Source organism: Pseudomonadota bacterium (assembly GCA_016711215.1).
Taxonomy (GTDB): domain Bacteria; phylum Myxococcota_A; class Polyangia.
Genome location: JADJTL010000007.1, coordinates 1 through 215488, shown reverse-complemented (window position 1 = coordinate 215488; position 215488 = coordinate 1). Strand labels below are relative to the sequence as shown.

Annotated in this window: 188 protein-coding genes, 3 tRNA genes, 1 other RNA gene and 3 pseudogenes; 88 read left to right on the top strand and 107 right to left on the bottom strand. The window is 69.6% G+C overall.

Annotation, left to right across the window (positions count from 1 at the left end; all coding sequences use genetic code 11):
- Together IPL40_16080 and IPL40_16075 are read left to right on the top strand one after the other, a co-directional pair.
- The coding region (locus IPL40_16080) for a glutamate synthase subunit alpha (GenBank protein MBK8482656.1) at positions 1–1228 on the top strand (1228 nt) is incomplete at its 5' end.
- Positions 1228–2700: a glutamate synthase subunit beta gene (locus IPL40_16075; protein MBK8482655.1), complete on the top strand. Its 1473-nt coding sequence runs from the start codon at positions 1228–1230 to the stop codon at positions 2698–2700. The genes IPL40_16080 and IPL40_16075, both read left to right, overlap by 1 nt.
- 18 nt (positions 2701–2718) lie before the next feature.
- On the opposite strand, the gene IPL40_16070 is transcribed toward IPL40_16075, so the two are convergent.
- Positions 2719–4140: a diguanylate cyclase gene (locus tag IPL40_16070; protein MBK8482654.1), complete on the bottom strand. Its 1422-nt coding sequence runs from the start codon at positions 4138–4140 to the stop codon at positions 2719–2721.
- 323 nt (positions 4141–4463) lie between these two features.
- On the opposite strand from IPL40_16070, the gene IPL40_16065 reads away from it, so the two are divergent.
- The 3 genes from IPL40_16065 (at position 4464) to IPL40_16055 (ending at position 8635) form a co-directional block, all read left to right on the top strand.
- Entirely contained in the window at positions 4464–6524 is a 2061-nt protein-coding gene (locus IPL40_16065; GenBank protein MBK8482653.1) for a heme lyase CcmF/NrfE family subunit, read from the top strand.
- Positions 6525–6560: 36 nt separating this feature from the next.
- On the top strand, positions 6561–7181 hold the full coding sequence (locus tag IPL40_16060; GenBank protein ID MBK8482652.1) for a hypothetical protein: 621 nt from the start codon (positions 6561–6563) through the stop codon (positions 7179–7181).
- A gap of 188 nt (positions 7182–7369) precedes the next feature.
- Positions 7370–8635, top strand: coding sequence for a hypothetical protein (locus IPL40_16055; protein MBK8482651.1), 1266 nt, complete (start codon positions 7370–7372; stop codon positions 8633–8635).
- 13 nt (positions 8636–8648) lie between these two features.
- Here the strand turns inward: IPL40_16055 and IPL40_16050 are convergent, their stop codons facing one another.
- Complete coding sequence (locus tag IPL40_16050; protein MBK8482650.1) at positions 8649–10271, bottom strand: GAF domain-containing protein; 1623 nt, start codon at positions 10269–10271, stop codon at positions 8649–8651.
- A gap of 102 nt (positions 10272–10373) precedes the next feature.
- On the opposite strand from IPL40_16050, the gene xth reads away from it, so the two are divergent.
- Positions 10374–11159: an exodeoxyribonuclease III gene (gene xth, locus IPL40_16045; protein MBK8482649.1), complete on the top strand. Its 786-nt coding sequence runs from the start codon at positions 10374–10376 to the stop codon at positions 11157–11159.
- Here the strand turns inward: xth and IPL40_16040 are convergent.
- A complete protein-coding gene (locus IPL40_16040) occupies positions 11114–12337 on the bottom strand; it encodes an esterase-like activity of phytase family protein (GenBank protein MBK8482648.1) in 1224 nt (407 codons plus the stop codon). The two genes, xth and IPL40_16040, sit on opposite strands and share 46 nt — an antisense overlap.
- Before the next feature lie 56 nt (positions 12338–12393).
- Between IPL40_16040 and IPL40_16035 the strand changes: the two genes are divergently transcribed.
- From IPL40_16035 to IPL40_16000, 8 genes are all read left to right on the top strand, one after another.
- Complete coding sequence (locus IPL40_16035; GenBank protein MBK8482647.1) at positions 12394–13203, top strand: thioredoxin domain-containing protein; 810 nt, start codon at positions 12394–12396, stop codon at positions 13201–13203.
- 26 nt (positions 13204–13229) lie between these two features.
- Complete coding sequence (locus tag IPL40_16030; protein ID MBK8482646.1) at positions 13230–13658, top strand: hypothetical protein; 429 nt, start codon at positions 13230–13232, stop codon at positions 13656–13658.
- A gap of 286 nt (positions 13659–13944) precedes the next feature.
- Complete coding sequence (gene ndk, locus IPL40_16025) at positions 13945–14367, top strand: nucleoside-diphosphate kinase (GenBank protein MBK8482645.1); 423 nt, start codon at positions 13945–13947, stop codon at positions 14365–14367.
- 41 nt (positions 14368–14408) lie between these two features.
- Positions 14409–15518 carry a 23S rRNA (adenine(2503)-C(2))-methyltransferase RlmN gene (gene rlmN, locus IPL40_16020; GenBank protein MBK8482644.1) on the top strand — a complete coding sequence of 370 codons (1110 nt, stop codon included), beginning with the start codon at positions 14409–14411 and terminating at the stop codon, positions 15516–15518.
- Between the two features lie 14 nt (positions 15519–15532).
- The gene (locus tag IPL40_16015; protein ID MBK8482643.1) at positions 15533–17965 is read left to right on the top strand and encodes a protein kinase; all 2433 of its coding nucleotides are present in this window, start codon (positions 15533–15535) and stop codon (positions 17963–17965) included.
- Between the two features lie 86 nt (positions 17966–18051).
- Positions 18052–18687 carry a hypothetical protein gene (locus IPL40_16010; protein MBK8482642.1) on the top strand — a complete coding sequence of 212 codons (636 nt, stop codon included), beginning with the start codon at positions 18052–18054 and terminating at the stop codon, positions 18685–18687.
- A 141-nt stretch (positions 18688–18828) separates the two neighbouring features.
- Positions 18829–20145, top strand: a complete 1317-nt coding sequence (locus IPL40_16005; GenBank protein MBK8482641.1) for an inositol-3-phosphate synthase — start codon at positions 18829–18831, stop codon at positions 20143–20145.
- A gap of 124 nt (positions 20146–20269) precedes the next feature.
- Positions 20270–20644: an integration host factor subunit beta gene (locus IPL40_16000; protein ID MBK8482640.1), complete on the top strand. Its 375-nt coding sequence runs from the start codon at positions 20270–20272 to the stop codon at positions 20642–20644.
- A 101-nt stretch (positions 20645–20745) separates the two neighbouring features.
- Here IPL40_16000 and IPL40_15995 read toward each other — a convergent pair whose 3' ends face one another.
- Positions 20746–21084, bottom strand: coding sequence for a hypothetical protein (locus tag IPL40_15995; GenBank protein ID MBK8482639.1), 339 nt, complete (start codon positions 21082–21084; stop codon positions 20746–20748).
- Positions 21085–21108: 24 nt separating this feature from the next.
- Positions 21109–21573 carry a hypothetical protein gene (locus IPL40_15990; protein MBK8482638.1) on the bottom strand — a complete coding sequence of 155 codons (465 nt, stop codon included), beginning with the start codon at positions 21571–21573 and terminating at the stop codon, positions 21109–21111.
- A 248-nt stretch (positions 21574–21821) separates the two neighbouring features.
- Here IPL40_15990 and IPL40_15985 point away from each other — a divergent pair, with 248 nt between their 5' ends.
- Entirely contained in the window at positions 21822–23756 is a 1935-nt protein-coding gene (locus IPL40_15985; protein MBK8482637.1) for a hypothetical protein, read from the top strand.
- A 22-nt stretch (positions 23757–23778) separates the two neighbouring features.
- On the opposite strand, the gene IPL40_15980 is transcribed toward IPL40_15985, so the two are convergent.
- A complete protein-coding gene (locus IPL40_15980) occupies positions 23779–24165 on the bottom strand; it encodes a hypothetical protein (GenBank protein MBK8482636.1) in 387 nt (128 codons plus the stop codon).
- 324 nt (positions 24166–24489) lie between these two features.
- Between IPL40_15980 and IPL40_15975 the strand changes: the two genes are divergently transcribed.
- On the top strand, positions 24490–24972 hold the full coding sequence (locus tag IPL40_15975; protein MBK8482635.1) for a hypothetical protein: 483 nt from the start codon (positions 24490–24492) through the stop codon (positions 24970–24972).
- 90 nt (positions 24973–25062) lie between these two features.
- Here the strand turns inward: IPL40_15975 and IPL40_15970 are convergent, their stop codons facing one another.
- Together IPL40_15970 and IPL40_15965 are read right to left on the bottom strand one after the other, a co-directional pair.
- Positions 25063–25431, bottom strand: a complete 369-nt coding sequence (locus tag IPL40_15970) for a TraR/DksA C4-type zinc finger protein (GenBank protein ID MBK8482634.1) — start codon at positions 25429–25431, stop codon at positions 25063–25065.
- A gap of 184 nt (positions 25432–25615) precedes the next feature.
- Positions 25616–27754 carry a hypothetical protein gene (locus tag IPL40_15965; protein ID MBK8482633.1) on the bottom strand — a complete coding sequence of 713 codons (2139 nt, stop codon included), beginning with the start codon at positions 27752–27754 and terminating at the stop codon, positions 25616–25618.
- Between the two features lie 377 nt (positions 27755–28131).
- Between IPL40_15965 and IPL40_15960 the strand changes: the two genes are divergently transcribed.
- Genes IPL40_15960 through IPL40_15950 form a run of 3 tightly spaced genes read left to right on the top strand, consistent with a single transcriptional unit; the run spans position 28132 to position 38465 of the window.
- Positions 28132–28809, top strand: coding sequence for a hypothetical protein (locus IPL40_15960; protein MBK8482632.1), 678 nt, complete (start codon positions 28132–28134; stop codon positions 28807–28809).
- Complete coding sequence (locus IPL40_15955) at positions 28799–33541, top strand: hypothetical protein (GenBank protein MBK8482631.1); 4743 nt, start codon at positions 28799–28801, stop codon at positions 33539–33541. The genes IPL40_15960 and IPL40_15955 overlap by 11 nt, the downstream gene beginning before the upstream one ends.
- Before the next feature lie 31 nt (positions 33542–33572).
- Positions 33573–38465, top strand: a complete 4893-nt coding sequence (locus tag IPL40_15950) for a tetratricopeptide repeat protein (GenBank protein MBK8482630.1) — start codon at positions 33573–33575, stop codon at positions 38463–38465.
- A gap of 54 nt (positions 38466–38519) precedes the next feature.
- Here IPL40_15950 and IPL40_15945 read toward each other — a convergent pair whose 3' ends face one another.
- From IPL40_15945 to IPL40_15935, 3 genes are all read right to left on the bottom strand, one after another.
- Entirely contained in the window at positions 38520–40694 is a 2175-nt protein-coding gene (locus tag IPL40_15945) for a sulfatase-like hydrolase/transferase (protein ID MBK8482629.1), read from the bottom strand.
- 96 nt (positions 40695–40790) lie between these two features.
- Positions 40791–41687: a hypothetical protein gene (locus IPL40_15940; GenBank protein ID MBK8482628.1), complete on the bottom strand. Its 897-nt coding sequence runs from the start codon at positions 41685–41687 to the stop codon at positions 40791–40793.
- 183 nt (positions 41688–41870) lie between these two features.
- On the bottom strand, positions 41871–42566 hold the full coding sequence (locus IPL40_15935; protein ID MBK8482627.1) for a class I SAM-dependent methyltransferase: 696 nt from the start codon (positions 42564–42566) through the stop codon (positions 41871–41873).
- Between the two features lie 320 nt (positions 42567–42886).
- Between IPL40_15935 and amrA the strand changes: the two genes are divergently transcribed.
- Complete coding sequence (amrA, locus tag IPL40_15930; GenBank protein ID MBK8482626.1) at positions 42887–43456, top strand: AmmeMemoRadiSam system protein A; 570 nt, start codon at positions 42887–42889, stop codon at positions 43454–43456.
- 75 nt (positions 43457–43531) lie between these two features.
- On the opposite strand, the gene IPL40_15925 is transcribed toward amrA, so the two are convergent.
- The 5 genes from IPL40_15925 to IPL40_15905 all read right to left on the bottom strand — a co-directional run bounded on the left by IPL40_15925 (position 43532) and on the right by IPL40_15905 (position 49190).
- Positions 43532–44341: a uracil-DNA glycosylase gene (locus IPL40_15925; protein ID MBK8482625.1), complete on the bottom strand. Its 810-nt coding sequence runs from the start codon at positions 44339–44341 to the stop codon at positions 43532–43534.
- Positions 44334–45599, bottom strand: coding sequence for a bifunctional phosphopantothenoylcysteine decarboxylase/phosphopantothenate--cysteine ligase CoaBC (gene coaBC / locus IPL40_15920; GenBank protein MBK8482624.1), 1266 nt, complete (start codon positions 45597–45599; stop codon positions 44334–44336). The genes IPL40_15925 and coaBC overlap by 8 nt, the downstream gene beginning before the upstream one ends.
- Positions 45600–45728: 129 nt before the next feature.
- Positions 45729–46460, bottom strand: coding sequence for a hypothetical protein (locus IPL40_15915; protein MBK8482623.1), 732 nt, complete (start codon positions 46458–46460; stop codon positions 45729–45731).
- Positions 46453–47727, bottom strand: coding sequence for a dihydroorotase (locus tag IPL40_15910; protein ID MBK8482622.1), 1275 nt, complete (start codon positions 47725–47727; stop codon positions 46453–46455). Before IPL40_15910 ends, IPL40_15915 begins: the two co-directional genes overlap by 8 nt.
- The gene (locus IPL40_15905) at positions 47724–49190 is read right to left on the bottom strand and encodes a toxin-antitoxin system YwqK family antitoxin (protein MBK8482621.1); all 1467 of its coding nucleotides are present in this window, start codon (positions 49188–49190) and stop codon (positions 47724–47726) included. The genes IPL40_15910 and IPL40_15905 overlap by 4 nt, the downstream gene beginning before the upstream one ends.
- 178 nt (positions 49191–49368) lie before the next feature.
- Here IPL40_15905 and IPL40_15900 point away from each other — a divergent pair, with 178 nt between their 5' ends.
- Positions 49369–50154: a DUF455 family protein gene (locus tag IPL40_15900; protein ID MBK8482620.1), complete on the top strand. Its 786-nt coding sequence runs from the start codon at positions 49369–49371 to the stop codon at positions 50152–50154.
- Positions 50151–51149 (top strand): hypothetical protein, encoded by a 999-nt coding sequence (locus tag IPL40_15895; protein MBK8482619.1) that lies wholly within the window; start codon positions 50151–50153, stop codon positions 51147–51149. Before IPL40_15900 ends, IPL40_15895 begins: the two co-directional genes overlap by 4 nt.
- Positions 51150–51496: 347 nt before the next feature.
- Here the strand turns inward: IPL40_15895 and IPL40_15890 are convergent, their stop codons facing one another.
- From IPL40_15890 to IPL40_15870, 5 genes are all read right to left on the bottom strand, one after another.
- On the bottom strand, positions 51497–52693 hold the full coding sequence (locus IPL40_15890) for a hypothetical protein (protein MBK8482618.1): 1197 nt from the start codon (positions 52691–52693) through the stop codon (positions 51497–51499).
- A 309-nt stretch (positions 52694–53002) separates the two neighbouring features.
- Positions 53003–53368 (bottom strand): hypothetical protein, encoded by a 366-nt coding sequence (locus IPL40_15885; GenBank protein MBK8482617.1) that lies wholly within the window; start codon positions 53366–53368, stop codon positions 53003–53005.
- A gap of 93 nt (positions 53369–53461) precedes the next feature.
- A complete protein-coding gene (locus tag IPL40_15880) occupies positions 53462–54448 on the bottom strand; it encodes a PEGA domain-containing protein (protein ID MBK8482616.1) in 987 nt (328 codons plus the stop codon).
- Between the two features lies 1 nt (position 54449).
- On the bottom strand, positions 54450–55565 hold the full coding sequence (locus IPL40_15875; protein ID MBK8482615.1) for a hypothetical protein: 1116 nt from the start codon (positions 55563–55565) through the stop codon (positions 54450–54452).
- Complete coding sequence (locus tag IPL40_15870) at positions 55562–57136, bottom strand: tetratricopeptide repeat protein (protein MBK8482614.1); 1575 nt, start codon at positions 57134–57136, stop codon at positions 55562–55564. Before IPL40_15870 ends, IPL40_15875 begins: the two co-directional genes overlap by 4 nt.
- Positions 57137–57417: 281 nt before the next feature.
- Between IPL40_15870 and IPL40_15865 the strand changes: the two are divergent.
- A pseudogene (locus IPL40_15865) lies at positions 57418–58111 on the top strand (zinc metallopeptidase).
- Between the two features lie 99 nt (positions 58112–58210).
- On the opposite strand, the pseudogene IPL40_15860 reads toward IPL40_15865, so the two are convergent.
- Positions 58211–59141, bottom strand: a pseudogene (locus IPL40_15860) (aspartate carbamoyltransferase catalytic subunit).
- A complete protein-coding gene (pyrR, locus tag IPL40_15855; GenBank protein MBK8482613.1) occupies positions 59138–59680 on the bottom strand; it encodes a bifunctional pyr operon transcriptional regulator/uracil phosphoribosyltransferase PyrR in 543 nt (180 codons plus the stop codon). The pseudogene IPL40_15860 and the gene pyrR overlap by 4 nt, the downstream one beginning before the upstream one ends.
- Positions 59681–59865: 185 nt before the next feature.
- Here pyrR and IPL40_15850 point away from each other — a divergent pair, with 185 nt between their 5' ends.
- The 4 genes from IPL40_15850 to IPL40_15835 all read left to right on the top strand — a co-directional run bounded on the left by IPL40_15850 (position 59866) and on the right by IPL40_15835 (position 63663).
- Positions 59866–61272 (top strand): sigma-54-dependent Fis family transcriptional regulator, encoded by a 1407-nt coding sequence (locus IPL40_15850; GenBank protein ID MBK8482612.1) that lies wholly within the window; start codon positions 59866–59868, stop codon positions 61270–61272.
- A gap of 271 nt (positions 61273–61543) precedes the next feature.
- Positions 61544–62131, top strand: coding sequence for a prepilin-type N-terminal cleavage/methylation domain-containing protein (locus IPL40_15845; protein ID MBK8482611.1), 588 nt, complete (start codon positions 61544–61546; stop codon positions 62129–62131).
- An 88-nt stretch (positions 62132–62219) separates the two neighbouring features.
- Entirely contained in the window at positions 62220–62771 is a 552-nt protein-coding gene (locus tag IPL40_15840; GenBank protein MBK8482610.1) for a prepilin-type N-terminal cleavage/methylation domain-containing protein, read from the top strand.
- A gap of 34 nt (positions 62772–62805) precedes the next feature.
- Positions 62806–63663, top strand: coding sequence for a hypothetical protein (locus tag IPL40_15835; GenBank protein ID MBK8482609.1), 858 nt, complete (start codon positions 62806–62808; stop codon positions 63661–63663).
- Between the two features lie 30 nt (positions 63664–63693).
- On the opposite strand, the gene lepB is transcribed toward IPL40_15835, so the two are convergent.
- Both lepB and lepA read right to left on the bottom strand, forming a co-directional pair.
- Positions 63694–64821: a signal peptidase I gene (lepB, locus tag IPL40_15830; protein ID MBK8482608.1), complete on the bottom strand. Its 1128-nt coding sequence runs from the start codon at positions 64819–64821 to the stop codon at positions 63694–63696.
- Positions 64799–66613, bottom strand: coding sequence for an elongation factor 4 (gene lepA, locus IPL40_15825; GenBank protein ID MBK8482607.1), 1815 nt, complete (start codon positions 66611–66613; stop codon positions 64799–64801). The genes lepB and lepA overlap by 23 nt, the downstream gene beginning before the upstream one ends.
- Before the next feature lie 384 nt (positions 66614–66997).
- On the opposite strand from lepA, the gene IPL40_15820 reads away from it, so the two are divergent.
- Positions 66998–67660 (top strand): hypothetical protein, encoded by a 663-nt coding sequence (locus IPL40_15820; GenBank protein MBK8482606.1) that lies wholly within the window; start codon positions 66998–67000, stop codon positions 67658–67660.
- A 107-nt stretch (positions 67661–67767) separates the two neighbouring features.
- On the opposite strand, the gene ybeY is transcribed toward IPL40_15820, so the two are convergent.
- From ybeY to IPL40_15805, 3 genes are all read right to left on the bottom strand, one after another.
- Positions 67768–68505, bottom strand: coding sequence for an rRNA maturation RNase YbeY (ybeY, locus tag IPL40_15815; protein MBK8482605.1), 738 nt, complete (start codon positions 68503–68505; stop codon positions 67768–67770).
- Complete coding sequence (locus tag IPL40_15810) at positions 68459–71191, bottom strand: HDIG domain-containing protein (protein ID MBK8482604.1); 2733 nt, start codon at positions 71189–71191, stop codon at positions 68459–68461. The genes ybeY and IPL40_15810 overlap by 47 nt, the downstream gene beginning before the upstream one ends.
- Positions 71192–71279: 88 nt before the next feature.
- Entirely contained in the window at positions 71280–72155 is an 876-nt protein-coding gene (locus IPL40_15805; GenBank protein MBK8482603.1) for a PhoH family protein, read from the bottom strand.
- 299 nt (positions 72156–72454) lie between these two features.
- Here IPL40_15805 and IPL40_15800 point away from each other — a divergent pair, with 299 nt between their 5' ends.
- The gene (locus IPL40_15800; GenBank protein MBK8482602.1) at positions 72455–73258 is read left to right on the top strand and encodes a MazG family protein; all 804 of its coding nucleotides are present in this window, start codon (positions 72455–72457) and stop codon (positions 73256–73258) included.
- A 70-nt stretch (positions 73259–73328) separates the two neighbouring features.
- Here IPL40_15800 and murJ read toward each other — a convergent pair whose 3' ends face one another.
- The gene (gene murJ / locus IPL40_15795) at positions 73329–74858 is read right to left on the bottom strand and encodes a murein biosynthesis integral membrane protein MurJ (GenBank protein MBK8482601.1); all 1530 of its coding nucleotides are present in this window, start codon (positions 74856–74858) and stop codon (positions 73329–73331) included.
- 480 nt (positions 74859–75338) lie between these two features.
- Here murJ and rpsT point away from each other — a divergent pair, with 480 nt between their 5' ends.
- Complete coding sequence (rpsT, locus tag IPL40_15790; protein ID MBK8482600.1) at positions 75339–75611, top strand: 30S ribosomal protein S20; 273 nt, start codon at positions 75339–75341, stop codon at positions 75609–75611.
- Between the two features lie 176 nt (positions 75612–75787).
- Here the strand turns inward: rpsT and holA are convergent, their stop codons facing one another.
- The 4 genes from holA to IPL40_15770 form a co-directional block, all read right to left on the bottom strand.
- The gene (gene holA / locus IPL40_15785; protein ID MBK8482599.1) at positions 75788–76828 is read right to left on the bottom strand and encodes a DNA polymerase III subunit delta; all 1041 of its coding nucleotides are present in this window, start codon (positions 76826–76828) and stop codon (positions 75788–75790) included.
- A gap of 59 nt (positions 76829–76887) precedes the next feature.
- Positions 76888–77370 carry a hypothetical protein gene (locus tag IPL40_15780; protein ID MBK8482598.1) on the bottom strand — a complete coding sequence of 161 codons (483 nt, stop codon included), beginning with the start codon at positions 77368–77370 and terminating at the stop codon, positions 76888–76890.
- 166 nt (positions 77371–77536) lie between these two features.
- A complete protein-coding gene (locus tag IPL40_15775) occupies positions 77537–78781 on the bottom strand; it encodes a class I SAM-dependent RNA methyltransferase (protein MBK8482597.1) in 1245 nt (414 codons plus the stop codon).
- A 68-nt stretch (positions 78782–78849) separates the two neighbouring features.
- Positions 78850–79719: a hypothetical protein gene (locus tag IPL40_15770; protein ID MBK8482596.1), complete on the bottom strand. Its 870-nt coding sequence runs from the start codon at positions 79717–79719 to the stop codon at positions 78850–78852.
- Between the two features lie 223 nt (positions 79720–79942).
- Here IPL40_15770 and IPL40_15765 point away from each other — a divergent pair.
- Together IPL40_15765 and argF are read left to right on the top strand one after the other, a co-directional pair.
- Positions 79943–80026 (top strand) — tRNA-Leu (locus IPL40_15765).
- A 47-nt stretch (positions 80027–80073) separates the two neighbouring features.
- Positions 80074–80991 (top strand): ornithine carbamoyltransferase, encoded by a 918-nt coding sequence (argF, locus tag IPL40_15760; protein MBK8482595.1) that lies wholly within the window; start codon positions 80074–80076, stop codon positions 80989–80991.
- Positions 80992–81077: 86 nt separating this feature from the next.
- Here the strand turns inward: argF and IPL40_15755 are convergent, their stop codons facing one another.
- Positions 81078–81932, bottom strand: coding sequence for a DUF429 domain-containing protein (locus IPL40_15755; GenBank protein MBK8482594.1), 855 nt, complete (start codon positions 81930–81932; stop codon positions 81078–81080).
- A gap of 158 nt (positions 81933–82090) precedes the next feature.
- On the opposite strand from IPL40_15755, the gene IPL40_15750 reads away from it, so the two are divergent.
- The gene (locus IPL40_15750; protein ID MBK8482593.1) at positions 82091–83851 is read left to right on the top strand and encodes an Hsp70 family protein; all 1761 of its coding nucleotides are present in this window, start codon (positions 82091–82093) and stop codon (positions 83849–83851) included.
- A gap of 9 nt (positions 83852–83860) precedes the next feature.
- Here the strand turns inward: IPL40_15750 and IPL40_15745 are convergent, their stop codons facing one another.
- Positions 83861–84622 carry a hypothetical protein gene (locus IPL40_15745; GenBank protein ID MBK8482592.1) on the bottom strand — a complete coding sequence of 254 codons (762 nt, stop codon included), beginning with the start codon at positions 84620–84622 and terminating at the stop codon, positions 83861–83863.
- Between the two features lie 398 nt (positions 84623–85020).
- Here IPL40_15745 and IPL40_15740 point away from each other — a divergent pair, with 398 nt between their 5' ends.
- A complete protein-coding gene (locus IPL40_15740) occupies positions 85021–85266 on the top strand; it encodes a DNA-directed RNA polymerase subunit omega (protein ID MBK8482591.1) in 246 nt (81 codons plus the stop codon).
- Positions 85267–85336: 70 nt separating this feature from the next.
- Here the strand turns inward: IPL40_15740 and IPL40_15735 are convergent, their stop codons facing one another.
- On the bottom strand, positions 85337–86557 hold the full coding sequence (locus IPL40_15735; GenBank protein MBK8482590.1) for a class I SAM-dependent rRNA methyltransferase: 1221 nt from the start codon (positions 86555–86557) through the stop codon (positions 85337–85339).
- A 267-nt stretch (positions 86558–86824) separates the two neighbouring features.
- Between IPL40_15735 and pilB the strand changes: the two genes are divergently transcribed.
- From pilB to IPL40_15720, 3 genes are all read left to right on the top strand, one after another.
- Entirely contained in the window at positions 86825–88516 is a 1692-nt protein-coding gene (gene pilB / locus IPL40_15730) for a type IV-A pilus assembly ATPase PilB (protein MBK8482589.1), read from the top strand.
- Positions 88517–88640: 124 nt separating this feature from the next.
- Positions 88641–89756, top strand: a complete 1116-nt coding sequence (locus tag IPL40_15725; GenBank protein ID MBK8482588.1) for a type IV pilus twitching motility protein PilT — start codon at positions 88641–88643, stop codon at positions 89754–89756.
- 187 nt (positions 89757–89943) lie between these two features.
- Positions 89944–90017 (top strand) — tRNA-Pro (locus IPL40_15720).
- 68 nt (positions 90018–90085) lie between these two features.
- Here the strand turns inward: IPL40_15720 and IPL40_15715 are convergent.
- From IPL40_15715 to IPL40_15700, 4 genes are all read right to left on the bottom strand, one after another.
- Positions 90086–90772, bottom strand: coding sequence for a ribulose-phosphate 3-epimerase (locus tag IPL40_15715; protein MBK8482587.1), 687 nt, complete (start codon positions 90770–90772; stop codon positions 90086–90088).
- Positions 90772–92136 (bottom strand): 16S rRNA (cytosine(967)-C(5))-methyltransferase RsmB, encoded by a 1365-nt coding sequence (gene rsmB / locus IPL40_15710; protein MBK8482586.1) that lies wholly within the window; start codon positions 92134–92136, stop codon positions 90772–90774. The genes IPL40_15715 and rsmB overlap by 1 nt, the downstream gene beginning before the upstream one ends.
- Positions 92137–92162: 26 nt before the next feature.
- Positions 92163–93092, bottom strand: coding sequence for a methionyl-tRNA formyltransferase (locus tag IPL40_15705; GenBank protein MBK8482585.1), 930 nt, complete (start codon positions 93090–93092; stop codon positions 92163–92165).
- A 474-nt stretch (positions 93093–93566) separates the two neighbouring features.
- A complete protein-coding gene (locus IPL40_15700) occupies positions 93567–97169 on the bottom strand; it encodes a hypothetical protein (protein ID MBK8482584.1) in 3603 nt (1200 codons plus the stop codon).
- Positions 97170–97986: 817 nt separating this feature from the next.
- Between IPL40_15700 and IPL40_15695 the strand changes: the two genes are divergently transcribed.
- The 4 genes from IPL40_15695 (at position 97987) to IPL40_15680 (ending at position 101986) form a co-directional block, all read left to right on the top strand.
- On the top strand, positions 97987–98925 hold the full coding sequence (locus IPL40_15695; protein ID MBK8482583.1) for a hypothetical protein: 939 nt from the start codon (positions 97987–97989) through the stop codon (positions 98923–98925).
- A gap of 141 nt (positions 98926–99066) precedes the next feature.
- Positions 99067–100107, top strand: a complete 1041-nt coding sequence (locus IPL40_15690; GenBank protein ID MBK8482582.1) for a hypothetical protein — start codon at positions 99067–99069, stop codon at positions 100105–100107.
- Positions 100104–100700, top strand: a complete 597-nt coding sequence (locus IPL40_15685) for an RNA polymerase sigma factor (protein ID MBK8482581.1) — start codon at positions 100104–100106, stop codon at positions 100698–100700. The genes IPL40_15690 and IPL40_15685 overlap by 4 nt, the downstream gene beginning before the upstream one ends.
- Positions 100697–101986, top strand: a complete 1290-nt coding sequence (locus IPL40_15680; protein ID MBK8482580.1) for a FecR domain-containing protein — start codon at positions 100697–100699, stop codon at positions 101984–101986. The genes IPL40_15685 and IPL40_15680 overlap by 4 nt, the downstream gene beginning before the upstream one ends.
- 19 nt (positions 101987–102005) lie before the next feature.
- Here the strand turns inward: IPL40_15680 and IPL40_15675 are convergent, their stop codons facing one another.
- The 40 genes and pseudogenes from IPL40_15675 to IPL40_15480 form a co-directional block, all read right to left on the bottom strand.
- The gene (locus IPL40_15675) at positions 102006–102524 is read right to left on the bottom strand and encodes a hypothetical protein (GenBank protein MBK8482579.1); all 519 of its coding nucleotides are present in this window, start codon (positions 102522–102524) and stop codon (positions 102006–102008) included.
- Positions 102525–102598: 74 nt separating this feature from the next.
- Positions 102599–103837 (bottom strand): hypothetical protein, encoded by a 1239-nt coding sequence (locus IPL40_15670; GenBank protein ID MBK8482578.1) that lies wholly within the window; start codon positions 103835–103837, stop codon positions 102599–102601.
- A 388-nt stretch (positions 103838–104225) separates the two neighbouring features.
- Positions 104226–106697 carry a primosomal protein N' gene (priA, locus tag IPL40_15665; GenBank protein MBK8482577.1) on the bottom strand — a complete coding sequence of 824 codons (2472 nt, stop codon included), beginning with the start codon at positions 106695–106697 and terminating at the stop codon, positions 104226–104228.
- Positions 106694–107818, bottom strand: a complete 1125-nt coding sequence (locus tag IPL40_15660) for an EscU/YscU/HrcU family type III secretion system export apparatus switch protein (protein MBK8482576.1) — start codon at positions 107816–107818, stop codon at positions 106694–106696. The genes priA and IPL40_15660 overlap by 4 nt, the downstream gene beginning before the upstream one ends.
- Positions 107819–107885: 67 nt before the next feature.
- On the bottom strand, positions 107886–108710 hold the full coding sequence (locus tag IPL40_15655; protein MBK8482575.1) for a flagellar biosynthetic protein FliR: 825 nt from the start codon (positions 108708–108710) through the stop codon (positions 107886–107888).
- 171 nt (positions 108711–108881) lie between these two features.
- Positions 108882–109148 (bottom strand): flagellar biosynthesis protein FliQ, encoded by a 267-nt coding sequence (gene fliQ / locus IPL40_15650; protein ID MBK8482574.1) that lies wholly within the window; start codon positions 109146–109148, stop codon positions 108882–108884.
- A 63-nt stretch (positions 109149–109211) separates the two neighbouring features.
- Positions 109212–109946 (bottom strand): type III secretion system export apparatus subunit SctR, encoded by a 735-nt coding sequence (gene sctR, locus IPL40_15645; protein MBK8482573.1) that lies wholly within the window; start codon positions 109944–109946, stop codon positions 109212–109214.
- Positions 109943–110335, bottom strand: a complete 393-nt coding sequence (locus IPL40_15640; protein ID MBK8482572.1) for a flagellar biosynthetic protein FliO — start codon at positions 110333–110335, stop codon at positions 109943–109945. Before IPL40_15640 ends, sctR begins: the two co-directional genes overlap by 4 nt.
- Positions 110332–110685, bottom strand: a complete 354-nt coding sequence (locus IPL40_15635; protein MBK8482571.1) for a TIGR02266 family protein — start codon at positions 110683–110685, stop codon at positions 110332–110334. The genes IPL40_15640 and IPL40_15635 overlap by 4 nt, the downstream gene beginning before the upstream one ends.
- Before the next feature lie 356 nt (positions 110686–111041).
- Complete coding sequence (gene rplQ, locus IPL40_15630; GenBank protein MBK8482570.1) at positions 111042–111470, bottom strand: 50S ribosomal protein L17; 429 nt, start codon at positions 111468–111470, stop codon at positions 111042–111044.
- A 113-nt stretch (positions 111471–111583) separates the two neighbouring features.
- A complete protein-coding gene (locus IPL40_15625; protein ID MBK8482569.1) occupies positions 111584–112648 on the bottom strand; it encodes a DNA-directed RNA polymerase subunit alpha in 1065 nt (354 codons plus the stop codon).
- A 253-nt stretch (positions 112649–112901) separates the two neighbouring features.
- Positions 112902–113528, bottom strand: a complete 627-nt coding sequence (gene rpsD / locus IPL40_15620) for a 30S ribosomal protein S4 (GenBank protein MBK8482568.1) — start codon at positions 113526–113528, stop codon at positions 112902–112904.
- Positions 113529–113599: 71 nt separating this feature from the next.
- Positions 113600–113989 carry a 30S ribosomal protein S11 gene (gene rpsK, locus IPL40_15615; GenBank protein MBK8482567.1) on the bottom strand — a complete coding sequence of 130 codons (390 nt, stop codon included), beginning with the start codon at positions 113987–113989 and terminating at the stop codon, positions 113600–113602.
- 285 nt (positions 113990–114274) lie between these two features.
- On the bottom strand, positions 114275–114655 hold the full coding sequence (gene rpsM / locus IPL40_15610; protein ID MBK8482566.1) for a 30S ribosomal protein S13: 381 nt from the start codon (positions 114653–114655) through the stop codon (positions 114275–114277).
- 17 nt (positions 114656–114672) lie between these two features.
- Positions 114673–114786, bottom strand: coding sequence for a 50S ribosomal protein L36 (gene rpmJ / locus IPL40_15605; protein MBK8482565.1), 114 nt, complete (start codon positions 114784–114786; stop codon positions 114673–114675).
- Positions 114752–115573 (bottom strand): type I methionyl aminopeptidase, encoded by an 822-nt coding sequence (gene map, locus IPL40_15600; protein ID MBK8482564.1) that lies wholly within the window; start codon positions 115571–115573, stop codon positions 114752–114754. Before map ends, rpmJ begins: the two co-directional genes overlap by 35 nt.
- Positions 115574–115581: 8 nt before the next feature.
- On the bottom strand, positions 115582–116910 hold the full coding sequence (gene secY / locus IPL40_15595) for a preprotein translocase subunit SecY (GenBank protein MBK8482563.1): 1329 nt from the start codon (positions 116908–116910) through the stop codon (positions 115582–115584).
- Positions 116911–116932: 22 nt separating this feature from the next.
- Positions 116933–117481, bottom strand: coding sequence for a 50S ribosomal protein L15 (rplO, locus tag IPL40_15590; GenBank protein MBK8482562.1), 549 nt, complete (start codon positions 117479–117481; stop codon positions 116933–116935).
- A 76-nt stretch (positions 117482–117557) separates the two neighbouring features.
- On the bottom strand, positions 117558–117743 hold the full coding sequence (gene rpmD / locus IPL40_15585; protein MBK8482561.1) for a 50S ribosomal protein L30: 186 nt from the start codon (positions 117741–117743) through the stop codon (positions 117558–117560).
- 3 nt (positions 117744–117746) lie between these two features.
- A complete protein-coding gene (gene rpsE, locus IPL40_15580; protein MBK8482560.1) occupies positions 117747–118247 on the bottom strand; it encodes a 30S ribosomal protein S5 in 501 nt (166 codons plus the stop codon).
- Between the two features lie 92 nt (positions 118248–118339).
- Positions 118340–118702, bottom strand: coding sequence for a 50S ribosomal protein L18 (locus IPL40_15575; protein MBK8482559.1), 363 nt, complete (start codon positions 118700–118702; stop codon positions 118340–118342).
- A 28-nt stretch (positions 118703–118730) separates the two neighbouring features.
- Positions 118731–119270 (bottom strand): 50S ribosomal protein L6, encoded by a 540-nt coding sequence (rplF, locus tag IPL40_15570; protein MBK8482558.1) that lies wholly within the window; start codon positions 119268–119270, stop codon positions 118731–118733.
- A gap of 40 nt (positions 119271–119310) precedes the next feature.
- Complete coding sequence (gene rpsH / locus IPL40_15565; protein MBK8482557.1) at positions 119311–119700, bottom strand: 30S ribosomal protein S8; 390 nt, start codon at positions 119698–119700, stop codon at positions 119311–119313.
- Positions 119701–119709: 9 nt separating this feature from the next.
- Positions 119710–119889, bottom strand: coding sequence for a type Z 30S ribosomal protein S14 (locus IPL40_15560; protein MBK8482556.1), 180 nt, complete (start codon positions 119887–119889; stop codon positions 119710–119712).
- Between the two features lie 13 nt (positions 119890–119902).
- A complete protein-coding gene (rplE, locus tag IPL40_15555) occupies positions 119903–120592 on the bottom strand; it encodes a 50S ribosomal protein L5 (protein MBK8482555.1) in 690 nt (229 codons plus the stop codon).
- Between the two features lie 87 nt (positions 120593–120679).
- Entirely contained in the window at positions 120680–121006 is a 327-nt protein-coding gene (gene rplX, locus IPL40_15550; protein MBK8482554.1) for a 50S ribosomal protein L24, read from the bottom strand.
- Complete coding sequence (gene rplN / locus IPL40_15545) at positions 121006–121374, bottom strand: 50S ribosomal protein L14 (protein ID MBK8482553.1); 369 nt, start codon at positions 121372–121374, stop codon at positions 121006–121008. Before rplN ends, rplX begins: the two co-directional genes overlap by 1 nt.
- A gap of 14 nt (positions 121375–121388) precedes the next feature.
- Positions 121389–121703, bottom strand: a complete 315-nt coding sequence (rpsQ, locus tag IPL40_15540; protein ID MBK8482552.1) for a 30S ribosomal protein S17 — start codon at positions 121701–121703, stop codon at positions 121389–121391.
- A gap of 89 nt (positions 121704–121792) precedes the next feature.
- Positions 121793–122005, bottom strand: coding sequence for a 50S ribosomal protein L29 (gene rpmC / locus IPL40_15535; protein ID MBK8482551.1), 213 nt, complete (start codon positions 122003–122005; stop codon positions 121793–121795).
- Positions 122002–122418: a 50S ribosomal protein L16 gene (rplP, locus tag IPL40_15530; protein ID MBK8482550.1), complete on the bottom strand. Its 417-nt coding sequence runs from the start codon at positions 122416–122418 to the stop codon at positions 122002–122004. Before rplP ends, rpmC begins: the two co-directional genes overlap by 4 nt.
- Positions 122419–122496: 78 nt before the next feature.
- Positions 122497–123129 carry a 30S ribosomal protein S3 gene (gene rpsC, locus IPL40_15525; protein ID MBK8482549.1) on the bottom strand — a complete coding sequence of 211 codons (633 nt, stop codon included), beginning with the start codon at positions 123127–123129 and terminating at the stop codon, positions 122497–122499.
- A 93-nt stretch (positions 123130–123222) separates the two neighbouring features.
- A complete protein-coding gene (gene rplV / locus IPL40_15520) occupies positions 123223–123567 on the bottom strand; it encodes a 50S ribosomal protein L22 (protein MBK8482548.1) in 345 nt (114 codons plus the stop codon).
- A gap of 56 nt (positions 123568–123623) precedes the next feature.
- A complete protein-coding gene (gene rpsS / locus IPL40_15515) occupies positions 123624–123902 on the bottom strand; it encodes a 30S ribosomal protein S19 (GenBank protein ID MBK8482547.1) in 279 nt (92 codons plus the stop codon).
- Between the two features lie 36 nt (positions 123903–123938).
- Entirely contained in the window at positions 123939–124769 is an 831-nt protein-coding gene (gene rplB, locus IPL40_15510; protein MBK8482546.1) for a 50S ribosomal protein L2, read from the bottom strand.
- Between the two features lie 96 nt (positions 124770–124865).
- Positions 124866–125171, bottom strand: coding sequence for a 50S ribosomal protein L23 (locus tag IPL40_15505; GenBank protein ID MBK8482545.1), 306 nt, complete (start codon positions 125169–125171; stop codon positions 124866–124868).
- Positions 125168–125791 (bottom strand): 50S ribosomal protein L4, encoded by a 624-nt coding sequence (gene rplD / locus IPL40_15500; protein ID MBK8482544.1) that lies wholly within the window; start codon positions 125789–125791, stop codon positions 125168–125170. Before rplD ends, IPL40_15505 begins: the two co-directional genes overlap by 4 nt.
- Before the next feature lie 63 nt (positions 125792–125854).
- Positions 125855–126163: a 30S ribosomal protein S10 gene (gene rpsJ, locus IPL40_15495; GenBank protein MBK8482543.1), complete on the bottom strand. Its 309-nt coding sequence runs from the start codon at positions 126161–126163 to the stop codon at positions 125855–125857.
- A gap of 4 nt (positions 126164–126167) precedes the next feature.
- A pseudogene (gene tuf, locus IPL40_15490) lies at positions 126168–127372 on the bottom strand (elongation factor Tu).
- A gap of 457 nt (positions 127373–127829) precedes the next feature.
- Positions 127830–128318, bottom strand: coding sequence for a 30S ribosomal protein S7 (gene rpsG, locus IPL40_15485; GenBank protein MBK8482542.1), 489 nt, complete (start codon positions 128316–128318; stop codon positions 127830–127832).
- Between the two features lie 149 nt (positions 128319–128467).
- The gene (locus tag IPL40_15480; protein ID MBK8482541.1) at positions 128468–128845 is read right to left on the bottom strand and encodes a 30S ribosomal protein S12; all 378 of its coding nucleotides are present in this window, start codon (positions 128843–128845) and stop codon (positions 128468–128470) included.
- 322 nt (positions 128846–129167) lie between these two features.
- Here IPL40_15480 and IPL40_15475 point away from each other — a divergent pair, with 322 nt between their 5' ends.
- Positions 129168–129746: an FHA domain-containing protein gene (locus tag IPL40_15475; protein ID MBK8482540.1), complete on the top strand. Its 579-nt coding sequence runs from the start codon at positions 129168–129170 to the stop codon at positions 129744–129746.
- Between the two features lie 135 nt (positions 129747–129881).
- Here the strand turns inward: IPL40_15475 and IPL40_15470 are convergent, their stop codons facing one another.
- The 5 genes from IPL40_15470 to panB all read right to left on the bottom strand — a co-directional run bounded on the left by IPL40_15470 (position 129882) and on the right by panB (position 136241).
- Entirely contained in the window at positions 129882–130364 is a 483-nt protein-coding gene (locus IPL40_15470; protein MBK8482539.1) for a histidine phosphatase family protein, read from the bottom strand.
- A 37-nt stretch (positions 130365–130401) separates the two neighbouring features.
- A complete protein-coding gene (gene ppk1 / locus IPL40_15465; protein MBK8482538.1) occupies positions 130402–132552 on the bottom strand; it encodes a polyphosphate kinase 1 in 2151 nt (716 codons plus the stop codon).
- A 46-nt stretch (positions 132553–132598) separates the two neighbouring features.
- Positions 132599–134032: an HD domain-containing protein gene (locus IPL40_15460; GenBank protein ID MBK8482537.1), complete on the bottom strand. Its 1434-nt coding sequence runs from the start codon at positions 134030–134032 to the stop codon at positions 132599–132601.
- A 494-nt stretch (positions 134033–134526) separates the two neighbouring features.
- Complete coding sequence (locus IPL40_15455; protein ID MBK8482536.1) at positions 134527–135369, bottom strand: pantoate--beta-alanine ligase; 843 nt, start codon at positions 135367–135369, stop codon at positions 134527–134529.
- Positions 135366–136241, bottom strand: a complete 876-nt coding sequence (panB, locus tag IPL40_15450; protein MBK8482535.1) for a 3-methyl-2-oxobutanoate hydroxymethyltransferase — start codon at positions 136239–136241, stop codon at positions 135366–135368. Before panB ends, IPL40_15455 begins: the two co-directional genes overlap by 4 nt.
- 196 nt (positions 136242–136437) lie before the next feature.
- Between panB and IPL40_15445 the strand changes: the two genes are divergently transcribed.
- Together IPL40_15445 and lspA are read left to right on the top strand one after the other, a co-directional pair.
- Positions 136438–137625, top strand: a complete 1188-nt coding sequence (locus tag IPL40_15445) for a serine/threonine protein kinase (GenBank protein MBK8482534.1) — start codon at positions 136438–136440, stop codon at positions 137623–137625.
- 71 nt (positions 137626–137696) lie between these two features.
- Complete coding sequence (gene lspA, locus IPL40_15440) at positions 137697–138194, top strand: signal peptidase II (protein ID MBK8482533.1); 498 nt, start codon at positions 137697–137699, stop codon at positions 138192–138194.
- Between the two features lie 6 nt (positions 138195–138200).
- On the opposite strand, the gene folD is transcribed toward lspA, so the two are convergent.
- Entirely contained in the window at positions 138201–139064 is an 864-nt protein-coding gene (gene folD / locus IPL40_15435) for a bifunctional methylenetetrahydrofolate dehydrogenase/methenyltetrahydrofolate cyclohydrolase FolD (protein ID MBK8482532.1), read from the bottom strand.
- Positions 139065–139351: 287 nt separating this feature from the next.
- On the opposite strand from folD, the gene IPL40_15430 reads away from it, so the two are divergent.
- Positions 139352–140881 carry a glycogen synthase gene (locus tag IPL40_15430; GenBank protein ID MBK8482531.1) on the top strand — a complete coding sequence of 510 codons (1530 nt, stop codon included), beginning with the start codon at positions 139352–139354 and terminating at the stop codon, positions 140879–140881.
- Here IPL40_15430 and IPL40_15425 read toward each other — a convergent pair.
- On the bottom strand, positions 140874–142145 hold the full coding sequence (locus tag IPL40_15425; GenBank protein MBK8482530.1) for a FliM/FliN family flagellar motor switch protein: 1272 nt from the start codon (positions 142143–142145) through the stop codon (positions 140874–140876). The two genes, IPL40_15430 and IPL40_15425, sit on opposite strands and share 8 nt — an antisense overlap.
- 95 nt (positions 142146–142240) lie before the next feature.
- Positions 142241–142735, bottom strand: coding sequence for a flagellar hook-length control protein FliK (locus IPL40_15420; GenBank protein ID MBK8482529.1), 495 nt, complete (start codon positions 142733–142735; stop codon positions 142241–142243).
- Between the two features lie 433 nt (positions 142736–143168).
- On the opposite strand from IPL40_15420, the gene IPL40_15415 reads away from it, so the two are divergent.
- On the top strand, positions 143169–143723 hold the full coding sequence (locus IPL40_15415) for a PilZ domain-containing protein (GenBank protein MBK8482528.1): 555 nt from the start codon (positions 143169–143171) through the stop codon (positions 143721–143723).
- Between the two features lie 90 nt (positions 143724–143813).
- The gene (locus IPL40_15410; GenBank protein ID MBK8482527.1) at positions 143814–144800 is read left to right on the top strand and encodes a Ppx/GppA family phosphatase; all 987 of its coding nucleotides are present in this window, start codon (positions 143814–143816) and stop codon (positions 144798–144800) included.
- Here IPL40_15410 and IPL40_15405 read toward each other — a convergent pair.
- From IPL40_15405 to IPL40_15395, 3 genes are all read right to left on the bottom strand, one after another.
- Positions 144797–145873, bottom strand: a complete 1077-nt coding sequence (locus IPL40_15405) for a diguanylate cyclase (protein ID MBK8482526.1) — start codon at positions 145871–145873, stop codon at positions 144797–144799. The genes IPL40_15410 and IPL40_15405 overlap by 4 nt on opposite strands.
- A 102-nt stretch (positions 145874–145975) precedes the next feature.
- The gene (locus IPL40_15400; GenBank protein MBK8482525.1) at positions 145976–146419 is read right to left on the bottom strand and encodes a hypothetical protein; all 444 of its coding nucleotides are present in this window, start codon (positions 146417–146419) and stop codon (positions 145976–145978) included.
- Positions 146420–146670: 251 nt separating this feature from the next.
- On the bottom strand, positions 146671–147201 hold the full coding sequence (locus tag IPL40_15395) for an adenine phosphoribosyltransferase (GenBank protein ID MBK8482524.1): 531 nt from the start codon (positions 147199–147201) through the stop codon (positions 146671–146673).
- Positions 147202–147580: 379 nt separating this feature from the next.
- Here IPL40_15395 and IPL40_15390 point away from each other — a divergent pair, with 379 nt between their 5' ends.
- Together IPL40_15390 and IPL40_15385 are read left to right on the top strand one after the other, a co-directional pair.
- Positions 147581–148426 (top strand): YwiC-like family protein, encoded by an 846-nt coding sequence (locus IPL40_15390; protein ID MBK8482523.1) that lies wholly within the window; start codon positions 147581–147583, stop codon positions 148424–148426.
- Positions 148427–148661: 235 nt separating this feature from the next.
- Positions 148662–149120 (top strand): universal stress protein, encoded by a 459-nt coding sequence (locus IPL40_15385; protein MBK8482522.1) that lies wholly within the window; start codon positions 148662–148664, stop codon positions 149118–149120.
- A gap of 157 nt (positions 149121–149277) precedes the next feature.
- Here IPL40_15385 and IPL40_15380 read toward each other — a convergent pair whose 3' ends face one another.
- On the bottom strand, positions 149278–150672 hold the full coding sequence (locus IPL40_15380; protein ID MBK8482521.1) for a sigma-54-dependent Fis family transcriptional regulator: 1395 nt from the start codon (positions 150670–150672) through the stop codon (positions 149278–149280).
- Positions 150673–151070: 398 nt separating this feature from the next.
- A complete protein-coding gene (locus IPL40_15375) occupies positions 151071–151478 on the bottom strand; it encodes a DUF2203 domain-containing protein (protein ID MBK8482520.1) in 408 nt (135 codons plus the stop codon).
- Between the two features lie 175 nt (positions 151479–151653).
- Between IPL40_15375 and hemB the strand changes: the two genes are divergently transcribed.
- Both hemB and IPL40_15365 read left to right on the top strand, forming a co-directional pair.
- Positions 151654–152682, top strand: a complete 1029-nt coding sequence (gene hemB / locus IPL40_15370) for a porphobilinogen synthase (GenBank protein MBK8482519.1) — start codon at positions 151654–151656, stop codon at positions 152680–152682.
- A 70-nt stretch (positions 152683–152752) separates the two neighbouring features.
- Positions 152753–153214, top strand: a complete 462-nt coding sequence (locus IPL40_15365) for a SufE family protein (GenBank protein MBK8482518.1) — start codon at positions 152753–152755, stop codon at positions 153212–153214.
- On the opposite strand, the gene IPL40_15360 is transcribed toward IPL40_15365, so the two are convergent.
- Positions 153200–153784, bottom strand: a complete 585-nt coding sequence (locus IPL40_15360; GenBank protein ID MBK8482517.1) for an aminotransferase class I/II-fold pyridoxal phosphate-dependent enzyme — start codon at positions 153782–153784, stop codon at positions 153200–153202. The two genes, IPL40_15365 and IPL40_15360, sit on opposite strands and share 15 nt — an antisense overlap.
- 50 nt (positions 153785–153834) lie before the next feature.
- Positions 153835–154371 (bottom strand): aminotransferase class I/II-fold pyridoxal phosphate-dependent enzyme, encoded by a 537-nt coding sequence (locus IPL40_15355; GenBank protein ID MBK8482516.1) that lies wholly within the window; start codon positions 154369–154371, stop codon positions 153835–153837.
- Positions 154372–154555: 184 nt separating this feature from the next.
- On the opposite strand from IPL40_15355, the gene IPL40_15350 reads away from it, so the two are divergent.
- From IPL40_15350 to IPL40_15340, 3 genes are all read left to right on the top strand, one after another.
- Positions 154556–154628 (top strand) — tRNA-Ala (locus IPL40_15350).
- A 238-nt stretch (positions 154629–154866) separates the two neighbouring features.
- The gene (locus IPL40_15345) at positions 154867–156141 is read left to right on the top strand and encodes a citrate synthase (GenBank protein MBK8482515.1); all 1275 of its coding nucleotides are present in this window, start codon (positions 154867–154869) and stop codon (positions 156139–156141) included.
- Between the two features lie 250 nt (positions 156142–156391).
- Positions 156392–157864, top strand: a complete 1473-nt coding sequence (locus IPL40_15340) for a response regulator (protein ID MBK8482514.1) — start codon at positions 156392–156394, stop codon at positions 157862–157864.
- A 111-nt stretch (positions 157865–157975) separates the two neighbouring features.
- Here the strand turns inward: IPL40_15340 and IPL40_15335 are convergent, their stop codons facing one another.
- Both IPL40_15335 and IPL40_15330 read right to left on the bottom strand, forming a co-directional pair.
- Positions 157976–159235, bottom strand: a complete 1260-nt coding sequence (locus tag IPL40_15335) for a hypothetical protein (protein ID MBK8482513.1) — start codon at positions 159233–159235, stop codon at positions 157976–157978.
- A gap of 170 nt (positions 159236–159405) precedes the next feature.
- On the bottom strand, positions 159406–160992 hold the full coding sequence (locus IPL40_15330) for a serine/threonine protein kinase (GenBank protein MBK8482512.1): 1587 nt from the start codon (positions 160990–160992) through the stop codon (positions 159406–159408).
- A 177-nt stretch (positions 160993–161169) separates the two neighbouring features.
- Here IPL40_15330 and IPL40_15325 point away from each other — a divergent pair, with 177 nt between their 5' ends.
- From IPL40_15325 to IPL40_15315, 3 genes are all read left to right on the top strand, one after another.
- A complete protein-coding gene (locus IPL40_15325; protein ID MBK8482511.1) occupies positions 161170–163503 on the top strand; it encodes a VWA domain-containing protein in 2334 nt (777 codons plus the stop codon).
- Positions 163478–164488, top strand: coding sequence for a hypothetical protein (locus tag IPL40_15320; GenBank protein ID MBK8482510.1), 1011 nt, complete (start codon positions 163478–163480; stop codon positions 164486–164488). The genes IPL40_15325 and IPL40_15320 overlap by 26 nt, the downstream gene beginning before the upstream one ends.
- A gap of 201 nt (positions 164489–164689) precedes the next feature.
- Positions 164690–165433 (top strand): hypothetical protein, encoded by a 744-nt coding sequence (locus tag IPL40_15315; protein MBK8482509.1) that lies wholly within the window; start codon positions 164690–164692, stop codon positions 165431–165433.
- 67 nt (positions 165434–165500) lie between these two features.
- Here IPL40_15315 and IPL40_15310 read toward each other — a convergent pair whose 3' ends face one another.
- Positions 165501–166406 (bottom strand): polyphosphate kinase 2 family protein, encoded by a 906-nt coding sequence (locus IPL40_15310; GenBank protein ID MBK8482508.1) that lies wholly within the window; start codon positions 166404–166406, stop codon positions 165501–165503.
- A 493-nt stretch (positions 166407–166899) separates the two neighbouring features.
- On the opposite strand from IPL40_15310, the gene IPL40_15305 reads away from it, so the two are divergent.
- From IPL40_15305 to IPL40_15250, 12 genes are all read left to right on the top strand, one after another.
- Positions 166900–167466, top strand: coding sequence for a hypothetical protein (locus IPL40_15305; protein MBK8482507.1), 567 nt, complete (start codon positions 166900–166902; stop codon positions 167464–167466).
- Positions 167467–169692: an AgmX/PglI C-terminal domain-containing protein gene (locus IPL40_15300; GenBank protein MBK8482506.1), complete on the top strand. Its 2226-nt coding sequence runs from the start codon at positions 167467–167469 to the stop codon at positions 169690–169692.
- Positions 169693–169694: 2 nt separating this feature from the next.
- Complete coding sequence (locus IPL40_15295) at positions 169695–170429, top strand: outer membrane beta-barrel domain-containing protein (protein ID MBK8482505.1); 735 nt, start codon at positions 169695–169697, stop codon at positions 170427–170429.
- Positions 170426–171106, top strand: a complete 681-nt coding sequence (locus IPL40_15290; GenBank protein MBK8482504.1) for an outer membrane beta-barrel domain-containing protein — start codon at positions 170426–170428, stop codon at positions 171104–171106. The genes IPL40_15295 and IPL40_15290 overlap by 4 nt, the downstream gene beginning before the upstream one ends.
- A gap of 3 nt (positions 171107–171109) precedes the next feature.
- Positions 171110–173002, top strand: coding sequence for a hypothetical protein (locus IPL40_15285; GenBank protein ID MBK8482503.1), 1893 nt, complete (start codon positions 171110–171112; stop codon positions 173000–173002).
- Positions 173003–173219: 217 nt separating this feature from the next.
- On the top strand, positions 173220–176405 hold the full coding sequence (locus tag IPL40_15280) for a tetratricopeptide repeat protein (protein MBK8482502.1): 3186 nt from the start codon (positions 173220–173222) through the stop codon (positions 176403–176405).
- Positions 176406–176479: 74 nt separating this feature from the next.
- Positions 176480–177106 carry a hypothetical protein gene (locus tag IPL40_15275; protein MBK8482501.1) on the top strand — a complete coding sequence of 209 codons (627 nt, stop codon included), beginning with the start codon at positions 176480–176482 and terminating at the stop codon, positions 177104–177106.
- Complete coding sequence (locus IPL40_15270; protein MBK8482500.1) at positions 177106–179289, top strand: tetratricopeptide repeat protein; 2184 nt, start codon at positions 177106–177108, stop codon at positions 179287–179289. The genes IPL40_15275 and IPL40_15270 overlap by 1 nt, the downstream gene beginning before the upstream one ends.
- Positions 179290–179325: 36 nt before the next feature.
- Positions 179326–180702, top strand: coding sequence for a sigma 54-dependent Fis family transcriptional regulator (locus IPL40_15265; GenBank protein MBK8482499.1), 1377 nt, complete (start codon positions 179326–179328; stop codon positions 180700–180702).
- 108 nt (positions 180703–180810) lie between these two features.
- Positions 180811–181500, top strand: coding sequence for a hypothetical protein (locus IPL40_15260; GenBank protein ID MBK8482498.1), 690 nt, complete (start codon positions 180811–180813; stop codon positions 181498–181500).
- 46 nt (positions 181501–181546) lie between these two features.
- The gene (locus IPL40_15255) at positions 181547–182545 is read left to right on the top strand and encodes a hypothetical protein (protein ID MBK8482497.1); all 999 of its coding nucleotides are present in this window, start codon (positions 181547–181549) and stop codon (positions 182543–182545) included.
- A gap of 9 nt (positions 182546–182554) precedes the next feature.
- Positions 182555–184069 carry a hypothetical protein gene (locus IPL40_15250; protein MBK8482496.1) on the top strand — a complete coding sequence of 505 codons (1515 nt, stop codon included), beginning with the start codon at positions 182555–182557 and terminating at the stop codon, positions 184067–184069.
- Here IPL40_15250 and pgsA read toward each other — a convergent pair.
- Positions 184063–184680 carry a CDP-diacylglycerol--glycerol-3-phosphate 3-phosphatidyltransferase gene (gene pgsA / locus IPL40_15245; protein ID MBK8482495.1) on the bottom strand — a complete coding sequence of 206 codons (618 nt, stop codon included), beginning with the start codon at positions 184678–184680 and terminating at the stop codon, positions 184063–184065. The genes IPL40_15250 and pgsA overlap by 7 nt on opposite strands.
- A gap of 119 nt (positions 184681–184799) precedes the next feature.
- Between pgsA and IPL40_15240 the strand changes: the two genes are divergently transcribed.
- The 11 genes from IPL40_15240 (at position 184800) to ssrS (ending at position 193574) form a co-directional block, all read left to right on the top strand.
- Positions 184800–185618 (top strand): lytic transglycosylase domain-containing protein, encoded by an 819-nt coding sequence (locus tag IPL40_15240; GenBank protein MBK8482494.1) that lies wholly within the window; start codon positions 184800–184802, stop codon positions 185616–185618.
- A 206-nt stretch (positions 185619–185824) separates the two neighbouring features.
- Positions 185825–186313, top strand: coding sequence for a CarD family transcriptional regulator (locus IPL40_15235; GenBank protein MBK8482493.1), 489 nt, complete (start codon positions 185825–185827; stop codon positions 186311–186313).
- Positions 186314–186377: 64 nt separating this feature from the next.
- Positions 186378–186872, top strand: coding sequence for a macro domain-containing protein (locus IPL40_15230; GenBank protein ID MBK8482492.1), 495 nt, complete (start codon positions 186378–186380; stop codon positions 186870–186872).
- A 112-nt stretch (positions 186873–186984) separates the two neighbouring features.
- Entirely contained in the window at positions 186985–187389 is a 405-nt protein-coding gene (locus IPL40_15225) for an NADH-quinone oxidoreductase subunit A (protein MBK8482491.1), read from the top strand.
- Complete coding sequence (gene nuoB, locus IPL40_15220; GenBank protein MBK8482490.1) at positions 187380–187895, top strand: NADH-quinone oxidoreductase subunit NuoB; 516 nt, start codon at positions 187380–187382, stop codon at positions 187893–187895. Before IPL40_15225 ends, nuoB begins: the two co-directional genes overlap by 10 nt.
- 71 nt (positions 187896–187966) lie before the next feature.
- Positions 187967–188506 (top strand): NADH-quinone oxidoreductase subunit C, encoded by a 540-nt coding sequence (locus tag IPL40_15215; protein ID MBK8482489.1) that lies wholly within the window; start codon positions 187967–187969, stop codon positions 188504–188506.
- 71 nt (positions 188507–188577) lie between these two features.
- Positions 188578–189855 carry an NADH-quinone oxidoreductase subunit D gene (locus tag IPL40_15210; protein ID MBK8482488.1) on the top strand — a complete coding sequence of 426 codons (1278 nt, stop codon included), beginning with the start codon at positions 188578–188580 and terminating at the stop codon, positions 189853–189855.
- Positions 189839–191470, top strand: a complete 1632-nt coding sequence (locus IPL40_15205; protein ID MBK8482487.1) for a (2Fe-2S)-binding protein — start codon at positions 189839–189841, stop codon at positions 191468–191470. The genes IPL40_15210 and IPL40_15205 overlap by 17 nt, the downstream gene beginning before the upstream one ends.
- Before the next feature lie 20 nt (positions 191471–191490).
- Positions 191491–192597, top strand: a complete 1107-nt coding sequence (locus IPL40_15200; GenBank protein MBK8482486.1) for an NADH-quinone oxidoreductase subunit H — start codon at positions 191491–191493, stop codon at positions 192595–192597.
- A gap of 3 nt (positions 192598–192600) precedes the next feature.
- Positions 192601–193296: an NADH-quinone oxidoreductase subunit I gene (locus IPL40_15195; protein ID MBK8482485.1), complete on the top strand. Its 696-nt coding sequence runs from the start codon at positions 192601–192603 to the stop codon at positions 193294–193296.
- A 98-nt stretch (positions 193297–193394) separates the two neighbouring features.
- Positions 193395–193574, top strand: a non-coding RNA gene (gene ssrS / locus IPL40_15190) — 6S RNA.
- 149 nt (positions 193575–193723) lie between these two features.
- Here the strand turns inward: ssrS and IPL40_15185 are convergent.
- The 3 genes from IPL40_15185 to malQ form a co-directional block, all read right to left on the bottom strand.
- Positions 193724–195106 (bottom strand): hypothetical protein, encoded by a 1383-nt coding sequence (locus tag IPL40_15185; GenBank protein MBK8482484.1) that lies wholly within the window; start codon positions 195104–195106, stop codon positions 193724–193726.
- A 73-nt stretch (positions 195107–195179) separates the two neighbouring features.
- Positions 195180–196160: a hypothetical protein gene (locus tag IPL40_15180; GenBank protein MBK8482483.1), complete on the bottom strand. Its 981-nt coding sequence runs from the start codon at positions 196158–196160 to the stop codon at positions 195180–195182.
- 645 nt (positions 196161–196805) lie between these two features.
- Positions 196806–199052, bottom strand: a complete 2247-nt coding sequence (gene malQ / locus IPL40_15175; GenBank protein MBK8482482.1) for a 4-alpha-glucanotransferase — start codon at positions 199050–199052, stop codon at positions 196806–196808.
- Positions 199053–199639: 587 nt separating this feature from the next.
- On the opposite strand from malQ, the gene IPL40_15170 reads away from it, so the two are divergent.
- The 5 genes from IPL40_15170 to ffh all read left to right on the top strand — a co-directional run bounded on the left by IPL40_15170 (position 199640) and on the right by ffh (position 206192).
- Positions 199640–200545, top strand: a complete 906-nt coding sequence (locus IPL40_15170) for a 50S ribosomal protein L11 methyltransferase (protein MBK8482481.1) — start codon at positions 199640–199642, stop codon at positions 200543–200545.
- Between the two features lie 9 nt (positions 200546–200554).
- Entirely contained in the window at positions 200555–201289 is a 735-nt protein-coding gene (locus IPL40_15165; protein ID MBK8482480.1) for a 16S rRNA (uracil(1498)-N(3))-methyltransferase, read from the top strand.
- Between the two features lie 73 nt (positions 201290–201362).
- Positions 201363–201938 carry an RDD family protein gene (locus tag IPL40_15160; protein ID MBK8482479.1) on the top strand — a complete coding sequence of 192 codons (576 nt, stop codon included), beginning with the start codon at positions 201363–201365 and terminating at the stop codon, positions 201936–201938.
- Positions 201935–204307 carry a HEAT repeat domain-containing protein gene (locus IPL40_15155; GenBank protein MBK8482478.1) on the top strand — a complete coding sequence of 791 codons (2373 nt, stop codon included), beginning with the start codon at positions 201935–201937 and terminating at the stop codon, positions 204305–204307. Before IPL40_15160 ends, IPL40_15155 begins: the two co-directional genes overlap by 4 nt.
- Positions 204308–204611: 304 nt before the next feature.
- On the top strand, positions 204612–206192 hold the full coding sequence (gene ffh, locus IPL40_15150) for a signal recognition particle protein (protein MBK8482477.1): 1581 nt from the start codon (positions 204612–204614) through the stop codon (positions 206190–206192).
- A gap of 130 nt (positions 206193–206322) precedes the next feature.
- Here ffh and IPL40_15145 read toward each other — a convergent pair whose 3' ends face one another.
- Positions 206323–207327, bottom strand: coding sequence for an FHA domain-containing protein (locus tag IPL40_15145; GenBank protein MBK8482476.1), 1005 nt, complete (start codon positions 207325–207327; stop codon positions 206323–206325).
- Between the two features lie 159 nt (positions 207328–207486).
- A complete protein-coding gene (locus tag IPL40_15140) occupies positions 207487–208578 on the bottom strand; it encodes a tetratricopeptide repeat protein (GenBank protein MBK8482475.1) in 1092 nt (363 codons plus the stop codon).
- Positions 208579–208681: 103 nt separating this feature from the next.
- On the opposite strand from IPL40_15140, the gene IPL40_15135 reads away from it, so the two are divergent.
- The gene (locus tag IPL40_15135; GenBank protein MBK8482474.1) at positions 208682–209383 is read left to right on the top strand and encodes a ribonuclease HI; all 702 of its coding nucleotides are present in this window, start codon (positions 208682–208684) and stop codon (positions 209381–209383) included.
- On the opposite strand, the gene IPL40_15130 is transcribed toward IPL40_15135, so the two are convergent.
- The 3 genes from IPL40_15130 to IPL40_15120 form a co-directional block, all read right to left on the bottom strand.
- Positions 209359–209679, bottom strand: a complete 321-nt coding sequence (locus IPL40_15130; protein ID MBK8482473.1) for a DUF971 domain-containing protein — start codon at positions 209677–209679, stop codon at positions 209359–209361. The two genes, IPL40_15135 and IPL40_15130, sit on opposite strands and share 25 nt — an antisense overlap.
- A gap of 33 nt (positions 209680–209712) precedes the next feature.
- Positions 209713–210801, bottom strand: a complete 1089-nt coding sequence (locus tag IPL40_15125) for an Mrp/NBP35 family ATP-binding protein (GenBank protein ID MBK8482472.1) — start codon at positions 210799–210801, stop codon at positions 209713–209715.
- A 78-nt stretch (positions 210802–210879) separates the two neighbouring features.
- Positions 210880–213249, bottom strand: a complete 2370-nt coding sequence (locus tag IPL40_15120) for a ComEC/Rec2 family competence protein (GenBank protein MBK8482471.1) — start codon at positions 213247–213249, stop codon at positions 210880–210882.
- Between the two features lie 174 nt (positions 213250–213423).
- On the opposite strand from IPL40_15120, the gene IPL40_15115 reads away from it, so the two are divergent.
- Positions 213424–214092 carry a cupredoxin domain-containing protein gene (locus tag IPL40_15115; protein ID MBK8482470.1) on the top strand — a complete coding sequence of 223 codons (669 nt, stop codon included), beginning with the start codon at positions 213424–213426 and terminating at the stop codon, positions 214090–214092.
- A gap of 7 nt (positions 214093–214099) precedes the next feature.
- Positions 214100–215488, top strand: a 1389-nt coding sequence (locus IPL40_15110) for a hypothetical protein (protein MBK8482469.1), incomplete at its 3' end; no start/stop codon positions are given.

Below are 215488 nucleotides of genomic sequence, written 5' to 3'. Positions count from 1 at the left end.
GCTCGGCGCCGAGGAGTTCGGCGTCGCGACCGCCGCGCTGATCGTCGAGGGCTGCGTCATGTTGAGGAAGTGCCACCTCAACACCTGCTCGGTGGGCATCGCCACGCAGGATCCAGAGCTGCGCGCCCGCTTCGCCGGCCGCGTCGAACACCTCGTCAACTTCTTCCTGCTGCTGGCAGAGGGCGTCAGGCCCTATATGGCCCGGCTCGGCTTTCGCACCATCGACGCGATGGTCGGTCGCGTCGATCGCCTGCGCCCGCTGTCGCGAGCGGAGCATTGGAAGGCGCAGAAGCTCGATCTGGCGATGCTGCTGGCGGAGCCAGCTGCGGCGGCCAACAGTCCGCGCTGCTTCGCCAAGGCGCGGCCCTGGCCGCTCGAGGATCACATCGACCACGTGATTCTGAGCCGCATCGGCGACGCGCTGCGGACCGCACATCCGGTCGAGGTCAACCTCCCGATCGCCAATTGCCATCGGGCGGCCGGAGCGCTGATCAGCGGCATGATCGCCCGCGAGCACGGGGCCAAGGGCCTGCCGCGCGACACCCTGCAGGTGCGCTTCCGCGGCAGCGCGGGGCAGAGCTTCGGCGCCTTCCTCGCGCCCGGGGTCACCCTCGAGCTCGAGGGCGAGGCCAACGACTACGTCGGCAAGGGTCTCTCCGGCGGCAAGCTGATCATCTACCCGCCGCGCGATTGTCGCTTCGTGCCGGCCGAGAACATCATCATCGGCAACACCGTGCTCTATGGCGCGACCAGCGGCGAGCTCTACGCCGCGGGCCTGGCCGGCGAGCGCTTCGCCGTGCGCAACAGCGGCGCTCGCGCCGTGATCGAGGGCGTCGGGGACCACGGCTGCGAGTACATGACCGGCGGGGTGGTCGTGGTGCTGGGGCGCACGGGACGCAACTTCGCCGCCGGCATGAGCGGCGGCGTGGCCTACGTCTTCGACCGCGAGCAGCAGTTCCGCAAGAAGTGCAACCTGGCGATGGTCGAGCTCGAAGAGCTGGTCGACGAGAGCGCGATCTGGCTGGTCTACGGCATGATCGAGGATCACGTGCGCTACACCGGCAGCGCCGTCGGGCGACGCATCCTCGACAACTGGGAGCTGATGCTGACGCACTTCGTACGCGTGATGCCCAGGGACTATAAGCGCGTCCTGCAAGCGCGGCGCGCGGCGCAGCGACCGGCGCAACGGCCGCCACAGCTGGCGGTGGTCGACGGAGGGCTGAAGTAGTGGGCAAGGCAACTGGCTTCAAGGAATGGCCGCGGGCGCTGCCGAGCAAGCGCCCTGTCGCCGAGCGGCTACGCGACTGGCGGGAGATTGAGCAGCCCCAGCCCCTCGAGCGCGTGCGTGAGCAGGGCGGCCGCTGCATGGACTGCGGTGTGCCCTTCTGCCAGCAGGGCTGCCCTCTGGGCAACCAGATCCCGGATTGGAACGATCTCGTCCACCGTGATCGCTGGCGGGAGGCCCATCTACGCCTCGCCGCAACCAACAACTTCCCGGAGTTCACGGGAAGGCTCTGCCCCGCGCCTTGTGAGGGAGCCTGCGTCCTCGCGATCAACGCCGAGCCGGTGACGATCGAGCAGATTGAGAAGGAGATCATCGAGCGCGCCTTCGCCGAAGGCTGGGTCCAGGCTCAGCCGCCGCGCCTGCGCAGCGAGCACAGCGTCGCGGTGGTCGGCAGCGGCCCGGGCGGGCTGGCGGCAGCGGCCCAGCTCAACTCGGCGGGCCACCGGGTCACGGTCTACGAGAAGGCTGATCAGCTCGGCGGCCTGCTGCGCTACGGCATCCCGGACTTCAAGCTCGAGAAGTGGGTCATCGACCGTCGCCTCGCGCTGCTCGAGGCGGAGGGCATCGAGTTCGTCACGGGCGCGGCGGTGGGCGAGCGCCCGACCTGGCGCGAGCTGCGCAACAACCACGACGCGGTGCTGATTGCCATCGGCGCCGAGCGGCCGCGCGAGCTCGACGTCCCGGGGCGCGAGCTCGACGGCGTGCACCTCGCGATGGACTTCCTGCGCTTACAGAACCGCGCGGTCGGCAGCGCTGCACCGATGGCCAGCCCGCTGCTCGCCACCGGCAAGCGCGTCGTCATCCTTGGAGGGGGCGACACCGGTTCCGACTGCCTGGGGACCGCCCTGCGCCACGGAGCCGCCAGCGTGCAGCAGATCGAGCTGCTCCCGGCGCCCCCGCGCCATCGAGATACGGGCAACCCCTGGCCCCAATGGCCCGTCGTCTGGCGCAGCTCGAGCAGCCATGAGGAAGGCGGTTTGCGTGAGTTCGCGCTGCAGACCAAGCGTCTCAGCGGCAGCGAGGGCAAGCTGCGCGAGCTCCATGCGGTCCGCGTCGAGCCGGTCGGCCAGCCCGGCGGCGGCCTGCGCTTCGTCGAGCAGCCGGGGCAGGAGCTCACGCTGCCCGTCGACCTGCTGATCCTTGCGCTCGGCTTCGTCGGGCCCGACACCGCTGCGCTGGCCGATCAGCTCGGGGTCGAGCGCGATTCGCGCGGCAGCATCGCGATTGATCGCAACTTCGCCACCAACGTCGAGGGCGTGTTCGCCGCCGGCGATGCACGCCGCGGCGCGAGCCTGATTGTTTGGGCGATCTCCGACGGTCGCGAGGCCGCCCGCGCCGTCGACAGCTACCTGCGCGACGACGCCCCGTCCTGGCTGCCCACCCGCGGCGCCGACCAGCCCTTCGGCGGCCGCTGATCGCGCGGCAGCGGCGGTCTAGTCGCGCGGCAGCGGCGGCGGGGCCAGCTCGACGCGATTGCGGCCGCTGCGCTTGGCGCGATACATCGCCGCATCGGCGGCGTCGAGGAGCGCCTGCACCCCACCCATCGCCTCTTGATAGCAGGCGACCCCAAGGCTGATCGTCACTGGCGTGCTGACGGCTACCGCTGCTCGAACCCGCTCTGCCGCCTCAGCCGCCTCGTCCAGGCCCGCGTCCGGCAGCAGCAGCAAGAACTCCTCGCCGCCGTAGCGCGCGGCCAGGTCCGCATCACGAACGCTGGCGGTGATCGCCGCCGCCAGTTGCCGCAGCACCTCGTCGCCGGCCGAGTGTCCATGCGTGTCGTTGAAGCGCTTGAAGTGGTCGACATCGATCATCACCAGCGAGAGCGCCGTGCCGGCGCGTCGCGCCTGCGCCAGGCTGCGCTCGAGCAGCACCTCCATCAGCCGGCGGTTGGCCAACCCGGTCAGTGAATCATGCAGCGCCCGCTGCCGTGCCCCCTCGTAGAGCCGGGCATGCTCGATCGCCACGCCGATGTGATGACCCGCGGTGACCAGGGCCCGCACGGCCAGATCATCGAGGCTGGTGTCGACCGCGAGGTGCAAGCAGAGCACGCCGACGACGCGTTGCTGGGCCTTGAGCGGCACGACGATGTGCCCATGGTCGCCCAGCCCGGCGCAGAAGATGCTGTGTCGCGCGTCATGCGCCGAGCTCGCCGAGAGCAGCGGCTCGCCCGCCGCGGCGACGCGACCACAAAGGCACTCGCCAACCCCGATCTCACGGTGCTGCTGGAGGAACTCCTCTTCGTAGCCGACTTGAGCCGCAAGGCGCAGCCGCAGCCCCTCCAGCAGGAAGAGCGCGCCACGGGGCTCGACCGGCAGCGCACGTAGCTGCGTAATCGTCCGCAGCACCGCGGGCAGCGTCTCCGCGAGATCGAGGCTGTGCGCCATCGCCGCCGTCACCTCGTAGAGCACGGAGAGCTCCGTATTGACCGCGGCCAAGCGCGCGGTCTCGCGCGTCCGCCGCTGCTCACGCCGCTTGCGTGCCCCGACATCGCGCAGCAGCACCAGCGTCAGCTCGGTGGCGCCCGCCGGCAGTCGGCTCGGCAGCACCTCGAGCGCCACCGTCGCGCCGTCGCAGCGCAGGCCGGGCAGCTCGACAGCGCCCGCATCCTCTGGCGCCGCCGAAGGATCCGTCGGCCGCCAGACCTCGAGCAGCTCAGGCCAGGCGGGCAGCACACGGCGCACCGGCGCGCCAATCAACGCCCCCGCGTCGCAGCCGAAGAGCCGGCCGGCGGCGCGATTGGCGAGCTGCACCTGCCCTGCGTCGTCCACCGCGAGGACGGCCTCGGGCAGAGCGTCCAACGCCTCCGCGGCAGTCGCGGGCCGAAGCGCTGCGCTGCCGGGTCGGTGAAGCGTCATCGTAGCCTCCGCATCGTGGGCCCCGCCGCGCCTGCCCTCGCCGAGCGTGGCGAGCGACAGGCGTGCACGCGCCGCACCCCTGAACTTAGCCTGACTAGCTGCGGACCGAAAGCCAACCCCGGGCGTCAGACCCCGTCGAGACCAGCTCGAGCGGGCCGGGGAAGCGCTGCGAGCGTCCGCTGCGAGGGCGCGTTGCGGGGCCCGCGACCCTCGTCTATATTGCGCGCTCCGCGGGCTCGGACGAAGGCGTGAGGTCGCGAGCCGCTGGCCTGCGGAGCGCGGCTCGACCCACGCCACACACTTCCGCTGGAGGGCGCGCTCCCATGGCAACAATCGGGACGCTCTGCATCTACTTGACCCTGCTGCTCGCCACCTGGTCGGCTGCCTTGGCCCTGGTCGGCGCGCGGCGGCGCAGCGCCGCGATGGTGCATAGCGCGCAGCTCGCGCTCTACGGCGTGGCAGCGGCCACGACCCTCGCGATCCTCCTCTTGGCCTACGCCTTCACGATCTCCGACTACTCGCTGGTCTACGTGCAACAGCACTCAGAGCGCGCGATGCCGGCGTTCTACCGCATCACCGCGCTCTGGGGCGGCATGGAGGGCTCACTGCTGCTCTGGGTCTGGTTGCTCTCGCTCGTCTCGGCCTTGGCGATGCGCAGCAATCAGCACCGGCTGGGCGACATCGTCCCCTACGCCAGCGCGGTCTTGATGCTGGTCGTGGTCTTCTTCGGCGTCGTGATGGTGGTCAGCTCGAACCCCTTCGACGCCTACCTCTCGGTCACCCCCGAGGTCGGCAAGGGCCTCAACCCGTTGTTGCAGAATCCCTACATGGTGACGCACCCGCCCTCGCTCTACCTCGGCTTCGTCACGCTGACCGTGCCCTTCGCCTTCGCCATGGGCGCGCTGCTGGCTGGACGCGTCGACGAGACCTGGCTGCACGCCGCCCGCCCGTGGGCGCTGGTGTCCTGGTTCGCGCTCGCCCTCGGGCTGACCCTGGGGATGCTCTGGGCCTATGAGGAGCTGGGCTGGGGCGGCTACTGGGGCTGGGATCCCGTCGAGAACGCGGGCTTCATGCCCTGGCTGCTCTGCACCGCGTTCCTGCACTCGATCATGGTCCAGGACCGGCGACAGATGCTGAAGATCTGGAACGTCGTGCTCGCCCTGCTCGGCTTCGTGATGACGATCTTTGGCACCTTCCTCACCCGCTCCGGGTTCATCGACTCAGTGCATTCCTTCGCTCGATCGAACATTGGCTACGTCTTTCTCGCCTTCATTGGCCTGACCCTGGTCACCGGCTTCGGCGTGATCCTTTGGCGCCGACCGCTGCTGCGCAGCCGGGGCGCGCTGGAGTCGGCAATGAGCCGGGAGTTTTGGTTCCTGCTCAATAACTGGGTCCTGCTCAGCGCCTGCCTGTTGGTCATGGTGCTGACGATTTTCCCGACGATCTCAGAGCTCTTCGGCGACAAGATCACGATCAGCATCCCGGCCTTCAATCGCTGGATGGTGCCGATCGGCCTGGCCCTGCTGGTGCTGACCGGGGTCGGCCCGATGCTCGGCTGGCGTCACTCGACGCCCGCCGGACTGCGTCGGCAGTTTCAGTGGCCAGCCATCGTCGGGCTGCTCGTCGGGCTCGCGCTACGCTTCCTGGGGCCTGCGGCGGGCAAGCTCGCCCTGGTGACCTGGGGGCTCTGCGCCTTCGTCATCGCCACGGTGCTGCAGGAGGTGCTGCGCGCCGCCGCGGTGCGCGCGCGGGCGGCGCAGACGAGCTTCGGCCAGGCCCTCGGCGGGTTGCTGCTGCGTAACCATCGGCGCTACGGCGGGTACGTGGTGCACATCGGCGTGGCCTTGATGTGCGTCGGGTTTGCCGGTGAGGCCTTCAAGCAGGAGACCGAGGCGGTCCTGCGACCGGGTGAGCGCGTGGCCATCGGCCGTTATGAACTGCGCTACGACGGCCTGCGCGTCACCGAGGACGAGCTCAAGGGCATGCTCACCGCGGACCTGACGGTCTTCGAGGAGGGCAAGGCGACGAGCACGATTCACCCGGCACGCTGGGTCTTTTTTCGCCATGAGGATAGCCCGACGACCGAGGTCGCGATCCAGCGCTCGACCAGCGAAGATCTCTTCGTCGCGCTCGGGGGACACGATCAGGCCAGCCGATCGGCGACCTTCAAGGTGGTGATCAACCCCCTGGTTAGCTTCGTCTGGCTCGGCTTCCTGGTGATGGCCCTGGGCGCCGCGGTCGCGGGTTTGCCTTTGAGTGCCCTGGCCCGGCCAGCAGGTGCGGCGCCCGCCCTCGCCCGCACCGGCGGTGCGCCACCGACCGAGCTGGGAAGCGAGGCCGCAGGACGGCGCCGTGTCGACGAAGCCGCGGATGGCGACGAATAGGGATGACGCAATAGGGATCATCGGGAGGGCGAAGCGGTGCTAGCAAAGTTCTCGCGCTGGACGGGCTGGCTGCTGCCCTTGCTGCTGGTCGCGCCGGGCGTGGCCCTGGTCGCTCGGAGCGGCGGTGGCGGCACGGCGATCGCGCTGGCCGCGCTGGCTGCTGCCGCGCTCGGCGCCCTACTCCACCTGCTGCTTCGCAGTGTCGGGACCCTGGTTGGGCAGCTCGAGCAGCCCCCGCCCGCCCCCGATCAGCGCCTGCGCGACCTCGAACGCGAGAAGCTGCTGCTGCTGCGTTCGATCCGTGAGATCAACTTCGATGCCGGGCTGCAGCGCCTCGACGAGGCGCAGGCCGCGCAGCTCGCCGCGCCGCTGCGCCAGCGGGCGCTGGAGGTGCTCCAACAGCTCGATGCCGCTCGCCTCGGCCAGCCACCGCTGCTGCTCGACCAGCAGATCGAGCGAGAACTCAAGCGGCGCCTGGGTGGCAGCGTTGCGCTCGTCCTGCTCCTCGCCCTCTCAGCGCTAGCCTCCCCCGCCTGGGCACAGGCCGCGGGCGCGAGCCTCCCGACCGAGATGCTCGGTCAGCCGCTGCCGAGCGCTGACCTGCCGGCCGGCGTGCTGACGGTCAAGGTCATCGGCGATGGCCTCGACCAAGCCTAAGCCGGCCAGACGGTAGAACTCTTCCGCCGCGCGGCGACCGCGATGGAGAGCGCGGGGAGCGCAAGAGCGGCCCGGATGGCCGCGTCCGCTTCGAAGGGCTGAGCGAAGGCTCGATCTATCTCGCCCTGCTCCGACGAGGCGCCCAAGGGATCCCGTCGCGCCCCTTTAGCCTCGCGTCGGGCGCCGGCGTGAAGATGCTGCTCTCGACGCGATCCCCGCCGCAGCCCCTCGCTACCGCCCTGGCCATCGACGCGACGGCGGCCTCGGCAGCCGACGAACCGCCGCCCGCGGGTGACGCCGCCACGGCGATGGACGCGGGCGATGACCCGCACGCGGGGGTTCCCGGCGCACCGCCCCTCGGCGGGACCGCCGGTGCCGCGACGCTCAGCGTCGCCGAGGGCCTCGCACTCGACCGGTTCGAGGCGCTGGCGCTGCTGGGCGCGGCGCGTACGCCGCTGGCTGGCGCCAAGGTCACCCTCTCACGCCTCGGCGAGCCCGAGCTGACCCAACCCACGGACACCCAGGGGCGCGCCTTCTTCCGCCTGCCGCGAGCGACGAGCGCTAGCAAGGATGCCGCCCCCGCGACCTTCACGCTGCAGGTCATGCACGACGGGCACAGCTACCGCAGCGCCACGTTGACGCCGGCGCAGGTCGGTGGCAAGCGTGCGACCTTCGTCGTCTACGATCGCACGACGAGCAGGGAGAGCCTCGAGCTCGCGCCGGGCACCCACGTCCTCGCCCAGGTCAGCGAAGGTCGACTGAGCTGCACGCACATCCTCGTCTTGGTCAACCGCGGGCCACGCCTCGTCGACCTCGGCGCGGGCGGGCTGGTCGTCCCCCTGCCAACGGGCGCGCTGCGCGCGGCCTTGAGCGAGGAGACCGAGCGCGTCGCCCGCCTCGACGAGCGCGCGGCGGCGATCGTGCTCCGTGGACCCCTGCCACCGGGCCAGCTCGTGCTGCAGGCGTCCTATGAGCTGCCCTATGACGGCGCGACCCTCGAGTTTCGCCAGCACCTACCCCTCGGCAGCGCGCGCTCGCTGCTCGCCCTGGCGGAGGCGCCCGGTGTCGAGCTCTCGGGACCGAACCTCGAGATGCGCGAGGTCCGACGGCATCAGGGCGTCGCGATGCAGCTCTTCTCCCTCAGCCCGGTGGCGCGTGGGAAGCAGCTCGAGCTGACGCTTCGTAACCTCCCGCACCGCGCGGAGTGGCCTCGTCAGCTCGTGCTGGGTCTGACGGTGCTGATCGCGCTCTGGGCGACCGCGGGGATCATCCAAGGCCGCCGCCACGCCGCGCGCCGTGCCGCCCAGCGTGAGACCTTGCTCAACGCCCTCGCTGCGCTGGAGCGGCGCCAGGCCAGCGGAGCGATCGACGCGAGCGCCTACGCCGCGGAGCGCGCCGCACTGATCGCGCAGGCGCGGCTGGTCTGGGACACCGCCCTGCCCACGACGGGCTAGCGCGCCCGTCGGATCAGCGTACCGGGCCCTCGCGAGCGTAGACCTTGGCCTCGCAAAACACCTGCAGCAGCGCGCTATCGAGCTTGCCCTGCCCCGCATCCTGCCAGAGGATCGCCAGCGCCCGCTCACGCGGCACGGCCGGTTTGTAGGGACGGTCCGCCGCGGTCAGCGCATCGTAGATATCGACGATGGCCATCATCCGCGCCTGGACCGGAATCGCGTCGGCGTGACAGCCGCGCGGGTAGCCCGAGCCGTCGAGCTTCTCGTGATGTCCGGCGGCGATGGTCGGGATCCGCTGGAAGCCGCGGCCCCAGGGGATCGCACAGAGGAAGTTATAGCTGTGGACCACATGCGACTCGATCTGCCGCCGCTCGGCCGGGGTGAGACTGCCGCGTCGCAGCCCGAGGCACTCCAGCTCGGCCGCGGTCAGGTAGGGCTGCCGCTCGCCCCGCGCATCCAGATAGCTGCGACGCGCGATCACCTCCAGCAGCTCCGCGCGATCGCCGTCGAGCACCGTCGGCCGATTGGCCGCCAACACGGTCTGCTCGCAGCGGTCGACGAAGCTCAGCTCCTCGGCAAGGCGGCGGAGCTCCGCAGCCAGCGCGGCGCCGCTCGCGGGATCCGATCCGCGGGCGAGCTGCAACTCGCAGCGTAGGCTCTCGCAGCGCAGCCACTGCCGCACATAGTCGAAGCGATCGAGGATCCGATCGCGATCGGCTTCATAGAGCTTGTCCGCCTTGACCAACACCCGCTCCGGCACCCCGACCTTGCCAAAGTCGTGCAGCAGGCCGGCGTACTCGAGCTCCTTCAGATCATCGCGGCTGAAGTGGACCCCCGCGAAGGGCCCGTCGCTGAGCCGATCGACCTGCTCGGCCAAACCGACCGTCAGATCGGCGACGCGGCGGGAATGGCCGCTGGTCGTCGGGTCGCGCTGCTCGATCGCCAGCACCGCAGCCTCGACCATGCCCTCGAAGGCCTGCCGCAACTCCTGGTAGAGCAGCGCGTTGTCGAGCGCGACCGCGGCCTGATTGGCCAGCGTCTTGGCCAGCTCGATCGCTCGCCCGTCGAAGGGCCCCACCAGGCAAGCGAAGTCAGCCGGGCTGGTCAAGCGGGCGCTCGGCTTTGTCTTCTTATTGATCAGCTGAATAACGCCGATGACCTCGCCGCGCAGGTTGACCATGGGCACGGTCAAGACGCTGCGCGTGATGTACCCGCTGCGCTGATCGAAGCTGCGATCATGGCCCAGCGGTCCACCACCCTCCGCCGTGACCGCGTCGAGATCGGGGATGTGCAGGGCCCGGCGTTCGAGGACCGCCGCCCCGACGAGCGAATGCGGCGTGATCTCGATCGTCGTCGTCTCGAAGTCGACGGCGATCGACTCATTCTGCGCGACCTCGAAGCGCAGCCGACCTCGGGTCGCCCCATCGACGCTCGGCTCGACCACGTACACACTGCCGGCATCGGCGCCGACCAGCGCGCGCGCCTTGCTGAGGATTAACGCCAGCAGGCGACGGATGTCCCGCTCGGAGTTGAGCAGCGCGCCGATCGCCACCAGCTCACGGAGCTCGAGGTGGTCGCGCGCGGCGAGGATGGCCTCGGCCGAGGGAAGCGCGGCGATGGGCGCTTGGGTCGACATGGTCAGCGGCTTGCGCGTAGTCTAGCATCGCAAGCCGAGTCTTGGTCCAACGCTCGAGCAGGATCGCCGGCCCCCCCCTCCCCGCTCAACAGGGCAGCTCAGATGCGCATCGTCTCCTGGAACGTCAATGGACTGCGAGCCTGCGCCAAGAAGGGCTTTACTCGCTGGCTCGCCGGCTGTGGCGCCGAGATCGTCGGGGTGCAGGAGGTGCGCGCCGATCCCCGCCTGCTGCCGAACGCTGTGCACGCGCCCGCGGGGTGGTTCACCAACTTCTCCGCGGCGACGCGCGCGGGCTACAGCGGCGTGGGACTCTACAGCCGCCGCCCGATCGACGCGCTCCGCACCGCGCTCGGGCAGGCCGACTTCGACGCCGAGGGGCGGCTTCAGCTGGCCCACTTCGGCCGCCTGGTCGTCGCCAACGTCTACTTTCCCAACGGCAGCGGGTCAGCACGCGACAACGGGCGCGTGCCCTTCAAGCTGGCGTTCTACCGCGCGCTCTTCGCGCAGCTCGAGCGGCTGCGCCGGGCGGATCGCCACGTGCTGGTGATCGGCGACTTCAACACCGCGCACCAAGCGATCGACCTCGCGCGGCCGCAGGCCAACCGCGGCACCAGCGGGTTCTTGGCCGAAGAGCGCGCCGAGCTCGATCGCTGGCTGCGCGCGGGCTGGGTCGACACCTTCCGCCACTTCGAAGGCGGCCCCGGGCACTACAGCTGGTGGAGTCAGCGCGGCGGCGTCCGCGCGCGCAACATTGGCTGGCGCATCGACTACGTGCTGGCGTGCTCCGCAGCGCTGCGCCACGTGCGCGCTGCGTTCATCGACGCGCAGGTCAAGGGGTCCGATCATTGCCCAGTCGGCGTCGACGTCGATCCGGCGATCACCGCGTGAGCCCGACGCGCGCGTCCCTTCGCCGACGGCTGCGCACGGCGCCACGACGCGCCTCGGCGACCCAGCGGCCGCAGACAGAGCAGCAGCGTGCGCTGTCTGGCGCTCTCGTTGTCGTCGCTGACGAGGAGCACGCGCCCGCCCGGTAGCGCCGCGAGACCCTCGAAGTTGTCGATCGCCCAGCCCTCGGCGCTGTCCAGCACGACCAGGCGATCGGTGGCCTGCGGGGCTTCGCTAGCGCCCCGCGGAGGCCGCGGCGTCCAGCGGCTCAGGCTGATGACCGTCCGTCCCGTCGAGGCGACGTAGCCGCGCTCGAGCAGCAGCAGCGCGCCGTCGCGCCACGGCGCCAGATCGACGAGTCCGCTTTCCTCGACGGCCGCGCTGGCGGCGAGCTGCCAGGTTTCCCCTCCCGCTGCCCCCAGCGGCAGCGTCTGGCGGGGCTGGCCTCGCAAGGGCGCTTCGCCGCCAAAGACCAGTCCCCAGCGCGAATGCCAGGCTACAGCCTCCAACGCGAGGTTGGGACCGCGGTAGGCGGTGACCTCTGTCCACAGCGCCGGCAAGGGCTCCTCACGCAGAAAGCGGCCGTCGAGGCCAAAGCGCCAAACCCGCGGTCGCTGCTCGAACGAGACGAAGAGCTCCGTCCGACGGCGCCCGCGCCAACGGGACACCACCAGCGCCAAACCCTCCGCATCGGCCTCTGCCCCCACGAGCGGCGCTCCCTCAGGGCCACGCAACGCCACCGCCCGCAGCACCTCGGCGGCGACGAGTCGCCCCCGTCGCCATCGAAGGCGCAACTCGAAGAGGTGGCCGCGATCGGAGAGCGCCTCCAGTCGCTGCCGGCGCCGATCCCACGCCAGGCCGGACAAGCCCCCGACCCGTACGCCCTCGACCTCGACCGCCGCCAGGGCCAGCGCACCGCAGAGCGCCACCTCCATGTAGCGTGTGCCCACGGGATGGTCAGGGTGCAGCTCGACCTGCCTGCTGAAGGGCTCGCCGGCCTGGGCGCTCGATGTCGCCAACACCAGCCACAGCGTGAGCAGCAGCCCACGGGCCCGGCCCGCGCCTGCGCCCGCGGGCCAATCGCCAAGGGTCGCCCGCCGGCCGCCCGCCAGCCAGGGCACCAGCCTGCGCCCCGGCAATCGCCCGCCCGACCCCGCCTCGCCTGCGCTCCTTGCCAGCATGCGAGCATCGTACTAGAGGTACGCGAGCGAAGGGTACGCTAGCGAGGGAATGGCGCATGGGCAGGCAGCGCACCAAACCGAGTTCCTCGCGGCCAAGCGCCCAGCCAAGCGCCCAGCCAAGCGCCCAGCCAAGCGCCCAGCCAAGCGTCCCGTCGATCGTCCCGTCGCTCGCCCGGCTGCTCGTCCCACTGCTTGCCCTGCTGACCTTCGCTGCGGCCTGCGGTGCGGAGCCCTCGAAGAGCGCTGAGGCGACTTCCTCCACGATCTACGCCATGCCCCTGCTCGGCGAGGAGCGCGGACCCACCGACGCCCTGGTGACCATCATCGAGGCCGGCGATTTTCAGTGCCCCTATTGCAAGACTCAGGCGGCGGTCCTGCACCAACTCGCCGAGGACTACCCGGCGGACCTGCGCCTCTTCTATGCCCACCTGCCGCTGGTCGAGTTTCACGAGCGGGCATTGCCCGCCGCCGTCGGCGCGGCCTGTGCCGCGGCCCAGGGGAAGTTCTGGGGCTATCACGACGCACTCTACGCGGCGGCCCCCGCGCTCGATGACGACACACTACTGCGTCACGCCACGGCGCTCGGCCTCGAGCTGGACGCCTGGCGCGGCTGCCGTGACGACCCGGCCACCCGGCAGGCCGTGCTGGCGCAACGCGAGCGACTGCTCGCCTTCGGCGTGCGCGGAACGCCCTCGTTCTTCGTCAATGGGCGCTTCGTCAGCGGCGGCCAATCCTTGGCCATGCTGCATGCGCTGGTTGATCAAGCGCTTGCCGCGGCCCGCGTCACCATCGCCGCCGACGGCCTGAGCGCCGCCGAGTATTATCAGCGCGTGGTGCTGGAAGGGGGCCGGCCGGCCGGCTCTTGAGCGGCCCGCGCCAGAGGAGCTCGACGATGGAAGCACGCCAGCGCCCAACGCTGAGGCAGGTCTTTGGCCGCTTCTCGCAGCTCGTCGCGCTGCGCTCGACCTGCGTGCGTCTGCAGGTCGGGAGCGTGATCACCAGCGGCGACTTCACCCGCGTGCTTTCGATCGGCTACAACGGCAACGCACGCGGCCTGCCCAATACCTGCGACCGCCTCGAGCCCGGGAACTGCGGCTGCATCCACTCCGAGATCAACGCGCTGCTCAAGCTCGACTTCACCGAACCGCAGAAGGTGATGTTCCTGACCGACAGCCCGTGCGCCGCCTGCGCCAAGGCGATGATCAACGCCGGCATCAGCCGCGTTTACTACCTGCGCGAGTACCGCAAGGCCGACGGGCTGGCGCTGCTCGCGCTGGCGGGCATCGAGACCGAGCACCTGATCCTGCCGCCAGAGCTTTGAGGCCTCGCCGACGCGCGATCGCGCGCCGCGGTGCAGCGCGCCCCAGGCTCCGCGCCCAGCCCGCGCGTTGAGCCTGACCCCAAGTCGTGCTAGGAGCCTGGCGGAGATCGCCGTGCGCGATCCCGCTCCGCGCCAGCGCGGTTCGCCGCCGAGGCGCGGCGGCCGAGGGGCGATCGAGAGGAACACGAGGCGCCGGCAGCAGGGTCCCGAGTAACAGCGCGCAGGCAACAGCGCGCAGGCAACAGCGCGCAGGCAACAGCGCGCAGGCAACAGCGGAGAGTGAGTCGTGGAACGCACGCTTTCATTGGTCAAGCCGGACGCCGTCGAGCGCAACCAAATCGGCGCCATCATCAACGTGCTCGAGCAGGGCGGACTGCGCGTCGTCGGCGCGAAGCTCCTGCGCCTCGGCGCGAGCCAGGCCGAGGGGTTCTATGCGGTCCATCGCGAGCGCCCTTTCTTCGCGGACCTGTGCAGCTTCATGTGTTCGGGGCCGATCATGGCGTTGGTGCTCGAGGGACCCAATGCGATTCAGCGCAACCGCGAGCTGATGGGCGCCACTAATCCGGCGCAGGCCGCGGAGGGGACGCTGCGCAAGCTCTTCGGCGCCAGCATCGAGCGCAATGCGGTGCATGGGTCCGATGGCCCCGAGACGGCGCGCACCGAGATTGCCTATTTCTTCAGCGCCAGCGAGCTGAACGGGCTAGCCTAGCGCTCGTCGAGCGCGATCGCCCGTTGGCCTTGCCCCTGCCGATGAAGCCGCTTCCCGACCTGCGCAGCCTCCCGCTCGCGACGCTCGAGCAACTCGCTGCCGAGCTCGGTCAGCCGCGTTTTCGTGCCCTGCAGCTCTTCGGCTGGATCCACCGCAGAGGCGCGACCAGCGTCGCAGCGATGACCAACCTGCCGCGTGAGCTCCGCGAGCACCTGGCCAGCAGCACCACCCTCGCGCCGCTCGAGGTGGCCGAGCTGCTCGAGAGCGCCGACGGCACGCGCAAGCTGCGCCTGCGCTGCGTCGACGGCGCGTCGATCGAGTCGGTGCTGATTCCGCGCGAGACCAAGCGCACGCTCTGCATCAGCTCGCAGGTCGGCTGCGCGCTCGGCTGCAGCTTCTGCGCCACCGCCACGATGGGCCTGAAGCGCAACCTGACGGCGGGAGAGATCGTCGATCAAGTCTACCGCGTCAACGCGCTCCTGCCGGCCGACGAGCGGCTGACCAACCTGGTCTTCATGGGGATGGGCGAGCCGCTCGTCAACGTCGACGCAGTGGTGACGGCGATCGCGCTGCTCTGCGCCCCCGAGGGTCTCGATCTCTCGCCGCGGCGCATCACCGTCTCCACCGCCGGTGTCGTCCCTGGGATCCGCGAGCTGGGTCGGCGCATGCGTCAAGTCGGCCTGGCCATCTCACTGCACGCCACGACCGACGAGGTCCGCGATCGCTTGATGCCGATCAATCGCCGCTGGCCGCTCGCCGCCCTCTTTGCGGCGCTGCGCGCGTACCCGCTGCCGCGTCGGCGGCGCATCACCTTCGAATACCTCTTGCTGCCGGGCGTCAACGACAGCGCTGGGGACGTCACGCGCCTCTGCCGCCTGCTCGAGGGTATCCCGTCCAAGGTCAACCTGCTGCCCTACAACCCCTCTCGCTCGGATCAGCCCGAGCTGCGGCGACCCGACGACGAAGCGCTGGAGACCTTCGCCGAGCTGCTGCGCGCGCGCGGCTTGACCGCCACAGTGCGCCACAGCCGGGGGCTCGATATCGCCGCAGCCTGCGGACAACTCGTCGTGGCGAGCGGCGCAGCAAAAGCCTTGAACGGAATGACTGCGACGGCCAAGATCGGCGCCGGCGGCCCTGTTTTGAGCCGGTGACGCGGCGCGACGCGATGCAAGCACTGCCAAAGCCCATCCCCTTCGGGCGCTACCTGCTGACCGAGCACATCGCCGTGGGCGGGATGGCCGAGATCTTCGGCGCGAAGATCGTCGGCGCGATGGGCTTCGAGAAGAACGTCGCGATCAAGCGGATCCTGCCGCAGTTCGCCAGCGACGCCAGCTTCGTGCAGATGTTCGTTACCGAGGCCAAGCTGGTCTGCCACCTCGAGCATCCGAACATCGTCCAGGTCCTCGAGCTGGGCGAGATCGACGGCCAGTATTTTATCGCGATGGAGCGCGTCAACGGTCTCGACGCCCGCCGTCTCTGGCGCACCCTGGCGAAGCAGCGCCAGCGGCTCCCGGGAGTGCTCGCGCTCTTCATCACGGCGGAGCTGCTGCGCGGCCTCCACTATGCGCATCGGGCGCTGGGCGGCGACGGCCGCCCGCTCGGCGTCGTGCACCGCGATGTCTCTCCGTCGAATATTTTGGTTTCGCTGCGCGGCGACGTGAAGCTGAGCGACTTCGGTATCGCTCTGGTGCAGCAAGAGTCAGCGACCCAGGCCGGCACGCTGAAGGGCAAGTACGGCTACATGTCCCCCGAACAGGTGACAGGTATCGCGGTCGATGGCCGCTCGGATATCTTTTCGGCGGGCATCGTCCTCGCCGAGCTGGTGCTGGGCCGGCGGCTCTTCGCCGCGCGCAATGACTTCGAGACGCTCAACCGCGTCGTCAACGTGCGACTCGACGTGCTCGATCGGCACGCCGCGGCGCTGCCGCCCGAGGTGGTAACGATCCTGCGGCGGATGCTCGAGCGACGCCCCGACGATCGCTACCCCACAGCGCAAGCAGCCCACGACGACATCGTCGACTTCCTCTACCAGCGACGGACGCGCGTCAGCCAGGAGACCCTCGCCGGCTTCATCGCGCAGTACGTCGCGCCGCAGCTCGGACCTTCCGCGGCGGAGCGCGACGCCACAGCGGAGGCCGGCGAGGACGACAGCTCGGGAGGGATCCACCCGCGGAGGGCGCCCACAGCCGCGCCCCGCAGCCACCCGCCTCTCGCGGCAGCGCAGCGCGTCGCGCTCGATGAGACAGAGCTCGAAGGACCGACCCGCCATCGCGCCCCCGGGACCGCAGCGATCGCGGGGGCGACGACAAGCGCTGCGCCGGAGACCGCGGTCGCGGTCAAGGCGCTGGCTCCGCACGCCGCCGCGCCGCCGACCGGCCGCGCGAGCGCTGCACCCACGGGCCCCCACCTCCCGTTGGAAACCACAGGGCTCCTCGACGTCTTCGGCGCGATTCCTCTGCTGGCGATCGAGGAGGGAACCAGCCTCGCGGGAGAGCTCTCGCTCGACCAGACTCCCGTCAGTCGGCCACGAGACCTGCTTGACGCCTCGGGTAGCGGCCATCGGCGCCGCGCCGGCATGGAGCTCGACCCCAGCGCCCTGCTCGCGACTGAGGCGCCGGGGCTGCCCAGGGCCGGCGAGGGAGGTGTGGCGCTGCCCACTCGCGCGGCACATGAGCCGCATCGCGCGGCCCCGCGCAGCGCCGCGGCGGACGCGAGCGCTGGCGCCACGTCGCGCCAGCCGCCACTGGGCTCGACCGTCAGCAGCTCGCGCTCCGCCGACTTCTCCGGTTCGCTGGCCCTCAGGTCGGTCGCCAAGGTGCTCTATCGCTTCGCTGCCGCCGAGGAGACGGGACTGCTCCTCCTCAGCCATCCCGCGGCGACCGAGAGCGCTGAGACGACGGGCGAGCATGCCGCGAGCGACCGCGTCTGGGTCGCCGAGCTGAGCGCGGAGCTCCTGGGCCTGCCGGCGGTGATCCTCGACGGCGACGCCTTGAGGGCGATCTACTGCGCCGACGGTCAACCCCGCCTCCTCGCGGCCGAGCGCAGCGACGAGCTGCTGGTGGCGTTTCTCCTGCAGCGCGGTCTGACCACGCGCGAGGACGTGGCGCGGGCAGCGCGCGCGCGCGCGCATCGGGGACTCGTCGCCGCCTTGATCGCCGATGGCCGCCTCTCGCCGCTGCACGTCTCCCGCGCGACCGCGGCCTTTGTTACCGAGCGCGTGACGGAGACCTTCGCCTGGTCCGCGGGCCAGTTCGCCTTCTTTCGCGGGCACGAAGCACCGGCGAACGCCTTCCCTTGCGACCTGCGCTTGGTCGAGCTCCTGCAGGCTGGGGTCGCGTGCCTCTCGCGCGCGGCGCTGACCGCGTACTTCGCCCGCCTCCGCGATTGCGAGGTCAGGCGGCTTCCGGCGCCGCCGCCTGGGGCGCCCAATGCCGCCCTCTTGCAGCTCCCGACCCTCGGCGCGCTCTATCAGCGGCTTGCCACCGCGGAGAGCACAACGGCGATCATCGCCAGCGCGGGACCCGAGCCCGACGATCCCCTTGGTTGGGCACGCGCGCTCTACCTGCTGCTGGAGTGCGAGCTCGCTCAGCCCGTCTGAGCGCCGGGCGCCAGCCGTGGGGGCGCGGCGCGGTGGTTGAGCACCCGCTGCGGCGCCGCTACACTCCGCGGCGAGGGAAATGCGCCATGAGCAATCCAGGGTTCTCGACCGTCGCAGCGCTGCTCTTGGCCACGGCCAGCGCATCGTGTGCACGGAGCGCGCCGATCCGCGCGCCCTTCCTCGATCGCTTCGAGCGCACCGACCTCGGCCCCGACTACCGCAACACGGGCGGCCCCTATCGGCTGAGTGGCGGCGCCCTGCAGGTGCGCGGTGCCTATAACAAGCCCCTGTGGTTAACGCGGGCGCTGCCGCGCAACGCGCGCATCGAGCTCGACGCACGATCGGGCTCCGCAGACGGAGATATCAAGCTCGAGCTCTGGGGCGACGGCGAATCCTCCGCCGGCGATCGGGGCGCCTACCTGGCGACGAGCTACGTGCTGATCCTCGGCGGCTGGAGCAACTCGATCGCGGCGATCGCCCGCCTCGACGAACACGGCGAGGACCGCGTTCAACGCACGGATCGGCCGGTGACCCCGAACCGGACCTATCACTGGACGATCGTCCGCCAGGGCGATCGGCTGGCCTGGTCGATCGACGGGCAACCCTTCCTGTCCTTTGACGACGCGGCCCCGCTCGAGGGCAGGCGACACGCGTACCTCGCCTTCAATAACTGGGCATCCGACTGCAGCTTCGACAACCTGCAGGTGATCCCGCTGCCTTGAGCGCGCCGCTGCGGGCGCCCGAATCCGCGCGGCGTGACGCCCGGCACAGCTTGTCGCCGAGAACCAACTAATGGTACCGCTACCCCGGCCTGAAGGGCGCTCCGAGCGGACGCCGGCGCGGGCCAGACGAGGAGAGACCCGATGATCAATTCACCCGCGGAGATCAAGCCGGCCACCGGCAAGCTCGGCGTCCTGCTGCCCGGACTGGGCGCCGTTAGCACGACCTTCATCGCCGGCGTAGCCGCGGTGCGCCGAGGCTTGGCGCTGCCGATCGGATCGCTGACCCAGATGGGCACGATTCGCCTCGGCCGACGCACCGAACACCGCACGCCCAAGATCAAGGAGTTCGTCCCGCTGGCCGGACTCGACGACCTGGTCTTCGGCGGTTGGGATATCTTCTCGGAGAACTGCTACGAGGCGGCTCAGCGCGCCGGCGTGCTCGAACGCGAGCTGCTCGCGCAGGTCAAGCCGGACCTCGAGGCCGTCGCACCGATGAAGGCGGTCTTCTCCTCGGACTACGTCACCCGTTTGCACGGCGATTGGATCAAGCCAGGACAAAGCAAGCTCGCCTGGGCCGAGGCGCTGATGGCGGACATCGAGGGCTTTCGCCAACGGGAGGGCTGCGAGCGATTAGTGATGATTTGGTGCGGCTCTACCGAGGTCTACCTCGAGGCACAGCCGGTCCATGAGACCCTGGCGGCCTTCGAGCAGGGGCTACGCGACAACCACCCGGCGATCGCGCCCTCGATGATCTACGCCTACGCGGCGCTGCGCTGCGGCGTGCCCTTCGCCAACGGCGCGCCCAACCTCACGGTGGACATTCCGGCGATTCGCGAGCTGGCGCGCGAGCGCGGCCTCTGCATCGCCGGCAAGGACTTCAAGACCGGTCAGACCCTGATGAAGACCATCATCGCGCCGGGGCTGCGCGATCGCATGCTCGGCATCAACGGTTGGTTCTCGACCAACATCCTTGGCAACCGCGACGGCGAGGTGCTCGACGATCCCGCGGCCTTCCACACCAAGGAGGTCAGCAAGCTCGGCGTCCTCGAGCACATCCTGCAGCCGGAGCTCAATCCCGACCTCTACGGGAAGCTCTATCATAAGGTCCGCATCAACTATTACCCTCCGCGGGGCGACAACAAGGAAGGTTGGGACAACATCGACATCTTCGGGTGGCTTGGCTACCCGATGCAGATCAAGGTCGACTTCCTCTGTCGCGACAGCATTCTCGCCGCGCCGCTCGTGCTCGACCTCGCGCTCTTCCTCGACCTCGCGCAGCGCGCCGGCCTGCGCGATATCCAGGAATGGTTGAGCTTCTACTTCAAGACGCCGATGGTCGCGCCGGAGCTTTACCCCGAGCATAACCTCTTCGTGCAGCTCACCAAGCTGAAGAACGTGCTCCGCTACCTGCGCGGCGAGACGCAGATCACCCATCTCGGTCTCGAGTACTACGACTGAGCGACGCCACCTGCACCATGCGAAGATTGTTGTCTTTTCCTGGCATCCCGAGCTAGTATTCGACCTCGCGTGCAGATCGTGGGTGCCGAGCTGGGCTTCTCTTCCGGTGTTCAAGGAGCGGGTGATGACCAAGTCCGAGCTGATCGAGGCCGTGGCGGACAAGCTGAAGCTGCCGAAAGGCAAGGCGGAGCTGATTGTCAACTGCGTATTCGATGCGATGGAGATCGCGCTGAAGAGCGGCGAGCGGATTGAGATCCGCGGTTTTGGCAGCTTCGAGATTCGGCACTACAAGGCCTACGAGGGGCGCAACCCACGCACCGGGGCCAAGGTCGACGTCAAGCCCAAGCGCCTGCCCTTCTTCAAGGTTGGCAAGGAGCTCAAAGAGCGCGTCAACCTCGGCGAGGGCCCGCTCGACAATGACGACAATGACGACAATGACGACGACGACGACGACGACGATGAGCGGCTGCTTCAGCCGTCCGCCGCGGGTGACTTCTAGGTCTCGCTCACCGGTCGACCGATCAACGCCCGTCCAGTAGCCCGGCACCCTCGACCAGCGTCGCCCGGCTTGGTCCGCCGGTCCGATCGGCGATCGACTTCCTAGAGCAGCTCGGCCTTGAAGCAGGGCTTGAGCTCGAGCGCGATCCCGCCCCTTGGCAGCGGCCCTCCACCTTCCACCGCGATTTCGGCGGCGACCAGCAGCCGGAAGGGCGTGCGGTAGTCCTTCACCAGCTCAGCGAGTCGGCGCTGACCCGCGGCCTCCATCGGCAACGCAGTCGGCGCCACCGTCGTGCCCGCCGCGATCGGCGCCAAGCGAGCCAAGAGCACCACACCGGCGTCCGTCACGGCGGTGGCAGCGGTTGGGCCGACATAGATGCGCAGCTCGGGCGTCGCGATGGTGAGCGTGTTCTGTGAGACCTCGTACTCGACACGCCCCAACGTGACGTGATTCAGCGCGTGAGCCTAGAGTTGGTTGCGAACGTGAGCCGCGATATCGACGTCCAGGTGCCTGCCCAAGGCCGCACGCAAGCCACAGAGCGCGCTGCCTCCCCCCGCTCTGGCAGTGCATCGCGCGCTGCACTGCCAGAGCTCAGCGTCACAGGCGAAGCCATCGGTCAGCTGGGTACAGACGTTGGTCGCCGACTCGCACGGCAGCTCCGGCAGGACGGTCGCTGAGGCCGAGAATCCAAGCTGCGCCGTATCGACCGCAAAGTGCTGCGGATCGGCACATAGCGTCAGGGTGGTGGCTTCATCGAGCAGCCCGCAGCCAATCCCCATCGGCATGCCGAGCAGGACCAGCGCGGAGGCCGCCGCGAGCGACGGCCTCATCCTACGCCCGATCCCGCCGCAGTGGCGGCCGGCGTCGCCCCCACGATGCGCCGTCGCCGGCCCTCGCCTCCCCACATCACGGTCCATCGTCTGGTCCATCCACCGCCTCCTCTCGATCCCTCGCCGGGTTACCTGCGCGCGCTGCCCGGCAGCCTACTGCCAGGCGTCGATGGAGGCCAGGTCGCTGATCGCGATCGGCGCGGATCGCGCTCGTCAGTGCCACGATCCGGTCGGTAGCGACTGCGAGCTCGGCTAGCGGGCCACTCGAACGCCGCCCGCCGCGCGCGACGCTGTGCTAGGCTGCGGCGCGGCCTCGGCGCTGCGCCCGTGTCTCCGGAGGTTCTCCCGTGCGTCTGACCGTCCTCGCCTTGGCGCTGCTCTTCGCGCTCGGCGGCTGCAGCGGCAGCCGCCCGCCGCTGCGCCTGCGGCGCATTCAGGTTCCAGCTGTGGGCGCGGACCAGCGCTGCGGCGATCCGGCGAACGAAGCCACGACAGACCTTCCGGCCGGCACCTACACCCTGCGCTTGTCGTTCCTGCGAGGGAGCGGGAGCACGGCGTCGGACCTGACCGTCGGGCGCTACGATCTGATCTGCGACGCCACCGCCCCGCAAGGCGAGGTGGCGCGTGAGCTGCTCGTTCCGCAAGCGGAGCTCGTTAGAGGTGGGGTCGTGCTTCGCGTCGAGGCCTTCGACTCCGAGGATCAGCACCTGGTCTACAGCGGCCAGACTCGACTTGACGAGGTCATCGACGACGAGGTGTCGGTCTATTTGCAGCGCGCGGGCTCGCAGAGCTGCTTCTTCGGCCAGCGCCGCCCGCGCGCCTTTCACAGCGCCACGCTGCTCCCCAACGGACAGGTCCTGCTCGCGGGCGGTCTGACCGGAAGCCCCGGAGCTGCGGCGACGATCGACGGTGGACTGCTCTACGCCGAGGATTCCGTCGAGGTCTTCGACCCCACGGATCTCAGCGCGCGCCTCGTCGTCGCCACGACGAAGATGCCGCCGCGCGCGTTTCATCGCGCAGTGTTGCTCACCTCACCGCGCACGGGTCCCTATCGCGTGCTGCTGCTGGGGGGAATGACTAGCCCGACCGGCAGCGAGGCCGTGGCCCACCTGCTGAGCGCCCTCGATCGCGACCCTTTTCTGATCAGTCCCGAGGCCAGCGCCACCGCCGCCCCGTCGGGCATCCTGACCTACTTCCCCGCCGCTCGGGGAGAGGACGGGCGTTTCGACTACGCGGAGCTTCCGGCTCCCGCGGCCGGGTTCTTTCCCGAGCTGGCGCTCAGCGGCGACGGCACCACCCTGCTCGCGATCGGTGGCCCGACGGTCTTTTCCGCGGGCAGCGGCGCCGACGCTGGCTTCGCAGCGCCAGCGGGCCCGCAGGCCCAGTGGTGGGCACTCCCCGCGCCAACCGCGCCCGGGGACAGCCTGCCCGAGCTGACCGAGACGGTGCCGCTCGCCCGCCTGCGGGCGGGTCATGCCGCAGCGCGGCTGCCCGAAGGCAAGTTCCTTGTGCTCGGCGGCGCGATGGACGGGAGCGATGCCGAGGCGGAGTCGGCGCTGACAGAGGTGGCGCCGCTGCGCCAGCGCTTCGACGCCGCAGGCCTCGCCGGGGTGGCACTCGGCACCGCCTGGCAGACCCTGACCGAGATCGGCATCACGGACGAGGAGCGGCAGCAAAGCAAGAGCCCGCGCGCCTTGCTTTGGACCGGCGGCTTCGCGCTGGAACCCCGCGCGGTCGATGCCGCGCGCTGGCGCGCCACCCGTGCGCCGAGCGCCACGGCCCTGCAGCTGCTGCGCTCCGTGAGTGGCGGGCTCGCAAGCTCGGGCCCGCTCGACCCGCAGGGGGGGATGGCGCCGGCGGGCTATCACAGCGCCCTGCGACTGCATGACGGCTCCGTGCTGATCAGCGGCGGAAACGCTAACCCCGCGACCTGCGAGCGCCCGGATGGTATTGCGACCCAGACGGCGTTCTGTCCGCTGGCGCAGCTCGCGACCTATCAGCTCGACGCGGCGGGGACCGGCCTAGAGCGCGTGACCCGCGCCGGCGCTGGCGCGCTGCAGCTAGCGCGCTACGGCCACCAAGCGACGCGCCTGCTCGATCTCAGCGTGCTCTTCAGCGGCGGTCTGACGCTCAACGCCGAGGCCCAGCCCGCCGTGAGCGCAGCGGCCGAGCTACTCAACGTCCGAAATGGTGCACCGAGCGAGGACTACCTGGTCAACCTGGCCACGGGCCGAGCGCCCGCAGGCATCGCCATTCCCTGCGGCCGACGCGGCGGACGCTGAGCGCGACGCGCGGCGCCCGCCGCTAATCGAGGGCGATGCGACTCGGCGCACCTGCCTTCACCACCAACACCCGCCGCAGCCGCACCAGGCGTTGGGCTGGCGGCCCATAGCGCAGGGCCACCTCCACCTCGTAGACGCCAGGCACGAGCCTCGTCGTGTGTCGTTGTTCGCGCAGCGCGCGCTGCGTGCGATAACTGAAGTCGACCTCGCCGACGACCTCGCCGCCGCTGCGATAGGTCAGCTTGGAGCTGATCAATCCGGCGCGGCGTCTGCCGTAGCGAAGGACCACCGCATGATCGATCACACGATGACGCATGAACCCGTCGAGGATCCAGGCCAACCCGACCACCAGGATCAAGAACGCCGCGCGCCCACGCCAGTGGCTGCCAAACCTACGACCGTCTGCCATCGTCTCCGCTCTCGCGCTCGCCGCGCCCGCAACGCCCGCCGCGCCCCGCGCGCATGGCCCGATCGCCCGGCGGCGAGGGTCGCCCTTGCCCTCGCCTCACTCGCTGGCCTCGCCGGCTGCGCACCCTCATCGCACTTCCCGCGCCGCGCGCGCTACGGATTCCATCAGAGCCTGATCGCGGGGGGCAGCACTGGCCCGCGCCCCGGTGCCAATCACGCGCCCCGGACCGCGGTCGCGCCCACGAGCATCGTCCCGCCTGCGCCGCCGAGCCGGCCCGGATTGAGCGCGCCCGACCCATGGCGCAGCCGCATCGTCGCTCGGGCGATGAACGGCGTCCGTCAGACCCAGCCCTTCGCGCAGACGGTCACAGCCCAGGCCTGGGTCGCCGAGATCCTCGACCGCCCCTCGGCCGCGCTACCGCCCCTCTCGACGCTCCGCCCGCGCAGGGGGCCCTGCCAGCTCGGGGATCTCGTCGTCTTCGCGAAGGGTAGGGCTAACGCTGCGGGCACGAAGCCCGGCACGCTCGCGCCGGAGACCAACCGGCGCGGCGCGCGCCCCGCTCAATCCGACTCGCTTCGCGAGGTCGGCATCGTCGTCGGCTGCAGCGGATTGCGCGCCGAGTTCGTATTCCTCTGCGGACGCCGCTTGCGCCTTGGTCGCCTCGACGCCTCAGATCCGCACCGCCGACGCGATGGCCAGGGCGTGGTGGTCAACAGCTATGTGCGCCTCCGCCGTCCGAGCGACGAGCCTGGGGCGGCATACCTCGCCGGCGCCCTGCTGGCTGGCTATGCGACGGTCGAGCCCTGAGGGGCAGCGCCGACGAAGGTGCAGCCGGCCGGCCCCCCCGCCCTGCGCGCGGCGCTCTGGGCCACGCCCGACTGGACGCGGCCTCCACCGTCAGCCGTAGGCCTTCTCGACCTTCTCTTGATCTTCCTTGCAGCGGATGCAAAGCGCCGTCTCTGGACGCGCGTCGAGGCGCTTGAGGGAGATCTCCTCGCTGCATTCCTCGCATACCCCGAAGGTACCGCCATCCAGCTTGGTCAAGGCGTGATCGATCTTCTTGAGGAAGGTCTTTTCTCGGCCACGCAGCCGGAAGGTGAACGACTGCAGGTACTCACTGGAGGCCAGATCCATTTCGTCCGGGAGATCGGCGGAGTCCAGCGACATGTCCTCGTGCAAGGTGCGCTGCGCGTTTTGCAGCAGCGCCGCCTTCTTCTCCTCCAGCAGGTCGCGGAAACGCTTCAGATCCTTCTTCTTGAGCGGCATGAACGGCATCCTCCTCGGACCGTCTCGAGCGGGCACTGTCGCCCGGTCATTCGCCACGGGACACGCGCCCGCGGACAAACCAACCCTCCGGCTACAACCTTCCAGGCAAGCCAGGAAGTGCCACCATCCTGCGGCATGTTGGCGCCGGAGCGCGGCAGACTACCACAAAGGTACGCCCTTGCGGTCAATGCGTCTCCGGGCCGGCGTCAGCGGATGGCGCGTCGCCGGTCACCGGGGTGTTCTCGACAATGTCATCGTCGCGCACGTCGAGGACGAGCGCCGCCTCCGCACCCGCGGAGCTGGGCGCAAAGGACTCACTCGCGGCGGCGCCGCCTGCGGCGACCGGCCCCGCCGCGCGCGCGGCCGGCGTTCGGTCTTCGAGCCAGCGCGTATCGACGATGTCGGCATCTCCGAGCAGCTCCTCCTGGTCGACGATGTCCTGCTCGTCCAACCGCTGCTCGCCGAGCTCCGCCCCGAGCAGCGCCTGGTCGCTGCTTCCCCGCTGCTCGCGTGAACTCGAGCCCAGCAGCAGGTCCTCGGTCGATTGGAGCGTCGAGGCGCCCGCTGCCGGGGCATACGCGGCGAGCAAGCTGCTGCTCCGCGCCTGCGCGCGACGCGCGCAGTCCACCGCGAGCCCTTGCAGCGCGGCATCGACCGGCAGCTCGTGGTCCTGGCAGGCCGAAAAGAGCGCCCGCCAGTTCTCCCATTCCTCGAGGGGATCGAGATCACTCGGCTCCTGCCGTCGACTGACCCGGGCAAAGCGCTCCAGGAGCTCTGGAAGCACCTCGCCCGTGGAGCCCCAGACACCTCGATCCCGCGCAAAGGCAAGCAGCGGAGCGCTGGGAAGTAGTCCGTACCGCTGGGCGTGGGCGACGACGCGCAGCCGCAGCGCGTCCCACTCGCGCAAGGGGAATGAGTGCTCCCACAGCAACCGCTCCTCGTGCGGCGCCTCGGCCCAGTAGCCAACGATGCCGAGCGCCAGGCGCGCCGCCGCGGGCGAGGGCGCCTCGAGAAAGGCGTCGAGGCCCAGCGGCTGCGGTCCCCCAGCCAGGCGCGCGCCGCCAGCAGCGAGGAAGCTCGCTCTCGCCTCCGCCAGCGAGGCCGTCACGCCGTCGCCCGCGACCTTGGGGGCACGCGTCCGCCTCAGCACCTCGGCCACGTTCTCGGCCAGCGGCGCCGCAACACGCCAGGTGCCGAGCGGCTGCAACGCCTCGTCATAGAGATCGACCTCGACCACGAACTGGCCAGCGAGCGCCTCGACCACGGCACAGGCCGCGGGATCGCCGGGGTCGCAGAACCAGCACAGCCCGCGATCCGCCACACCACCGCTCGCGGCGTCGCCGTCCGCCTGCCCCGCCGCCCCGGGCGCCGCGGGCGGAGCACCGGAGGCGAGCGCGCCCACGCCGGGAAACACGGCCAGGACGATCAACGGCGGATGCACAGCGCGGTGCAGCTGCACGAGCACGCGAGGCGGCGCCGCCCGCAGCGCGGACAGCAGCGGGCCCGATCGGAGGGCCAGGACCACCCGCCCCTGGTCGAGACCCGCGGCCACCGCCTCGCCGTCTGCGCCCCAACCGGACTCCGACGGGATCGCGGGAGCTCGCAGGGCGGTGAGCGGCCGAAGGCCGGTCTCGGACTGAGCCTCAGCCGTTGCCTCCGCCGCGGGTCGCCGACACGTGCGCAAGGCCAGCGCGACGGCGAGCGCGCGCAGTGCCGCGCGCTCCACCGCGAGATCCTGCTGCGCGAGCTGCAGCGCCTCACGATCCTGCAGCAGCGCCGCGCGCTGCTCGCCTTCCAGCGCTATTGCCGCGGGCGCCCCGACCTGCGTCCGGGCCAGGACCTTCGTCCCGGCTAGGTTGGCGCCGATCGGTGCACCGGTCCGCGCGATCGCCGCGCTGCTGTCCAGCACCGAACGCAGCGCCGCAGCGCCGAATACGAGCCGGAAGGACTTGACGTACTCGGGGACGGCGCACGGCTCCGCCGCCAGGCCCAGCAGCAGCTCGGCACGAAGCTCGAGCTCGCGGCTGCGCAGACTTGGCGGCAACCAGAGCACGAAGAGCGGCAGTCGCGGATCGTGGACCGTGCGCGCCAGCTCGGGCACGTGAGTGCGGCCGCAGTGCGGACAGGTCGCGCGGTCGACCTGATCCGTGAGCAGCGTACGAGCCACATCCGGGCCATCCGCGAGGTTGATCGCCTCGTGGACCTGCGCCACAAATGAGAGTCCGCACTCACAGCCAATATGCCACGGTCGGCGCCGCGTCTTGCCGCGCTGCCCAGAGTAGGTGAGCGTCGCCGCGCTAAAGGGAATCAGCTCTTCGCCCATCAGAGGTATGGCCGCCACAGGGTGCCGAGAACCAAACGCACCCACGGTTTGATCACGCCAACGATCGCGCCAGCTCTTCGCACCGAAGGAACACACCCCAAGGTCACAGCCAGCGACACGGTCACACCCAACGACAAGGTCACACCCAGCGACGACGTGCAGCCAAAGACGATCCTGGCTGCACGTGGCCGCTGAGCAAGAGCGCGGCGAGACCCCTAGCACGAGCCGCCGCTGGCACGAGCCGCCGCCCTGACACGGCCGCCGTCCCCTGGCTTAGAAGCCGTGGCTCAAGCCGTTGCCAGGCCGAGCGTGTCACGGTAGCATGCCCGCGCGCGCGCGGTAAACCCCCGCAAACGCCGCAGCAAAGGGACCTCAGGATGCCACCTGACGCGCAAGCGCCGCCCAGCCCTGAACAACAGACGGCTCCGGCCGAGGTGCGAGCCCTGGCTGACCTGGGCCGGCGGGTCGTCGCTGATCGCCTCGGGGTGGCGCCCGATGGCAGCCCCGAGACCCTGCCGCTGGCCGACGCGTTTCTGCGCACGACGGCCGCCGAGGCGGCGCCCAAGGAGCGGCGCCAGCTGGTCCTGGCCGTCGGCTGTTATTTCGGCGAGGTCGCGCGCCTGCACCTGCACGGGCGCTGGGCGCCGCTGGGCCCCGATCCGAGCGCCTGGCGTGTCGAACTGCCCAGCGGTGGCCTCTCCTTCTCACCGGTCGGCATGGCGGCCGAGACGCTCAGCGGCTGTGAGACGCCCGGGTACGATGGCGCCCTGGCGGCAGACGAGGCCCTGCGCGCCGACCTCGCCGCCATGCTGGAGCATGCGCTACCTCTTGGGGAGGATGAGTACTACTCCTTGGCGGGACGCATCGAGGTGCTCGAGCAGGTCGCCGACTGGCTGATCGCTCGCGCGGGCCAGCAACGAGCGCGAATGCACCCCGCCACCGCCCTAGTGCAGGGCCCAATCGCGCCGCCCGCGATTGAGCTGTTGCCTCCACGCGAGCGACCGGGTGACAATCGTCGCGTCGGGCTCAGGTGCCCTCCACCTCATGTCCACTGACCCCGCTGCCACGCTCGGCTACGACCTCGACACCTGGGCCGGTGATGCCAGCGAGCGCGTCGTGTTGGAGCAGGAGCTGGCGGTCAGCCACGACCAGCCCCAGCGCCAGGCCGCCCTGCTCTACGAGCTCGCGCGCCTCGATCTCGCCGCCGGAGATAGCGCCAGCGCCGCACAGGTGCTGCTTCGTTCGTTCGGCGCGGACGCGACCTTCCGGCCGACGATCTGGCTGGCCCGCGCGATCTACGAGCGCCGCGACAACCCGCAGCTCGTGCTGCAGCTTCTCGACGCCGAGCTGCGCACGGGGCAGAGCCAGAGCGTGCAGGCGGCGTTGCTCCGCCAGCAGGCGCGCGTGCTGTGGCTGCGACTCGGCCAGACCAGCGCTGCAAAGGAAAAGCTCCACGACGCGCTGGCGCTGGCCGACGACGACCTGGCCACGCTCAAGCTACTGCATGTGCTGCAGGCCGCGATCGGCGACAGCGAGGGCCGCCGCGAGACCGTTGGGCGGCTGATCGGCGGGCTCCCCGAGGGCCCGTGGCGCACGGCCCTGCGCGTCGACAGCGCGCTGTTGCAAAGCGCAAGCGACCCCGCCGGCGCGGTCGACGCGCTGCTCGATGCCGAGCGCGCCGAACCGGGAAGCTTTTCGCTGCAGCTCTGGATCGAGCTGCTCTGCGAGCGCGCGGGCGACCATACCCAGCTGGTCGAGGTCTTGGAGCGACAGTCGCGGCTGGCCGGTGCCGATCCACTCTGGCGCGCCCGCCGCCTGGCCCGCGCAGCCAGCATCTGCCGCGGCCAACTGGCGCAGCTCGAGATGGCGCACGAGTTCTCGCAGCGGGCACGCGCCGTCCGACCCGACTATGCGATCGCCGTCGACGGCTATGACCTCCTGCTCACGCTCGGACTGCACGCCGAGGCCTTGAGCCTCGGCGCCGAGCTGATCGAGATGGAGCCCTCCGCGGCGGAGCGAGCTGCACGCGCCTGCGAGCTCGGCGACCTCTGCCGCGTGCAGCTCCAGGATCCCGCGCGCGCGGCCGACTGGTACCGCACCTGCCTCGCGCAGGCGCCAACCTACCAGCCAGCGCTGGAGAGCCTCTCGCTGCTGCTCGAGGCCAGCGGCGACCTCGACGGCCTACTGCAGATTCAGCGCGCCGATCTCGAGGTCACGACGGAAGCGCGCCAGCGCGCCCTTCGCCTCTACCGCATCGGGAGCTTGCTGGAACGGCACGAGCGCCTGCCCGCCGCGGTCGACGCCTATCTTGAGGCGCTGCAGGAGGCCGGGCGTTTCCGGCCGGCCCTGCTGGCCACCGAACGACTGCTCCTGCACGCCGAGCGCTGGGTTGAGCTCGTCGCGCTCTACGAGCAGCAGCTCAGCCGCGACCACGAGCCCGAGCACCAGCGGTACCTGCTCGAGCGGATCGCCGAGCTGCTCTGCTACCAGGTCGGTGACCCCGAGCGCGCGCTCGCCTATTACGTCCGGCTGCTCGAACACAGCCCGCGCGACCTTCGCCTGCTGCGCACGGCCGCCCGGCTCGCTGCCGATACCCAGCGCTGGCGTCAGCTGGTCGAGCTGACCCAGCGCGAGATCGCGCTGACACACGACGGGCCGCGTCGGGCGGACCTCCTGCACCGAGCTGGAGCGCTGTGGGACGAGCGACTCCATGACGCCGAGCAGGCGACGGCTGCGTTTCGCGCGGCGCTCGCGCAGGATCCCGAGTATCTGCCCGCCCTGCGAGCCCTGGGCCGCCTCTACTCGCGGCGCGAGCTCTGGCGCGAGCTCATCGCGATGCACCGCGCGGAGCTCCAGGTCTGCAGCGATGAACAACAGATCAGCGCCCTGCTGCACGCCATCGCTGACACCTACGAACACCGACTCGACGATGCGGAGCAGGCCGCCACCGCCTACCGCGAGCTGCTGCGCCGCCAGCCCGGTTACCCACCGGCGCTCGCGGCCCTCCAACGCCTGCTCAGCGCTCAGCGGCGCTGGAGCGAGCTCGCCGAGCTGCTCGAGCTCGCGGTCGAGAGCACCCGCCTGCCAGCCGCGCAGGCGGCCACGCTCTGCCGGATCGCGCAGCTGCGCTGGGAGCGGCTCGGCGACCAGGCCGGCGCCAGCGCCGACTGCTGGCGCGCGCTGCGGGTCAGCGCGGACTACCTCCCGGCCCAGCTCCTGCTGCTGCGCCTCTTCGAGGTCGCGCCACCCGCGACCCCGAACCTCGCGCCGCTCGCGGCCGCGATCGAACGCAACCCTGACGGCGAGCTGAGGCGTCAGCTCACCGAGCACCTGGCGTGGGTGGTCGACCGCGGCGGAAAGGACCCACGGCTCGCCACGCAGCTCTACGAGCGCGCCGCCGCGGCAGACCCGCCCCCTTGGCTGCTCTGGACCCTGCTTCAGGCTCAGCGACGCCTCGGCACCGCCAGCGACGCAGACGCCGTATTGCAGCGCATCGTCGCCAGCAGCGCCGCGAGCCCCGAGCGCAGCGATTTGCAGCTCGAGGTGGCGATCACGAGCCAAGGCGCCGCGGCCGCTCGTCTCAGCGCCGCGCTCTGGGAGAGCGTCAGCGCCGCCGAGCAACCCTTCGCCCGGCGGCTCGCCGAGCGGCACCTTCGCGCGGCGGAGAGCGAAGACAACGCCGACGCGCTGATGCGCCTGCTGCGGCATCGGGCCGAGCTGACGCATGATGATAACGAGGCCGCCTGCCTGCTGACGGAGCTCGGCGATCGGCTCGCGACAGGGGGGCAGAGCGCCGCCGCCGAAGCCGCCTATCGCGCGGCACTGCAACGTGCCCCCCTTCAGCTCAACGCGATCCTGGGCCTGCAAGGGCTGCTGGCGCAGCAGGAGCGCTGGGCCGAGTTGATCGCGGCCTTCGAGGACGAAGCGGCGTGCTGCGAGGCGCCGCAGCACGCCGCGGACGCCTGGGTCCACGCGGCGCAAACGGTGCAAGAGCGCCTAGGCGACCTGGAGGGGGCGGCTCGCCGCTACGAACGGGCCCTGCAGCTCCAGCCGAGCCATGCGCAGGCCTTCGCGCAGCTCGCCGCCCTCTTGCGCGACCGCGGGCAGTGGGACGAGCTCGCAGACCTGATCCGCACCCAGATCTCGTTGACCGCCCACGATGTGACGGCGGCGCGGCTGCTGACGGAACTGGGGCGGATCCAGCTCGAGCAGTTAGGCGAACCTCAACCGGCCGAGGCCTGCCTGAGGCGCGTCAACGAGATCGAGCCGAACAACCTCTATGCGCTCCTGACGCGCGGCGACATCTACTACCAGCGGCGCGAGTGGCGGCGTGCGCTCGAGGTCTACGACCGGGCCGAGGGGCTGGCGGCCGACGACAGCACGCGGGATCAGATCCTGCGGCGCCTGGGGGAAATCCATCTCAACCTCGGGGCTGCGCTGCCGGCGCTGGAGGCGTTGCGGCGGCTGCCACCGCACGATCTCTCGGCGGACGCTGGCCTCTTGCGCCAGCTCGCGCGGGCGGCGCGCGCCGCGCAGGACCCGGACGCCGAGCACGACGCGCTCGAGCGCCTGGCGACGGCAACCGAGGACCCGGCGGAGCGGATCGAGGCGCGGCGCCAGCTCGCCCTGCTGACGGTGCGCCACGTCGGCGATCTCCAGGCGGCCGCGCTGGCATGGGAGCGGGTGTTGGCGCTCGACCCGCTCGACGCCGAGGCCAACGAGTCCCTCGCCTCGATCTACCAGACCACAGGCAACCACACCGCGCTCTACCAGCAGCTACGGGCGGCCGTCGCCCACCATCGGGCAGCCCTGCAACGACAACCGCGAAATGTGGCGTTTCATCGGCAGCTCGCCGCTCTGCTCCGCCGTCAGCACCGCTTCGATGCCGCCTACTGCACCTGCTGCGCGCTCGGCGCCCTGACGACGCTAGATCTGGAGGAGGCGGCCTTCATCGAGCGACACCTCCGCCTCTGCAACCTGCCCAGCGCCGCAGAGTTTACGAACGACGACTATCGGCGCCTTCTTCTCCCTGAGGCCGCCCAGGGCCTGCTCCGCGACTTCCTTCAGCGCTCAGCGCCGGCGCTCGCGGTGCTGAGTGCCGAGCGCCCGGCCAAATATGGCCTGACGCGGCGCAACCGACTCGATTCCAAGCACCCCTTCGCGCAGGCGCTATCCGAGCTTGCGCCGATCGTCGGAGCTCCCGAGTTCGAGCTCTGGATCTCACCGCGCGATCCCAATTGCGTCCAGGCCACGCATTTCGAGCAACCGGCGCTGGTGATCGGCAGCCAGGTTGTCGGCGGTGGTCTGGAGCCGCGCCAGCGCTTCCGGATCGGCCAGGCGCTGCTCCTGCTCGCCGAGCACGGGCTGCTCTTCGCTGGGCGCGAGGAAGCGGCCTTGCCGCGGCTGCTCGCCGACCTGGCGGCTGCCGCCCTGCCGATCGTCGAATACCCACCCGCATTGCTGGAGCAAGCCCGGCGCGGCGAGTCAGGCGGAGAGGCCCGCTTCGCGAAGCGACTGAGCAAGGATGCACGACGCGGGCTGGGACTGCTGCTGCCGCGACTCTTCGCGCACCTGACCGCCGCGGAGGTCGCGGCCTTTGGCCGGGCGCAGGCGACGGCGGCCGATCGCGCCGGACTGCTGCTCGCCGGGGATCCAGCCGTGGCCCTGCAGGCCCTCGGCGAGGCCAGCGACGATCCGCCGCTCCTGGCTCCCCTGCTGCAGTTCCTCATCAGCGAAGAGTACGGCCAGCTGCGGCGCAAATGCGGCATCGCCGCGGTGGGGACCTGAGCAGATGAGCGGCGAGTCAAAGGCCAGCCCCATGCCTCCACCGACGCCGCGGGAGGCCGTGCCGACGGCTGAGCCCGACGCGGCGAGGGTCGCCGCTGGGCCCAGTCTGCAGCCGGAGGCGACGCAGGTCGGCGCCGCAGTGGGAATCGACAGTATCGACACGCAGCTGCTACCGGAGGCCCGCGGCTCCGCAGCGCTGGCGGGCGGTTTGAGTGCGGCCGAGCGTCGGCCCTGGGAAGAGCGCATCGAGCGTCTGCGACAGGAAGCGAGCGCCTCCACTGCACCGCGCCGCGCCGCGCTCCTGTGGCACGAGATTGGCCGCCTGCACGAGGTGCAGCTGCGCGCCCCCGAAACCGCGCTGCGCTATTATCGGCGCAGCCACGAACGCTCTCCCGACCTCCTGGTCAACGCCCGCGCGCTCAGCCGCCTGCTGCAGACCCGCGGCGAGCACGACAGCGCCGACGCGGCGCTGCAAGCCGAGCTGGCGCTCGCGACCGAAGATAGCACCCGCGGCGCGCTGCACCTCGAACGCGCCCTGCTGCGCCTGCAGCGGCGTGACGACGCGGACGGCGCTGTCGCTGATCTGCTCGCGGTGCTCGAGTTATCCAAGGACTCGAAGCTCGCGTTGACCCTGCTGGCCGAGGGGCTGCTGCGGCGCCAGCGAAGCACCGAACTGGGCGCGCTGCTGGACCGCGGGGGAGCGCTCGGCCAAGGGGGACCGCGCCAAGCGGTGTTGCTCACCGAGCTCGGTCGCCTGTACGAGGACGCGCTCGGCGACGCCCAGCAGGCCGCGCTGCTCTACCGCCGTGCCCATGAGGCAGACCCCACCAATCCTGGACCGCAGCGAGGTCTGCTTCGCCTCGCCCACCGCTCACATGACTGGCGACGCGTCGTCGAACTGAGCATCGACGCCGCCGCAACCCACCCGGCGACCGCCGCCGCCAGCCTTCTGCAAGAAGCGGCGCTGATCGCGCAGGAGCAGCTCAACGATGATGGGCTGGCGCTGCGCTGCCTCGAGCTGATCGTCGCGATCGTCCCCACCGCGCCGGGCGGAATGCTGGCGCTCGCCGATCACCACGCGCTGCGGGGCCGTTGGACCGAGGCCGCGGCAGCCCTGGCGCGGGCGTTGCTACTGCCGCTCGAGGCGACCATCGCCGCCGAGCTCGCCACGCGCCTGGCGCGGCTGCACGCCGACCAGCTCGGCGACGTCGACGGCGCAATCGCCATACTCCAGAGCCTCGGCGTCGCCACGCTGAAGCATCCGAGCGCGTGCTCGCTGCTCGGTCGGCTCTTCGCCCAGCAAGGGCGCCAGCAAGACCTCGTCGAGCTGCTGACGGCCGAGCTCTCGCTGACGCCGGAGCCCGCGCGGCAAGCCGACCTTCTCTACCGCATTGGCGACATCCGGGAGCATCGCCTGCGTGACCTGTCGGGCGCGGCGCAGGCCTACGAAGGGGCCCTGGCGCGCCGTGCCGCGCACCGGCCAGCGATGCGCGGACTCAGCCGCGCCGCCGGGCAGCTCGGACGCAACGAGGACCGCATCGCCGCCTACGAGCAACAGATCGCCACCAGCACGGATCGCGAGGAGAAGCTGGTCTTGCTGCGGCGCATCGCGGACGCCTGGGAGAACGCCCTCGGCGATCCGGCTGCCGCGCTCAGCGCCTACGAACGGCTGCTCGTACTGGAACCCGGACACGGCCCGGCGTTGCAGGCAGTGCGCCGCATCTATGCGCTCGGTAGCCGTTGGAACGATCTCGCGGCAACCCTGCGGGCCGAGGCCGCGCAGACGCGTGACCGTTGGCGGCGGATCGGCTTGCTAACCGAGCTGGCGGAGGTCGAAGAACAGCGGCGCCACGACGACCAAGCCGCGTTGGCGACCTATCGCGAGGTGCTGGCGCTCGATCCCTCGCATCCACCGGCACTCGCCGGCGCGGGCCGGCTGCTGCAGCGCAGCGGCCAGGCTGACGAGCTCTCGGCGCTGCACTTCCGCCAGCTCGAGGTGACCCGTGACCGTGAGGTGCGCCACTGGCTCCTGATGAAGGTCGGTCGTCTGCTCGCCGACACGCCCGAGCGCGGCGCCGAGGCGGTAGCGGCGCTCAAAGAGGCGGTGGCGCTGGCGGACGACCCGCGTCCGGCGACCGATCAGCTGCTGCGCCTCTATCAGCGCGTTGGCGATGACCGACCGCTTGCCGCGCTCCTGCTCAAGCAACCGCCACCGGCGACGGAGCAGGCCTTGGGCGTGCGTGAGCGCCAGCTCGCCATCCTGCTCCAGCGCCTCGACCAGCCGAGCTCGGCGCTCGATCACCTGCGCCGGGCGGTTGGCGCGGGCGACGATGAAGCCCTCTGGCTGCTTGGCGTCGCCTACGGCGCCCGGCAGGATCGCACCGGGCTGATCGGGATCTATCAGCAATGCGAGGAACAGGCCGCCAGCCTCCACCAGCGGCTCTGGGCCTTGCACCGGCTGGCCTTCGTGCTCGCGAGTGCGCCGCACTTCCTCCACCGCGCCGCGGCGACCTACGAGAAGCTCCTGACCTTCTCGCCCCGCGATCCGATCGTGCTGCAACAGATTGAAGCGCTGCTGCCGCGCCTCGATCGCTGGGCCGATCTCGTCGCGACGATCGAGCTCGCCAGCGCCCCGGCGGCACCAGCGGATTACCGCGCGGCCTGCGCGTTGATCGCGGGCGTCCTCCGGCAAGATCGGCTTGGCGACCTGGCGGGCGCCGCCCAAAGCGCCGTCGCGGTGCTCGACCTGCAGCCGACTCAGCCCGAGGCGCTCGAGCTGCTCGAGCGCTTCTCGCGGGAATCGCGCGATCCCGGGCGCCTGCTTCAGGCGCTCTCGCGCAAGCTGAAGAGCGTCGCGACGGCAGCCGAGCAAGCTCTGTTGCTGACCCAGATCGCGGCACTCTACGGCCGGAGCGGCGATCTGGCGCGCAGCCGCGAAACCTACCAGCTGGCGGCCGACGCGCTCCCGGAGTACCTGCCGGCGCTGCTGGGCTGGTACCGCGCGGCGCGCGGACTGCGCGATCTGCGCGACTGTGCGCGCGCCCTCGACCTCCAGGCCGACGCCACCCAGGACACTGCGCGCCGTGCGCGCTGCCACTACCAGGCAGGACGAATGTGGCAGCGGATTCCAGGCGAGCGCGCTCGGGCCCAGCGGGCCTTTCGCCGCGTGCTCTCGCTGGATCCTCAGCACGGCTGGGCGGCCAGCGCGCTGCGGCGCGCCCTACGCGCGGACCACCGCCTGCGCGACGTCTTGGAGCTGATCGAGCAGCAGCTCCAGGTCGCGGTCGCTCCGCGCGCCCGCCGCGAGCTGCTGGTCGAGATGGCCACCTTGCAGTCCGAGGAGCTGCGCGATCTGGCCGGCGCGCGCGCAACGCTCGAGCGGGCCCTGACCGTCGATCCCGAGAGCATCGCGCTGCGGCAGTCGCTGCGTCAGATCTGTCGCCGCGTCGAAGACTGGCCGGCGCTGCTCGCCGTCGATGAAGCGCTGATCGAGCGGACCAGCGACCCCGCGCTGCTGCACTCTCTGCTCCTCGAGAGCGCCACCGTCGCTGACCGGGAGCTGAGCGATCCGGAGCGCGCGATCGCCGCTTATCGCCAGGTCACGGCGTTAGACCCGCACGAGCCGACGGCTCTCGCCGGCCTCAGCCGCCTCTTGACCCAGACGGGACGCTGGACTGAGGCGGCCGCCGTTACCGAGCTGCTCGCGGCGCGCGAGCCGGAGCGTGAGCGGGCCAAGGGCCACCAGCTGCACCTCGCCCACATCTACGCGGTTGGCTTCGGCGACCTCGAACGCGCGATCGGCGCCTGTCGCCGGATTCTCGCGCTTGATCCGGGCGACCTTCGCGCCACCGAGAGCTTGACCGAGCTGCTCGTGCGACAGGGCGACGCGCCCGCCCTTGCCGCGCACCTCGAGTCGACCTTGAGCCTGCACCGCTCGCGCCTCGAGCGCGACCCCTTCCGTGCCGAATCCTATCGCGCGCTGCTGCACGCCTTCGCCCGTCGCGGGCAACCCGTCAGGACCGAGGTCGTCCACGCGGTGCTCTACGCGCTGAACCTCAGCGCCGCCGACGAGGTGCCATCGTCGCGCGCCAGCATTGCCCCGAGCGAGCCCCCGGCGGACGCGCTGACCGCGGACGAGCTGGAATATGCGCTGCTCGCCGCGCCCTACCGTGGTGCGCTGCGCGCGCTCTGGCTCGCGGCTGTCCCCGCCCTGCGCAAGACCGTCGCGGCGGCCACACGGCCCGCCCAGGCGCGACGTTTGCACCCGCGACGCCAACCCGAGCTGTTGCACCTGGTCAGCACGCTGGCGCAGGCGGTCGGCACGAAACTCGACGCCTGTATCGTCCGCGACGGCAGTGATCGCCTGCACCTGCTCGACGCGCGCACGCCGCTCCTGGTGATCGGCGACGCCGCGGAAGGCCTGGTCAACGCACCGGAGCTGCGCTTCCGCATCGCCAAGCTCGCGGCGCGCGCGCGCCTGCAGCACACGGTGGCCTTCCGCCTCGGCCCCCCCGAGCTGCAGCGCAGCATCGTCGCGCTCCTCTCGCTGGTCTCGGGATCCTTCGTCCTGCCCTTCGCCACCGACGACATCGAAGAGCGACGCCCGCCGCTCGCCAAGGCGCTGGGCAGCGGGGGTCTCGCGCACCTCGCGCGCTGCGCCCAAGAACTCGGGGCCCAGCCCCTCGACCCGCAGCGCTGGCTGCTCTGGATGGAGCACAGTGAGGATCGCATCGCGCTCAGCCTGTCGGGCGACATCGTCGCCGCCCTGCGCGCGCTGATCGCCGAGGAGAGCGGCCCCTCCGCCCTCAGCATGCGGACGCCCGAACCGCTCGCTGAGCTCTCGGGCCCGCGCCTGCGCCAACTCCTCGCCTTCGCGATCAGCGACGAACACCTGGCGCTGCGCGAGCGGCTGCAGCGGCGCTGAGCGCCTCCCTGCCGCGGTTTCGCGCAGGCGCTGCTGCGGTCGGCGGCTGGGCCGCTACTGCAGCTCCGTCTCCGCGAAAGCGGCGAGCTGCTGCCGGATGCGCTGAGCAACAGCCCCGGGGCCCAGCGCCAGGTCACGCTCTTCGCGCGGATCGCGCGCCAGGTCGTAGAGTTCGAAGCGGTTCTCGTCCAGGCGCAGCAGCGCCTTGTAGTGGTCGATGCGGAGCGCCTGCTGGCCCTTTGGCCAGGCCGGATAGGGCAGCAGCACCGCACCGATCGGGCGCCCGTCGAGCGCGCGGGCGGCTTGCCCCCGAGCCAGCCGCAGCAGCGACCGACCCTGGAAGACGGGCGGCGGTGCGAGGCCCACCAGCTCGACGAGCGTCGGCGCCACATCGAGCAGGGCCACAGGCTGGTTGACGGTCCTCGGCGTCAGACCCGGCGCCACGAGGATCAGCGGCACGTGCAGGACCTCGTCATAGAGTGCCTGTCCGTGGAAGTAGAACTTATGCTCACCGAAGGCCTCGCCGTGATCCGAGAAGAGCAGGATCGCGGTGTCGCGCCGCAGCTTGCTGGCATCAAGGGCCGCCAAGAGGCGCCCGAGCCAGGCGTCGACGAAGGCCACCTCTTGGTCGTACTTCTCGCGCAGACCAGCCACGCCGCGCTGGCGGTAGCGGACGCCCGCATGCGGCACATAGGTGCTGTGCGGCTCGAAGAGGTGGACGAAGAGCACGAAGGGCTGGTCTAGCGCCTCGAGCGCCCGCAGGCGCGCCAGCGCCCGCGGCACGATGCGCGGCGCGGAGATATCCTTGTTGCTCTCGCGCAGCGTCTTCGCGCCCGCGTTGTCCCACTGCTGCACGCCCTGACGAATGCCCCGCTTCTCCTCGAAATAGAAGTGCGAGCTGACCGCCTCCGTGCGCAGACCCGCCCGCTGCAGGACCTCAAAGACCGAGAGCGCCTCTGGCTTGAGCTCAGGATAGCCGGTGAAGGCGTCGACAAAGGGAACCCGCGACGGATACTGCGAGGTGAAGATCGACGGGAAGGACTGCGGCGTATTGGGGCCCTGCGCGTAGGCACGCGCGAAATACGCCCCGCTCCGGGCCAAGCGATCGAGCGTCGGCGTGAGGCCTCCCGGATGTCCGCCCACACCGAGCACGTCGGCCCGCAGCGTGTCGATGCAGATCACGAGGAGATTGCGCACCAGCGCCACCGGCTCGGCGCGCGCGGCCGCCGTTCTAGCGCCGGCCGTGACGCGCGCTGCCTGGGGACGCGCGTCGCCCCCGACGCAGTTCTCGTCGAGACCATTTCCTGGGAGGTCGCGAGCCCCCGGGTGGACTCGCGGATCGCGATCATCGCAATCACCGCCGGCGAGCCAGGCCGAATAGCCATCCCCGTCCCGATCGCGCAGGGCCCGCGCGAGGTCGATCAGGGCGGGCAGGAGCGCGCCGCCAGACTGAAGCTGCGCGACGAGCACCTCGCGCTGCCCGAGGGTCGGAACCAACGCCACCGGCAACATCAGCGCCCAGAGCCCCAGCGCCCAGCGCCGTCTGAGCGCGACGCGCCGCCGCAACGCCGGAGTCGCTATGAGGCCGCCGACCGTCAGCAGGAAGAGGGCCCCGAGCGCGATCCAGGGCGCGACGCGCAGCACCCGCCAATCCAGACGCCCCAGGACCAGCAGGCCCGCGGCGACCACCACCAGCAGCAAGACGACGGAGGTGCCCGCCGCAGCCGGAACCCGGGCTGTGCGCGGCGCCCAGCGCGCCAGGGGCAGCGCCAGGCGCCACAGCGGCACGAAGAGGCCGATACCCAGCAACACCACAACACCGGCCGCCACCAGGCCGGTCGAAAGCGCCGCCAGGCGCGCGTTGGCCATACCCGCGGCCGGCCCGCGCGCAAACGCGTCGACGGCGAGCACCTCGAGCAGCAAACAACTCGCCCCAGCGAGCAACGCCGCCGCGAGTTGACGGTCGCGCGCGCGGTCGCCGCTGAGCGTCGCGAACCAAGTTCGCCACGAGCCCAGCGGCGAACTGGCCCACGCGGCGCCGAGCCCGCCGAGGAAGGCACCGAGTCCCGCTCCCAGCGGCAGATAGAGACCGAGGGCCAGCAGCAGCGCGGCCCCGAAGCGCCCGCTGCCCCGCGTCGCCGCCCAGACCTCGAAGGGCGCAACGACGAGCGCGGCGGCGCTGCCGGCGGCAACGCCAGCGATCGCGCTCAGCCAGACCCGAGGGCCCATACCTCCAGCCTTGTTGGGCTCGTCGGCCTGGTTAAGGTGCTGGTGCATCGCGTGCTGGGTAACCTGTGGCTACACGGTGGAGGCCGTGGCTGCGTGCTAGGACAGGGCTGCCTGCAGCTCAGCGCGACTGGGCAGGCCTGAACGCGGGCCGAAGGCGCGACAGCTCAGGCCCGCGGCGGCGCTCGCTAACTCCATGCAGCGCTCGAGCGGCAGCTCCTGTAGCAGGCCGTAGCAGTAGCCGCCAAGAAATACGTCGCCCGCTCCCGTGGTGTCGACCACCTCGACGGGCAGCGGCGGCTGCCGCACCAGCTTGTCGCCCTGCAGCCCAACGCTCCCCTCACGCCCCATCGTCACGATCACCGTCCGCGGTCCGAGGCGCGCCACGGCTTGCATGCTCGCCTCGAGCTCGCCGCGCGGCGCGACCTGCACCAGGTAGCGCTCGGTCGCGATCACCACGTCCACGCTCGCCGTCAGCTCGGCGACCGCCGAGCTCGGTCCGCTGGCATCGAGGACCACCGGCACCCCCGCCCGCCGCGCGCGCGCAATCAGCTCCAAGGCGACCGCTGGCTGTGCGCCGTCGACCAGCAGGAGCTGCACCCCGGCCAGCGGCTCCGGCGGCAGCTCGTCCAGCGCGAGCGCGGCGACGGTGCCCTGCGCACGGAGCACGGTCTGCCGACCCCGACCCGCCTCGACCAGGACGATATGACTCGGCGATACGCAGTCAGCCTGGGTCACGACGCCCCGCGTGTCGACGCCGATCGCGGCCAGGCCGTTGAGCACGAAGCGGCCGAAGAAATCGTCCGCTACCTTGCCGATGAAGCGCGTCGGAACCCCGAGCGCCGCCAGCGTCGCCAAGGCGGTGGAGGCTGTGCCGCCCCCCTGAAGACTGAAGCCGTCGAGATCGATGGTGCTCTCGGCCTCTGGATGACGCTCCATCAGCAGCAGTTGCTCGATTCGAGCCTCGCCAACGCCAAGCACCGTTCCGATCGCCATCGCCCAGCCCCCCGCAGGCCCCCATCTTAGCCCACACAGCCCGGCGGCCAGAACAACTAAGGCAGGGGCGCTTGACCACCTTCCCGCGGGTGGTCCTCCGTGACGGCCGGCGCGAGGCGTCGAGCAGATCTGCTCTGATTAGATCAGATCAGTTCAACCGCTGAGCGCGCGCGAACCTCGATCCTACCCGCTGGAGGCGCTGATCGCCCCGCTCGCGCACTCGAGCGTGAAGCGCACCCGGGCCACCGGGTTGCCGAGATTCCGCCAACGTGAGAGCCGACGGACAGCGCTGACGCTGAAGCCCGCGGCGTTGAAGACAGCGCGCCAACCGGCCTGATCGTGAAAGGTGCAGGGACCCGTGCGCGCGCGCCAGGCTGCCTCGTGACGCCGGCAGAGCAGGCGATCCAGCGCGGTGATCGGGAGATCTTCGTAGACCAGCAGCCGACCGCCGGGACGCAGCACACGCCGCGCCTCGCGCACCAGCAGCGGCGGGTCGGCGCTGTGATGCAGCACGTAACAGAGCAGCACCGCATCGAAGGTCGCGTCGTCAAATGGCAAGTAGCGGCCCTCGTAGCGCGTGTAGGGGATCGCTGCTTCGGTCCCGCACGCGACATCTACACCCACCGCGCGCGCGCCGCGGAGCCCGATGAGGTGGTGCGCGATGAAGCCGCTGCCACAGCCCACGTCGAGCACCTGAGCGTCGGGGCTCAGGTCCGGCGCGATCTCCTTGGCCATGTCGTAGGCACGCGCCACGCGGCGGCGCCGAAGGGCCCGTCGCGCGACCCGACGCAGCGGCGCCAGCAGATCGACGAAGTGAGGCATAGCGCCGAGACTGCCGCGATCGCGCAAGCTCAACCCGCAGTCAGTTCCCGCTCCCATTTTCTGACCTCGTTAATGCGCGGCGCAGGGTCGGGCGAGCCCGCAATCGTCGCGCGGCGTGCCGCCAACCGCCGCCCCGGGCCCGGAATGCACAAAGCGATCCGAAGGCTGCAGCGCCGCCAACCGATCGCAACTGCAACGCATCGGCGCCGCAGCCACGAGACAACGCAACAGCCCAGCGTGCGCCGCACACCACGCTGTCGCGCGAATGACTCAGTCCCCGTGGTCTGGCGCCCCGTGGCCTGCGCCTTTACAGCGCAGCTGCTCCATGAGATAGGCGGCCTGCTGCGCAGTTGCTCCGCGAGCCTCGGGTTTAATCGATGCGAGCGCTTCCCATCCAACAACAACGCGAGCTGCTGCGCCTGGCGCGGCACACGCTCGAGCGCTTCCTCGCTGCGGGCGAAGCGCCGAGCATCGCGGTCGAGGATCCCCTGCTCCTTCAGCCCGCGGGCGCCTTCGTCAGCCTCTATCGTCGCAGCCCCAAGCACGAGCTGCGCGGCTGTATCGGCACCTTCGACGCGCGTCTTCCCCTGGTCGAGAATGTCGCGCGGATGGCCATCGCCGCCGCGACGTGCGACCCGCGCTTTCCAGCGGTCGAGCCCACCGAGCTGCCACTGCTGAGCCTAGAGATCTCGGCGCTCGCGCCGCCGCGTCCGACGAGCGCCGAGGCGGTGAGCGTTGGCCTGCATGGGCTCCAGGTGGCGCGTGGCGGGCGGCGTGGCGTGTTCTTGCCGCAGGTCGCAACGGCCCAGGGCTGGGACCGCGAGGCCTTCCTGGCGGCCACCTGCCGCAAGGCCGGCTTGCCCGCCGACGCCTGGCGTCAGCCGCAAACGGTGATCGAGAGCTTCACCGCCCAGGTCTTCAGCGAGGCCGACGACCTCCCTCGCTAGCGCGCCTGCGCGAGGCGCCGCCACGGGGCGCGCCACGGGACGCGCAGCGGCCGCGGCGGGCCCTCCGCGCCGCGATCAGGCCGGGGCCACGCCGTCACGACGCCGGCGCAACCCCAAGCGGTCCATCTCGGCCATCACCGCCTGAAGATCACTCCAGGCCGGACGCTTGGCCTCTGGGTTGCGCAGCAGGTAGGCCGGATGAAAGGTCGGCATCAGCGCGATGCCCTGGTAGCGCTGAAAGGAACCGCGCAGCCGGGCGATGCCGAGCTCCGAACGCAGCAAGGTGCGCGCCGCGAAGTTTCCAAGCGCGACAATCAGGCGTGGGCCGATGGCTTCGATCTGCTGGCGCAAGAAAGGCTCGCAGCTCGCTACCTCGGCCGGCTCCGGGTCGCGGTTGTTGGGCGGCCGGCATTTGATGATGTTGCAGATGTAGACCTCTTCGCGGTGCAGCCCCATCGCCTGGATCATCCGCGTCAGCAATTGGCCCGCCTTGCCGACGAAGGGCTCGCCCTGCTGATCCTCGTCGCGGCCCGGCGCCTCGCCGACGAACATCAGATCCGCCTGCGCGTCGCCCACGCCGAAGACGATGTGCGTGCGCTCCGCGTGCAGCCCACAGCGCTCGCAGTCACCGAGCGCCGCGCGGACGCTGAGGAGCGCCCGCTCCGAGACCTCGCGCTTGGGCCGCTCCGGCTGCACGCCCGCGAGCGGCGAGCCGCCCTCGCCCGCCCTCACGCCCGAACGCTCAGCCGCCGGGTCGAACGCCCCGGAGGCGCGCCGCGCACCTGCCACGGCCCATTGCTCGCCGCGCAACACCGCCGTCCGCGCGTGCTCGGCCAACGCGCCGACGAGCAGGGCGAGCTCCTGGGCCAGCTCGGAATCAGCCATCTGAGGCGAGCTCGGCTAGCCGCGGGGCCAGCAGCTCCGCGACGCGCTGGAGCACCCGTCCAGCGACCTCGCGCTTGGGCAGGAGCGGCAGCGCCTCGCGGTTCCCGGTCGCGTGGTAGATCACGACGCGATTGTCGTCGGCATCGAAGCCGGCGTCCGCGCGGCTGACGTCATTGACGACGAGCAGATCGCACTGCTTGGCCGCCAGCTTGCCGATCACACGCGCCTCGTCGATCCCCGTCTCCGCGGCGAAGCCGACCAGCAGCGGCTGCGGCAGACCCCCCGCCGCGGCGCGGGCCGCGCCGAGCGCGGCCAACACATCGACGGTCCGCGTCAAGGTCAGGGTCGGCTGCTCACCGAGCCGCTCCTTGGCCAGCTTCTCCCGTGCCACGTGCGCCGGTCGATAGTCGGCGACCGCGGCGGTCATCACCACCGCGTCCTGTCCCGCTACACGCTCGAGGACGACCTGCGCCAGCTCGGCCGCACTCGTGACGTCGACGCGCTGCACACCGAGCGGCGTCGCCAGCGCGGTCGGCCCGGAAACCAGCGTCACCGTCGCGCCGCGCGCGGCCGCCTCGGCGGCCAGCGCGTAACCCATTTTCCCTGACGACCGGTTCGTCAGGTGGCGCACGGGGTCGAGCGCCTCGCGCGTCGGTCCTGCCGAGACGAGGATCCGCTGGCCAGCCAGTGACTGGGGCGCGAGGCAGTGCCAAACCGCCTCCAGCAGCGCGCCAGGCTCGCTCATCCGTCCGGCACCGACATGCCCGCAGGCCAGCTCGCCGCTCTCGGGCCCGACGACCCGGTGCCCACGCTCGCGCAGGCGCTGCAGCGTTTGCTGCGTCGCCGGGTGGCGCCACATCTTCACGTTCATCGCCGGAGCCAAGAGCACGGGCCCCTCGAAGGCGAGATAGGCCGTGGTCACGACGTCGCCGGCCAGGCCGGCAGCGAGCTTCGCCAGCAGATCCGCAGTGGCCGGGGCGACGACCAGCACCTCTGCCGCGTCGGCGAGCGCGATGTGACCGATCTGCTCCTCCTGAACAGCATCGAAGAGGTCCGTCGCCACGGCCCGCCCGCTGAGCGCCGCGAAGGTCGCGGCGCCGACGAAGTGCTGCGCGGCAGCCGTCATCGCCACCTGCACGCTCGCGCCGCTGCGGACCAGCAGCCGGCAGAGCTCCGCCGCCTTATAGGCCGCCACGCCGCCCGACACGGCCAGCAGTACGCGTCGGTGCTGGAGGTCGGGCGCACCCACTACCGATATCCCCAAGACAGCCTCCGCTCCGCACGGTCGCGGCAGCGCATCCAGCGCACGCCTGAGCGGGCCGACGGCGCGCGGCTCGTCGCCGCAACACGCCGGAGCGATCCTGGTCGGCCAGCCCTCACAGCGCCGCTAGTCACAATAGATACGCTCCACGGCGATGTTGCGCACACGTCCCCAGCGTAGGCACCGCTCCGCCAGCGGCCCGAGGGACCGCGCGCTCAAGCGCCCCTGAGCCCGCCAGCGCCCCAAGAGCGCGTGGATCGCCTGGTGGGCACCTGGCGGATGGAAGAGGGCCACTGGACCAAGCGCGACGCGCCCGCGCCAGGGGACCAATCGCGCCTCCATCAGGTCACCCGCGGAGACCAGCGGCAGCGGACCATCCCCACCGCATTGCCAACGCCCGCCGCCAATCAGATCGGCCAGGCGCAGCATGCTGTCACTCACCTCCCGCACCTCGAAGAGGCTGCGGTAGCTGCAGGCCAGCGCGCAGGCGAGCCGCGCGGCCGCGTCATCCAACTCCCCGCTGGCGAGCGCCAAGACGACCGGCGCCAGCCCTTCGGCCGTCGCCCGCTCGAGCACGAACCACTCGAGGAAGGTCGCGATGTGCGTCGCGTAGATCTCGTCGTCCTCGAAGACCCGACCGCGCCAGCCATCGTACTCGCCCCGCGCGCGTTCGGCCTCACCGACGCTCGGCCGCACTGCGTACTGACTGGCGAGCCGATCGATGAGCTCGCGCGCCTGCGCGCCTACCCACTGCTCCGCCTGCTCGCTCGACGCTCGCGCCGTCGCGCTTGCGCTCGTCGTCGCCCCCGTCGCCTCGGCTGCAGGGTGGTCCGCCCGCTGAGCGATGGCCTCAGGCACGCGAGAACACCACCTCGCCGCCGACGATGGTGTAGCGGGCGGCGCCGCGCATCGCGCGCCCGGCGAAGGGCGTGTTCTGACCACGCGACACAAAGCGCGCGGGATCGACGGTCCAGCACAACTCTGGGTCGACTACCGTCACGTCGGCCGCGACACCGAGACCCAGCGTGCCCGCGGGCAAGTCCAGCAGCCGCGCCGGGCCACAGGTCAGCAGCGCCACCAAGCGCGGCAGCGAAACGACACCCTCGCGCCAGAGCTCGAGAGCCAGCGGCAAGCAGGTCTCCAGACCGGAGATCCCGTAGGCGGCGCAGCCAAACTCGACCTCCTTGTCGATCAGCGCGTGCGGCGCATGGTCCGTCGCGATCGCGTCGACCGTCCCGTCCGCCAACGCCTCGCGCACGGCGCGGACATGCTCGGCGCTGCGCAGCGGCGGGTTGACCTTGGCGTTGCTGTCGTAGCCAGCACAAGCCTCGTCGCTCAGCGCGAAATGGTGGGGCGCGACCTCGCAGCTCACCGTCAGACCCCTCGCCTTGGCCTCGCGAATATGGCGCAGCGCGCCAACCGTCGAGAGGTGCTGGGCGTGGTAGCGCGCACCGGTCAGCTCAGCGAGCTCGAGATCGCGGGCGACGATGATTGATTCGGCCTGGGCTGGCTGGGCCGTCAGGCCAGTGCGCGTCGAGACCAGCCCCTCGTGCATCGCGCCGCCGCAGGCGAGCTGCTGATCCTCGCAATGCTGCAAGACGGGCAGGTCGAAGGTCGTGGCATACTCCATCGCGCGCCGCATCAACCCGCTATCCATCACGCAGCGCCCATCGTCGCTAACGGCGACAATGCCAGCCTCCTTCAGCTCCGCGTACTCGCAGAGCGCCTCGCCTTGGAGGCCGCGGCTGATCGCGCCCACCGGATAGACCCGCGCCAGGCCGACCTCACGCGCGCGCCGGACGATCAGCTCGGTGACCGCCCGCGTGTCGTTGGCGGGCTTGGTGTTGGGCATGCAGCAAACGCTGGTGAAGCCGCCCGCGACGGCGGCCCGCGCCCCCGAGGCGATGTCTTCCTTATGCTCCTGGCCGGGTTCGCGCAGATGGACATGGAGATCCACCAGCCCCGGCAGCACCCAGCACCCCTGCACGTCGATCACCCGCGCGGCGGTGCGCTGCAGGTCGGCCGCAACGCGCGCCACGCGCCCCTCGTCGATCAGCACGTCGGCCAGGCCGTCGATCCCGCTCGCCGGATCGATCACCCGCCCGCCACGCAAGAGCAGGCTCACTGGGCCAGCTCCAGGTAGCGGCGGAAGATCGCCCGTGGGTCGAGCCGCGCCGCGGCGACGGTGTCCTGCCGCAGCCCCATCGACGTGCCATCGGGCAGATGGAGCTGCGCGCGCTGGGCCGTGACCAGCGGCTCCTTCGCCGTCAACGTGCACCATGGCCGACCGAGGTGCCAGCGCTCGTAGCACAGGTCCTGACCGTCACGGCGCAGCAGCCGGTGCACCGCCGGCTGGTCGTTCCACGGATTCCCTCCGCCGCGCACGACGACGACGAACTCCTGATGCTCAGTCGGGCCCACGGCCACGAGCTGAACCTCCACCGAGGGTCTGGCGTCCGCGACCGCCGCGACCAGCAGCCAGGCCTTCTTGCCAACGGGGCTCCGCGCGTCGAGATAGCGGCCGGGGACCTCGGGGACGAGCTTGCCGTCGGTGAAGTAGCGCTCCGTGACCTTCAGCACACCGGCGGCATGCTCACCGCGCATGCTCAAGCGCCCGCTCTCGAAGAAGTACTCCGCGGGGCCGTCCGGCCGGCCGCCGCGATAGGTCACCTTCGCCGCCACGGCGCCGCCGGGGTGGTACCGCAACCACAGGCCCTCGCGCTGACCGAGCACGTAGCTTCCCGCCTCCTGCCGTGCGCCGCCCTGCCCGTAGACCACGACGGCACCGTCGAGCTTGCCACCCTTGTAGGCCTCCGCCCGGGCCGGACTGCCATCGGCGAACCACTGTTCGTGCTTGCCCTCACGCACGCCACGCACGTACTGCGACCGCTCCCTGAGCTGGCCGTTTTCGTAGGAGCGCCGATGCTCGCCGTCGCGTTCGTCGTCGAGGTAGGTGCCCTCTTCGACCGCGACACCCTTGTCGGTGTAGCGCGCGAAGGCGCCTTGCTTCACCGCTCCGGCGTAGGTGACCAAGGACTTGAGCTGACCGTTCTCATAGTGCTCGCGCTGGGGGCCGCGCCGCTCACCCTGCTTCCAAGTGGTCTCCGACTGCACGCGCCCACTGACAAAGAAGGTCGTCTCGACCCCATCCTTGCGCCCGCGCAGGTAGGTCAAGCGCGCGCGCAGCGCGCCGTCGGGGTAGTAGTACTCGGTGAGCCCATGGCGCTGATTGGCGACGTAGGTCACGAGCTGCTGCAGCTTGCCGTCCGCGCCCCACTGGCGCTCGATGCCCTCGAGCTTGCCGCGCCGATACGTGCGCGCATGCACCAGCACGCCGCCGGGCGCGTAGTCCTCCCAGAGCCCGTCGGGCTTCCCGCTGCGCCAGCGGTGCCGCAAGCGCGGCTGGCCGTCGGGGAAACTCTCGCTCTCCTCGCCATGCTTGATGCGATGAGACTTGTCCTTATAGCTCACCTGGAGTCGTGGCTTGCCGTCGGGATAGCTCTCCTTGACGACCTCGAGGGCCGCGACCCGGCCGGCCACCAGAGCGAGCCACGCCGCGATTAGGGCGGCCTTGGCCAAACAACGCATCCCTCATTCTCCTTGCCCACGGCGCCTAGCCGGCGCAATGACCCAACCGTCGTGCCTCCACCGGGCGCGGCCCGCGACCAGTCTGATCCCTCTGCCGAGGCCACCCCGCTGCCGATGGCAGGTACTCTACGCTGAAGCCGCTGGACGGCGAAAGAGCGGAGCGCGAAACTGCCGGGCGATGGAGCTGCGATCCTATGCCCTGTCCATCGTGCGGGGCGACACCCTCGAGGCAAAGCTCACCCCGGCCCCGGCCGCGCTCACGGACCGCGATCCCGGCCCGACCCTCCGCGTCGCAGCGCCGGCGCGGCCAGTCAACCTGCGCATTCAGCCGGGCCGCCTCGCACGCGTACCCCGCGCCGAAGGCATGGCGGATCCCGCGCAGCGCGCGCGCATCCTGCACGCGGCGGCCAACCACGAGCTGCAGGCCGTCGAGCTCTTCGCCTGGGCGCTACTCGCCTTTCCCGACGCCCCACCGCGTTGGCGCCGCGGGCTGCGCTGCATCCTGTCCGAGGAGCAAGGGCATTGCGCGGACTACCTCGAGCGCCTGGGGGCCTTCGGCGTACGCTTCGGCGACCTCCCGGTGAGCGGCTACTTCTGGCATAAGACGGACGCCCTGACCTCACCGCTGCGCTTCATCTGCGCGATGAACCTGACCTTCGAGAGCGCCAACCTCGACCATGCGCTGGATTTCGCGGCCCGCGCCCGCGCCTGCGGGGACGAAGTCAGCGCCCGGCTCTTCGAACGTATCCACCAGGATGAGCTGCGCCACGTGCGCTTTGGCTGGCGTTGGCTCGCGCGACTCAAGGATCCGACCCAGAGCATGTGGCAGGCCTATTGCGCGAGCCTGACCTATCCGGTGCGCCCCGCCTTCGCGCGCGGTGCACGCTTCTCGGTCGAGGCGCGGCGCCGTGCGGGATGGAGCGACGACTTCATCGCCGAGCTCGGTCGGCAATCGCGCGCATGACACCGAGCGCGACGACGCCGCCGCGGGACGCAGACCACCTCCCCGACGCGCGGCTGATCATCGCCAACCTCGACTGCGAAGAGAGCTGGGATCGTGAAGAGGGCTGCGCACTCGGCCCGGGTGACCCGCTGCCGCTGCGCCTACGCCGCGAGCTGGCGGCGCTCGGCACCCTGCTGCGCTGTCTCGGTCGCGAGGGCGACGTCGTCTGGACGGCGCTGCCGGTGCGCGCCGACCGGTTGGCGGAGAGCACCGCCCCTGGTATCCCCCACGCCGTGCAACAGAGTGCCGCGTGGCCAAGCGCGCGACCGAGGGAGATTCTGGCCTGGGGTGAGACGGCCGCCGTCCAGGCCCTGCGCCTCGCGGAGCCGCGCCCACGCTCCAGGGCTCTGCGAGCTGGGGTCTCGGACGCGACGCCGATCGCGTTGATCGATCGGCTTTGGTCGCTCCCCCCGGCCGCCCCGGGCGTCGCGGGCCGCGTCAACCACCGCCTGCAGCAGCTTGCGCTGGCGGATCGCCTCGGACTCGCGCTGCCCGGGGCGCGCCCCATCGACTCGCTGGCCGCCCTCGACGCCGCGATGGCCCGGCTGCCGCGCGACGCCGAGGGCCGCTGGGTCCTCAAGAGCCCCCTCTCGGCAGCCGGCCGCGGACGGGTGCTTGGCGGCGCGACCGAACGCATCGCGGCCCAGCGCGAGCGCAGCGCAGCAGAGCGCCTGCTCAGCAGGCACGGCACGCTGCTCTTCGAGCCCTGGATGCCGCGAACGGACGATCCGGCCGTGCTGCGCGCTGCTCGGCGAGGAGGGCCTCGATTTCCTCGGTCTGCATCGTCTGTCGGTCACGCCGCGCGGCGGCTTTCGCGCGGTCACCCTGCCACCAGCGCCGGGGCTCGGCGTCGACGACGAAGGGCCCCTCCGGCAGGTCGCCGAGCGCGTCGCCGAGCACCTGCACGCGCAGGGCTACCGAGGCCCCTTCGGCCTCGACGCCTGGCGCTATCGTGATCGGCAGGGCCGGCTGGTGCTGAATCCGCTCGGCGAGCTCAACGCCCGCATGACCTTCGGCCTGCTAACGCGCGTCCTCGCGGAACGCCTGGCCGCAGGCGGCGGTCAAGGTTCAGCGGTGAGCCTTCGCCTCGGCCCTGCGGGCAGCAGCCCAATCCCCAGCGGCCCAGTCGGCCCAGTCGGCCCAGTCGGCGCGCAACCGACCGTGCTGCGCCTGCTGGCAGGCCGCGGCGGCAAGGAGCTCGAAGCGTGGGTCGAAGTCGCCTCCCTCGCGCGTCAGGGCGGGGCCAGCGATCAGGCGGTACGGGCGTCGCGCCCGATGGACCGCCGCTGCACCATGAGCCGAGCTACTTGAGCTCGCAATAGCCGTAGTTGCAGGCCGGTCGCTCCGCCGGGCAATCCCCCGGGCCCTGGCAAGCCTTGCAGGTCGTGGCACCGTTGGCGACGGCGTCAAAATAGCATCCACATTGGAACTCCGGCGCCAGCGCCTGGAGCGGACCCATCTCGCTGCTGCGCGTCACCTGCATCGCGCACTGGGGCACGAGATGCTTCTGGACGATCGCCTCGACCAGCGCCGGCTCGAGCCGTTGCGCCGCAAAGCGCGAGACCAAGGCACCCGCCGCCTCGGTCGGCACGCCCCCACTGGTGCGGGCAAAGAGGTGCAAGGGGCCCCAGATCGCGTAGCGCCCCTCGCGCACGTTGGCCTTGTCGAACGAGGTCGGCGAGGAGTCGGGCCAGTACCCACAACGTTGATCGCGAGCCTGGAAGGCGAGCACGCGCAGGTTGCCGCGCTCCTGGTCGGCGACGTCGCTGGAAAGGATACCGATCGACTTCTCCGCGTTGCCCGCATCGACCAGCAGCTTCATCGCGGACACAATCGCAGAGCTGCCGCCACGATCGATCCCCCACCACCGCTCTGCCGGCACACTGACGGCGCGGGCCACCATCTGCTGCGTGCCGGACTTCTCGTTGCGCACGAAGAAGAAGCGGCGATCAGTAAAGGGGGCCGCGGCGCCGCCATGGCCGCCCAGCCCAAAGACCAGGTAACCGGCCTCGGCGCTGATCGTCCGCTGACTCGATGCCACCGGCGTTACCAAGGTCATCGGCTGCACCGGACCCAGGTATTCGGAAACCTCGACACCCTCGCTGGCGCTCTGCCCGCAGCTCGCCGCATAGACGTCGGAGATACCGACATCGACGAGCTCGCCCGCCGCGTCGAGGAAGCATTCATGCACCGTCGAGCCGTCGGCCTCGAAGAAGATCGCGTAGTTCGCCGGCGCCGCACCCTCCGCCGGTAGGTCCTTGATCCTGCGCGTTTCTGCGTCGGTCGAGTAGATCGCCGCGACGCCGGTGCAGGATCCCTGCGCCTGGTACACGACCGTCGTCGGCGACGACTCCTCGGCCATCAGCTTGGCGACGACCCCGAGGAAGGGCCGCACGGCCGAAGAGCCCGCGACGTAGACGACCCGGGGACGCAGGACCGGGTCGAAGCAGGGCACCGTCGGGAGCCTGGTCTGCGCGGAAACGGTCGACGCGGCCAGCATCAGCCCGAGCCCCGCGACGAGCGCGCAGCGCCGAGGGGCCGAGCGCGATCCGCCGCCCCTCGACCGCTGGCACGACCACCATCCCGCTGCCGGATCCTGCCCTAGCATGGGCGGGCACCCGCCCTGTGACGGGTCGCGCCGGCCACGCGAGGGCCAACGTGCCGTGACCAGCGCGCCATTGCTGCTACTGCTGAACGAAGAACGCATCGATGACTCCTCTTGTCCGAGCCCGAGAGCGACGAGGAAACCCCACGCGGCACAGCAGGCAGCGCCCGCCGGGCCCGGTCACCACCGGGCCTCGCGCCACCCTCAAAGCCCGCCATCCACCTGCGGTTGATCCTTGAGGGCGGGCAGCTCGAAGCTGCCACAAAGGCCCAACCGCGCGCAGTTGTCGAAGGGCAAGCACTGGCCCCTCGTGCACTGATTGAGCAGCTCGCCAGCGCTCGTCGGCGCACCGTTGAAGCAGCCGGGCGGCCCGAGTCCAGAGGCGACACAAATGCCTCGCTGGCAGAGCGGCAAGCTGCCCGCATCGAAGCGCTGGCAGTCCCGATCCGTGACACACTGCGTCTTGTCCTTCTCCACCAGCAACGAACAGCCGAGGCCGAGCCCGGCGACGCCAACCAGCAGCGCCGTAACCCCGATGACCCGGCGCATGCCAGCGAATGCAGCTCTCACGATCGCCTCCTACGAGTCGGTTCGCCGAGGAACCGAAGCGGCACTGCACCCACAGGCGCAGTGAAATCTCTCTCGGGGCCTTGCGCCAGGCCCTCAGAAGCTGCCGGTCAAGGCTACGCTGGTCGGCGACACCCTGAGCCCGACGGCATCTCGCGCGACGCTGCTGGCCCCCGCGCTCCTGCGGGACCGCCCTTCGGCGCCCGCCGGGGCGCTGAGCTGCAGGTAGAGCGAAACCCCACCCGCCACGATCGCGGCGCCCGTCAGCACGTCGGTCGCCAGGCCGAAGCCCTGCGACCGGTCGGCGTAGCGCGTCAGGCGCTCGGCCGTCGCACCGAAGCGATCGCGCTCGGCCTTGAGATCGGCGCTGGCCATCAGCGCCAGCACCCCCGCCGCGACGGCGGCCCCCGCCAGCACACCGGTCGTGGTCCACGACACGATGCGCCAGGTCCTACGCCGAGCCAGGGGATCGACCGGCTCCGTCTTCCCCGCCGCGCCCCCGCGCGCCAGCCCCGCAGCGGCAGCCGCGAGGTCGAGGCGGATCGTCACGGTGTCGCCACCGGCGATATCCACCACCTGCGTCGCGGGCACGTACCCGCCTGCGCGGGCGGAGATCCGGCGGCGGCCGATGCTGACGACCACCGGCGTCGTCAAGGGGCTGCGGCCGACGACCTCGTCGTCGACCGCGATTTCCGCGCCCTCGAGGTTGCTCCGGACGAAGATTCGCCCCACGCGCTTGCGGAGCGTCTGAACTGTCGTTTCAGCATCAGCGCGGTTGGCCGCGCTCGGCGAGGACTCCGCCAGGAAGCGGCTGAGGGCCTTCAACGCAGCCGCGTACTCCTGGAGCTGGAAGTGCACCTGGCCGAGGTTGTAGAGCACGCTGGGGTTTGGTGAGAGCTCGTAGGCCTTCTGAAACTCCACCAAGGAGGCGCGCAGGTCGCCTTCGTTGAAGAGCGCGACGGCGCGTGCGAAGTGCTCCGCGGCGGGCTTCTGGGTCCCTTGGGCGAGCGCGCCAGGGGGGCAGATGGTAAACAGCGCACACCCCAACACGATTGACAATAGTAGGGTTGTCGCAGCTCGCACGTCACTTCTCCTCGCGATAGGGGTTCGCCGGGTCGATCGTGCGCTTGGCCGGCACGCGCGACGGTAGCTGCAGGTCGATCGTCACGGGCACCTCCGCCAAAACCATGATTCGCCGCTCGACCCTCAGCGTCGGGTCGGCCGCGCCCCGTGCCTCGACGCGGTGCATCCCGGGCGCGAGGTAGAGCGTCGCCGGCGTGGTCGTTCCGCTCGCCTGGCCGTCGACGCTGAGCGTCGACGCCTCGCTGGCTCGCACCCGAACGACCGTGGTGCCAGGCGGTGGCCCGGAGGGCGCCTCCATCTCTGCGGCGACCGGGGTCGGGGCGCTCCGCGACTGGCTCCGCTCCTGCATCGTGGCACGACCGCGCGTCGGCGGCGGGCGGCGCGGTCGTGCGACCGCGGGCAGTGAGCGGGTGGTAGCGATGGGGGCGGTAGCCGTGGGGGCGGCCGTCGCCGGGGCCTGGCCCTCCTCCGCCGAGCCCTGCCCCTGCCCCGCGGGGGCTGCGTCTCCGGTGGGCGCGCTCCGAGGCCCGTCGCCCACCGCTGCGCGCGTCGATTCGAGCAAGGCCCGCGCGCGATCGCTCTCCGGGGCCTTCTTCAGCGCCTGCTGAAGCACCAGGCGCGCCGCCGCGAGCTGTCCCGAGGCGATTAACTGCTCGGCTATCTTCAGGCGCGGCGCCACGTTGATTTCGCGCTCGAGCTGCGTCAACAGGGCGACGACGCGCGGATCGCTGGCCCCGCGACGGCCGCGCTCGACGAGCGCTAGCGCCTGCGTCAGCTCGCCGTTGTCGCTATGCGCCTTCGCCCTGACGTAGAGCTCCATCGCGTCGGGTCCGCCGAGCAGCACCCAGGCGATTCCCCCGCCGAGCACGACCGCCCCGAACAAACCGACCGCCACCGCGACGATCACCCGCCGGCGGCTGGCGGCTCGTGGCACGACGGAAAAGGGCGCTTCCAGCGCGGGGTCGGCAGCCATGACCCACGAGGGCCGCGTGGCCGCGGCCTTTGGCGTCGCTGTGGCCGCGGCGGAAGGCTCGGGCGTTGTCGCCCGCCCGATGGCCTCTTGCGCCACCGCCGGCGAGATGACCGGCGTCGGATGCTGGTCCCGGGGCGTGCTCATAGCCCACCGCCCTCGGCCCAATCCTGCTCGGCGTCGTCGTGCTGGCACATGATGGCGAGCAGGAGTTGGCCAACGTCGAGCTCCAAGCCAGGCACCACGGAGGGGACAGCGCCGGGGTCGAAGGCGAAGTTGCCCTGCGTCCACCCGAGCACCGCCCCAATGGCACTCTTGATCTGCTGCACGACAGCTTCCTCCAACATCGGCTCGGGGATCATGCCAGAGCGCTGAACCAGCTCCCCGAGGCGCGCCGCGCTCGCGGCGGGATCTCGCGTAGCGAGCATCGCCCCTAGCTGATCGTCGCTCAGGCCGGCGCGTGCGCGCAACAACTCGGCAAGGTCGTCGCTGCCCGGGGCCGCAGCCGCCACGACCTTGCCCCCCCGGAGATGAACCTCCGCCGCACCGCTATCGGCCGAGATGAAGAGGACGCCGGTCCGGCGGCCGCCCCTAAAGAACTCCAGCAGCTCGGGAATGCTAAAGGTCTCGAGCGTGCCGACAAACATCGCGCTGCTCGCGGCGCGCGGCAAGCCAGGGCTCGTCGCGGCGCGCACGCTCTCCGTGGCCCCCGTGGCCGCCGCGTTGCGCTCAGCCCCTGGCGAGGGGAGCGGAGAAAGAGCAGGCTGCTGCTGCTGCTGCTCGGAGGTCGGCAGCGCGATTCGCAACGACGCCAGCTTCTCGTCGATGCTGGCATCCCCGGGGCTCAGCGCGGCGGCTTGCTCGAGCGCTGCGCGCGCGCGCGCGATTTCACCCTCGCGCTCGAGCGCCAGTCCGAGGTTGTAGAACCCATCCGGCCCCTGGGGGTCGAGCTCGGTAGCCCGCGTCAGCTCGACCACCGCTTCAGCCACCGAACCCTGCTCGAGCAGATTGACGCCGAGGTTGGTTCGCGCCTGCGCGAAGCTCGGCGCCAGGCGCACCGCTTCGCGCAGGTGGCGATCCGCCGTGCGCAGATCGCCGCTCTGCCGCACGGCAAGCCCCAGGTTGACCAGCACCACAGGCGGGTTCCACGCGGTGGCCAGCAGCGCCTCGAAGGTCTCGACCGCCTCCATCGTCGCCCCGCTCTGCGCCAGCGCCACCCCGAGCGCAAGCCGCGCCTCGGGGTCGCCCGGGGATAGCGCGACGGCCTTGCGCAGGACCTCGACGCCCTCGTCCCAGCGCTCCAGCCGACAAGAGGCGTGGCCGAGCAAGACGAGCGCCCGACTGCTCGAGGGATCGAGCTGCAAGGCCTGCTGGAGGTATTCGGTGGCCTCCTCGTGCCGCCCGTGGTCGAGCAGCGCCTTCGCCAAGCCAATCGAGACGTCGCGTTGGCCGGGCGCGCGGCGCGCCGCCTCGCGCAGCTGATCGAGCCCCTCGTCCGCTCGCCCCAGTGCCAGCAGGGTGACACCGACCATGCCCGGCGCTTCGGTCGAGGTCGGCTCCAGTTGGAGCGCAAGCTCGTAGGCGCTCAGGGCCCGCTCGAGGTCCCCGCTCTCGGTGAGGAGCTGCCCGAGGGCAAGCGCCTGATCGGCCGACGCGGGGGGCGCAGCGAGCGCGGCGACCAGCAGCGCCTGCGCCTCATCGCGCTTCCCAGCGTCCAACGCACGCCTCGCCGCGGCGAAAACCCCAGCTTCACCGCCGCCGGGCGGCAGGGGTCGCAGTATTCCACGGAGGCGATCCCACAGCGTCACCGGCCCCACCTCATCGTCGACCAAGCCAGACGGAAGAGCCTACACTAGCATCGCCGCTGCTGCTCCCGCCATCCGCGCGCTCTCGCCGCGCTGCCGGCGAGGCGGCGGGCGGCGCCGGCGAGCGAGCCCTGCAGCTTGACAAGCACGGTTCTGTGAGCACGCTTAGGCCGCTCTTTGAGGAGGTTTCGACAATGTTCTTCGATCCGATCTATCTGCTCGTGCTGGCGCCCGGTCTGCTGCTCGGTGGTTGGGCCAGCCTACGGGTCCGCAGCACCTTCAAACGCTTTTCGGCGGTGCCCTCGGCCTCCGGCTTGACGGGCGCCGAGGTCGCGCGACAAATGCTCCGCAGCCACGATATCAGCGACGTGACCGTCGAGCGCCACGAGGGCTTCCTCTCCGATCACTACGACCCCAGTGCCCGTGCGGTGCGGCTCTCCCCCGACGTCCATGACGGCCGCTCGCTCGCCGCGCTCGGCGTGGCGGCGCACGAGGTCGGCCACGTGCTTTCAGCACGCCAAGGGCTACGCCCTGATGCAAGTCCGCCAGCGGCTGGTCGGACCCGCGAGCTTCGGCTCGAACGCAGCGCTTCTGCTCTCCGGCATCGGCTTCGCGATCAACGCCGCAGGCCTGGCCTGGCTCGGCGTGCTGGCGTTCCTTGGCGTCGTGCTCTTCCAGTTGGTGACGCTGCCGGTGGAGTTCAACGCCTCGACCCGGGCGCGCGTGCATTTGGCCACGACAGGCATCATTGCCGGCGACGAGCGCGACGGCGTCGCCAAGGTACTCAACGCCGCCGCGCTGACCTACGTGGCCGCGTTGATCACCTCAGCGCTTCAGCTCGCCTATTTTGTGTTCCGCGCGGCCGGGATGAGCGGCAGCGACGACTGAGTACTGCCAGCGCAGTGCCGCGCCAGCACCGCCCGCCCGCTCGCGGGGCGCCCCCTCGTCCGCGACGCTGCCTGCGCGACGCTGGCTATTCCACGCTCACTATTCCACTGGCGGGCTACCGGCCAATAAATACAGCACAGCCATCCGCACGGCCACTCCGTAGGTCACCTGGTCGAGGATGACGGAACGCGGGCCATCCGCCAGCTCCGACGCCAACTCGACGCCGCGGTTGATCGGTCCCGGATGCATCACGATGGCATCCGGATGGGCGGAGGCGAGCACGTCGGCGTTGAGGCCAAAGGTCCGCGCGTACTCGCGCGTGCTCGGAAAGAGGCACTGCCCACCCGCACGCTCGGCCTGAATCCGCAGCATGATGACGACGTCCGCACCTTCGACCGCCGCGGCGAGGGTCGGCACCACCGTCGCCCCGAGCTCAGCGAGACCAGGCGGTAGCATCGTGCGGGGCCCCGTGACGCGCACCTGGGCGCCAAGGCGACGCAGCGCGACGATGTCGGAGCGCGCCACGCGACTGTGCGCCAGGTCGCCGACGATCGCCACCTGGAGCCCCGCCAGCCGCCCCTTCGCCCGGCGAATCGTCGCGCAGTCGAGCAGCGCCTGGGTCGGGTGCGCGGGCACCATCGCCGGCATTGACGACGGCCGCGTCGATACGGGCGGCGAGGAAATGCGCGGCGCCCGCCTCCCGATGACGGATGACGACGATCTGCGGGCTCATCGCCTCGAGGTTGCGGACCGTGTCGAGCAGCGTCTCACCCTTGCTCGTGCTCGAGCCGCTGCCGCTGACGTTGACCGCATCCGCGCTCAGGCGCTTCTCCGCGATCTCAAAGCTGACCCGCGTGCGCGTGCTCGGCTCGAGGAAGAGATTGACCACCGTCCGACCGCGCAGCGTCGGTACCTTCTTGATCGGGCGCTCGGAGATCTCGAGAAAGCGGTCGGCGAGGTCGAGGATCGCCTTCAGCGCCTCCGCGGAGAGGCTCTCGACATCGAGCAGATGGCGCTGCGTAAAGCTCATAGCGACCCCCGCGCGAGCCGCTCCGGCTGGGCCGGCGACGGCGCAGGCTCCAGCACCACGGCGTCGACCTGCTGGCATTCGGCGAACTGCACCTCGACCCGCTGCGCTGGCTCGGTCTCGAGGCGAACGCCGACGTGATCGGCCTGAATCGGCAGCTCGCGGTGGCCACGATCGACCAGCACCGCCAGGCGCACGCGACGCGGTCGCCCGTAGTCATTGAGCGCATCGAGCGCCGCGCGCACGGTCCGCCCCGTGTAGAGCACATCATCGACCAGCAGCAGCTTGCGCTCGGTCACCTCGAAGGGCAGATGCGTGGCCCCGATCACCGGGCGCGGCAACCCCGCCAGAGCGTCGTCGCGATAGAGCGTGATGTCGATCTCGCCCAGGGGCACGGCGACGCCCTCGCATTCGGCGATCAGCGCCACCAGCCGTCGCGCGACATACGCGCCGCCGGTGTGGATCCCGATGATCGCCAGCCCGGCCGTGCCTTGCTCACGTTCGACGATCTCGTGCGCCAGCCGCCGCAGCACCCGCTGCATCGCCGCCGCGTCCAGCACCCTTCGCTGCCTTAACGCTTCACTCACGCGCCCTCCATTTGCGGCGCACCCGCGAGCGCCGCGCCCTTCATCCGGGTTCTACGGCCGCGCCGGCCCGCCGGTCAACGACCGCGCGCGGCGCCGCATTGACGGGTAACGCATCGCCCACCGATACTAGCGCCACTGTCATGAGCACCGCAGCCAGCATCCTCGTGGTCGAGGACGAGCGCTCGATGCGCGAGTTCCTGCAGATCCTGCTACGACGGCAATCGTACGAGGTGACAGCCGTCGATGGCGGTGCCGAGGCCTGCGAGCTCCTCGCCCAACGCGAATTCGCTCTCGTCATCACCGATCTCAGCATGCCCCAGGTCGGAGGACTCGAGGTCCTGCGTCGTGCCAAGCACGAGCATCCGGCGACGGAGGTCGTGATGATCACCGCCTTCGCCAGCGCCGAAACGGCGATCGAGGCGATGAAGGCCGGCGCCTACGACTACCTGACCAAGCCCTTCAAGGTCGATGAGGTGCTCGTCACCCTCGAGCGCGCGCTGGAGAAGCGGCGGCTCGTGCGCGACAATCAGGTGCTGCGCCAACAGCTCAGCGACCGCTTTCACCTCGATCAGCTGATCGGCCGATCGGCACCGATGCAGCGGGTCTTCGAGCTCGTCCGCCGGGTCGCACCGAGCCGTGCGAGCGTCCTGATCAGCGGCGAATCCGGCACCGGGAAGGAGCTCCTGGCGCGGGCCATACATGCGCTGAGCGAGCGTCACGAGCGCAGCTTCGTCGCCGTCAACTGCGGCGCGATTCCCGAGGCGCTGCTCGAGAGCGAGCTCTTCGGCCACGTACGTGGGGCGTTCACCGGCGCCTTCGGCAACAAGGAGGGGCTCTTCACCGCTGCCGACGGCGGCACGCTCTTTCTCGACGAGATCGCTGAGCTGACGACCGCTCTCCAGGTCAAGCTGCTGCGCGCGCTGCAGGAGCGGACGATCAAGCCCGTCGGCAGCAATAGCGAGCGCGCGGTCGACGTGCGCATCCTCGCCGCCAGCAACCGCAACCTCGAGCGCGCGATCCGCGACGGATCCTTTCGCTCGGACCTCTACTACCGGCTCAACGTGATCGCGGTCGAGTTGCCGCCGCTGCGCCAGCGGCGAACGGACATCCCGCTGCTGGCCGAGCATTTCGTGCGCAAACACGCCGCGGAGGCAGGACGGCCAATTCGCGGTCTGGATGCCGCCGCGCTCGCCCGCCTCTGCGACTACGACTTCCCGGGCAACGTCCGCGAGCTGGAGAACCTGATCGAGCGCGCGGTCACGCTCACCGCGGGCGACGAGATCGGCGTCGCCGTGCTACCCGAGCTCCGTCCCGCCGCCTTTGCCGGCGATGGTCCCGATGTGGGCGACGCGACACTGCCGGCGGACGGCCTCGACCTCGACGCCCACATCGGGACCATCGAACGCGCCCTGCTGCAGCAGGCCCTCGACCGCACGGCCGGTACCCGCACCGAGGCTGCTCAGCTGCTGCGCCTCAGCCTGCGCTCGCTGCGCTACCGCTTGGCCAAGTACTCGCTCGCCGGTGAAGCCGATACGCCGAAGCCCTGACATCGACCATCGCGCTGACGATTCGCGGCAGGGCGGTGACATTTTTTGTCACGCGCACGGTCTGCATTAGACTCGCGGCACCCGGCAGGAAGGGGCGGTCCGCGTGATCTCGGAGGCTTGGCGGCGTGAGCAGGCCACCATCCGACCTGGCGCCTTTCTTGCTGTTGATTTCGCCCGAGACACTATGCGTCAGCAGACCAACATAACCAGAGCGCAGTCGTCTTACGGCGGCCCGCCTGCGGCTGGCCTGCGCCGCCGCTCTGCCCGCGCTGTGGCCACGACCGGCGGCTTCACCCTGATCGAAGTGATGATGGTCGTCGTGATCATCGGCGTGCTGGCCACGCTCTCACTCGTCGGCTACCAGCGCCACCTCCGGTCGGGGCGACTCGTCGCTGCGCAGGAGTTCGTGTCGCGCATCCAGGCTCGCGAGGAATCCTACTTCCAGCAGTGGGGCACCTACGTCGGCACCTCGGCGGGCTTTTATCCCCCGCTCGGCGGCGCTGGCGCGGAACCCACCGCCAAGCCCTGGACCGCGATTCCCGCGGAGTGGGTAACCCTCGGGGCGCGCCCCGAGTCCGACACCAGCTACTTCGCCTACTCCGTCGTGGCCAGCAACCCGGCGGGCGGTCACGCGCTCGACGCGATAGCGCCGCTGCTTGGCATTCCGGCGCAACCGACCGCGGGCGGCCCCCTCGACCCCCACGCCTGGTACTACGTGATCGGCCACGGGGACCTCAATGGCGATGCCAGCTACGCGACTGGCGGCTGTGCCGGCGGTCCGCTCGGCATCAGCAACTGCACGATCGTGGCCTCGAGCAGCGCGCGCGGCTCGATCGTGCGCTGGAACGAGGGTGAGTGATTAGCGTTGTGATTAGCGGTGATAGACGACCCATGTCGGGTCGATTACATCCGGACCAGACGGTCCATAGCAGCCACAGGAGGAAGCGATGCTGAACAGACTCAGACAACGGAAGACAGAGGGGTTCACCCTCATCGAGCTGATGATCGTCGTCGCGATCATCGGCATCTTGGCGGCGGTCGCCATCCCGGCCTTCGTCAAGTACCTGCGCAAGTCGAAGACGGTCGAGGCCACCGAGGGTCTCGACAAGCTGAAGGTCGGCGCGACGCAGTACTTCCAGGCCGACCACTACGACAGTGACGGTAACATCGCGCCCAAGTCCTTCCCGACCTCCGGCGCCGCGACCACCTCGCCGGCCACGGCCTGCTGCGCCCAGGCCACCGCCCCGAAGTGCACGCCCGCCACCGCCGACTGGGCCAGCTCGCCCTGGCATGAGCTGCACTTCGGCCTGACCGACCCGCACTACTATCAGTGGTACTGGGACACGTCCGCCACCAGCTCGGCCTCGGTCTACACCGCAAAGGCGATCGGCGACTTGGACTGCGACACGACCCAGTCGAGCTTCGAGATCCGCGGTCACGTCGACACCGAGGGCGGCGTAACGGTCAAGGGCCCGATCATCAGCAACGAGATCGAGTGATCCTCCGCCCCGTCCCGGTGTACTCTCCCGCCTGATGCGTCATCCACGCTGGTTGCGCGGCGCCCTCAGCGGCGCCGCGCTCATCACCCTGCTCCCGCTGCTCGGCGTCGTCGAGCTGGCGCTCGAGCGCCATCAACGCGCCACGCGTAGCGTCCCGGGCGAGGCCTATCTGCTGCCACCTGCGCCCGTCCTGCGCGCCCTGGCCTTCGGCTACGACGAGGTCGTCGCTGACCTGCTGTGGGTGCGCACGATCGCGTACTTCGCCGATCACGCCTTCAGCGACGGTGAGCTAGCCTACCTGGAACGCTATCTCGACAGCATTCTGACGCTCGACCCGCACTTCAAGGCGATCTACCGCTTCGGTTCCGCGATGATGATGAGTCGCGGCAGCCATCAAACCAACGAAGACGTCTTCCACGCGATTCACCTGCTCGAGCGGGCGCACCGGCTCTACCCGAACGAGTATCGCTTTCCCTTACACATCGGCGCCTACATCTCCGAGCTGCGACCCGCCACACCCCAGCAACGCGCGCGCTGGCGCCGACTGGGTGCGGACTGGGTGCGACGCGCGGCACTGATCGGCACCGAGCTCGCGTGGCTGCCGAACCTGGCCGCCTCGGTCTACAGCGAGCAAGGCGAGCGCGAGCTGGCGATTCACCACCTGCGCGAACTCTACGTCGTGACCCAGGACACGGCGACCAAGCAACAGATTGCCAGCAAATTGCGACAGCTGCTCGGGCGCCAGGCGGTCGACTTCGCGCATGAGGCCGATCGCGCGCTGGCGGCGCAGCGCGCGAGCCCGCTGGCGTTTCTCAGCCCGGATCTCTTCGCGGTGCTGCACCCCGGCGACCTGCCCCCCTTCGACCCGACGGCGGAGCCCGATCTACCCTAGCGGCCTACCCTGGCGGCCTACCCTGGCGGCCTACCTTAGCAGTCCGGCGGGCGGCTGCGGGGCGCGGGCTTCTTCCGGCGGCGCGGCGATGGTCAGCGGCTCGTCGCGGCGCAGGCCGTGCACTGGACGAAAGAGCCGCCGCCAGCGAATTCCCTCGGCGGTCGACCGCGACCACCAGATGAAGAGCGCCTTGCCCTTGATGTTCTCCAGCGGCAGGAAGCCCCAGCAGCGCCCGTCCTGGCTGTTGTCGCGATTGTCCCCCATCACGAAGACGTGCCCCTCGGGCACCCGGAAGGGCCGCAGCAGCCGCTCGCGAAAGCGACAGCGCGGATCGGCCCAATACTCCTCGAGGGGCAGCTCGGCCGACCCCTGGTCGACAACATGCTTGAGCACATAATGGCGCTGCCCGTCGTTCTGCTCGATGAAGGCGCGGCATTCCCGCGTCTCGCCGCTCGCTTGGCCCTCTTCGACGTCGAGATAGGCGCACGCGCGGTCGACCGGCCTTCGCTCGATGACATGCCCGTCGACACGGAGTCCGTTGACGAAGGGTCCGTCGAGGCGCAGCTCCACCGTGTCGCCGGCGACGGCGACCACTCGCTTGATGAAGTCCTTGCTCTCATCGCCGGGAAAGATGAAGACGATGATTTCGCCGCGCGCGGGCGAGGCGGTGAAGAACTTGAGGTGCGTCCAGGGCACGCGCACGCCGTAGATGAACTTGCTGACGAAGATATGGTCACCGACACGCAGCGTCGGAATCATCGACCCGCTCGGAATCTTGAACGCTTCGACGACGAAGGCCCGCAACAGGAGGGCGATCAGCACGGCGACGCCGATGCTCTCGGCGTATTCGCGCAAGGTTGACTTGCGGCCGAAGGCCAGATGCTTGTCGAGCAGCTCGTCGAGCTCACCGAGCCGCTCGGCGAAGCACTCGAGGTCGTCGCCGTCACGCGCCTGCCGGAGCGCGTCGGCCGCCTTGAGCACCCGGTCGCCCGCCGTCTCCTTGAGCCGATGGCCATAGCGGCGCAGCAAGCGCCGCGTCTCCCTGAGCAGCAAGCCCGCATCGCGCCGCAACAAGCGCCGCCGCCGCCAGCGCGCGTAGCCACCCCAACAGCGTCTCAGCGGCGCCCGCATCGCGCTACCGCCGCCCCTCACCGTCATCGAGCTTGAGCACGGCGAGGAAGGCCGCCTGGGGGATCTCGACGCTGCCGACCTGTTTCATGCGCCGCTTCCCTTCCTTCTGGCGCTCGAGCAGCTTTCGCTTGCGCGTGATGTCGCCGCCATAGCACTTCGCGGTGACGTTCTTGCGCAGCGCCTTGACGGTGGTACGCGCGACCACCCGGCTGCCCAGCGCGGCCTGGATCGCGACCTCGAACATCTGACGCGGGATCAGATCCTTCAGCTTGCGACAGAGCTCCCGACCTCGATAGTACGCGACGTCGCGGTGGCAGACCATCGACAGCGCGTCGAGCCGGTCGCCGTTGACGAGGATGTCGAGCCGCACCAGGTCGCTGCCGCGGAAGCCGGCCAGCTCGTAATCGAGCGAAGCGTAGCCGCGCGTGGCGCTCTTCAGTCGATCATAGAAGTCGGTCACGACCTCGCCGAGCGGCAGCTCGTAGACCACCACCACGCGCTCCTTCGACGGATAGCTCAGTGACTTCTGTACCCCGCGCTTGTCCTCGCAGAGGCGCAGGATCGGACCGACGTATTCCTGGGGGCTATGCACCGTCGCCGTGATAATCGGCTCTTCCACGGCGGTCAGACGACCCGGGTCGGGGATCCGCGACGGGTTGTCGATTTCGACCACCTCGCCGTCGACGAGCTGGCAGCGATAGCGCACCGACGGTGCCGTCACCACCAGGTCGAGATCGAACTCCCGCTCCAGCCGCTCCTGCACGATCTCCATGTGCAGCAGGCCGAGGAAGCCGCAGCGAAAGCCGAAACCCAGCGCCTCCGAGGTCTCGGTCTCGTAGGTAAAGGAAGCGTCGTTGAGCGCCAGCTTGCCCAGCGCCTCGCGCAGATCTCCGTAGGCGTGGGAGTCGCTGGGGAACAACCCGGCGAAGACGACGGGCTTGATCTCCTTGAAGCCCGGCAGCGCGGCTGAACAAGGCCGCGCCTCGTGCGTCAGCGTGTCGCCCACGCGGGCCTCGCCGATCTCCTTGATCCCGGCGACGATCACGCCGACCTCGCCAGCGGGGAGCACCTCGACCTTGGTGTAGTGCGGCGTGAAGACGCCGATCTCCTGCACCTGATAGGCGCTCTTCGTCGACCAAAGCGCGACGCGCTCACCCTGGCGCAGGGTGCCGGCCTTGACGCGCACGAGCATCACCACACCACGGAAGCTGTCGTACCAGCTATCGAAGACGAGCGCCTGCAGGGGTGCCGCGCGATCCGCCACGGGCGGCGGGACGAGCTTGACGATCGCCTCCAGGACCTCGGCGATCCCTCGCCCCTCCTTGGCGCTGACGGCCACCGCGTCGTCGGCCGGAAGCCCGAGCATCTCCTCGATCTGCGCTTTGACCCGCTCGGCATCAGCGCTGGCCAGGTCCATCTTGTTGAGCACGGGGAAGACCTCGAGCCCCTGATCGACCGCGAGGTAGACGTTGGCGACGGTCTGAGCCTCGACCCCCTGCGTCGCATCGACGACGAGCAACGCGCCCTCGCAGGCGGCCAGGCTCCGCGAGACCTCATACTGAAAATCGACGTGGCCGGGCGTGTCGATCAAGTTGAGCAAATAGCGCTGGCCGTCACGCGCGTTGTAGTGCAGTCGCACCGTCTGCGCCTTGATCGTGATGCCGCGCTCGCGCTCGAGCTCCATCTGATCGAGGAACTGCTCGCGCCGCTCGCGCTCCTGCAGCGCACCGCAGGCCTCGAGCAAGCGATCGGCCAGCGTGCTCTTGCCGTGATCGATGTGCGCGATGATCGAGAAGTTGCGAATGAGGTCGAGGGGCATCATGGGCTTGCGGCCGCGGAACATAGTGGGCCCCTCCGGCACTGTCAACGCGCGGTGCGCACCGCGGCGGCGCCAGGCGAGCGTTAGCGCGCGCGCGCGGGGCCGGCCGGCGACCCTCGGCCCCTACCGGTCCGCTGCGCTAGTCGCGCGTATTGGCAATGAAAGCTGGCCGCTCCGCTTGCGTGTCAGCCGCGACCGGGCTAACGTGCTGCGGCTACACCCGCCCTAGAGGAGCGTCCTTTCATGCCTGAGGCGACGATTGCAAGCTCATCAGCGACAGCGGAGAGGTCCTTGCCTCCGGCCGCTGCCACCCGCTGCCGAAGACACCACAACGCGGACGCTCCGGCGCGCGGGACCACGACGCGTCGACCCTATTGCCGGGGTATGCCGGGCTACAGGGGCATGCCGGCGCTCTTCGTCGGCGCTCTCCTCGCCGCTGGCTGCGGAGCCTCCGCCGCCGATGGGCCCCTGCGGCGCGCTGTGGCCAACCCAATTGCCGGGGTCGACGGAGCGTCGCGCTGCGACGTGCGCGGCAAGCGCTTGGTCCAGCTCGACCTCAACGAGGACCGCCAGCCCGACGTCTGGAAGCTCTACGTCACGCGGATCGCCGGCGGGGCGAAGATCGACACGCTGGCGTGCAAGGAGCGCGACCTGAACTTCGACGGGCGCAAGGACTCGTGGAGCCTCTACGACGACGAGGGAAATCTGGCGACGGAACAGATTGACCTCGACTTCGACGGCAGCGTCGACCTCGTAACCCATCGTCGCGGAGGCAAGCTGGTACGCCAGGAGCTCGACAGCAACCACGACGGAAAGACCGACGTCTGGCGGCACTACGAGGACAACGTCCTGGCCCGCGTCGAGCGCGACACCAATGGCGACGGGCGTATCGACTATTGGGAGTACCACGAGGGCGGGCAGCTCGATCGCATCGGCTACGACCGCGACGGAGACGGCCGCGTCGACGCCTGGGATCGCGCACCGTCGCAGCCCGGCGGCCCGGCGAGCACACCCGGGGAGTCGGCGGAGCCCGAGGTCAGCGAGTAGTTCCGCGCCGCAGTAGCGGGCAGCCTCCACGGCAGCCCGCGCGAATCACCCTCCAGCCCCCGCGCGACTCACCCTCCAGCCGTGGCCCGACCGCACTTTTCCTGATGCTAGTCAGTCCGGCTCCGGCGGAGCGCGCGCTCGGCGCCGTCGAGTGCCTCGCGAGAGCACCCAAGGTCGATCAGCCAGCGCCGGCGCTCCGTCGGCTCCTCGCCCGCGTAGATCGACGCGGCGTGCTCGCTGCAGTCGCCGTCGGCGGGCGCTTGACCTGCGGGGCAGAGCTGCCGCAAGACGTCCGCCTGGCACGCGGAGAAGCGGGCGCGCGCGGGCGCATCGAGCGTGTCCAGCTTACGCTGGCCGCTCGCACAAGCGCTGCCTGCTGCTGCGAGCGCGGCAACCGCTAGCAGCGCAGCGCGCGCGACCCGAGCCGCACGCGTCACGAGCCCGAGCTCGACTCCAATCGCCGCCAGCAGCTCCTCCTCCGCCAGCCGCATGCGGCGCGCGTCACCGGCCCGCTGATGGTCATGGCCGCGCAGGTGGCAGAGGCCATGCACGACGAGACGCAGCAGCTCCGGCTCCAGCTCGCGCTCTGGAGCCTGGCGTTCGGCCTGCTCGACCGAGATGAAGACGTCACCGAGCAGCAGCTCAGTTGGCCCGCCCGCCAGCTCCGCGAGCTCCGCGGGCCACGGGCCGAGTGGAAACGAGAGCACGTCAGTCGTCCGGTCTTGGCCGCGGAAGCGCTGATTCAGCGCTCGGATCTCGTCGTCGTCGGTCAGCCAGACGGTCCACTCGGCACTGCGCTCAGTTGAGACCGAGGCGCTTGATATCCGGACGATCCGGCGCCTCAATCGCGCCCGCGCCACCCGGTCCAGCCGCTGCCGCGCCCGTCCCTTCACCCTGAGGAGCACCATCGCCGCTCTTGCCCTGTCTGCCTGTCGCGCCATCTTCTGCCCCACCGCCCTCGACCAGCACAGCGCTAGCCCCTTCGCCGCCGGCGCCGCCGGGCGTCATGACGACCACCGCAGCCCGCTCCGCGTCCTCGCCCGCTCCTTGGCCAGCGCGCTCACTGGAGCGCAGCGAGCCGGTGGCCGATCGCTGCGCGGCTGCCGGCGGCGGCGGCGGGGCATCGCGACGACGCGCTTCCTTGCCGCCTCGCAGCTCCTCGGCACGCTTTGCCTCTTCGTTGCGCTGCCATGGATAGGTCGGACGCACGTGGTAAATCCCACCGAGCACCTGCATGAAGCTTCGGGCGATCGAATGGAGGTCGCGCAGGGTCACGTCGCAGTGGTCGAGCTGCCCATCCGTGAACTGCTTGTTGATCATCCGCTGGACCAAGGCCTGGACCCGATCCGCCGTCGGCTCGCTCAGACTTCGCGCCGCGGCCTCGACGCCGTCGGCCAGCATCAGCACGCCCGCCTCCCGCGACTGCGGGCGCGGCCCCGGATAACGATAATCCTCCTCGACGACCTCGTCGTCGGCATCCTGCTGCTCGATCGCCTTATGATAAAAGAACGAAATCATCGCGCGACCGTGATGCTGCGAGGCCGTGTCGATCACGAGCTGCGGAAGGCCATGTTGCGACATCATCTCGATCCCGTCACGCACATGGTTACGGACGATCAGCCCACTCATCGACGGCTTCAGCCGATGGTGCGGGTTGTCGGCCGCGCGCATGTTCTCGGCAAAATAGGGCGCGTTCTTGAGCTTGCCGACATCGTGGTAGTTGGCGGCCACGCGAGCCAACAGCCCGTTGGCTCCGATCGCGTCGCAGGCCGCCTCGGCGAGACTGCCGACCACCATGCTGTGATGGTAGGTCCCGGGCGCCCTGAGCATCAGCTCACGCAGGAGCGGATGATTGGGATTGGCCAGCTCGAGCAGCGTAATCTCGGTGGTATACGCGAACGCCCACTCGAGCACCGGCAGCAGCGCGAGCACCAGCAACGCCGAGAGCACGCCACCTCCGGCGGCCGCTAGCATCGCCGAATCCACCTGCTCGGCAGCGACGCCCCCGAGGCCCAGCAGCCGCTGGCAGAGCACGGTGAAGGCGCCGAAGAGACCCGCCAGCAGGCCCGCCTTGAAAACGGTCAGGCGGGAGTGGATGATCCTTACGCTCGACGCTGCGCTGATGCCGGTGACCAGATAGAAGATCGTGAGCGCAAGATTGCGCTCGAAGATCTGCCCCGCGAGCAGCGCCGCGGTCACCGCGAAAATCGCCGCAGCCTCGGCCGTGATCAGCAGGCGCACCAACACGGCGCCCGCGGCCAGCGGCACCAGGAAGGCCTCGATCGGCGCGAAGCCCGGGGCGATCGGTCCGTGGAGCAGTAGCCCGAGGCGCGCGAGGACCAAGAAGAGCACGAGGAGCAAGCCCATCGCCAGCAGGTCGCGAGGGTGCCGGATGAACCGCTGGAACTGCCGCTCCGCCAGGCTGACCAGCGTGACCAGCAGCACCAGCAGCAGCAATCCGCTGCCAACGACCACCGCCGTCGCGCCGCTACCCTCATCGCCCGCCATCGCGCGCAGCACGCGCAGGTGCTGCGCGGTGATCGCGTCGCCGTCTGGGACGAGCACCTGCCCCTCGACGATCGGAATCGGCTGGCGCGCGACCCGGCGCCGCGCGTCCTCCTCGCGATGGCGGGTCTCGCCGACGTTCAGGCTGACGTTCGGCACCAGCGTGCTCTCGACCAGCTCGACGACGGCCCGCCGCAGCGGCGGGGCGAAGGACGTGCCGTGGATCTTGGCCAGGTGGCGCACCTGCTCGCGTATCTGCTCGAGATCGCGGATGCGATCGAGTTGATTCAAGCGCTGCTCGGGGCGATTGCTCGGCCGACCGCTGACCAACGGGCGCAGGGTCAGCGATCCGCCGAGGTAGGGCTCGAGCGCCGCCTGGTGGCTGATCACCAGGTTATCGAGCGCGGACCCCAAGAGCATGATCACCAGCGCCCGCACCTCAGCGGCAAAGCGCGCCTCGACCAGCCGATCAAAGACCCGCGGCGCCACGTCAGCCTGCACGACGCGCGCGAAGCGCTCGCGCTCTTGCGAGGTCATCCGCCCCCGCGAGAAGCGCGGAGCATCTTGCGGCCCGTCGCCCGCGCCGCCCCGCCGTGGCTCGGCCGCGACATCGTCGTGACCCGCCGCGGCCCCCGTCATGCTGTCGAAGGCCTGATTGATTCGCGCCAACACGACCGCCGAGGCATCCGTGTGGTAGTCGAACACCGGGAGGACCTTCGCCGCGGCCTGTTGGCGCCGCTGCTCGAGCTCTTCCTCGCCAACCTGGTAGCTGAACGAGCGCGTGGCCTTGATGTTCATCTGGGCGCGGGCGCCGACTCGGAGATTGCGCCAGACCGTCCGCGAGCGCCCTACCGCGCCACCGATGACCAGGGCGAGGGCCGCCGCGAGCGCAAAGAGCACGAGCCCGCGCAGCGCGGGGCGCTCGAGGGCGCGGTCGATCCGCACCATCAAGCGGAGCGGCAGCGTCCGCAGCGCCCGTGAGAACGAGCGGCCGTCCGCGGCAGGAGGCTGGGAGGAGTGAGGCATCGGTTGGCTCCAGCATGGGCGCGCCAACTGCCAACTGTAAAGCCCCCCTGCGCAGCGGGGCTTCACCGGGCGGTGGGGCGCTGCGCGGTCAGCCGCGTCGTTGGGGTCGCGCCTCGTAGGCCTTGATGATCCGCTGCACCAGCGGGTGCCGCACCACGTCGCGATCGGTGAACTGCACGAAGCCGATGCCCTCGATTCCGCGCAGCAGCTCCTCCACCTCGACCAAGCCGCTCTGCGCGCCGATCGGCAGGTCGATCTGCGTCACGTCACCAGTCACCACCGCCTTCGAGTCGAAGCCGAGGCGGGTGAGGAACATCAGCATCTGGTCGCTGGTCGCGTTCTGCGCCTCGTCGAGGATGACGAACGAGCTGTTGAGCGTACGACCCCGCATGAACGCCAGCGGGGCGACCTCGACCTGGCCCCGACCGATCATCTCCTGGACGCGCTCAGCGTCGAGCATATCGTGCAGCGCGTCGTAGAGTGGGCGCAGATAGGGATTGACCTTCTCCATCAGGTCACCGGGCAGAAACCCGAGACGCTCGCCGGCCTCGACCGCGGGACGCGCCAGGATGATGCGCTTGACCTGTTGCTTGAGCAACGCACCGACCGCCATCGCCATCGCCAGGTAGGTCTTGCCCGTGCCTGCGGGTCCGATGCCGAAGACAATGTCATGCCCGCGTATCGCGTCGACGTAGCGCTTCTGCGTCGGCCCTTTCGGTCCCACGCGCGCGTTTGGCGTGACGACCAGGGTATCGGCGAAGATCGCCGCCAGGTCGATCGGATTGCCGCCTTGGACCGCCTGCACCGCGCGCAGGAGATCGCCACCATCGAAGCTGATCCCGCGCCGCGCCAGCGCATAGAGCTGGGCGAGCAGCGTCGTCGCGAGCTGGACCTGGGCACGCGCGCCCACCAAGGTGATTTCGTTGCCCCGGGCGTGCAGCTCGATGCCCATCTCCCGCGCCATGATCTTGAGGTGACGACCGCCGACGCCGAGCAGCTGCCCGAGCGGTCCGTTGTCGTCGAAGCTCACCTTCTCGCGGACATTTTCCGGCGTCAGCACGGTTCCTCACCCCAATTCAGCGTCCTGATTGACACCATGTATCAGAAGGGAATAGACGGGCAAGACCGATGGATGCCGCTGACGATGGACCCGCCCGCGACCTGAGGCCCCGAGCTGGCCAAGCGGGCGCGCTGCGCGACGGCGAGGCCGCACCTGGCTCGCCGCCGGCGAATGGCGCAACGCTGCCTTGGTTGGCGGCGCTGATGCAACGGCTGCTCGGCCCCGGTGGCTGCCCCTGGGACCAGCAGCAGACGCTGCAGACCCTACGACCCTACCTGCTCGAAGAGGCCTACGAGGTGCTCGAGGCGATCGACGCCGGCAGACGCGATCAGCACTGCGAGGAGCTGGGCGACCTGTTGCTGCAGATCGTCTTTCAGGCGGCGCTCGCGGGCATCGCGCTGGACGACGTCGTCCGCAGCATCGGCGACAAGCTGATTCGCCGGCATCCGCACGTCTTCGGCGAGGCGACGGTGCGCGACGCCGACGAGGTGCTGGTCAACTGGGAGCGCATCAAGGCGACGGAGCCAGGCAAGGAGCAGCGCAGCAGCGTGCTCGACGGCGTCCCTGGCGCGCTCCCGGCCCTGCAGCGCAGCCATGAGCTGACCCGAAAAGCCGCCCGACTGGGCCTATCCCTGCGCGATGCGGCTGCGGCACGGGCACGGATCGAGCGCACGCTCGCGCAGGCGGACGCCGCGATGCCAACCACCGACGCGCCCGCCAAGCGTGGCCTTGCGCCCAGCGTCAGCGCCCAGGTGGCCGCGGGCGAGCTGTTGCTGGCGATCGCGGACTGGTCACGACTGCACGGCGTCGAGCCCGAGCAGGCGTTGCGCGACGCCAACAACCGCTTTGCGCAGCGCGTGCGCGCGATCGAGTGCGAGTCGCGCCCTCCGAGCAACGCGCCGAGCAACGCGCCGAGCACCCCGGCCAGCGCCGACCAGACGGAGGCAGCAAAGGCCGCGGCGCCCGACGAAGCCTCGGCCCTCCTCGACCGGCTCTGGCCAAGTTAGGGCGTCTGCATTTATCGCGACCCGCCCGCGCCGGCCGCGATGCGTGCGCGCCCCGTTGCCCCCTCGCTGCCTAGCGCCGCGCGCGCCGGCGCCGAAGCACGGCGACGATCTGCTGCAGCTCAGGGCAGCGCAGCAGCACGGCCAGCACGAAGAAGACCAGCGCACCGACCAGCACCGCGGCCAGCAACACGGCGTGGTTGAGCCAGAGGTGACTGCCCTCCTCCCACCGACCGAGGCGCGCGAGGGCCGCCGCGGCCGCGGCCGATCCGGCGGAGGCGAGCAGGCCCCGGATCATCGAGCCGCTGAGCGTGCGCAGCTCGAGCCGACCAAGCCGTCGCCGCAAGGCGAGCAGCAGCAGCGCGAAGTTCACCACCGACGAGATCGCCACCGCCAGCGCCAGACCGGGTCCGGCGAACGTGCCGCGCAAGCCAAGCGCGGCCGCAACGAAGATCAGCAGCGACAGCAACGACACCACGACCGGCGTTCGCGTGTCCTGCAGGGCAAAGAACACCGGCACGGTTTGGCGCACGCCGCCGGCCGCCCACATCCCGGCGGAGAAGGCCACCAACATCGACGCGGTCTCGTGCGCCATTGCATGGGTGAAGGCCCCGCGCTGAAAGAGCACCGCCGTCAGGGGCAGCGCCAAGGCCACCAAGCCGCTGCTCGCCGGCAACATCACGAAGAGCACGAGCCGCAGCGACTCGTTGAAGCTGCGCTTGAGCCGCTCGAACTCACCCGCGCTGGCCTGCGCTGAGAAGCCGGGCATGGTCACGGTGGCCACGGCGACCGCGAAGATGCCCAGCGGGAACTCGATCAAACGCTGAGCGTAGTAGATTGCGCTCATCACACCCTCGGGCAGGAACGAGGCGAACTGCCGCATCAGGATCACGTTGAGCTGGTAGACCGCGAGGCCGAAGATCGAGGGCACCATCAACGCGCCGATGCGCCGCACCTCCGGGTTGCCGAAGCCGAGCGTCGGCCGCACCAACAAGCCGCGCCGGCGCAGCGAGGGCAGCTGCACGGCAGCCTGCAGCACCCCGCCGACCAGCACGCCGACGGCGGCGGTGGCGATCGGCGGCCAACCGAGCCACGCGCTCCACGGTGCCAGCGTGAGGATCGCCGCGATGATCACCAGGTTGAGCACTGCGGGGGCGACCGCCGGAGCGGCGAAGTCGCCGTCGGCATTCAGCGCGCCCATCGCCAGCGCGACCAGGCCAACACTCAGCAGAAAGGGGAACATCAGGCGGGTCAGCAGCACGGCGAGCGCGAGCTTGGGTGGGTCGTCGTTGAAGCCGTAGGCGAAGAGCTGTACGACCAGCGGCGCGAAGACGATGCCGAGCAAGCAGACGCCGATCCAGACGACGAGCGCGGCGCCGAGCGTCGCGGCCAGCAGCTCCCGCGCCGCCGCCTCGCCGCGCCGCTGCCGGCACTCGGTCAACACGGGGATGAAGGCGACCGTCAAGGCCCCCTCGGCGAGCAGACGTCGCAGGACGTTGGGGATCGTGAAGGCGACGAAGAACGCATCGGTGGCGCCTCGGCGGAAGTAAGCGGCGATCACCGCGTCGCGCAGCAGGCCGAGGATCCGGCTCGCCAAGGTCAAGACCCCGACCAGCCCCGCCGCGCGCGCCAGAGATGGGCCCCGGCGCCCGCCGGCCGCGGGTCCACCTGCGTCGGGTGCGTCGGGTGCGTCGGCTACGTTGGCTGCGTCGGCTACGTTGGCTGCGTCGGCTACGTTGGCTGCGTCGGCTACGTTGGCTGCGTCGGCTACGCTAGCTGCGTCGGCCAGCGCCGGCCGGCCGCTCTTGGGCCCAGCAGAGGGCCCAGCAGAAAGCCCAGCAAAGGGCCCAGCAAAGGGCATGTCAGAGGGCGTATCGGACGGCATCCGGGTCACCGGCAGTTCTAGGCGGGCCATGGCACCTTGCTTGACACCCTGTCAACGGCGGTGCTAGAGACACCTCCGTTCGCGCGCTCGCGCTCGCATCCCGCGTGCGCCGCTCGGCGGCTCCCGGGCTTCTCGCTAGCGCGGCCAGCCGAAGGCAGCCGGGTTCTTAGCACGGGACGAGATAGGGGAGAAGACGCAGTGGCCAATCATCCGCAGGCGGAAAAACGCAACCGGCAGCGCCTCAAGCTGCAGGCCCACCACCGCCACTTCAGGACCTCGATGCGCACCCACATCAAGCGGCTACGTTTAGCCATGGGCACGGGCGATCGGCCGGAGGCGCAAGCAGCCCTCAACGCCGCTCTACCGCTGATCGATCGCTGCGCTCAGAAGGGCATCATTCCGCGGCAGCGCGCTGCCCGCCTCGTGTCGCGCCTCACCTGCGCATTCAACCGCCTCCCCGCCACGCAGTAACGCCCTGCTCTGCGCGCGCCGCCGCGTGCTGTCTGCAGGGGCGCTCGGATCTCGCGTCAGTCGCGACCGCGCCGCCCATCCGGCTGCGTGTCGGCTGCACGTCGGCGCCGGGGCAGCCGCTGAGCACGTCCAATCCAGCGCAGCGCTGAGCGCCGCCACCGGTGGTCTGAGTCAGGCTAGGTGCGGCTATCCACGCGCTGCGCCGCGGCTGAGGGTGGGCAGAGCCGCAGGACGAGCTGCTCCAGCGCGACGGCTTCGGGCAGGCGGCTCGACTTCAGCGCCCGATCCGCCTCTCGCAGCGCCTCGTGCATCTGGGCCAGCCGGGGAAGCGCCAGCCGTTGGGCCTGGCGCTCGAGATCTGCTACGGCGAAGGGGGGCACGCCGGCCTGCGCCGCGAGGCCCGCGTGGGCAGGCCCCCCGCTCGCCGCGAGTTCCTTGACCGACCAGACCTGCCGTAAATGGCGGGCCAGCATCGCCACGATCCGCACGCCCGACTCCCGCGACAAGAGGAGCTGCCTCAAGACAGCCAGGGCCTCACGGCGCCGGCCGTGCCCGACCGCATTGGTCAGCTCGAAAATCGAGCGCTGGCGCGTATCCGCGAGGACCTCCTCGACATCGTCGGCGCTAAGCGCGGCGGCGTCACCGACGTAGAGCGCCACTCGCTCGAGCGCGCTGGCGAGCTGACCCATATCCGTGCCGACGGCCGAGGCGAGACGGTCAGCGGCGTCCGCCTCCAAGCGCACACCGGTCCGCCGCGCCTCCGCCGCCACCCAGGAGGCCGCCTGCCGCTCGCGCAAGGGCTCGAAGCGCTGCAAGACCCCGTGCTTCTTCAGCGCCAGAAAGAACTTGGCCCGCAGATCCGCCTTGTCTGCGAGCAGCAAGAGCACCGCAAAGGGCGACGGGTTCTCGAGGTAGGGAATCAACTGGGCGAGATCTTCCGCCGTCAGCGCGTCGGCCTCGCGGACCTGGACCAGGCGCTGCCCGCCCAACATCGGCACCGTGCGCACGGCTGCCATGATGCCTGACACGCCGGCCTCCTTGGCCCGCAGCGCGTCGAAGTTGAAGCCCTCGAGCGCCCCACCGACGACCGACCGGCGCAACGCGTCGGCGAGGTGGTCGCGCGGATAAGGCTCACCGCAGAGGTAATAGACCGCCGCGCGCTTACCGGCGGCCAGATCGCGCAGCAAGGTCGTATACGCGTCACCTGCAGCAGCCATCGCTCCGCTCCCCAGGCCTCGCCCGCATCATCAGCGCGACGGAGGCAGGCATCGCGCCCCTACTTCGACGGGCGCCGTAACAGCTCGATCGGCACCTCGGCATCGCTCGCGGCCGGGGCCGATCCGCTGCGACCACGGCCGGACGAGGGCCCGCGGGTGGGCCGCTGGCCGACGCCACCCGTGACCCAGGATCCCCCGCTCTCGGCCGAAAGCCGCCGACTTCCCGCGTCCAGCCGCTGACCTGACAAGGTGCCGCGGAGCGACGCTCCGCGCTGGCGCAGGAGCAACGCAATGCGGCGATTGCGCGCGCGGTCCAGCCTCAGCTGGCGAACGCCCTGCCGCCACTGCACGCGGGCGCGATACCACTCGCGCCATTCGCCTTCACGATCAAAGGCAGCAGCAGCGGTCGCGGGCGCCACGCTCCACGCCGCCACGCCGGCCGGCTCGAGATCGAGCGGATCGGCGCCGACCGAGCGCGCGAGACAGACCCAGCCCAGCACGACCAGGGTGAACCACCGCCGCCGGGAAACCTTGCACTCCACTGCAGCTCGTTCGCGCGGTCGCGCCACGGCAACACTCCTACCGCGCGACCAAGGTCCCAGCAAGGTCCCAGCAAGGTTGCCGCGGTGACCCGAGGTCTGCCGCCGCCAGCCCCGCGCGGGCTCCGTGCCCTTGCGCGGGCGCGCAGGGCTCGACGCGAGGCGTCCGTCAGTGGGCGCAGGGCGTACGCTCGAGCGCCGCCACCATCTCAAAATGGTGCGTCTGCGGCAGGGTGTCGAGCGCAAGGACGCTCGTCGTGCGGTAGCCTCGCCGCGCTAGGCCCGCGAGGTCTCGCGCCAGCGTCATCGGGTCGCACGAAACGTAGACGATGCGCTTGCCGCCGAGCTGCGCCAGCGCATCGACGAGCTCGCGTGCCCCTTCACGCGGGGGATCGAGCACGATCAGCGGGAACTTCGCCTGCTGCGCCAGCAGCGCGCTGACGGCTGCGGCGGCAGGCTGCTCGCGCACCTCCAGTTCGGCGCTGATCAGCGCACGGTTGCGCTGCAACAGGGCCACGGCACGTGGCTCGCTCTCGACAGCGAGCAGCGAACCGGGGCGCTCACCGAGGACAGCCGTCAGGTTGCCGCTGCCGGCATAGAGCTCCAGCATTCGGCCACTCGAATCCGCGGCGAGGAGGGCGCGCAGGTGGCCAACGAGCGCATCGTTCTGGCGTGCGTTGGCCTGGGCAAAGCAAGCCGCGCTCGCGCGCAGGCCGCGTCGATCGAGGATGACGTCGGGCTGGCCATAGCTGCGCTCGGCACCACCGTCCTCGCTGACGACGCCTCCGACGACGCCCCCGCCCAGGCAGGCGTCGCCCGGCGGCACCGGGCCGCGCTCGACGCGCAGACTGAAGTGAACGTCCTGCGCGGCTCCGGCGAGGAGCGCCAAGGTGCCGCACGCGGCCCGACCCCGTGCCAGCAGCGAACGCAGGCGCCCCAGCGCCCGACCGAGCTCCGGCACGAGCAGCGGGCAGGTCTCCACGTCGACCAGCTCACGACTGCGCCACGCGCGAAATCCGAGACGGAGTCCATTCGGCCCCCGCTGCCAATGCAGGCGCACCCGCCGCCTGTAGTGCAGCTCGGCGGGCGCCGCTAGGAGGTCGATCGGCACCGGCGCGACGTGACGGAGGGCGGCACTCACGATTGACTGCTTCGCCGCGAGCTGCGCAGAGTAATCCACGTGCTGCCACTGGCAACCGCCGCAATGCCCTGCCAGGCGACAGGGCGGCGCGCGGCGCGCGGGACCGGGCTCCACGACCTCGAGCAGCTCGGCACGCGCCCAGCGCGCATGCTGCCCGTGCACGCGGACCCGCGCGAGATCGCCGGGCGCGCCAAAGGGCACGAAGACCGCGCGGCCCTCCCACCGGCCGACGGCCGCACCGCCGAAGGCGAGGGACGCGAGTCGCAGCGACACCTCTGGCGGCTTTTCTCCCGTCGGCAGCGCTCGCCGAGCCCTCTGCTGCCGACCGCGTGGTGGCGCGCTCACGGAAAGGGCTGCGCGAGGCGGCTGCGCGCCACATCGAAGCGAAACATGCCCACCAGCCGTCCACTGGCCTGCGCGCAGCGGTTCAAGCGCACCGCGCGCGCGTCGACCAGCGCCGTGGAGAAAATCGCAGCCACGGTGTCGTCGAACCCGACGGAGAAGTTCCCAGGAGCGCTCGCCTGCTCGCCTTGCTCGGTGTGCAGGCGGCCGAGCTGGCACAGGTAGAGGCAGGCACCCTGCGTCCCCAAGACCGCCTCGATCTCCGCCCGGGCGCTGCGGTCGTCGAATGCCCCAAGGCAGAGGTGGTCGAGCCTCGCGAGCTCCGTCTCCCCGAGCGTTGGACAAGGCGCCGGCGCTGGCCTGGCGGCGGGCAGCAGGCAGGTGGCCTCACGCGCCGTTCCCGTCGTTGGACGCTCCTCGAGCGCGAAGCTGCCCGCGGTCAAGGCTGCGCGATTCTCCGGACAACGCACGAAGAGATTGAGCCTGAGACGGAGCGCGGTATTGATGTCGGTGCAGCCGGGACAGAGGGCTTCATCGCTGAAGGGGATCGGCTGGCGCGCCATCAGCGACTGAGCCGCCTGCACCGTATCCGCGAGCTGAAGCACCGCGCTATCGACCTCCTCGATATTCCCTGCGGTGTGCTGCAGACGGACGGCGAGCCGGTTTTGACGCTGAGCCGGAGCCCCCTCGGTGTCGATCAGCGGATCGCCGAAAAAGGAATCCACGCCCAGATCGAAGTCCTCCAGCGGGCCGAGCGCCTTGGATCCGCGACAGCTCTCCACCCAGAGCGAGCCGACGACCCAGCCACTACCCGCGCCGCCCCGGGAGCAGCCGCCGCCGCCCAGCAACGCGACCAAGCCCAGGATCACCAACTCGGCGCCTGGACGAGCGCCGCCCTGCGGCCCGCGGAGATCGCGTCGAGGGCGGTTGTCCAGCATGGCCGGAGTATAGGGCAGTGACCTGGAGGCACAAGGCGCAGTGATTGGCGCGAGGGCGGCGCCCGAGGAGGCCGAGCCAGCACCCGCCTCAGGCCGCCGTTGACTCGGCCGCAGCGTGACGATACGAAGTGGAACGCGCTCGCATGGGCGCCACGCCGGAGTGGCGAAACTGGTAGACGCGCGGGACTCAAAATCCCGTTTGCCTTGGCAAGTAAGGGTTCGACTCCCTTCTCCGGCACCCCAAACGGACGCCCGCAGCAGCGGGCCGTCAGCCCGGGAGCGACGATGAAGCGCAAAGACCTGCTGGATCTACAGAGCCTGCCACCAGCGGAGGTCCGCGAGCTCCTCGACCTCACCCACACGGTCAAGCGCGAGCCGCTGCGCTACGGCCAGAGCCTAGCCGGCAAGACGCTGGCGCTGATCTTTCAGAAGGCCTCCACCCGCACGCGAGTCTCTTTCGAGGTCGGCATGTGCCAGCTGGGCGGGCACGCCTTGGTCCTGCCGGCGCAGGACCTCCAGCTTGGCCGCGGCGAGTCGATCGAGGACACGGCGGCCGTCCTTTCGCGCTACGTCGACGGGATCATGGCCCGCGTCCATGCTCACCGCGATCTGATCACGCTGGCGCGCAACGCGACCGTTCCGGTGATCAACGGCCTGAGCGACCTGACCCATCCATGCCAGGCCCTCTGCGATTTCTTCACGATCGAGGAGCGCCTTGGCCGCCTGGCGGGCGTCCGCGTCACCTACCTCGGCGACGGCAACAACGTCGCCCACGCGCTGGCAATGGGCGCCGCCAAGCTGGGCGTCGACCTGACCCTTGCAACGCCGCCGGGCTACGAGCTCAATCCCTCGGCGCTCGCGCAGGCGCAGGCCGAGGCGGCGGCGACGGGCGCCAGCATCACCACGAGCCATGATCCCTATCAGGCCGTGCGCGGCGCGCAGGTCGTCTACACCGACGTCTGGACCTCGATGGGGCAGGAGCGCGAGCGCGAAGCGCGCCTGCGCGACTTCGCTGCCTTTCGCATCGACGCCATTCTCTTCGCGGCCGCAGGCTCCGACGCGCTCTTCATGCACTGCCTGCCGGCACACCGTGGCGAGGAGGTGACCTCCGAGGTCGCGGATCATCCGCGCTCGATCATCTTCGACCAGGCCGAAAACCGTCTACACAGCCAGAAGGCGCTGCTCCTCGCGCTGATGGCCTGATCGGCTCGCCTGATCGCGACTCGCCTGGCGGCTTCGTCTGGCGCCTGCCGCGACCGATCGCGCTGCCGGGAACCCGACGCCCCGCCTCAACGCCCGGTCGGCTGCGCCGGGGGGGGCCACCAGATCCATCCATCCTCTCGCGACAAGGGGAGGCGGTCGGCAGGCACCTCCCACCCCTCCACGGCCCAGAGGTAGCCCGTATAAGCCGCCACGAGGGCATCGAAGCAGTGGTCGTTGCTCAGCACCCCCTCGCGCCAGATCTCGAAGCGCAGGCGGTCAGCGAGCATCTCGAGCATCTCCGCTCGCGCCCGCCAGGTGTCGACGTGGCGCTTGTAACGCTCCGCCTGCCGCGCACCAAAGAGCACATGCAGCGTCGCCTTGGGACAAACCTCGATCAAGTTGGTGTCGAGCGCAAAATGGGGGGCGAGCGCGCGCCGCAGGTGATACGCCCGGGCGGTCAGCGGCCCCGTCCCTTGGCCAAGCGTCTCGCGCGGCACGATGCCCAGCTCACGCGCGAGCAGGAGCTCGCAAGCGCGCTGCGTGTATGGCGTCGTCGACGGCTTGCCACCGGCGATGCTGGCTAGGCCACGGCGGGGTGGCGGCGACATGACCGACGGCAGCGCCGCCACGCCGCCGTGGCGCAACCAGCTCACGGCCGGGTCTGGACACTGTTCGCGTCCTGGGCAGCAGTCGCGGTGACAGCGCAGGCACGCAGGCAGCGTGAGCGGAGCGTCGAGCGCCAGCACGGCCCGGGCCTTGCGTTGGCGGATGAAGGCCAAGAGCGGCTCATCGTAGAAGGGCGTCCCACTTCCATCCCGCAAGCCGACGAAGCCGGCTCGAGCAACGAGCCCGTCGCGCTCCAGCACGGCGACGGCCGTGTTCTTGCCCTTGCCTCCGCCGAGGTCAACGCCGATAAAAGTGTCATAGTCACGCGGTGGCATGGCATCGTTCGCCGTCGGCGCACCGACCGGCTGGCGGCACTCTAGCAGGGATTGCAGGCGGCCACAGCGCTCCCGCAGCGCGCCCTGCCCTCGCGGGGCGAGGCAGCTGACGCCAGCGCCGTCCCAATCGCGCGGGGTGCAGCGTTTTGGAGGACGAGATGGCCGACCCTAGGAATCGCGCACCGGCGCCACCGCCACCGCCAAGCTCGCCCCGGCGGCGCGGCGAGGAACGCCACGCCTTCCGCGTCGCAATCGACGTCAAGTGCTCGAGCTGGGAGCGCTTTCACCAGCTCTTCTCGCTCAACATCGCTCGTTCTGGGCTCTTCGTACCCACCGAGCGCGCCGCCCAGCTAGACGAAGCGGTTGAGCTGCGTCTGCGAGCACCCGACGGCAGCGTCCTCTCACTGCACGGCCGGGTCCGGCACACGCTGCCAGCAGCGCCCCACCGTCCGGCGGGCCTCGGGGTTGAGCTCTCCGGGGTCGCCGAGCTAGATCGCGCCCGTTATCAGGAGCTCGTCCAGCGCGCGGCGACGGCCAACGCCGTCTATCCGGACTCCACGCCGAGCGCCCCGGCGCCGAGCCGCGGCGACGCGGCAGAGGCGAAGGCGCAAGCAGCGGAGCGCTCGCTCCCGGCCCCAGAGGCCGACCCTGGCGGCCCAGCGAGCCCCTCCGCTCGTGGCTCAGGCGCACGACCCTCCCCGCCCGCAGCGGCTGTGGCGCCCCGCGCCACGCCCGCGCCGCCGCAGGGGCGCCCCGCGGCCCGCGCCGCGCCCCTCGTCGCGATCGATCTGGGCACCTCTCGTTCGAGCGTCGCAGCGGTGGTCGGCCGCACCGTCAGCCTCGTGCGACTGCCCGACGGCGGCTGGGACTCCCCTTCGGTCGTCGGCTTCGCCGAGGACGGAGCCGTGATCGTCGGCCACGGCGCCCGGCAGCTCCTGGCGACGGATCCCCGCCGCGCACTCGGTTCTCCCAAGCGCCTGCTCGGCCGGCTCTACGACGAGAGCGCGTTGGCACCCTACCTCGCCACCCTGGCCATTCCGCACGCACGTGGCCCCGCTGGCGAGATCCAGATCCACGTCGACCGGACCGCGTACAGCATCGAGCAGCTCTGCGCGACCTTGATCCACCGACTCAAGCAGGCGGCCGAGGCCTTCCTTGGGCACGCCATCGCCGAGGTCGTGCTCTCTGCGCCCGTGGGCTTCGACGAGTGCCGTTACGAGGCGCTGCGCGAGGCGGCACGCATCGCCGGTCTGCGCGTGAGCGAGTTTGTCGATGAGCCGACCGCGGCCGCCCTGACCCACCGTTTCGACCAGGATTTCCGTGGCCTCGTCGCGGTCTACGACTATGGCGGCGGCACCTTCGACTTCTCGATTGTGGATGCAAGCGCCGCCGACGTGCACGTCGTCGCCACGGCGGGGGACACCTGGCTCGGTGGCGACGACTTCGACGCCGCGCTGGCGGGGGCGGCGGCCGATGACTTCTGGCGCCAGCACCGGATCGAGCTACGACACCAGGCCGTGCAATGGCAACGGCTGCTCTTCGCGGCCGAGCGCGCCAAACGAGAGCTCTCGACCCACGACGAGACCGTCGTCCGCGTCCCCGACGTGGCCCTGCGCCAGCAAGGCACGATCGGCTTGGAGTTTACGGTGACCCGCGCGCGCTTCGCCGAGCTGTCGCGGGAGATCGTCGAGCGCTCGTTCGAGACCTGTACGCAGGCGCTCGAGCTGAGCGACGTCAGCGCGCGCGACCTCAACGCGATCTACCTCTCGGGCGGCACCACCTACATTCCGGCGGTGCGGGAGGCGGTCGCCCGCTTCTTTGGCAAGCAACCACGGGCCGCCGTGCCCCCCGAGCGTGCCGTCGTCACCGGCGCCGCCATCTACGCCGCATTGCTGCGCAGCGGCGCGATTCAGAGCTAGCCGCCCGAATCAACCTCCGGTCGCGCCAGCGCCAGTCGGGTCGTCCGCACCGAGGTCCTCCGCGACGGACGGGTCAGGCAGACCCCTCGCCGCCTGCGGTGCACGCCGCCGAAATGGCCGGCGCGGGTCGAGTCGCCCCCGCGCGCCGTCGAGCTCGGCCGAGCCCCGGTCCCGGAGATACTCGAGAAAGACGCGCGCCGCGTGCAGCTCGGCACTCGGCAGGATCTCGACGAGCGCAGCCAGGCCCTGTCTCAGCTCGCTGACCGTTGCCGCACGCCGGGGCCCGGCGTCGCGCAGCGCGGGCGGCGGTAAGGGCGGGGGATCGTCGTCCCAGGGGCAGGGCGGATCCGGCTCGAGTCTCTGCTCGGCGAACCAAGCGCGAATGTGCGCGTGCAGCAGCGCGCCCCGCCAGGCGAACCAGCGCTCGCGCTCGGCGGGGTGGTCGAGCAGCGCGTCCTTGAAACGGCGAAACGCGCCGCGTCCGTCGGTGGCGATCAACAATTGGTCGCGCAGCGCCTGGTCGGCCACGGTGGCGACGAACGCATCCATCCACTCGTACTGCGTCCGCGACGACGCCGGCTGAAGCTGTAAAAATCCCTCGGCGCCTGCGGCGATGCGCCGCCGCGTCGCTTCGTCCTCCGGCGCCCCGTCGACGACGACCAGCACCGCCCCGCTCTGGCGATCGAGGTAGCTGTGCAGGCCGGGCGCGTTGCGCTCGCAGGCCGTCTCGACGTCCGACCAGCAGACCCGGATCTTCTCTTTCAGGGGCATCGACTTGCTGTCCACAGTACGCTCACGATACGTTCCCCCTGGCGCCCCCGCAACCGCGGCGCCCGCTCAAGGTGCTCTCGTTCCCAGCGTTGACAGCTGGTCCGACCTGCCTATAATACGCGCGCGGTGGGGGACGGCGATCGGGATCTTGCCGACCCCGTCCGCTTTCGTGGTTATTCGCTGCATCGGCTCGTTGGCTTATCGGCTCATGGCTACGTGCGTAGGCCTTACGTTCGTAGGCGTTGCCCTCGCAGGCGTTGCCCTCGTCATTGGGGCCGCGTTGTTCGGGCCGCGTTGTTCGGGCTGAGCTGTTCGGGCTGAGCAGCGGCCCAGGTCGAGGCCCCGAGCCATCCTCGAGGCCCTGACTACCTCGTGTTTCGCGATCGGAGAGCACCCGCGTGGCCCGCATTACCGTAGAAGACTGCCTAGCCCATGTCGAAAACCGCTTCGCCCTGGTCGTGCTGGCCTCCGAGCGCGCCCGCCAGCTGAGCAAAGGGGCGCGTCCCCTGATCGAATGCGAGAACAAGCCGGCAGTCACGGCGCTCCGCGAGATCGCCGCGGGCAAGGTGCGCTTCAACGAAAACGTGCGCCAGGTGGTCCTCGACTACATCGACGAAATGAAGCGAATCGACCGCCGACTGTGAGCGAGCGTGGACGCGCGCAGGCCGCACGTGGGGCCCGCGAGCTCCTCCCACGCCGTCCCCCGGAACCTGCCTAGACCACGCGCGCGAGCACTAACTTGAGGTAGCGCCCCTCGGGAAACCCGCTCAGCACCGGGTAGTCCGCCGGTTGACCCAAGCGCTCCACGATGATCAGCTTGCGGCCGGCCTCGTGCGCCCCCCAGCCAAGCGCTCGCTCGAGCTCCTCGATCGAGAGCTTGGTCGCGTTGCACGCCGCCAGCAGTAGACCGCCGCTCTCGATCACCCCCACAGCCGCGGCCGCCAGCTCCGCATAGTCCTTGTACGCGGTGAAGGCGCGACCCTTGGCGGTCGAAAAGGTCGGCGGATCGACGATCACGAGATCGAAGCTCCGCTTTCGCGCGGCGCAGCGGGCCAGCGTGGCAAAGGTATCGCCCGTAACGAACTCATAGGGCGGCGCGCTGCTGTCGACGCCGTTGAGCGCCAGGTTGCGTCGCGCGCCGGCGTGCGCGCGCGGCGCGCTGTCGACACTGAGCACCGAGCGCGCCCCATGCAGCGCCGCGACCACGGAGAAGGCCCCCGTGTAGGAGAAGCAGTTGATCACTCGGCGCCCTGCGGCCAGACGCGCCACCGCCTCGCGCCCGCCGCGCATGTCGATGAAGAGGCCCGTGCTCCGCGGCGCACCAACGTCGACGGCGAAGCGCCCGCGCCCCTCCTCGACGACCACCTCGGGCGGCGCCGCATCGCCCCAGACCAGCTCGGCGCCCGGTCGCGCAGCACCGGCAGGGATGGGCTGGTACCGCCGCTGCAGGTAAATCGCCGCCGGCTCCCAGCAGCGCTGCAACGCCGCCCAAAGCAAGGGCTCATAGCGCTCGGCGACGATGCTGTAGCTCGTCACCACCAGATAGGACCCATAGCGGTCGACGTTGATCGCCGGCAGACCCTCGCTGTCGCCATTGAGCACCCGCAGCGCCGAGCGCGGGTTGACATCGAGCGCACAGCGGCGCCAGGCCGCCGCCTGATCGATGACTCGCTGCACACCCGCGGCGTCGAGCCGTGCCTCGGGTTCGCGGGAAAAAACGCGCAGCACCAGGGGACCGCTCGGATCGAAGAGGGCGCGCGCCACGAAGTTACCCATCGCGTCGACCAGCGTGAAGGGCGTCCCCGGCGGCGCGTCGAGCCTCCGACCGCGCAGAAACTCATCGAAGACCCAGGGATGGCCCTCGGCCACGCGCTCCGCGATCTCGCGCGGCAGGCGCACGGTGTGGTCGCGCCGTTGGGGTTCTCGACTCGACACGCGCTTTCTATCCAGTGGGCTGCCTCGCTGCATGGCGCGCATGCTAGCCCTTTCGCTCGCCGCCGACTAGCCGGCAGAAGCGCTCGGCCTCGCAAGCCGTGGGGCGCTGGCCCCTTGTTTGCGTCGGCCGCCTGCTTGTTTCTATAATCGGCCCCACACTGACGATCCTCGCGAGCCCCGCTGCGCCGGACTCGAAGGTGCGGTGCCGCCTCGGCGCGGTCCGTCCCGACCAGCGGCGCTGCGAGTTCGTGGCACTTGAGGCAGAGCATGAGCCGCATTGGCGAGTTACTGGTCCGCGAAAACCTCATCTCCCCCAAGGAACTCGACGAGGCGCGCAAGGAGTCAGCCAAGACCGGCGGACGCCTCGGCTATAGCCTGACCAAACTGGGCTACATCGCCGAAAACGACCTCACCAACTTCCTCAGCAAGCAGTACGGCGTCCCCTCGATCAACCTCGGCGAGTTCGAGATCGATCAGGACGTGATTGCGCTGATCCCCAAGGACGTCGCGCTCAAGCATCGCTGCCTCCCGGTCAGTCGCGCCGGCGGCGCCCTGATCGTCGCGATGGCCGACCCCTCCAACATCTTCGCGATCGACGACCTCAAGTTCCTCACGGGCTACAACGTCGACGTCGTCGTCGCGGCCGAGGCCGCGATCGACGAGTCGATCGCCCGCTACTACGAGAACGTCAAGTACGAAGAGGTGATGGAGGGCTTCGACGAGACCGAGATCGACTTCAGCGAAGACGGTGACGAGAACGTCGCCGTCGTCGATCTCGAGCGCGCCTCGGAGGAGGCGCCCGTCGTCCGGCTGGTCAACCTGATCCTGATCAACGCGATCAAGAAGGGCGCCAGCGACATCCATATCGAGCCCTATGAGAAGAAGCTACGCGTGCGCTACCGCGTCGACGGCGTGCTCCAGGAGGAGATGAACCCGCCGATGAAGCTGCGCAACGCCCTGGTCTCGCGGCTGAAAATCATGAGCCAGCTCGACATCGCCGAGCGCCGCCTGCCCCAGGACGGCCGCATCAAGCTCAAGCTCGGCAAGGGCCGCGAGATGGACTACCGCGTCTCCGTCCTGCCGACGATGTTCGGCGAGAAGGTCGTGCTGCGCTTGCTGGACAAGGCCAACCTGCAGCTCGATATGGCCAAGCTCGGCTTCGACCCCGAGCCCCTGACCCGCTTTCTCACCGCGATTCACTCGCCCTACGGCATGGTCCTCGTCACGGGGCCGACGGGGTCCGGCAAGACGACCACGCTCTACTCAGCCCTCTCCGATCTCAACAAGGCGACGACCAACATCTCCACGGCCGAGGATCCGATCGAGTACAATCTACCCGGCATCAACCAGGTGCAGATGCACGATGACATCGGCCTCAACTTCGCCACGGCGCTGCGCTCGTTCCTGCGTCAGGATCCCGACATCATCATGGTCGGCGAGATTCGCGACTTCGAGACCGCCGAGATTGGCGTCAAGGCCGCGCTGACCGGCCACTTGGTGCTCTCCACCCTCCACACCAACGACTCGCCCTCGACGATCCAGCGCATGCTCAACATGGGCATCGAGCCCTTCCTCGTCACGGCGTCCGTCAACCTGATCCTGGCGCAGCGGCTTGCACGCAAGGTCTGCTTCGACTGCAAGGCCGAGGTGCCCAACACGCCCCAGGTGTTGATCGACATGGGGATGCCGCCGGAGCAGGCAGCGTCGGTGCAGCTGATGAAGGGCGCCGGCTGCCGCACCTGCAACAACACCGGCTACAAGGGTCGCGTCGCGCTCTACGAGGTGATGACGATGTCCAACGAGCTGCGCGAGCTGATCCAGCAGGGGGCACCGACCGCGGAGCTCAAAATCGAGGCGATTCGCCTCGGGATGCAGTCGCTGCGCATGTCGGGGCTGAAGAAGATCGGCGAGGGGATGACCACCCCGGAGGAGATCTTGCGCGTCACTGCGCCCGATTGAGGGGGCGCTGCGGTCGGCGCCTGGTCGCCGCCGATCGCAACGGCCCCTCGTGGCTCCAACATCAGCCGGGCGCGACGACGTCGTCGCCTCCGCGCTTTCCTCCAGCAAGGCGGTTGAAGACGAAATGGCGAGCCTCCATCAATTGCTCAAAGCAATGATCGACAAGGGGGCCTCGGACCTCCACGTCACGACCGGATCGCCGCCGCAGCTGCGCATCGACGGCATGCTCGTTCCCTTGCGCGTGCCGCCCTTGACGCCGATCGACACCAAGCAGCTCTGCTACAGCATCCTGACCGACTCGCAGAAGGTCCAGTTCGAGGAGAACCTCGAGCTCGACCTCTCGTTCGGCGTCAAGAACATGGCGCGCTTTCGCGCCAACGTCTTCATGCAGCGGGGAGCCGTGGCCGGCGCCTTCCGCATCATCCCCTTCAAGGTGATGTCCGTCTCGCAACTCGGCTTGCCGCCCGTCGTCGCCGATCTCTGCGCGAAGCCACGGGGACTGGTCCTGGTTACCGGTCCCACCGGCTCCGGAAAATCCACCACCTTGGCGGCGATGATCGATCGGATCAACACGGAGCGCCGTGAGCACATCATGACGATCGAGGATCCGATCGAGTACCTGCACCCGCATAAGGGCTGCATCCTCAATCAGCGGGAGGTCGGATCGGATACCAAGAGCTTCACCCGCGCGCTCAAGTACATCCTGCGCCAAGATCCCGATGTCGTGATGATCGGCGAGATGCGCGATCTCGAGACCGTCGAGGCCGCCCTGGTGACGGCGGAAACCGGGCACCTGGCCTTCGCCACGCTGCACACCAACTCCTGTGCACAGACGATCAACCGCATCATCGACGTCTTCCCGCCGCACCAACAGTCGCAGGTGCGCGCGCAGCTCAGCTTCGTCCTGGAGGGCATCGTCTCGCAGACGCTGATGCCGAAGGTCGGCGGCGGTCGCGTGCTGGCCGTCGAGGTGCTGATCCCCACGCCGGCGATCCGCAACCTGATTCGCGAGGACAAGATCCATCAGCTCTACTCGCAGATGCAGATCGCGCAGGGGAAGTATCAGATGCAGACGATGAATCAGTCGCTCGGACACCTCGTCGCGCGCCGGCTAATCACGATGGAGGACGCCCTCGCGCGCAGCTCCGATCCCGACGAGTTGACGACGATCATCGCCAACGCCGGCAAGGGTGGGCCGTCGCCTGGGGGCCAGCACCGGCCGCCGCAGCGCCCCGCCTGAGAGCGCGGCGCCAAGCGCCCAGCGGGGCCCAGCGCCGCTGGAGCCTTCGGGGGCGTCCTTGACAGCACCCGCGGCCCCAGGCTAAGAACCCGTCGGCTGGTCGGCCGTCGGGTTTAGTGACCGAGCGGTTGAAGTGACCGAGCGGTTGAAGTGACCGAGCGGTTGAAGTGACCGAGCGGTTCAGTATCGGGGCGTAGCGCAGTCTGGTAGCGCGTTCGGTTCGGGACCGAAAGGCCGGAGGTTCGAATCCTCTCGCCCCGACTTCTTGTCTCAAGTTTCTCGGCTGGGGCTCCTCGCCTCAAGCAACCTCTTCCGCGCGTCGCACTCTGCTATTCGCCGCGGGCCTCAGCGGCGCGCCGCCGCATCGTGCTCAGCGTCGCCCGGTAGTCGGGAGTGCGCAGCACCCCGGTGCCGGAGACCAGCACGTTGGCCCCCGCCCTTACCACCTCGGCGAGGTTCTCCGCGTCGATGCCGCCATCGACCTCGATATCGGGCGTCGCTGCCGCTGGCGTGCCGCCCTGCGCCAACATGCGCTTGAGCTCCACCAGGCGCCCCAAGGTCGCCGGAATGAAGGCCTGCCCGCCAAAACCCGGGTTGACCGACATCAAGAGCACCTGGTCGACCTGGTCCAGCACCCAGCGCACACTCTCCAGCGCTGTCGCTGGATTGAGCGCCACCCCTGCCCTCTTTCCGAGTCCGCGAATGAGCTGCAGCGTGCGGTGCAGGTGGGTACAGGCCTCGACATGGACCGTCAACACATCCGCGCCCGCAGCGGCGAATTCGGTCAGCAGCCGCTCAGGCTGCTCGATCATCAGATGCACGTCGAGGGGTAAGCGCGTCGCCCGTCGAAGGGCCGCGATGACCGGGGGACCGATCGTCAGATTCGGCACGAATCGCCCGTCCATCACGTCGACGTGGATGTAGTCGGCGCCAGCGCGCTCGAGCGCCTCGACCTCCGCGGCAAGCCGTCCGAAGTCGGCGGAGAGGATCGATGGTGCGAGGATAATCTGGTTCATCAACTTCCCTCACGCCGGCGCCAACGCGCCAGGTAGAAGCCGTCAGTGCCGTGCTCGTGCGGCCAGAGCCGGGCCTCGGCACCGTCGGCCACGCGAGCGAGGGGATCCTCCGTCAGCGCCGCGGGCTCGAGGAACGCCAGCGTCGCGTCGGCCCAGCGGCGCTGCTGCGGTCCCTCGGCGGCGCTGACGGTGCAAACCGCATAGACCAACAGCCCTCCCGGCCGCAAGAGCCGCGCCGCGCCGCGCAGCAAAGCCCGTTGCAGCGCGACCAGCTCCTCCACCGCCTCGGGGCGCCAGCGCCACTTCAGCTCGGGATGCCGCCTGAGGACGCCCAATCCGCTGCAGGGGGCATCGACGAGCACCCGGTCGAAGATCGCCCCGCCGTCAAGGTCCTGGGCGCTGGTGATATCGACGCGACGCGTGGCGCAGCGCAGGCCAAGTCGCAGCGCATGTTCGCGCAGCAGCTCGAGCTTCCGCTCGCTGACGTCGCAGGCGAGCAAGCCCTCCGCGCCGCTGCCATCCGCGCGGGTCATCTGCTGAGCGAGCTGCAGCGCCTTGCCGCCCAGACCCGCGCAGGCATCGAGCACCGCCTCGCCCGGACGTGCCCCGACGGCCAACCCAACGAGCTGTGCGGCCTCATCCTGCGCCGTCCACAGACCGCCCAGGTAGGAGGCGCTGGCGAAGGGCGCGCTGAGGTGCTCGATCGAGAGCGCCAGCGGTGACCAGCGACCGCGAGCCACCGTCGCGCCCTCGGCCGCCAGAGCCTGCTCAACCCGGTCGAGCGAGGCGCGCCGATCGTTGATACGCAGCACCAGCGGCGGACGCTCGAGCGAGCTGAGGGCCAGCCGCTCCGCCACCTCGAGGCCGAGCTCGGCGACCCATTGGTCGGCCAACGCGTCGGGAAGCGAGCCGTCGACGACCAACCGCTCGAGTGGATCGGCCGCGGGCGCGGGCAAGCGCTCGGTGCGCGCCGCGAGCCGACGTAGCACGGCGTTGACGAAGCCCGCCTGTCGCGGTCCCCGCAGGGTCTTGACGGTGCGTACCGCCGCGTCCACCACGGCGTAGTCGGGGATGCGATCGAGCAGCGCGAGCTGGTACACCGCGAGCCGCAGCACGTCGAGCACGTCGGCGTCGATTCGCGCGACCGGCTGCCGGGTCAGCGGGCCGAGCGCCGCGTCGAGCCGCCGCTGCTGGCGCAGGACCCCATAGACGAGCTCGGTGGCCAGCGCGCGATCAGCCGCACCGAGCGCCGGGGCACGGTCGAAGGCGGCGGCCAGGGCGAGGTTCGAGTAGGCCTGATCGCGGCGCACGCGACGCAGGACCTGACGGGCCAGCTCGCGGGCATCGATCAGTCGAGGCGACAAGTGAATAACCCCACCACGCGCAGCGATCAGACGAAACAGGCGCCAACGGGCAGGGCATGGCCCGCGGCGTAGGCCTTGGGCGTCATCCGGCGGCCGCCGGCGGCTTGCAGCTCGCCAACCCAGATCGCGCCCTCGCCGCAGGCCACCAGCACCCCGCGGTCGTCGACGGCGAGGATCTGCCCCGGCGTCGTCGCGGTCAGCGGTGCGGCTGAACTCCGAGAGCGATAGAGCTTGAGCGGGCGCCCGTCGAGGGTGCTGCTAGCAGCCGGCCAGGGATCCATCCCGCGCACCCGGCGATCGACGAGCGCCGCCTCGCACCGCCAGTCGACGCGCCCATCTTCCTTGCGCAGCATCGGCGCGGCGCTGGCCAAGGCCGCGTCCTGCGGCTGCGCGGCCAACAGACCCTGCGCCCAGGGCGTCAGCGTTCGCAGCAAAAGGTCGGCGCCGAGCGGCGCCAGGCGATCGTGGAGGCTGCCGGCCGTTTCGTCCGGCCGCAGGTCGATCGCCTCGCGCGCAAGCACCGCCCCGGTGTCGATCCCCTCATCCATCAACATGATCGTCACGCCGGACCGTGGCTCGCCGTTGAGTACGGCCCGGTTGATCGGCGCCGCCCCGCGATAGGCCGGTAGCAATGAGGCATGCACATTGATGCAACCCACTCGCGGCAGCGCCAGCAGCTCGGGCGAGAGAATCTGGCCGAAGGCCGCGACCACGAAGACGTCGGCCTCGAGCGCCGCCAAGGCCGCCAGCGCCTCGGCGCTGCGCACGCGTCGTGGCTGGAGCAGTGGCAGCCCGAGTTGCCCTGCCGCCTGCTTCACCGCCGGCGCGGCCAGGGCGCGCCCCCGACCCCGCGGCCGATCCGGCTGCGTGACGACAGCCGCGACCTCATGCGGCGCCGCCAGCGCGCGCAGCGAGGGCACGGCGAAGTCGGGCGATCCCATGAAGACCACCCGCAAGCGCTCCGGGCTCGGCGGCGAGACTGCCATCGGCGGACACGCTACCAGCTCCAAGCCATGCCGGCGAGCCGCAATCCAGCGCCGCAATCCAGCGCCGCAATCCAGCGCCGCAATCCAGCGCCGCAATCCAGCGCCTCCGACGACCCCGGCGGGTCCGCGACTCCCACCGCAAGGACAATGCCCGCGGCGCGCGTCATGGCGGCCGCCTCTGCTGGGTGCGGAGGCCCGGCCGCAACGGCCCGAGCGGGGCCCCTGTTGGACATGCTCGCCACTCGGAGGGTCAGGTTCGAAGCGCGCCCAGGTCGAAGGCTCGGCGGTCGAAGGCCCACGCAAAGCCTCAGCGGCGGCGCCACTAGCCGCCGCGCGGCAACCGTAGCCAAAACCCTCCGGCCCCCTCGGCATGGGCCCCTCGGCATGGGCCCCTCGGCTCGCGGCGCTCTGTCTTGCGAGGGCCCCCGGGGGCCGGTTCGGTGGCTAGCGCCGAGGTGCGGAACCGCCTCGGCGCGCAGTCACCCGCTCTCGTCTGCGCGAGACGATCACGATCGACAGAATGATCGCAGCCCACCACGCTGGCCCTCCCAGCCCCGCGGCGCAAGGGCCCGTGGCGCATCCTCCGCCGCATCCACCCGCGGACTCGTTCCCCCCGGCGCCCCGCTCGGGGTCTCCGTCCCCCGCCCCACCGTCGACGCTCGTCTGCCCACCGGCGGCCGCGGGCGCCTGCGCGACGGTGAGGGTGCGTCGGGCCTCCTTGCCGCTGGCGAGCTCCTGAACCTGGAGCGTCCACGATCCCGCAGGATCATTGCGCGCCAGGTCAAGGGGCAGCGACAAGCGCCCGTCCTTGGCGCCGTAGTAGCCGCTGAACTCGGCGGGGCTCCCCTGTGGGTCGAGGAGCTGCACCCGAAGCGGCACGATGGCCTCGATGGGTTGGCCCGCGGCGTCTACCACGGCGACCTGCACGGTCAGCGTCTCTCCGGCGGTGACCTTCGCCGGCGCGGCGATCGTAAGGGCATCGATCTTCGACGGCGTGATCATCAGCAGTCTGCCCCCGCCGGGCCCGAGCGACGCCGGGATCTGCAGCGCCGAGTCGGCCACACTCGCTGGCTGCGCCAAGTGCGTGACCAGATCGTAGACGTAGCCGCCGGAGCGGGCCACGCGCAGCGTCGCCGTGGCCGAGAGCCCCTTCTCCATCACCAAGCCGTGGTGGCCGACGTAGTCGCCGAAGGTACGGGAATCGTTGATCGCGAACAGATAGTCGGCGTCCCGATAGCGGCGCGCGTGCACGACGACATCTGGGTTCGAGGAGTCGGCATAGCGCGCGACGGCCTTTTTCAGCGCTTCTCTCAAGACCCCCGCCTCCCGCTGCAGCGCCGCCTTATCCTGATCGGCCCTGCCGCTACGGGTCACGCTCCTAAGGCGGACATCGGCGGTCAGAGCCGGGCAAAGGTGCTCATCTGCCACCAACAGACCGCCCCGGGCACGAAACGCCACGATCTTGGAATATACGCTCCTGGTCAAGACGTCCGCATTGGGCGCGACCAACACGTCGACTGAATCGAGCGCGCCGTCGACGATGGACTGGTCGAAGACGATCCGAGGCTGCAGCTGCGCGTACTGCAGCACCAGGTGCGCGTCGGCCTCCCAGCTGTTGCTGTAGCCCCAGGTACCCCGCTGGGCGAAGACCTGAGAGGCAAAGCTCTGCAGCAGCGCCACCCTGCTCGGGGCCGCGGGAACCTGGAGCAGGGTGGGACCCAGCGGAACCACGACCTCCCGTATCAGCTCCCGAAGGACGTCGCGCGTTTCCGCCTGCGTATAGGTGTAGGCGCCAGTCTGCCCGGGAACCAGTGAGCCCCAGCCATGGTACATGATGCCCCTGACCGGTCGGGATATCTTGCTCCAGAAGGCCTCTCGCAGCTGGTCTGGTGCGATCGTGATGAAGCGCACGGTCTCCGGATCCGGGTGCTGTTGTTCCCATGCCGCGCGGTCTTCCGCTCGGTCGGGGAGCGTCGGCGCCGTCTGCGACCGGTACCAGATGATCTGGGTCATCTTCATCACGCCCTGACCGCTGCTGCCCTCGGCCATCGCGAAGAGCTCATCCGTCGCCTGGGCGATCTTCAGCGGATCGGGATAGGTGTAGGTCCACTGTGAGATGACATCGACCGAGCCGCCGCTGCCCCAGATATTGGGTGCGCGCACGGCGGGGTCGTAGAAAGTGAAGAGCTCTGTGCCCGTCGACCTGATTCCGGCGTCGACCTGCGAGTGCAGCGGGTTCCAACCGTCGCCGACTGTCCAGAACCAGCGGTAGAAGGTCAGGATCGGGTCTTCGTCGGCGATCACGCGGTTCGATGGAAAGCCCGCGATGTCCTGGTAGCGCACGCCCGTCTTCTGGCTCACCTGGGACGGTATCGGAAAGCCGGCGTGCCTACTGAAGGCATCCTTGTCGTATTTGCTGAACGAAACGCTGGAGGAGTCCGCCATCTCGGTGTTGATCAGGAGCGCCTGCAGCGCGGGATGGGCGCTCTGCCCCTGCGCCAACGACGCACCCACGTTCCAGGCGAAGGTCTGGGCCTCGGGTAGGGCGGCGTTGGCACCCACTTCGTCGTAGGGCCTGCCGTCTCTATCGACCCGCTTCACAGCCGCCCTGATCGCCTCGGGCGCGGTGTAGTTGAGCCAGTAGCCTGGGCTGAGATCGGTAACCACGCCGATCCCCTTGGCCAGGTGCTGGTCCAGCACCGCGGTCTCGTTGGCGACGCGGGTCGGCTGTGGCGCACCCGCGTCCCAGACAGCCTGGTAGTCGACCAGCGCGGGGCCGAAGCTGTGGGTGAAGCCGAGCTCCGCCACGGCGTCGAGGTCACCCGAGCCCCAAAGGATCACCGGCATCACGCCCGCCAAGGGCCGGGCCACGATCTGCAGCGCGTGAGAGATCTCTTCGCTGACGGACTGCTCGTTGGCGCGCGCGGAGGTTCGCAGCGCCAGCTGATAGCTTCCCGGCCGCAGCGAAGTGTCGATCGGCACGCTGAGCGAATGCGAGCCCGTGCTCGTCAGGTCAGGAAGAACGAAGACCTTCCGAATCGGGCCGAGCGCGAGCTCGAGCTTGACCTCCGTCAACACCAGGGACGGGTCTCCGAACTCCGCCGCCACCACGAACTCCAGCGAAGCGTTGCCCTCCATGCGCCGATATACCGAGCGTTGGCCAGCGGCGACCTTGGTGACCAATCTGTCGTGGTGAAAAGACAGCGCGTGGCGGCTGACACGCACCTGGTCCAGAGTGCCCGGAAAGCCGACATAACAGCTGCCCACGCGGTCACCGACGACGAGGCCGTAGCGGGCTGGAGAGAGCGCCGCTCGGCCCGCATGGCTGGTCTTCGGGCCTTCGACGCCGTCCAGATAGAACCGCCCCACACCGTGGCCATCGTAGCTGAAGGCCAGGTGATGCCAGGTGCCGGGCTCCAGCCTGCTCGCGGACCCGAGGAATGACTCCGAGTCGGCTCCGTAGCCGAGCATGGCGGTCGGTATCCAAGTCTCCCGGTCGCGCGCCAGAAAGAAAGCGTAGCCGTGATTGGCCTCAGGCAGCTGGCTTTCGTAGTGGTAGTACTTGTTGTCGAGGATCATCGCCGTGGTGGCCGCTTCAGCGTCGGCGCCTGGTGCGAGCGCGAACCAGGCTTCCAGCGTGAACGCGCCGGCGGGGGTCAAGCGGGCGTCGAGGGCGGCCTGGGCCCCCTGCGGCCGATCCTTGCTGCAGCTCGCTGCAATGCCTGCGAGGCCCGATCCGAAGCGACCCTCGTCGACGATGCGGCCCTCCCCTCGCAGCTGCAGGGCATGGCCGTGGCCCGACACATCGGCGAGCGGGGCGTCGTCGTCGAATTGCCAAAGAGCGACCACGTCGTCCCCGCTAGCGTTGGTGCCGGCATAAGGCTGGCGCCACGGAGCGGTCGACGATTGGCTAACCGTATGGCTAACCGTATCGACGGGCTTGGTCCAGGGCCCGGGCCCGACCTCCGGTCCACCACAGCCGCCAAGCAGCGGCGCTGAAACACAGGCCAGCGAAAGCAGCTGGAAGTGGTAACCGACAGATCGCACGGGGAAGCCCCCTCTCAAGCAGCTTCAATCGGGAAGAAGCTCGCACCATCGCACGCGGCCCACGGTGGATGTGCTTCCAGCGCAAGCACGATCCGCACCAGCCTCGAGGTGGACCCGCGGAGCGATGCCCTGTACCGGCGCACAGCCAAACACATCGCCTCTCCGTTGATTAATCGCGGCCCAAGCGAGGTGTGGAGCCTCGTCCCGAGGGCAACGAAAGCGGAAACGCGGCCATGGTGCTGCGATGGGTGGGCTTCGCGACGCAAACCTCGGGCCGCAGTCCCTTGGCTGCCGACGGGAGCGAGCGATCAAGGGGCTGCCAAGACGCCCCGCGGCGGGGTCGGATGGCTCCACGATGGGGTCAGCCCGCCTCGGCATGCTGAGCTGGTGCGCGCAGGGCGAGCAGATGCTGAGCAGCGGGGCGCCGGCAGCGGCCAAGGCGTTCGACGCACTTCATGGCGTTGGACCCGACCCCTAGCGTCACGCCCTTTCGCGGACCGCCAATCGCTGCCCGATCCTCCGCTGCTGCGACCGAAGCTCAAGGGCGCTAGCGCGGCCCGGCAAGCGAGTCCTCGCGCGGGTCAGTGCTCGGCACTTCGCGCGCGCTGACCTTGAGGCGCGCGGATGAGAGCGCGTAGCCGTCGCCGTCGGTCCGGCGCGCGGCTTGCTTGCCAGCTTGCGCCGAGGGGTGTCAGTCGCTGGGAACGACCGCCTTTCACCCGTGGAGAAAGAAAGACGCAATGAGAAGCCCCGGGGCGGCCCCACTAATCCCCTACGGCCCCAGAGCCGCATCAAGACGCCAAGAGGAGGGTTCGCCTTGAAGAGCTCAACCGTTGGGATGCACCCGTTCGTAGCCGGCATCGCCGTCGCGGCCGCAGCGCTTTGCGCCTGCGGCGAGTCCTATCGCGAAATCCCACTCGAACGGGGGCCTTTTGGCTGGTTGGGGGACGGGGGGCTCGCCTTTCCGTCCGAGCCAGGCGCTGGCGGTGGCGAGGACCCACTGCACCCCAGCGATGTGCTCTATCAATGCAGCCGAAGCGCCTCTCGCATTGACCTCACGCCGGGGCGAGCGCTGCGATCGGTGATTGCGCTGTCCTTGGATTGCGAGGGTCAGCCCTACGCCCGATCGGCATTGGCGCTGGGCCCCGCCTACCGCACCGCACGCCTCGACGGCGCGCTCGCGCTGGTCAATATCGCCGAGACCTCGTCCGTCGACTTCATCGCCGACCTCTCCGACGCAGCGCCCTACCTGGGTGCGGTGCATCGGGTGGACCCGCTGCTCCACCCCCTCAGGTACGCGTCTCATGCGTCCGATCGGGACCCGTGGCTGGACCCGTGGCTGGGCCCGTGGCTCAGCTGGGGCAGCCCCCTCGAATGGACCCTCACTGCCGAGGACTTCTCGGCCACCGGGCCGTGTATCAGCGCGCAAATCAGCGGTACGACTGAGATCTACCGCGCTTCCCGAAATGAGGTCTGCGCTGTCCACGGCACGCTGATCCTCGCGCCTTGGCCCATCCTCCAGGCCGGCGGCGCGGCTGGCGATGACCCTGCCGCCGGCGCCGACGCGGGCGTTGCAGCGGGCGCTGACGCAGCCCATCGACCCTGCGCTGCGGACGAACGCGCCAGCGTCGTGAGCGAGGGCCGAAGCGAAGCGACGGCGCGACAACAGGGAGAGGAGGGCGAGAACGGCAACGGGCGAGGGCCGGCGCGCTGCCGCGGTGTCCACCGGCCGTGGCACGCCGACCACGCGCGATGAGGAGAGCTGGGCGACCAGCGTTCCGTGGCTCGGGCGCGCTGCCGGTCGATTGCGACCCGCGACCGCTGAGCGAAGCGCTGCGCTCGGCGTGCGAGGCGTCGAGCGCGTTGTCAGGACGAGCAGTTTTCCCGGGAGGATCCGATGAGACCTAAGCTGACGGTCGTGCTGATTGGGCTGGTCTTGGCCTTGCCGTGCTCCGCCTACGCGGTGCGGGTGAGCCTCTCCGTCGACGCGCCCATCCCGGCCGAGGCCTTGGAGCGCGCCCTAGCGCTGCGCGGTGTGACCGTGGTGGCCCAGCCCGAAGCGGCCCTCTGGCACGTACGCCTCAGCCATAGCGCGGACGACTCGGGCGGCGCGCTGCTCCTCGATCTCCGCCACCGCCACGGATCGTCGCGCTCAGTACGAATCCTGCCGAGCTCGGACCTGGCCGGCGAGCTCCTCGTGCGCAACCTGGCGCTGATTGTCGCGGAGAGCACCTCGCCCAGCTCCACGCCGAGCGCTGATGTTCCCGCGCCCTCCCCCGCTGCGGCGGCGCCTATGCCGACAGTTGACGCCATCCCGGCGCCGACCGCAGCGACGCTCGTGAGCACAAGTGAGCCTCCGAGTCGGCCCACGCCGTGGCGCGTCGGAGCAACCACCGAAGGCGGCTTTCTCGACCTGCCGGCCCTCCGCATCGGCGCGATGCTCCTCGGCGGCTACCAGGCGGGGCGTTGGAGCTTCGACCTCGGCGCCGGCGGCTTCGTCGGGGTCAATGGGGGAGCGCGGACGGCCTCCTCCGGCGGTACCGCGGCGGCCTATGCTCGCGCGGTCCTACCCGGCTCCGGCTTCGTCGGCCGGCTGGCCCTCGGCTTTGATTTGTGGCGACGGCCGGGTCTGACCCTCGCGTTCGGCTGCGCTGCCGAAGCCGAGCTGAGCAAGCCGATCGTGCTGGTCGACAATGCAGCGCCGCTGACCGAGACCGCCGCGGCTGCGAATATCTTGCCCTGGCTCGAGGCCCGCATGGGCACCGGCCGACTGCGTCCGATCGTGCGAGTCGGCTGGCGCCAGCCCCTGGTCCCCGCGCACGTCGCCTTTCGCGTCGACTCCGACGCCTCCGGACCGGTGAACCTCTATGGGGAAGCTGACTTCAGCGTCAGGGGCACGTTGGTTGTGGCCGTCGGCGCCCTCTTCGGCGGTCGATGACGGAGGCACGCCTGCTGCGGCGGGCCCAGGCCGGAGATCGCGGGGCGTTGGACCGACTGCTGCGGCAGGAGCTGCGGGCGGTGCGCCAGGCCGCCTGGCGTGTGCTGGGCGCCGACAGCGAGCTCGATGACGTGACGCAGAAGGCGCTGATCGAGGCCGTGCGATCGTTGCAGACCTTTCGCGGTGACTGTCGGTTTCGCACCTGGCTGACTCGCATCGCTATTCGCGTCGCCTGGACGCACCTTCGCGCGCGCAGCAAGATCATCCCGCTCACCCCCGCGATCGAGGAGGCGCAGCACTCCGACCGCGGTCATGCCCGCACCGAGGCACATAGCGAGCTCTGCCGTTTGCAGCGCTGCCTGAATCAGCTTCCGCCCGAGCAGCGCGTCGTGTTCACGTTGCGCGACCTCGAGGGCTACACGACCGGCGAGATCGCGCGACTGCTCGAGATCCCGGAGGGTACCGTGAGCACGCGCCTGCGCACGGCCCGCTTGCGCATTCGCGAGCACCTCTCGGCGCCTGTCGCTCTGCCGCAACCGCGACAACCGGCTGCCCTGCAACGCCTCGAGAGCAACGCTGGGAGGCATGCATGACCGACTCACGTCCTTCGGGCCGACCAGACGTCGACGCGCTCTTCGAGCGGGCTGCTGGCCACTTGGACGCCGCCGCGGGGACGCGCCTCGACTCGCGCCGCGGGCCGCGCGGGGAAGAAGACGCGGAGTTTCTGCTCCTCTGTCGTGCGCTTGAGCAAGCGCGCGCGCAGCCCGCGCCGGCGACGCTAACGCGCAGACGGGCGAACCTGTTGATCGGGCGCGCCTGCGACGAGCTGGTACCCGCGCGCGTGCCACGTCGCTGGGCGCCGGCGATCGCGCTGCTGGTGGCCTCGGTGGTCGGCGTGACTCTCGCGAGCCGTGCGTTGTGGACCTCGCTGCAGCGACACCAGCCTCGAAGCGAGGAGCAGCGGCTAGCCGTTGCCCTTGGCGGGGCCGCTCGTCCGGCCAGGCGGCTCGCTGTTCGGGAGCAACGCGCGGTGATTGCCGAGGGAGCGCGCTCCCTGGGCTTTGCGCTGGGCCACAGCGTACGCGTGGCCTTCCGCGCGAACGCTCGGATCGCCGTCATCCACAGCAGCGCCAAGAAAAAGCGCATCGCCGTCGAGCAGGGCGTCGCCGTGGTGGCCGTGCATGGCCGGGCGCTCGACGAAGTGGTTCGCGTGGAAACGCCGGCTGGCGCCGTTCATGTCACAGGAACCGTCTTCTTCGTTGCCGTGGACGGAGAGAGCACGCGCGTGGGGGTGCAGGAGGGCGCAACCCGCTTCGTGCTACCTAGCGGGGAAGCACATGCCATCCAGGCGGGTCAGCAGCTCCGGATCAGCGGTGGCCGGATCTCTCTCAGCGCCCTGCGCCGTGACGACCACGCGCTCTTCGCCTCCTTCCCCGAGCTAACGAGCCGAGCGCCTGGCCCGGGGCGGACACGAGCAACCCAGGGCAGAACCACTCCTGCCAACTCCTCGCCCTCAACCAGCGCCGAGGCGGTGCCTGCGGACGCGCCGGCGGTGGCGGGTGAGCTCTATCTGCAATCCGAGCTGGCCCTGGCCCAGCACCGGCCCAAGGATGCCGCCGCGCGGCTCGAGGCGCTGATCGCGCGCTTTCCCGAGACCCCGTGGGCCCAGCTGGCCCTCTTCGACCTGGCTCGCCTGCGCGAGACTGAGCTCGCCGACCCCGACGGCGCCACGCGGGCCTACCAACGCTATCTCGAGCTGGGTGCCAAAGCGCCCTTGCATCGTGAAGCCCGACACGCGCTCGATCGCCTGCGGGCGAGGCCTGTCAACGCTCCGCCAAGCTCTTCCCCGGAGAACTTTGTCGGCGGCCGCTCGCCGTAGCCCAAGAGCCTTCTGGCGCTCACGGCAGGTCCGCGGCTCCCACCGAAAAGACGAGGTCGTCACGATCGTTATAGGGGCCGCTGCTGCAGGGCGAGGACGCGCTGCCACGGTAGCGAAACTGTGCGCGCACCGCTTGCGTCGCAGCCGCCGGCAGGACGTACGAGTAGCGCAGCGTCTGCGGGCCGGCCTTGGTCGGCTTGAGCGTGGCCCGCAGGGTCCAGGTCGGGACGCCCCCAGGGAAGGTCGTCGTGTAGAGGTCGAGCGCATCCGTCGCGTAGCCAACCCAGGCCCAGAGGGCGACGTCGATATGAACGGTCTTGCCGATGCCGAGCATCCCGCCGTCCGCTGTGGAGACCCTGATGCCGTCGATCGATTCGTCGGCGTGGTAGCGGCCGTGGAGGCCATCGAGACAGCTACTCGCTAGCGTATTGGGCGCATCGCGTTCCGGCCCGAGGGTGGCCCGTCCATCCACGAGGCCGGCCGTGTCGCAGGACACCCCCACGACCAGGCACTCGGGTGCACGGTAGGCAGCGCTCAATGCCGCGGCGACAAACGCGCTGGCCTGAGCGAGCCGTAGCGAGGTGCCACAAACCCGCAGGGACGAGGTGCGAGCTAGACCCGTATTCGGCGCGATCGTGACCGCGAATGAGCCGCTGCCGAGCCCACTCGCCGGCAGCACGGTGGCCCACGAGGGCAGGTCGGAGACCGCGCCCATCGCTTGCCCGCTGGGACGGTCAGACTGATCGTGGTGCTCGTACCCTGCGGCTTGGCCTCTATGCTCGTCACCGACAACGCACACGAACCGTCGGCCCCTCCGGGCAAGTCCGCGAGTGGCGGCAGCCGGTCGACGCTCGCCACACCCACCGGTGTACCGCTCGCGCCCTTCGAATTGACGTAGCCGCCAAGGAAGAGGGCGCCGCCATCCTCGAGCGGAACACCAGCCGCCATCGACCGTATAGACCCCAGCGCCCCGACGACCGACCAGGTCTCGCTTACCTCGTCGTAGCGTTCGAGACTGGAGGTCAAGCTCTCCGGGCCGATGCCTCCACCGAAGATCACCTCGCCGTTGTCGAGCTGGACGCCGACCCCATTGAAGTGCCGTGCGCTAAGCGCCCCCGTGGTCCGCCAGCCAGCGGCGGCCGGATCGAAGATCTCGGCCCTGCTCTCACCGAAGTTGTTGCCGGCGACGAGGACCCTGCCTTGCGATAGCCGCGCCAGCAGCAGGGCGTTCCGGTCCCGCGTCACGATCGTTGATCCAACCGGAGCCCAGGTCCCGCTGACCGGCGACCAGACCTCGCAGGACGTGCGCGAGACATAGCCGCCCACGACGAGCACCCGATCGTCCTCCAACTCGACGAGTCCTGCGCGCATCCGACCGGTGGCGGTGCTTCCTGTCGTGCTCCAGCGGCCGGTCGCCGGGTCGTAGAGCTCGGTCGACCTCTGCCCATCGACGGAGCCGGAGTGCGAACCGACGACCAGGACGCGACCATCCCGCAGGCGCAGGGCTGTATGGCCATAGCGCTGGACAAGCACGCTTCCGGCGCTCGACCAAGTGCCAGTGCTCGGCTCGTAAACCTCGGCCGACCTCAGGATCGAGCTGCCGGCGCTGCCGCCCACTGGCCCGCCGATGGCGCCCATCACCAGCACCCGGCCATCCGTCAGGCGGACCGCCTCGTGGGCACGACGCGCGATGCGCATCGACCCGGTCGCACTCCACGCTCCGGACACAGGGTCGAAGATCTCCGCCGAGGCGAGCGGCTCGCCGCCATCCTGGACGCTGGTACCGCCGACAACCAGTACGCGCCCATCGAGCAAGCGAAGCGCAGCATGCTCGTAGCGTGGCACGCTCATCGCCGCCGTCGCCGCGCTCAGCGCGCCGGTGCTTTCCCCACCGCGATCGCCTTCGAGCGCGCGTTCCGCCTCTTCAGCGCCACAGCCACCCCGGCGAGGGCTGGAGCGAGGAGCAGCAAGCGGGCGACAAGCCGCCAGCGCGCGGAAGCGCGCGCGACGGCGTGAGAGTTCGCTGTTGCGGCGCTGCCGCCTGCCCAAGGGACTCCATTCCTCGTCATGACCATCGCCCTTCCTTCCCGCCGGACTGCAGTGCCGGCGCTGTGTGTACGCGCCTCGAACCCAGGAGGACGACCTGCGGGATGCAGACCTCCTCCGTGGGCGCGATGCCGTGGGCGACGTGTACGCGCGGGAGGGCCATCGCGATCTGAGCAACGAGCCAAGAGACGAGCTAGAGCATCTGCTGGGGATCGATGTCGACCGCCAGGCGCAGATCACGCGGCAGCGCCTGCTCGCTTGCCGGCAGCAGCCGATCGAGCAGCTCGCGCAGTGGGCCGCGCTGCTTGGCCTTGAGCAGCAGCAGCCAGCGGGTGCGCCCCTTCAGCCGCTGCAGCGGCGCCTCGGCCGGGCCCAGCAGCTCCACGCCCTGGGTCGCCGACAGCGCCGTGATCCGACGCCCGAGCGCCTGCGCCGCCGCAGCGACGGCCGGCGCGTCCGGCCCGTCGAGATGCAGCGCCGCCACCACGCCGAAGGGCGGGTAGCCCAGCTCGCGGCGCGCGCGCTGCTCACGCTCGTAGAAGGCGCGGTAGTCGTGCTGCTGCGCGGCGCGAATCGCCGGATGCTCGGGGGCATAGGTTTGAATCAGGACCTCACCAGCGGCGTCGCCCCGGCCCGCGCGGCCCGCCACCTGCGTCAAGAGCTGGAAGGTTCGCTCCGCCGCGCGGAAGTCGGGAAAATTCAGCCCACGATCGGCGGAGAGCACGCCGACCAGCGTGACGTGCGGAAAGTCGTGACCCTTGGTGACCATTTGCGTGCCGACGAGGATGTCGAGCTCGCGCCGCTGGGTCCGCGCCAGCAGCTCCTGAAGGCCACGCCCGCTGGCCGTGTCGCGATCGAGCCGCGCCACGCGCGCCGCGGGAAAGCGCTGCTGCAGCGCATCCTCGATCCGCTCGGTGCCGTGTCCGAGCAGTGCCAAGGGCTCCGCTTTGCAGTGGGCGCAGGCCCGCGGCACGGCGCTCGTGAAGCCGCAGTAGTGGCAAACCAGGAGCGCGCGCCGCCGGTGATGGGTCAGCGAGACCGAGCAGTGGGCACACTGACAGACCTCACCGCAGCTCCGGCAGACCACGAAGGTGGAGAAGCCGCGCCGATTGAGGAAGAGAATCGCCTGCTGCCCAGCCGCCAGCGTCGCTCGCAGCGCCTGGTCCAGCGGTGCGCTAATCAGGCCGCTCGCATCGGTCTGGTAGCGGCGCAGATCGATCACGCGCACGGGCGGCAGCGGACGCGGCGTGGCGCGACGCATCATCTCGAGCAGCTCGAGCCGGCCCGTCAGCGCGCCGTGGTAGCTCTCGAGGGAGGGCGTGGCCGAGCCGAGCACCGCCACCGCCCGCGCGTCCTTCGCCCGCACCAGCGCCAGGTCGCGGGCGTTGTAGCGCACACCCTCGTCCTGCTTGAACGAGCCATCGTGCTCCTCGTCGAGCACCACCACCCCGAGCTGCTCGAGCGGCGCAAAGACCGCGGAGCGCGCGCCAACCACGATGCGCACGACCCCGGCGCGGATCCGCTGCCACTCGTCGTAGCGCTGGCGATCGGCCAGGCCGCTGTGCAGCACCGCGACCTGATCCCCGAAGCGAGCGCGAAAGCGCTGCGCGAGCTGTGGCGTCAGCGCGATCTCCGGTACCAGCACCAGCGCCGTTCGGCCGCGCGCCAGGGCCTCGGCGATGGCGCGCAGATAGACCTCGGTCTTCCCGCTCCCCGTGATCCCGTGCAGCAGAAAGGCGCGGTATTGATCCTGTTGCAACGCGGCTTCGATGCGGCGCAGCGCGGCAGCCTGCTCGAGCGTCAGCGTATGCCCCGGCTCTGCTTCCTCCGCCGGCGACGCGGCAGCGGCGGAGGTCGGCTCGCGATCGACGAGCACGCAGCGCACCAGCCCCTTCTGCTCCAGCCGCCGCAGCAGCGCCCGTGCGTCCGTCGGCAGCGCGCTCAGCGCGCTGTAGCGCGACGGAGCGACGGCGGCGAGCTGCGCGTAGAGCGCCGCTTGTCGCGGTGCGCGGCGCTCGAGGTCGCCGGGAAGGGCCTCGCCGCTGAGGGTAATCAGCAAGTCCGTCGAGGGCGGGGCGGTGCTGCTCCGCCTCAGCACCTGGACCACCCAACCGCTCGCCACGGCGTGGTTCAGGGCCGCGGTGCGAGCGCGGCTCCAGCCGCGGGCGCTACGCTTCAGCGATCCCCCGCGGCGATCGAGCTCCTGCAAGAGAGCGAGCTCTTCGGCGCTCGCATCGAGGTCGGGGCGGCGCAGCAGCGCGGCCTGGGCCTCCAGCACCGCGCGACCGCTGGCCGTCAGCTGCAGCTGTTGCCGCTCGCGCGCGTGGAGTAACGCCGGCAGCGCGGCACGGACCAGCTCCCCCACCGGCGCATAGTAGTAGCGTGCGGCCCAGACCAGCAGCGCGAGCACGCCCTCCGGCAGCACCGGCGTCCAATCGAGCAGCTCGCTGACGGCGCGCACGGCGCCCACGGCGCGCAACGCCGGCTGCCCTGCGGCCGCTCCCGGCGGCAAGACCATGCCGACCACCTGACGCGCCCCGAAAGGCACGAGGACCCGTGCGCCCGGGCGCACAGCCGCTGCCGCCGCCTCCTCCTCGACCCGGTAGGTGAAGGTGCCGCGCACCGGCAGCAGCGGGGCCACCTCGACCTCGACACCGGCGCTCATCGCGGCACCGGATCCGATCCGCCGCCGCTGACAGCAGGCGTCGCACCCGGGCCCCCTGGGCGCGGATCGCGCCGCTCAGCCAGCCCTTGCACGAAGCGCAACACCTCGCCGACCGCCTCGTAGAGCGGTGCGGGGATCTCCTGATCGAGCTCAAGCTCGATCAACGCGCGCGCCAAACCCACCTGCCGAATGATCGGCACACCGTGGCGCCGCGCCTCCGCGCGAATTCGCGCCGCAACGGCCCGACGACCGCGGGCGACGACCCGCGGGGCCTCCATCGTCTCCGCCACATAACGCAGCGCGACCGCGATGTGCTCGGGATTGCAAATCACACAGTCCGCCTCGGCCACAGCGGCAAACATCCGCTGTTCAGCCAGCTCGCGATGCGCGCGCTGGCGCTCCGCCTTGTGTTGGGGATCACCCTCTTGCTCCTTATGCTCGCGGCGGACCTCGTCCTTGGTCATGCGCAGCCGCCGCCGATAGCTCCAGCGCTGATAAACGAGGTCGACCAGCCCGAAGGCGAGGGCCAGCGCGGCAAGCCGCCAGGTGAGGGCCAGCGCGCAGGATCCCACGGTCGAGACGACCTGATCAGGGCGACCCCAGACCAGCCGCGTCAGCCCGGGCAACTGCTGCTTCAGCGCGGTCAGGGCCACGTAGCCGGCCAAGCCGAGCTTGGCCGCAGCCTTGGCGCCATTGACCCAGGCCTGCCGCCCGAGCGTCCTCGGGGCATTGCGGAGCGGGTTGATTCGCTCCAGCTTGGGCACGATTGGATCGAGCGCCAGCAGGGCACCGACCTGGCCGAAATTGGCTGCGATCGCTCCCACCACGACGACCAGCAGCAGGGGCCAAACAAGCCCCGCCGCCTGATAGGTCGCTCCGGCCAGGGCAGCAGCCGGAGCAACCCCGGTGTCGGTCGCCTGCAAGAGCGCGCGGCGCAGGCCGCCCGCCAACCCCGCCACGAGCCCGGCCCCGGTCCAGGCCAACGCCGCGCCGCCTGCCACGAGCACGACGGCAGCGACCGCGTCGCCACTGCGGGCGACCTCACCACGGCGTCGCGCGTCGCGCAGTCGCTTGGTGCTCGGCGGCTCCGTCGCTTCGCCATTCCGTTGTGCGTCGGCCATCGCAAGCCCGTCCCCGGCGCGTTATCGCCGGCCACCGCTCCAGGTTGCCGGCACCGCCGGCACCGCCCTAACCCGTAGGGGCAGGCGCCAACAACGCGATCGCCTGACCCACGTACCCCATCGCCAGCTCGAGGCTCGCGGGCAGCACCATCAGCAGCGGGCCCACGACCAATGCCAACATGCCCACCCCAGCCAGAGCCTTAAGCGGCATGGCGACAAAGAAGATGCCGACCTGCGGCACCAGGCGATTGACCCAGCCGAGCGCAAGATCCGTCAGCCACAGGGCGGCCAACACCGGTGCGGCGAGGACGAGCGCCAGCGCGATCAGCTCCCCGGTCAGCCGCAGGCAGAGCCAGGCGATGGCGCGCAGCCCTTCGGGCGCGGGAAACGCTCCCGGCGGCAAGATCACGTAGGATCGCGCGGCAGCCATCAGCAGGGCGCGGTGCCCCCCGATTGCGAAGAACAACACGATCGACAGCAGCCAGACGAGCGTGCCGCTGGCCGTCGAGCGACCGCTCGCGCCAGGCATCAGCACCTCGGCATGCGCGCTTCCCCGCGCCGTATCCACCAGCCAGCCGGCCGACTGCGCGGCCCAGAAGACGAGGGAGACCAGCAGCGCCAACACGACCCCGACCCAGACCTCGCTGAGCAGCACAGCGGCCAAGAGCAGGCCGGAGCCGCCGACGACGCGATCCAGGGTCGTCGCCACGGCCGGGTAGATCACCAGGCCCATCGCCACCAGGAGGGCTGTGCGAACGGTCCGCGGCACGAGCGCCCCACCAAAGACGGGCGTCAGCGTCAGGAGAGGTGCCAAGCGCGCCGTCATCACGGTCAGCCCGAGCAGCAAGCGCCGCGAATCACCCAGGAGCAGCTGCAGCGCGTCGTCCCTCAACACCGCTTCCCCTGCGACCCCGGGTCGCACCGCGGCCCGTCAGGCCGTCGATTGCGCTGAGCGCCTGGGGCCGACGCCCGGCGGATTCGCTGCGCCTGTCGCTGCCCTACCGCCCGTCCACGCACGTTCAGCGCACGTTCAGCGCACGTTCAGCGCACGTTCAGCGCACGTTCAGCGCACGGCAGGAAACTGGCTCCAGAGCGCTTGCGTCAAGCGCAGGATCTGCGCGCCCATCCAGCCCCCGGCTACAGCGAGGGCGACCATCACCGCCAGCAACTTGGGCACGAAGCTCAAGGTCTGGTCCTGCACCTGCGTCGTCGCCTGAAGCACGCTGACGACCAGCCCCACGATCAGACTCGCCGCCACCGCCGGGGCGCTGACAAGCACCACCAGGTAGAGCGCCTCGCGCGTAACCTGCAAGATGTCGCCTGCGCTCACCCTTCGCTCCACCGCCGCCGGGCGCCAGCCAGCCGCGCGGCTCAGAACGCCCCCCCGGGGCGCCTAGCCGAACGACAGCACCAAGCCTTGCACCAGCAAACGCCAGCCGTCCACCAAGACGAAGAGGAGCAGCTTGAAGGGCAAGGAGACCGTCGTTGGGGCGAGCATGTGCATGCCCAGCGCCAGCAGCACGTTGGCCACCACCATCTCAATCACGAGGAAGGGTACGAAGAGCAAGAAGCCGATCTTGAACGCCGCGGCGAGCTGGCTGATCACAAAGGCAGGCACGACGACCACCAGATCCCGATCCGTGACCGCGTCACGCTGCGGCGCCGGCCAGAGTCGCCGCGCCATGTCGCGAAAGAGCGCGCGATCAGCCGCCTGGGCGTGGCGGACGAGAAAGCGCTGAAGCGGCTCTCGCGCGGCACTCGCGCCCTGCAGCAGCGCCCGCACCGAGCGGTCCGAGAGCAAGGGTGCGCCCTCGGATCCAACCATCGCCGGCTCCGCGGCGCGGTAGACCTCGATGGCGGTCGGCGCCATCACGTAGCCGGTGAGAATCAGCGCCAGCGACGTAATCACGATCGTCGGCGGCACCTGGGGTGTACCCAGCGCGTTGCGCAGAATCGCCAGCACCACCGAGAACTTCACGAAGCTGGTCGTGACGGCCAGCAGGAAGGGCAGCAGGGCGAGCGCGCTCAGCAACAGGATCAGCGCCAGCGGATCGGCACTCGACTCCAGGCGCGCCGTCGAAGCGACGGGGGCCGCCAGGGCCGCGGCCGCCAGCGGCCACGCACTCACAGCGTCTCCCCCGTCTCCCCGTGCGGCCCAACCTCGACCGGCCTCCCAGCCGGGGCCCGAGGCGGGGTCGAGACCTCGGTGATCAGCCGCAAACCGCCCTCGCTAGCCCCGATCAACAGTCGCCGCCCTTCGACCTCGACCAGCCAGAGCGTCTTGCCGACGCTCAGCACCTGTCGCTCGATCACGCGCAGCGCGCCGCCTTCGGCAGCGGGAAGGCGGAGCGTCTTGAGCAGCCGCGGCAAGCCAACCCGCAGCACCAGCCACGCCAGCGCGCAGACTGCCAGCAGCGCCAGCACCATGCGCAGGAGGGCCCCGCCAAGGTCAGCGCCCAGCCCTTCGACCGCGCCCCCGAAGAGCAGCGCGCCCCAACCGTAGCCCCCGCCGCTCATGGATCCTCGAAAAAGATCGGTTCGCGGTGCTGGATGAAGCGCTGAACGGCCTCCCCAACCCCCGAGTCGAGCTCGACGAAGCGCAGTCCCATGCCCGCGCTCCCACCGGCGCCCGCGTGCACGGCGCCCGGATCGCGCAGCCACGCGACCTCACAGCTCGCCAGGCAGGTCGCCTGCCTCCCCGGAATGCTGAACTCCACGTCGACCCGCGCCCCGAGCGGCAGCAAATCGCGCGTCGCGATGAAGAGGCCACCGCCGCCGACGTTCTGTAGCATCCCGCTGAAGAAGTTATGCTCGCTGGCGTAGGTAATCTCGACCCGGAGCGGAAAGCGCGGGTACCTGCGTGGCACCGGAACCCGAGCTCCCACGACCTGGCGCGTTGCGGTCACACGGCGCCCTGGGCCCGGCTCGCCACCCGCCGCCGGGCCACGCATCGCCGTGCCGCTATTCATCGCAGGCTTCGCCTGAGGCTGCCTGCCCGAGGGCGTCGCGGGCATCGGTCCGAGTCGAAACCCGCAGACGCCGCAGAAGCGGGCGCCCTCGGGAAGACCTGCTCGGCAGGCCGGACAGCTCATCCTTCACCGCTCACGCCAGGCTGCCGAGGTCAAGGCTGCGGGGAAACGCACCCTCGGGCCGAAAACTGAGCCAGAGTGTCCGCGACGAAGGTCGCGCGCCGCAGACCGACACTGGCGGCACGATCGATCGACTAGGCGGACTCGGGCTTTTCAGCCGGCACGAGCTCGAGCAAAGCCATCGGCGCATTGTCACCCCGACGCTTACCAAGCTTGAACATCGCGGTGTAGCCGCCGCTGCGTCCGAGGTAGCGCGGAGCCCACTCTCGAAACATCAGCAGCGTCGCCTCGCGGTCGCGCACAGTGCGCTTCACCATCCGCAAGGCGTGAACCAACTGCGCCCGTTCGGTCGCGCCGAGCGTCTTCCAGTCCCGCGTCAGGATGTCGCCGAGACGCACGGCCTTGGTCACCGTGCGCTCCGCTACCCGACGCAGCTCACGCGCCTTGCCCTCGGTGGTCTGCAAGCGTCCATGCCGAAAGAGAGCGCTGAGCATGTTGCTGACGGTCGCAGCATAGTGCGCCGACGTGCGCCCCAGCTTGTTTTTCGCATTACGGTGTCTCACGACCTACCCCGATCTTGAACGTCATCTCGTCAACCGGCGCTGGAGCCCTAATCAGGCGGCCAAGCGCTCCATCCGCCTCCGTTGAGCCCACCCCCGGCTCCGCAGAGGTCCGCCTACTCGGCCTCGACCGCTTCAACCGCCTCGACCGCCTCGACCGGAAGATCGCCGGGCTCCTGCCACGCGTCGATCTTCATGCCCAAACCGAGACCCATCGTCGCCAGGATCTTCTTGATCTCGTTGAGCGACTTGCGGCCGAAGTTCTTCGTCTTGAGCATCTCGCCTTCGCTGCGCTGGACGAGTTGGCCAATGAACTTGATGTCAGCATTCTGCAAGCAGTTGGCGCTGCGCACCGAAAGCTCGAGTTCCTCCACCGAGCGGTTGAGGTTGTCATAGAGCACCCGGACGTCTTCGTCCTTCTCGAGGTGGTCGTCCGGCTCGCTCAACTCCTCAAAATTGATGAAGATCGTCAGCTGATCCTTCATGATTTTGGCAGCAAAGGCCACGGCATCGTCCGGCGTGACGCTCCCGTCGGTCCAGACTTCCAAGGTCAGCTTGTCGTAGTCGGTCTGCTGACCGACGCGCGCGTTGGTCACCGTGTAGTTGACTTTGCGCACCGGCGAGAAGAGCGCATCGATCGGGATTGTCCCGATTGGGACCCCGAGCACCTTGCCGCGATCGGCAGCCACATAGCCACGCCCCATCTGCAGCGTCAGCTCGATTCGCAGCTTCGCGTCGCCCGACAGCGTTGCGATATGATGATCCGGGTTGAGCACCGTGATGCCATCCGGCGTCTGGATGTGGCCGGCAGTCACGGCCCCCTGCCCACGGCGTTCGAGCATGACCACCCGCGGCCCCGGGTCATGCATCTTTACCAGAACCTCCTTGAGGTTCAGAACGATGTCGGCCACGTCCTCGACAACCCCGGGGATCGTCGTGAACTCGTGGAGCACGCCGTCGATCTTGACCGCCGTGATCGCCGCGCCCTGCAAGGAGGACAGCAGCACGCGCCGCAAGCTGTTGCCGATCGTGAGGCCAAAACCCCGCTCCAATGGCTCGCAGGTGAACTTGCCGTAGGTCGGCGTCAGCGTCTCGGCGTCCTTCTCCATCATCCGCGGCTTGATCAAGTCACGCCAATTGCGCGCCACTACGCTGCTCTGGGGGGCGATGTTCGGCTCCATACCTTGCTTCCTTCTTGCCAATCTGGCCTAACGAAACCTGGCCTAACGAAACCTGGCCTAACGAAACCTGGCCTAACGAAACCTGGCCTAACGAAACCTGACCTGTCGAACTGGCGAGGTCTGGCGGGCCCTCGCCGGGGCGCATTTGACCGGGCGGGTCAACCGCGGCGGTTCGACTGACCAGGCAGCCACCCTCACCTAGGTCCGACCCTCTCGAGCGACAGGCGGCGACCGCCGCGCTGCGCCCAACGCACTATTTCGAGTAGAGCTCGACGATCAGCTGTTCGCGGATCGGCAGGCTTAGCTCTTCCCGTACCGGCAGCGCGCGAAACACGCCGCGCAGCTCGTCCTTGTTCAACTCGAGCCAGCTCGGCACGCCACGCCGATCGACGCCGGCGAGGGCCTCGTTGATCGCGGTCACCTTGCGTGAGGCCTCGCAGACCTCCACCACATCGCCTGGACGCAGGAGCATCGAGGGCACGTTGGCCTTATGCCCATTGAGGCGGAAGTGCCGATGCCGGACGAGTTGCCGCGCCTCCGATCGCGTCGTCGCGAAGCCGAGACGGTAAACCGTGTTGTCCAGCCGGCGCTCGAGCAGCGAGAGGAGATTGGAACCGGTGATGCCCTTGCCTCCCGCGGCCCGCTCATAATAGTTACGGAACTGGCGCTCGAGCACCCCGTAGATACGCCGGACCTTCTGCTTTTCGCGCAGCTGGTCGCCGTAATCGGAGCGCTTCTTGCGGCCCTGCCCATGCTGTCCGGGAGCGTAGGCGCGCCGTTCGAATGCGCACTTATCCGTGTAGCAACGCTCGCCCTTGAGAAAGAGCTTCATGCCTTCGCGCCGGCACAGCCGGCATACCGCACCACAGTACCGAGCCACCAGTAGCCTCCCTTTGAACCTATCGCCGGCCCTTCTTCGGCCAGCCAACGCCACACCGCCGAAGCGCTCGCTTAGACCCGTCGCCGCTTGGGCGGCCGGCACCCGTTGTGGGGCACCGGCGTCACGTCACGAATCAAGGTGATGCGAAATCCCGCGGTCTGAAGCGCGCGCAGGGCCGACTCGCGTCCCGCTCCTGCTCCTCGCACATAGACCGCCACCGTCCGCATACCATGATCCATGGCCTTGCGCGCCGCGTCCTCCGCCGCCATCTGCGCGGCGAAGGGCGTGCTCTTGCGCGAGCCCTTGAAACCCACCACCCCAGAGCTGGACCACGAGACCATGTTGCCGCTCACATCGGTGATCGCCACCATGGTGTTGTTGAAGGAGGATTGGATGTGCGCGATGCCATTCTGCACGCTCTTGCGCACCTTCCGCTTCACTTGCTTCTTCGGCGCTGCCATCTTGCCTTGCTCGTCTCTCAGCCGACGCTTCTCAGCCGGCGCTGCTCAGCCCACGTCTCGCACTTAAACTCTTGCTGCCCTCGACCGGTACCGCTCCACTGCGCCTTCGCGCTCAAAGCGTCGCCCGGCTTCCAGCATATTTACCGCCGGCGCTGGTTCTATTCCCTCGCCGCCGGCCTATCTCGTCAGTTGTCTTCAGCAGAGCTCAGGGCGGCCCTCGCCGCCACGCTCCTGCGGGCGATCGCCTGGCCGAGCGCCCTTCCTTGCTGAGGCTCCGTCAGCGCGTCACTTCGAGGGCGGCTTCTTGCGCGCCATCACGCCCCGCCTTGGTCCCTTACGCGTTCGCGCGTTCGTATGGGTGCGCTGCCCACGCACGGGCAGGCCGCGCCGATGCCGCACGCCCCGATAGCAGCTCAGGTCCATCAGCCGCTTGATGTCCATCGACACCTCGCGGCGCAGATCGCCCTCGACCTTGAAGCCGCCGTCGATCACCTGCCGGATCCGCCGCACCTGGTCCTCGCTCAGATCATCGGCACGCAGCGCGCGCGCGACCTCGGCCTGCTCTAGAATGCGCGCGGCTCTCGCGCGCCCGATCCCGAAGATCGCCGTCAGCGCAACGTCAATCCGCTTGTTGCGCGGGAGATCTACACCCGCAATACGTGCCATCGTCTGACTCCTTGGCGCTAGCCCTGCCGCTGCTTGTGGCGCGGGTTCTCGCAGATCACCCGCAGCACGCCGCGCCGCTTGATGATCTTGCACTTGTCACAGATTTTGCGAACTGAAGCGCGGACCTTCATGACCAGCTTCCTTCGTTTCGAACCGCCCGTCGTACCGACTCAGCACCCACGGACCGGCGCGCGTAATCGCTACCGAGTGCTCAAAATGAGCGGAGAGAGTGCCATCGCGAGTCCGGGCTGTCCAGCGGTCACGGTCGAGCTCGACCTCCGGTTGCCCCGCGTTGACCATCGGCTCGATCGCGAGAACCATCCCTTCCTTCAGCCGCGGATTGCGGCCGTCTGAAACATAATTCGGTACCGGCGGGTCCTCGTGCATCCGCCTGCCGATACCGTGCCCGACGAAGACCCTGACGACCGAGAAGCCATTGGCCTCAACGTGCGTCTGAACTGCCCGGCTGATATCCCGGACGCGCTGGCCGACGACGCACGCCTCGATTGCGCACTCGAGCGACTCCTCCGTCACGCGCAACAGGCGCTGCGCGTCCGCGCTGATCGCGCCGACCGCGAAGGTTCGGGCTGAATCGCCGAAGTAGCCCTCGCGCTCGACGCCGAAATCGACGCTGACCACATCTCCGTCCGAGAGCACACGCTTCGGGGACGGTATGCCGTGCACCACCTCGTCGTTAACCGAGACGCATGCCACCGAGGGGAAGGGCGGCTGGCCGTAGCCAAGGAACGCCGACTTCACCCGATATCGGCGCACGAGCTCGCCCGCCAGCGCTCCAATCTCCCCCGTCGTCACTCCCGGGGCGACCATCCTCCCGATCTCATCGAGCGTGCGGCAAACGACCTGATTTGCCGCCCACATTTTCTCCAGCTCAGCGGGCGATTTGCACGTTATGGCCACGGCGGCGCCTAGTAGCGCCCCGAGCGCCGGCCCCTGATCTTCGTGCTCTTCTGCCCTAGAAACCCGTCGTAATGCCTCGTAATCAGATGCGATTGAATCTGCTGAACGGTGTCCAGCGCGACACCCACCACAATCAACAGGCTCGTCCCTCCGAAGTAGAAGGGCACCTTGAATCTCGTCATCAGAATCGTCGGCAACACACAAACCGCGGCGATGTAGCAGGCGCCGCCAAAGGTAATGCGCGTCAGCACCCGATCGATGTACTCCGCGGTCTTCTTGCCGGGACGAATGCCCGGGATGAAGCCGCCGTTCTTCTTGAGGTTATCCGCGACGTCGACCGGATTGAAGGTCACCGCGGTGTAGAAGAAGCAGAAGAAGACGATCAGCAGGACGTAGAGCGTCATATAGCGCCAGTCGTCCTGCCGCAGCGCGTCGCCCACCGACCGCATCCAGGGCGTGTTGACGTACTCCGCGATCTGAACCGGGAACATCAAGATCGACGAGGCGAAAATCGGTGGAATGACGCCAGCGGTGTTGATCTTCAGCGGCAGATGACTGGTCTGCCCGCCGTACTGCCGGCGACCGACGATCCGCTTGGCGTACTGCACCGGGATGCGGCGTTGGGCCTGCTCGAAGAAGATGATCACGGCGACCACGCCAACGATCACCGCTGAGATCAGCGCCAACAACATCACTCCAATGTCGCCCTGCTTCACGCGCTGGTAGAGCTGTACGACGCTGTCCGGCATGTCGGCGACGATGCCGGCGAAGATGATCAGCGAGATACCGTTGCCAATGCCGCGTTCGGTGATTTGCTCGCCGAGCCACATCACCAGGGTGGTGCCCGTCGCCAGCGTCAGAATCGACATCAAGCGAAAGGCCCAACCGGGGTTCAGGACGACCTGGCCGGACGCCTGATAGGTCGAGTTCCATCCCTCGAGGGAGACCGCCAGGAAGTAGCCCTGCACTACGGTCAGCGCGATGGTCCCATAGCGCGTGTACTGATTGATCTTCTTCTGGCCCGCCTGGCCTTCCTTGCTCAGGCGCTCCAGCGACGGAACCACCACCGTCAATAGCTGTAAGATAATCGACGCGGAAATGTAGGGCATGATGCCCAGGGCGATCACCGAAAGCTGCTCGAGCGCACCGCCCGAGAACATGTTGAACATGCCGAGGAACGAACCCGACGACTGCGCCATGATCGACTGCATCACCGAGCGATTGACGCCCGGCAAGCTGACAAACACCAGGATGCGGTAAACCGCGATCAACGCCAGCGTAAAAAGGATCCGCCGACGCAGCTCGGGAAGCTTGCTGATGCCGCCAATGTTCGCCATCGCGCTTACTCGTGCTCCGCCGCTAGGACCCGGCGCCCTGGCCGTCAGTCACCACTGCCGCGTCCACCACCGCTGCGTCCCTCGGCCCACCGCGCGCCTGCGCTTCAACCGCCACCCGCCCGGGCGGAAGCTCGACGGTTCCACCCACGGCGATGACCTTGGCCTGCGCGGCCGCTGAACAGGCCTGCGCCTGAACCTTGAGGCTGTGCCCGAGCTCGCCTTCCGCCAGCAACTTCCAGCGGACGGCCCTCCGCGGCACCAGGCCGCGCACCTTCAGCTCCGCCAACGCCACGACCTCGCCGGCCTTGAACAGACGCGCGAGCTCCCCGACGTTGACAGCAGCGTAGGCCACCCGAAAGGGATTCTTGAAGCCGCGCTTTGGCAACCGGCGCTGGAGCGGCATCTGGCCGCCCTCGAAGCCGGGGCCCTTCGGCGCGCCGCTGCGCGCGGTCTGCCCCTTCTGCCCGCGACCAGCGGTCGTGCCGTGACCGCTGCCGTAGCCGCGACCGAGGCGTTTCCGTCGGTGCTTTGCGCCCGCAGGCGGTCGCAGTGTTGCGAGGGTCGTTCCCATCGTCGTCCTTCTTTTCCCAGGGTCTCTTCCCAGGGTCTCTTCCCAGGGTCTCCGGCCAATGCCGCAGCGCCTTGCGCTATTCGGCGGGCTCGACCGCGACCAAATGCTGCACCTTGCGGATCATGCCGCGAATCGCGGCCGAATCCTCGAGCACCTTCGAACGCTGCGGCCCGGTGAGCCCGAGCCCCGCCAGCACCTTCCGCTGCGTCGCCGGCCGACCGATGCCGGACCGCACCTGGGTCACCTTGAGCCGCGTGGCCATCGCCTACTCCTTGAACCGTGAGACGTCGACCCCACGTAGCGCCGCGGTCTCCTCGGGGCTGCGAAGCTGCCGCAAGGCCGCGATCGTCGCGTGAATGACGTTATGCGGGTTGCTCGTCCCAAGGCACTTCGTGAGGATGTCCTGCACACCGACGACGTCCATCATCGCCCGCACTGGGCCGCCTGCGATGACGCCCGTCCCCGGACTGGCGGGACGCAACAGCACCTTCCCCGCACCGAAATGCCCAAGCGTCTCGTGCGGAATCGTCGCGCCGCGCAAGGGAATGCGAAAGAGGTCCTTCTTGGCGCGCTCGGTGGCCTTTCGGATTGCCTCCGGCACCTCATTCGCCTTGCCGAGACCGGCGCCAACGTAGCCCGCCCCGTCCCCGACGACGACGAGCGCGCTGAAGCCGAAGCGCCGGCCGCCCTTGACCACCTTGGCCACCCGATTAATGTGAACGACGCGGTCGAGCAGCTCACCGACCTGATCATGATCCCTAAACAATGGGCAATCCTCCGCACCGCTGCGCCGGTGCCGCCCTGCAAGGCCTGCGCAGTCTGGAGCCTCCGCGCAGCCCGTTAGTCAAGCCTGGCCCGCTAGAAGTCGAGCCCACCTTCACGCGCGCCGGCGGCAACCGCACGAACGCGACCGTGATAGAGATATCCATTGCGATCAAAGACGACGCGCGCGATGCCCTGCTCCTTGCAGCTAGCGGCGAGCAACTCGCCCAGCTTCTTCGCCTGCGCGGTCTTGCTCATTCCCTTGAAGAGCTCGGCCGACACCGCCCCGAGCGTCGACGCGTGGCACAGCGTTCGCTGCGCATCATCATCGATGACCTGGGCATAAACGTGCTTGAGACTGCGAAAGACCGTCAGTCTCGGCCGTTCGACCGTTCCGTGCACCCGTTGTCGGATCCGCAGCTTGCGCCGCGTCCTTGACTCTAGCTTCTGCCCTGACATGCAACCCCCCGCGACAGCCCGAACGCCGTTAGGCCGCGCCGGCCTTGCCCACCTTGCGGCGAATAGTTTCCTCGGTGTACTTGATTCCCTTGCCCTTGTAGGGCTCAGGGCCGCGTTGCGCGCGCACGACCGCAGCCAACTGCCCGAGCTGCTCGCGATCGGCGCTCTGCAGTGTGATTATGTTCTTCTCCACCTTGGCGCTGATGCCCGTCGGCAGGAGCACCTCGATCGGATGCGAATGCCCAAGCAAGAGCGCCAGCACCCCCCCGCGGGCGTCGGCTCGATAGCCCACGCCGTTGATCTCGAGCGTGCGAGTAAAGCCATCGCTCACGCCGGTGACCATGTTCTGCAGCAACGCGCGCCCGAGGCCGTGCATCGCGCGGGAGCGCCGGCCGCCGCTTCCGGCGCGCTCGACCACTGCGCTCGCGCCGTCGACTATGATCTTCACGTCCGGCGGGATTCGCCGCGAGAGCTCGCCTCGCGGGCCTTTGACCCGGAGCTCCCCGGCGTCCGCCGAAATGGAAACGCCCTTCGGGATCTCTATTGGCTTTTTGCCTACCCGTGACACGTTAACGTCCTCTCCTCAGCGCGAGCCAGCCGCGGTCCCACTACCAGACCTCGCAGATGACTTCGCCACCGACTGACTGCCTACGCGCAGTACGGTCGGACATCAATCCCTTCGAGGTCGTCAGGATCGCGATACCCTGACCGTTGCGCACCCGTGGCAAGTCGCTCCGCCCGACGTAACAACGACGACCGGGCCGTGAGATGCGCCGGAGTCCCTCGATCGCACAGCGCTCTTGGCGCCACTTGAGGTCCACCTGCAGCAGCGGGCTGATGGGCCCCGGCAGCGAACGAAAGTCGGCGATAAAGCCCTCCTCCCGCAGCACCGCGCAGATGTGCTCCTTGAGCCGCGAGGATGGCAGCTCGATCCGCATCTTTCGTGCCATGATGGCGTTTCGGATGCGAGCCAACAGATCAGCGATCGGGTCAGTCATGCGGCTACCCTACCAACTGGCCTTGACGACGCCGGGGACGTCCCCGCGCAGTGCCAGGTTGCGGAAGCAGATCCGGCAGAGGCCGAACTTGCGCAGAAATGCGCGGGACCGCCCGCACAGGGCGCAGCGGTTATGGTGCCGCACCGAGAACTTGTGCCGCTTAGGCAGCATATCCACCGTCTTCGCCATCGTCCGCGATCTCCTATGAGCGGAAGGGCACACCAAGGTGCCGCAACAGTGCCCGCCCCTCGGCGTCGGTACCCGCCGTGGTGATGATCGACACGTTCAATCCCTTGATCTTCTCGATCTTGTCGTAGTCGATCTCGGGGAACACAATCTGTTCCTTGATGCCCAAGGTGTAGTTTCCGCGCCCGTCGAAGCCACGCGGTGACACCCCCCGGAAATCCCTGGTCCGCGGCAGGGCCACGCTCACCAAGCGATCAAGGAACTCATACATCCGCTCGCGCCGGAGCGTGACCATGCAGCCGATCTTCTGGCCCTGACGCAGCTTATAGGTGGCGATCGACTTGCGCGCCAGGGTTACCACGGGCTTCTGCCCGCTGATCGCTCCCAGCTGCGCCTCCGCCGACTCGACCAACTTTGGGTTCTGCAGCGCCTCGCCGAGCCCCATGTTGAGCACGATCTTGACCAGTCGCGGCGCCGCCATCGGGTTCTGGTAGCCGAACTCCTTGATCAGCGCAGCGCGAACCTCTTGATCGTACTTAACGCGCAGCCGCGCGGGCGCCGTCCGCTTGATGAAGGGGCCGGCCGGCACCGCCTCCGCGGCGCGCTTGGCCCCGCTCTTCCTTTTCCCCCCGCCCTTCGCCTTGGCGCTCTCCCCGGCCGCGCTCTCGCCGGCCTCAGGGGTCGCAGTGCTCTCTGTCTCGCTCATATCGCCGACCTCTCGTGCCAATTCACTTACTACGCGGTCTGCTCGTCCGTCGCGCCGCCGCTAAACGCACGCCGTACCAGCCCGCGGCTAAATCGTCTCACCCGAGCGCTTCGAAATCCGAACCTTCTGAACCCTGCCGTCCCCACTGTCCTCGAGCCTCTTGATGCTGACACGGCAGGTCCGCTGCTCCCGGCTGTCCCAGAGCTCGACGTTCGAGAGATCCATGAAGCCCTCCCGCTCGACGATCCCGCCTTGCGGGTTCTTCTGGCTCGGCCGCACGTGCTTCTTGATCACGTTGGCCTTCTCCACCTTGCAGCGCTTGGTCTTGCGGTCGACGAGCAGGACCTTCCCACGCACTCCCTTGTCGCGTCCGACCATCACGCGCACTTCATCGCCTTTGCGAATGCGATTCATCACAGCACCTCAGGCGCCAAGGAGATGATCTTCATGAATTTTCTCGCCCGCAGCTCGCGCGCGACCGGTCCGAAGATGCGACTGCCGATCGGCTCCTTCGCGGCGTTGATCAGCACCGCTGAATTCCCGTCGAACTTGATGTAGGAGCCGTCAGGCCGCGGGACCTCTTTCCGCGTACGCACAACCACTGCCTTCACGACCTCGCCCTTCTTGACCTTTGCGCCCGGAATCGCCTCCTTGACGGAGACGACAATCACGTCGCCGATCGAGGCATAGCGGCGCTTCGAGCCGCCGAGCACCTTGATGCACATGACCTTTTTGGCGCCAGAGTTGTCTGCGACGTCGAGGACCGTTTGCGTTTGAATCATCTTCTCACCCCGCCCTAGCTCGGTCGTTCGACCAGCTCGAGCAGTCGCCACGACTTGCGGCGACTGAGCGGTCGACTGCTGACGATCCGCACGACATCCCCGACCTGGCAGCGATTTGCCTCGTCATGAGCCATGAACCGGCGACGCCGAGCGATGTACTTTTTATAGCCGGCATGCATCACGCGGTCGCGCACTTCGACCACGATGGTCTTATCCATCGCGCTGCTGCGGACGACGCCCTGAACGACCCGCCGCTCGGCTCGACCCGCCTGCCCTGCCGCCGCCGGAGCGCCCGCCGCTCCCTCCGACTCTGTCGTCGTCTCTGACATCTGCCTCACCATTCTCGTTGTCGGCTGCCGTCCAATGTCGGCGCGAGCCAATTCAAAAGCGCCCGGCCCCCACCGCCTAGGACGCCACGCTACTTCTTCTGCTCGATTCCCAGCTCGCGAGCGCGCTTCACCGTCAGCGTCTGCGCTAGCTCCCGCCGCAGCTTTGGCAGCGTCGAGGTGTCCTGGAGCTGGTTCGTGGCCTGCCGAACGCGCTGGCGGAACATATCCTCCCGCAGCTGGTCGGCGCGCAGCCCGAGCTCCTCGTCCTTACGCTCGCGGATCTCCGTGACCGCCTTGTTCATAGTGCCACCTCGCGGCTGATCACCTGGGTCGCGATGGGAAGCTTATGGTGCGCCAGCCTGAAGGCCTCGCGCGCCACTTTCTCCTCCACGTCGCGGATTTCGTACATCACGCGACCCGGCTTGACCACGGCGACCCACTCCTCTAATGCGCCCTTCCCCTTGCCCATGCGGGTCTCAGCCGGCTTTTTCGTCGTCGGCTTGTCCGGGAAGATCCGGATGAAGAGCTTGCCACCGCGCTTGACGTGACGGGTGATCGCCACGCGAGCCGCCTCGATTTGCCGAGCAGTAATCCATCCCGCCTCGGCGGCTTGCAGACCGAAGTCACCGAAGGACACGTCCGATCCGCCCTTCGCGGGGCCGGCGCGGCGTCCCTTCTGCTGCTTGCGGTACTTTACTTTCTTCGGAGAGAGCATCGTCTAGTCTCGTCGCTGCGGTTGCATGCACCCGCGATCCGCCCGCGGGCGCATCGCCGCTTTCGCGCGCTCGGTCGCTCAAACGCGACCGATTACGTCGCCCTTATAAATCCAACACTTCACGCCGATCACACCGTAGGTTGTGTGCGCCTCGGCGAAGCCATAGTCGATGTCGGCGCGCAGCGTGTGCAGCGGGACCCGGCCCTCCCGGTACCACTCGCGTCGCGCAATCTCCGCCCCGCCGAGGCGCCCGCCGCAGTGGACCTTGATGCCCTTGGCGCCGAACTTCATCGCCGTTTGAACTGCCTTCTTCATCGCGCGGCGGAAGGCAACGCGGCGCTCGAGCTGCGTGGCGATTGACTCCGCCACGAGTTGCGCATTCGTCTCGGCCTTGCGCACCTCGAGAACGTTGAGGAAGACCTCGTTCTCCGTCAAGGCCTGAACTTCCTTCTTCAGCGTCTCGACCCCCGCGCCGCGCTTCCCGATCACGAATCCCGGCTTTGCCGTCGAGATGTTGATCGTGGCCTTATTGGCGGCTCGCTTGATCTCAATCAGGCTCACCCCGGCGTGCCCAAGCTTCTCCTTGAGGAAGCGCTTGAGGCGGACGTCCTCTTCGAGCCACTTGGCGTAATTCTTCTTCTCGAACCACTTCGAGGTCCAAGTACGAATGACGCCCAGTCGAAACCCAATCGGATGTGTCTTCTGACCCATATCTTGCTCTGCCCTATCGCTGGTGATGGCGCCACCGCAAAACGGCGTGAGTGGCGTCACCAGTTGAAGCGTCAACCCTTGCTCTTCGCGTCCTCAGCCAACCTCATCCGTCAGCACGACCCGGATGTGGCTCGTGCGCTTATTGATGCGGGTCGCGCGTCCCTGGGCGCGCGGGCGCCAACGCTTAAGCGTCGGCCCTTGGTCGACCTGGACCTGTCGCACCACGAGGTTGTCGGCGTCGACCGCGCCGCTGCTGCTCTGGTCGGCGTTGGCAATCGCTGAGACGAGCAGCTTGCGCAGCAGCCCAGCGGCGTCCTTCTCGCAGAACATGAGCAGATTCACGGCTTCACCGACCGTCTTGCCGAAAATCAGTTTCGCGACGACGCGCACCTTTCGGGGTGCGACGCGTTCATATCGCAGTGAGGCTGACGCTTGCATTTGGCTCTTTCCGCTCCCCTGCCCAATCGAACTACTACTGTCGCGTGTCCGCCGAACTACCTCTTCGAGGCCTTGCGATCACCCGAATGCGCCACGAACTTTCGTGTCGGCGCGAACTCGCCCAGCTTGTGTCCGACCATGTTTTCGCTGACGTAGACCGGGATGAAATCCCGTCCCTGGTGGACGAGGAAGTTGAGCCCGATCATCTCGGGTACAACGGTGCTGCGCCGCGACCAGGTCTTGATCGCCTTCTTGCTCTTGGCGCGATTCGCTTCGAGCACCTTCTTCATCACGTGGTCGTCGACGAAGGGGCCCTTCTTCACCGATCTCGGCATCGCTGCAGCTCCATCCAACCCGGCGTCTGCGCGGGTCTACTTGCTCTTGCGGCGGCGCACAATCATGCCGTCCGTCCGCTTGTTGTTGCGAGTCCTCGCGCCCTTGGCCTTCTTGCCCCATGGGCTGACCGGGTGCCGACCACCGGAGGTCTTGCCCTCACCGCCACCCATCGGGTGGTCGACCGGGTTCATCACGACACCGCGGTTATGCGGCCGACGGCCCGCCCATCGCGTGCGACCCGCCTTGCCCAGCGGGATATTGTTGTGTGAGGCGTTGCCCATCCCGCCGATCGTCGCCCGGCAGTTGAGATGGACGCGGCGCACCTCGCCAGAGGGTAGACGCAACTGCGCCCAGTCGCCCTCCTTCGCCAGCAGCTGGGCCCCGGTCCCCGCGCCGCGCGCGAGCTGTCCGCCGCCCCCGATCTTGAGCTCGACGTTGTGAACAATCGTCCCCTGAGGAATCACCCGCAGCGGCAGGGAATTGCCCGGCTTGATGTCCGCGCCACGCCCCGAGACCACCCCATCGCCCACCTTGAGGTTCGCGGGCGCCAGGATGTAGCTCTTCTCGCCATCCGCGTAGTGCAGCAAGGCGATGTGAGCGGAGCGGTTCGGATCATACTGGACCGCCGCGACACGCGCCGGCACACCGAACTTGTTGCGCCGGAAGTCGACCTCACGGTAGCGCCGTTTATGCCCACCCCCGCGAAAGCGACAGGTAATCCGCCCGTGGTTGTTCCGTCCGCCGCTGCTGCTCTTGCCATCGAGCTTGTTACGCAGCGGATCCTGCGGACCGCCGAGTTCCTCGAAGTCGTTGACGCCCATCCCCCGGCGGCCGGGAGACGTTGGCCGATATAGCTTAACGCCCATCGACGATCACCTATCCTCTAACTGCTCGGGCGCGGCCCCGATACCTACTACCAAGCCTGACCTTTGAGCCACCACTGCGCACGATCCGACCGCGATTCAGCTCGCGGCGAAGAAGTCGATCTTCTCGCCCTCGCTCAGCCGCACGACCGCCTTCTTCCAATTCGGACGCTTGCCGATGTTTCGCCCGACGCGCTTGAATTTTCCACGCACGATTTGCGTGCCGACACGTTCGACGCGTACGCTGAAGAGGCTCTCGACAGCTCGCTTGATCTCAGGTTTGGTCGCCGACATCGCGACCTCGAAGAGGTAGCTCGCCTCACGTTCGCCGAGCGCCGTGCCTTTCTCGGTCAGCAGCGGCCGGCGAAGCACGTCGCCCGGATGTTGTTCTTTCGTCTTTTTCATCGGGCCAACCGCTCCCCGAGCTGCTGCGCCACCTCCGCGGTCAGCAGCAGCACATCGTGATTGAGCACGTCGTAGACGTTAAGCCCCTCTGGCGCAAGGTATTTGCTCCGCGGCAGATTCCGCATCGACTTGATTAGCTCGACGTTCTCGGCCCGATCAACGACGAGGCCGTTGATCGCTCCCAGCCGCGCGAGTACGGCCACCATCTGCTTGGTCTTGATCTCGCTCAGCTTGAAGTTGTCGAGCACCAGCAGCTTGGCTTCCTTCTGGCGCAGCGATAGCGCGCTGATCAACGCACCACGCCGCACCTTCTTCGGTGTGCGCTGCGTGTAATCGCGGGGTCGCGGCGCGTGAACCTGCCCACCACCGACGAAGATCGGCGCTCGCCGCGAGCCGTGACGGGCACGCCCGGTGCCCTTCTGCTTATAGAGCTTCGCCCCGGTGCGCCAGACCTCAGCGCGGGTCTTGGTGCAGGCCGTGCCGCGCCGCCAGCCTGCTCGCTGGCTGACGACGACCTCCCAGAGGAGGTGCTCCTTGACCGGGGCACCAAAGACCTCGTCGGCGAGCTCGAGCTCGCCGACCGTGGCGCCTTCCATGTTGATCACGCTGACGGTTGCCATCGCGGTCTCCCCCAGACCCAATATTCAGCGACCCGAGAGCACTGCATTCCGCACAGCCGAAGCTCAGGTCTTGATCTCGACGTCGACACCAGCCGAGAGGTCGAGTTTCATCAACGCATCGAGTGTCTGCTGCGTCGGCTCGAGGATATCGAGCAAGCGGAGATGTGTGCGTATTTCGAACTGCTCCCGGGACTTCTTATCCACGTGGGGCGAGCGCAGGACCGTGAAGCGGCTGATCCGGGTCGGCAGCGGCACCGGCCCCGCGATCTTCGCGCCCGTGCGCTGCGCTGTGTCCACGATCTCCGTCGCCGATTGGTCGAGCAGTCGGTGATCGTAGGCCTTCAGGCGAATGCGAATTTTCGGCGTCTCCATCGACCTACTCGATAATCTCGGTGACGACACCGGCACCGACGGTGCGGCCGCCTTCGCGAATCGCGAAGTGCAGGCCCTTCTCGCAGGCGATCGGCGCCAGCAACTCGATCACCAGGTTGATGTTGTCACCCGGCATCACCATCTCGGTACCCTCGGGCAGCAAGACCTCGCCGGTCACGTCCGTCGTGCGGAAGTAGAACTGCGGGCGGTACCCCTTGAAGAAGGGCGTGTGACGGCCGCCCTCTTCCTTCTTCAGCACGTAGACCTCAGCGCGGAACTTCTTATGCGGCAGAATCGACTTCGGCGCCGCGAGCACCATCCCGCGCTCCACCTCTTCGCGCTTGATCCCCGCAGCAGCGCGCCGACGTTATCGCCCGCGCGACCCTCGTCCAGCAGCTTGCGGAACATCTCCACACCGGTGCAGACCGTCTTGCGCGTGTCGCGGATGCCGACCAGCTCGACCTCTTCTCCGACCTTGAGGATGCCGCGGTCGATGCGCCCCGTGACCACCGTGCCGCGCCCCGAGATCGTGAACACGTCCTCGATCGACATCAGGAAGGGCAGGTCGATCTCTCGCTTCGGCTCCGGGATGTAGCTATCCACGGCCGCCATCAGCTCATAGATGCACTGATACTCCGGCGCCTTGACATCCTTGCTCTCGGACTCCAGCGCCTTCAACGCCGACCCGCGTACGATCGGGATGTCGTCGCCCGGGAACTCGTACTTCGACATCAGCTCCCGCAGCTCGAGCTCCACCAGGTCCAGCAGCTCCGCGTCCTCCGCGGCCATCATGTCCACTTTGTTCAAGAACACCACCAGCGCCGGCACTTCCACCTGCCGCGCCAGCAGCACGTGCTCGCGCGTCTGCGGCATCGGCCCGTCCGGTGCGCTGACCACCAGGATCGCGCCATCCATCTGCGCTGCTCCGGTGATCATGTTCTTGATGTAGTCAGCGTGGCCCGGGCAGTCGACGTGCGCGTAGTGCCGCTTGTCCGTCCGGTACTCCACGTGCGCCGTCGCGATCGTGATCCCGCGCTCGCGCTCCTCCGGCGCCTTGTCGATCTGGTCGAAGGCGATAAAGCTCGCCCCGCCCTTCAGCGCCAGCGCCTTCGTGATCGCTGCGGTCAGCGTCGTCTTCCCGTGGTCGATGTGCCCGATCGTGCCCACGTTGACGTGCGGCTTGTCTCGGACGAATTTTTCCTTCGCCATCGCTCTCTCACTCCTGCAGCAGTCAAGCCTGCATCACGCCGAGGTCAGACAAAATCCGACGAACTCAACCAGACAAAATCGAAAATTCAGAGCCGAACCGACCTGAAACAGTGCCACCGAACCTCAGTCCATAACACGCGGGCAGTGCGATCACGCGTCGGGCCTGGCCCCACACCGCACTCTCGATTGCTCAGGCGCCGACGCCCTCGGCGGCCCCGCTCTAACGGACCCGCGTACGACGCGGACGAATCACCCGTGCCAAACGGGCGGAGGAGCTTGGTTGTTTGCGACAATCGCTGCCGCAGCTCCGGCCGGCCCGTGCACGCATTGCGCGCCGTGGCGTTCTGCTCGATACCGGTGCTGGGCTTGCTCATCGGCTGGGCGGGGTGGAGCGGCTCCGGGTCACTACGGTTCAGGGTTCGCGCTGCGCGCGTGCCCTGCCTTTAGTGACCATTCCCTACCAGCGATAGTGCGCAAACGCCTTGTTGGCCTCCGCCATCTTGTACACGTCCTCCCGCTTCTTCACCGCTGCGCCGCGCCCCGAGGCCGCGTCGATCAGCTCGCCAGCCAGTCGCTCCGCCATGCTCTTCTCGCCGCGCTCGCGGGAGTAGAGCGTCAACCAGCGCATCGCCAGGGCGGTCGCGCGGTCAGACCGCACCTCGACGGGGACCTGATAGGTCGCACCGCCGACACGACGGCTGCGCACCTCCAGACGCGGACGTGCGTTGCCCAAAGCCTTCTCGAAGACCTTGACCGGATCATCCTTCAGCCGATGCGCGATGATCTCGAAGGCACCGTAGACGATGCCCTCGGCCACGCTCTTCTTACCGGCGTACATCACGCTATTGATGAACTTGCCGATACGCCGCCGAGTGTCGATCGGCACGTCGGTGTACTTCGGATCCGGCGGCGTTTGCCGCAGCGGCGCTCCACCTTTACGAGGCATGAATCATCCTCTTCGGCCCTTCGCTTTCGGCCCTTCGCTTTCGGCCCTTCGTCGCAGCCCGTCGCGAAAATCGTGTTCGGTTTCTGACCTGCGACGCGATTCGGAAGCCGACTCGGAACATCCGTCGGACCGCGCGAGGCGAGCTCGTTCTACTTTGAGCGCTTCGCTCCGTACTTGCTGCGCGCCTGCTTACGGCCGTCGACGCCGGCGGTATCCGTATTTCGTGCGCCCCGAACGATGTGATAGCGGACGCCCGGTAGGTCCTTGACGCGACCGCCACGGATCAGCACCACCGAGTGCTCCTGCAGGTTATGCCCTTCGCCGGGGATGTAGGTCGTGACCTCGAGGCCGTTGCTGAGACGCACGCGCGCGACCTTGCGCAGCGCGGAGTTCGGCTTCTTCGGCGTGGTGGTGTAGACGCGCAAGCAAACGCCGCGCTTTTGCGGGCAGCTCACCAGGGCGGGCGCGGTCGTCTTCACGCGTACGCTTTCACGGCTGCTGCGGACCAGTTGGCTGATTGTCGGCATTCGCGCCCTTCTTGCTTACTCTGCTGGCTCTGCACGCGGCCCGGTACCACCCAGCGCGGCCCGCCGTCGGCGACGAGCTGCGTTATCAGTGCCTGCCTCAGTGCCTGCCATCAGTGCCTGATTGCGAGCCGCTCGTCAAGGCCCTATCCACGCGTCCTGACTCGTGATTTGGGCGATAGCCGGCCTCGCAAGCGGAGCTATTATATGGATCGCGAATGCGGTGTCAAGCGCGAACTCAGCCGACCGCTGGAGGATCTGCGCGAAGGGCCTGGTGTTGCGGACGAAGTTGACGTGTGGGCCTAAGGACCGAATGATAGCGTCCATGGCGGTTGACCTTCATACCCTTGAGGAGCTGCGCCGGCGCGTAGCTGAGCTGGGCCGCGAGGCCTTCGTTGCCGAGTACCCCGGCGTTTTCCTCGTAGCACTGGGCTTCTTAGCCGTCGAGCAGATCCGGGGCGCGCGGCGCCAGGCGCCAGGCGGCGGTAAAGCCGCGGGCCACGGGGAGACCGCGGCGGTGACCTTCGCGGTCCAACGCCGTCACGATGCGCAGCAGCAGCATCCGCTCGCGGGCCTCGCCTTCTTGCTGCGTACAGATCCAACGGGCCCGGGCCTGCGTCTCGGCCGCAGCCAGCGCTGCGACATCACCATCCCGGACGCCTCCGTCTCCGATCTGCACGGTCTAATCGAGATCCATGCCACGCTCTCAGGCCCGCAGGTCGCTGTGATCGACACGAACTCGACGAATGGCACGAGCGTCAACCTGGAGCGAGTCGAGCCCGGCGAGCGGCGGGTGCTGGTTGACGAGGACATCGTCTCGCTCGGGCGCTACAGCTTCCAGCTCCTGCGGGGCAGCACGCTCTACGAGGAGATGGCCTTGCTCAATGTTCTGGGGAGCGCCTAGCCCTCGCTTGCTTGCTCACCAAAGAGAAAATGATCGCTAAAGAAGCATTGCTCGCCAAAGAAGAAGGGGCCGCGCCCCACGGGCGGTGGTAAGGGCGCGGAAGCGGGGGGTAGCGCTGCACGGCGAGATCTGCGGCTAGTCGAGATGCCCCGGGCGGAGCAGCCCCAGCAGCTCGGCCCGCGGAGGATGACGCTCCAGCCACTGCAGCTCGGCCAACGCGGCCTTACGCATGCCAATCAAGGCCACGCCATCGCCGATTAAGCGTGCGACGAGCGCCGAGAGCTGCGGCTCGTGACCGATGACGAGGGCCAGCGGGCCTGGCGTCTCGGCAACCAACGCCAGGGCTGCTGAGAGTGGCCCACCGGGGACCAGGCGAGCATCGGAGCGCAAGCGACTCGCTGCGCCGCACTGCTCCGCGACGCCGAGGGCAGTTTCGCGCGCCCTGCGATAAGGGCTGTGGACGATCACGGCCGGTATCATTCGTCGCCGCCGCAACCACGCCCCCACCGCACTGCACTGCGACAGGCCGCGCCCGACGAGGGCCCGCTCGGCATCGTCGCCACCCGGCGCCACCTCATCGGCGGTCGCGTGGCGCATGATCAGCAAGCGATCACTCATCCTTCGCCTCCCCTCGGCAGCGGCCGGTTGGCCGCGCTCACGAGTGCGCCAGCGGGACGAAGCGCCGCCCCGTCGGAGGCGCCGACTGCTGCCAGCGCCGCGTGTAGTCGTAGATCGCCATCTGACTGTCGATCGCGGCTCCGCTCCGCTCGACGCGCCGATAGCGCCCATCGGCGGTCAACTCGCGCGCCTTGACGTTATCCTTGAGCTGCAACTCGAGCACGGCACCCAGGTATTCGCGATGCGCCGGCTCCTCCACCGGAAAGAGCAGCTCGATGCGGTGATCGAGGTTGCGCGGCATCCAATCGGCGGAGGAGAGGTAGATCTCCTCCTTTCCACCGTTTCGCAGCCACAACACGCGCGGGTGCTCGAGCCAGCGCCCCACCACGCTGCGCACGCGAATGTGCTCGGAGAGTCCGCGGACGCCGGGCCGCAGGCAACACGTGCCGCGCACGATCAGGTCCACGCGCACGCCGCCGCGCGACGCTGCGTAGAGCGCCTCGATCATCTCGGCGTCGACAAGCGCGTTCATCTTCGCGACGATTCGCCCGCGAGCGCCCGGGCGCGAACCTGCGATCTCACGATCGATCAGCGCGAGCAGCCGACGACGCATCCCGGTCGGCGACATCTCGACCTTGCGCCAGAGCGGCGGCTCCGTCGCGCCCGTGATCACGTTGAACAGGGCCGAGACGTCCTCGCCGATCGCCTCGTCACAGGTCAGCAAGCCCACGTCCGTGTAGAGCCGCGCCGTCGCGTCGTTGTAGTTCCCTGTGCCGAGATGCACGTAGCGGCGAATGCCGTCGGCCTCGCGCCGTACGACGAGCAGCGCTTTGCAGTGCGTCTTCAGCCCGACCAGACCATAGACGACATGGGCCCCTGCGTACTCCAGGCGCTTGGCCCACTCGATGTTGCGCTCCTCATCGAAGCGCGCGCGCAGCTCGACAACCGCAGTCACGTGCTTGCCCCGCTCCGCCGCGCGCGTCAGCCCGGCAATCACCGGCGAATCGCCGCTGGTGCGGTAGAGGGTCTGTTTGATCGCCAGCACCTCGGGATCATCGGCAGCCTCCGCGACCAGCGCCGCGATCGGATCGAAGCTGTGATAGGGATGATGCACGAGGCGCGGGCGCGTGTTTAGCCACTCGAAGATGCTCTGCTGCCGCGGCCGCGGCAGCGCGAGCGGCTCGAGCGGCGCGTACTTGAGTTCGCCGCGATCGCTCACCGCGTGGAGCTGCATCAAGTCGCCGCAGCGGAGCAGCCCGCGCGCGAGGTAGCACTGCTGGGACTCAAGCCCCAGCTCCCCCAGCAACCAGCGGCGCAAGCCTGCAGCCAACGCCGCGCTGTGCTCCAAGCGCACGACAGCGCCGTGGCGGCGCCCGAGCAGCCGCTTGGCCAGCGCCCGCCGCATGTCCTCCGTGGCCTCTTCATCGAGGGCAATATCGGCGTCGCGCGTCAGCCGTATCGTCGCCACGGACAGCACGCGGTAGCCGGTGAAGAGCTCCTCGATCATGTCGGCGAGGATCGACTCGGTCGGCACGAAGGTGCGCGGGCCGCGGCCTTCGGGCAGCTCGACGAAGCGCGGCAGGACCCGCGGCAGCGGCAGCAGACCTACGACCCGCCGCGGCTTGCGGGCGCTGGTGCGGGCGCGTCGCAGCGCGCGCTCGCGTCGCTCGTTGAGCCCGACAATCAACGCCAGGCTGCCGCTGGGCAACACGGGGAAGGGGTGCTTGGGCCCGACTATCGTCGGCGTGATCACCGGATAGAGCACCTGGCGATAGTAGCGACGAACATAGCCCCGCTCAGGCGCTGGCAGCTCGGTCGCCGCACGCACACGCAGTCCGGCGGCCTCGAGCGCGACGAGGAGGCGCGACACGGCCTGCTCGTGGCGCACCGTCAGCAGGTGGGCCAGCTCGGCCACGCCGTCGATCTGCTGCCGCGGCGTGCGCCCGTCGATGCCGCTGGCCGTCAGCTCCGCCTCGAGCTGGCGGTAGAGCCCAGCCACGCGCACCATAAAGAACTCGTCGAGGTTGGTCGCGAAGATCGCGGCGAACTTGACCCGCTCCAAGAGCGGATTGCTGGCGTCTTCGGCCTCCTCCAGGACGCGCTCGTTGAAGCGCAGCCAGCTCCACTCGCGATTGAACGAGCGCTCTACCGCCGCAGTTCGAGGCTCGCCTGGCTTTTGTCGCGCCATCCACCCACCGCCGGCTGCGGGCCCCAGCGGAGCCCCGCCCATACGCTCAGGCCACCAGCACCTCAGTCAACCGCGGGGTCAAACCGAAGACGTCCTGAAATAGCTCGCCCTTGTCCTGAAACACACGCAGCAGGTCGGCAAAGGCCTCGGGGTTATCGTGCCGCGTGGCGGCGCGCACCCGCAACTCCTCGCCCGCGACCTGCACCTTGACGTGCGCGACCACCTGTCGCTGATCGGCGTCCAGCGCGTCGCCGAGGCGTAAGACACTGATCAGCTTGAGGAGCTCGACGCGCTCTTCGGCCGGCAGGGGGCCCAGCTCGAGGCTGGCGATGCTGCGATCCGCGCGCCGGTGATGCCGTGCTAGCAGCGCCACCCGCTGCAGCTCACCGGCCGACAGCCCCATGATCTCGCTCTTCGCGATCAGGTAGGCCGAGTGCTCCCCATGGGCGTGCGTGCTGACGAAGAGCCCGACCTCGTGCATGATCGCCGCGACGCTGAGCAGCAGGCGCGAACGCGCCCCGAGCCCGAGCAAGGGCCGCAGACCATCAAAGATCTCGAGCGCGAGCTGCCGGACCTTGGCCGCATGTGGTTCATCGGCGCGATAGCGCCTGGCCACCGCCCAGGCGGCGGCCTCGGTGATCTGATCTTGGTCGGGCACGCCGTCCGCCTGCGGATCACCGCGCAAACGCGCGTCTAGCAGCAGGCTGTCGAGCATCGAGCACTGGGGCAGGACCACGCGGGCGGCGCGCGTCGGTTGAAAGAACGCCTCGAGCTCGGCGAACGCGAGCCGCGCCAGCTCGGCCGCCGCCAGCTCGAGACCGCTCGCCTCGGCCAACTTGCGCGCGCTTTGGCCCTCGAGCAGCCGCCCGAGCCGCCGCAGCGCCGCGCGCGTCAACGACAGCCCAGCCGGCGTCCGGCGGGCTGAGCCGAGGGCCGCCGCGATCCGATAGAGCTCGCTGTTGACCACCACCAACCAGTCGACGTCCTGCAGCCCGTGCAGCCGGTCGATCGATCGCACCACCTTGTCGACAAAGCGCCGTGCGCCGCGGCGGGTCGCTGGATCGCCAGGCGTCCCCTGAGCGAGCCGCAGCAGCCCGAAGTGCAGGGTCTCCGCCAGCCGCAGGCACCCGTCCTCCTGCACGATTACATGCGTGCCGCCGGCGCCCAGCGCCAACAACATCACGTGGCCGCGCGCGAAGGCCGGTCCGAGCAAATGCCCCACCAGTTGGTGCACGAGTCGGGTCTCTTCGATCGCCTCGATCACCTCGACGCGAAATCCCGTGCGGCTCGCCACGCGATCGAGGAAGACCTCGCGATTGCGCGCGTCGCGCACTGCCGTGGTGGCCGTGGCCTGGCAATCGCCCGGCGTGAGGCCATAGGCCGCCAAGAGCTGCCCGAACTCCTTGAGCGTCCGCACCACCTCGTCGGTTGTGACCGCGCGAATCCCGCCGCGCGAGAAGGTGTCTGCGCCGACCGCCACAGCAACGCTCGCGCTTTCCAGGCATCTCACCGGTTGTCCGGGGACGACCTCACCGACAGCCAGGCGCAGGGCGCGCGAGCCGATGTCGACCGTCGCCAGCAGACGCTCAGGCCGCCGTTGCGCCGATTTTGACGGTCGCGAGCGCCCGCCGCTGGTCGGCCGCGGCTCCGGCTGCGGATCCGCCTGCGACCTCGACTGTGGCTCCGCCTGTGGCCTCGGCTGCGACTTCGGCGAAGCGAGCCGATCCGTGCGCCCCCGCGGCGTGGAACGAGTTGAAGCGCGCCCTGGCATTGTTGCACGGTAGCATCGCAACGGAGCGGCCGGCCAGCAGCCGAGGCACGAACTGAGATCGTCGGTGTCGCGGGAGCGTGGGCTGCCGCGTGGCGGCGGCCGATTCCTGCCGCGCGCTGCGCGCTCCTGGCGCGTCCGCCCGCGGCCCAGCGGTCTTCTTCCCTCGCAAGCGACGGCCGGCGGCTCGCCGCCGCGCTGGCAGCTCAGAGCACGGCATTGTCGATCAGGCGCGTCCGACCAAAGGTGACGGCGAGCGCCAGCAGGGTCGCACCCGGCAGCACCTGGGTGAGCGGCGCGAGCGTCTGGGCATGTCTCAGCTCGACATAGTCCACAGCTGCAAGCGTCGCGCCCGCAAGCGCCGCGCGGGTCACCAGCAACAACGCAGCCGCGTCGCGCTCACCCGCGCCGACAACCTCCCGCGCGCGCTGGAGCGCGGCGTAGAGAAAAGGTGCCTGCCGCCGCTCCTCTGCGCTCAGGCAGGCATTGCGGCTGCTCATCGCCAGCCCGTCGACCTCGCGGACGATCGGCCCACTGACGATCGTCACGGGCTGGTCGAGGTCGACGACCATCCGCCGAATCACCGCGAGCTGCTGATAGTCCTTGGCGCCGAAGACGGCGACGCAGGGACCGACGATATTGAAGAGCTTCGTGACCACCGTGCAGACGCCCCTGAAGTGGCCCGACCGGCGCTCACCGCAGAGCCCGCGGGCGAGCGACTCGACCTCGACCTGCGTCTGAAATCCCGACGGATAGAACTGCTCCGCCGTCGGAGAGAAGAGCAGCGCCACCCCGGCCTCGGCGCACTTGGCGCCGTCGCCCGCGAGATCGCGTGGATAGCGCATCAGGTCCTCGCCTGGCCCGAACTGCAGCGGATTGACGAAGATCGAGACCACCAGGGCGTCGGCGTGCTGCGCCGCCAGGCGCACCAGCGAGAGGTGTCCGGCGTGTAACGCCCCCATCGTCGGCACAAAGCCGATGCGCTTCCCCTCGGCCCGGCGGGCCTCGCACCACCTCCGCAGCGCGGCGCTATCGGCCTGCTGAATCATGCGCGCGGGCTGCGGCGCGCGCGCGGAGCAGCAGCGCGGCTCCAGCCGTGCTTGCTCGTCGGAAAACGACGGGCGCGCACCTCCGCGCCGTAGCGGCTGACGGCGCCGACGACCTGCTCTCCGAGCGGCGCGAAGCGCTTGACGAAGCGCGGCGCGAAGCTGGGATCGAGCCCCAGCAAGTCGTAGAGCACCAAGACCTGCCCGTCGCAATCCGCCCCCGCGCCGATGCCAATGGTCGGGATCTCGAGGGCGGCCGTCACCTCGCGCGCGAGCTCGCGCGGGACGGCTTCGAGCACCAGCGCGTAGGCGCCTGCCTGCTGCAGCGCCAGCGCGTCGTCCAGCAGCGCCTGCGCGGCAGCGGGCGCCCGAGCCTGCACTCGGTAACCCCCGAGCGCGCGCACGGACTGCGGCATCAAACCGAGGTGGCCCATCACCGGAATGCCGATCTCCGTCAGGCGCAGCACGAGCTCCGCGTGGCGGCGGCCGCCCTCGAGCTTGACCGCCGCGGCGCCACCCTCGCGCACCAGCCGCCCCGCGTTGCGCAAGCCGTCGGCCAGCGTCACCTGATAGGTCATGAAGGGCATGTCGACGACGAGATGCGCCCGTCGCACTCCGCGGCGCACCGCACGCGCGTGGTAGATCATTTCGTCGAGCGTCACCGCCAGCGTGTCGTCCTCGCCCTTGATCACCATACCCAGCGAGTCTCCGACGAGCACGACATCGACCCCCGCTTCGTCGAGCAGCCGGCCGAAGGTCGCATCGTAGGCGGTCAGCGCCACAATCGGCCTGCCGTCGCGCTTCATTTGGCGCAAGCTGGGCGCCGTGATCGGCGCCTCCGACGGAGCTGCTGTCTCTTCTGGTTTCTGCGCCATGGTCCCGCCCAACGCTGTCCGCGCCGGACCTTAGCACAGGCCCTCGGAGCCTCGCTGGCCCCTGCAGCGACGGCGGCGCAAGCCTGTCGCGCGCGCTCGCGCCCGGCGGCGCGCTTGCTGCGATACGAGGGGCACGCGATGATGCGCCGGCGACGCGGCGGGCCCCCCCGGCGCAGTGGTCGCCGGAGGTGCCTTCTTGTCCAGCGCTGACTTCCCGCAGCGAGATCCCGCGCCGCGACCTCGCTCGCTCTCCCTCGCGGCTACGGACTCAACGACCTCGGACGCCGGCGGCGATCGACTTCCCCTCGGCGATGTCAGGCTCGGGCCGCTGATCGGAGCCGGGATTTCGAGCGAGGTCTTCGCCGGCGAGAACGTGACAGCCAACAAACCCTGCGCCGTGAAGGTCTTCCGCGGCGAGCTGGCTGTTTCCGCCGTGACCCGAGGGCGCTTTCAGCATGCCCTCGCCCGCGCCGCTCGGCTCGAGCATCCGGCCCTCGCTGAGGTCTTCCGCTGTGGGCATACTCCGGAGGGACTGCTTTACACCACCGCCATGCTCTGCCCCGGCTATTCGCTGCGCCAACTGCTGCGCCAGCACCTCGCGCTCGCGCGCCGTATTGCCTTGCCGCTGATGCGCCAGCTTGGCAACGCGCTTGGTGCCGCGCACGCGCAGGATCTGCCGCACCTACGCCTCCATCCAGGCAATGTGATGGTGCGGCTCGTCGGCGATGAGGTCGGTGATGTGAAGCTGCTTGATTTTGGCGTTTGCCAGCTCCACCCGCCCCTCAACGAGCCACCGGCTGCGCTGCGACTGAGCGCCGAGGACGGCCTTTGGGTCGCGCCAGAACAGGCCAAGGGGGAGGTCGGCGACCAGCGCAGCGACGTCTATGCGCTGAGCGTGCTGCTCTACACGCTGGTGACGGGCCAGGCACCCTTTGCCGCCGAGACCTACGCCATGATGCTCGAGCGACAACTCGGTGAAGCGCCAGCTGCGCCCAGCCGCTGGGCGCAGCTGGCGCCCGAGCTGGAGGCGACGATTTTGCGCGGGCTGGAGAAGGATCCGCGTCGCCGCGTGCCCTCGGTGGAGGCCCTGCTGAGCGCGATCGACCCCCTGACGACCAGCACCGGACGGCACCAAATGCGGGCCAAGCGCCAGCAGGCCGCACGCCGCACGCTCAGCACCGGCGAGTACCGCGTCGCCGAAGCCTCAGGCGAGTTCTCAGCCGGCGGCACCTTGAGCGGCGTGCGCCACGTCGCGTTGAGCCCGACCGCCTCCAGCGAGCAGCCCGCCCCCGGGCGCCCGCGAGGGCGCCGATGGCGCTGGGTCGCGGCGGCCGGCGGCGCCCTCGGCCTGATCGTGCTCAGTGCGCTGCGCTGGTGCCGTTGACAGGGCGATCGCGGCTGACTAGGTTCGGGCGCCCGGCGCCGGTCCAGCGGGGCGAGAGAGGACTGACCAACGTGAACCGCCGCCGCATCGTGATTGGCACCGTCGCCGCAGCGACCTTGGCCCTCGACCTGGGCAGCAAGCTCTGGGCTCAAAGCGTGCTTCGTGGGGCCCGCCCGTTGATCCTGCTGCCCCAATATCTCCAACTCGAGTACCACGAAAACGCCGGGATGGCCTTCGGCTTGGGTCGCAATCTACCGGGCGCCCGGGCGGTCCTGATCGGCATCGGCGTGCTCGTGCTCTTCATGGTCTGGCGCATCGTCCGACAGGTCGAGCGCAAACAGGGCATGGCCAACGTCGCCTTCGCGCTGGTGGTCGGAGGTGCCGTCGGCAACATCATCGATCGACTGCGCCAGGGGCGCGTGGTCGATTTCGTCGTCATGCACTGGCAGCATCGCTACGTCTGGCCGGCCTACAACGTAGCCGACGTCGCACTTTGCGTCGGTGTGGGCTTGCTGCTGCTGACGATGGGGAGTCAGCCGTCGGCGGCGACCGGCGGCCGACGGCGTTAGCCGCGGCTACTGGCCGCCACGCGGACTCCGCGCAGCTCGTTCGGCCGCGTCGACGGTATTCGAGAGCAGCATCGCGACCGTCATCGGGCCGACGCCACCCGGCACGGGCGAGATCGCTCGTGCCCTTTCGCTCGCACCGGGGAACTCGACATCGCCGACGAGACGGTCGCCCACGCGGTTCATCCCGACGTCGATGACGACCGCGCCCGGTCGAATCCACTCCCCGCGCACGAGCTCCGGGCGCCCGACCGCAGCGACCACGATCTCCGCCTCTCGCACCCGATCGGCGAGGTCGCGGGTCCGCGAATGCGCCACGGTCACGGTGCAGTTCTCACCCAGCAGCAGCAACGTCATCGGCTTTCCGACGATGTTGCTGCGCCCGATCACCAGCGCCCGCGCCCCGGCCAGCGCGACGCCCGTCTCGGACAGCATCCGCATCACGCCGAGCGGCGTGCAGGGCACGAAGCGCGGTTGGCCGACGACCAAGCGCCCGACGTTGCTGGGGTGGAAGCCGTCGACATCCTTGCGCGGATCGATCGCCTCGAGGACCAGCCGCGCATCGATCGTCGGCGGCAGCGGCAACTGCACCAAAATGCCATGTACGCGTGCATCGGCGTTGAGCTGGGCGATGAGGTCCAACAGCGCTTCCTGGCGGGTCGACGCCGGCAGCACATGGTCGAAGTGTGCCATGCCCAGACGCGCACACGCGCGCGTCTTGTTGCGCACGTAGACCGCGGAGGCCGAGTTGTCACCGACGAGCACCACGGCCAGACCGGGCTGCGCGCCAGCCCCACTCAGGCGCTGCACTCGCGGTTCCAGCTCGGCAGCGACGCGTTTCGCCAGCGCTTTGCCGTCGATGACTTGAGCCATAGGACCCTCCCGCTGGCGCGGCGGCCAGACATCCAGCCAGACGTCCAGCCAGGCGTCGAGCTGGGCATCCAGCCGGGCGTCGAGCTGGGCGTCCAGCTGGGCGCCCGCGTTGACACGGCTTCAGCCGGCCGCCTATAGTCCGCCCCCGCGGGCGACGAGAGCCACGATGCCGGACGCGGCGCGGCGCGTCAACCGCAACACGTCAACCGCAACAGCCGTCGCCTCTCGGCGCACGATGCCCTCCACCCTGGGTCGCTGCCAGCGCCCTCGAGCCCACGGAACGCTCAATGTCCCTGCACGTCTTGCTTGCCAGCCCTGAGGTCGCGCCCCTGAGTGGCGCCAATGAAGTCGGTGAGCAGACCGCGGCGCTGGCGCGCGGTCTGCGCGAACGCGGCCTCGCGGTCAGTGTCGTCGCGCCCTCCTATGGCACCGGCGCGGAGCAGCGCTTCGGGCTGGCCCGCCGGCTGATCAAGCTGCCCGTCGCGCTCGGCGCCGAGCGGGTCGAGCTGGGAGTCCTGCAGGGCACGCTGCCGCAGACCGACGCCGCCGTCTACCTCCTCGATCATCCGGCCATGTTTCACCGCGAGCCCCATTTCGGCCCCTATGCCGATGACTACCGTCGCGCGTTTCTCTTCGCCGCCGGGGTCGTGGAATTGGTGCGAGCGCTGGGGCTCAAGCCGCAGGTCGTCCATGCCCATGACTGGGCGGCGGGCCTGTTGCCGCTACTGCTGCGGCGCCCAACGGACGGTATCCCCCTGCTGGCTGACACGGCCGTCGTCTTCACGCTCCATGACGCCTCTCAGCTCGGCCTCTGCGCGCCTGGCATGCTCGCGGAATTGCACCTCCCGGCCGACCTCAACCATCCGGACGCCCTCGAGTTCTACGGCCAGATCAGCCTCCTCAAGGCCGGACTGGTCTTCGCCGATGCGATCACCGTTCCGAGCCCCAGCTTCGCCGCGGAGCTGCAGCAGGAGGGCCGGGGCGGCGGCCTCCACGGCCTCTATGCTGCCCGCCGTTTGCGGCTGGCGGGGATCGCCTGCGGCATCGATGAGCAACGCTGGGCGCCGGGCAACGACCACACGCTGGCGATGACCTTCGACGCAGCAGAACCCGACGGCAAGGCGCAGTGCAAGGAGGCGCTGCAGCTAGAGCTCGGCCTGCCCGTACATCCCACTCACCCGCTCTTGATCGTTGGCGGACCCCAACATCAGCTCGCTGGCGCCGAGCTGATGTTGGAGACGGCACCGCAATGGTTGGGCACCGAGTTGGGGCAGGAGTTGCAAGTCGTCTTCCTCGGTGAGGCGCCCGCTGAAGCGCTGGAGCGCATCGCCCGGCTCGTCGCAGAAGCGCCGCGGACCGTCGCCTATCGCCCCTGGGGCGGTGACGAGTTCCTGCGACGCGCGCTGGCGGGGGCCGATGTGCTGGTGCTGCCGGCGCCGAGCGCCTCGAATGGTCTGCTCGCCCTCAAGGCCCTGCGCTATGGAGCGGTGCCCCTGGCCCATGCCACCGGTGGTTTGCGCGACCATCTGGTGGACTTCGATCTGCCCAGCGCCACCGGCACCAGCATCCTCTTCGACGCAGCCACGGCCACGGCACTGCTCCACGGCATGCGGCGAATGCTGGCGCTCTTCAGCGACCAGCGGCGGTGGCGCCGCCTGAGGCAGAACGCCATGCGCCAACGGGTGGGCTGGAACGCGGCGGTGGCGCGCTACGAGCAGCTCTATCGCCAGCTGCTCGACCTACCCCAGGACCAGCCCCAGGACCGGCCCCAGGACCTACCCCAGGACGGCGGCGAAGCAGCCCCGGCGCTCAGCTAAAGACCTCGACGAGCCGCGCGCCAACCTCGCCATCGACGTCGACGAGCTCCGCGCGCCCGATACGGCGTCCGCCGGCCCAGACCTGCACAGCGCCACCGAGCGGCTGACCGAGAGCGATCACGTCACCAACCCCGAGCCGCGACAGCTCGGCCAGAGACAGCTCGACACGGCCAAGCTCGACGACGAGCTCAACCTCGAGTTCGTCGATCACATGGCGCTCCAACTCGACTCGATCGCTCATCGGCCTCACTCCTCGCGCGCGTCGCTTGCCGTCGATGGATCGATCATGTCGCATCAGACGCAGCGGCACTGTAGCTGTACCATCCTCGGCGCCGCCCTCGGCTCGATCCGGCGACCGGCCGACGAGGCCGACCGCGGGGCGTGAATCCACCCCATCCGCGCTAGCCCCAGCCGCGCAGCGCAACTCGCGCTGATAGGCGCTGGTGATCGCCAAATGGTCAGTGTCCCAGGACACGCCGTAGGAGCCCCGGCCGACGCGCAATCGCAAGGCCATCGGCGCGTCGCGGGCGATCAGACGCAAGGCCGGCGAGACAATGATGTCGTCTGAACCCAGGCGCTCGAGCGCGCCCGCGGGCAACGAGAAGCGAGCCAGCTCGAGCGCCGCAGACCAGTGCAGATCGCCGAAGCGGGCCGACCCAGCCCGCTGATCGACAGGCGCAAGCGGCAGCGCAGTAAAGGTCCGCGGAGCGGCAAGGAGCCACAGCAACCCCTGCTGCGCACCCACGGTCAGCAAACACTCGACCAGTCGGTCGCCCTGCTGGACCGACGCGTCGAGACTCGGCGCCGCTTCCTCGACAGTCCAACACGACGCCGCCCCGACGTCGGCGAGCAACCAACCGAGCGCGAAGGCCAGCAGACCGTGTTGCATCGGCGTCGGCGGTGCGAGCGCCACCTCCGACCCAGCGCGCAAGAGCGCCCGCACCAGCTGCGCCGCCAGACCAGCGTCGAGCACGATCACAACCTGGCCGGCGCTCGGGTCGCTAATCCGCAGGGCCACCCCACGTTGCAGGCGGGGCAGGAGCTGCGGCGGACAGCGCGGGTGCACCGACTTCAGCCGCAGCGTGGCCGTGCCCGGCACAGCACCGAGCAAGCGCTCTGCCCAACGGCGCCAGGCGGCAGAAGACTGGTCGCCGAGGTGAAGCCGCAAGGCCCGTGCCGTAGCAGCGTCGGCACGGCTGACATGAGGCAGAGCGCTGAAGGGGAAGGGCCGAATCACGATGGCGCCATCATAGCATCCGCTCACCGGCGCTCGCGCGCCCGACGAAGACAACCACGGCGTCCTGCGTGCGTGGCTCCATGCGTCCCTCGTCGTGCCTTCCTACGACAGTCGTTTCGCCGTCATGCGATGTAGTCCGTTGGCGACCTGCGACGGCAGCGGGGCAACGCTGACGCTGGTCGGCGCGCCCCGAGCGACGCGCTCAGCTCAGCCCCGTGCTCGCTCCGCGGGTGCGCGTCGGCACTCCCCAGCTGACCGCCTCCCCCACCAGCGTGCTGCTGCTCAGCGCCGGCCCCGAGCTGAAGTTCCACCGGCACAATCGCCAAGCCGCGCTCGCGCAGCGCCTGTTCGAGCTGCGGCAGGGCGCCACGCACCAGCGCATACTCACTCGCCTGCTCCACGCCGAGCGAGGTGTAGACGCGGCCGCCTCTCATCCGCAGCGCAACCGCGATCGGTCCGAGGCGCCCGCCGTCGAGCTGCAGCCGCACCGTGCTCAGGCCCCGCAGCTCTGAGACGGCGACCGATCGCATCAGTCGCTCGATCCCCTGCACCGCGGCGAGGCCACCGGCTGGCGCCGCCACCGCTCCGGGTGCCGCCGTGCTGGCGACGAGCCCCAAGGATTCTCGCGGCTCGCCGCCGGCTCGCGGCTCACCAACCGCCGCTTTGCTCGCGGCTGGTTCTGCCGCCTCTGGCCCTCGCTCGCGCTCAGCGCTTCGATCGTGCCGCTCGATACGATCGTCGGCGGGCGATGAACTGGCCTCACGTGGACTGCTGCTGCCCTCCCAGGCTGCCGCGCCTGGCGTGGGTGCTCGACCGGACGCCAGCAGCAGGGCGAAGCAACCAGCGTCCACCTGCGAGCTGCGCGCGCGCTCCAGCGCCCCTGCTTGTTCGCTGACCGCCAGCCCGCGGGCGGATCCATCGGCCGCTGAGCTGGAGGGTGGGCGATGGACGGTCATTGCGCCGCCGTTATCGGCGAGCGGCGCCGGCGGTTGCCAATCGAGCGGGGGAGAAATTTGCGACCTGCGGCGCGCACGCGCGATGATGACGCGCATGTCACCTCTGCCGGCGATCATTAGCCCATCCGCCGCCCCGGCGCGGCTCGCAGGACCCGATCTCGATCCCGTCGGTCGACGGCTGGCCCTGCGCCTAGCCCTGCAAATGCCGCTCAGTGAGCACCTCGGCGAGCGCGCCCAGTCGGCGTTGACCGTGAACCTCTGCGGTACCGGAATGATGGTGCGGCGCTTGACCCTTCCGCTCTCTCCTCGGCGCCTGACGCGGCCCCTTCCTCGCGACCTCATCGGGCTCGAATTCGAGCTTCCCGGAACGAATGAGAAGATCTGGGCCACGGGCGAGATCCGCCACGACCACGTCAGCCCGGACTTTCACCTCAGCGGCGTGCGCTTTCGCACGATCGCCCGCGCGCATCAGCAGCTGATCGTCGACTACGTGACCGAAGAGCGACTGCGCCGCCTGCGCATGCTGCTTGGTCGCGTCCAGCGCGTGCGGCAAGAGCGCGCGGTCGCGCTTTCAGCCGCGCGTACGGCGGCGGCCCCGTTACTCGCGGCACCGCGCCGCCTCCTTGGGCGCTGGATCGCGCCGGACTGAGCCCCCGCCTTGATCGATCCCGTCGCGGGCCAAGCCTCCTGCGCCACGCCGTCGCCCTTTTCCGCTGACCTCAGCCATGGAGACAGCGCGATGAGCCTCGCCACGATCGACATTGGTACCAACTCCGTGCTGCTCCTGGTCGCCGAGGTCTCGGCCGATGGTGAGCTTCACGTACTCGAGCAGCAATGCCGCATCACGCGACTCGGACAGGGCGTCGATCGCGAGCGTCGACTGCTGCCCGCCGCGATCGAGCGCACGCTGGCCGCGCTGAGCAGCTATCGCGACCGCCTGGTGCACTGGGGGACAGGCCGGCGCGCCGCTGTCGGGACCTCCGCGCTCCGCGACGCGGCCAACGGCCCCGACTTCCTGGAACGCGCCACCACGCTGCTGGGCTGTCCGGTCGAGGTCGTGAGCGGGCTGCGGGAGGCTGAACTGGTCGTCCGCGGGGTCGCGCCCAGCGCAGCGCCGCTGGCACCGGGCACGATTGTCTTCGATGTGGGGGGTGGCTCGACGGAGCTGATCACCGTCGGCCAGCGCGGAGCCCTGCTCCAGCCGATCAGCCTCGATCTCGGCAGCGTGCGGCTGAGCGAGCGGCACCTCGCCCACGATCCCCCGCTGGCAGCCGAGCTCGAGGCGCTGCGGCAGGACGTGCGGCAACACCTCGCCGCGCGCGTCGGCCCCCAGGTCAAGCCCTTGGCGAGCCCGCTGGCGCAGCCGCCCCGCAGTCTGATCGGCGTGGCCGGCACGCTGACGACGCTGGCCGCTGTCGAGCTGGGCCTACCGAGCTACGACGGCGGTCGCGTCGACGGCGCACGCCTCACGCAGCTGCAGATCCAGCGGCTCGGACGGCGCTTGGCTGCCTTGCCGCTCGTCGAGCGCTGCCAGCTACCGGGCCTGCCGGCTCAGCGCGCCGACGTGATCGTCGCCGGCGCGCTGCTCGTCGACGAGATCATGCAGCAGCTCGGGGCCAGTGAACTCGAGGTCTCCGACCGCGGCGTGCGCTGGGGCCTGGCGCGCGAACTCGCCGCCAGCGGCGAGCACGGAGCGACCGTTACCGACGCGCCGTCCCGGCGCTAGCGCGCCGCGCAAACTCTGTTCTTGCCCCCCTGCTTGGCCGCGTAGAGCGCTCGATCGGCGGCGGCGAGCAGTGCGCGCTCGTCCGTGCCGTCCTCAGGGTAGCTCGCGACGCCGACGCTGAGGGTCACGCTCAGCTCCGGCTGCGGCCAGCGCAGCGCCTCGACTGCGGCGCGAATGCGCTCGGCCTTGATCAGCGCGCCCGCGAGTGGGGTTTCAGGCAAGACGATGCAGAATTCCTCGCCCCCATAGCGCGCCGCGAGATCCGAACGCCGGAGGGCGTGCGCGCCAGCATCGAGAACGCGCGCGACCGTGGCCAGCACCTCGTCACCGACCGCATGGCCGTGGCAATCGTTGACCCGCTTGAAGTCGTCGAGGTCGACGAAGAGGACAGAGAACGCCCGCTGGTAGCGCACGCCACGCGCGACCTCCAACCGCAGGTGCTCCATCAGATAGGTGTGGTTGAACAGGTGCGTCAGCCCGTGGTGCGTCGCCAGCTCGCGCAGCTGCGCGTTCGCCAGCTCGAGCTGCGCGTTGGCCACCCGCAGCTCTGCTGTCCGCTCGCGAACGGCCTGCTCGAGCAGCGCCTCGCTCTCGGCAAGGCGAGCGTTGGCCTGCGCCAGGCCGGCGACGCTCTGCTCGAGCTGCACGAGCAAGGCGTCGCGCTCGCGCTCCAGCGCGCGCGAGCGGGTCAGCGCCTCGACCACGGTCACGAGGTCGACGGTGTGGAAGGGTTTCTCGAAATAGTGGTGGATGCGGGCGTCGTTGATCGCCTCGACCACCGGTGCGTAGTCGCTGAAACCGGTGATCAGCACGCGCGTGGTCTCCGGCAGCTCGTCGTGCAGCTGCGCGAGCAAGTCGACCCCATTGAGTTTGGGCATGCGTTGGTCGGCGATCACGACCTCGGGACGCAGCTCGCGAGCCAGCGCAAGGCCGCGCTCGCCGTCCTCCACTTCGGTGACCTCGAAGGCATGACTCAAGGCGCGCGCCAGCGTGCGGCGCAGCAGCGCGTCGTCGTCTGCCAGCAGCACCCGTGGCCGCCGTCCGGGCGCCGCTTCGCTCGCTGCTCCTGCCATCGGCCGATTGTCCAGCGCGGACGGCGACCTGTCAAAACTCCGCCCCCCGGCGAGGCCCGCGCGCCTCCCCTGTGCTGCCGCCCGCAGCCCTCGTGGAGCGCGTCAGCGAGCGGCGCGAAAGGCACCCTCGAGCGCCTCGACCGCGTCGATCTCGAGGGTCCCACCTCCCGCATTTCCCGGAGCCGTGGCGCCAGCGACGGTGCTAAGCCGCAGCGCCGTGACCTGAGGCATCACACGGCATCCACCGGCCCCAGCAGCACCCGATGATCCGGCTGCAAGGTCCAGCAGGAAGCGCCCTTCGACGCGGGTCGCCAGGCAGCGCGCATCCACACTTGCCGATGCGTTGAGAAAGCCGATGTCGAGATATTGCGCGCCATCGCTGCTGGCCTCGACCCGCACCGACGGCTGGCTCTCGAAGCGCCCGACGTGGAGGGCCAGCGACGGGCCGCCAGCCACAGCCACCACGGTACCGTTGGTGAAGTAGAGGTCGAGCACCCCGCAGGCGCGCAGATCGACGCTACGTCCATCGGGCGTCCCTTGTGCCAACGCGCCACAGGTCACTCCCGGGCAAACGCCCGGTAGGGCGCAGCGCGCCAAGGTCGCGAAACGCGGCGCCCCGCCATCGGCAACGCTCCCGGGAGGGAGGCCGCCCGGTGGCGGAGTAGCGACACAACCGCTCCAGCCGACGACGAATGTGCAACACCCGAGCGCGCCAGCCAGCAGCCCAGACCGAAGCGCGCGCACCCCATTGCGACGAGCGCGCTGGCGGCGCCTCGACGAGCTCGATCGCTCGGCGCTCACAGCGCGAGCAACGCCGAGCAGGGTGTTGTGCCGAGCCGCGACCGTCCACCGAGCGCGAGCAGCTCGATCAGGAATGCCACCTCGACGACCCTTCCGCCCTGCCGCTCCGCCAGGGTCACCGCGGCTGCCGCCGTGCCCCCGGTGGCCAAGACATCGTCGACGATCGCCACCCGACCGCCCGCCCCCAGCGCGTCCTGATGCAGTTCGAGCGTGCTCTCCCCGTACTCCAGCGCGTAGCTGACCGCATCGGCCTTGCGCGGCAGCTTGCCCGCCTTGCGCACGAGCTGGAGCGAGACGCCGAGCGTCAGTGCCAAAGGCCCCCCGAGCAGAAAGCCGCGCGACTCGATCGCCATCAGGTAATCGAGTCGGTGCGGGCGCAGCCGCTCGGCGAGCAGCGCGATCGCCAGGGCGAAGGCCGGCGGGCTGGCCAAGAGCGGCGTGATGTCGCGAAAGAGGACCCCGGCCTTGGGAAAATCCGGCACATCACGCACGTGCTGGCGCAACAGCGCCAGTCGATCGTCCGTCATCGCTCCCCCCATCTCCATGGCTTCACTGTTCATGGATTTCCATGGCTTCACTGTTCATGGCTTCCCATGGCTTCACTACGGTCCCGTACACCACGCCCGTACACCACGCCCGTGCACGACGCCCGTGCACCACCACGCCAGTGCACCACGTTCGTTCGGCGCATCGCTGCGGCGCGCGCGTCGCGGCGCAAGCGCCCTGCGCGCTTCCCCGCACGCATCTTAACGGCGCGCCCCGGTCCCGCAAGAGCCCCGATCCTGGGCGCCCCACGGTCGGTGGCGGCGGCCGCCAACGCAGCGCCCCTGCGCTCCCCGTCGACCCCGCGCAGCGTGGCCCAGCATCGCGCACGGCCGGGGAGTCCTTGTCTAGGCGGCCCCGGCATTGCACACTCCGGTCTCCGAGCTGCTGCGGATCGTCCTGCTGATGCACCCTCGCCACCGCGTCCTCACCCCTCGCGCGCTGTTGGGCCCGCCACCATGGCCGCGGGAGCACGGTGCCTGGGCGATGTTGAGCGCTCCGCTGGCCATGGGCATCGCGCTCGGCGGACCGCGCGCACGCCATGCACCGCTCGTCTTCGCGCTGCTCTTCGCATACTTGGCGCTGGCCGCCCTGCGCGAGCGCCTGCGGCCTCTGCCATCCCGCGACGCGGCTCCACCTTCGGGGTCTCGACAGCAAGCCCTGCGGCAGCGCCACTCTCGCTGGGCCCTGATCTATGCCGCCGCCACCCTCGCCTGCGGGGCCGGCCTGCTGGTGGCAACCCCCGACCTCAGGCTGCTCGCGCTCGGCGGCGGCGCGGCGACCGTCCTGCAGCTCGCGCTCATCCGCCGTGGCCTCGACCGCAGCCTGCCCGGCAGTGTCCTCGCGATCGCGACCCTGGCCCTCGCCTGTCCGGCGGCCTACGCCGTGGGCAGAGGCGTCCTCGACGCGCAGGTCTGGTGGACCTGGGGCTGGACCACCTGCTTCTTCACGGGCAGCCTGCTCTTTGTCCGCTCGCTGCTGCGCGCCCGCGGCGATGCACGCGTCGCCGCCGCAAGCTCGGCCTTCCACGCGGCGGTGAGTGCGATAGCGGCCCTGCTCGGCCAACCTCTGGTCGCCCTCGCCTTCGCGCTGGCGACCGCTCGCACGTTGGTGCTCTGGCGGCGCCGCCTACGCCCCGCGCTAATCGGGGGAATCGAGGCTGCCAATGCGCTAGCCTTCACGGTCTTGGTCGTCCTGGCCCGGCGCTAGGGATTGGGTGAGTCCCTACGCACCGCTCTCGGCGCCCCACGACCGCCTGCCGGGTCATCCTGGCCCATCGCCCCCCAGAGCGGCGCCTGTCCAGCCTTCGATGATCCCTTGGTGGACTCCATGTTCCTTCGTAATATTCGGGGTTCTTGTCTTCGGCGAGGCTCGATCGTTTGAGCGCGAGGCCTCCTTTCGGAGTGGAACACGGTTTGCTGCCTCGCGCGGGGAGGAGGTCGCCATGGCCAACATCAGCCGTATCCTCGTGCCGGTCGACTTTTCAGAATGCGCGCGGCGCGCGCTGATCCACGCTGCGGAGTTGGCGCGGACCTTCGATGCGGCGCTCGAGATCCTCTACGTTTGGGAGCCACCGCTCTACGTCTTTCCCGAGCTGATGGTCGAGACACCCGGCGAGCCAAGTCGAACGGTCGGCGACTACGCCAACGAGCATGCGCAGCGCGAGATGGCCCACTTCGTCGAGGAAGCGATCGGCGGCGAAGGGCTGAATGCGCGCACCCTGATCGAGTCCGGTCACCCCTACGCCACGATTCTGCGCCTGGCCACCGAAGGCTCGTACGACCTGGTCGTGATGGGTACCCACGGCCGCAGTGGGCTCCAACACATGTTGCTGGGAAGCATCGCCGAGAAGGTCGTGCGCCATGCGCCCTGCCCAGTGATGACCGTGCGCTGCCCGCAGTAGCGCCGCGCGCGATCCGGCGCTGGCGCCGCGCAGCGGGGTGGAGCCTAGCGCTGGCAGAGAGCCCAGGCAGCCTCCTGCGCTGAACCCGGCGCGCACTGAGGAGCGGGACGTTATGGCCCGGCGGCCTCGCGCTCGCAGAGCCGCGCCCACGCGCGACTCAGTCGCCGCTGGGGGCCTCCTCGCCGGCCTCGACGCCATACTGGTGTAGCCGCCGATAGAGCGTCTTCTTGCCGATGCCGAGCATGGTCGCCGCACGGCTCTTGTTGCCGCCGACCAGCTCGAGCGTCCGCAGCGTGTACAGCCGCTCCACCTGATCCAGGCGACGCCCCATGGGCAGCTGAAAGCGCGGCGCCTCCCGCTGCGGCGCAACACCATCCGGGAGCATCTGCACCGTGATCTCATCACCTCGCGCCGTGACGACGAGGCTCTCGACCAAGTTTCGCAGCTCGCGGACGTTGCCTGGCCAGTCGTAGGCCATCAGTTTGGCGCGGGCCGCCGCCGAGAAGCCACGGATGCCCCGGCCGTGCTCCTTGCAGAAGAGCGCCAGGAAGTGGTCGAGCAGCAGGGGCACGTCGCCTGGTCGTTCGCGCAGGGGCGGAATGTGTACTGAAACGACGTTCAGGCGGTAATAGAGATCATCGCGGAACCTGCCGGCCAGCATCGCCTGCTTCAGGTCGTGCTTGGACGCCGCAATCAGCCGCACATCGACGTGGATCGGCGTCTGCCCGCCAACGCGCTCCACCTCGCGCTCCTGGATCGCGCGCAAGAGCTTGACCTGCGTGGCAAGCGTCAGGTCCCCGATCTCATCGAGAAACATCGTCCCGCCATCCGCCAGCTCGAAGCGCCCCTTGCGGGTCCGATGCGCCCCGGTAAAGGCGCCGCGCTCGTGGCCGAAGAGCTCGCTCTCGATCAACGATTCGGGCAGGGCCGCGCAGTTGACCCGGACCATCCGCGCTTCGGCGCGCCCGCTGTTGTGGTGGATCGCTGTCGCCACGAGCTCCTTGCCCGTCCCCGACTCGCCGGAAATCAAGACGGTCGCGTTGGTCCCGGCGACCTGCTCGACCTGCTCCAGCACCTGCCGCATCACCGCCGATTGGCCGATGATCCCGGCCACGGAGAAGCGCCGCCGCAGCTCCTGCCGCAGATCCTGATTCTCGCGCAGCAAGCTCTGCCGCCGATGGGCGCGCCCTACCACGAACTCAAGCCGGTCGAGGTCGATCGGCTTGGTCACGTAGTCGTAGGCACCGCGGCGCATCGCGTCCACCGCCGCGTCGATCGAGCCGTGACCCGTCACCAGGATCACTGCCGTATCGGGGTGGTGCGCCTCGACATGGGTCAGCAGGTCGATGCCGCTGACGCGGCCCATCATCACGTCGGAGACCACCACATCTACAGATGACAGCCCCAGATGATCGATCGCCTCTTCCCCGCTGGCGGCTACCGCGACCTCCATCCCGACCTCCGAGAGGGCGCGCGCCAGCGCCTCGCGGCTACTCCTGTCGTCCTCGACCACGAGGACACTGGTCACCCCAACCCCAGCTTTCGCCTTCATGCCGCCACCTTTGCCCTTCAGCCGAAGAACGCGGCACGATACGACCCGATCGCCCGCTCGCGCTGGCCATCATGACACATACGTCCAGGACCACACAGTCAGGATGCGTCAGCAGGGCGCGCCGAAGTCCACCGCCGGCGGGCCAGCGACCCTGGCGTTTAGCCCTCCGCCGCAGCCAAGACCGGCGCGGGAGCGCGAGGTCCCGTAGATGCCTTTGGATGCAGTGCGACCCGCACGACCCGCCGCAGTGGGGCGAGCCGTGCACGTCAAAGGCGCGAGCACCTGGCCATGGGGCGCGATGGGGGCCCGCTCGTCGCGGCGATGCGGGTGCGCTGAGTTCTCGCTCGCGACGGGAAAAGTCCGCCGAGCGCCTGCTCTCCCTGCGGTTGGGACGAACGCTAACGTCCCGTCAGGGCGCGGCGCCCGGCGAAGCCGTCCTCGAGCTCATGCCAGTGGCCGACGCGCTTTTCGCCCAGCCGCCAGCAGAGCAAGACCTCGCGCCCGTCCTGGCGCGCGTACCAATCGACGAGGCCCTGATCGAGATCCTTGACCACACAGCCCAGTCGCTCGATGCCCTCGACCTCTTCGGCCAACAGCTCGATCAGACCCTTCGCCGTCGCCCGCGCGCGAAAAAGAGCCGGCGAGAGCGTGGCGTCATCGCCCTCCGCCAGCAGCCGCTGCTCCCCATCGAAGCGGCGCGCGAGCAGCTTGATCTGCACGCGGATCTGCAATACGCGCCCAAAGGCCTGCTCCAACGCTGGCACCAGCGCAGTGGCCTGCTCAACCGTGAAATAGCGCCGTTTCATCAACCGACTCCCGCTCGGGCTTCCCGCTGAGGCGACCGCCCCGCTGCACAGGTGTCCGCCCTACCGCGCGTATCCCGATGGCCTATCCCGCTGGTGTCTCGATGGCCGTGAATGGGGCTTGCCTGCGCTCACGAGCCCGCTACATTAGCGTCGCTGCCTGCCAGCGGAGAACGCCATGACCGCTCGAACCCCGGGCCTCCAAACAGCCGATCGCGCCTTCTACCTCGTGGAACGGCCGCGCCGCAACCGCCAGAGCCTCGGGCTGCGCCGGCTCGTGCGGGAAACCGGACTCGAGCCCGCGCATCTCGTGCTCCCGGTCTTCGTCGCCGAGGGCCACGACCGCCGCGAGCCGATCGCCGCCATGCCGGGCTGCGAGCGCCTCGGAATCGACCACGTCGTCGCGCTGGGCCGCCGCGCCCTGCAGCTCGGCGTGCCAGCGCTCGCGCTCTTTCCGGTCCTCCCCGATCAGCGCAAGGATCGCTTTGCCACCGAGTCGAAGAACCCGGCGGGGCTGTTGCAACAGGCCGTGCGCGCGCTCAAACAAGCCGTGCCCGAGCTGGTCGTGATCACCGACGTTGCGATGGACCCCTACTCGAGCGACGGGCACGACGGCCTGCTCGCGGAGGGCGAGATCGCCAACGACCCCACCCTGCCCATTCTCGCCGCGATGGCGCTCGCCCAGGCCGAGGCCGGCGCCGACCTCGTGGCTCCTTCGGACATGATGGACGGGCGCGTCGGCTTTCTGCGCCAGGCCCTCGATGAGGCCGGCCACACGCGGGTCGGGATCCTGGCCTACTCCGTCAAGTACGCCTCGGCATTTTACGGCCCCTTCCGCCAGGCGCTCGACTCGGCGCCACGCCAGGGGGATAAGCAGACCTATCAGATGGACCCCTGCAACCTTCGCGAGGCGCTGCGCGAGGTGCGGCTCGACGTCGCGCAAGGGGCCGATATCGTCATGGTGAAGCCCGCCTTGCCCTATCTCGACGTCGTCGCCGCCGTGCGCGCCGCCGTCGACGTGCCCGTCGCCGCCTACAGCGTCAGCGGCGAGTACGCGATGATCAAGCATGCGGCCCGCGCCGGTGCCCTGGACGAAAAGGCAGCGTTGCTGGAGAGCCTCCTGGGGATTCGCCGAGCCGGTGCCGACATCATTCTGACCTACGCCGCCCTCGAGGTTGCCGAGCTGCTCCAGGGCGGCCGCGCTTGAGGCCGGTCACGCACGGGCCCGAGCTGCCCGCGGTCGGTGCCGCGGCGCTCGGCCGCGGGGATACGCAGCCATGACGATCGACGAACGCCAGCGGGAGCTCGTAGCGCTCTTCTCCGACGCCAGCGACTGGGAGGAGCGCTACGGCAAGCTGATCGACCTGGGACGCGCGCTCGGCGAGCTGCCAGAGGCGTTGCGGCAGGAGCGCTACCGCGTCCGCGGTTGCCAGTCGCAAGTCTGGCTCCACGCCGCACTGGACGCCGACCAGCGGCACGTCATCTTCCGTGCCGATAGCGACGCGCTGATCGTCAAAGGACTGATCGCCCTGCTGCTGCGCGTCTATTCGGATGCGACGCCTGCGGAGATCCTCGCCTCTCCACCGCGCTTCATCGACGAGCTCGGGCTGGCGCGACACCTCTCGCCGACGCGAAGCAATGGTCTGCGGGCCATGGTCGAGCAGATGGTCTACTACGCCAAAGCCTTCGAGACGCTCCGTCTGGCGCGTGGCCAAGCGGCGCCCTCAACCGGCGGCTAGCACGCGCTCAATCGCCGCGACTCCGGCCCGTAGCGTCTCCGGCGGCACCAGCAGACTCACAATCACGTGGCTCCCACCGCCATCGAAATCGAAGAAATAGCCCGGATGCACCACCACCCGCTCGCGCTCCAGCAGCTCGAGCACTAGGGCCTCCTCGCCTCGCGGCGCGGGAAGCCGCAGCACGCCCGACCAACCTCCGGCCCCCTCGAGCAGCGTCATCGGCGCGCCCGTCTGCCACAGATGGTCTAGCAGCCACGCGCGATTGGCGCGCACGCGCGCGCGCAGCGCCTGCTGGACGGGCAGGCCCAGCGCCAGCAGGCGCGCCGCGGCCAACTGCACGGGCGCGCCGACGGAGAGGTAGGTGTCGGCGATGATCTCCAGCCGGCGCAACGCCGCCTGACGCTGCGCCCGTGGCCCCGCCACGGCAATCCAACCCAACTTGAGCTGCGGCAGGCCGATCAGCTTGGAAAGCCCCCCGAGGTGAAAGCTCAGCACCTCCGGCGCCGTGGTGATCCGCACCTGCGGCTGATCACTCCAGCCGTACTCGTGGAACACCTCATCGCCGATCAACGCGATCCGCCCGCCGCAGATTTCAGCCAGGCTCGTCAGCTCGGCGGCCGTCAGGTAGTGCCCCGTCGGGTTGTTCGGGTTGACGACGATGACCGCGCGCGTCCGCGTGCTGACGCGCGCGCGCGGAGCTCGGCGAGGTCGAGCTGCCAGGCGCCGGCGTAGCGCAGCGCGTAGGGGACAGCCTCCACGCCCTCGAGCCGTAACAGCAGCTCGAAGAGCGGGTAGCTCGGGCGCGGGACCAGGACCTGATCGCCGGCTGAGCAGAGCAGCTTGAAGAGCAGCGCATAGCCCTCGCTGGTGCTGCAGGTCAGCAACAGGTCGCCTGGCCCGCAACACGCGCCGCCGTCGAGCGCGGCCGCGACCGCCGCGCGCGCGCTACGCAGACCACGTGCCTGCGGCGTATGGTGCGCCACCGCGGGATCTGAAAGGGCCTGGGCGAGCTGCCCCGCATCGTAGGACAACCCGACGGCTGTCGGATCCGAGTTCGAGAGGTCGATCAAAGGGACCCGTCGCCGCCGCAGGGCGGCCAAACGCCGCGTCAGCGTGTTCAGGGCAAGGTCGACCGGAAGGCGTTGCGAGAAGCGCAAGGAGGCACCGCGAGACCAGCGCGCCCAGGCGCGCCCGACGACGATAGCGGGTTGCCGCGCGCTGGCAAGCGCCGTGTCGCAGGAAGCCGCGCCGCCGGGCCCCCTGCTTCCTGCTGCGCTGCGCGCCGCGCTGCGCGCCGCGCTTGACAGCCCCGGGCGCTAACTGTTACCCAACGCGTCGCCTGGGGCTGTAGCTCAGCTGGGAGAGCGCATGACTGGCAGTCATGAGGTCGTGGGTTCGATCCCCATCAGCTCCACCGCGGGCCCGACCCGCAAACCGATCCGTCGGGCCCGCACGACCTCCTGAGCGACCTCCTGATCGAGCGCGCACGCCGCCTCCGGCCCTCCACCCACTCAATAGCGCTCGCTTTCTTCGCGCACACGCCTCGCAATGGCTGGTGCTGTGACCGTCATCATGCGACGATTGGACCTCAGTCAGGGTTCCGTCACCAGAGGTTGACGTCCCCCGCGGCGTCAACCTCCAGCGAGGGCGCGATGAGCACAGCGAAGCTAATCTACGACGGGAAGGAAATCGAGCTGCAGGTGATCGAGGGGACCGAGCAGGAGCGCGCGATCGACATCCGAAACCTGCGGCGCGACACCGGGCTCGTGACGCTCGATCCGGGCTACGGCAACACGGGCTCCTGTGTGAGCGCTATCACCTTCATCGACGGCGAGAAGGGCATCCTGCGCTATCGCGGCTACCCGATCGAGGAGCTCGCGCCGCGGGCCCGCTTCACCGAGGTCTGCTACCTGCTGATCAACGGCCGCCGTCCCGACACCGAGGAGCTCAAGCAGTGGCGCTCGCTGATGACCCACCACACGCTGCTGCATGAGGACATGAAGAAGTTCTTCGAGGGCTACCCGCCGTCGGCGCATCCGATGGCGATCATGGCCTCGATGCTCGCTTCCCTCTCGGCCTATTACCCCGACGCGGACACCGACATCGATCTCAACATCGTACGGGTGCTAGCCAAGGCCAAGACGATCGCCGCCTTCGCCTACAAGAAGTCGATTGGGCAGCCCTTCATCTATCCGCTCAACAATCTGAGCTGGCCCGCCAATTTCCTCCGCATGATGTTCGCGGTGCCGACGCAGGACTATGAGGTGCCGAGCGTCGTCGAGGATGCCCTCAACCTGCTGCTGATCCTGCACGCGGACCACGAGCAGAACTGCAGCACCTCGACCATGCGGATGGTCGGCAGCAGCGAGGCCAATCTCTTCGCCTCGGTAGCTGCGGCTACCTGTGCCCTCTGGGGCGCGCGGCACGGCGGCGCCAACCAAAACGTGATCGAAATGCTCGAGGCGATCCAGGCCGACGGCGGCGACTACCAGAAGTTCCTCGATAAGGTGAAGGCCAAGGGCTCGACCGTCAAGCTGATGGGCTTCGGCCATCGCGTCTACAAGAACTTCGATCCGCGAGCCAAGATGCTCAAGGAGGCGGCCGAGCGGGTCTTCAACGCCCTCGGCATCCACGACCCCCTGCTCGACCTCGCGGTCAAGATCGAGGAGGCAGCGCTGAAGGAGTCCTTCTTCATCGAGCGCAAGCTCTACCCCAACGTCGACTTCTATAGCGGCGTGATCTACCGGGCGATCGGCATTCCGACGAACATGTTCACCGTGATGTTCGCGCTCGGACGGCTGCCGGGCTGGATCGCCCATTGGAAGGAGATGCGGGAGGAGGCAGACTTCCGGATCCAGCGGCCGCGTCAGGTCTACACCGGCGAGCAAAAGCGCGCCTTCGAGGATCGCCACACCAAGTGGATGTAGGGCGGCCTGGTCGATCGACCCGCACCATCTTCCCAGGCGCGCCGTTCACGTCACGTGCTTCACGTCGCCTGATTCACGTCGCGGCATTCACCTCGAGCCCTTCAGGCCGCGCCCCGGCGACCCATCGGCCCCGGCGACCCGTCTGCGCGCCTTAAGTTCTCGGCCGCCACGTCGATACCATGGGGGAGCGCGGCGGCGGGTCGCGCTGCCTTTCGGCGGCTACACGAACGCGCGCGGAGTTCCGGCCGACATGTCGCATGCTGCGGATTATCGCGTCCTGCTCGTCGACGACGAGCCCCTGATCCTCAGGAGCTATCGCCGCATCCTGCAACCCCTCGGCGCCGATCTGACGCTCGCCGCCAGCCCCGAGCATGGACTTCAGTCGCTGCGAGAGCGCCCCTCCGACGTGATCGTCGCCGACTACCGCATGCCCGGCATGAACGGCGGCGAGTTCCTCGAGCGGGTGCGCCGCGAGTGGCCACAAACGCAACGTATCCTCGTCACCGCCTCATCGGATGCGCAGATGATCGAGGACGTGATGCGGCGTGGCGGCATCTTTCGCCTGCTGCTCAAACCCTTCGAGACGCAGAAGCTGCGCGAGGTGGTCACGGCCGCGCTCGACGAGAGCCGCCAGCAACGCGAGCTACGGCTCCGCAACGCCGCGCGCGAGCTCGATCTGCAGACCTACCGCCACACCTTCGCCAGCGCGCTCGACCCGATGATGATCGCCGATCTCGACGGCAACCTGCTGCAGATCAACGAGGCGTTCGCCCAGATCTACGGCGTCGACCGTCACGCGGCGCTGCTGCGCCGCCCGACACTCGTCAGTGGACTGGACCTGCGCGGCACCGATTGGCACGCCATGCACGCGATCCTCAGCCGCACCGGCCATTGGTCGGGTGAGGTGGGAAACAACGGGAAGCTCGCGCTGCTCAGCATCTCGCGCATTACCAACGACACCGGCGTGGCCTACGCCTACGGCGCGGTCGAGAAAGACGTCACGGCGCGCCAGCGCCTCGAGGAGCAAACACGCGCGGCGCAGTACGAAGTCATCCTCGCCCTCGCCCGGCTCGCCGAGTATCGCGACCCGGAGACGGGCGCTCACCTCGACCGCATCCGCAACTACTGCCGCGCGCTGGCCACCCAGCTCGCGACGAACCCGCGCTTTACCGAGGAGGTCGACGGCGCCTACATCGAGAGCCTCTACTACTCGAGCCCGCTGCACGACATCGGCAAGGTTGGCGTTCCCGACGCGGTGCTGCTCAAGCCGCAGCGCCTCACGGCCGACGAGTGGCAGGTGATGCAGCGCCACACGTTGATCGGCGCCGAGGTGCTCGCGGCCGCCGGCCGCTCGCTCTCGGAGAAGAGCTGGTTGACCCTCGCGCTGACGATCGCCCACCAGCACCACGAAAAGTGGGACGGATCGGGCTATCCCCGCGGTCTACGGGGCACCGAGATCGACCTCTCGGCGCGCATCGTGGCCCTGGCCGACGCCTACGACGCGATCACCTCCCGGCGCTCCTACAAGGACCCACTCAGCCACGACACGGCACGACAGCGGATCTTGGCCGACGCCGGCACGCACTTCGATGCCGACGTGGTCGCCGCCTTCGTCGAGAGCGAGGAGGAGTTCCGGCGCATCCGCGAGCGCTACGCCGACGCGGCGGAGCTAAGCTCGCAGCTCGACGAGGCTGCACCGGTCCGGCGCAGCACGAGCTGCTGAGCGCGACCACAGCGTGCGCCTAGCCTGCCGCAAGGACTGCTCTGGCGCCGCGCTCCACGGCTCTGATTGGCGGCGACGCGTGACGGTTCACCGGGCGCAGCGAGCACCGCGTCAGGGGCCAACGATCAGTGTGCCCGAGACGCCGACCGCCCACGCCCTCGGCACCGGCGCCAAGCCGGCGTCCGGGACGCCGCCATCCGGCACCGAGGCGTCGACCAAGGTGCCCCAGACGCCCTCGAGCCGATGACGCGTGACGCAGCCGATCAGGTCGATAGCCGCGCCGCGGCTGAACGACGGTCCGCCCTGAACGCGCATCAAGAGCCCGTCCCAACCTACCACGTAGGCCGTCGACCGATCGTTGGCCGGCCCCCAGATCTCGCGTAGCACCTGACGTGGTGCGCCCTCGATCGCGCTCCAGCCCGCAGCGCTGCGGTGCAGCAGCGTCCCGTTGACCCCGACGGCGTAGACGTCGTCGGCAGCATGCCCCCAGACGCCGCGGAGCGCGCGCGCGACGCCGGTCTGTTGCTTGGCGAGCCCGGCGCTGGAGCCAAAGAGCGCCGTGCCGAAGGACCCGACGACAAAGACTTGGCTCGGGCTCGCGCCCCAGACCGCGAATAGGTCCTCCGGCACGCCGGTGGCCACACGCCGCCACTTCTGCTGCTCCCAGAACGCCACGAAGCCATCATCCCCCACGGCCACCGCAGTATCCGTCTGACCGTTGGCGCCTGTCGCCCAGACGCCCCAGAGGCTGGGCCGTCGCGCGACCCCGGCATCCCCGGGCGGCAAGACACCAGCGTCGCCCTCCGCGAAGAGCGCATCGGGCGGCGAGCGATCGGCCCATTCGTGACCGTCGTAGTGCAAGACGGTGCCGTGCAGACCGCAGGCCCAGACGTCCTCGGGTCCCGTGCCCCAGACAGACGTCAGCTGCTCTACGGTCGGACTGGTCTGGCGCACCCAGCTCGTGCCGTCGAAGAAGAGCACGGTGCCCCCGGTCCCCACCGCCCAGACCGCGGCGCCAGACGCGCCCCAAATATCAAATAGGTTGAAGGCGTCGCCGCGATCATCAGCGATCACCGCCGGCGGCAGCGCCAGCGTGCGCCAGGCGTGCGCACCGGCGTCGCAGCTGCCGAGTGCGAGGTCGCGCGCCCCGGCGCCGCCGTCGAGCTGTGCACGGTCCTTCTCCTGGCAGCCAACGCCGGCCGCCAGCAGCCAGCTAAGCGCCAAGGTGACGCCCAACACCGCGACGGCGAGGCCCCCTACCGTCCGCGCCACGCGCTGGCGAGCCGGCACGGGCGCCGAGTCGAGACTGCTGGAGCTACTGACGTCCGCTGCTTCGCGCTCACGCACTTCCATCGCTTCACCCTGCTTCATTGGCCGCTATTCAAGGCCATCCGCCGTGCCCAAGGACCCGCCTCCGTGGACGGGATCGAGACGCACGGCGACCGTGCGCACCTGCGCCGGGGCGATTGCCACAGTGACTTCCTTGCTCAAACCCAGCTCCGTATTGACAAAGCGCAGCCGCCGGCGCCCCGCCGCGACCTTCACGCGGTAGAGCGGCGTGTTTCCGCGCAGGCGCCTTCCGTCGACATAGACGACCGACCATGGCCAGCTATTGCAATTGAGATAGGCCGGTGTGCGGGCCGGCGCCCGCCCTGCTTGAGCTCGGGTGTCGTCGGGCCAGTCGTCGGGCCAGTCGTCGGGCCAGTCGTCGGGCCAGTCGTCGGGCCAGTCGTCGGGCCAGTCGTCGGGCCAGTCGTCGGGCCAGTCGTCGGGCCAGTCGTCGGGCCAGTCGTCGGGCCAGTCGCGCCCCCTGCCGCCAGGGCGGCCTCGTCGTCGTCGTCCTGCGCGCTGGCGCGCAGCGACGCTGGTGTCAGATGCTCGGTCGGCTCCGGCATCGGGCCGAGATCGACCGCCACCGTCGGCTGCACGGGAGGTGCACGCCCAACCCAGAGGCCGAGGGCTACCAGCGCCGCGAGCGCCAGCCCCAGACCAGTCGCGCCACTCGGCCGCCAGCGACCGCGCGACGGCGGCGCCAGCCGGCGCGCCGCCGTCGCGCCGATCGGTCCGATGGCCACCGTCGCCATCGCCAGCAGCTTCTCCGTCGACGCTACATCGGCCACCTTGACGCCCGCACGCGAAAGCTGGAAGAGCAGCCGATCGCGCAGCGCCAACGGGCCCTGATCCGCCTGGACCTCCCAGGCGAAGAGCGTCCGCAACAAGGACGCGAGGCTTGGCGCCGTGAAGTCGGGCGCGAGTCGGTGCAGCACGCCCGCGAGGCCCACCTGGAGGTCCTCCGCCCGCTGGTAGCGGTCGGCCGGATCCTTGGCCAGCGCCTTGAGCACGATCGCGTCGAGCGCCGCATCGAGCGCCGGGTTGAGCTGGCTCGGCGGCTCGAGGTGCAACGCGCAAACCCGCTCGAGGGTCAGCGTATCCGTCGCCGCTTCGAAGGGCCGTGTGCCGGTCAACATCTCGTAGAGCACGGCCCCCATCGCAAAGATGTCGCTGCGCGAGTCGCCGCCGCTCCCCTGAGCCTGTTCGGGCGAGAGGTAGCACGGCTTACCGCGCAGGACGGCCTCTCCGCCCGGCGCCTTGCTCGCAGCCGAGGCGATGCCGAAGTCGGCCAGCTTCACCTCGCCGTTGTAGGAGATCAGCACGTTGTGCGGCGAGACGTCGCGATGGACGACCGCCACCGCGCGGCCGGCCGCATCGGCGTAGCCGTGGGCGTACTGCAGTCCGCGACAGATCTCCGCCGCGATGTAGAGCGCGGCGGGCACCATCAAGACCACGCCCGCCTCCTGCACGCGCTGCAGCACCCGCGCCAGGTTCTGCCCATGGACGTACTCCATCGCCAGGTAATAAACGCCGTCGACCTCGCCGAAGTCGAAGACCTGGGTGACGTTGCCGTGGGTCAATGGCAGCGCGACGCGCGCCTCGCTGACAAAGAGCGCGATGAACTCGGCGTGCTGCGACAAGGTGGGCAAGATGCGCTTGATGCAGAGCAGCTTCTCGGTGCCGGCCGCCCCGGCGAGGCGCGCGCGAAAGACCTCGGCCATGCCGCCCCGACCGACGAGCTCGAGCAACTCGTAGCGACCGAAGCGGGTCGGGGTAGCGCTACCTGCGTCGTCCATGCATTCCTTCTCGACCCGGCGATGAGTCATCGTGATGCGGGAACCCTGCCCGTGGGCCGCGGCGGCTCCCCACCTGGCGGCATCCATGCGCAGCGGGCGCTGGGATCAGCGCTCCCTTCCGTGCTACCGTGCGGGAGCGATTCGGTGGCAATCGTGATCCCAGCATAGCGAGAGACGATGAGGCCTCGCAAGCCAGTCCTGAGCAGCGCGCGACTCATCCTCCCCACGGGGCGCACGCCGCACCGCGCCGTGCGGCGATGGCGACCCTTGTCGTGGGCCGCCCTGCCATTGCTCGCCGTGCTCGCAGCATCCTGCACCGACGCCGGCGTATACCGCTCGCGCCTGGCCCCCTTCCAGGCCAACAAGCTCGCCGTGACGGGGACCGTCTGCAGCGACGATCCGCGTCAGCGCAACTTCCCGGTCAAGGTGATGTTCGTCATCGACACGAGCCAGTCGCTCGTCGATCCGGCCAATGATCCGACGGGTCTCCGCGGCAAGGCTGTCAACGATGTCATCACGCTCTGGAGCCGCAACCCCAACTACTCGTTCGGCGTGATCGAGTACGGCGGGCGCGCCGTCAACCGCATCGACGGCGGCTTCACCCGTGACACCTCGTTACTCAACGCGGCGGCGACAGCGGTCCAGGCGAGCAGCGGGGGCTGCCAGGGCGTCCGCTGCCGCGACCTGCGCTCGGCGCTGAGCCTAGCGTCGAGCATCATCACGGGTGACGTGCTTGGCGGCGACCCGGGGGTCGTGTCGCGCACGTCCTACGCCGTCGTCGTCTTCGCCGGCGGGGGACCGGTCCCGGCGATCAATCGCTGCGCCTGCCGCGATCCAGCCGTCGAGGCCGCCGGTTGGGCCGGCTGCCCGTGGACTGAATGCGACGACCCCTCCGCGCCCAACAGCGTGACCTGCGGCAACGCCCCCTGCGCCGACACCTTCACCCAATGGGTCGTACCAACCGCTCCCGCGGACTTCGGTGTCGACCCGGCGACGCTGGCGGGGCGCACGTGCAAGCTCACCTGCGTCTTTCCGGCGGGCGGCTTCGCCCGCTCCTGCGAGGAGCGACAGCTCGTGGGGGCCGTGCGCGAGCTGCGCGAGTTCGTGCTCAAGAACGGCGCGTCCGAGCTGCAGCTGCACACGACCTACCTCGCCGACCGCGCGACACGCGGTGCCACCGACTCATTTCGCGCGCCCTCATGCATCGTCAGCGGGGTGGAGCGCGGCGCCGAAGCGGACCGAGCGCGCGCGGTTCATCTGCTCAGCGAGATGGCCTTCGCCGGCGGCGGGAGCTTCCTCGAATACGCGGTGCCCGAGGCGATCTCGTTCAACCACGTCGACCTCTACACGGCGCGCGAGCCGCTGGTGATCAAGGAGCTCGTGGTCGTCAACAACAGCGTCGTGCCCGGCGGCACCGGACCGGTGGCCGATTCCGATCAGGACGGCCTGAGCAGCGATAACGAGCGCGCCCTCGGCACCTGTCCCGAGGATCCAGACACCGACGGCGACGGGGTCGGTGACGGCATCGAGGTCAAGCTGGCTAGCGATCCGCTCGGCGCCACTCAGCCGATCGAGTGCATCGATCTCCCGACCACCACCCGCGACGATCTCGACCCCTGCGATCCGGCCGGCGGCAGCAAGCGCTGGCGCCTCTACGGCGATCGCGATCGCGACGGGCTGAACGCCTGTGAGGAGCGGCTCCTCGGCACCCACGACTCGCTCTTCGACACCGACGCCGACGGCCTCCCGGATCGTGTCGAGTTGATCGCGGGCACCAACTACCTCGCCGTCGATCCGCTCGACGACGCCGATCTCGACGGGCTGCTCAACCGCGTCGAGGTGCGTGGCCACACCGACCCGCGGGCCAACGACTCGCAGCGCCAGCTCGACCTGAGCTACCGCTATGAGGAGGTCGACGAGGGTATTCGGACGGTCATCAGCGTCAGCCAACCGACCGCGATTACCGGCGTGACGATCAAGAGCGCCTCGGCGGACAGCGAGCCAGGGGTCGGCTACCTGCGGTTCGATCCGGGGCCGCCCGCGACGCTCTCCTGGCGCGACCCCGGCGACCTCACGACGGGCGGCGACTTCGGCCCGCCGGTTGACATCAGCCAGGCCTCCGGCGCGGGCGTCCGGCTCGTCTCGGGCAACGGATCCTTCCTCACTGCCGCCGTCGACGGGCCCTCCTACTACATCCCCTTGGCCGCGGTCGATCGCCTCGTGATCAGCGGCGCCGAGCGCAACTGCCTGCGCTTCCGCGTGCGCAACATCACGCTGGTGGAAACGACCCCGGCCTGGTATTCGGCGCCCCAGGCGTTGCTGCGCAGCCAGCGCGGCGACAACACGGTGCAGCTCTACTTCGCGCAAGCCCCCCGCGACGCCAAGAGCAGCTACGGGATCTTCCGCAGCGCCAGCACCGTCCTCAACTACCTGCGCGGCCCGCCGGAGCGGCGCACACCCAAGACCCCGGAGCTGACCTTTGCCGATGAGGACTTCGTCATTTTCGAATAGAGAGCGCGCCCGCGGCGGACTCGGCCTGAGCCTGCGGCTGCTGGCCAGCGTTGCGCTCGCAAGCACGGTCATCGCCTGCAGCGGAGAGGGTGGCGGCGGCGCCTGCCTCGAAGAGGCCCCGCCCGCGCTGGACAGCGTCGCCGACGACGTCATACGCGTCGCCCAGACGCAGCTCGAGCCCCGCCGCGTCTATGACGCCACCGGTGTCAGCACCGAGACGGCGCTGGTGGCCTTCGCCAGCCTCGATCTTTCGACAGGTGCGACCTCTTCACGCCTCCCCGCGCCCTGCTGTGGCGTCACCTCCTGCTTCCTGCTCACCGGTGAGCCGACGCCGCGCTGCCCCGCCGAAACGGGTGGCCCCTGCGGGAGCACCAGCTGTCAGACCGACAAGGAGGTCTGCGTCGCGGGTGCCTGCGTGCCCTGTCAATCGACGCCGCTCGCGGTCGAGGCCGTGACACTCGAGGGCCTGGCGTCCGGCGTGATGGCGCTCGACGCGCTCGACGCCACGCACGCGCGCTGGGGCAAGACCACCGCCGCGCCGCCGCTCTTTGGGGCGGAGCCGATTACGGTGCGGGTCGCTGGGACCGGATCGAGCGAGGCGCTACCGAGCTACGAGCAACGCCTCGATCCTCCCGCGCCATGGTCGCTGCTGGAGCCGGATCCGCTGGTGCCCGGCGCCATCGGAGACACTGACCTGCCGCTGCGATGGACCCCGGGGAACGGCGACTGGGTCGAGGCCCGACTGCGCGGCGCGACCGACGCGAGCCGCGACGCGGTCGTTTGCATCGGCCGTGACGACGGCTGCCTGACGCTCCCGATCGGCGCCATCGAAACGATCAGCCTCAATCTCCAGCCAAGCGACAAGCTCAAGCTGAGCCTGCGACGCGTGCGCTCGCTGACCACCAGCCTGCCCGTCACCCAAGGGTCGCCGGCCGCCACGCAGATTCGCGCCACCACAATGATCGAGTTCCAGCTCGGTCAGTAGCGCGCCAAGCCGGGACCTCGCGGCTCGCGCGCCGCCCGACGCCCTTGGCCCTGGGGCCCGGTAGCCAGCGCCCCCGTCGCCAGAAGCGCCGCGACTCCAGCCCCCACGACGCCGCCCGCTGCGCACCGGCCCGATCGGCACCAGCTTGTGGGTGGCGTCCGCCGCGGTTAGCATGGGCCCTTCAGCCGAGCAGGATCAAGCATGTCCAACTGGCCGAGTTGCGAAGCGCCTCAGCAGCCGGCCGGCGGGGGCCGCAGCTTCGAGCTGCCAGTGCCCTATTTCGTGCAACCAACGCCGATTACCTGCCAGTCCACCTGCCTCAAGATGATGGGCGCCTACCTCGACGAGCAGGAAGGGCGCGCCAGCGGCGCCAAGAGGGGCGTGTGCGCGCTGCCGATCCAGGGCATCTGGGAAGAGCTCAACGCCCCGAAAGGCGAAGATCGCCGCCCGTCCAAGCTGCGCAATGCCCACCTCAATCTCAAGTGGTGGCTCGAGCAACGCTTCCTGCCACGAACCCGCTTCGTCTATTGGAGGGAGCCGGACCAGCGTGTCGCATTGGCGAAGATCGTCCGCTTCATCGACGGCGGCGTGCCCGTGCTCGTGCGTGTGAGCCACAGCCGGGTGCGGGGGCATATCGTGCTCATCATCGGCTACGAGAACTACGCTCCGGCGCTCGAGGACCTCACCGCCAGGCTGCTCGTGCACGACCCCTACGGCCGCTTCGACCCCGGCCTCGCCGACCCCGAGGACCCGACCAGCTTCGCCGCGAATGCCTGGGGCGATCAGGCAGGCGGCGGTCGATTTCGCCTCGGTCGCTCCCTCATCGGGGGTGGCGAGGTCGGCCCAGGTATGCGCTGCGCGCTGCCGATCGCCGCGCTCTCCCGACGGCGCGCGGGCGACCCGAACCTCGGCTGGTACTACCTGCTCTCCGGCGTCCTCGCCTAGGGCCCTCGAGCCCCGACCCGCCGGCCCGATCCCGGGTGGGTCGAGGGCGCCGCGCTGCTACGGGATCTCATTCGCGCTCGAGCAACGCCCGCATCGCGGCCAACTCCCGCCGCCGCTCGGGCGAGGCCGGCGGATAGTCGAGCTTCAGCGCCGCGAGGTGACCGATGATCAGCTCGGAGACGGCCAGCCGCGTGAACCACTTCTTGTCCGCGGGCACCACATACCAAGGTGCCCAGTCGGTGCTCGTGCGCTCGAGGCATTCGGCGTAGGCGCGCTGGTACGCGTCCCAATGTGCTCGCTCCTGAACATCGGCCGCCGCGAACTTCCAGTTCTTCTCGAAGCAGTCGATGCGCTCGAGAAAGCGGCGCCGCTGCATGTCCCGCGAGACATTGAGGAAGAGCTTGAGCACCAGGATCCCGTTATCGACCAGGTAGCGCTCGAACGCGTTGATCTCGCGGTAGCGCCGGGGCCAAATCCCCTTGCGAGTGTTCGCCGGCAAGCGCTGGCGCGCCAGGTACTCGGGATGGACGCGAACGACGAGCACCTCCTCGTAGTACGAGCGGTTGAAGACGCCGATCATACCGCGCGCGGGCAGGGCCTTGCTGCAGCGCCAGAGATAATCGTGGTCGAGCTCCTCGGCCGAGGGCGTCTTGAAGCTCGTGACCTGGCAGCCCAGCGGATTGACGCCGCTCAGGACGTGCTCGATCACGCTGTCCTTGCCCGCGGCGTCGAGAGCCTGGATCACAACGAGCAGCGCGTGGACATTCTGCGCGTAGAGCTGCTCTTGGTAGGCGGCCAGGCGCGCGACATTGCGCGCGAGACGCGCCGTCGCAGCGCCCTTGTCGCGCAGGCCCGCCGTAAATCCGGGGTCGTGATCGCGCGCCAGATCGACGCGTGTGCCCGGTACGACGCGCAGCGCCTCCAGGCGCAGCTTGCTCCTGCCCCTGGCATTGTCGCGGCTGGCGTTCTTCATCGGCTCTCGCCTCCGTCTCCCCACTGGGGAGGTGCAACGCCGCCAATCATCGCACGGCGCGGCGGCAAACGAGCACCGGCCCCTAGACCGTGCGGCCCGTAGACCGTGCCAGCCGCGCTCGGAGCTTCCTGAGCGCCTCTCGCCCCAGCCCCGCCGAGCGCCGAGCATCGGGACTGGCACGCGCCCTTCAGCACGCGGCCTTCGAAGCCCGTCGGAGATTGCGCTGCTTCAGCGGCTTCGCGACGCCCGTCTGGACGTCGATTCGCGCTCCATGCTAGCGTAGCGCGTCGCTTTCGAGCCTACTGTTGACCGCGCCCCGGCACCTGAGGTGGGGGCGCCCGCTCGTCGGCGATGTCGCTTTGCCGGGGTGCAACCGCGCGCTCATGCGCGGCACTCCAGCGGGAGGTCCGACCCAGTGAACGCAGCTCTGGCGTCTCCGCCTGGCGGATCAGAACCTGGCGGGGCGCAGCATCGCGGCGCCCAACCTTCTGGCGTGCCCTGCCGCCAATCGGAGCAGGGCCTCTGCAGTGACGCCGACGGCGTGCCTGACCAGGGCTCGACCCGGCGCCTTGCGGCGGTGAGGCTGGCGGTGCTGCTTGCCGGCGCCCTGATCGCCCTCCCACGCACCTCGCCCGCGGACGCTGCGGGCGCGTCGGCCGCGCAGCTTGACGCGCCCCGCTCCGCTTCGCGCGGCAGCGCCCAGCACCTGTGCCGGCGCCGCCGCGCGCCTCGTCGCCGCCGCCCCGTCCCTCCCGCGCGCGGTGCCGCGGCAGGTGGAAGCACGTCCCGCGGCGCGGCCACTGACGCAGCGCCCGACGGAGCCAACGGCGGTGCGGGGGCGGCCGACGCTGAGGCCGGCGCCGGGGCCGCCCAGCCGCCGGGAACGCTGCGGCGCGGGGCCCGGGTCGAGTTCGACGGGCGCCTGGTGCAGGGTCAAACCGCCAAGTCCGGGGCGATCTACCTCTTTGCCCGGAAGCGCAGCGAGCTTCGCAGCATGATCGTCGAGCGCACCAATTATCGCACCGAGATCCTCCAAACCGTGTACCCAGAGCGCCCCTAGATGGACTCGCTGAAGCCGGCCGTCGAGGTCTTCGTGTTCCTGGGAGACCGTTTCTTGGGCTCCCGCTGTTTCCAACAGTCGACCATCACCATTGGCAGCGATCCCGAGGCGACGCTGCGCCTGCGCGACGCCAACATCGAGGCGCGCCACGCGGTGCTGCGCCTCGAGGGCGGCCACCTGGTCATCGCCAGCAGCGCGCGCGCGAACGGGGTGCTCGTCAATGGCGAGGCGATCGACGTGCGCCGCGTCGGGTCGGTCGATGAGGTCAGGCTCGGGCCCTTCCGCCTCAAGGTTTCGCTCTTGGGCGGTCGGTCAACAGGATCGTTCGTCGCGACCAACGCCGACGACGGCGCGCGCCGCAACGTCGACGAGGATGCCGCGACGCGGGTTCGGCGACTGAGCGACCTCGAGGGCGCGCCCCTGCGCGCGCAGCCACGCGGCACCCCGCAGCCTCAGCCCAGGGCGGGCGGCGCAGACCTCGACCCCTTTCCGGCCGGCGAACCCGTCACCGTGCCGCGCGGTCGCTCGCTCGCCCCTGCGCGCCCCTCGGTTGACCGTTTCCTGCCGGCAGCACAGGCCGTCGCGCCGCCGCAGGCCGAGCCAGCCGCCCAGGCCCGCGCCGTCGACCCCGCGTTCCGCCCGGCAGCCGGACCCTCTTGGCCCGACACGGTGCCCGACGCTCCACTGACGCACCAAGCAGGCGACCGCGCCCAGCCCTCAGCGGGTTCAGCCTCCGCCACGCGGCCGCAGTCAAGCTGGCCTCCGGAGTCCACGTCGGCGAGCGCCTTCGATGACGACGCCAGCGCGGACCATGGCGAGGACGACGACGACGACGACGCGTCCTTCAGCGAGCCCTTTTCGTTGCTCGAGAGCGTCGTCCGCGAGCGCTTCGCCAGCCCCGTGCCGACCGATCACGTGGCCAGCGCCGAGGTGATTCGCTACCGTGATGGGCAGCTCCTCGACGTCGTCGCCGCGCCACCGGGCGCCAATGTATTTCTTGATCCTGATGGCTTCCGGCTGCTGAGCGTCAGCGGCGACGGACAGGCGATTCTCTTCTTCCGCCGCGATTTCGGCGGCACCGTCGTGCGCGGCGGCAAGGCCTATCCTCTCGGGCGCCTCGCTCAAGATGGTCTGCTCGTCGACGCTCAACGCGAGCATTACGCGATTCAGCTCCACGAGGGCGACTACGCCCAGATCGTGCGACCTGACGCCGGACACCTCGTCCGCTTCGTCCGTGCACCCCGACTCCCGCCGCCACGCCGCGGCCTCGGGCTGAGCTGGGGTTCCGTGCAGGTCTTCGCGGCCAGCCTCGCCCTGCACTTCCTGACGATGGTCCTGGTCGGATTCGCCTCCCCAGAGTCCAGCATGGCCATCGAGAGCGAGGTTGAGCGCTTCGCCAAGGTCTCGCTCAAGGACCTCGAGCTGGAGAAGCAGGCGGAGGCGCCGCCCAAGGCCGAGGAGCCACCACCTCCGGCCCCTGATAATGCGCCCGCGCCGCCACCCAAGGCGGAGCCTAAGGTGCGCCAGCGGGTCGCTTCGCGTCCGGGGCCGGTGAACCCGCAGCCACGCGCTCAGGTGCAACAGCAGCGGCAAGTCGCGAGCGTCCTCAGCGCTCTCGAGAACATCCGTCCGAGCGGTGGCCCTGGGCGCGCCGACCTGAGCTCGCTGGTGACCAACATCGCGGCCGTCCGCGTTCCCGGCGGGGCCGGGGCGAGCTTCAAGGTCTCTGGCGTGATCGGCAAGATCCCGGGCGGCGGCATCCGCCTGGCCGGCGGCCTTGGCGGCGGCGGCGGCCGCGAGACACGTGGCGGATCGCAGCTCCTCGCCGGCAGCGGGGGCGTGGGCTCGATCACTGCGCTGGCAGGGACGGGCTCGCGCGTTCGCGGCAGGGCGACGAAGGCACCGACCCGCGCGATCAGCGCAACGGGCGGCTTCCTCTCCCGGGAGGCGATTCAGCGCGTCGTCAGCGAGCACATGGCAACGATTCAGGCGTGCTATGAACGGCAGCTCTTGGTCAATCGCGGTCTCGCCGGAAAAATCGTCTTCGACTGGGTCATCAACCCCGCCGGTCGCGTCGATACGGCGCGCCAGGTTTCGTCGTCGGTAGCGGACTTCACGGTCTCGACCTGTATCCTGAGCCAGATCCGTAGCTGGGTCTTTCCGCAGCCGGTCGGCGGCTCCGTCACCGTGCGCTATCCCTTCGTCTTCCGCGTGCAAGGATTCTGACCATGAACGTGGCCCGCGCCGCCGCTGCTTCGTCGCCCCGCCGGCGTGCTCACTGGGTCTGGAGCCTCCGGGTCATCGCGCTCGCCGCGTGCCTCGCAGCGTCAGTCAGTGGAGCGCGAAGGGCCAGCGCGAAGAAGCGCGTCCTCTGGGAGGAGACCGACAAGCTGCCCGCCGTGCAGAATCGACGGTACCGCGTGCAACACGAGTTCGCCGCCGCCGTTGGCACCCTACCGGCCGATCCCTACACCAAGGGGTTGACGCTCAGCGGTAGCTACGGCTGGCACCTCAACGACCTCTGGGCGATCGAAGCGCGCGGCCATTGGGTGAGAAACTTCAACAGCGCCCTGCGCGACAAGCTCGAGGGTAACTTCGGCACCGACGCCGACCGCTTCGACAAGATCAAGTTCTTCGGCCAGCTCGGCGGCCTCTTCAAGCCGCTCTACGGCAAGTTCTCCTTTCTCAACGACCAACAGGTCTATGGCGAGTTCTTCCTCTCACTGCACGGCGTCGTGGCCCAGCTCGACGGCGGCGGCGGGTCGGCCGACGACCCGGTGGGTCGCGGCCAGCGGCTGGCCTTCGGCGCCTCGCCCGGCTTCGGCGTGCGGGGCTTCCTCAGCGAGCACTGGTCGCTGCGCCTCGACATCAGCTGGCTCGTGCTCTTCGCCGAGACCGGTGAGACTCATCTTCCCCTGCTGCTGACGTTCAGCCTCGCCGGGACGACGCGGAGCGACTCATGAAGCGGTCCTGGCCTGCTCGCGCCTCGGGCTCGCGCCATCGCTGGTGGCTTGCGGGGGTCGCGCTCTTGCTGCTCACGCCACGCCCGGCCCTCGCCGACCCGGCCACGGCCCAAGGCGGCGAGCTCTACTCGATCGAGAAGCGCCGTCTGATGGGACACCACGAGCTCTCGGTCGGCGTCGGCACGCTGCCGATGGACGCCTTCGGCAAGGGCATCGCCCTGCAAGGCGCCTACACCTATCACTTCAATCATCTGCTCGGCTGGGAGATCATCGGCGGGGCCTACTCCTTCGTGCTCAGCACCGGACTGCGCGAGGACCTGCGAACGCGCTTCGACGCGGAACCCGAGCGCGAGGGCGAGATCAAGGCGCTGCTCAACTCCAACGTCGTGATCAAGCCGCTCTACGGCAAGCTGGCCTTCCTCAACGACTCGCTGCTCGCCGCCGAGCTGGCCTTCACTGCTGGACCCACCGTTGGCCTCTTCGACGATGGGTCGCGACCGGTGGGGCTCAACGCGGGCGTCGGCCTTCGTCTCTTTCTCGGCCCCTATTTCTCCATGCGCGTCGACCTGCGCGACTACGCCTTCGTCGCGGGACTCAGCGACATACGCAACCACCTCTACCTCTCGCTCGGCCTCGGATTGACCTTCGGCTTCGCAGCCAACGACGAGGAGGAGTAAGGAATGCGGCTCCTCACCCGCCAGCCCAACCGGCGCCGCTTCCGCCGCTGCATCGCCGTCGTCGCCCTGCTCTACGCCGGGGCCGCGCTCGCTCCAGCCCAGCTCGTCGCCGCCGCGCCCGCCGCCCGGCCCGGCCCGAAGGCCAACGCGAAGGGCGGCGCGAAGCCCGACCCGAAGGGCGCCCGCGGGGCCGTCCCACCCGCGCGCTGGTTCGCGCGCTGCAAGGAAGCCGACGCCAACGGCCAGTATGCCCAGGCCGCCGATGCCTGCGCCCGCTACCTCAACACGGCGGGCAAATCGGCGGAAAAGTACGAAAGCGCCCAGTTCTTCCTCGCCAACGCCCTCGATCGCCTCGGCCTGCACCACGGCGCGGTCGAGTTCTACTTTCAGGTCGCCAATACGCGCCGCACCCCTGAGTTGCTCCCGCGCGCCGTGCGCGCCCTCGAGCAGCTCTACCTCTCGCGTCCGATCGACGAGGACATGATCCTGCGGGACCTGATCGGTGAAACGGACTTCGGCGAGCTTCCGCCCGAGCTCAATGACTTCGTCCACTACTGGCAGGGCATCACAAACCTCTTTCGCGGGCTCGACGAGTGGGCCAACGAGCGCTTCTCGCGCCTCAGCCGCCGCGGCTATTACTATTATCTCGCGGTCTACTCGGCGGGCGTTCGCCTGCTGCACGCAGATCCCCCGGACCGCCAGCGTTTCGCCGTGCGCGCCTTTGCCGAGCTCTTCGGCGCAAGCGACCTCGCGGCGGCGCTCGAGTCGCTGCGCCGCCGCGGAGAGATCGACGCCAAGCTGACCCTCGCGCTCAAGGCGTTGGTCAACGACGACGGGGCGCTCGATGTGCGCTTCGAACGCCTGCCCCAGGGCTGGGAGCTCGAGCTGGCGCTGCTTGCCTTCGGCCGCGTCGCCGCCGAAACCGGCATTTTGCTGCAACGCGCCAAGGAAACGGACGAGGATGAGCTCGGAAGGCCCTTCGCCTACGACGTCGAGGTCGGCGGAATTCCCGTCTACCGCCGCGCACCACGCTTCGAGGATCGCGTCGGTTTGATCCGCGCGGTCGCCGCGCGCCCCACTGCTGTGCGCAGGCTGCGCGGCATGGCCCTGCACTCGCTCTCGCGCCTGCTCTACGAGCAGCAGCGCTACTCCGCTGCCTATGACACGCTGCTCCAGGTGCCTCGCGGAACCGAACTCAGCTCTGAAATCCTGCTCGAGCGCGCCTGGTCGAAGTACCGCGCTGGCGATCCACACCGCGCCATGGGCCTGCTCTACGCGCTCGACGCGCCGATCTATCGCGGGCTCTTCGCGCCCGAGAAGTTTGTCCTGCGCGGGCTGCTCTACCGCCGCTTCTGCCACTTCCGCGCGGCTAAGCTCGCCGCTCGCCGCTTTCGTGTGCTCTACGACAAGGCCCTGCAGCAGATTCGCGACGGCGTCCCCCTCGTGCAAATCAAGGCCGTCCGCAACGCCGCCCTGCGCCTCGGAGAAACGCGCCGCCGCTACATCTTCGGTCGCACCCTGCGCGACGAGCTGCGCCGACTGGAAGGCTACCGCGAGCGCTGGGCGGCGGGTGGCCTGCATTCGCTGCTGCGCCACATTTACCAGCAGAAGCTACAGCAGGTCCGCGCGGAGCTCGCCGTCGACCTCGAGGCCAGCACGCGCGCGGTCGCCGAGGACATGCTGAGCACCCAGGAGCAGGTCAACCTGCTCGAGTACGAGGTCGCGCAGGCGCTCTTCGATCGCGTCAGCGAGGGCAGCGGCGCCGCGGTCCTGCGCAAGCGCACACCGCCGGTGCCGGCCTCGTCGGCCCGCGTCTACTATCGCTTCACGCAAGAGTACTGGACCGATGAGCTGCCCTTCTACAAGTTCAACATCGAGGATCGCTGTGTCGAATGAGCGCCCCTGCGGCCACTCCGCGCGCCCGGAGCCGTCCTTGATCCCGCCGCATGCGACGGGCGACCGGTCGCGGCGCCTCGGCGCCACCGCCCCGCGCATCCTCCGGGGGCTGTGCCGTGGGGGCCTGCTCGCCTGCCTCCTGGCTAGCTGCGCGACGCCGCCACGTCGCCCCGGAGTCGATGATGAAGTCGCGCGCCTGCAGCGTGATATCGGAAAAGTGCGCTTCGCGCTGCGCACCACCAAGACCCTGATCACCCGCGCTCGCGGCGCTCGCTATCTTCCCGACCTCTTCAACCGCCTCGCCGAGCTTTACGTCGAGCAGGCCCGTTATCAGTACCAGCTCGTGCTGGCTCAGAGCACGGCGAAGAACACCGGCGGTGTCGTCTCGGTGCAGACCCGCCTGCTCAAGAATCAAGCGATCGCCACCTATCGCCGCCTGCTCAATCTCTATCCGGACTATCCCGACGGCGACAAGGTGCTCTTCTTCATGGCGCACGAGATGCGCGAGCTTGGCGACTACGACCAAATGCTCCGCACCTATCAGGACCTCGCGGACAAGTATCCCAAGAGCGAGTACCGCCTCGAGGGCCTGCTGGTGATGGGCGACTACCACTTCGACCGCGCCCAGCTCGACGACGCTGAGAAATTCTACCGCATGGTCCTCGAGGGCCCCGAGACGCGCGTTCATGCGATGGCGCGCTACAAGCTCGGCTGGTGCCGAATCAATCGCGCCGACTTCAAGGGCGCGCTGACGCTCTTCGAGGGGTCGATCCGCGCGGCGCAAACCTTCTTCGCCAACAAGACGACCCAGACCTCGGGCGGTGCCAAGATCGACCTGCGTCGTGAGGCCCTCGTCGACTCGGTCTTTTGTTTCACCGAGGTCTACAAGCCCGAGAAGGCGCTCGACTACTTCCGCCAACGAGCCGATACCAAGACGACCTACCTCGCCGCGCTGGACAAGCTCGGCAATCGTTACTACGTGCGCCAGAACTGGGTCTCGGCGGCGATGGTGTATCGCGAGATACTCACCCTCAGCGGCGATCTCGAGGACGCCGTTGAGTACGCCAATCGCCTCTATGAGGCGGTGACCAATGGCAAGCTCTACCGCGACGGCGCGCAAGATGTCGAAGCCTTGGTGAGCGTCATCCGGCGGCGCTATTACAACGCCGCGCTGGCGGAGAAGGAGCGCGCCCAGCTCTACCGCGCCTTCGAGGGCTACACCCGCTACATTGCGACGCAGATGCAGCAGCTCGCCACGGAGAAGAAGGACGAAGAACTCTACCTGAAGGCTGCCCGGGCCAACGAGGCCTACCTCTCCTTCTTCGCCACCAGCAAGCACGCACCGGCGATTCGCGGCAACCTCGCCGACGCGCTTTACTCGGCCAAGCGCCAGCTCGCGGCCGGCCGCGAATACGAGCGCTCGGCTACCACGCAGCGCGGTGACGAGCGCAGGGTGTCGGTCTACACGGCGGTGGTCGCCTACTTCGACGCGCTCAAGGGGACGGAGAAGCTCTCGCGCCTCGACGTCGAGCAGGCGCGCGCCGGTCTGCGCCGCGCCGGCGAGCTCTATCTGCGGGAGTTTCCGCGCGGGGACAATGCGCGCGAGGTCAAGTTCAACATCGCGCGCACCTACTACGACGCAGGCGACTTCAACCAAGCGATACGCCTCTTCACCGCCTTCGTCGACGAGTTCACGCGTTCGCGGGAAGCGACGGTCGCGGCCCACCTGGTCCTCGACTCGTACCGCAACCAAGAGGACTTCGAGGGCCTGATCGTCACCGGCAAACGGCTGCAGCGACTCGCCGACCTCGGCGACGCGGCGTTTCGCGGCGAGTTGGCGGCGATCGTCCAGGGCGCCGAGGAAAACCTGCTGCGCGCCGAGACGATCAAGGCCGGCGAGGAGCAGGGCGACGCCGAGGGCACGGCCCAGCTCGAACAGATCGCCGAGACCTACAAGGGTACGACCCTGGGCAAGAAGGCCCTGCTCAACGCCTTCGTCGCCGCCCGTAATTCCCGCGACCCGGAGAAGGTCTTCGAGGTCGGGGAGAAGCTGCGCCGCGCCTATCCCAACGCCGAAGAGCTCCCCGATGTGCTCTCGACGATGGGCAAGATCGCGCTCGATTCGCTGCAGTTCACCCGCGGGGCCGGCTACCTCGAGGCGGCTGCCCGCTTCCGGCAGGGCAAGGCAGCCGCCGACCTTCACCTCGCCGCTGGCCAGATTCGCGCGGGACTCGGTGACCGCAATCACGCCGAGCAGAACCTCAATGTCCTGCTGCGCCTGCCGGTCACACCGACGCAGAAGGCGGAGCTCGCCGTGCGCATCGCCCGGCTCCACGTCGATGCCAGCGACTGGGGCAGCGTCGTCGGACTGCTGCAACGCGCTCAGGGCGCGGGCGCAGCCTCACCTGACCTGTCCTACTTGTTGGGCTACGCCCTCTTTCGCCAGGACCAGCTCGCTCCCGCGCAGCAGCAGCTGCAGGATGCCGCCGTCAACGGCGGCGCCGGCAACGACGCCGACCGCGAGGCGGCGGCCGCGGCTCAGCTCTACCTCGGTGAGATCACCTACAAGGCCTTCGAGGCCGCGCAGCTCAGCAGCGACCTGAGCCAACTCGGGGCGACGCTCCAGCAAAAGCTTGGCCTGATGGCGCAGGCGAGGCAGGCCTACACCGGCGTTGGTGCCCTCGGCAGCGGCACCTGGACGGTCGCCGCGCTCGGCCGCCTGGCAGCGGTGGACGAGGCCGCAGCGCTGGCGCTACGCGAGCTCCCGCTCCCACCCGATCTCCCTCCAGATGCAGCGAAGCAGGTACGCCAGGCGCTCGCGGCCCAGGCCGCGCCGCTGGAGGCCGAGGCCAAACAGGCGATCGCCCAATGCGCCGCGGCCGCCCGCCGGCTCAAGGTCCTCTCGCCGGCAGCCCAGGCCTGCCTCGCCGGTCGGGCGCCCAGCGGCGATCCGCAGACCCGGTCGGCGACGGTCTCGGCACAGCAGGTCACACCGAGCGGCAGCCGAGAACTCCAGCTCAAGCTGGCGCAGCAGCCGAACGACGCGGCTGCGATCGAGCAGCTGGGCACGCTCTACCTGGCTGCGGGCGACCCCTACATGGCCCAGCTGATCTTCTCCAAGGGTCTCGAGCTGCGAGAGACCGCGTCGTTGCTCAATCTGCTGGCCGCCGCTCAGGCCCGGCTGGGCAACCCCCAGGAGGCCTATGCGCTGCTCTCGAAGGCCCTCAAGCTCGATCCGAGCCACCGCGCCGCCCGCGTCAATCGCGCAGCGCTGTTGATCAGCTTCGGCTACAAGAGTGACGCTCAGACTGATCTGCGCGCCGTGCCGAACCTGGGCGCGCTCAGCGACAGCGACCCCGCCCTCATTCCCGACGCCCTGCGCATCGTGGGAGGCAGCGCGTGAGACTGAACGTTCCTCCTATTCTCCGTCCTGAGCGAGCCGGCCACCCCAGCAGCTTATCGGCGCGCGCACGCCGTATGGCGGGGCTCCTGCGCCGCGCCTGCGCTTGGCACGCCCTCGTCTTCACCCTGCCGCTTCTCGCTGCCTGTGGTGATGCCAGCCTGGCCCACGTCGTCCAGCGCAGCATGCTGCGCGACGTCTCGCGCCAGGGTCAGATCACGGTCTATGACGCCGAGAACGAGACGGTCATCGCGCTCGACCAGCTCGACGAGGCCGAGGACGCGCTGCGCGACACCGAGCAGCAGATCCGCGTCACCGAGCGCAGCGCCGCGCGGGCCAAGAAGCGCGGGAGCCGCGCGGGCGTCCGGCTCGCCGAGGCCTGGGTCGGCTACCTCGAGGAGCTGCGCGATTGGGCCGAGGCCCAGATCGAGCTGCGACGCCTCGGCCTGGTCGTCGCCCGGGCGGCGATTGAGCTGACCAAGGCGCAGCTGGTGCAGCGAGAGGACCTGCCGAGCGGCAAGCACTTCTCGCTCAAGGATTTCCGCCGGCAGTACGAGCGGCTCCAGGCGCGCTACGACCGAGAAGGCAAGCGCGTCAAGCGCCTGCGCGAAGCGGCGCGAAAGAAGGAGCTGCGCTGGTGGGAGCTCCGTCGCCGCGTCGTCGCTCAGACCGGCGATCACAACACGGTCTTGTGGGTGGACTGATGCGGCACCAAGTCTTCACAGTCGGCGCCCTGGGCGGGCTCCTCTTGCTCGCCGCCGCTCCTAGCGACGGCACCGCCGCCCCGGCGCGAACCAAGCGTTCCACGGCGCACCCACGCCGCGCCCACAGCCTGCCGGCGACACGCTCGGCGCCCGCGCCCGGCGCGCCAACAGCAGGCGCGCGTGCGCGGCCCTGGGCCAACGTGCCCGGCATCGCGGGCAAGCTTGCGCGAGACGCCGTCACGCAGGCGGCAGCGGCGAGCGGCAGCGACCCAGCGAGCGCGGAGCTCGCCACCAAGGAACCAAGCGCAGAGCTGGCGGGCATTACCGTCGCTGTCGACGAGGCGACCCTGCGCGCATCGCTGACGCGCCTACGCGCCGCTCTGGCGCGCGACCCCAACGACGCGGCGGTGGCCCGCGAGCTGGGCGGTGTTGCGTTGCGCCTCGGCGACCTCGACACCGCTCTTCCGGCCCTGCGGGCGGCCGTGGCCGCGCGTGCCGACGACGCGACCGCACAGCTCGAGCTCGGCGTGGCACTTCACCGCCGCGGCCGTCTCGCCGAGGCCTTGGCGGCCTTCCTCAAGGCCACCGATCTCGCGCCACACTCCTATGCCGCCTGGATGAATCTCGGCATTACCTATCGTCAACGCGGACTTCCTCAGGAGGCCATCGCCGCCTTCCGGCAGGCTGTTAACAGCGCCCCGGACTCCGCGGAGGCCCTCCTTCACCTGGCCGAGGCGCACGCTCAGGCGCTGGAGCGCGATGCCGCCGAAAGCGCCTACCGCAAGGCCATCGCGCTCGATCCGAAGCTCATCGCCGCGCGCAATAACCTCGGCAACCTGCTGCTCTCGGCCGGTGACCGTGACTCCGCCCTCGTCGCCTACGACGCGGCGCTCAAGGTCGCGCCCAAGGACGCCGACGTGCTCTATAACCGCGGCGTCTGCCTCTTCCGCCTCGGGCAATTCACGGCGGCCGCCAAGGCCTACCGCCGCGCGCTGCAAGAGCGGCCGCGCTATACCCTGGCGCTGAACAACCTCGGGGTCGCGCTTGGGCGCCTCGGACGCAACGAGGCGATGCACCGCGCCTTTGCGGCGGCACTCCGCACCGACCCCAAGTTCGGCCCGGCGGTCTTCAACCTCGGCGTGGCCTCGCTGCGCACCGGGCGCACCAGGGAGGCCGTGCGCCACCTGCGCGACGCGATCTTGATCAATCCCGCGATGGCCGAGGCGCACCGGCTGCTCGGTGAGGCATTGATTCGCCTTGGCGAAATCAACGAGGCCAAGGTCGCCCTGACCGCAGCCCTCGATCTCGAGCCCGGCGATAGCGATGCGCGCCGCTTCATGGGCGTCGCCCTGGCGCGCAGCGGAGATAGCGATCGTGCGGCCCGCGAGCTCAGCGCCGTCGTGCGCAGCCATCCCGAAGACCTGATGGCACGCCTCGTGCTCGCGGAGGTGCTGGCCAACAGCGGCGAGACCGACCAGGCCATCGCGCAATACCGCGCGGCGCTGGAGCTCGATCCGAGGAACGCTGACGCGCACTTTGGCCTCGGCGAGGTGCTCTATGCGCTCGGGCGCCACAACGACGCGATTGCCTCGTATGAGCGAGCCACCGCCTTCGATTCGCGTCACAGCGGCGCGCAGTTTCGCCTGGGCGAGGCCTATCACGTCGCGGGGAATTACGATGCGGCGCTGCGCGCCTATCGGGCCGCGGCCAGCGCCGATCCCTCGCTGCGCGCCGAAGTGCACTACAAGCTCGGGGACATCTACTTCCGCCTGAAGAAGACCCAGCTCGAGATCGGCGAATACCTCGAGGCGATCAAGGCCAACCCTCGTCATACGAGCGCCCGCATCGCCCTCGGCTTCGCCTACGCCCGCCTGCGCATGTACCCCGCGGCCCTCAAGGCCCTCGATCAGGCGGCGACCGACCAACCGAACAACGAGCTCGCGCATTACTACCGGGGCTTTGCCCTCTACAATACGGGACGCGTCGACGAGGCCGTGGCCGCCTATCAACGCGCGGTCGCGCTGCGACCGAACTTCGCTGAAGCTTACTACTACCTCGGCCAGATCTTTCTCGAGCGCCAGCAACCCGCTGAGGCTCGGGCGGCCCTGACCGCCGCGTTGGCCGCGGATCCACGGCACGCGGCCGCCGCCGCGGCGCTGGCGAAGCTCAAGACGGCTCCCTAGAGCCGAGCTGCTGCATTCGTCGGGGAGGTTTCTCGGTTGTCGCTAGGCTCCCGGCAGAACCCAGCTACGAGGCTGATCGGCGCGCAGCCGCTTCCCGAGCTGGCGGTCCAGAGCTTTCGGCTGGAGCTCGTCCGCGGCCCCGAACCGGGACAGAGCTGGGACCTCGGGCCCCGTACGCGCCTGGGAAAGGGGCCCGATAACGACATCACCATCGCCGACGCCACCGTTTCCCGTCACCACCTCGAGCTCGAGCAGACGCCGACCGGCTTCCTGCTGCGCGACCTCGGTAGCACCAACGGCACCTTCCTCGACAATGCTCGGATCGTCGAGGCCTACCTCCGACCAGGGATGGAGCTGCGGGTGGGCGAGGTCGCGCTGCGACTGCGGGCGCACCACGAGGGCGTCCGCATCGAGCCGACCGGCGAGGATAGCTTTGGCGAGCTGCGCGGCCGCACGCCCGCGATGCGACGCATCTTCGCCCTGCTCGAGCGCGTCGCCCCGACGGATGCCACGATTCTGATCACCGGCGAGACGGGCACCGGCAAGGGCGCCGTCGCCCACGCCATCCACGCGGCGAGCCTGCGCGCCGACAAGCCCTTCGTAACCGTCGACTGCGGCGCCATTTCGCGCACCCTGATCGAGAGCGAGCTCTTCGGCCACGAGAAGGGGTCCTTCACCGGCGCCACCCACCAGCGGCGCGGCGCGCTGGAGACCTGCGCCGGCGGAACGCTCTTCATCGACGAGCTCGACGACCTGCCGCTCGACGTCCAACCCAAGCTGCTGCGCGCGCTCGACGTGCGCGAGGTCACGCGCGTCGGCTCGAACAAGCCGCTCAAGCTGGATCTGCGGGTCGTCGCCGCGACGAAGAAGGACCTGCGCCAATCCGTCGACCAGGGGCAGTTTCGCGAGGATCTCTACTATCGGCTCTCCGTGGTCACCTTCGCGCTGCCCGCGCTGCGCGAGCGCCTCGAGGACGTTCCGCTGCTCTCCGAGCGCTTCCTCGCCGCCGCCGGGACGCGCTGGGATCGCCTGCAGCCCGCGTTTCAGGATCGCCTGCTGGCCCACACCTTTCCCGGCAACGTCCGCGAGCTGCGCAATCTGCTCGAACGGGCGAGCTATCTCGACGAGCTCGAGTCCTTCGACCCGACCTGCTTCCCGAGCGACACGACCCAGGCCGCAGCCGACAGTGAGCTGCGTTTCGCGATCGACTACCGGCGGCCCTTCAAGTTGGTCAAGGAGGGCCTGGTCCACCGCTTCGAGCATGAGTACCTCACGCGCCTGCTCGTGCGCACCGGCCGTAACATCACGCGCGCGGCGCGCGAGGCCGACATCGACCGCAAGTACCTCTACATGCTACTGAGCAAGCATGCGATGATGCCGGGCGCTGATGACCCTGGCGCGAGCGACGGCTGAACCGACGAGGTCTCAGCGCGCGACGAACCGGCGCAGCTTGGGCTTTTGCAGGGCTTCGGCTCGATGCAGGGTCTGAGTCGATCTTGCGCTACCTACTTGGAGGCTGCGATGAGCATGAGAGCAGAGCGATGGATCATGGAGCGATGGATCATGGTCGTGGGCGGTTGCGTGCTGGCGGCGCTCGGCGCCTGCTCGGACGGCGCGGGCGACGCCAAGCGTGCCTGCCCGCCGCAGGGGATCGGCGTGGCCGAATTCGAGGGCCGGAGCCCCGCCCAGCAGGTGCTCGAGTACAAGCAGTACAACTGCGCGCAGCCCCAGATCTGTCCTGACATCGGCAACCCGACCGCCTGGACCTATGGCGTGATACCGAACTGCAAGGACACTGGTAACTGCCCCGGGCCGTCCCAAATCAACCTCAACCTGACGAACTGCTCGACGGGCAAGCAAACGCTGGTGATCGAGAAGGTTCAGATCTATGGCGACGAGCGCTGCTCCTTCCAGGAGGCGGCGATCGAGAAGAAGGAGCTCGCCCCGGGCGAGATCATCGCGATCAAGACCGACTGGGCGCCGGCCAGCGTCGGTGAGGACCACGCCCAGTTCCGCATCCATTCCAACGCCCAGAATTTCAAGCCGCTGGTCGTCGCATTCTGCGGCCAGGCGGTCCTGGCGAGGAGCGGCTCGGCGGCCGGCGATGCGGGCGTCGCGACCGACGGAGGCGCAACACGCGCCGACGCCCGCGCGACCGGCCTGCTCTGCCGTGACGTCAAGTCGATCACCGCGAGCTGCCACGGCGAGTAGCGGAAGCCGGCGCCTCTCTCGCGCCCTGAGCCATCCGCGGCACCACATGACGGCCCGCCTCGCGCTGCTGCCACCAGCTCTGCTGCTCCTGGGCGGCCTCTGCCTGGCCGCGCCAGTTCGGCCTCGTTCACGCCTCTTGCTGCTGGCTGACTCAGGCCCCTCGGACCTCGTCGGGCTGGCCGCCCGCGAGCTCCTCAACTCGCCACGATTTCAGGTCATACCGCTCGCGGCCCTGACCCCGCTGATGCAACAACGCGACGCCGAAACCGGCGTGACGGCGCGCATCAAGGCGCTGCGCGAGGAGGGCCGTCAGGCGCTGTTGGCGCTCGCCGACGACGTCGCGGCGCGCAAGGTCGACGAGGCGCTCGCGCTCGCTCGCAGCGCCTTCGTGCGCTTCTATGAGCCGGCGCTGCTGGCGCAGCTCCACCTGCTGCGAGCCATCGCGGGGCTCAACCAGTCGCGACCCGACCTGGCGGGTGAGGATTTCCGGCGCGCGCATCAACTCGATGCCGAGCTCATCCTCGACGCGCACTACAGCCCCCAGGTGCGCGAGGCCTTCGCCCGAGCGCTCGAGCATGAGCCGGAGGCGGCGACGCCGCCGCCGAGCACGGAGCTGACAGCCCTCTTCGGACTGCAGCCCGAGGCGCGCTACGCGATCGTGCTCGCCGCGGACACGCCGCAGGAGGGAACGGTTCTGCTCAAGGGCCTGGCCCTCGAGCGAGGGGCGCTGCACTACACCCTGATCGATGCCAGCAGCATCAGCATTGCGCCGGCGGCCGCCGCCCAAGCGCGCGCGCGCGAGCTCGGGGTGAAGCTCAAGGCGTGGCTCGAGGCGCGGGTCGAGGCAGGGGCCCAGGTAGGGGTAAAGGCGCCCGTCCTGCCGGCGTCGCCGGCGGCTCAGCCGCGCCCGGCGACAGCCCCGCCCCGCGCCTGGTACGCGCGCTGGTATGTCTGGGTCGCGGCCGCGATTGTCGTGGGAGGCGTGGCCACGGCCGTGCCCCTCGCCCTGCAGCGCGACGTCGTGGCGCTGGACGTGCGCTGGTAGCCGCTCCAGATGCGATCCCTCCGCGCGCTTCAGTCCCTGAGCCTGCTGGCGACCAGCGCGCTCGCCCTGGTCGCCTGTGAGCAGCAGCAGGGCCACGTCACCCTGCAGCTCGTCGCCTCCCCGGACCCCCTCGAGGCGCCCCTCGAGGGGGTGGCCCAGACGCTCCGCCTCACGGTCTCCGGCGGTCAAGGCCGCAGCGGACCGCTCCTGCTCGCGGTCAGCGAGGGTCGTGGTCGCCTCGGCGGCGTCCCGGTCGGTCGCGGGCAGACGATTACCGTCGAGGGGCTCGGACCGGCGGGCAACGTGGTCAGCCGCGGGCGCAGCGCGCCGCTGGCGCTCGGCGCCGGCGAGGGGACGCTGGCGCTCTACATTGGACGCCTCGAGCGCTTCAGCGCCATCGCCGCCACGGCCAGTGGCAAGCGCCGCGGAATGGTCGAGGGGCGCGCCTTTCACACAGCGACGCCGCTGGGCGATGGCTCGCTGCTTTTGGTGGGCGGAACGACCGCGCCCTGGCGGGCCGAGCAAACGAGCGCGCCAAGCCCCACGGCCAGCGTCGAATGGCTCGACGGGCAGGCCCTTCGCTTCAGCGAGGACTCGCCATGCGACCGTCCGCGAGGCTGCCTGCAGCAGGCACGCCTCGGGCATTCGGCGACGCACCTCGCACGGGACGACACGGTGCTCGTCGCCGGCGGCAGCATCGACGCTGGCGCGGCCGCAGCCCCGCCGACGACCGCCACCGAGCTCTACAGCGCGCGATCGGGCGTCTTCTTCGAGGGCCCGCCGCTCGACACCACCCGAACCGGACACGCCGCAGCCGATCGCGGTCCCGATCAGGTCGTGCTCGTCAGCGGCCGCAGCGGCGCTACGGTCACCGACGGCGTCGAACTCTACCGCGGCGGGATGATCACTCCCCTGCCCCGACTGCGACAGGCTCGGCGCAACTTCACGGTCACCGCGCTCGGCGATGCCACCCTGATCGTAGCCGGCGGCTTCGACGCCGACCACCACCCGCTGGCGACCACCGAGCTGCTCCTGCCTGGCGCGCCCCAGTGGGCGGGCGGACCGGCGCTGCAGGTGGCCCGCGCCCACCATACGGCCACGCTGCTTGGCGACGGCAGCGTTCTGCTCGTCGGCGGGCTCACCGACGATGGAGCGGCGACGGCAGCCGTCGAGCGGGTCGATGCGCGCGGCGCCAGCGTGGTCGTCGAGCTGCGCACGCCGCGCTGGGCCCATACCACGAGCCTGCTGCGCGACGGCCGCGTGCTGGTCGTCGGCGGCTTCGCGCTCAGCCTCAACGGCTCGCCGAGCAACTCCTTCGAGGAGCTGCAGATCGACAGCAATGGCAGCTTCAACGCGCGCGCGCACTGCTGTCTCCGACTGCCCCGCGCCGGCCACAGCACCACGCTGCTGGCTTCAGGATGGCTGCTGGTTGCAGGCGGCTTGACCGAGAGCGCGGCGCTCGGCTCGGGCGAGGGCACGGCCCTTCCGCAGGTCAGCGATACGGCCGAGGTCTTCGTCTATTGATGCGGCTGATCGAGTGCGCGGCTGAAATGGAGCAGGTAGTCCACCGCTGAAAAAATCGACAGGACGAGCGAGAAATAGATCGTGTGCATTCCGACGCGCTGGAAGTCGACATAGAGGTCGGTGAAGAGCAGCCGGTAGCGGAAGTGCAAGATCAGGCAGGCGATGCCGACCAGTTGCAGCGCGGTCTTCTCCTTGCCCAAGGGACGCGCCGCGATGACCAGGCCCTGCGCCGAGGCGATCCCTCGCAGCGTCGTCACCGCCAATTCGCGCGCGAGCAGCAGGATCACGACCCAGCCGTCGATGCGACCGAGCGGCACCATCCACACGAGCGTGGCCATCACCAGGATCTTGTCCGCCAGCGGATCGAGGAACTGGCCGAGCAGGCTCACCTTGCGCTGGCGCCGCGCCAGGTAGCCGTCAAGGAAGTCAGTCACCGCTGCCAGCATGAAGAGCAAGCAGGCGACGAAGCTGCGCAGCGCGCTCTCGTTGTCGATATAGAACAGCACTGCGGGAATGCTGACGATGCGCAGCAGGGTCAGCAGATTGGGCAAGGTGCGCACTTCGCTCGTGCCACCCCAGCCGCCGCGCTTTTGTTTGACCCGGGGCGCCATGCTAAATTCCGAGTTTGCGTTCGTCTCTGCGCATCAGCCCAGCATCAGCGCCGCGCAGGGCGCTGACCAACGGAGCCTTACCCGTGAGCAGTGGGTTACCCGTGAGCAGTGGGTTACCCGTGAGCAGTGGGTTACCCTCGCGCGTCGCCCCTGCATGGTCCGTCCCCAGGGGACGAAGCAGGAGCGTAGCGCTGTCAGCGGCACTGGCGCTGCTGCTGCTCGCGCCCGTACCCGCCGCTGCCGACATTTTCGCGTACACCAGCCGAGACGGCGTCATTCACTTCACCAACATTCCGCAACCCGGGAAGCCGTGGCGTCGCGTCATGCGGACCGGGCCGGGGAAGGCAGCCCAGATCCACGCGCGCCGCAGCCGGCGCCCTCTGCCGCCCGACCGCGCTCAGCGCTACGAGCAGCACATACAACAGGCTGCGGCAGTCTACCAGATTCCGCCCTCGTTGATTCACGCGGTCATCGGCGTCGAGTCCGACTACGACCGCAACGCGATCTCACGGGCCGGCGCGCAGGGGCTGATGCAGCTCATGCCAGCCACCGCCCGCGGCATGGGCGTCACCGACGTCTTCGACGCGCGACAGAACATCTTCGGCGGTGTCCGTTTCCTCCGCGTCCTCGCCAATCAGTTCGCTGGCAGCCTCGTCAAGACCCTCGCCGGTTATCACGCGGGCCCAGGCGCGGTGTTGCGCTACGACGGGCCTCCGCCCTACGCGACCACGCTGCAGTACGTGCGGATGGTCATGGGCCGCTACCGTCGGCTGCGCCAGCGCGCCCTGCCCGGGGCGATGATCCCCGCGAGCGCTGCGGCCGCTTCGAGTGAGGACCCGCCCTCGAAGCAGCAGGAAGAGGCAGCGCACCCGGAGGGCGAGCTGGCGCGGAAGCGAGCCACCGCGGAGCCGCGCGGCGAGGTGCTGACAAGGAGGTAGTTCTCCTCGCTCCCAACTCCGGGTTATAATGCCGCCGCTTGGGGTGGGTGTGTGTTTTTTACCTACCTGTGATGCGGTCAGCAGCTCCAGGATTGTGCCCGGCGGCGGTCGCCGCCGCCGAGTCGCTGGCGGCGCCGCAGTGGTAACGCGTGGAGCCTCCCGGACGAACCGCTGACGTTCGGCACAGGCACGCGAGGAGACGGTGGATGGAGATATTCCGCGTCGGCCAAATGGCCGTTTATCCGGCCCAGGGCGTGGTCGAGATCGTCGGCAACGAGGAGAAGCACATCTCGGGCAAGCCCCTGCGCTTCTACGTGCTGCGCATCCTCGACACCGACATGCGCATCATGGTGCCCGTCGACAAGGCGCACGAGGTCGGGCTGCGCCGCATCGCCAGCGCAGCAGAGATCGAGGAGGTCCTGGATATCCTGCGCGAGAAGGAGATCCACGCCGACAAGCAGACCTGGAACCGGCGCTACCGTGGCTTCATGGAGAAGATCAAGACCGGCTCCCTCTTTGAGGTCGCCGAGGTCTTCCGCGATCTCTACCGACTCAAGGCGACGAAGACGCTCTCCTTCGGCGAGCGGCGCATGCTCGACACTGCGAAGAACCTGATCGTCAAGGAGCTCGCGGTCGCCCGCAAGCACACCGAGGCGAAGACCGAGCAGGAGCTCGAGAAGCTGTTCGAGAACTGAGGCCCGCGCAGGCCCAGCGGCCCGAGCTTGACAGCAACGCACCAGATCGTTAGCGTCGCGCCCCATGCAAATTGAAGTTCGCGGCGGTGACATCCTCGACTTCGACGTCGATGGTTTGGTCATTCCGACCAACTCCCTGGGCACGATGGTCGAAGGTATCGCGGCCCGTGCGCGCGAGCGCATCGGAGCGGCCTGCGAAGAGGCGGTGACAATGCACGCGCCGATCGCGGTCGGCGCGGCCTTGGTGACCGGCGCTGGTCCGCTACGCGCGCGGAGCCTGATTCATGCCCCATTGCTCGAGGCCCCCGGGACCCGGGTCAGCGTCGAGAGCATCCGGCGCGCCACGAGAGCCAGTCTGCTGGCCGCGACGGCACACTCGCTCGAGCGCATCGCGATCCCGGGGATGGGCTACGGTGATCTGGGGGTCTCCGAGGAGGAGGCCTCGCGCGCGATCATCGACGAGGTGCGCGCCTACAAGGGCGCGACGCCCGTCTGCGTGCTCCTCGTCGACGAGGACCCCGTAATGTGCCAGGCCTTCAGCGCCCAGGTGCCGGCGTGACCGACCTAGGCGGCGTCAAGGTCGCCGCGCCGCCCCAGCGCCCTGCCGGGCCGAGGCCGGCATCGGGCACTGCCAGCGGCGGGCACCACCGCCCACGCGCGCGGACGGTCGAATGAGCCTGAGCAGCTACCTGCCGATCGCCCTGTTGTTGGTCATCGCCCTCGGCATGGCGCTGGCGCTGACGCTGCTCGCGCGCCTGCTCGGACCCAGCCGCCCGACCGCCGAGAAGCTGCTTCCCTACGAAAGCGGGCTCGATCCCGAACGCACGCCGCAGCTTCGCTTTGGCGTCCAGTTCTACCGCGTCGCCTTGCTCTTCCTCGTCTTTGACATCGAGGCGGCCTTCTTCTACCCCTGGGCCGTGCTCTACCGCGAGCTCAGCTGTGACGGCGAGGTCTACCGCGGCGTCTGCCAGGGCCGCGGTAATCCCTTCGGCCTGCTCCTGATGCTGGTCTTTGTCGCAGTGCTGCTGCTCGCCCTCGCCTACGTTTGGCGCAAGAAGGCCCTCGAATGGGACTAGAGCTGGCCACCGGGCGCCTCGCCGACGCGATCAACTGGGCGCGCAAGTACTCCTTGTTCCAGTACCCCTTCGTCACGGCCTGCTGCGGCATGGAGTTCATGGCGCTCTGGGGCCCACGCTTCGACGTGGCCCGCTTCGGCGCCGAGTTTCCCCGCTTCTCGCCGCGCCAGGCCGATCTGCTGATGGTTGTCGGCACCGTCACCGAACGGCAGGCGCCGGTGCTCAAGCGCATCTACGAGCAGATCTGCGAGCCCAAGTGGGTCGTTGCCTTCGGTGTCTGCGCCTCGAGCGGTGGCTTCTACCAGAACTATTCGACGGTCCCGGGAATTGACCACGTGATACCCGTCGACGTGTATATTCCCGGCTGTCCTCCGCAGCCCGAGCAGGTGCTCGATGCGCTGATCATGCTACAGCAGCGGATCCAAGAGGGGCGCGGCTGGTCACAGCGCCAGCAGCCGCTCGAACCCGCCGCGCAGCGCCAGGGCAAGCGGCCGCCGCGGCCCTAGAGGCGGCGACCGACGAGAGGCGATCGGCGCTGCCCGGACCGTCAGCCTACCGCACCAGTCAGGAGCGAACCGTGAGTCTGGACGTCTTGAAGCAATTGCGGGAGCAGTTTGGGCGTGCCGTGCTGCGCACCCATAGCGAGCGCGGGGACGACACCGCCCTGATCGAACCCGCAGCCATTCGCGCCGTCTGCCTTTGGCTGCGAGATACGCCCGAGTTGGTCTTCGATATGCTCACCGACCTGAGCGCCGTCGACTACCTCGAACAGGGGCGACGCCCTCGTTTCGAGGTCGTCTACCACCTCTACTCCCTGCCGCGGCGCCATCGCGTGCGCCTCAAGCTGGGCGTCGACGACCCCGCCGCCGAGGTCGAGACCGTCTCGGATCTCTGGCGCAATGGCAATTGGCTCGAACGCGAGGTCTGGGACCTCTACGGCATCAAGTTTCGCAATCACCCGGACATGCGCCGAATCCTGCTCTATGAGGCGTTCCAGGGCCATCCCCTGCGGAAGGACTACGTGAAGGATCGCCGACAACCGCTCTCGCGGCGACCCGCCGCCGAGATCTCCGCCGCGCTCGGCGGACGCCCCGATGGGCGTCGCGGCCTGCTCTAAGGCGCCGTCGGCAGAAAGGCCAAGGCGCCGTCGGCAACGAGGCTGGCGCGCTGCCGGCAGGGAGGCCCCCAATGCGTGATGCCAAGCTCGCTCGTCCGCTGCCCGCGGGCGTCGGCGCTCACCCGCCGCAACGGCCGGGCTTGCTCGGTCACGGGCAACAGCATAGCGACGGCCGCGACCTGCCGACGGAGGAGATGGTCCTCAACATGGGCCCATCGCATCCGGCGATGCATGGCACCGTCCATCTGCGCCTCGCCTTGGACGGCGAGAAGATCGACTCGGCGGTGGTCTCGGTCGGCTACTTGCACCGCGGCTTCGAGAAGGAATGCGAAGCACATACCTGGGCCGAGAACTTCCCCTACACCGATCGGCTCAACTACGTCTCGCCGATGCTCAACAACGTCGGCTACGCCCTGGCGGTCGAGAAGCTGCTCGGCGTGAGCGCCCCGCCCCGTGCGCAGTGGATCCGAATGATCGTCGGCGAGCTTGCGCGCCTCTCCGATCATCTGACCTATCTCGGCGCGCAGGTGATGGAGTTGGGCGCCTTCACGCCCTACTTCTACGTGATCAAGGCGCGTGAATGGGTCTGGGATCTGCTCGAGCTGGTCTCGGGGGCGCGCCTGACCCATGCCTACGTGCGCATTGGCGGCGTTGCCGCGGATCTGCCCGCGGACTTCGCGGAGCGCACGCAGCAGACGCTCGACCGCCTGCTGCCCGTGGTCGCCGAGTTCGACCAGCTGATCACCCGCAACCGCATCTTCATGGATCGGATGCAGGGCATCGCCGTGATCAGCGCGGACGAGGCGATCAGCCACGGCTGGACGGGACCTTGCCTGCGCGGCAGCGGCGTCGACTATGACGTGCGCAAGGCGCATCCCTACCTCCACTACGATCGCGTCGCCTTCGAGATCCCGATCGGCGCGGCCGGCGACAACATGGACCGCTATCTGGTGCGCCTGGAGGAGATCCGCCAGTCCTGCGCGATCATCCGCCAGTGTCTGCAGCAGCTCGAGCCGGGCGCGATCCAGCTCGCCGACCCCCGCGTCAGCATGCCGACCAAGGCCCAGGCCTACAACACGATCGAGGGGCTGATAAACCACTTCAAGCTGGTGGTCGACGGCATCGAGGTGCCCGCCGGCGAGGTCTACTCCTACACCGAGGCCGGCAACGGCGAGCTCGGCTTCTACCTGGTCGCCGACGGCAGCGGGCGTCCGGTCAAGTGCCGCTGCCGCCCGCCCTGCTTCATGCAGATGACGGCGCTCGGCCACCTGCTGACGGGGCTGAACATCGCCGACATCATCCCGACCTTCGACACGCTGAACATGATCGGTGGTGAATGTGACCGCTAACAAGCCGCAGTCCGCCGTCGCCAGCGCCGCGCGTGGCACCGGCGAGGTCGTTGAGTTTCAGCTCGACGGGCGCCCGATCCGCGCGCTCAAGGGTCAGAACCTCCTCGAGGCGCTGCTCGAGGCTGGCGAGCCGCTGAGCGCCTTCTGCTACCACCCGGGGCTGAGCGTCGCGGCACAATGCCGGCAGTGCCTCGTCGGCATCGGCGAGGGCTATCGCCTCGTACCCGCCTGCCAGTGCACGGTGCAGCATGGCGTGAGCGTGCGCTCACAGACCGACCAGGTGCGTGATGCGCGCCGCGCCATGCTCGAGTTCACCCTGCTCAACCACCCCGTCGACTGCGTGATCTGCGACAAGGCCGGCGAGTGCGCGCTGCAGCGCCACTACATGGACTGGGACGCCCGCCCGGCGGCGATCAATCACCAGAAGGTGCACAAACCGAAGCGCGTCGATCTCGGTCCGAACATCGTGCTCGACGCCGAGCGCTGCATCCTCTGTAGCCGCTGCATTCGCTTTTGCAGCGAGGTCGCCGGCGCGCCGCAGCTCACCTTCGCCGAACGCGGGGATCATACCGAACTGACCACGGCGCCCGGCCAGGCGCTCGACAACCCCTATGCGCTCAACACCGTCGATATCTGCCCCGTGGGTGCGCTGACGGATAAGGACTTCCGCTTCCGCAGTCGCGTCTGGGACCTCTGGTCGACGCTCTCCGTGTGCAACGGCTGCGCCGCGGGCTGCGCCACCGAGCTGCACCACAAGGGGGGAGCGATCCACCGCATGGTGCCGCCCAAGCGCTGGGACATGAACCTGAGCTGGATGTGCGACGAGGGCCGGCGCAGCTACCAGGCGATCGCCGCCGATCGCCTGACCGAGGCCGTCGCGGACGGCCAACCGGCGACGCCGGAGCAGGCCTGTGCCCGCGCCGCAAGCGCGTTGGAGGCGCTGGCCGGGCGCGCCCCGGCGAGCCTCGCGGTGGTGCTCGGAGCCGACGCGACGAACGAGGATAACTTCGCCGCGGTCCAGCTTGCCAGCCGATGGGCCGGCGCCCGGCTCTTCATCGCCGACCGCGCCGACGACGGCCGCGGCGACACGATCTTGCGCCGTGACGACCCCAACCCCAACCGCGCCGGCACGCAGGCGGTGGCGGCGCAGTTCGCGGGCGCCACGGCCGACGGCGCGGCCCTGCTCGAGGCCCTGCGCGCGGGCTCGATCAAGGGCCTCTACGTGGTTGGCAATGCCAGCGACCTGGCGGCCCCCGTGGCTGCGGCCCTCGGCAGCGTCGAATTCGTGGTGGTCCAGGCGACCTGCAGCTCACCGCTGACGCAAGCGGCGCAGGTCGTCCTACCGGCGGCCGCCTGGGCGGAGGTCGAGGGCACGATCACCAACTGGCGCAACGAACTGGGGCGGCTACGCGCGGCCTTCGAGCCCCCTGGCCACGCGCGTCCGCATTGGGCCTGGATCCACGCGATCGGCGCCGCGCTCGGCCATCCCCCGCAGGGCGAGGCCGCCAAGGACGTCTTCGAGCAGCTGCGAGACGAGGTTCCCCTCTTCCGGCGCGCCAGCTGGGGCGAAGAGCGACCGACGGTGCGCCTGCGCTGGGCCTGCCGCCGCGGATAGCCGCAGAGAGAGACACTGTCATGCTCGCGATCCTCGCCTGGTCCCTGCTCAAGATCGCCGTGATGCTCGGCTTCGCCGTCGGCCTCTCGGCGCTGCTGACGTGGATGGAGCGACGACAGAGCGCGATGATGCAGGACCGGATCGGCCCGGTCCGCGCCAACATCGGCTCGGTGCGGCTCAAGGGCCTGTTCCACCCGCTGGCCGACGCCCTCAAGCTGCTCTTCAAGGAGGACTTCATCCCGCCGCGGGCGCGCAAGGGCATCTACCTGCTGGCGCCGGTGCTGGCGCTCGTGCCCGTCCTCCTCGTCTTCGCCGTGATTCCCTTCGGGCCCCCGCTTTGCGCCAGCGCCTGGCGCACGGTGGGCCCGGATCTCGCGGCTTGCCGTCCCGAGGCGCTGCAGATCGCCCAGATCGATATCGGGCTGCTCTTCGTCTTTGCGGTCGCCTCGCTCGGCGCCTACGGGGCGGTGCTAGCCGGCTGGTCGTCCTTCAACAACTTTGGCCTCCTCGGCGGGCTACGCGCTGCGGCGCAGATGATCTCCTACGAGGTCACGATGGGTCTGGCCGTGGTCGGGGTCCTGCTGGTCTACGGCACCCTCGAGCCGATGGCGCTGGTGCAGGCACAGGCCAGCCTCTGGGACTGGGGCATCATCCGCCAGCCGCTCGGCTTCGTGCTCTTTCTCTGCGCCGCGATCGCCGAGACGAAGCGCGCGCCCTTCGACATCCCCGAGGGGGAATCCGAGATCGTCGGCTACTTCGTCGAGTACTCGGGCACGCGCTTCATGATGTTCTACCTGGCCGAGTTCCTCGAGATCGTCTTCGTCGGTTGCCTGGTCACGACGATCTTCTTCGGCGGTTGGCAGCTGCCGGGACTGGCCGATGACGGCCTGCGGATCCTCGGGCACTACCTGCCGCTATCGCACGGTCTGGTCGTGCTCGCCCGCGTGCTCAGCTTCTTCGCCAAGGTCTTCCTCGTCTGCTTTCTGCAGCTCGCGATCCGCTGGACGCTGCCCCGTCTGCGCTTCGATCAACTGATGCGCCTGGGCTGGAAGTCGCTGCTTCCGGCGTCGATCTTCAACATCGTTGTCACCGCTGGCGTGCTGCTCGCAGCCCAGGCCGCGAGGTAGCCGATGGCAAAAATCGTCACGATAAAGCGCACCTTCGGCGACCGCCTCTACCTGCTGGGGCTAATCCGCGGGCTCCGCATCACGCTCCGGCACTTCTTCGTCAACACCTTCGGCAGCAAGGAGATCGAGACCCTGCGCTACGGGGAGTGGGATCTGCCCGATCCACCGCCGAGCAGCGACCCCGACGCCTGGCGCGGCAAGCAGAAGCAACGGCAGCGTCCGGAGCGCTTCCGCGGACGGCATCGACTGATGACGCGCGATGACGGCTCCGTGCGCTGCACTGCGTGCATGATGTGCGCGACGATCTGTCCCGCGAACTGCATCACGATCGAGGCCGGCGAGCGCGAGCACCCCGGCAGCCGCAGCGTCGAGAAGTTCCCGGTCAAGTTCGAGATCGACGAGCTGGTCTGCGTCGTCTGCGGGCTCTGCGTCGAGGCCTGCCCCTGCGACGCGCTGCGGATGGACACGCAGGAGCATATGCCGCCGATCGAGCACCGCCGCGAGGCCGTGCTCGATAAGGAACAGCTCTTGTCACGGGCGGCCCTCAGCATCGCGCGGGACGGTGGCGACGGCGTCGATTGGCGTGAGCGCTACGGCGCCGCGATCGGCGACGCCCGCCAGATCTACCGCCCCGACAAAGCCTACGACGACGCGTCTCTTGGTTATCGTCGCAAGACCACGGCGGATCAGGGGCGCTAGCGCGCTGGCCGCCAGGCCAACATCCTCGAAGCGCCTCCCCGTGGCACGGCCTTTGCGCCGTTGACCCCATCCGCACGTTGGCGGGATACTGCTGCCTAGGCTTGCTGCGGAGGAACGACAGGAGGACTACTTTTCTACTCCCTTGACTATACCCTTGGGGCCTGCCCCTGCACGTCGCGCGCAGACCCGCATCGTCGGGAAGCGCAGGGGCGAGTACCGCGGGCCCCGCCTTTGTTGCTCAGGGTGTAGAAGGTCTTCCATCGCTCTCTGCGGGGCCGTCTCTTCGCCCGCGCCGATGACACACTCGGCGCGGGCTTTTTTCTGGCAGCGCCGCAGGTGCCCGGAAGGCGCGAAGTCGCGAGGCGGGGTCCGTCCGCTGAAGGATTGACCAGCCCGGCGCCCTGGAGCGCCGAGCTGCTTGGCAGCACTAGTACTGGCTGACGCGCACGGCCACAAAGACACGGTATCCCGACGAGCTGACGCATTCGCTCAGGAGCCGGTTCCTGAGCAAGCTCGGCGTGTCGAACCCGCTACCCGTGGTGCCATACTGGTTGGTGAAGTAGTAGGGGGTCGTCGGGACCGTCACGGGGTCCTTGAACGAGCGCAGGAGGTCCGCGCCGCGGATCCGGCAGGTCGCCAGCGTGTTGCTGCCGAGGAGGTCGATGCCAAAGCGCCCCGTCTTTCCGACCTCGAAGTTGACGGTGTAGCGGGCGAGGTCCGAGTCGGTCACGTTCGGGATCGCACAGGGATCCCCAAAGGTCACGCGCCGGCAGCCCGGAATGCTCGCCGGGCAGTTCATCGACGAGGGCTCGATCGCTCCCATCGTACCCGAGCCCGTCGAGCCACTGAGCGCGCCCAGCCCCAAGACAGACTCGCCCAGCTCGACCCGCACCTCGACCCCCTCGGGGACCTCAACGCTGGCACTATTGCCTCGCAGCCACACGCCATCGACGCAGATCTGATGCGGGCGCACCAGCGCCGGATTCTTGCACTGGCCGACGGCCTTGTCGCAGACGAAACTCCGGCTCGTACAGGGCTGACACGCGCCGCCGCGGATGCCGCATTGACTGTCGGTGAGGCCGAAGGAGCTGACGCAGGTCCCGTCCGCCGCGCAGCAGCCATCGCAGCCGTTGCGCTGACAGTCGGCGATGCGGGTGGTCCCAGCGACGCAGGTGCCATTCGAGCAGTACATGCCGTTCGTGCACACACTGCAGCTTCCGCCGGGGCGCCCGCAGGCCAGCACGCTATCGCCAAGCTCGCAGGTCTTCGTCGTCGGGGAGTAGCACTGCAGGGCCGCGTTACAGGAGGAGGGGCCCGCCGCGGCAATGCCGCCGGCGCCGAAGATGCAGACGCCCCCGCTGCAGCTCTGGCCGGCGTCGCAGCCGTGGCAAACCTGGTTGTTCAAACCGCATTGCTGCGCCGTCTGACCGGCGTTGGTGTCGATGCAGGTGTTCGTCGCCACATCGCAGCAGCCGTCGCAGAGCAGCCCGCAGGGCTTCCGCGCGCCGCCGACCGGCTGGCAGACGCCCCCGGGACAGCTCGTGGGATTGGCCGACACGCAGCGCCCGACGTCGCGGTCGCAGGTCTCTGTACCGGCCTGGCAGCGCTCACAGGTGCGCCCACCGCTGCCGCAGGCTGTAGAATCCTGGGCCGGGAAGGGGCGGCAAACGCCGTTGTCCACGCAGCCGGGGCAGCCGCTGAGCGACTGATCCAGCGCGTCGCCGCCCTCCGTCCCGCAGCCCGATCCGGCGACCAGCCCGAGCGCCAGCGCGGTCATCAGGAGGCCCGAGGTCAAGCCAAGGCGTTTCATCAGCGTTCTCCTCGCCGCACCAGGTGCGGCAGCCAATTCAAGCACGAAACCCAGCCGGGACGATCCGGCGCGGTCAGAGGTTCTCCGGCACGATCTGCACCAGCACCCCGCGTATCGGCGGCATGCACGAATCGATCCAGACCTCTGCAGCCCCGCCAAAGACATCCAGAGCAGAAACCGCAAAGGAGCAGGCGCCGACGGTGTCGGCCGCGCTGACGCGGTCATACTCGGTGACGAGAATCGATACGCCCGAGCCCAGGCCCTCGAGCAGCTCGCTCTCCTTGATCCCGCTCACGCAATCCAGCCCCATCGGCGTCGAGACCCAGACGCCGTCGTGCTTGATCGCCTGAACGCGCGTGCCCAGCTTTGGCGTTTTGCCGCCAGCGATGAGCGTGGCAATGAACTCCGGGTGGGCCTCGGTCCGGACGGGGACGTAGCCCTGCAAAATGGCATCGACCCACTCGTCGTCCACGTAGGATCCATCGACGACGACCTGCCTCACGCAGACGCGAAAGGCCGGTTCAGGTCTGTTGCAAGTACCATAGTTTGCGTCGCAGACCTCACCGTACTGGCAGGCCTCACAGCGCCCGGCAGCATTGCCGCAGCGCTGGTTGCTCTGGCCCTTCCCCACCCCGAGCTCGACGCAAAGACCCGCGTCGGTGCAGCAGCCGCCGCAGCTCGACTGGCAGCGGGAAAGCGCGTCCGCCTGGCCACCCGGTAAGGTGGAACCGGAGGGTACGCTGCACCAAGTTCCCGTGACGGTGCTTTGCACCTGCGTGGCCGGCACGCAGGCCTGCTGGGCCGCGTGGCAGCACTGCACCTGGGCGCCGGGCTGCCCTGGCGCGCAGGCCGCACAGTAGGCTGGGAGCGTGCTCTGCTGCGGGTTGGTGCCGGAGCAGGGTCCGCAGACCTGGCCACCGAAGCCGCACTTGCCGGTGAGCGTCTGCTGCGTCGAGAGCACGCAGCTCCCGGAGGCCGCGTCGCAACAGCCGCTGGCGCAGGTGCTCGGGCCACATTGGGCGCCCGCGGCCGGCACCGTGCCCGTGTCGCTCACGCCCGTGATGGTCGCCGGCACGCACCCGTTGGGCCCGCAGACCTGCCCTGGGGCGCAACCCGAGGAACAGGTGTCGCCCGCCAGCACACCGCATCCGACCGCCAATCCGCAAAGTAGGACCGCCGCACTCGCGGACGCGAGCTGGCTGAGGCGGACGAGCGACCCGCCGTGGCGCACCTCGCGGCGGAGCAGCCTCGACTCGCAGGTTTCCACTCGATCAGCCGAGAAATAACGCTGGGCGGTGCCAAGCGTAGCGTTTCGGGTACGGTCAATGGTCATCATGCCTTCGCCTCCGCTCGTCAAACACAGCAACAGGCGTGCCATCCCTCTCCAAGATTTAAATCCTGCGCCAGTTCGACAGGTTATGCTTTCAGATGGCTCGTAGCGGCGACGCAGGTGGAGTCAGCTGTCCCGGTCAGTGGGCCTGTTAGTCCGCAACCTTGTCCCGGACCCAGAGGAGGGAGCCCCGGCTACGGATAGGGCTTGCCGCTCTAGAGCTGCCCGGCGGGCGACGGCGGAGGACGCAGAGGCACCGCCGTCGAGGACCCGCCGCGCACGGGTCGCCGCAGCGACCGCCGGCTGATGCGTCGACGGGCCCGAGCGTTGCGGGTTGGTGGCCGCGGCGGAAAACCCAAGGACGAGGGCTCAAGCCCCGGAGGATCGCTGCTCCTGCGCCAGCACCTGCACGACCTCGGCGACCATCGGCTGCGCGCGAAGCTGCTCCAGGGGCAAAGGGAGGCGACGCTGCCAGTTCGCGTGCTCGTCGGTCGTGCCGGGCAGGTTGGCCTGCTCGCCAACCCCGAGAAGATCTTCGCATTGGACGACCATCACCTGCGACGGGCAGCGCGCGAGGTAGCGGTGGATCGCGGCCACGACGGGGCCACTCAGCTCGGGCAAGGCCGCAGCGTTGGTCCCCACCCCGGCGGGCAGGAGGCCCTGCCGTTGGAGCGCCGTCAGCAGCTGCCAGCGATCGCCCGCGCGTGCATCGTGTTGCTGACGCACCTGGTCGTCGGAGCCGTAATGTCCCAGAGCCGCGCGGACCTCGACGTCGCGTCCGCGCCAATACCCCTGCAGGGTCGGAAGATCGTGGGTAGAGACAGCCACCAGGGCCGCCTGAGGATAGGCCTGGGGCGGCAGGAACTCCCCCATGGCACCGCGCTGAAAGAGCATCGGCCGGTAGGACAACAGGCCGAAGCGCTGCATCGCTTCGCGCACCTCATCGGGCACCGTGCCGAGGTCCTCGCCGATCAACAGGCAGTGGTTGCGGTGGCTCTCTAGCGCCACGATCCCCAGCAGCTCCTCGAAGGGGTAGCGGACATAGGCACCGTCGGCAGCCGATCCACCGGGCGGCACCCAGAAGAGGCGCATCAGGCCCATCACGTGGTCGATGCGCAGCGCACCGGCGTGGCGCATGTTCTGCCGCAGCACGGCGATGAAGGGCCTGTAGGCGCGCTCGGCGAGCAGATGCGGAATCATCGGGGGCAGCCCCCAGTCCTGGCCCGTCGGACTGAAGTCGTCGGGTGGCGCGCCGACCGAGGCGGACATCGCATAGACCTGCTGCGCGGCCCAGGTCTCGGCGCCGCCCCGATCCGTGCTGACGGCGAGATCGGCGTAGAGGCCGACCCCCATCCCGAGCTGAAAGCAGCGGGTGCCGACCGCGGCGAGCTGCTGATCGGCCAGCCATTGCAGGTATTGGAAGAAGAGCACGCGTTCAGCGTGCGCGGCGGCGAAGGCAGCGACCGCGGGCGACGCCGGGTCGCGAAAGCGCTCCGGCCACCACGGCCAGCCGCCGATCATCCCCAGTTCATGCCAAAGGGATTCCTGCAGTGCCTCGTAGACCGCGTGCAGGCGCAGCGCCTCGCCGCCAGCGGCGACGAAGGCCGCGAAGTCCAAACCGCGCTGCGTGGCCGGCTGCTCATGCGCCGTGCGGAAGTGCTGAAAGAGCTGCTCGAGCACGGGCCGCTTGATGGCCGCGACCAGGCGATAGTCGACGAACTCGGCCTGGCGGGCTTGCTCGAGCCGCCGCTGGAACTCGGGGGACTGCACGCTGCGGCGCGCCTCCTCGCATTCGTCGAGCTCGGGCACGGCGGCGACATCGACATAGAGCGCGTTGAGAAAGAGTCGACTCGATGGCGCATAGGGACTGCGGTGCAGCGGATTGTGGGCGAAGAGCGCGTGCAACGGATTGAGGCCAACGAGCGCGGCGCCGAGCGCGTGCCCGAGCTCGACCGCACGCCGCAAATCGCCGAAATCGCCGATCCCCCACTGCGGCTCCGAGCGCAGCCCATAGAGCTGAAGCGACAGCCCCCAGACGCGGCGTCCGTCGGCGATGGCCTGCGGCTGATAACATTTCGGCGGAACGACGATCAGGGTCGTCTCCGACTCGCGACAATGCCGTCCGCGCCACTGCTGCAGGACGAGCTGGTGGTAGCCGAGCGGGAGATTGACCGGCAGCTCGATCGCATAGCATGCGTAGGCCTCGCCATCGATCGCGCGCTCTCCAACCACCGCCAGCTCGCGCGGCCGCACCAAGGCCTCGTAGCGCTGGCCATCCTCCAGACACAGCCGCCAGCGCAAGCGCCCCCGTTCCACGACCCGCGGAAGCGAGAGCTTCAGCCTGAGTGGGGACGCGCCTGCCTCCTGCAGCACGAGCGCGGCCGGCAGCGGGCGACGCCACCGACCTTCGTCGTGCGCACGCAGCTCAGCCCCGACCTCCGCCGTGCTTGCGACGGAGAGCCCCATCGCGTGCAGCAGCGCCTGGGTAGCCTCAGGCCCCACGCGATGCAGCGCGCCCCAGATATCGTAGTAGTGCGGCTCGATCCCGTAGCCCTCGGCCAGGCGCGCGAGCAGGTCAGGATCTGGCGGTGCTTGATCGCTCATGGGACTGGTCATCACGCCCTGATCGAGTGCGACGCGCAGGCTAACCCAGTGCGCTAGCTAAGCCCAGCGGAAGTGCCACCGCCATGGCGTCCGCGGCATCCGCGGGGGCGCAGCGCTGGCCACTCGCTCGCTCGCTCGCGTGAATTAGCCCTTGCCATGAACCGATGCGCTCAGGTAGATTGAAATCGTTACACGGAGGTGAGTCATCTAAGGCAACTGAGGGTGGTTTCAACATTGACCCCATGTGCTGCTCCGTTACCCGGTGGGGGGTGTCGCTTCACAACGAGAGATCGTCGTGCTTGTGACCACGAAAGCCGGGTGCGCAGCCGAATGCTTGGAACTACGTCCTTCGAGGAACCCTCTCGGTTGCCTTCGATGACTCATCTCCAGACCGCTCCCCGCCCAGCGCCACCGGCGCAGTGCGACCCACTCGGTTACGACCCACTCGGCTGCGACCCGCTCGGTTATGATCCGGAAGGACCGCTCGGCGAGCGCTTGAGGTCGCTGGCGTCGCGCGATTTGGCGCTTCAGCTACCGAAGCGGGCGCCGCGCGGCCGATTTGACCGAGGCGCGGACGGCCGGTATAGCTTTCATCCATCGTGAACAGCCTGGCCAAGCTCTCCTTCCGCGTCCCCGAGGCAGCGGCCCCCGCCGTCGCTCAGCTGCTGATGGATCGCGTCGGACCCGGCCTCGAGCAGCGCGATGACGGCACGCTCTCGCCGCCCCCTCCCGGAACGATCGAGCTCATGGTCTGGGTGCCGGAGGCGGACGTGGCCTCTCACGTGGAACACGTCGAGCGCCTCGTGGCCTCGCTGGCCCAATTGGACGTCGCCGCCAATGACGTCTCGTGGCAGACCGATGCGGTCGCGACCGAAGACTGGTGGGAGGCCTACAAGCAGAGCTTTCGCGCGATGCGTGTCGGTCGGCACTTCTTGATTCGCCCGAGCTGGGATGCAGAGGCGGCGGTTGCGGCCGGCGATCGCCTGATCGAGTTGGATCCCGGCATGGCGTTTGGCACGGGGGGCCATGCCAGCACCCGGCTCGCGCTCAGCGCGATCGAGCGCCTCGACCAGCGCGGTCATCTGCCGCACGCGGCGCTCGACGTCGGCTGCGGAGCGGGCATTCTCGCGCTCGCCGCCGTCAAGGTCTGGCCCGAGCTCCAGGCGCAGGCCATCGACGACGACCCGATCGCCGTACGCGTCTGCCGCGAGAACATCGCCCGCAACCAGCTCGAGGCGCGGGTGACGGTGACGCAGCAGGACGGCGCGGCGATCACCGGGAGCTACGATCTGGTTCTCGCCAACCTCAGTTTCGACGTACTGACAGCGCTCAAGCCCACGCTGACCCAGGCGCTCAGCGCGACCGGGCGACTGGTGCTGAGCGGCCTGCTGGCCGAGCAGGCGGCGACCATCGCCCGTCAATACGGCGCCGAGCTGGCCCTCGAAGTGGAGTACAGCGAGGAGGATAGCGGTTGGCGCGGCCTGTTGCTGCGACGCCGTGCCTGAGCACCGCGCGTGAAACACCTCTTCGTCGCTCCCGAGGACATCACGGCCGAGGGTGTGCGACTGCGCGGTGACGATTTCCACCACGTGGTGCGGGTCCTGCGACTCCGCCCCGGCGCCGACCTCGCGCTCGTCGACGGGACGGGGATGCGCTACACGGGGCGCCTGGCGCGGATTGATCGCCGCGAAGCCTGGGTCACCCTCGACGAGCGGCAGCTGTTGGCGCCTGACCCGCCACCGCGCCTGCTGCTGATCGACGGCCTGGCACGCAGCGAACGCACCCATTGGGTGCTGCAGAAGGCGACCGAGCTGGGCGTCGACGAGTTCGTGCCGGCGCTCTGCGCGCGCAGCGTGGCCCGCCCATCCGACGTGGCCACCAAGCTCGAGCGCTGGCAGGAGATTGCGCGCCAGGCCGCCCGCCAATGCGAGCGCGCGCGCTTGCCCTTGATCCACCCGCCGCGCCCCTGGGCAAGCGCCTTGACGCAGGTGCCGAACGAGGCGCTGCGCCTGGTCGCGATGCCGGGCGCGAGCGGACTGGCAGCCCTCGAAACGCGGCTCCGCGACGAGGCGAACGCGGTGGCGATCGCGGTCGGCCCCGAGGGCGGTCTGACGGCCGAGGAGCTGCAACAGGCCCGCGACGCCGGCTTCGAGCCCGTGGCGCTGGGGCCCCGCATCTTGCGCACCGAGACGGCGGCCATCGCCCTGCTGGCTTTGGCCGCCTATCTCTCGGGGCGCCTCGCGGACTGATCGTCGATCGGGCACCCTGGCCACCGCGACCTCGGCGGCTTGTGTTCGCCGCTCGCGCCGATATAGTCCCGGGATGTTTGAAGGCGCTTCGCTCGCACCGTCCCCGGTCGACGGTCCCACCGCCTCCGCCGCCGCAGCAACAGCCGCCACGCGCAGCGCCGACGCACCCGTGGTCTACGTCGTCGGCATCTGGCGCCGCGCGGCAGCCGCGCTGATCGATGCGCTCGCGCTGCTGCCCCTGCTGCTGCTGGCGGCCTGGGTTACGACCTGGGTCGCGCCGCGCGTGACGGCGCAGGCACTGCCGCAGCGGCACGCCGAAATCGTGATCGAGCTACTCTTGCGCGGAGACCCCGCGCTGGTCGCCCTGTTGGTCATCTTCGCGCTGCTCGGCACTCTTTATCAGGTGGTGTTCATCGCCGCCCTTGGCGCCACGCCTGGGCTTCGCCTGCTGCGCGCGACCGTCATCGACACGTTCGGCGCCCGACCCAGTGCCTGGCGCGTGCTGCTGCGCTGCGCCGGACAGGCGCTCGGGCTGCTCTTGCTGGGGTTGGGACTGCTTTGGGCCGCCTTCGATGCCGAGAAGCGCGGCCTGCAGGATTGGCTGGCCGGCACCTACGTCATCCGCCGCGCGTCGGCGAGGGGAAGATGAACGCGCGGATCAGCTCGATGCTGGTGCAGCGGGGCATTGTCGACGTGGCGACCCTGCAGGAGGCCCTCGCGCTCCAGGCCATCCGCGGCGGCACCCTCGACACTGCGCTGCTGGAGGGCGCGCAAGCCGAGGAGGCCGTGCTGATCGATTGCCTCAGCGAGAGCAGCGGTTGGCCCCCGGGTTCGCCGCAGGCAATCGATCCGTCGGACCCCGCGCTGGCCGCGACGCTGCCGGTCGACACCGCGCGACGCCTGGCGTGCTGCCCGATCGCGCGGCGCGACGGCCAGGTGCTGCTCCTCTGCTCCGACGCCACGGACGCGGCCGGACTAGCCCGGTTGCGTGCTGAACATAGCGAGGCGCTGGTGCCCTTGGCCAGCACGGAGGTCCGCGTCGAACAGGCGCGGGCGGTGGTCTACGGACTGACGCTATCGCCCCGCTTTGTCGCGCTGCTCGAGCGCCTGGGTCCCGTGCCACCGATCGTCGTCGGGAAGGCGGACCGGGCAGAGCCGCCAGCCAGCGTCGGCCAGGGGCGCGGACCGGCGCAGGCCGCGGTGACCGAAGGCGCGGCCTGCCGGCCGGCACTCGCAGCGCTCAGCACCGCGGAGGGCAAAGCGCTCTTTCTCGCTGCCGACGATCTCGCGATTCTGCCGGGCACGCTCGCCCAAAGCAGCGAGGCGACACCACCTGATCCAACCGCAGGCGCCGAGGCCGACTCCGACCTCGCGCAGGGCGTCGACGAAGTGACCACCCCCGGGATCGAGCGCATCGACGCCCTCCTCCCCGGCGTGGCGCGCCAGTTCATCGAGCAGGCCTCGGATCGTGACGACGTCCTGCTCTACCTGCTGCGCGGAGCGCACTCCCTGCTGCCTGCCGTCCAGATCTTCGCGGCGCGCAGCAACCGACTGCAGGGGCTGATCGCTGTCGTCGGTGGGGAGCTCGACCGCAGCGCCGTCCGCCGGCGCCGCATCCCGCTCAGCCTGCCATCGTTGCTGTCTGAGGCCTGTCACCAGCTCGAGCCCTACCTTGGCCCATTGACCGACAGCGCCGGCAACGCCACGGCGATGCTGCGCGCAGAGGTGCTGAGTTCGCAGGTCGTGTTGGTGCCCGTGGCTGTCGGCGGCAAGGCGATCTGCTTGCTTATCGGGCATGACCCCACCGATGCCCCGCTCGCGGCGGGAGTGCTCGAACCCCTGCGCGCGCTGGCCCAAGCGGCCGCCACTGCGCTCGGCCGGCTGATCGCCGAGCAGCGCCGCCAGAGCGCCGAGTTCCCGTCGAGGGCCGCAGCGACCGCCGCGCGTCGGCCGGCGCAGGATCCACGCACGCCGGCCGACGCGCCACGGTCGCATGCGCCGGAAACAGTGCGCTCACCGACGCGCGTGAGTCGGCGGCGCCAACGCGCTCGCGTGGCTCCTGCGCCGCTCCGGCGTCCCGCGGAAAACGCGGGACCCGCGGCCGAGACGCCGGCCGCCAACACGCCCGCAGGAGCGCTGCCGATCGAGGCGCTGGTCGCCGCGATCGCGCAGCGCGGCCCGCAGCACGGGGCTTTAACCGCCGAGCTGCGGCGCCGCGAGGCCAGCGCTCTGGCCTGGCTGATGGAGCGCTTTCCCGGCCCGTCGATCCCCGCGGAAGCGCGCGTTGACGCGCCATCGCCGTCGGCTGAGACCCAACCCATCCTCTACGCGCTCTCGTTGCTGGGGCGACGGGTGCTTCCGGCGCTGGCATCGGAACTGACGAGCGAGGACGAGGGGCGGCGCCTCGGCGCAACCCTGCTGCTCGGCGAGCTCGTCGACGCTGAGGCGATTGCGCTGCTCGCTCTGCGGCTGCGCGACGCCAGCCCGCTCGTGCGCGCGGCGGCATGCCGCGCCGTGCTGCGCATCCGGCGCCACGATCAGCTAGCGGACGCCCGCGACGAGCTACGCACAGATCTCGCGCACCCAGAGCCACGGCGTCAGGCTGCGGCCATGGTCGCCCTGGGGGCACTTGGCGACAACGTCGCCGCGCCCTCCTTAATCGCGCTCTTGCGCGACCCTCGCGCAGAGGTGGCGCAAGCGGCCCGCCTAGCGCTGGCGCTGCTCACCAAGCAGGACTTCCATGACGACGTCGCGGCGTGGACCGCGTGGTGGGCCCGGCACCGTACGCGCCCGCACACCGAGTGGCTGATCGAGGCGCTGACGCACCCGGCGCTGGAGCTGCGCCAGGCAGCCGCCCTCGAGCTCTATGAAACCACGGGCGGCGACCTCGCCTACGACGCGAGCGCCCCAGCGCCCGCGCTGCTCGCCGCCCAGGAGCGTTGGCGCCGCTGGTGGGCGACCCAACGCCGGAGCCAGAACCCTGACCACGGAGCCACGCGGGGCAAGCGGCACACCTGAAGGCACCGGCCACGCGTTGGCCGCGCAACAAGGGCCGCCCGCGATCCGCGGCGCTCGAACACGGATCGGCGCCGCGATACTCCGCATGGACGCCTCACGGGGTGCGCATCCGAGGTCGGGGAGCGGAGACGTTGCCGTGATCATGCTAAGGGTAGTCCGCCCGGCAAGGACGTTGGGCCTTCGGCTGGCGCCTCGCGGTCGGAGCGACAGTTGAATCGGCGGCTGAATCGGCGCGCGCCACAGATCCGACGGGCAATGGGTCAAACACCCGGCGGCTCACTTTTCTAGGAGATGAACGAACGCCATGTTGGAGACATTGAGCAAGGGATTCCGCGCCGCTCGCGAGCAACTCGCCGGCGTGACCGAGCTGAACGAGAGCAACATCGACGAGGCCCTGCGCCAGGTGCGCCTCTCGCTGCTCGAGGCCGACGTCGAGTTCAAGGTCACCAAGAACTTCCTCGAGCGGGTCAAGGACAAGGCGCTCGGCGAGACGGTCAAGCTGCGGGCGAGGGCCAAGGGCCGCAAGATCAAGGTCTCCCCGAGTCAGCATTTCGTAAAGATCTGCCAAGATGAGCTCGCCGCGCTGATGGGCCCGGCGGATGCCTCCCTCACCTTCGCCAAGAAGGGGCCGACCTGCATCATGATGGTCGGGCTGCAGGGCTCGGGAAAAACCACCACCACCGCCAAGCTGGCTCGGTACCTCGAGAAGAAGCGCCGCAAGCCGATGCTCGTCGCGGCAGACGTCTACCGCCCGGCCGCCGTGGAGCAGCTCAAGGTCCTCGGCGAACGCCTGACGCTTCCGGTTCACGCCGAGCCCGGCGCCGATCCGCCGACCATCTGCGAGAACGCCGTCCAGGAAGCGCACCGCCGCGGCCGCGACGTCGTGCTGCTCGACACGGCGGGTCGCCTGGCGATCGACGAGGCGCTGATGCAGGAGCTGGAGGAGATCAAGCTGCGCTGCCGCCCGGCCAACATCTTCCTCGTCGTCGACGCGATGATGGGCCAGGACGCCGTGCAGACAGCGCGCGTCTTTCACGAGCGCCTGACGCTCAGCGGCGTGATCCTCACCAAGCTCGATGGCGATGCGCGCGGCGGCGCCGCCCTCAGCATCAAGGCGGTCACCGGTGCGCCGATCAAGTTTCTCGGGATCGGCGAGTCGCTGGACAAGCTCGAGGAGTTCCGCCCGGAAGGCCTCGCCTCGCGCATCCTCGGCATGGGCGACGTCGTCGGGCTAATGCGCGACTTCGAGGAGGTCGTCGACGCGGAGCAGGCCGAGCGCGACGCCATGGAGATGCTGCGCGGGCAGTTCGACATGTCGGACTTCCTGAAGCAGATCAAGACCATCAAGAAGATGGGCTCCCTTGCCGATCTCTTCGACAAGATGCCCTTCTTTCCCAACGGCCTGCCCGAAGGCCTTGTCCTTGACGATCGCGAGCTGCCGAAGATCGAGGCCATCATTCACTCGATGACCGAGGAGGAACGGCGGCATCCCGAGGTCTTCCTGGTGAAGACAAAGGAGCGAGCAGGCAGCCCACCGGAGCTCCAGTTCAATAGCGGGCGCGTCAAGCGCGTCGCGCGAGGCGCGGGACGCAGCGATCGCGAGGTGCACGAGCTACTCGAGAAGTACTCGATGATGAAGCAGATGATGCTGGAGATGGGCTCCAACCTCGGACTGATCGGCAAGATTCCCGGATTGAAGCAGCTCGCCCAACTCAAGCAGATGGCGGGGCTCGACGTCGAGAAGCTGATGCAAACGATGGGCATGCCGGGTGCGCCCCAGGCGGAGGCGCGCCATCACTTTCGTCCGCCCCAGACCTCGGCCGGACGGGCCAAGAACAAGCATAAGCGCAAGCTCGCGCGCGACGCGCGCAAGAAGCGCCGTTAGCCCGCAGGCGGTCGATCGTGACAGGCGCGCCCCGCGCAGCGACGCGCGTGAGAGGCCCCGGCGCGCGAGCGCGCCGGAGGGCGCGGCCTTCCTAGCGGCATCCTGCGCCCAGCGACCTCGTTTTCGGAGCTCATAGCGCCAGATACGCGATCAACGCCGCAGCTCCGAGCACGAGCATGGCGCCGCAGAGCCAGTAGACCCAGTCGTACGCACCACGCGCTGGCGTCGGCGCGCGGCGGGAGCCGGTATGCTGCGGACCTGCTTGCACCGACGCAGCAGAGAGCTCAAAGGCAGCGCCTGGGGATAGCGGGGTCGCCGAGTCCGGGTCGCGCAGCTCGCCCGCAGTCTGCCGGGTGCTCGGCGGGGGCTCGGGGCTGGACGCTCCCACCCCCGCACCGACCGGTCCGCGGAGCCGAGCGAGCACCTCCTCCACGGGGTCCCGATAGCGCAAGAGCACATTGCCAATCCGCAGCTCGTCGCCGTGGCAAAGCGCCAGCTCACCGCGGACGCGCTGCCCGTTGACGAACGACCCGTTCTTGCTGCCGAGGTCAATCAGCGTGGCCCCCGCCAGATCGGCGCTGAAGCGCGCGTGCTCGCGACTCGCATCGGCGTCGGTCAAGACCAGCTGGCATCCAATGCCGCGGCCAATCAGCGGCGCGCTGCCAGGGTTGAGCTCGAGACGCTCGCCCCGCTGCGGCCCTGACATCACCTCCAGGAAGGGCGCCCCAGGCGCGACCGCTCCGGCCATCAGGGCCTCGCGAGCCATGGCGCGGGCATAGCTGGCCGTGCGCTGCGGCGTCGTCAGCGGGCGCTCTGCCCGATCGGCAGCCACCTCCAGCACGTAGTCGCCGAGTTCGAGGACCGAGCCGGCACGCAGCTCGACCGCGCGACCTTCCACCAGCCGCCGGCCGTCCAGGCGCGTGCCATTGGTCGATCCGAGGTCTTCGACGACGAGGGCTGCACCCTCAAGACGGAGTCGCGCGTGGACCAGCGAGACGCCCTCGTCGGGGAGCTGAACGTCCGCCGAGGCTGAGCGGCCGATGACGATCTCGGCGCGCTCGAAGCGGTAGACGAAGCTCGTCGCCCCGGACGGGGCGCCACTGCGTCGACGCACACTGAGGCAAAAAACCGTCACGGCAATTCCCGCCCTTGGCCGCCTCGGACGAGGCAAGGCACCCGCGCGGCGGGCAGTATCGGCGGGCGACGCTAAGCTGACAAGTCGCCCCAGCAGTCGCCCCAGCCGGAGGTCCCTGCGACGACGCGCGCCGGACCTCAGCAGGCGCGTGCTGCAGCCTCAGAGCCTCGGCGCGTCGCGATCGGGCGACGCAGAGGCCAACCAACGCCGAACCCGCTCGGTCTCCGGGCGGAGGTCCGGCGGAGCCTCGGCCAAGAAGCGACGATAGGGATCGCGCGCCCGCTCAGGCTGGCCCCGTCGGACCAAGACATCGCCGAGGAGCAGCTGCGCCGCGGCGTACTGGGGTACCAGGCGCACGGCCCGACGCAGGCGCTGCTCCGCCTGCTGCCACTGCTGGGCCGTCGCCAGGACGTGACCGAGCACGAAGTGACCGGGCGCCCACGCCGGTTGGCGCCGGACGACCCGCCAAAGCTCAGCCTCAGCGGCGTCCCTCCGGCCGAGCAGCACGAGGGCGACCGCGAGCTCATAGAGCGCCGCCGCATCGCTCGGATCGAGCCTGACTGCCTCGCGCAGTGATGGCTCCGCGGCGGCCAGGTCGCCACGAAGGCGGAGGAGCTGGCCAACACATCGATGGGCGGCGCCGAGCCCGCGATCCAGTTCGAGCGCCGCGCGCAGCTCGCGGTCGGCTGCGGCAGCCTTCCCGCGCTGCACGAGCACGCAGCCGAGCTCGGCCCGCGCCGCGGCCAGCCACGGGGCCAGCGTGATCAGCTTGCGCAGCTCGAAGCTCGCGGCACCGAGCCGACCGAGCCGCAGGAGGCTCAGCGCCAGGTTGAAGCGCGCGTTGACGTAGCCGGGGTCGATGGCGAGCGCCGCGCGAAACGACTGCGCGGCCTCGCCGTGATCGCCGCGCTTCAACAAGATGACGCCCACGTTGTTGTGCGCCTCGGCGAATTCGTCGTCCTGCACCACGGCGGCGCGAAAGCGAGCGAGCGCCGCGTTGAACTGCCCTCGTTGGTGCGCCACCAGACCGAGCCCGTTGAGCACCTCGGGACTGCGGGGCCGGTACTCGAGCGCCAGCGCTAGCTCGGCCTCAGCACGGTCCACCTGCCCGGCGGCGAGCAGCTGCGTGCCGCGCCGCTGGTGGACGGCGGCAGGACCCCGCAAGGGCGCGTGCCCGGCGCAGGCGAGGATCGGAAGCAGTGCGAGGGCTGCTGCGAACCGGGCAACGACGGCCAAGGCAGCGATGGGCATGATGCGTTCTCCATGTTAGGAAGCTGCTCGGCGCGCGTTATCGACGGTGGCCCCGCCAAAGTTGCTCCCAAGCCAGTTGCTCCCAAGCCAGGTGATGCTTGCCATGCCAGCTCCGGTCGGCCCCTCGTTCACCTGTTCGGGTTGCGGCACCCGCTTCAGCCTCCCGCCAGCGGTGGTGGAGCGCTACCCCGGCTGGGTGCCACGCCTCTGCCAGCAATGCCGCGGCCAGGGGCAGGGCAAAGCCGCACGCTTCGGGCGCGAGTCGGCCGCGCGACGACCAGGCGCCGAGCACGCGTCGTCGGCCGCGCAGCCGCAGATCGAGGCCAACCTGAGCCCGCGCGAAGTGCTTGAGAAATACGATGGTGGGCCCTACGAGGGGGTCTTCACCGACGGTGCGTGTTCGGGCAATCCGGGGCCGGGCGGTTGGGGCGTCGTCGTGGTGCGCAACAATGAGATGGTCGACGAGCGGCATGGCCGCGACCCCGACACGACCAACAATCGCATGGAGCTGATGGCGCTGATCGCGGGCTACGAGCTGCTACCCGAGGCCGCACGCACCGTGATCTACTCTGACAGTCAGCTCTGCGTCCGCACGATCAACGAATGGGCAGCGGGATGGGCCGCCCGCGGGTGGCGGCGCAAGACGGGCCCAGTGCAGAACCTCGAACTGGTCCAACGCGCCTACGCGCTGGCCCAGGCTCATCCGGGGATCGAGCTGCGCTGGATCAAGGCGCATAACGGCGCGCGCTGGAACGAGTACGCCGACGCCCTGGCCACGACCTACCTGCGCGAGGCTGGCGCCTGATCGAGCCCCCGCAGCAAGGCGTGGGTATAGATTCCCGCGTCGTGGCCGTCACTAAAGGTGATGCGTAGCGCGTAGCGACCAACGGAGTCGACGCCCTTGGCCGTCAGGTCGTCGCTGACGGTCGTGGGGTCGAGCCTCGGCGCGCGGGTCCACTCGTCCACGCAATGCGCACAGGGACAGTGCCGCCGCAGCTCGGCAAGGCGCCAGCGGCCCACCACGCCGTCAGTCCAGTCGATCCCCAAGGTATGGGCGTCGACCTGATAGATCCTGCGCACCGCGTAGTCGTCGCTCGCCATGCTCTTCCTCCCCCACCCGCGCGTCGCGGACGGTCAGGCGTTCCAGCCCAGCGAGAAGCTCTCGAGGGCGTCACCCCGGTCGAGATGCAGGGTCGACAAGCGCGCGGCAATGGCGCCAGCGACGGCACGATACGCCTGCGCCGCCGGCGAGTCAGGCCACTCGACGACGATCGGGCGACCCTGGTCGCCGCCGCTGACCACGCGTGGATCGATCGGAATCTGTCCCAGCAGGGGAAGACCGGCTTCAGCGGCGATCCGTTGCCCGCCCCCCTCGCCAAGCAGCGCATGCTGCTTGCCACAGCCATCGCAGATGAAGTGGCTCATCGTCTCGACGATGCCGAGGCGCGGCACCTTCGTCGTCTCGAACATCGCGATCGCCTTGCGCACATCGATCAAGGAGATGTCCTGCGGCGTGGTGCACACCACCGCGGCGGTCACCGCCGCCTGCTGCGACAACGTGAGCTGGATGTCACCCGTTCCGGGCGGGTAGTCGACGATCAGATAGTCGAGCTCGCCCCAGTCGACATTGCCGAGGAACTGCGTCACATAGCCAGAGGCCATCGGGCCGCGCAAAATCGCCGCACGACCGGGCGGGATGAAGAAGCCGATCGACATCACCTTCATTCCAAGCGCCGACGCGGGGCTGATGACCCCGTCGGCGCTCATCGTCGGCTCCTCGTCCACCGTGAGCATCGTCGGCACAGATGGTCCGTAGATGTCCGCGTCGAGAATCCCGACCCGAGCGCCCGATTGCGCCAGCGCGACCGCGACATTGACGGCCGTCGTGGACTTCGCGACCCCGCCCTTGCCAGAGGCGATGCCGACGATGTTCCGCACGGTCTCCAGCACCTTGCGCCCTGCCAGCGGCGCGCCACGGGTCTCGGCCTTGAGCGCAACCGCCACGTCGCTCACGCCAGGAAGCGCCGCTACTGCCCGCTGACAGGCCGCCTGAAGCTGCTCCCGCACGGGACAGGCCGGCGTCGTGAGGACGAGGTCGAAGGTCACGCGCCCGCCGGCAATGGCGACGCGCTGGACAAACCCCAGGTCGACGATGCTGCGCCGCAGGTCCGGATCCTGAATGGGTCGCAGGGCCTCGACCACTGCTTGCTCGGTAAGCTCCATCGGCGTCCTCCTCGATTAGCTGCTGCCGTGGGCGTATCTACCACAGACAGCAGCGCGGGAAAGCCCGCGGGCCAACCCTCAGTCTTCGAAACGGAAGGTCCGCTGGCTCGAGGCGGCGATCGCGCGGCTGCGCAGCGTGCCATCGGCCAGCAGCTCGACGACGCGAGCGCCGCGCTCGGGTAGAGCGAGCGGATCGACCCGGCCTGCATCGTGCTGGCCGCGCCATGCCGAGGCGCCAAGCGCCCGCGGGCGCTGCGTTCCCCCTGATAGCGTGGGGAGCACCACGCCGCCCGGCGCAAACCCGGCCGGCCCGGGGGCGGCAGCGCGCGCACGACCTCCCGCGACGGACCAACACCTAGCGACTCGGTGGCCTGCCGTGAGCAGCACCTCGGACTGACCAAAGCGCAGCGCCAAGGCCAGTCCACGCCGCCTCGGCATCGAGCGCCGCCGCCGTCCCTTGCCGCCGCCTGTCCACAATTCGCAACGCAGCGCTTCGAGCCGCCAGTCGCGACCGGTGAGGGCACGCGGCGGTCTCAGGCGTAGCCGCTGCGGCGCGATCCATCGTAGAACCCGCGCGAGCGCCGGCGCGGAGGCCTCACCGACGAGCCACAGCTCACCGACCTCGATTGCCCCGAGCACGGCGATCAGGCCGCCCAGATCGTCAGCGCTCTCGGCCGGCAACACGAGATAGTCGACGCGCTCGACGCCCGAACGGCGCAGCCATCGCACCAGCGGCTGCCGGCCGGCCTCGCCCGCCGCCGCACTACGCCCGGCGCCGAAGAGCAGCGTTGCGCCGTCCGGCAAGGCGATCATCGTCGGGCCGCTCCCCGCGGCGTCGAGCGTCGCGACGACCGCGCGGCGCTCGCGCGCCAAGCGCTGGGCGACGGGACCCGCGATGAGCGCGACCCCCGCGACCAAGGCCAGCCCGCGACGTGCGGGCCGAGACGTCAGCAGCAGGGCAAGTGCGACCGCGGCGAGCGCGACGAGGCTGAGGGGCGACAGGCTCAGGCGCAAAGCTGCCCACGACGGGGCAGCGGCCCAGCCGGCAAACCAATCGAGCCAGTGCACGGCACCGACCGCAAGGTGGAGCAGCGGCGCCCCCACGGGACGGGCGACCCCAGCAATCAGCGCACCGAGCAGCGCTACGGGCAGAACCAGGAAGGAGACAAAGGGCACGCCGAAGAGATTCGCCAGCGGCGCGATCAGCGAGACGGTCTGGAAGTGGTACGCCGTCACCGGGGCCGTTGCCAGCGAGGCGCTGGCACTCGCCAGGAGCAGCGACCCCACCGCGCGCTCCAGCCACGATCGACGGCGCAGCGCCGCGGCCAGCGGGTGGCGCGCGGCAAGTGCCAACCCGATGACCGCGACGAAGGAAAGCTGAAAGGCAGCGCGCCAGATCGCCCCGGGGTCGGTCACCAGCAAGACCAGCGCTGCGAGCGCCAGCGGCCGCACCAGATCCCGAGGCCGCCCCAGTACCGTGCCCGCCAGCACGGCCACCGTCATCACACAGGCGCGTTCGGTGGCGATCCCGGCCCCCGTCAGCGCTGTGTAGACGATGGCGGCGGCGATTCCGATCAGCGCCGCCCAGCGGCGAACCAAGGCGCGCGACGCAAGCATCGATACGCGGCGCAGCAGCGCGTCAAAGACGAAGACGAGCGTCATCGCCACCAGCACGAGGTGAAGGCCGCTGACCGCCAGGAGGTGGGCCATCCCCGCGCGCCCGAAGCGCTCGCGCTGCGACGCGCTGACCCGACCGCCGTCGCCGACGACCAACGCGGCGAGCAGCGCCCGCGCCGGCTCATCGTCAGCGGCCGCTTGCAGCACGGTCCTGAGGTGATGTCGCAAGCCCTGATGCCAGCGCGGTGCGGCACGCCCCAGGCGCACGAGTTCGGCCTCGGTGGTGAAAAAGTATCCGGATGGTTCGGTGGGGCGTGCGAGGGCGAGCCCTCCCTCAGGGGAGCGCGCTGCCGGGGACGACCTGAGCGTCGCTGGGCGCCAGCGGCCGCGCGCCACAAGGGATTGGCCCGGCCACAGCGGTGCGTCGGAGCGTGGTCGCGTCACCTCGACCTCGCCGCAGAACGCGGTCGCTGGCTCGCCGTCGGCGCCAGCGGCCCACACCGACGCGCGCTGACGTTGGATATCTGCGCCCCAGATCGGCTCGTCTTCGACCCTGAGCCAGAGGCGCAGGGCTCGGCTCCTGTTCAAGCGGGCTGCATCGCAGGGCGGGTCGCTGCTGCGCTGGTAGGTACGCGCGCGTGCAGCGCCGAAGAGCACCATGCTGACGCCGAGCAGCACGGCAGCCCGAAACGGACGGCGGTTCAACAGCAGCAGGCTCAAGAGCGCCGCGGCGAGTCCCACCCAGCCCAGGGCAGGGTGCCCTCCCCACAGCGCGCCAAGCACCAGCCCACCGACGTAGCCGGTCGCAGAGACCGGAAGGACCCATGACATGGTCGTGGTTATCGCCGGCGCGGCCTCAAGGTTGACTTAACTGTCGTGGACGATAGAATCCGGTGAAGCCATCAATATCAAATGAGAACTTGCCGACAGGCTGCGTCCATGCACGAAATGCCAGAGAGGTCACGCGCGGCCCGGCTGCCACCGCGGCGCTGGAGGACCCTCTGGGTGGTGGTATGCCTCGCCCTCGCCACCGCTCTTCCCGCGACCGCGGCGGCAGGCGGCGCGACGCTGCGCGGGGTCGTCCGCGTGCCCCCAGGCTTCGAGCCGCACCGCCCCTTCACCGAGCGCACGTACTGGAACCTCCCCAACGGCCTGCTTCCCACGGCTTCACCGTTGACGGACTGGCGCCGCTCGGTCGTCGTTTGGCTCGACGGGCGCTCGGCAGCTAGCCCATCGCGCGGGCCGGCCGACATCACCATGGCCGACGCGCGCTTCATGCCGCCCGTCGTCGCCATCGAGGCGGGGCGCTCGGTGCGCTTCCTCAACCGCGACTCGGTGCTCCACCTGCTCGAGCCGGTCAGCGGCAAGTTCATGAGCGCTGAGTCGGTCGGGCCTGGCGACAGCACGGAGACAAGGTTCGCCCAGCCAGGAACCTACCGCGTGCGCTGCTCCGAGGTGCCGCACATGGAGGCGACCGTCCTCGTGCTCCAGCAGGGTCAGGCGGCCGCGGTCGCAGGCGACAGCTCGTTTCAATTCAACAACCTCATTCCCGGCATCTACACCGTCCGCGTGTGGTATGCCGGCGAGTGGATGTTCAAGCAGTCCGTCGAGGTCGGCGGCAGGACCGTGGTCGTCGAGGCCAGGCTGCGACAGCCGCAGCAGCGCAAGGAGTAACGCGACCGTGTGGTTCTCTCGCGTCTGGGTCGTGCTGCTGGCCGCCGCGGTGGCCCTCGCCTTCGCGCTGCTGCTGGTGCTGCCGCGCCCGGCCGCGCGCCAGCTGTTCAGCGCGCACGCCTATAAGCTCGACCTGGTCCAGCATAACGCCCACCTGCTGCTCAAGCTCGATGCCCGGGAGGCGATCGACCGCGCGCTGGCCCTCTCGCGGGACCCGCGGCTGATCGACACGATGGAGCTCGCCAACGCGAAGCAGCGCGACCCGGAGCAGCTCCGGGCGAGGGCGCTGTCCACAATCGGCGAGCTCCTGGCGCCGCTGCGCCCGGAGCACCGCCCGGGCCTGGTGATCGTGGTGGATGAGCACGGCAAGCAAATCGCGCGCATCGGCCCCGGCGCAGAGAAGATGGTACCGGGTGAGCATGGCATTGCCGGCTACCCGCTGGTCGAGGCGGCCCTGCGTGGGCTTCTACGCGACGATAGCTGGAGCGTGCAGGGCCACCTGTTTACGATGGCCGCGGCTCCCCTCGTCAGCCGCACACAACAACGCTATCTCGGCGCGGTGCTGCTCGGCCAGGAGGTCGACGATGCCTTTGTCCGGCGCCTACGCCAGCGCCTTGTCAGCTCGACCGTCCCCTTCCTCGCCGCCACCGAGCTCGCGGTCTTCCTGCGCGGGCGCATGATCGGATCGACCTTCTCCTCGCCTGAGCTCGCCCGCCTGCCGCTGCAATTCAGCCAGCGCCGCGAGCAGATGCAACGCGACGAGCGATCCCCAGCGATCAGCATTGGGACCGGCGCTACTGCACACGTCGTCGTCATGGCGCCCCTGCGCGGCGAGGCCGCCGCCCACGACGCCTTCTACGCGGTCGTCGGCCCGCCCGCGGCGCGCGCCGACCTCGTGCCCGCGCTCGCCGAGCTGCAGCGCTCCGACTTCGAGCTGGCCGAGCTGCTGCAGGCGGCAGGGGTCTTCGTCGCACTCCTCGTGCTCGGGCTCCTGCTCTTGCAGCTCGAGGGCGACAGCCCGCTGAATCGCCTGCTGACGGACGTGCGTCGACTCACGCGCAGCGACATCCTGCGCCTCCCCGATCGCGAGCACCCCGGCCGACACGGCGAGATCGCCCGCCTGATCAACGACTACTTCGATCGACAGACGAAGCGGCCGGGACCCGGCGCGCAAGCGACCGGCAGGCGCGCGACCGCGGGCGTCGCCTCGCTCGAAGCGCTTCATAGCGGCTCACCAAGCGACCGGGGCGGCGAGTCGAAGTTCGACCCGGCTGTCAGGGATGAGTTGGCGCCGCTGATGGCGGCGACCTCGGGCCTGCCGCCGATCCGTGAGCTCGACATTGACCGCGCGCTCGACGAGGGGTTCGAGGAGCCGACCAGTCCGCAGTCACAAGGC

Coding starts and splice junctions, on each gene's coding strand:
- rplB (MBK8482546.1), bottom strand. CDS start 124,769: ATGGGCGTTAAGCTATATCGGCCAACGTCTCCCGGCCGCCGGGGGATG.
- IPL40_15310 (MBK8482508.1), bottom strand. CDS start 166,406: ATGAAGAACGCCAGCCGCGACAATGCCAGGGGCAGGAGCAAGCTGCGC.
- malQ (MBK8482482.1), bottom strand. CDS start 199,052: ATGACCAGTCCCATGAGCGATCAAGCACCGCCAGATCCTGACCTGCTC.
- IPL40_16015 (MBK8482643.1), top strand. CDS start 15,533: ATGCAAGCACTGCCAAAGCCCATCCCCTTCGGGCGCTACCTGCTGACC.
- IPL40_15300 (MBK8482506.1), top strand. CDS start 167,467: ATGGACTCGCTGAAGCCGGCCGTCGAGGTCTTCGTGTTCCTGGGAGAC.
- IPL40_15890 (MBK8482618.1), bottom strand. CDS start 52,693: ATGCTGGCCGCGTCGACCGTTTCCGCGCAGACCAGGCTCCCGACGGTG.
- IPL40_15810 (MBK8482604.1), bottom strand. CDS start 71,191: ATGCCTCACTCCTCCCAGCCTCCTGCCGCGGACGGCCGCTCGTTCTCA.
- IPL40_15120 (MBK8482471.1), bottom strand. CDS start 213,249: ATGTCATGGGTCCTTCCGGTCTCTGCGACCGGCTACGTCGGTGGGCTG.
- amrA (MBK8482626.1), top strand. CDS start 42,887: ATGCGAGCGCTTCCCATCCAACAACAACGCGAGCTGCTGCGCCTGGCG.
- IPL40_15195 (MBK8482485.1), top strand. CDS start 192,601: ATGGCAAAAATCGTCACGATAAAGCGCACCTTCGGCGACCGCCTCTAC.
- rplV (MBK8482548.1), bottom strand. CDS start 123,567: ATGCAAGCGTCAGCCTCACTGCGATATGAACGCGTCGCACCCCGAAAG.
- IPL40_15955 (MBK8482631.1), top strand. CDS start 28,799: ATGTCCACTGACCCCGCTGCCACGCTCGGCTACGACCTCGACACCTGG.
- rplP (MBK8482550.1), bottom strand. CDS start 122,418: ATGCTCTCTCCGAAGAAAGTAAAGTACCGCAAGCAGCAGAAGGGACGC.
- IPL40_15690 (MBK8482582.1), top strand. CDS start 99,067: ATGAGACCTAAGCTGACGGTCGTGCTGATTGGGCTGGTCTTGGCCTTG.
- IPL40_16030 (MBK8482646.1), top strand. CDS start 13,230: ATGGAAGCACGCCAGCGCCCAACGCTGAGGCAGGTCTTTGGCCGCTTC.
- IPL40_15640 (MBK8482572.1), bottom strand. CDS start 110,335: ATGAGCGGCGGGGGCTACGGTTGGGGCGCGCTGCTCTTCGGGGGCGCG.
- holA (MBK8482599.1), bottom strand. CDS start 76,828: ATGGCTGCTGCAGGTGACGCGTATACGACCTTGCTGCGCGATCTGGCC.
- IPL40_15315 (MBK8482509.1), top strand. CDS start 164,690: ATGTCCAACTGGCCGAGTTGCGAAGCGCCTCAGCAGCCGGCCGGCGGG.
- secY (MBK8482563.1), bottom strand. CDS start 116,910: ATGGCGAACATTGGCGGCATCAGCAAGCTTCCCGAGCTGCGTCGGCGG.
- pyrR (MBK8482613.1), bottom strand. CDS start 59,680: ATGCAGCGGGTGCTGCGGCGGCTGGCGCACGAGATCGTCGAACGTGAG.
- rpsJ (MBK8482543.1), bottom strand. CDS start 126,163: ATGGAGACGCCGAAAATTCGCATTCGCCTGAAGGCCTACGATCACCGA.
- IPL40_15385 (MBK8482522.1), top strand. CDS start 148,662: ATGGCCAACATCAGCCGTATCCTCGTGCCGGTCGACTTTTCAGAATGC.
- IPL40_15320 (MBK8482510.1), top strand. CDS start 163,478: ATGAGGACTTCGTCATTTTCGAATAGAGAGCGCGCCCGCGGCGGACTC.
- IPL40_15560 (MBK8482556.1), bottom strand. CDS start 119,889: ATGGCGAAGACGGTGGATATGCTGCCTAAGCGGCACAAGTTCTCGGTG.
- xth (MBK8482649.1), top strand. CDS start 10,374: ATGCGCATCGTCTCCTGGAACGTCAATGGACTGCGAGCCTGCGCCAAG.
- IPL40_15340 (MBK8482514.1), top strand. CDS start 156,392: ATGTCGCATGCTGCGGATTATCGCGTCCTGCTCGTCGACGACGAGCCC.
- IPL40_15260 (MBK8482498.1), top strand. CDS start 180,811: ATGAGCATGAGAGCAGAGCGATGGATCATGGAGCGATGGATCATGGTC.
- rpsM (MBK8482566.1), bottom strand. CDS start 114,655: ATGGCACGTATTGCGGGTGTAGATCTCCCGCGCAACAAGCGGATTGAC.
- IPL40_15755 (MBK8482594.1), bottom strand. CDS start 81,932: ATGCCACCGCGTGACTATGACACTTTTATCGGCGTTGACCTCGGCGGA.
- rpmJ (MBK8482565.1), bottom strand. CDS start 114,786: ATGAAGGTCCGCGCTTCAGTTCGCAAAATCTGTGACAAGTGCAAGATC.
- IPL40_15625 (MBK8482569.1), bottom strand. CDS start 112,648: ATGGAGCCGAACATCGCCCCCCAGAGCAGCGTAGTGGCGCGCAATTGG.
- IPL40_15950 (MBK8482630.1), top strand. CDS start 33,573: ATGCCTCCACCGACGCCGCGGGAGGCCGTGCCGACGGCTGAGCCCGAC.
- IPL40_15125 (MBK8482472.1), bottom strand. CDS start 210,801: ATGGAGCTTACCGAGCAAGCAGTGGTCGAGGCCCTGCGACCCATTCAG.
- rpsC (MBK8482549.1), bottom strand. CDS start 123,129: ATGGGTCAGAAGACACATCCGATTGGGTTTCGACTGGGCGTCATTCGT.
- IPL40_15185 (MBK8482484.1), bottom strand. CDS start 195,106: ATGAAACGCCTTGGCTTGACCTCGGGCCTCCTGATGACCGCGCTGGCG.
- pgsA (MBK8482495.1), bottom strand. CDS start 184,680: ATGGCGCCCCGGGTCAAACAAAAGCGCGGCGGCTGGGGTGGCACGAGC.
- IPL40_15155 (MBK8482478.1), top strand. CDS start 201,935: ATGAACGCGCGGATCAGCTCGATGCTGGTGCAGCGGGGCATTGTCGAC.
- IPL40_15505 (MBK8482545.1), bottom strand. CDS start 125,171: ATGAAAAAGACGAAAGAACAACATCCGGGCGACGTGCTTCGCCGGCCG.
- IPL40_15935 (MBK8482627.1), bottom strand. CDS start 42,566: ATGGGAGCGGGAACTGACTGCGGGTTGAGCTTGCGCGATCGCGGCAGT.
- rplD (MBK8482544.1), bottom strand. CDS start 125,791: ATGGCAACCGTCAGCGTGATCAACATGGAAGGCGCCACGGTCGGCGAG.
- IPL40_15965 (MBK8482633.1), bottom strand. CDS start 27,754: ATGGGCGAAGAGCTGATTCCCTTTAGCGCGGCGACGCTCACCTACTCT.
- IPL40_15670 (MBK8482578.1), bottom strand. CDS start 103,837: ATGAGCGTGCCACGCTACGAGCATGCTGCGCTTCGCTTGCTCGATGGG.
- IPL40_15900 (MBK8482620.1), top strand. CDS start 49,369: ATGGAGCTGCGATCCTATGCCCTGTCCATCGTGCGGGGCGACACCCTC.
- IPL40_16005 (MBK8482641.1), top strand. CDS start 18,829: ATGATCAATTCACCCGCGGAGATCAAGCCGGCCACCGGCAAGCTCGGC.
- rpsK (MBK8482567.1), bottom strand. CDS start 113,989: ATGGCAGCGCCGAAGAAGCAAGTGAAGCGGAAGGTGCGCAAGAGCGTG.
- priA (MBK8482577.1), bottom strand. CDS start 106,697: ATGAGCGCCGGTGTCGAGGTCGAGGTGGCCCCGCTGCTGCCGGTGCGC.
- IPL40_15380 (MBK8482521.1), bottom strand. CDS start 150,672: ATGAAGGCGAAAGCTGGGGTTGGGGTGACCAGTGTCCTCGTGGTCGAG.
- rlmN (MBK8482644.1), top strand. CDS start 14,409: ATGAAGCCGCTTCCCGACCTGCGCAGCCTCCCGCTCGCGACGCTCGAG.
- IPL40_15685 (MBK8482581.1), top strand. CDS start 100,104: ATGACGGAGGCACGCCTGCTGCGGCGGGCCCAGGCCGGAGATCGCGGG.
- ppk1 (MBK8482538.1), bottom strand. CDS start 132,552: ATGGCGCGACAAAAGCCAGGCGAGCCTCGAACTGCGGCGGTAGAGCGC.
- nuoB (MBK8482490.1), top strand. CDS start 187,380: ATGGGACTAGAGCTGGCCACCGGGCGCCTCGCCGACGCGATCAACTGG.
- IPL40_15270 (MBK8482500.1), top strand. CDS start 177,106: ATGCGGCACCAAGTCTTCACAGTCGGCGCCCTGGGCGGGCTCCTCTTG.
- rpsG (MBK8482542.1), bottom strand. CDS start 128,318: ATGCCTCGTAAAGGTGGAGCGCCGCTGCGGCAAACGCCGCCGGATCCG.
- rplN (MBK8482553.1), bottom strand. CDS start 121,374: ATGATTCAAACGCAAACGGTCCTCGACGTCGCAGACAACTCTGGCGCC.
- lepB (MBK8482608.1), bottom strand. CDS start 64,821: ATGACGGTGAGGGGCGGCGGTAGCGCGATGCGGGCGCCGCTGAGACGC.
- IPL40_15335 (MBK8482513.1), bottom strand. CDS start 159,235: ATGAAGCAGGGTGAAGCGATGGAAGTGCGTGAGCGCGAAGCAGCGGAC.
- IPL40_15430 (MBK8482531.1), top strand. CDS start 139,352: ATGTCCCTGCACGTCTTGCTTGCCAGCCCTGAGGTCGCGCCCCTGAGT.
- hemB (MBK8482519.1), top strand. CDS start 151,654: ATGACCGCTCGAACCCCGGGCCTCCAAACAGCCGATCGCGCCTTCTAC.
- IPL40_15480 (MBK8482541.1), bottom strand. CDS start 128,845: ATGCCGACAATCAGCCAACTGGTCCGCAGCAGCCGTGAAAGCGTACGC.
- IPL40_15410 (MBK8482527.1), top strand. CDS start 143,814: ATGAGCCTCGCCACGATCGACATTGGTACCAACTCCGTGCTGCTCCTG.
- IPL40_15990 (MBK8482638.1), bottom strand. CDS start 21,573: ATGGACCAGACGATGGACCGTGATGTGGGGAGGCGAGGGCCGGCGACG.
- IPL40_16035 (MBK8482647.1), top strand. CDS start 12,394: ATGGGCAGGCAGCGCACCAAACCGAGTTCCTCGCGGCCAAGCGCCCAG.
- IPL40_15850 (MBK8482612.1), top strand. CDS start 59,866: ATGAGCACCGCAGCCAGCATCCTCGTGGTCGAGGACGAGCGCTCGATG.
- IPL40_16010 (MBK8482642.1), top strand. CDS start 18,052: ATGAGCAATCCAGGGTTCTCGACCGTCGCAGCGCTGCTCTTGGCCACG.
- lepA (MBK8482607.1), bottom strand. CDS start 66,613: ATGCCCCTCGACCTCATTCGCAACTTCTCGATCATCGCGCACATCGAT.
- rpsS (MBK8482547.1), bottom strand. CDS start 123,902: ATGCCGAGATCGGTGAAGAAGGGCCCCTTCGTCGACGACCACGTGATG.
- IPL40_16065 (MBK8482653.1), top strand. CDS start 4,464: ATGGCAACAATCGGGACGCTCTGCATCTACTTGACCCTGCTGCTCGCC.
- IPL40_15805 (MBK8482603.1), bottom strand. CDS start 72,155: ATGGCGCGGGAGATGGGCATCGAGCTGCACGCCCGGGGCAACGAAATC.
- IPL40_15945 (MBK8482629.1), bottom strand. CDS start 40,694: ATGGGCCCTCGGGTCTGGCTGAGCGCGATCGCTGGCGTTGCCGCCGGC.
- IPL40_15660 (MBK8482576.1), bottom strand. CDS start 107,818: ATGGCCGACGCACAACGGAATGGCGAAGCGACGGAGCCGCCGAGCACC.
- IPL40_15745 (MBK8482592.1), bottom strand. CDS start 84,622: ATGCCCCTGAAAGAGAAGATCCGGGTCTGCTGGTCGGACGTCGAGACG.
- IPL40_15230 (MBK8482492.1), top strand. CDS start 186,378: ATGCAAATTGAAGTTCGCGGCGGTGACATCCTCGACTTCGACGTCGAT.
- IPL40_16000 (MBK8482640.1), top strand. CDS start 20,270: ATGACCAAGTCCGAGCTGATCGAGGCCGTGGCGGACAAGCTGAAGCTG.
- IPL40_15970 (MBK8482634.1), bottom strand. CDS start 25,431: ATGCCGCTCAAGAAGAAGGATCTGAAGCGTTTCCGCGACCTGCTGGAG.
- IPL40_15405 (MBK8482526.1), bottom strand. CDS start 145,873: ATGGCAGGAGCAGCGAGCGAAGCGGCGCCCGGACGGCGGCCACGGGTG.
- IPL40_15250 (MBK8482496.1), top strand. CDS start 182,555: ATGCGATCCCTCCGCGCGCTTCAGTCCCTGAGCCTGCTGGCGACCAGC.
- IPL40_15835 (MBK8482609.1), top strand. CDS start 62,806: ATGCGTCATCCACGCTGGTTGCGCGGCGCCCTCAGCGGCGCCGCGCTC.
- IPL40_15680 (MBK8482580.1), top strand. CDS start 100,697: ATGACCGACTCACGTCCTTCGGGCCGACCAGACGTCGACGCGCTCTTC.
- rplX (MBK8482554.1), bottom strand. CDS start 121,006: ATGAATCGCATTCGCAAAGGCGATGAAGTGCGCGTGATGGTCGGACGC.
- IPL40_15470 (MBK8482539.1), bottom strand. CDS start 130,364: ATGAGTGATCGCTTGCTGATCATGCGCCACGCGACCGCCGATGAGGTG.
- IPL40_15820 (MBK8482606.1), top strand. CDS start 66,998: ATGCCGGGCTACAGGGGCATGCCGGCGCTCTTCGTCGGCGCTCTCCTC.
- IPL40_16070 (MBK8482654.1), bottom strand. CDS start 4,140: ATGACGCTTCACCGACCCGGCAGCGCAGCGCTTCGGCCCGCGACTGCC.
- IPL40_15130 (MBK8482473.1), bottom strand. CDS start 209,679: ATGGCGAGCGACGACTACGCGGTGCGCAGGATCTATCAGGTCGACGCC.
- IPL40_15295 (MBK8482505.1), top strand. CDS start 169,695: ATGAACGTGGCCCGCGCCGCCGCTGCTTCGTCGCCCCGCCGGCGTGCT.
- IPL40_15255 (MBK8482497.1), top strand. CDS start 181,547: ATGACGGCCCGCCTCGCGCTGCTGCCACCAGCTCTGCTGCTCCTGGGC.
- IPL40_15975 (MBK8482635.1), top strand. CDS start 24,490: ATGAACGGCGTCCGTCAGACCCAGCCCTTCGCGCAGACGGTCACAGCC.
- IPL40_15905 (MBK8482621.1), bottom strand. CDS start 49,190: ATGCGTTGTTTGGCCAAGGCCGCCCTAATCGCGGCGTGGCTCGCTCTG.
- IPL40_16040 (MBK8482648.1), bottom strand. CDS start 12,337: ATGCTGGCAAGGAGCGCAGGCGAGGCGGGGTCGGGCGGGCGATTGCCG.
- pilB (MBK8482589.1), top strand. CDS start 86,825: ATGAGCCGCATTGGCGAGTTACTGGTCCGCGAAAACCTCATCTCCCCC.
- IPL40_15160 (MBK8482479.1), top strand. CDS start 201,363: ATGTTTGAAGGCGCTTCGCTCGCACCGTCCCCGGTCGACGGTCCCACC.
- argF (MBK8482595.1), top strand. CDS start 80,074: ATGAAGCGCAAAGACCTGCTGGATCTACAGAGCCTGCCACCAGCGGAG.
- IPL40_15455 (MBK8482536.1), bottom strand. CDS start 135,369: ATGATTCAGCAGGCCGATAGCGCCGCGCTGCGGAGGTGGTGCGAGGCC.
- IPL40_15925 (MBK8482625.1), bottom strand. CDS start 44,341: ATGGCTGATTCCGAGCTGGCCCAGGAGCTCGCCCTGCTCGTCGGCGCG.
- rplE (MBK8482555.1), bottom strand. CDS start 120,592: ATGAGCGAGACAGAGAGCACTGCGACCCCTGAGGCCGGCGAGAGCGCG.
- ffh (MBK8482477.1), top strand. CDS start 204,612: ATGTTGGAGACATTGAGCAAGGGATTCCGCGCCGCTCGCGAGCAACTC.
- IPL40_15750 (MBK8482593.1), top strand. CDS start 82,091: ATGGCCGACCCTAGGAATCGCGCACCGGCGCCACCGCCACCGCCAAGC.
- rpmD (MBK8482561.1), bottom strand. CDS start 117,743: ATGGCCACGCGGCTCAAGGTGACCCAGGTGCGGTCCGGCATCGGTCGG.
- IPL40_15325 (MBK8482511.1), top strand. CDS start 161,170: ATGAGGCCTCGCAAGCCAGTCCTGAGCAGCGCGCGACTCATCCTCCCC.
- rpmC (MBK8482551.1), bottom strand. CDS start 122,005: ATGAACAAGGCGGTCACGGAGATCCGCGAGCGTAAGGACGAGGAGCTC.
- IPL40_15285 (MBK8482503.1), top strand. CDS start 171,110: ATGCGGCTCCTCACCCGCCAGCCCAACCGGCGCCGCTTCCGCCGCTGC.
- IPL40_15200 (MBK8482486.1), top strand. CDS start 191,491: ATGCTCGCGATCCTCGCCTGGTCCCTGCTCAAGATCGCCGTGATGCTC.
- IPL40_15875 (MBK8482615.1), bottom strand. CDS start 55,565: ATGAGCACGCCCCGGGACCAGCATCCGACGCCGGTCATCTCGCCGGCG.
- IPL40_15275 (MBK8482501.1), top strand. CDS start 176,480: ATGGCGGGGCTCCTGCGCCGCGCCTGCGCTTGGCACGCCCTCGTCTTC.
- IPL40_15475 (MBK8482540.1), top strand. CDS start 129,168: ATGGCGGTTGACCTTCATACCCTTGAGGAGCTGCGCCGGCGCGTAGCT.
- folD (MBK8482532.1), bottom strand. CDS start 139,064: ATGGCTCAAGTCATCGACGGCAAAGCGCTGGCGAAACGCGTCGCTGCC.
- rpsH (MBK8482557.1), bottom strand. CDS start 119,700: ATGACTGACCCGATCGCTGATCTGTTGGCTCGCATCCGAAACGCCATC.
- IPL40_15980 (MBK8482636.1), bottom strand. CDS start 24,165: ATGGCAGACGGTCGTAGGTTTGGCAGCCACTGGCGTGGGCGCGCGGCG.
- IPL40_15395 (MBK8482524.1), bottom strand. CDS start 147,201: ATGACGGACGATCGACTGGCGCTGTTGCGCCAGCACGTGCGTGATGTG.
- IPL40_15135 (MBK8482474.1), top strand. CDS start 208,682: ATGCCAGCTCCGGTCGGCCCCTCGTTCACCTGTTCGGGTTGCGGCACC.
- IPL40_15895 (MBK8482619.1), top strand. CDS start 50,151: ATGACACCGAGCGCGACGACGCCGCCGCGGGACGCAGACCACCTCCCC.
- IPL40_15715 (MBK8482587.1), bottom strand. CDS start 90,772: ATGAACCAGATTATCCTCGCACCATCGATCCTCTCCGCCGACTTCGGA.
- IPL40_15840 (MBK8482610.1), top strand. CDS start 62,220: ATGCTGAACAGACTCAGACAACGGAAGACAGAGGGGTTCACCCTCATC.
- IPL40_15225 (MBK8482491.1), top strand. CDS start 186,985: ATGAGCCTGAGCAGCTACCTGCCGATCGCCCTGTTGTTGGTCATCGCC.
- IPL40_15940 (MBK8482628.1), bottom strand. CDS start 41,687: ATGGCGATCGGAACGGTGCTTGGCGTTGGCGAGGCTCGAATCGAGCAA.
- IPL40_15415 (MBK8482528.1), top strand. CDS start 143,169: ATGTCACCTCTGCCGGCGATCATTAGCCCATCCGCCGCCCCGGCGCGG.
- rpsQ (MBK8482552.1), bottom strand. CDS start 121,703: ATGTCAGAGACGACGACAGAGTCGGAGGGAGCGGCGGGCGCTCCGGCG.
- IPL40_16050 (MBK8482650.1), bottom strand. CDS start 10,271: ATGTCGACCCAAGCGCCCATCGCCGCGCTTCCCTCGGCCGAGGCCATC.
- IPL40_15800 (MBK8482602.1), top strand. CDS start 72,455: ATGCAACGGCTGCTCGGCCCCGGTGGCTGCCCCTGGGACCAGCAGCAG.
- IPL40_15210 (MBK8482488.1), top strand. CDS start 188,578: ATGCGTGATGCCAAGCTCGCTCGTCCGCTGCCCGCGGGCGTCGGCGCT.
- IPL40_15330 (MBK8482512.1), bottom strand. CDS start 160,992: ATGGACGACGCAGGTAGCGCTACCCCGACCCGCTTCGGTCGCTACGAG.
- rplO (MBK8482562.1), bottom strand. CDS start 117,481: ATGGGAACGACCCTCGCAACACTGCGACCGCCTGCGGGCGCAAAGCAC.
- IPL40_15960 (MBK8482632.1), top strand. CDS start 28,132: ATGCCACCTGACGCGCAAGCGCCGCCCAGCCCTGAACAACAGACGGCT.
- IPL40_15575 (MBK8482559.1), bottom strand. CDS start 118,702: ATGTCAGGGCAGAAGCTAGAGTCAAGGACGCGGCGCAAGCTGCGGATC.
- IPL40_15290 (MBK8482504.1), top strand. CDS start 170,426: ATGAAGCGGTCCTGGCCTGCTCGCGCCTCGGGCTCGCGCCATCGCTGG.
- IPL40_15725 (MBK8482588.1), top strand. CDS start 88,641: ATGGCGAGCCTCCATCAATTGCTCAAAGCAATGATCGACAAGGGGGCC.
- panB (MBK8482535.1), bottom strand. CDS start 136,241: ATGGCGCAGAAACCAGAAGAGACAGCAGCTCCGTCGGAGGCGCCGATC.
- IPL40_15235 (MBK8482493.1), top strand. CDS start 185,825: ATGGAGATATTCCGCGTCGGCCAAATGGCCGTTTATCCGGCCCAGGGC.
- IPL40_15365 (MBK8482518.1), top strand. CDS start 152,753: ATGACGATCGACGAACGCCAGCGGGAGCTCGTAGCGCTCTTCTCCGAC.
- IPL40_15140 (MBK8482475.1), bottom strand. CDS start 208,578: ATGCCCATCGCTGCCTTGGCCGTCGTTGCCCGGTTCGCAGCAGCCCTC.
- IPL40_15345 (MBK8482515.1), top strand. CDS start 154,867: ATGAGCACAGCGAAGCTAATCTACGACGGGAAGGAAATCGAGCTGCAG.
- IPL40_15375 (MBK8482520.1), bottom strand. CDS start 151,478: ATGAAACGGCGCTATTTCACGGTTGAGCAGGCCACTGCGCTGGTGCCA.